210 protein-coding genes, 2 tRNA genes and 1 pseudogene (2 of these 213 running past the window's edge) are annotated in these 226,931 nt (G+C 62.9%); 125 read left to right on the plus strand and 88 right to left on the minus strand.

Translation table 11 applies throughout. The features are described 5' to 3' along the window. From P9875_RS00940 to P9875_RS00950, 3 genes are all read right to left on the minus strand, one after another. A protein-coding gene (locus P9875_RS00940; protein WP_278317349.1) for a glycoside hydrolase family 10 protein crosses the window boundary here: on the minus strand, window positions 1–1,400 show its 5' portion. It extends 262 nt beyond the left edge of the window; 1,400 of the gene's 1,662 nt are visible here — the first part of the coding sequence; its start codon is at window positions 1,398–1,400; the stop codon falls past the left edge of the window. A gap of 91 nt (window positions 1,401–1,491) precedes the next feature. After that, a complete protein-coding gene (locus P9875_RS00945; protein ID WP_278317350.1) occupies window positions 1,492–2,802 on the minus strand; it encodes an MFS transporter in 1,311 nt (436 codons plus the stop codon). 45 nt (window positions 2,803–2,847) lie between these two features. Next, complete coding sequence (locus P9875_RS00950) at window positions 2,848–3,729, minus strand: N-acetylmuramic acid 6-phosphate etherase (protein WP_035823205.1); 882 nt, start codon at window positions 3,727–3,729, stop codon at window positions 2,848–2,850. A gap of 187 nt (window positions 3,730–3,916) precedes the next feature. On the opposite strand from P9875_RS00950, the gene P9875_RS00955 reads away from it, so the two are divergent. Together P9875_RS00955 and P9875_RS00960 are read left to right on the plus strand one after the other, a co-directional pair. Beyond that, on the plus strand, window positions 3,917–4,975 hold the full coding sequence (locus tag P9875_RS00955) for a helix-turn-helix transcriptional regulator (RefSeq protein WP_278317351.1): 1,059 nt from the start codon (window positions 3,917–3,919) through the stop codon (window positions 4,973–4,975). 142 nt (window positions 4,976–5,117) lie between these two features. Next, complete coding sequence (locus tag P9875_RS00960) at window positions 5,118–6,251, plus strand: nuclear transport factor 2 family protein (RefSeq protein ID WP_278317352.1); 1,134 nt, start codon at window positions 5,118–5,120, stop codon at window positions 6,249–6,251. 2 nt (window positions 6,252–6,253) lie between these two features. Here the strand turns inward: P9875_RS00960 and P9875_RS00965 are convergent, their stop codons facing one another. Further along, window positions 6,254–6,994, minus strand: coding sequence for a GntR family transcriptional regulator (locus P9875_RS00965; protein ID WP_035823211.1), 741 nt, complete (start codon window positions 6,992–6,994; stop codon window positions 6,254–6,256). A gap of 346 nt (window positions 6,995–7,340) precedes the next feature. Between P9875_RS00965 and P9875_RS00970 the strand changes: the two genes are divergently transcribed. From P9875_RS00970 to P9875_RS01020, 11 genes are all read left to right on the plus strand, one after another. Then, window positions 7,341–8,627 carry a D-amino acid dehydrogenase gene (locus P9875_RS00970; protein WP_278317353.1) on the plus strand — a complete coding sequence of 429 codons (1,287 nt, stop codon included), beginning with the start codon at window positions 7,341–7,343 and terminating at the stop codon, window positions 8,625–8,627. An 80-nt stretch (window positions 8,628–8,707) separates the two neighbouring features. Continuing rightward, the gene (locus P9875_RS00975) at window positions 8,708–9,154 is read left to right on the plus strand and encodes a YchJ family protein (protein ID WP_176387778.1); all 447 of its coding nucleotides are present in this window, start codon (window positions 8,708–8,710) and stop codon (window positions 9,152–9,154) included. A gap of 40 nt (window positions 9,155–9,194) precedes the next feature. Beyond that, window positions 9,195–10,817 carry a carboxyl transferase domain-containing protein gene (locus tag P9875_RS00980; RefSeq protein ID WP_225243211.1) on the plus strand — a complete coding sequence of 541 codons (1,623 nt, stop codon included), beginning with the start codon at window positions 9,195–9,197 and terminating at the stop codon, window positions 10,815–10,817. A 13-nt stretch (window positions 10,818–10,830) separates the two neighbouring features. Then, window positions 10,831–11,619, plus strand: a complete 789-nt coding sequence (locus tag P9875_RS00985; protein WP_278317354.1) for an enoyl-CoA hydratase/isomerase family protein — start codon at window positions 10,831–10,833, stop codon at window positions 11,617–11,619. Window positions 11,620–11,638: 19 nt separating this feature from the next. Then, on the plus strand, window positions 11,639–12,967 hold the full coding sequence (gene bioA, locus P9875_RS00990) for an adenosylmethionine--8-amino-7-oxononanoate transaminase (RefSeq protein ID WP_278317355.1): 1,329 nt from the start codon (window positions 11,639–11,641) through the stop codon (window positions 12,965–12,967). A 1-nt stretch (window position 12,968) separates the two neighbouring features. Beyond that, complete coding sequence (bioF, locus tag P9875_RS00995) at window positions 12,969–14,165, plus strand: 8-amino-7-oxononanoate synthase (protein WP_278317356.1); 1,197 nt, start codon at window positions 12,969–12,971, stop codon at window positions 14,163–14,165. After that, a complete protein-coding gene (gene bioD / locus P9875_RS01000; RefSeq protein WP_278317357.1) occupies window positions 14,155–14,946 on the plus strand; it encodes a dethiobiotin synthase in 792 nt (263 codons plus the stop codon). Before bioF ends, bioD begins: the two co-directional genes overlap by 11 nt. 33 nt (window positions 14,947–14,979) lie before the next feature. Further along, window positions 14,980–16,026, plus strand: coding sequence for a biotin synthase BioB (gene bioB, locus P9875_RS01005; RefSeq protein ID WP_046681747.1), 1,047 nt, complete (start codon window positions 14,980–14,982; stop codon window positions 16,024–16,026). A gap of 160 nt (window positions 16,027–16,186) precedes the next feature. Continuing rightward, window positions 16,187–18,214, plus strand: coding sequence for an acetyl/propionyl/methylcrotonyl-CoA carboxylase subunit alpha (locus P9875_RS01010; protein WP_278317358.1), 2,028 nt, complete (start codon window positions 16,187–16,189; stop codon window positions 18,212–18,214). A gap of 10 nt (window positions 18,215–18,224) precedes the next feature. Further along, the gene (locus P9875_RS01015; RefSeq protein ID WP_278317359.1) at window positions 18,225–19,157 is read left to right on the plus strand and encodes a 2-hydroxyacid dehydrogenase; all 933 of its coding nucleotides are present in this window, start codon (window positions 18,225–18,227) and stop codon (window positions 19,155–19,157) included. 1 nt (window position 19,158) lies between these two features. Next, on the plus strand, window positions 19,159–20,082 hold the full coding sequence (locus tag P9875_RS01020; RefSeq protein WP_278317360.1) for a hydroxymethylglutaryl-CoA lyase: 924 nt from the start codon (window positions 19,159–19,161) through the stop codon (window positions 20,080–20,082). Between the two features lie 164 nt (window positions 20,083–20,246). On the opposite strand, the gene P9875_RS01025 is transcribed toward P9875_RS01020, so the two are convergent. Beyond that, window positions 20,247–20,323, minus strand: a tRNA-Pro gene (locus tag P9875_RS01025). A 205-nt stretch (window positions 20,324–20,528) separates the two neighbouring features. On the opposite strand from P9875_RS01025, the gene P9875_RS01030 reads away from it, so the two are divergent. The 3 genes from P9875_RS01030 (at window position 20,529) to P9875_RS01040 (ending at window position 22,179) form a co-directional block, all read left to right on the plus strand. Beyond that, entirely contained in the window at window positions 20,529–21,128 is a 600-nt protein-coding gene (locus P9875_RS01030; protein WP_035823235.1) for a hypothetical protein, read from the plus strand. Window positions 21,129–21,191: 63 nt separating this feature from the next. Further along, window positions 21,192–21,803 (plus strand): nucleotidyltransferase domain-containing protein, encoded by a 612-nt coding sequence (locus P9875_RS01035; protein WP_278317361.1) that lies wholly within the window; start codon window positions 21,192–21,194, stop codon window positions 21,801–21,803. After that, on the plus strand, window positions 21,742–22,179 hold the full coding sequence (locus P9875_RS01040; RefSeq protein ID WP_278317362.1) for a hypothetical protein: 438 nt from the start codon (window positions 21,742–21,744) through the stop codon (window positions 22,177–22,179). The genes P9875_RS01035 and P9875_RS01040 overlap by 62 nt, the downstream gene beginning before the upstream one ends. 8 nt (window positions 22,180–22,187) lie before the next feature. On the opposite strand, the gene rsmI is transcribed toward P9875_RS01040, so the two are convergent. Then, a complete protein-coding gene (gene rsmI / locus P9875_RS01045) occupies window positions 22,188–23,096 on the minus strand; it encodes a 16S rRNA (cytidine(1402)-2'-O)-methyltransferase (protein ID WP_070303149.1) in 909 nt (302 codons plus the stop codon). A gap of 165 nt (window positions 23,097–23,261) precedes the next feature. Between rsmI and P9875_RS01050 the strand changes: the two genes are divergently transcribed. From P9875_RS01050 to P9875_RS01080, 7 genes are all read left to right on the plus strand, one after another. Further along, window positions 23,262–24,464, plus strand: coding sequence for a penicillin-binding protein activator (locus P9875_RS01050; protein ID WP_278317363.1), 1,203 nt, complete (start codon window positions 23,262–23,264; stop codon window positions 24,462–24,464). An 11-nt stretch (window positions 24,465–24,475) separates the two neighbouring features. Beyond that, complete coding sequence (locus P9875_RS01055) at window positions 24,476–24,835, plus strand: YraN family protein (protein ID WP_225243201.1); 360 nt, start codon at window positions 24,476–24,478, stop codon at window positions 24,833–24,835. 57 nt (window positions 24,836–24,892) lie between these two features. Further along, complete coding sequence (locus P9875_RS01060; RefSeq protein ID WP_034752465.1) at window positions 24,893–25,489, plus strand: phosphoheptose isomerase; 597 nt, start codon at window positions 24,893–24,895, stop codon at window positions 25,487–25,489. Further along, window positions 25,482–26,165, plus strand: a complete 684-nt coding sequence (locus P9875_RS01065) for a BON domain-containing protein (RefSeq protein WP_225243200.1) — start codon at window positions 25,482–25,484, stop codon at window positions 26,163–26,165. The genes P9875_RS01060 and P9875_RS01065 overlap by 8 nt, the downstream gene beginning before the upstream one ends. Window positions 26,166–26,247: 82 nt before the next feature. Then, window positions 26,248–26,769 (plus strand): peroxiredoxin family protein, encoded by a 522-nt coding sequence (locus P9875_RS01070; RefSeq protein ID WP_225243199.1) that lies wholly within the window; start codon window positions 26,248–26,250, stop codon window positions 26,767–26,769. Window positions 26,770–26,867: 98 nt separating this feature from the next. Further along, the gene (locus P9875_RS01075; protein WP_034782766.1) at window positions 26,868–27,458 is read left to right on the plus strand and encodes a sigma-70 family RNA polymerase sigma factor; all 591 of its coding nucleotides are present in this window, start codon (window positions 26,868–26,870) and stop codon (window positions 27,456–27,458) included. Beyond that, window positions 27,455–28,150 carry an anti-sigma factor gene (locus tag P9875_RS01080; RefSeq protein WP_151091853.1) on the plus strand — a complete coding sequence of 232 codons (696 nt, stop codon included), beginning with the start codon at window positions 27,455–27,457 and terminating at the stop codon, window positions 28,148–28,150. The genes P9875_RS01075 and P9875_RS01080 overlap by 4 nt, the downstream gene beginning before the upstream one ends. A gap of 2 nt (window positions 28,151–28,152) precedes the next feature. Here P9875_RS01080 and P9875_RS01085 read toward each other — a convergent pair whose 3' ends face one another. Next, window positions 28,153–28,575 (minus strand): PaaI family thioesterase, encoded by a 423-nt coding sequence (locus P9875_RS01085; protein ID WP_034782761.1) that lies wholly within the window; start codon window positions 28,573–28,575, stop codon window positions 28,153–28,155. Window positions 28,576–28,659: 84 nt separating this feature from the next. After that, complete coding sequence (locus P9875_RS01090; protein WP_278317364.1) at window positions 28,660–29,817, minus strand: PepSY-associated TM helix domain-containing protein; 1,158 nt, start codon at window positions 29,815–29,817, stop codon at window positions 28,660–28,662. Window positions 29,818–29,967: 150 nt separating this feature from the next. Between P9875_RS01090 and P9875_RS01095 the strand changes: the two genes are divergently transcribed. Both P9875_RS01095 and P9875_RS01100 read left to right on the plus strand, forming a co-directional pair. Continuing rightward, the gene (locus P9875_RS01095; RefSeq protein ID WP_278317365.1) at window positions 29,968–30,312 is read left to right on the plus strand and encodes a hypothetical protein; all 345 of its coding nucleotides are present in this window, start codon (window positions 29,968–29,970) and stop codon (window positions 30,310–30,312) included. Window positions 30,313–30,402: 90 nt separating this feature from the next. After that, window positions 30,403–32,556 (plus strand): TonB-dependent receptor, encoded by a 2,154-nt coding sequence (locus tag P9875_RS01100; protein ID WP_278317366.1) that lies wholly within the window; start codon window positions 30,403–30,405, stop codon window positions 32,554–32,556. A gap of 61 nt (window positions 32,557–32,617) precedes the next feature. Here the strand turns inward: P9875_RS01100 and ung are convergent, their stop codons facing one another. The 4 genes from ung to P9875_RS01120 all read right to left on the minus strand — a co-directional run bounded on the left by ung (window position 32,618) and on the right by P9875_RS01120 (window position 36,726). Then, window positions 32,618–33,286 (minus strand): uracil-DNA glycosylase, encoded by a 669-nt coding sequence (ung, locus tag P9875_RS01105; RefSeq protein WP_278317367.1) that lies wholly within the window; start codon window positions 33,284–33,286, stop codon window positions 32,618–32,620. Window positions 33,287–33,428: 142 nt separating this feature from the next. Further along, window positions 33,429–34,436: a lipoyl synthase gene (lipA, locus tag P9875_RS01110; RefSeq protein ID WP_099408224.1), complete on the minus strand. Its 1,008-nt coding sequence runs from the start codon at window positions 34,434–34,436 to the stop codon at window positions 33,429–33,431. A 37-nt stretch (window positions 34,437–34,473) separates the two neighbouring features. After that, window positions 34,474–35,178, minus strand: coding sequence for a lipoyl(octanoyl) transferase LipB (lipB, locus tag P9875_RS01115; protein ID WP_076564619.1), 705 nt, complete (start codon window positions 35,176–35,178; stop codon window positions 34,474–34,476). Between the two features lie 75 nt (window positions 35,179–35,253). Next, window positions 35,254–36,726, minus strand: a complete 1,473-nt coding sequence (locus P9875_RS01120; protein WP_278317368.1) for a PLP-dependent aminotransferase family protein — start codon at window positions 36,724–36,726, stop codon at window positions 35,254–35,256. A gap of 115 nt (window positions 36,727–36,841) precedes the next feature. On the opposite strand from P9875_RS01120, the gene P9875_RS01125 reads away from it, so the two are divergent. Beyond that, the gene (locus P9875_RS01125) at window positions 36,842–38,047 is read left to right on the plus strand and encodes a multidrug effflux MFS transporter (RefSeq protein WP_278317369.1); all 1,206 of its coding nucleotides are present in this window, start codon (window positions 36,842–36,844) and stop codon (window positions 38,045–38,047) included. On the opposite strand, the gene P9875_RS01130 is transcribed toward P9875_RS01125, so the two are convergent. The 3 genes from P9875_RS01130 to P9875_RS01140 all read right to left on the minus strand — a co-directional run bounded on the left by P9875_RS01130 (window position 38,040) and on the right by P9875_RS01140 (window position 40,902). Further along, window positions 38,040–38,336, minus strand: coding sequence for a DUF493 family protein (locus tag P9875_RS01130; RefSeq protein WP_099403898.1), 297 nt, complete (start codon window positions 38,334–38,336; stop codon window positions 38,040–38,042). The genes P9875_RS01125 and P9875_RS01130 overlap by 8 nt on opposite strands. Before the next feature lie 317 nt (window positions 38,337–38,653). Further along, window positions 38,654–40,153 (minus strand): DUF6600 domain-containing protein, encoded by a 1,500-nt coding sequence (locus tag P9875_RS01135; protein ID WP_278317370.1) that lies wholly within the window; start codon window positions 40,151–40,153, stop codon window positions 38,654–38,656. Window positions 40,154–40,260: 107 nt separating this feature from the next. Further along, the gene (locus P9875_RS01140) at window positions 40,261–40,902 is read right to left on the minus strand and encodes a LysE family transporter (protein WP_278317371.1); all 642 of its coding nucleotides are present in this window, start codon (window positions 40,900–40,902) and stop codon (window positions 40,261–40,263) included. Window positions 40,903–41,079: 177 nt separating this feature from the next. Here P9875_RS01140 and P9875_RS01145 point away from each other — a divergent pair, with 177 nt between their 5' ends. The 8 genes from P9875_RS01145 to ccoS all read left to right on the plus strand — a co-directional run bounded on the left by P9875_RS01145 (window position 41,080) and on the right by ccoS (window position 51,439). Continuing rightward, complete coding sequence (locus tag P9875_RS01145; RefSeq protein WP_035823275.1) at window positions 41,080–42,027, plus strand: DUF808 domain-containing protein; 948 nt, start codon at window positions 41,080–41,082, stop codon at window positions 42,025–42,027. Between the two features lie 85 nt (window positions 42,028–42,112). Then, window positions 42,113–42,544: an inner membrane protein YiaA gene (yiaA, locus tag P9875_RS01150; RefSeq protein ID WP_176387799.1), complete on the plus strand. Its 432-nt coding sequence runs from the start codon at window positions 42,113–42,115 to the stop codon at window positions 42,542–42,544. Window positions 42,545–42,589: 45 nt separating this feature from the next. Beyond that, a complete protein-coding gene (locus P9875_RS01155; protein ID WP_278317372.1) occupies window positions 42,590–44,698 on the plus strand; it encodes an EAL domain-containing protein in 2,109 nt (702 codons plus the stop codon). A gap of 195 nt (window positions 44,699–44,893) precedes the next feature. Then, window positions 44,894–46,561, plus strand: a complete 1,668-nt coding sequence (locus P9875_RS01160; protein ID WP_035823281.1) for a methyl-accepting chemotaxis protein — start codon at window positions 44,894–44,896, stop codon at window positions 46,559–46,561. Window positions 46,562–46,585: 24 nt separating this feature from the next. After that, on the plus strand, window positions 46,586–48,034 hold the full coding sequence (hemN, locus tag P9875_RS01165; protein WP_278317373.1) for an oxygen-independent coproporphyrinogen III oxidase: 1,449 nt from the start codon (window positions 46,586–46,588) through the stop codon (window positions 48,032–48,034). A gap of 9 nt (window positions 48,035–48,043) precedes the next feature. Then, complete coding sequence (locus P9875_RS01170; protein WP_278317374.1) at window positions 48,044–48,808, plus strand: sulfite exporter TauE/SafE family protein; 765 nt, start codon at window positions 48,044–48,046, stop codon at window positions 48,806–48,808. Between the two features lie 22 nt (window positions 48,809–48,830). After that, window positions 48,831–51,260 carry a heavy metal translocating P-type ATPase gene (locus P9875_RS01175; protein WP_278317375.1) on the plus strand — a complete coding sequence of 810 codons (2,430 nt, stop codon included), beginning with the start codon at window positions 48,831–48,833 and terminating at the stop codon, window positions 51,258–51,260. Between the two features lie 2 nt (window positions 51,261–51,262). After that, window positions 51,263–51,439: a cbb3-type cytochrome oxidase assembly protein CcoS gene (ccoS, locus tag P9875_RS01180; protein ID WP_035823290.1), complete on the plus strand. Its 177-nt coding sequence runs from the start codon at window positions 51,263–51,265 to the stop codon at window positions 51,437–51,439. Here ccoS and P9875_RS01185 read toward each other — a convergent pair. From P9875_RS01185 to P9875_RS01195, 3 genes are all read right to left on the minus strand, one after another. After that, window positions 51,427–52,899: a virulence factor gene (locus P9875_RS01185; RefSeq protein WP_278317376.1), complete on the minus strand. Its 1,473-nt coding sequence runs from the start codon at window positions 52,897–52,899 to the stop codon at window positions 51,427–51,429. The genes ccoS and P9875_RS01185 overlap by 13 nt on opposite strands. Then, on the minus strand, window positions 52,899–53,852 hold the full coding sequence (locus P9875_RS01190) for an effector protein Tle3 domain-containing protein (protein WP_278317377.1): 954 nt from the start codon (window positions 53,850–53,852) through the stop codon (window positions 52,899–52,901). Before P9875_RS01190 ends, P9875_RS01185 begins: the two co-directional genes overlap by 1 nt. Before the next feature lie 88 nt (window positions 53,853–53,940). After that, window positions 53,941–54,834 (minus strand): T6SS effector phospholipase Tle3 domain-containing protein, encoded by an 894-nt coding sequence (locus P9875_RS01195; protein ID WP_278317378.1) that lies wholly within the window; start codon window positions 54,832–54,834, stop codon window positions 53,941–53,943. 245 nt (window positions 54,835–55,079) lie between these two features. On the opposite strand from P9875_RS01195, the gene ccoN reads away from it, so the two are divergent. Genes ccoN through P9875_RS01225 form a run of 6 tightly spaced genes read left to right on the plus strand, consistent with a single transcriptional unit; the run spans window position 55,080 to window position 60,219 of the window. Beyond that, window positions 55,080–56,507 carry a cytochrome-c oxidase, cbb3-type subunit I gene (gene ccoN, locus P9875_RS01200; RefSeq protein ID WP_035823294.1) on the plus strand — a complete coding sequence of 476 codons (1,428 nt, stop codon included), beginning with the start codon at window positions 55,080–55,082 and terminating at the stop codon, window positions 56,505–56,507. 15 nt (window positions 56,508–56,522) lie between these two features. Beyond that, entirely contained in the window at window positions 56,523–57,137 is a 615-nt protein-coding gene (gene ccoO / locus P9875_RS01205; RefSeq protein ID WP_035823296.1) for a cytochrome-c oxidase, cbb3-type subunit II, read from the plus strand. A 1-nt stretch (window position 57,138) separates the two neighbouring features. After that, window positions 57,139–57,342 (plus strand): cbb3-type cytochrome oxidase subunit 3, encoded by a 204-nt coding sequence (locus P9875_RS01210; protein WP_035823305.1) that lies wholly within the window; start codon window positions 57,139–57,141, stop codon window positions 57,340–57,342. Further along, window positions 57,335–58,255, plus strand: a complete 921-nt coding sequence (ccoP, locus tag P9875_RS01215) for a cytochrome-c oxidase, cbb3-type subunit III (RefSeq protein WP_278317379.1) — start codon at window positions 57,335–57,337, stop codon at window positions 58,253–58,255. Before P9875_RS01210 ends, ccoP begins: the two co-directional genes overlap by 8 nt. 2 nt (window positions 58,256–58,257) lie before the next feature. Next, window positions 58,258–59,640 carry a cytochrome c oxidase accessory protein CcoG gene (gene ccoG, locus P9875_RS01220; RefSeq protein WP_035823309.1) on the plus strand — a complete coding sequence of 461 codons (1,383 nt, stop codon included), beginning with the start codon at window positions 58,258–58,260 and terminating at the stop codon, window positions 59,638–59,640. A 54-nt stretch (window positions 59,641–59,694) separates the two neighbouring features. Then, entirely contained in the window at window positions 59,695–60,219 is a 525-nt protein-coding gene (locus tag P9875_RS01225; RefSeq protein WP_278317380.1) for a FixH family protein, read from the plus strand. 3 nt (window positions 60,220–60,222) lie between these two features. Here the strand turns inward: P9875_RS01225 and fnr are convergent, their stop codons facing one another. After that, window positions 60,223–60,981: a fumarate/nitrate reduction transcriptional regulator Fnr gene (gene fnr / locus P9875_RS01230; protein WP_035823313.1), complete on the minus strand. Its 759-nt coding sequence runs from the start codon at window positions 60,979–60,981 to the stop codon at window positions 60,223–60,225. Window positions 60,982–61,220: 239 nt separating this feature from the next. On the opposite strand from fnr, the gene P9875_RS01235 reads away from it, so the two are divergent. Next, a complete protein-coding gene (locus tag P9875_RS01235; protein WP_278317381.1) occupies window positions 61,221–64,295 on the plus strand; it encodes a response regulator in 3,075 nt (1,024 codons plus the stop codon). Window positions 64,296–64,391: 96 nt separating this feature from the next. Here the strand turns inward: P9875_RS01235 and P9875_RS01240 are convergent, their stop codons facing one another. The 4 genes from P9875_RS01240 to modA are packed head-to-tail and all read right to left on the minus strand — an operon-like array spanning window position 64,392 to window position 67,352. Further along, window positions 64,392–65,159, minus strand: a complete 768-nt coding sequence (locus P9875_RS01240; protein ID WP_099403888.1) for a TOBE domain-containing protein — start codon at window positions 65,157–65,159, stop codon at window positions 64,392–64,394. A 40-nt stretch (window positions 65,160–65,199) separates the two neighbouring features. Then, window positions 65,200–65,910, minus strand: a complete 711-nt coding sequence (locus tag P9875_RS01245) for a sulfate/molybdate ABC transporter ATP-binding protein (protein ID WP_225243185.1) — start codon at window positions 65,908–65,910, stop codon at window positions 65,200–65,202. Further along, the gene (modB, locus tag P9875_RS01250; protein WP_278317382.1) at window positions 65,907–66,578 is read right to left on the minus strand and encodes a molybdate ABC transporter permease subunit; all 672 of its coding nucleotides are present in this window, start codon (window positions 66,576–66,578) and stop codon (window positions 65,907–65,909) included. The genes P9875_RS01245 and modB overlap by 4 nt, the downstream gene beginning before the upstream one ends. Before the next feature lie 15 nt (window positions 66,579–66,593). Next, complete coding sequence (modA, locus tag P9875_RS01255) at window positions 66,594–67,352, minus strand: molybdate ABC transporter substrate-binding protein (RefSeq protein ID WP_278317383.1); 759 nt, start codon at window positions 67,350–67,352, stop codon at window positions 66,594–66,596. A gap of 191 nt (window positions 67,353–67,543) precedes the next feature. On the opposite strand from modA, the gene P9875_RS01260 reads away from it, so the two are divergent. Continuing rightward, a complete protein-coding gene (locus P9875_RS01260; protein WP_278317384.1) occupies window positions 67,544–68,293 on the plus strand; it encodes a sterol desaturase family protein in 750 nt (249 codons plus the stop codon). Window positions 68,294–68,296: 3 nt separating this feature from the next. On the opposite strand, the gene P9875_RS01265 is transcribed toward P9875_RS01260, so the two are convergent. The 5 genes from P9875_RS01265 to P9875_RS01285 all read right to left on the minus strand — a co-directional run bounded on the left by P9875_RS01265 (window position 68,297) and on the right by P9875_RS01285 (window position 73,466). Beyond that, the gene (locus tag P9875_RS01265) at window positions 68,297–69,301 is read right to left on the minus strand and encodes a bile acid:sodium symporter family protein (protein ID WP_278317385.1); all 1,005 of its coding nucleotides are present in this window, start codon (window positions 69,299–69,301) and stop codon (window positions 68,297–68,299) included. A 219-nt stretch (window positions 69,302–69,520) separates the two neighbouring features. Further along, entirely contained in the window at window positions 69,521–69,883 is a 363-nt protein-coding gene (locus P9875_RS01270; protein ID WP_034752546.1) for a BON domain-containing protein, read from the minus strand. Between the two features lie 267 nt (window positions 69,884–70,150). Beyond that, entirely contained in the window at window positions 70,151–71,518 is a 1,368-nt protein-coding gene (locus P9875_RS01275) for a sigma 54-interacting transcriptional regulator (protein WP_278317386.1), read from the minus strand. After that, a complete protein-coding gene (locus P9875_RS01280; RefSeq protein WP_278317387.1) occupies window positions 71,515–72,057 on the minus strand; it encodes a hypothetical protein in 543 nt (180 codons plus the stop codon). Before P9875_RS01280 ends, P9875_RS01275 begins: the two co-directional genes overlap by 4 nt. Continuing rightward, the gene (locus P9875_RS01285) at window positions 72,054–73,466 is read right to left on the minus strand and encodes a HAMP domain-containing sensor histidine kinase (protein WP_278317388.1); all 1,413 of its coding nucleotides are present in this window, start codon (window positions 73,464–73,466) and stop codon (window positions 72,054–72,056) included. Before P9875_RS01285 ends, P9875_RS01280 begins: the two co-directional genes overlap by 4 nt. Before the next feature lie 307 nt (window positions 73,467–73,773). Here P9875_RS01285 and P9875_RS01290 point away from each other — a divergent pair, with 307 nt between their 5' ends. Then, on the plus strand, window positions 73,774–76,644 hold the full coding sequence (locus P9875_RS01290) for an insulinase family protein (protein ID WP_278317389.1): 2,871 nt from the start codon (window positions 73,774–73,776) through the stop codon (window positions 76,642–76,644). A gap of 114 nt (window positions 76,645–76,758) precedes the next feature. On the opposite strand, the gene P9875_RS01295 is transcribed toward P9875_RS01290, so the two are convergent. Together P9875_RS01295 and P9875_RS01300 are read right to left on the minus strand one after the other, a co-directional pair. Continuing rightward, window positions 76,759–77,163 (minus strand): VOC family protein, encoded by a 405-nt coding sequence (locus tag P9875_RS01295; RefSeq protein WP_099403932.1) that lies wholly within the window; start codon window positions 77,161–77,163, stop codon window positions 76,759–76,761. Between the two features lie 57 nt (window positions 77,164–77,220). After that, window positions 77,221–78,117, minus strand: a complete 897-nt coding sequence (locus P9875_RS01300) for a helix-turn-helix transcriptional regulator (RefSeq protein WP_278317390.1) — start codon at window positions 78,115–78,117, stop codon at window positions 77,221–77,223. A 130-nt stretch (window positions 78,118–78,247) separates the two neighbouring features. Here P9875_RS01300 and P9875_RS01305 point away from each other — a divergent pair, with 130 nt between their 5' ends. After that, window positions 78,248–79,285, plus strand: a complete 1,038-nt coding sequence (locus P9875_RS01305) for a methyltransferase domain-containing protein (RefSeq protein ID WP_278317391.1) — start codon at window positions 78,248–78,250, stop codon at window positions 79,283–79,285. A gap of 3 nt (window positions 79,286–79,288) precedes the next feature. Here the strand turns inward: P9875_RS01305 and P9875_RS01310 are convergent, their stop codons facing one another. Beyond that, window positions 79,289–80,197, minus strand: a complete 909-nt coding sequence (locus P9875_RS01310; RefSeq protein ID WP_278317392.1) for a LysR substrate-binding domain-containing protein — start codon at window positions 80,195–80,197, stop codon at window positions 79,289–79,291. Window positions 80,198–80,309: 112 nt separating this feature from the next. On the opposite strand from P9875_RS01310, the gene P9875_RS01315 reads away from it, so the two are divergent. Next, a complete protein-coding gene (locus tag P9875_RS01315; RefSeq protein ID WP_278317393.1) occupies window positions 80,310–81,563 on the plus strand; it encodes an MFS transporter in 1,254 nt (417 codons plus the stop codon). Here the strand turns inward: P9875_RS01315 and P9875_RS01320 are convergent. Continuing rightward, window positions 81,560–82,219, minus strand: coding sequence for a helix-turn-helix transcriptional regulator (locus P9875_RS01320; RefSeq protein WP_035828463.1), 660 nt, complete (start codon window positions 82,217–82,219; stop codon window positions 81,560–81,562). The two genes, P9875_RS01315 and P9875_RS01320, sit on opposite strands and share 4 nt — an antisense overlap. A gap of 125 nt (window positions 82,220–82,344) precedes the next feature. Here P9875_RS01320 and P9875_RS01325 point away from each other — a divergent pair, with 125 nt between their 5' ends. From P9875_RS01325 to P9875_RS01345, 5 genes are read left to right on the plus strand one after another with little or no spacing between them, the layout of a single operon-like run. Further along, window positions 82,345–82,827, plus strand: coding sequence for a DUF2165 family protein (locus tag P9875_RS01325; protein ID WP_278317394.1), 483 nt, complete (start codon window positions 82,345–82,347; stop codon window positions 82,825–82,827). Between the two features lie 48 nt (window positions 82,828–82,875). After that, window positions 82,876–83,976, plus strand: coding sequence for an efflux RND transporter periplasmic adaptor subunit (locus P9875_RS01330; protein ID WP_278317395.1), 1,101 nt, complete (start codon window positions 82,876–82,878; stop codon window positions 83,974–83,976). A 15-nt stretch (window positions 83,977–83,991) separates the two neighbouring features. Next, on the plus strand, window positions 83,992–87,084 hold the full coding sequence (locus P9875_RS01335) for a MexW/MexI family multidrug efflux RND transporter permease subunit (RefSeq protein ID WP_278317396.1): 3,093 nt from the start codon (window positions 83,992–83,994) through the stop codon (window positions 87,082–87,084). Next, window positions 87,081–88,469, plus strand: coding sequence for an efflux transporter outer membrane subunit (locus P9875_RS01340; RefSeq protein ID WP_278317397.1), 1,389 nt, complete (start codon window positions 87,081–87,083; stop codon window positions 88,467–88,469). The genes P9875_RS01335 and P9875_RS01340 overlap by 4 nt, the downstream gene beginning before the upstream one ends. A gap of 25 nt (window positions 88,470–88,494) precedes the next feature. Further along, window positions 88,495–89,070, plus strand: coding sequence for a DUF1349 domain-containing protein (locus P9875_RS01345; protein ID WP_099403870.1), 576 nt, complete (start codon window positions 88,495–88,497; stop codon window positions 89,068–89,070). A gap of 18 nt (window positions 89,071–89,088) precedes the next feature. Here the strand turns inward: P9875_RS01345 and P9875_RS01350 are convergent, their stop codons facing one another. From P9875_RS01350 to P9875_RS01365, 4 genes are all read right to left on the minus strand, one after another. Further along, window positions 89,089–89,985 (minus strand): ZIP family metal transporter, encoded by an 897-nt coding sequence (locus P9875_RS01350; RefSeq protein ID WP_278317398.1) that lies wholly within the window; start codon window positions 89,983–89,985, stop codon window positions 89,089–89,091. Between the two features lie 24 nt (window positions 89,986–90,009). Then, on the minus strand, window positions 90,010–90,918 hold the full coding sequence (locus P9875_RS01355; protein ID WP_278317399.1) for a manganese catalase family protein: 909 nt from the start codon (window positions 90,916–90,918) through the stop codon (window positions 90,010–90,012). Window positions 90,919–90,947: 29 nt separating this feature from the next. Next, window positions 90,948–91,304, minus strand: coding sequence for a hypothetical protein (locus tag P9875_RS01360; protein ID WP_278317400.1), 357 nt, complete (start codon window positions 91,302–91,304; stop codon window positions 90,948–90,950). A 107-nt stretch (window positions 91,305–91,411) separates the two neighbouring features. Beyond that, a complete protein-coding gene (locus P9875_RS01365; RefSeq protein WP_092713113.1) occupies window positions 91,412–91,879 on the minus strand; it encodes a hypothetical protein in 468 nt (155 codons plus the stop codon). 78 nt (window positions 91,880–91,957) lie between these two features. Between P9875_RS01365 and P9875_RS01370 the strand changes: the two genes are divergently transcribed. Both P9875_RS01370 and P9875_RS01375 read left to right on the plus strand, forming a co-directional pair. Next, window positions 91,958–93,268 (plus strand): SDR family oxidoreductase, encoded by a 1,311-nt coding sequence (locus P9875_RS01370; RefSeq protein ID WP_278317401.1) that lies wholly within the window; start codon window positions 91,958–91,960, stop codon window positions 93,266–93,268. Next, entirely contained in the window at window positions 93,256–93,720 is a 465-nt protein-coding gene (locus tag P9875_RS01375; RefSeq protein ID WP_278317402.1) for a DUF2269 family protein, read from the plus strand. Before P9875_RS01370 ends, P9875_RS01375 begins: the two co-directional genes overlap by 13 nt. 56 nt (window positions 93,721–93,776) lie before the next feature. Here P9875_RS01375 and P9875_RS01380 read toward each other — a convergent pair whose 3' ends face one another. Together P9875_RS01380 and P9875_RS01385 are read right to left on the minus strand one after the other, a co-directional pair. Next, the gene (locus P9875_RS01380; protein WP_278317403.1) at window positions 93,777–94,184 is read right to left on the minus strand and encodes a DUF4440 domain-containing protein; all 408 of its coding nucleotides are present in this window, start codon (window positions 94,182–94,184) and stop codon (window positions 93,777–93,779) included. After that, complete coding sequence (locus P9875_RS01385) at window positions 94,181–95,602, minus strand: MFS transporter (RefSeq protein ID WP_278317404.1); 1,422 nt, start codon at window positions 95,600–95,602, stop codon at window positions 94,181–94,183. The genes P9875_RS01380 and P9875_RS01385 overlap by 4 nt, the downstream gene beginning before the upstream one ends. Before the next feature lie 127 nt (window positions 95,603–95,729). Between P9875_RS01385 and P9875_RS01390 the strand changes: the two genes are divergently transcribed. Beyond that, a complete protein-coding gene (locus P9875_RS01390) occupies window positions 95,730–96,632 on the plus strand; it encodes a LysR family transcriptional regulator (protein ID WP_278317405.1) in 903 nt (300 codons plus the stop codon). Between the two features lie 115 nt (window positions 96,633–96,747). Continuing rightward, entirely contained in the window at window positions 96,748–97,566 is an 819-nt protein-coding gene (locus P9875_RS01395; protein ID WP_278317406.1) for a hypothetical protein, read from the plus strand. A gap of 25 nt (window positions 97,567–97,591) precedes the next feature. Here the strand turns inward: P9875_RS01395 and P9875_RS01400 are convergent, their stop codons facing one another. The 4 genes from P9875_RS01400 to P9875_RS01415 form a co-directional block, all read right to left on the minus strand. Further along, entirely contained in the window at window positions 97,592–98,647 is a 1,056-nt protein-coding gene (locus P9875_RS01400; RefSeq protein ID WP_278317407.1) for a bifunctional nicotinamide-nucleotide adenylyltransferase/Nudix hydroxylase, read from the minus strand. Continuing rightward, window positions 98,644–100,359, minus strand: coding sequence for an NAD+ synthase (locus P9875_RS01405; protein ID WP_278317408.1), 1,716 nt, complete (start codon window positions 100,357–100,359; stop codon window positions 98,644–98,646). Before P9875_RS01405 ends, P9875_RS01400 begins: the two co-directional genes overlap by 4 nt. A 96-nt stretch (window positions 100,360–100,455) precedes the next feature. Further along, complete coding sequence (locus tag P9875_RS01410) at window positions 100,456–100,968, minus strand: ClbS/DfsB family four-helix bundle protein (RefSeq protein WP_176387833.1); 513 nt, start codon at window positions 100,966–100,968, stop codon at window positions 100,456–100,458. Then, a complete protein-coding gene (locus tag P9875_RS01415; protein WP_278317409.1) occupies window positions 100,968–101,612 on the minus strand; it encodes an ArsR/SmtB family transcription factor in 645 nt (214 codons plus the stop codon). The genes P9875_RS01410 and P9875_RS01415 overlap by 1 nt, the downstream gene beginning before the upstream one ends. Before the next feature lie 59 nt (window positions 101,613–101,671). Between P9875_RS01415 and P9875_RS01420 the strand changes: the two genes are divergently transcribed. Then, window positions 101,672–102,160 carry a DUF2938 domain-containing protein gene (locus P9875_RS01420; protein WP_278317410.1) on the plus strand — a complete coding sequence of 163 codons (489 nt, stop codon included), beginning with the start codon at window positions 101,672–101,674 and terminating at the stop codon, window positions 102,158–102,160. Here P9875_RS01420 and P9875_RS01425 read toward each other — a convergent pair whose 3' ends face one another. Then, window positions 102,161–104,584: a DUF3772 domain-containing protein gene (locus P9875_RS01425; protein ID WP_176387836.1), complete on the minus strand. Its 2,424-nt coding sequence runs from the start codon at window positions 104,582–104,584 to the stop codon at window positions 102,161–102,163. A 268-nt stretch (window positions 104,585–104,852) separates the two neighbouring features. Here P9875_RS01425 and P9875_RS01430 point away from each other — a divergent pair, with 268 nt between their 5' ends. From P9875_RS01430 to P9875_RS01440, 3 genes are all read left to right on the plus strand, one after another. After that, window positions 104,853–106,520 (plus strand): methyl-accepting chemotaxis protein, encoded by a 1,668-nt coding sequence (locus tag P9875_RS01430; protein WP_278317411.1) that lies wholly within the window; start codon window positions 104,853–104,855, stop codon window positions 106,518–106,520. Between the two features lie 199 nt (window positions 106,521–106,719). After that, window positions 106,720–107,019, plus strand: coding sequence for a helix-turn-helix domain-containing protein (locus P9875_RS01435; RefSeq protein WP_278317412.1), 300 nt, complete (start codon window positions 106,720–106,722; stop codon window positions 107,017–107,019). Continuing rightward, complete coding sequence (locus tag P9875_RS01440) at window positions 107,006–108,250, plus strand: type II toxin-antitoxin system HipA family toxin (protein ID WP_278317413.1); 1,245 nt, start codon at window positions 107,006–107,008, stop codon at window positions 108,248–108,250. The genes P9875_RS01435 and P9875_RS01440 overlap by 14 nt, the downstream gene beginning before the upstream one ends. A gap of 25 nt (window positions 108,251–108,275) precedes the next feature. Here P9875_RS01440 and P9875_RS01445 read toward each other — a convergent pair whose 3' ends face one another. Genes P9875_RS01445 through msuE form a run of 3 tightly spaced genes read right to left on the minus strand, consistent with a single transcriptional unit; the run spans window position 108,276 to window position 110,949 of the window. After that, the gene (locus tag P9875_RS01445) at window positions 108,276–109,301 is read right to left on the minus strand and encodes a methionine synthase (protein WP_278317414.1); all 1,026 of its coding nucleotides are present in this window, start codon (window positions 109,299–109,301) and stop codon (window positions 108,276–108,278) included. A gap of 28 nt (window positions 109,302–109,329) precedes the next feature. Next, window positions 109,330–110,307 (minus strand): DUF1852 domain-containing protein, encoded by a 978-nt coding sequence (locus tag P9875_RS01450; protein WP_278317415.1) that lies wholly within the window; start codon window positions 110,305–110,307, stop codon window positions 109,330–109,332. Between the two features lie 60 nt (window positions 110,308–110,367). Beyond that, window positions 110,368–110,949 (minus strand): FMN reductase, encoded by a 582-nt coding sequence (msuE, locus tag P9875_RS01455; protein WP_278317416.1) that lies wholly within the window; start codon window positions 110,947–110,949, stop codon window positions 110,368–110,370. A 127-nt stretch (window positions 110,950–111,076) separates the two neighbouring features. Here msuE and P9875_RS01460 point away from each other — a divergent pair, with 127 nt between their 5' ends. Both P9875_RS01460 and P9875_RS01465 read left to right on the plus strand, forming a co-directional pair. Next, window positions 111,077–111,976 carry a LysR family transcriptional regulator gene (locus P9875_RS01460; protein ID WP_278317417.1) on the plus strand — a complete coding sequence of 300 codons (900 nt, stop codon included), beginning with the start codon at window positions 111,077–111,079 and terminating at the stop codon, window positions 111,974–111,976. Next, a complete protein-coding gene (locus tag P9875_RS01465; protein ID WP_278317418.1) occupies window positions 111,966–112,862 on the plus strand; it encodes a methylenetetrahydrofolate reductase in 897 nt (298 codons plus the stop codon). The genes P9875_RS01460 and P9875_RS01465 overlap by 11 nt, the downstream gene beginning before the upstream one ends. 25 nt (window positions 112,863–112,887) lie before the next feature. Here the strand turns inward: P9875_RS01465 and glmS are convergent, their stop codons facing one another. Beyond that, entirely contained in the window at window positions 112,888–114,717 is a 1,830-nt protein-coding gene (gene glmS, locus P9875_RS01470) for a glutamine--fructose-6-phosphate transaminase (isomerizing) (protein ID WP_278317419.1), read from the minus strand. 161 nt (window positions 114,718–114,878) lie between these two features. Between glmS and P9875_RS01475 the strand changes: the two genes are divergently transcribed. Then, window positions 114,879–115,352, plus strand: coding sequence for an Lrp/AsnC family transcriptional regulator (locus P9875_RS01475; RefSeq protein WP_035823420.1), 474 nt, complete (start codon window positions 114,879–114,881; stop codon window positions 115,350–115,352). Between the two features lie 651 nt (window positions 115,353–116,003). Here the strand turns inward: P9875_RS01475 and glmU are convergent. After that, window positions 116,004–117,380, minus strand: coding sequence for a bifunctional UDP-N-acetylglucosamine diphosphorylase/glucosamine-1-phosphate N-acetyltransferase GlmU (gene glmU / locus P9875_RS01480; protein ID WP_099403845.1), 1,377 nt, complete (start codon window positions 117,378–117,380; stop codon window positions 116,004–116,006). Window positions 117,381–117,405: 25 nt separating this feature from the next. Here glmU and P9875_RS01485 point away from each other — a divergent pair, with 25 nt between their 5' ends. The 5 genes from P9875_RS01485 to P9875_RS01505 all read left to right on the plus strand — a co-directional run bounded on the left by P9875_RS01485 (window position 117,406) and on the right by P9875_RS01505 (window position 120,637). Continuing rightward, entirely contained in the window at window positions 117,406–118,311 is a 906-nt protein-coding gene (locus P9875_RS01485) for a DUF6279 family lipoprotein (protein WP_278317420.1), read from the plus strand. Window positions 118,312–118,380: 69 nt separating this feature from the next. After that, on the plus strand, window positions 118,381–119,040 hold the full coding sequence (gene rsmD, locus P9875_RS01490; RefSeq protein WP_278317421.1) for a 16S rRNA (guanine(966)-N(2))-methyltransferase RsmD: 660 nt from the start codon (window positions 118,381–118,383) through the stop codon (window positions 119,038–119,040). A 112-nt stretch (window positions 119,041–119,152) separates the two neighbouring features. Further along, entirely contained in the window at window positions 119,153–119,650 is a 498-nt protein-coding gene (gene coaD, locus P9875_RS01495; RefSeq protein WP_034752633.1) for a pantetheine-phosphate adenylyltransferase, read from the plus strand. A gap of 14 nt (window positions 119,651–119,664) precedes the next feature. Next, window positions 119,665–119,928 carry a YfhL family 4Fe-4S dicluster ferredoxin gene (locus P9875_RS01500; protein WP_070303217.1) on the plus strand — a complete coding sequence of 88 codons (264 nt, stop codon included), beginning with the start codon at window positions 119,665–119,667 and terminating at the stop codon, window positions 119,926–119,928. A 112-nt stretch (window positions 119,929–120,040) separates the two neighbouring features. Continuing rightward, complete coding sequence (locus P9875_RS01505) at window positions 120,041–120,637, plus strand: chalcone isomerase family protein (RefSeq protein ID WP_176387846.1); 597 nt, start codon at window positions 120,041–120,043, stop codon at window positions 120,635–120,637. 61 nt (window positions 120,638–120,698) lie between these two features. On the opposite strand, the gene P9875_RS01510 is transcribed toward P9875_RS01505, so the two are convergent. After that, window positions 120,699–121,004: a hypothetical protein gene (locus P9875_RS01510; RefSeq protein WP_278317422.1), complete on the minus strand. Its 306-nt coding sequence runs from the start codon at window positions 121,002–121,004 to the stop codon at window positions 120,699–120,701. A gap of 206 nt (window positions 121,005–121,210) precedes the next feature. Here P9875_RS01510 and P9875_RS01515 point away from each other — a divergent pair, with 206 nt between their 5' ends. After that, complete coding sequence (locus P9875_RS01515; RefSeq protein WP_034752642.1) at window positions 121,211–122,191, plus strand: LysR family transcriptional regulator; 981 nt, start codon at window positions 121,211–121,213, stop codon at window positions 122,189–122,191. A gap of 51 nt (window positions 122,192–122,242) precedes the next feature. Here the strand turns inward: P9875_RS01515 and P9875_RS01520 are convergent, their stop codons facing one another. Then, window positions 122,243–123,802, minus strand: coding sequence for a methyl-accepting chemotaxis protein (locus tag P9875_RS01520; RefSeq protein ID WP_099403843.1), 1,560 nt, complete (start codon window positions 123,800–123,802; stop codon window positions 122,243–122,245). A gap of 203 nt (window positions 123,803–124,005) precedes the next feature. After that, window positions 124,006–124,461, minus strand: coding sequence for an Lrp/AsnC ligand binding domain-containing protein (locus P9875_RS01525; RefSeq protein ID WP_010393827.1), 456 nt, complete (start codon window positions 124,459–124,461; stop codon window positions 124,006–124,008). 206 nt (window positions 124,462–124,667) lie between these two features. On the opposite strand from P9875_RS01525, the gene putA reads away from it, so the two are divergent. Further along, window positions 124,668–128,321 carry a trifunctional transcriptional regulator/proline dehydrogenase/L-glutamate gamma-semialdehyde dehydrogenase gene (gene putA / locus P9875_RS01530; RefSeq protein ID WP_278317423.1) on the plus strand — a complete coding sequence of 1,218 codons (3,654 nt, stop codon included), beginning with the start codon at window positions 124,668–124,670 and terminating at the stop codon, window positions 128,319–128,321. Between the two features lie 75 nt (window positions 128,322–128,396). Here the strand turns inward: putA and P9875_RS01535 are convergent, their stop codons facing one another. Then, window positions 128,397–129,173 carry a 5'-methylthioadenosine/adenosylhomocysteine nucleosidase gene (locus tag P9875_RS01535; RefSeq protein ID WP_278317424.1) on the minus strand — a complete coding sequence of 259 codons (777 nt, stop codon included), beginning with the start codon at window positions 129,171–129,173 and terminating at the stop codon, window positions 128,397–128,399. Window positions 129,174–130,640: 1,467 nt separating this feature from the next. Here P9875_RS01535 and P9875_RS01540 point away from each other — a divergent pair. The 7 genes and pseudogenes from P9875_RS01540 (at window position 130,641) to P9875_RS01570 (ending at window position 139,375) form a co-directional block, all read left to right on the plus strand. Then, window positions 130,641–132,265 (plus strand): annotated as a pseudogene (locus P9875_RS01540) (GMC family oxidoreductase). A gap of 133 nt (window positions 132,266–132,398) precedes the next feature. Continuing rightward, window positions 132,399–133,169, plus strand: coding sequence for an ABC transporter ATP-binding protein (locus P9875_RS01545; protein ID WP_035823437.1), 771 nt, complete (start codon window positions 132,399–132,401; stop codon window positions 133,167–133,169). Further along, window positions 133,169–133,891: an ABC transporter ATP-binding protein gene (locus P9875_RS01550; RefSeq protein ID WP_035823439.1), complete on the plus strand. Its 723-nt coding sequence runs from the start codon at window positions 133,169–133,171 to the stop codon at window positions 133,889–133,891. Before P9875_RS01545 ends, P9875_RS01550 begins: the two co-directional genes overlap by 1 nt. Before the next feature lie 76 nt (window positions 133,892–133,967). Beyond that, the gene (locus P9875_RS01555) at window positions 133,968–135,176 is read left to right on the plus strand and encodes an ABC transporter substrate-binding protein (protein WP_176387850.1); all 1,209 of its coding nucleotides are present in this window, start codon (window positions 133,968–133,970) and stop codon (window positions 135,174–135,176) included. A 159-nt stretch (window positions 135,177–135,335) separates the two neighbouring features. Further along, a complete protein-coding gene (locus P9875_RS01560; protein ID WP_034783850.1) occupies window positions 135,336–136,220 on the plus strand; it encodes a branched-chain amino acid ABC transporter permease in 885 nt (294 codons plus the stop codon). Window positions 136,221–136,251: 31 nt separating this feature from the next. Continuing rightward, window positions 136,252–137,232, plus strand: coding sequence for a branched-chain amino acid ABC transporter permease (locus tag P9875_RS01565; protein ID WP_035823444.1), 981 nt, complete (start codon window positions 136,252–136,254; stop codon window positions 137,230–137,232). A gap of 76 nt (window positions 137,233–137,308) precedes the next feature. Further along, the gene (locus P9875_RS01570) at window positions 137,309–139,375 is read left to right on the plus strand and encodes a 3-hydroxybutyrate oligomer hydrolase family protein (protein WP_278317425.1); all 2,067 of its coding nucleotides are present in this window, start codon (window positions 137,309–137,311) and stop codon (window positions 139,373–139,375) included. A gap of 46 nt (window positions 139,376–139,421) precedes the next feature. Here P9875_RS01570 and P9875_RS01575 read toward each other — a convergent pair whose 3' ends face one another. From P9875_RS01575 to sugE, 4 genes are all read right to left on the minus strand, one after another. Beyond that, window positions 139,422–140,213 carry an EAL domain-containing protein gene (locus P9875_RS01575; RefSeq protein ID WP_217916687.1) on the minus strand — a complete coding sequence of 264 codons (792 nt, stop codon included), beginning with the start codon at window positions 140,211–140,213 and terminating at the stop codon, window positions 139,422–139,424. A 44-nt stretch (window positions 140,214–140,257) separates the two neighbouring features. Continuing rightward, window positions 140,258–141,415 carry an iron-containing alcohol dehydrogenase gene (locus P9875_RS01580; RefSeq protein ID WP_278317426.1) on the minus strand — a complete coding sequence of 386 codons (1,158 nt, stop codon included), beginning with the start codon at window positions 141,413–141,415 and terminating at the stop codon, window positions 140,258–140,260. A gap of 85 nt (window positions 141,416–141,500) precedes the next feature. Next, the gene (locus P9875_RS01585; RefSeq protein ID WP_035823454.1) at window positions 141,501–141,860 is read right to left on the minus strand and encodes an NADH-quinone oxidoreductase subunit A; all 360 of its coding nucleotides are present in this window, start codon (window positions 141,858–141,860) and stop codon (window positions 141,501–141,503) included. 10 nt (window positions 141,861–141,870) lie between these two features. Further along, window positions 141,871–142,191: a quaternary ammonium compound efflux SMR transporter SugE gene (gene sugE / locus P9875_RS01590; protein ID WP_035823456.1), complete on the minus strand. Its 321-nt coding sequence runs from the start codon at window positions 142,189–142,191 to the stop codon at window positions 141,871–141,873. Between the two features lie 316 nt (window positions 142,192–142,507). On the opposite strand from sugE, the gene mnmG reads away from it, so the two are divergent. From mnmG to P9875_RS01655, 13 genes are all read left to right on the plus strand, one after another. Further along, window positions 142,508–144,457: a tRNA uridine-5-carboxymethylaminomethyl(34) synthesis enzyme MnmG gene (gene mnmG / locus P9875_RS01595; RefSeq protein WP_035823458.1), complete on the plus strand. Its 1,950-nt coding sequence runs from the start codon at window positions 142,508–142,510 to the stop codon at window positions 144,455–144,457. Continuing rightward, complete coding sequence (rsmG, locus tag P9875_RS01600) at window positions 144,454–145,098, plus strand: 16S rRNA (guanine(527)-N(7))-methyltransferase RsmG (RefSeq protein WP_278317427.1); 645 nt, start codon at window positions 144,454–144,456, stop codon at window positions 145,096–145,098. Before mnmG ends, rsmG begins: the two co-directional genes overlap by 4 nt. Window positions 145,099–145,256: 158 nt before the next feature. Further along, a complete protein-coding gene (locus P9875_RS01605) occupies window positions 145,257–146,027 on the plus strand; it encodes a ParA family protein (protein WP_046681849.1) in 771 nt (256 codons plus the stop codon). Between the two features lie 64 nt (window positions 146,028–146,091). Beyond that, complete coding sequence (locus P9875_RS01610; RefSeq protein ID WP_219310054.1) at window positions 146,092–146,979, plus strand: ParB/RepB/Spo0J family partition protein; 888 nt, start codon at window positions 146,092–146,094, stop codon at window positions 146,977–146,979. Window positions 146,980–147,248: 269 nt separating this feature from the next. Next, on the plus strand, window positions 147,249–147,617 hold the full coding sequence (locus P9875_RS01615; RefSeq protein WP_035823464.1) for an ATP synthase subunit I: 369 nt from the start codon (window positions 147,249–147,251) through the stop codon (window positions 147,615–147,617). 51 nt (window positions 147,618–147,668) lie between these two features. After that, complete coding sequence (gene atpB, locus P9875_RS01620) at window positions 147,669–148,478, plus strand: F0F1 ATP synthase subunit A (RefSeq protein WP_046681851.1); 810 nt, start codon at window positions 147,669–147,671, stop codon at window positions 148,476–148,478. 59 nt (window positions 148,479–148,537) lie between these two features. Then, window positions 148,538–148,816: a F0F1 ATP synthase subunit C gene (gene atpE / locus P9875_RS01625; RefSeq protein WP_034752695.1), complete on the plus strand. Its 279-nt coding sequence runs from the start codon at window positions 148,538–148,540 to the stop codon at window positions 148,814–148,816. A gap of 43 nt (window positions 148,817–148,859) precedes the next feature. Continuing rightward, entirely contained in the window at window positions 148,860–149,330 is a 471-nt protein-coding gene (locus tag P9875_RS01630) for a F0F1 ATP synthase subunit B (protein ID WP_034752697.1), read from the plus strand. Window positions 149,331–149,332: 2 nt separating this feature from the next. Then, complete coding sequence (locus P9875_RS01635) at window positions 149,333–149,878, plus strand: F0F1 ATP synthase subunit delta (protein WP_034752699.1); 546 nt, start codon at window positions 149,333–149,335, stop codon at window positions 149,876–149,878. Window positions 149,879–149,956: 78 nt separating this feature from the next. Beyond that, entirely contained in the window at window positions 149,957–151,498 is a 1,542-nt protein-coding gene (gene atpA, locus P9875_RS01640) for a F0F1 ATP synthase subunit alpha (RefSeq protein WP_034752701.1), read from the plus strand. 62 nt (window positions 151,499–151,560) lie between these two features. After that, window positions 151,561–152,436 (plus strand): F0F1 ATP synthase subunit gamma, encoded by an 876-nt coding sequence (atpG, locus tag P9875_RS01645; RefSeq protein WP_035823466.1) that lies wholly within the window; start codon window positions 151,561–151,563, stop codon window positions 152,434–152,436. 29 nt (window positions 152,437–152,465) lie between these two features. Then, a complete protein-coding gene (atpD, locus tag P9875_RS01650) occupies window positions 152,466–153,866 on the plus strand; it encodes a F0F1 ATP synthase subunit beta (protein WP_034752705.1) in 1,401 nt (466 codons plus the stop codon). A gap of 62 nt (window positions 153,867–153,928) precedes the next feature. Continuing rightward, a complete protein-coding gene (locus P9875_RS01655; RefSeq protein ID WP_034752707.1) occupies window positions 153,929–154,348 on the plus strand; it encodes a F0F1 ATP synthase subunit epsilon in 420 nt (139 codons plus the stop codon). A 56-nt stretch (window positions 154,349–154,404) separates the two neighbouring features. On the opposite strand, the gene rsgA is transcribed toward P9875_RS01655, so the two are convergent. The 7 genes from rsgA to P9875_RS01690 all read right to left on the minus strand — a co-directional run bounded on the left by rsgA (window position 154,405) and on the right by P9875_RS01690 (window position 159,842). Beyond that, a complete protein-coding gene (rsgA, locus tag P9875_RS01660; protein ID WP_278317428.1) occupies window positions 154,405–155,469 on the minus strand; it encodes a ribosome small subunit-dependent GTPase A in 1,065 nt (354 codons plus the stop codon). Between the two features lie 277 nt (window positions 155,470–155,746). After that, window positions 155,747–156,301: a hypothetical protein gene (locus P9875_RS01665; RefSeq protein ID WP_278317429.1), complete on the minus strand. Its 555-nt coding sequence runs from the start codon at window positions 156,299–156,301 to the stop codon at window positions 155,747–155,749. 63 nt (window positions 156,302–156,364) lie between these two features. Beyond that, window positions 156,365–156,736: an adenosylmethionine decarboxylase gene (speD, locus tag P9875_RS01670; RefSeq protein ID WP_278317430.1), complete on the minus strand. Its 372-nt coding sequence runs from the start codon at window positions 156,734–156,736 to the stop codon at window positions 156,365–156,367. Window positions 156,737–156,738: 2 nt separating this feature from the next. Further along, the gene (locus tag P9875_RS01675) at window positions 156,739–156,909 is read right to left on the minus strand and encodes a hypothetical protein (RefSeq protein WP_157814714.1); all 171 of its coding nucleotides are present in this window, start codon (window positions 156,907–156,909) and stop codon (window positions 156,739–156,741) included. After that, window positions 156,906–158,369, minus strand: coding sequence for a DUF4178 domain-containing protein (locus tag P9875_RS01680; RefSeq protein WP_035823474.1), 1,464 nt, complete (start codon window positions 158,367–158,369; stop codon window positions 156,906–156,908). Before P9875_RS01680 ends, P9875_RS01675 begins: the two co-directional genes overlap by 4 nt. Before the next feature lie 21 nt (window positions 158,370–158,390). Then, a complete protein-coding gene (locus P9875_RS01685; protein WP_035823476.1) occupies window positions 158,391–159,428 on the minus strand; it encodes an SPFH domain-containing protein in 1,038 nt (345 codons plus the stop codon). 27 nt (window positions 159,429–159,455) lie between these two features. Then, window positions 159,456–159,842 carry a DUF350 domain-containing protein gene (locus P9875_RS01690; RefSeq protein ID WP_081922834.1) on the minus strand — a complete coding sequence of 129 codons (387 nt, stop codon included), beginning with the start codon at window positions 159,840–159,842 and terminating at the stop codon, window positions 159,456–159,458. A gap of 59 nt (window positions 159,843–159,901) precedes the next feature. On the opposite strand from P9875_RS01690, the gene P9875_RS01695 reads away from it, so the two are divergent. Further along, on the plus strand, window positions 159,902–161,413 hold the full coding sequence (locus tag P9875_RS01695) for a polyamine aminopropyltransferase (RefSeq protein WP_099401116.1): 1,512 nt from the start codon (window positions 159,902–159,904) through the stop codon (window positions 161,411–161,413). Next, window positions 161,413–163,044 carry an NAD(P)-binding protein gene (locus tag P9875_RS01700; protein ID WP_278317431.1) on the plus strand — a complete coding sequence of 544 codons (1,632 nt, stop codon included), beginning with the start codon at window positions 161,413–161,415 and terminating at the stop codon, window positions 163,042–163,044. Before P9875_RS01695 ends, P9875_RS01700 begins: the two co-directional genes overlap by 1 nt. A gap of 68 nt (window positions 163,045–163,112) precedes the next feature. Here P9875_RS01700 and mmsB read toward each other — a convergent pair whose 3' ends face one another. The 3 genes from mmsB to chvE all read right to left on the minus strand — a co-directional run bounded on the left by mmsB (window position 163,113) and on the right by chvE (window position 166,997). After that, entirely contained in the window at window positions 163,113–164,330 is a 1,218-nt protein-coding gene (mmsB, locus tag P9875_RS01705) for a multiple monosaccharide ABC transporter permease (RefSeq protein ID WP_225243123.1), read from the minus strand. Next, window positions 164,320–165,861 (minus strand): multiple monosaccharide ABC transporter ATP-binding protein, encoded by a 1,542-nt coding sequence (gene mmsA, locus P9875_RS01710; protein WP_278317432.1) that lies wholly within the window; start codon window positions 165,859–165,861, stop codon window positions 164,320–164,322. Before mmsA ends, mmsB begins: the two co-directional genes overlap by 11 nt. A gap of 113 nt (window positions 165,862–165,974) precedes the next feature. Beyond that, entirely contained in the window at window positions 165,975–166,997 is a 1,023-nt protein-coding gene (chvE, locus tag P9875_RS01715) for a multiple monosaccharide ABC transporter substrate-binding protein (RefSeq protein ID WP_223278970.1), read from the minus strand. Between the two features lie 429 nt (window positions 166,998–167,426). On the opposite strand from chvE, the gene P9875_RS01720 reads away from it, so the two are divergent. The 15 genes from P9875_RS01720 (at window position 167,427) to gabD (ending at window position 184,476) form a co-directional block, all read left to right on the plus strand. Beyond that, window positions 167,427–168,587, plus strand: a complete 1,161-nt coding sequence (locus P9875_RS01720; protein WP_099401119.1) for a fumarylacetoacetate hydrolase family protein — start codon at window positions 167,427–167,429, stop codon at window positions 168,585–168,587. Window positions 168,588–168,614: 27 nt separating this feature from the next. Beyond that, window positions 168,615–169,382: an SDR family NAD(P)-dependent oxidoreductase gene (locus tag P9875_RS01725; RefSeq protein WP_070303241.1), complete on the plus strand. Its 768-nt coding sequence runs from the start codon at window positions 168,615–168,617 to the stop codon at window positions 169,380–169,382. Next, a complete protein-coding gene (locus P9875_RS01730) occupies window positions 169,379–171,166 on the plus strand; it encodes an IlvD/Edd family dehydratase (RefSeq protein ID WP_278317433.1) in 1,788 nt (595 codons plus the stop codon). Before P9875_RS01725 ends, P9875_RS01730 begins: the two co-directional genes overlap by 4 nt. A gap of 153 nt (window positions 171,167–171,319) precedes the next feature. Further along, a complete protein-coding gene (xylF, locus tag P9875_RS01735; protein ID WP_099377905.1) occupies window positions 171,320–172,294 on the plus strand; it encodes a D-xylose ABC transporter substrate-binding protein in 975 nt (324 codons plus the stop codon). Between the two features lie 63 nt (window positions 172,295–172,357). Beyond that, on the plus strand, window positions 172,358–173,929 hold the full coding sequence (gene xylG, locus P9875_RS01740; protein WP_278317434.1) for a D-xylose ABC transporter ATP-binding protein: 1,572 nt from the start codon (window positions 172,358–172,360) through the stop codon (window positions 173,927–173,929). After that, window positions 173,926–175,068: a sugar ABC transporter permease gene (locus tag P9875_RS01745; RefSeq protein WP_034783811.1), complete on the plus strand. Its 1,143-nt coding sequence runs from the start codon at window positions 173,926–173,928 to the stop codon at window positions 175,066–175,068. The genes xylG and P9875_RS01745 overlap by 4 nt, the downstream gene beginning before the upstream one ends. Before the next feature lie 32 nt (window positions 175,069–175,100). Next, the gene (locus tag P9875_RS01750) at window positions 175,101–176,300 is read left to right on the plus strand and encodes a XylR family transcriptional regulator (protein WP_278317435.1); all 1,200 of its coding nucleotides are present in this window, start codon (window positions 175,101–175,103) and stop codon (window positions 176,298–176,300) included. Further along, the gene (locus tag P9875_RS01755) at window positions 176,297–177,070 is read left to right on the plus strand and encodes a hypothetical protein (protein WP_278317436.1); all 774 of its coding nucleotides are present in this window, start codon (window positions 176,297–176,299) and stop codon (window positions 177,068–177,070) included. The genes P9875_RS01750 and P9875_RS01755 overlap by 4 nt, the downstream gene beginning before the upstream one ends. Before the next feature lie 84 nt (window positions 177,071–177,154). Next, entirely contained in the window at window positions 177,155–178,168 is a 1,014-nt protein-coding gene (locus P9875_RS01760) for a 2-dehydro-3-deoxygalactonokinase (RefSeq protein WP_278317437.1), read from the plus strand. After that, window positions 178,165–179,895, plus strand: a complete 1,731-nt coding sequence (gene araD / locus P9875_RS01765) for an L-arabinonate dehydratase (protein ID WP_099401123.1) — start codon at window positions 178,165–178,167, stop codon at window positions 179,893–179,895. Before P9875_RS01760 ends, araD begins: the two co-directional genes overlap by 4 nt. 142 nt (window positions 179,896–180,037) lie before the next feature. Continuing rightward, on the plus strand, window positions 180,038–180,934 hold the full coding sequence (locus P9875_RS01770) for an SMP-30/gluconolactonase/LRE family protein (protein WP_423221811.1): 897 nt from the start codon (window positions 180,038–180,040) through the stop codon (window positions 180,932–180,934). A gap of 13 nt (window positions 180,935–180,947) precedes the next feature. Then, entirely contained in the window at window positions 180,948–181,601 is a 654-nt protein-coding gene (locus tag P9875_RS01775; protein WP_278317438.1) for a bifunctional 2-keto-4-hydroxyglutarate aldolase/2-keto-3-deoxy-6-phosphogluconate aldolase, read from the plus strand. A 66-nt stretch (window positions 181,602–181,667) separates the two neighbouring features. Next, window positions 181,668–182,090, plus strand: a complete 423-nt coding sequence (locus P9875_RS01780; RefSeq protein ID WP_176387870.1) for a CoA-binding protein — start codon at window positions 181,668–181,670, stop codon at window positions 182,088–182,090. Beyond that, on the plus strand, window positions 182,087–182,929 hold the full coding sequence (locus P9875_RS01785; protein ID WP_099377730.1) for a PPK2 family polyphosphate kinase: 843 nt from the start codon (window positions 182,087–182,089) through the stop codon (window positions 182,927–182,929). The genes P9875_RS01780 and P9875_RS01785 overlap by 4 nt, the downstream gene beginning before the upstream one ends. A gap of 92 nt (window positions 182,930–183,021) precedes the next feature. Beyond that, window positions 183,022–184,476, plus strand: a complete 1,455-nt coding sequence (gene gabD, locus P9875_RS01790) for an NADP-dependent succinate-semialdehyde dehydrogenase (protein ID WP_278317439.1) — start codon at window positions 183,022–183,024, stop codon at window positions 184,474–184,476. A 131-nt stretch (window positions 184,477–184,607) separates the two neighbouring features. Here the strand turns inward: gabD and P9875_RS01795 are convergent, their stop codons facing one another. Continuing rightward, on the minus strand, window positions 184,608–185,756 hold the full coding sequence (locus tag P9875_RS01795) for a poly(3-hydroxybutyrate) depolymerase (protein ID WP_278317440.1): 1,149 nt from the start codon (window positions 185,754–185,756) through the stop codon (window positions 184,608–184,610). Window positions 185,757–185,937: 181 nt separating this feature from the next. On the opposite strand from P9875_RS01795, the gene P9875_RS01800 reads away from it, so the two are divergent. Together P9875_RS01800 and P9875_RS01805 are read left to right on the plus strand one after the other, a co-directional pair. After that, window positions 185,938–186,531, plus strand: a complete 594-nt coding sequence (locus tag P9875_RS01800) for a glutathione peroxidase (RefSeq protein ID WP_035828486.1) — start codon at window positions 185,938–185,940, stop codon at window positions 186,529–186,531. A 115-nt stretch (window positions 186,532–186,646) separates the two neighbouring features. Beyond that, on the plus strand, window positions 186,647–187,009 hold the full coding sequence (locus P9875_RS01805; protein ID WP_100875103.1) for a DUF1428 domain-containing protein: 363 nt from the start codon (window positions 186,647–186,649) through the stop codon (window positions 187,007–187,009). Here P9875_RS01805 and pabB read toward each other — a convergent pair. The 3 genes from pabB to P9875_RS01820 all read right to left on the minus strand — a co-directional run bounded on the left by pabB (window position 187,002) and on the right by P9875_RS01820 (window position 190,273). Further along, complete coding sequence (pabB, locus tag P9875_RS01810) at window positions 187,002–188,840, minus strand: aminodeoxychorismate synthase component I (protein WP_278317441.1); 1,839 nt, start codon at window positions 188,838–188,840, stop codon at window positions 187,002–187,004. The genes P9875_RS01805 and pabB overlap by 8 nt on opposite strands. A gap of 20 nt (window positions 188,841–188,860) precedes the next feature. Further along, window positions 188,861–189,436 carry a nucleoid occlusion factor SlmA gene (gene slmA / locus P9875_RS01815; protein WP_035823524.1) on the minus strand — a complete coding sequence of 192 codons (576 nt, stop codon included), beginning with the start codon at window positions 189,434–189,436 and terminating at the stop codon, window positions 188,861–188,863. A gap of 102 nt (window positions 189,437–189,538) precedes the next feature. Further along, a complete protein-coding gene (locus tag P9875_RS01820) occupies window positions 189,539–190,273 on the minus strand; it encodes a pyrimidine 5'-nucleotidase (RefSeq protein ID WP_099401129.1) in 735 nt (244 codons plus the stop codon). Between the two features lie 95 nt (window positions 190,274–190,368). Between P9875_RS01820 and P9875_RS01825 the strand changes: the two genes are divergently transcribed. Next, a complete protein-coding gene (locus P9875_RS01825) occupies window positions 190,369–191,238 on the plus strand; it encodes a TraB/GumN family protein (protein WP_278317442.1) in 870 nt (289 codons plus the stop codon). 271 nt (window positions 191,239–191,509) lie between these two features. On the opposite strand, the gene P9875_RS01830 is transcribed toward P9875_RS01825, so the two are convergent. Continuing rightward, window positions 191,510–191,584 (minus strand) — tRNA-Thr (locus P9875_RS01830). Window positions 191,585–191,649: 65 nt separating this feature from the next. Further along, window positions 191,650–192,543, minus strand: a complete 894-nt coding sequence (gene argB / locus P9875_RS01835; protein WP_010393729.1) for an acetylglutamate kinase — start codon at window positions 192,541–192,543, stop codon at window positions 191,650–191,652. Between the two features lie 231 nt (window positions 192,544–192,774). Between argB and P9875_RS01840 the strand changes: the two genes are divergently transcribed. The 3 genes from P9875_RS01840 to P9875_RS01850 all read left to right on the plus strand — a co-directional run bounded on the left by P9875_RS01840 (window position 192,775) and on the right by P9875_RS01850 (window position 197,298). Further along, window positions 192,775–192,972 (plus strand): cysteine-rich CWC family protein, encoded by a 198-nt coding sequence (locus P9875_RS01840; RefSeq protein WP_278317443.1) that lies wholly within the window; start codon window positions 192,775–192,777, stop codon window positions 192,970–192,972. A gap of 95 nt (window positions 192,973–193,067) precedes the next feature. Beyond that, on the plus strand, window positions 193,068–196,115 hold the full coding sequence (locus P9875_RS01845) for a response regulator (protein ID WP_278317444.1): 3,048 nt from the start codon (window positions 193,068–193,070) through the stop codon (window positions 196,113–196,115). A gap of 31 nt (window positions 196,116–196,146) precedes the next feature. Beyond that, the gene (locus tag P9875_RS01850; RefSeq protein WP_035823533.1) at window positions 196,147–197,298 is read left to right on the plus strand and encodes a response regulator; all 1,152 of its coding nucleotides are present in this window, start codon (window positions 196,147–196,149) and stop codon (window positions 197,296–197,298) included. Here P9875_RS01850 and P9875_RS01855 read toward each other — a convergent pair. Further along, window positions 197,291–198,535 carry an alpha/beta hydrolase family esterase gene (locus tag P9875_RS01855; protein ID WP_278317445.1) on the minus strand — a complete coding sequence of 415 codons (1,245 nt, stop codon included), beginning with the start codon at window positions 198,533–198,535 and terminating at the stop codon, window positions 197,291–197,293. The two genes, P9875_RS01850 and P9875_RS01855, sit on opposite strands and share 8 nt — an antisense overlap. Window positions 198,536–198,589: 54 nt before the next feature. Further along, on the minus strand, window positions 198,590–199,003 hold the full coding sequence (locus P9875_RS01860; RefSeq protein WP_034752801.1) for a CopG family transcriptional regulator: 414 nt from the start codon (window positions 199,001–199,003) through the stop codon (window positions 198,590–198,592). Window positions 199,004–199,281: 278 nt separating this feature from the next. On the opposite strand from P9875_RS01860, the gene P9875_RS01865 reads away from it, so the two are divergent. The 3 genes from P9875_RS01865 to P9875_RS01875 all read left to right on the plus strand — a co-directional run bounded on the left by P9875_RS01865 (window position 199,282) and on the right by P9875_RS01875 (window position 201,493). After that, window positions 199,282–199,509: a DUF1289 domain-containing protein gene (locus P9875_RS01865; RefSeq protein ID WP_278317446.1), complete on the plus strand. Its 228-nt coding sequence runs from the start codon at window positions 199,282–199,284 to the stop codon at window positions 199,507–199,509. 7 nt (window positions 199,510–199,516) lie between these two features. Further along, entirely contained in the window at window positions 199,517–200,440 is a 924-nt protein-coding gene (locus tag P9875_RS01870; RefSeq protein WP_278317447.1) for an MBL fold metallo-hydrolase, read from the plus strand. 99 nt (window positions 200,441–200,539) lie between these two features. Beyond that, window positions 200,540–201,493, plus strand: coding sequence for an NAD(P)H-dependent flavin oxidoreductase (locus P9875_RS01875; protein ID WP_035823538.1), 954 nt, complete (start codon window positions 200,540–200,542; stop codon window positions 201,491–201,493). A 123-nt stretch (window positions 201,494–201,616) separates the two neighbouring features. Here the strand turns inward: P9875_RS01875 and P9875_RS01880 are convergent, their stop codons facing one another. The 9 genes from P9875_RS01880 to P9875_RS01920 form a co-directional block, all read right to left on the minus strand. Next, window positions 201,617–202,198 (minus strand): hypoxanthine-guanine phosphoribosyltransferase, encoded by a 582-nt coding sequence (locus tag P9875_RS01880; protein ID WP_035823544.1) that lies wholly within the window; start codon window positions 202,196–202,198, stop codon window positions 201,617–201,619. Between the two features lie 76 nt (window positions 202,199–202,274). Further along, window positions 202,275–203,531 (minus strand): phenylacetate--CoA ligase family protein, encoded by a 1,257-nt coding sequence (locus P9875_RS01885; RefSeq protein WP_278317448.1) that lies wholly within the window; start codon window positions 203,529–203,531, stop codon window positions 202,275–202,277. Further along, complete coding sequence (locus P9875_RS01890; RefSeq protein WP_176387881.1) at window positions 203,528–203,887, minus strand: MmcQ/YjbR family DNA-binding protein; 360 nt, start codon at window positions 203,885–203,887, stop codon at window positions 203,528–203,530. Before P9875_RS01890 ends, P9875_RS01885 begins: the two co-directional genes overlap by 4 nt. 17 nt (window positions 203,888–203,904) lie before the next feature. Then, window positions 203,905–204,732, minus strand: coding sequence for an ABC transporter ATP-binding protein (locus P9875_RS01895; RefSeq protein WP_051959260.1), 828 nt, complete (start codon window positions 204,730–204,732; stop codon window positions 203,905–203,907). Window positions 204,733–204,859: 127 nt separating this feature from the next. Beyond that, complete coding sequence (locus P9875_RS01900; RefSeq protein WP_035823550.1) at window positions 204,860–206,179, minus strand: ABC transporter substrate-binding protein; 1,320 nt, start codon at window positions 206,177–206,179, stop codon at window positions 204,860–204,862. 58 nt (window positions 206,180–206,237) lie between these two features. After that, on the minus strand, window positions 206,238–207,296 hold the full coding sequence (locus tag P9875_RS01905; protein ID WP_035823552.1) for a branched-chain amino acid ABC transporter permease: 1,059 nt from the start codon (window positions 207,294–207,296) through the stop codon (window positions 206,238–206,240). Window positions 207,297–207,375: 79 nt separating this feature from the next. Beyond that, on the minus strand, window positions 207,376–208,272 hold the full coding sequence (locus P9875_RS01910; protein WP_200880402.1) for a branched-chain amino acid ABC transporter permease: 897 nt from the start codon (window positions 208,270–208,272) through the stop codon (window positions 207,376–207,378). Between the two features lie 19 nt (window positions 208,273–208,291). Next, window positions 208,292–209,107: an ABC transporter ATP-binding protein gene (locus P9875_RS01915; protein ID WP_029496076.1), complete on the minus strand. Its 816-nt coding sequence runs from the start codon at window positions 209,105–209,107 to the stop codon at window positions 208,292–208,294. Between the two features lie 14 nt (window positions 209,108–209,121). Next, the gene (locus P9875_RS01920) at window positions 209,122–211,053 is read right to left on the minus strand and encodes an AMP-binding protein (protein ID WP_278317449.1); all 1,932 of its coding nucleotides are present in this window, start codon (window positions 211,051–211,053) and stop codon (window positions 209,122–209,124) included. A 180-nt stretch (window positions 211,054–211,233) separates the two neighbouring features. On the opposite strand from P9875_RS01920, the gene P9875_RS01925 reads away from it, so the two are divergent. The 8 genes from P9875_RS01925 (at window position 211,234) to P9875_RS01960 (ending at window position 219,066) form a co-directional block, all read left to right on the plus strand. Further along, the gene (locus P9875_RS01925; protein ID WP_099401140.1) at window positions 211,234–211,932 is read left to right on the plus strand and encodes a Crp/Fnr family transcriptional regulator; all 699 of its coding nucleotides are present in this window, start codon (window positions 211,234–211,236) and stop codon (window positions 211,930–211,932) included. Continuing rightward, the gene (locus P9875_RS01930; protein ID WP_278317450.1) at window positions 211,919–213,967 is read left to right on the plus strand and encodes a DUF4132 domain-containing protein; all 2,049 of its coding nucleotides are present in this window, start codon (window positions 211,919–211,921) and stop codon (window positions 213,965–213,967) included. The genes P9875_RS01925 and P9875_RS01930 overlap by 14 nt, the downstream gene beginning before the upstream one ends. A gap of 101 nt (window positions 213,968–214,068) precedes the next feature. Beyond that, window positions 214,069–215,892: an aminopeptidase P family protein gene (locus tag P9875_RS01935; protein ID WP_278317451.1), complete on the plus strand. Its 1,824-nt coding sequence runs from the start codon at window positions 214,069–214,071 to the stop codon at window positions 215,890–215,892. Further along, window positions 215,892–216,146 (plus strand): hypothetical protein, encoded by a 255-nt coding sequence (locus tag P9875_RS01940; protein WP_077398459.1) that lies wholly within the window; start codon window positions 215,892–215,894, stop codon window positions 216,144–216,146. The genes P9875_RS01935 and P9875_RS01940 overlap by 1 nt, the downstream gene beginning before the upstream one ends. Beyond that, on the plus strand, window positions 216,147–216,887 hold the full coding sequence (locus P9875_RS01945) for an MgtC/SapB family protein (protein WP_034752834.1): 741 nt from the start codon (window positions 216,147–216,149) through the stop codon (window positions 216,885–216,887). Window positions 216,888–216,892: 5 nt separating this feature from the next. Next, on the plus strand, window positions 216,893–217,480 hold the full coding sequence (locus tag P9875_RS01950) for a DUF924 family protein (RefSeq protein ID WP_278317452.1): 588 nt from the start codon (window positions 216,893–216,895) through the stop codon (window positions 217,478–217,480). Window positions 217,481–217,489: 9 nt separating this feature from the next. Next, complete coding sequence (locus P9875_RS01955) at window positions 217,490–218,317, plus strand: Rossmann-like and DUF2520 domain-containing protein (RefSeq protein WP_278317453.1); 828 nt, start codon at window positions 217,490–217,492, stop codon at window positions 218,315–218,317. A gap of 386 nt (window positions 218,318–218,703) precedes the next feature. Next, window positions 218,704–219,066, plus strand: a complete 363-nt coding sequence (locus P9875_RS01960) for a hypothetical protein (protein WP_099401145.1) — start codon at window positions 218,704–218,706, stop codon at window positions 219,064–219,066. 15 nt (window positions 219,067–219,081) lie between these two features. Here the strand turns inward: P9875_RS01960 and P9875_RS01965 are convergent, their stop codons facing one another. Then, complete coding sequence (locus tag P9875_RS01965) at window positions 219,082–219,663, minus strand: molybdopterin-dependent oxidoreductase (RefSeq protein WP_278317454.1); 582 nt, start codon at window positions 219,661–219,663, stop codon at window positions 219,082–219,084. A gap of 224 nt (window positions 219,664–219,887) precedes the next feature. On the opposite strand from P9875_RS01965, the gene P9875_RS01970 reads away from it, so the two are divergent. Beyond that, window positions 219,888–220,469 carry a porin family protein gene (locus tag P9875_RS01970; RefSeq protein WP_099401147.1) on the plus strand — a complete coding sequence of 194 codons (582 nt, stop codon included), beginning with the start codon at window positions 219,888–219,890 and terminating at the stop codon, window positions 220,467–220,469. A 71-nt stretch (window positions 220,470–220,540) separates the two neighbouring features. On the opposite strand, the gene ettA is transcribed toward P9875_RS01970, so the two are convergent. Beyond that, window positions 220,541–222,211 carry an energy-dependent translational throttle protein EttA gene (gene ettA, locus P9875_RS01975; protein ID WP_225243098.1) on the minus strand — a complete coding sequence of 557 codons (1,671 nt, stop codon included), beginning with the start codon at window positions 222,209–222,211 and terminating at the stop codon, window positions 220,541–220,543. Window positions 222,212–222,304: 93 nt separating this feature from the next. Then, complete coding sequence (gene rarD / locus P9875_RS01980) at window positions 222,305–223,189, minus strand: EamA family transporter RarD (RefSeq protein WP_278317455.1); 885 nt, start codon at window positions 223,187–223,189, stop codon at window positions 222,305–222,307. 237 nt (window positions 223,190–223,426) lie between these two features. Between rarD and P9875_RS01985 the strand changes: the two genes are divergently transcribed. Next, the gene (locus P9875_RS01985; protein WP_035823576.1) at window positions 223,427–225,304 is read left to right on the plus strand and encodes a potassium transporter Kup; all 1,878 of its coding nucleotides are present in this window, start codon (window positions 223,427–223,429) and stop codon (window positions 225,302–225,304) included. 145 nt (window positions 225,305–225,449) lie between these two features. Further along, window positions 225,450–225,926, plus strand: coding sequence for an FKBP-type peptidyl-prolyl cis-trans isomerase (locus P9875_RS01990; RefSeq protein WP_278317456.1), 477 nt, complete (start codon window positions 225,450–225,452; stop codon window positions 225,924–225,926). 66 nt (window positions 225,927–225,992) lie between these two features. Here the strand turns inward: P9875_RS01990 and P9875_RS01995 are convergent, their stop codons facing one another. Continuing rightward, window positions 225,993–226,664 carry a diphthine--ammonia ligase gene (locus tag P9875_RS01995; protein ID WP_176387891.1) on the minus strand — a complete coding sequence of 224 codons (672 nt, stop codon included), beginning with the start codon at window positions 226,662–226,664 and terminating at the stop codon, window positions 225,993–225,995. Then, window positions 226,661–226,931, minus strand: partial view of a GNAT family N-acetyltransferase gene (locus tag P9875_RS02000; protein WP_176387892.1) — the 3' portion only. 200 nt of this gene lie beyond the right edge of the window; the window shows 271 of its 471 coding nt (coding positions 201–471); its start codon lies beyond the right edge, outside the window — the gene reads right to left on this strand; it ends in the stop codon at window positions 226,661–226,663. The genes P9875_RS01995 and P9875_RS02000 overlap by 4 nt, the downstream gene beginning before the upstream one ends.

Below are 226,931 nucleotides of genomic sequence, written 5' to 3' on the forward strand. Positions count from 1 at the left end.
ACGGGCGTACCCGGCGCTTCCTTGCCCAGCCACGGCGTGGCGGGAATCAGGGCAGGGCTTTGATACACGCTCGCCTTGAGCTGGTCGCTGACACCCTTGCGGTTCTGCATCAGAGGCACCATGCTGAAATGCACCTGGCCATTCGCGCCAGGGCGAGTGCGCGTCACTTCGACTTGCTTGATGATCTCTTGCGGCGTGAAAGACTTGGCGGAATTGTCGATGCGGCTCGTGTACAGGCCTGGCCACACATGGCGGCCATACGGATTTTGCGCCAGCCAGTAGTCGAGCAGCACGCCAAACGCTTGCGGCGCCTGCGCCACGGGCCAGTACAGCTGCGGCGACAGATAATCGAGCCAGCCCTTGGCCAGCCACAATTCCGCATCCGCATACAATTTATCGTACTGGCTGAAGCCGACGATGCCGGCAGGGCGGCGGTCCGGACGGCCGATGCCGAACGGGCTGATGCCGAAACGCACCCAGCTCTTTTCGCGGTGTATGCCTGTATATAAAGCTTCGATCAGCTGGTTGACGTTCTGGCGGCGCCAGGAAGGGCGGTCCAGCTGGCCACCGGCCAGCAGATATTGCTGCCAGGAAGGCTCATCGGGAAACGGCAGTTCGCGCTTGGCGCCGCCATTGCCCGCGTCCAGCGCGGCAGTTTCCGCACCGGCACCAGCGCCGGGCGCGTCGATCGGATACGGATAAAAGTAATCGTCGATGTGCACGCCATCGATATCGTAGCGGCGCACCACGTCGAGCACCACGTCCGTCGTGTGCTTGGACGCGGCGGCGTCGCCCGGATCCATCCACAGGTAGCGGCCGTATTGCTTGACGGACGCCGGATTGGTGGACGCGAAACTGTCGCGCGCCAGCGGCGACTTGGCCGTCGCGTGACGGGCACGGTAGGGATTGAACCAGGCGTGCAACTCCAGGCCGCGCGCATGCGCCTGCGTCACCCAGAAGGCCAGCGGATCATACATGGGCAATGGCGGCTGGCCTTGCTTGCCAGTCAGGTATTCCGACCACGGCTCCAGCTGCGACGGGTAAATCGTGTCGGCGCTAGGGCGCACTTGCAGCACAATCGCGTTCAGATTCAAGGACTTGGCGCGGTCGAGGATGGCCAGCGCTTCGGCTTGCTGCTTGGCGACAGGCAAATTGCTGCGGCTGGGCCAGTCGATATTGGCGACCGTCGAGACCCAGGCGGCGCGAAATTCGCGCGGCGCCGGCGGCGGCACTTCGCCCGTGATGTGCTGTACGGGCGGCACGGCCGGCAAACCCGCCTCGCCCGGCGTCACCGCGGACGGCAGCTTGGTGCTGGTACAGCTGCTGAGCAATGTGGCGGTGGCCAGCGCGGCCAATACGCCGGCGCTGGCGCCCAGGCGTTTTTTGAAAGTAGACAACAAAACAATTCCTTGCAGTGGTGGAGCGCAGGTCTATCGGTGCGGGCATTTTACTGTGCGCCCGACATCCATGCGGGCGCACAGTTCAAAAGAATCAGGCCTCGGCCTTCTTGCCGAATTCGGGATCGATCTTGACCAGCGCAGCCATGATGAAAGCTGGAATCGTGGCGATGCAGACCCATATGAAGAAGTGCTGGTAGCCGAGCATTTGCTGTATCCAGCCGCTGGCCATGCCGGGCAACATCATGCCCAAGGCCATGAAACCCGTGCAAATCGCGTAATGGGCCGTTTTATGCGCGCCATCGGAGACCATGATCATGTACAACATATAAGAAGCGAAACCGAAGCCATAGCCGAATTGCTCCAGCGCGATGCCACCGGCGATCACATAGATGCTGCTGGGCAAGGCGCTGGCCAGGTAAACAAAGACCAGGTCGGGCAGGTGCACGGACAGCACCATGATCCACAAACAGCGTTTCAAGCCGAAGCGGGAAATGATGAATCCGCCCAGCAAGCCACCGAGGGTCAGGGCGATCACGCCGATGGTGCCGTAGACGAGGCCCACCTGTTCCGTGCTGAGGCCCAGGCCGCCCTTGGCGACAGGGTCGAGCAGGAAAGGCGCGGCCAATTTGAGCAGTTGCGCTTCGCCGAGGCGGAACAGCAGCAAGAAGCCGAGGATGACGACAATATCCTTCTTCTTGAAAAAGGCAGCAAAGGTGGCGACAAACTCTTGCAGAGGAGAAACACCGGCGCCCTGGATGCTGGGGTGGTCGTCCTTGGGTTTCGGCAAGACAAAATAGTGATACAGGAAGAGGGCGATGAACAGGCCCGCCAGAATGGCGAACACGACGGACCAGGCCAGCTGCACATTGCCCGTCGCATGCGTGAGATAGCCGGCCAGGTACACGAGGCCACCCTGACCGGCGATCATCGCCAGGCGGTAAAAGGTGCTGCGCACGCCGACAAAGGCCGCTTGCTGGTGCTCTTCCAGGCCCAGCATATAAAAGCCGTCGGCGGCAATATCATGCGTGGCGGAACTGAAGGCCATCAGCCAGAAGATGGCCAGGCTGATCTGGAAAAAGTGCGGCAGCGAGGTCGTCAGGGCCACCAGCGCCAGCGCGGCGCCGATCACCAGCTGCAAGCCGACGATCCAGAAGCGCTTGGTGCGGTACATATCGATGAAGGGCGACCACAGGGGCTTGATGACCCACGGCAAGTACAACCAGCTGGTGTACAGGGCAATATCCGTATTGCTGAAACCATAGTTCTTGTACATGATCACGGACAAGGTCATGACCACTACATAGGGGATGCCCTGGCCGAAATACAGGGAAGGGATCCACAGCCACGGCTTATTTGATGGCTTATTCGCGCGCGCCGGGGCGGTTTGTTTCACTAGCTCCATACATCCTTCTTTGTCTCCCAGACAGAAGAATGCCGCGCCATCGGATCACGCCGCCAGTGCCGCCCGCACACTGCCGTCCGCGCCGGCCAACAATGCCTGTGCCTGGTTTGTGTTGATTTTTTTGATCAAGGCAACAATCGCCACCTTGACGTGATAGTGGCATTGCTCCAGCACGGTCCTGGCCTGCACTTCGCTGGCGCCCGTGGCGTGCATGGTCAGACGCACCGCCCGCCAGATCAGCTTGGCGTTGGTCGGCTTCAAGTCTACCATCAAGTTTCCGTAAGTTTTGTGCAAACCGACCATCAGGGCGCTGGAAATCGTGTTCAGGGTGATTTTTTGCGCCGTGCCCGCCTTCAAACGCGTGCTGCCGGAAATGACTTCCATACCCGTGTCGAGCACGATGCCGCATTGCGCCTCGTGCGCCACGGGGGCATCCACATTGTTGGCGATGCCTATCGTCAAGGCGCCCGCCTGGCGTGCGGCCAGCAAGGCGCCCAGCACATACGGCGTGGCGCCGGAGGCGGCCAGCAGAATCACCACGTCATTGACCTGCGGCTGCAGGGCCAGTAAATCCTTCTCACCTTGCGATAAATCATCTTCCGCGCCTTCCACAGCCGTAAACATGGCGCCCGCGCCGCCGGCCAGGATGGCGACGGCCCGTTCCGGTGGCCAGGAAAACGTGGGATTGAGTTCAACGCTGTCGAGTACGCCCAGGCGGCCCGACGTGCCGGCGCCCACATACAGCAGCCGCCCACCGGCAGCGATGCGAGGCAGGGCGGCCGTGATGGCGGCGGCGATGTCGGGCGAGGCCAACCGGACGGCCTCGACGGCCCAGAACTGGTCATCGACCAGCGCCGCCACCAGTTGCTCCACCGGATACAGGTCCAGATCCGGATGCCGCCGGCTCGGAGTTTCAGTTTTCAACATGATTTCAGAACATGGTTGAAGGTGAAACCAGTTTAATACCAACGAGCAAGATCAGCCATGAAAGGATGGCGGGCGGGCATAACGGGCGTTTATGCCTGATGCAGGAACGTGGTGTATTAGTTGTACTTCGATACGCCCCCGTTTGTGTCTATACTTGGGTTCGACGCCAACATCCACGACACGCCCCATGATCGCTCGCCAATTGCTGTTCCTGTTTAGCGCCCTCGGCGCCATCAACGGCATTTTCCTGGCCGTCTATTTTTTCAGCCGCCGGCCTCGCTGTCTGGCCGACTGCATGCTCGGTGCATTGCTGCTGGCCGTCGGGGTGCGCACCGCCAAATCCGCCTTTCTCTACTTCAACCCTGCGATCGCCATCGAGTTCCGCCAGCTGGGCCTGTCGGCCTGCCTGCTGATCGGTCCCTTGACCTATCTGTATGTGCGCGCTTTTCTGGCCGGGCGCGCGCAACTGCCTGCCGGACAACAATGGCGCTGGCATCTGGGTCTGTCCTTCCTGATCATTGGCATTGGCGTTGCTTTTCCGTATTCGGCGTATCGTTCTGTGTGGAACTTGTCTAGCCATGCGATTCATGTGTTCTGGCTGGGCTACCTGCTGGCGAGCGCCGGGCTGCTCTGGCAAGGCCGCCGCACGTGGTGGAACGACGGACAGCGGATGGCGACCAGCAGCGTGCTCCTGCTGAGCGTCTTTGCAGGCAGCTGTGTCATGCTGGCGGCGTACGCGAGCACGCCGTTCACGTCCTATATTGTCGGCGCCTTGTCGTTCACCTTCTCGCTGCATGTCGCGTTCATGCTCTTTTTGCTGAGAAAGGAAAGCTTGACGCCTGCCGAGCCAAAGCCAAAGTACCAGCATAGCCGCCTGACGCAAGACGATGCGCTTGCCGTGCTCGCTGCGCTGGAACAACAGATGAGCGGGCAACAATCCTATCTGAACCCGAATCTGACTTTGGCCCAACTGGCCAAGCGGGCCGGATGCACGCAGGCGCAGGTGTCGCAGGTACTCAATGACAAGCTGGGCAAGAGCTTCACCACCTACGTCAACGAATACCGTATCGCCGAAGCAAAACAGGTATTGACCGGCGAGCCGCAACTGAATATGGATACCGTCGCCGAGCGCTGCGGGTTCAATTCCAGTTCCACGTTCTACTCGACCTTCAAGAAAGTTGCTGGGCAGACGCCCGCCAGCTTCCGCGCCCAATCCAGCCAGGCGGCCGGGGCCATTTCCGCGTAAAACCGCTCCGGAATCGCCATTCCGGAGTCTGACATCCTGTTTGGCGACATCAATTCCCCTGCATTTCGATAACTTATCGACCACCAGCGATCTGAAATAGTCGTTGCTCCGATAAACGCAGTTCTATATGCAGGGTAAATCCATGATTCAGTTTTTATTGCGAACGATACTCGCCTGTTGCTTGCTCAGCATCACCGCCGTCGGCACCGCCGCCACCGCGGACCAGGACGAACACGCCATCCGGGAAACCGTGCGCTTGTATTTGCATGGCACCAGCTTCAACGTGCAGGAAGAGATCAACCAGGCCTTCCATGCAAATTCACGCCTGTACCTGGACGGCAAAGATAATACGGAATGGCAGTTGAGCGGTCCGGAATACGCCAAACTCTTTAGCGAGGAGAAAAAAGGGCAATTCAATGGACGCCACGGGCGGCTGCTCAAGGTGGAGGTGAGCGGCAAGGTGGCCACCGCCAAGGCGGAGATCCACATTCCCCAGCAAGGGGTGCGCTATGTGGATGTCTTTCTGTTGAAAAAGATCGCGGGCAACTGGAAGATCGTCAGCAAGTCGGCCGATCGCGAGCCGGCAGCCCCGCGCCAGGCACGCAAGGTGCTGCTGGTCGTGTCGAATGTGCATGAATATCCAGGCACAAAAATCAACGCTGGCAATAATTTTCCCGAGCTTGCCTATACCTATGATGTCTTTCGCAAAGCAGGGTACACGGTCGACTTTGTCAGTCCCGAGGGGGGCGCCATTCCCCTGGAAATGATCGTCACGTCGGACGCGCTGCTCAAGAAGTATCTGTACGACAGTGATTTCATGTGGGCACTGGCCCATACCAGGCCCGTCGCCGAGGTCAGGGCGGACGAGTATGCGGGCATGGCTTTCGTCGGCGGCGGCGCGGCCATCGTCGGCATCCCGGACAACAAGCCGCTGCAGGACATCGCCTTGCGTATCTACGAACAACAGGGCGGGGTGATCGCGGCCATCTGCCATGGCACCGAGGGCATCAAGAACCTGAAGCTCAGCGACGGTACTTTCCTGATCCAGGGCAAGACGCTCACCTCCTTCCCCGATGCGTATCTCAACAAGGAATCTCCGGTCTACAAGGCTTATCCCTTTTCGGCGGAAGCCAGCATCAAGGGCCATGGCGGCATCTTCAGGCACGGCGCCAACGGACAGAGCCACGTCGAGGTCGATGGCCGGCTGGTGACCGGCATGAGCTGGGAGTCGTCCGTCGGCGTGGCGGAATCCATGATCCGCCTGCTCGAACAGTAGATTTATGGAGCGCGGCGCATTTCCGCCACAAAATCGTAATGATCGCTGCGGCAATACGAATGCGTCAGTTCCACCGCTTCGCCCGTCTCCAGGTAGGCGATGCGCGTGATGAACAGCACGGCCTGGCCATCGGGGATGCCCAGTTGCTTGGCCAGCACGTCCGTCGCATTCATGGCGCGGATGTGCTGCAAGGCGCGCACGGGGGCCTTCTTGATGCTGCTCAAGTATTCATACAGCGAGTCGCCCATGGCGGCCGGGTCCGGCACCACGCTGAAGGGCAGCACGCTCACCTCATACGCCATCACGACATCGTCAGCCAGGCGCAAGCGCTCGAGGCGCGCCACCTTCGTGTTCTGCGCCAGGCCCAGGCTCAGCTGTTCATCGCTGCTGGCGATGACGACTTCGCGCTTGAGCCAGCGCGAGCCGGGACGGTAGCCGCGCTGCTGCAACTGCTCGGAAAAGCTCGACAGGTTCGACAGCGGCTGCTCGATGCGCGGGGCAATATAGTTGCCCGAACCACGGCGGCGCACGACGAGGCCTTGCTCGACGAGCTGGTCGATGGCCTTGCGGGCAGTCACGCGCGATACGTCAAGCAGTTCGGACAGGGTACGTTCGGATGGCAGGGCCTGGTCTACCTGGTAGCGGCCGTTGCGTACGTCATCGCTCAGCTTGCGGGCGATCTGCATATATAAAGGCGAATTGTCATTTAAATCGACCTTGAGTTCTACGCTGGTCTGGCTCATACAGTTCTCCTTGTCCTCCTAGTGTAATAGCGATGGCGCCTGCGCGTAGCCCGTCCACCCATGAATAAATGGAAAATGACCATAAATAACGGTTATACACTTAAAAAAACAATGTTTTACCGTACGTATGGCTTTGCATTGTAGACAAATAAGCAATTTTCATTGGCATAGGAAACCATCCCGCCCTATGCTGGCTGCGCAGCGAGGAATGGTCCTCACGGCGCTCTACCGTGGTGCGATGGACAAGCATCCATCCTTGCCTTGAAATGGTGCATTCCTGAAAGTTATGGCTGCACCATGATGTTTCATTGGCTGCCTTGGCGGCCAGCCTCTAAGCTCTTCCCGAATGCTCCCGCACCATGGGAGCGCAACGCAGCGAGGCAACATGCAGCAACACGTCATCATCATCGGCGGCGGCGTCGTCGGTCTGACATCGGCCTGGTGGCTGGCCGAGGCCGGCTACAAGGTCACGGTACTGGAGCGCAATGAACAGGTGGCGGTCGCCGCCAGCTACCGCAATGGCGGCCAGCTCAGCTATCGCTATGTGGCCCCGCTGGCGGACGCGGGCGTGCCCTTCAAGGCCCTGCAATGGCTGCTGCAGAAAGATGGTCCGCTGCGCTTCCGTCCCGAGGCCGACTGGCGCCAATGGCGCTGGATGGCCAGTTTCCTGCGCAATTGCAACAGCGCCAGCAACGCCCGCACGACGGCCAAGCTGCTGGAATTAGGCGAACTGAGCCGCGCCGGCATGGCCCAGCTGGAATTGACCGTGCCGCCGGAAGCGTATGCGCGCCGCGATGCGGGCAAACTCATCGTCTACCGCTCGCCGGCGATTTTTCAGCGGGCCGTGGCGCGGCCCGAGTCGGAAGAGGCGCACGTCGTCTTGTCGCCGACGGAGGCGGTACAGCGCGAACCGGCGCTGGCCGCCTTGCAGGATTCCCTGGCGGGCGGCATTTTTACGCCCGGCGAAGCGGTGGCCGATTGCCACGCCTTTTGCCTGGCACTGGAAGCGCGCCTGCTGCAGCACCCGAATTGTTCGCTCATATTAAAAGGCGAGGCGCGCCGCCTCGTCACGCACAAGGGCAGGATCACGGGCGTCGACACCAGCCTGGGCCTGTTGCAGGCAGATCACTATGTGCTGGCGGCGGGCATCCAGAGCCGCGACCTGGCCGCCACGGCAGGCATCTATCTGCCCCTGTACCCGCTGAAAGGCTACAGCCTGACGGCGCCCATCCGCGCGCAAGACCGGGCGCCCGAGATCAGCATCACGGATTTTGAGCGCAAGGTGCTGTATGCGCGCATTGGTGGCGACCTGCGCGTGGCCGCCATGGTCGACATGGTGGGCGCCGACAACAGCATCGATTGGAACCGCATCGCGGGCCTGACGCGGCTGGCGCGCGAAGCCATGCCGCACGGCGCCGATTACGACCAGGCCACGGCCTGGGCCGGTTTGCGTCCCGCCACGCCGAACAGCGCGCCGCTGGTGGGCGCCAGCAAAGTGGCCAACTTGTGGCTCAATGTGGGCCATGGCCCGCTGGGCTTTACCTTTGCCGCCGGCACGGCGCGCATCCTGGCCGACCTGATGGCCGGCAAGGCGCCGCCGTTCGCGCTGGACTTCCTCAGTCCGAAAAAATAGCCAGTCAAGGCGGCGCGCACGCGCCGTTGCCGATATGGCGGATAATTGCGGAACTTTTCAGTTCCCCTATTTGCCAGCGCATGCCCACACTCTCGACATCTGCCGCCTGCCCCTGTGGCGGCGCCTCCTACGCCAGCTGCTGCGGCCCCTATATCGCGGGCGACGCCTTGCCGCCCACAGCCGAAACGCTGATGCGTTCGCGCTACACGGCGTTCACCTTGCGCGACGAAGCGTATCTGCTTGCCACCTGGCATGCCAGCACCCGTCCCACCGATGCTTTATTTGCCGAAGAAGAAAAAGTCCACTGGCTGGGACTTGAGGTAAAATCTGCTTTACGTTTACGTCAACGTAAAGCAGTATCAGCAGATCAAGCCGAAGAGATACACCGCGACAGCGTCGAATTCGTGGCCCGCTACAAGGTCAACGGCCGCGCGCACCGCCTGCATGAAGTGAGCCGCTTCGTGCGTGAAGCTGGTGACGGCGGCGCCCTGCGCTGGTTTTATCTCGACGGCAGTTTTCCCGAATAGCGCGACCCGAGAGACCGGGCGATCATAAAAAGGAACCGCAATGCCGCACATCGAAAGCAAACTCAATCCGCGCAGTGAAGATTTCAAGGCCAATGCCGCGGCCATGCAAGCCATCGTCGACGATTTGCGCGACAAGGTGGAAAAGATCGCGGCCGGCGGCGGCGAGGCGGCCGCCGCCAAGCACCTGGCGCGCGGCAAACTGCTGCCACGCGACCGCGTACAGATGCTGCTCGATCCCGGCACGCCTTTCCTCGAGTTTTCCCAGATGGCGGCTTACGCCATGTACCAGGACGCCAAGGGCGTCGATGCGGCGCCTTCCGCCGGCATCATCACCGGCATCGGCCGCGTCTCGGGCCAGGAATGCGTCATCGTGTGTAACGACGCTACCGTCAAGGGCGGCACGTATTACCCGATGACGGTGAAAAAACACTTGCGCGCCCAGGAAATCGCCGACCAGAACAACCTGCCGTGCATTTACCTGGTCGACTCGGGCGGCGCCAATCTGCCGAACCAGGACGACGTCTTCCCCGACCGCGACCATTTCGGCCGCATCTTCTACAACCAGGCGAATCTGTCGGCCAAAGGCATCCCGCAGATCGCCGTCGTGATGGGTTCTTGCACGGCCGGCGGCGCCTACGTGCCGGCCATGAGCGACGAGTCGATCATCGTCAAGGAGCAGGGCACGATTTTCCTCGGCGGCCCGCCGCTGGTCAAAGCGGCGACAGGTGAAGTCGTAACGGCAGAAGACCTCGGTGGCGGCGACGTGCATACGCGCTTGTCCGGCGTGGTCGACCACCTGGCGCAAAACGATTTGCATGCGCTGTCGCTGGCGCGCACCATCGTCTCGAACCTGAACCGTCAAAAACCGCAGCAGATGGACTTGCGCGCATCCGTCGAACCGAAATACCCGACGCAGGAATTGTATGGCGTGATCCCCGTCGATACGCGCAAACCGTTCGACGTGCGCGAAGTGATCGCGCGCATCGTCGACGGCAGCGATTTCGACGAATTCAAGGCCCGCTACGGCACCACGCTGATCTGCGGCTTTGCGCACATCTATGGCGTCAAAGTCGGCATCATCGCCAATAACGGCATCTTGTTCTCCGAATCGGCCCTGAAAGGCACGCATTTCATCGAGTTATGCTGCCAGCGCAAGATCCCGCTCGTGTTTTTGCAAAACATCACTGGCTTCATGGTGGGCCGCAAATACGAAAACGAAGGCATCGCCCGCAATGGCGCCAAGATGGTGACGGCTGTCGCGACGGCCGCCGTGCCGAAATTCACCGTCATCATCGGCGGCAGCTTCGGCGCCGGTAATTACGGCATGTGCGGCCGCGCGTTTTCTCCGCGCTTCATGTGGATGTGGCCGAATGCGCGCATCTCCGTCATGGGCGGAGACCAGGCCGCTTCCGTGCTGGCGACCGTCAAGCGCGACGGCATCGAAGGCAAGGGCGGGCAGTGGAGCGCGGACGAGGAAGCGGCCTTCAAGCAGCCGATCAAGGATCAATACGAACACCAGGGCCACCCGTACTACGCCACCGCGCGCCTGTGGGACGACGGCGTGATCGACCCGGCCGACACCCGCATGGTGCTGGGCCTGGGCCTGTCGGCCGCGCTCAACGCGGAAATCCCGGACACGAAGTTCGGCGTATTCCGCATGTAAGGGGGAGAAAACCATGGAATTTGAAACCTTAAAGCTGGTCATCGAGGGCAACGTCGCCACCGTGACCCTGAACCGCCCTGACGTGCGCAACGCCTTCAACGAGACGACGATCGCCGAACTGGCGCGCGCCTTCGAGGGCCTGGGGCGCAGCGACATGGTGCGCGCCATCGTGCTGGCGGCCAATGGCGCGGCCTTCTGCGCCGGTGCGGACTTGAACTGGATGAAGAAGATGGCAGGCTACACGCATGCCGAAAACCAGGCCGACGCGCTGCAGCTGGCGCAGATGCTGCGCACGATTTACCTGTGTCCCAAGCCCGTCGTGGCGAAGGTCCAGGGCGACTGTTATGCGGGCGGCATGGGCCTCGTCGCCGCATGCGATATCATTCTGGCTGCGGAAGACGTGCATTTCTGCCTGAGCGAAGTGCGGCTGGGCCTGATCCCGGCCACTATTTCACCGTATGTCATCAAGGCCATGGGCGAAAACGCGGCACGCCGCTATTTCCTGACCGCGGAGCGATTCTCCGCGCAAGAGGCGCTGCGCATCGGCTTTGCCCACGAGGTAGTCGAGGCAAGCGCGCTGGACGCGAAAACCTTTGACGTGCTCAAGGCGCTGACGGGCAACAGCCCGCACGCCGTGGCGCAAGCGAAAACGCTGGTGCGCGAGATCGCTGGCCAGCCGGTCAACGATGCGCTGCTGGCGGATACCGCCGAGCGCATCGCGCAGATCCGCGCGTCGGAACAGGGCCGCGAAGGCGTGCAGTCGTTTCTCGACAAGCGCAAGCCGAGCTGGCTCATGGGCTAGCAATATCATTGGAGCAGTTTTGAAAGCAGAAAAACAATCGGGCTGGGTCGAACGCAGTCTGCGCAGCGTGTGGCATCCGTGCACGCAAATGCAGCACCACGAGACTGTACCGCTCATCCCCGTCAGCCATGGCCGCGGCGCCTGGCTGTATGACCACGAAGGCCGACGCTACCTGGACGCCATCAGCTCCTGGTGGGTGAACCTGTTCGGCCATGCGAATCCGCGCATCAATGCGGAACTCAAGGACCAGCTGGACCGGCTGGAACACGCGATGCTGGCCGGTTTCACGCATGAACCGGTGATCGAACTGTCGGAAAAGCTCTCTGCGCTCACCGGCGGCGTGCTTGGCCACAGCTTTTACGCGTCCGACGGGGCATCGGCCGTGGAAATCGCCCTGAAAATGAGTTTTCACGCCTGGCGCAACAGCGGCAAGAGTGAAAAGCAGGAATTCGTCTGCCTGAAGGGCAGCTACCACGGCGAAACCATCGGCGCCCTGGCCGTCACGGACGTCGCCCTGTTCAAGGATGCCTACGGCCCCCTGCTGCGCGCCACCCAGACGGTGATGTCGCCCGACTTCCGCCAGGCGGCCAAAGGTGAAACGGCTGCAGATGTGGCGCGCCGCACGGCCGCCGAAGTCGAGCAACTGTTCCAGCAAAAAGCCGACAAGATCGCCGCCATCATCATCGAACCATTGGTCCAATGCGCCACCGGCATGGCCATGCACGACCCCTTATACCTGTCGCTGGTGCGCGCCCTGTGCGACCGTTATCAAGTCCATTTGATCCTCGATGAAATCGCCGTCGGCTGCGGCCGCACGGGCACCTTCTTTGCGTGCGAACAGGCCGGCATCTGGCCCGATTTCGTCTGTCTGTCGAAGGGCATCAGCGGCGGCTATTTGCCTCTGTCTCTCGTAATGACGCGCGAAGACATTTACCAGGCCTTCTACAGCACCGATGTGCGCCGCGGCTTTTTGCATTCGCACTCGTACACGGGCAATCCGCTGGCCTGCCGCGCGGCGCTGGCGACCCTGTCGATCTTCGAGGAAGACGATGTACTGGCGGCCAACCGGGGGCGCGCCGAGAAAATCACGCGCGCGCTGGCGCCGCTGGCGCAGCACGAGCGCGTAAAACACTTCCGCCAGCAGGGCATGATCTGGGCCTTCGATGCGGTGGACGCGGCGCCCGATTTTTCGCGCCGTTTCTTCAGCACGGCGCTGGAACATGAACTGCTGATGCGCCCCATCGGCTCCACCGTCTACCTGATGCCGCCGTACATCCTCGACGACGAGGAAATCGCGGGCCTGGGCCAGCAGACCCTGGCCGTCTTCAATCATGTGATCGGGGCCTGAGATGGAACTGATCGCGCGATTACAACAGCAGCTGCAAGGGCTGGAAGAACGCAGCCTGATCCGCCGCCGCCGCACCGTCGACACGCCGTGCGCGCCACGCCTGACGGTCGATGGCCGCGCCATGCTGGCCTTTTGCAGCAATGACTACCTGGGCCTGGCGTCGCATCCGCGCATCGTCGCCGCGCTGAAAGAGGGCGCCGACCTGTATGGCGCAGGCAGCGGCGCTTCGCACCTGATCAGCGGCCATAGCCGCGCGCACGCGCAGCTGGAAGAACGGCTGGCCGCTTTCGTGGGCGCCAACCTGGAACAGGCGCGCGCCCTGTATTTCTGCACCGGCTACATGGCCAACCTGGCCGTGCTGACGGCCTTGTCGGCGGGCGATCCGGAAGCGGAGATTTTTTCGGAAGCGCTGAACCACGCTTCGCTGATCGACGGCACGCGCCTGGCCCGCGTCAAGACGCGCGTGTATCCGCACGCCGACCTCGATGCCCTGGCGGCACTGCTGGCGGCCAGCACGGCACAGACGAAAATCGTCGTCACCGACAGCGTCTTCAGCATGGATGGCGACCTGGCGCCGCTGCCCGCGCTGCTGGCCCTGTGCGAGCAGTACGGCGCCTGGCTGGTGGTCGACGACGCGCACGGCTTCGGCGCGCTGGGCGCCAATGGCCGTGGCGCGCTCGAACATTTCAATCTGCGTTCCCCTTACCTCGTGTATGTGGGCACCCTGGGCAAATCGGCCGGCGTGGGCGGCGCCTTTGTGTGCGCGCACGAAGCCGTGATCGACACCCTGATCCAGAAGGCGCGTCCTTACATCTTCACGACGGCGGCCGCGCCCGCGCTCGCGCATGCGCTGCTGGCCAGCCTGGACATCATCGCCGGGGACGAAGGAAAACAACGCCGCGCCCACCTGGCAGCGCTGGTGGGGCAATGGAATGACGGCTTGCTGCTGCAGCGCTGGCAAGCCTTGCCGTCGGTGACCGCCATCCAGCCCGTCATCATCGGCGAAAATGCGGACATGCTGGCCGTCGCCGCCCAACTGTACCAGCAGGGACTGTGGGTCGGCGCCATCCGCCCGCCCACCGTGCCAGTCGGTACGGCACGCCTGCGCGTGACCCTGTCGGCCGGCCACACGGCGCAGGAAGTGGCGCAATTGATCAATGCAGTCAACACCCTGGAAAGGACTCGCCATGAGCCTTGATGACCCTATCGTGGCGGACGTGCTGGCGGATCTGGCGCCGGCCGTGCAGCCGGCGCCGGCGGCCACCGGCATGCCATCGCGCTTTGCCTGTTTCGTCACCGGCACCGACACGGAAATCGGCAAAACCTTGACCTCGTCGGCCCTGCTGCACGCGCTGGTCGCGCGCGGCGTGCGCGCCTGCGGCATGAAGCCCGTCGCCGCCGGCGCCGAAATGCGCGACGGCGAACTGCATAATGAAGACGCCGACAGCCTGATCGCCGCCGGCAACGTCACCATGCTGCGCAGCCTGACGACGCCTTACATGCTGAAGGAACCAGCTGCACCGCACATCGCCGCCGCGCTCGAAGGCGTGAGCATTGAATCCGTGCCGATCCTGGCCGCCTACCTGGAAATCGCCGCCGCCTCGGACGCTGTCGTGGTCGAAGGCGTGGGCGGTTTCCGCGTGCCGCTGTCGCCCGGCTTTGATTCGGCCGACCTGGCGCAGCAGCTCGATCTGCCCGTGATCCTCGTGGTCGGCATGCGCCTGGGCTGCATCAGCCAGGCCTTGCTGACGGTGGAAGCCATCGAAGCGCGCGGCTTGACGGTGATCGGCTGGGTCGCCAACACCCTGGAAGTGGAAATGCGCTTCCTCGATGAAAATATCGATGCGCTGATCGAGCGCATCCCGGCGCCGCTGCTGGGCAGGGTACCGCGCCTGGCGCAACCGAGCGCACAAGCGGCGGCCGCGTATCTCGATTTCACCGGCTTGCCCAACTGGCCGGCGCAGCACCCCAACACTTAAAACGTATCCCAAAATAGAAGCGAAGGAATCACCATGTCCGTAGTCCAAGAAGCAGCAAAAACCGTCGAACTGCACCGCCCTGCGGCGCGCATCACCCTGCCCGAAGCGGCCACCTGGCCCATCGATGATGTGCTGGCCCTGTTCGACCTGCCATTCAATGACCTGATGTTCAAGGCCCAGCAAACGCACCGCATCAACTTCCCCGACGGCGACGTGGAACTGGCGACCCTGTTGTCGATCAAGACGGGCGGCTGCGAGGAAGACTGCGGCTACTGCCCGCAGGCGGCCCGCTACGACACGGGCGTGGAAGCGAAGAAAATCCTCGACATCGACACGGTGCTCGACGCGGCCCGCCAGGCGAAAGCCAACGGCGCCACGCGCTTCTGCATGGGCGCCGCCTGGCGCGGCCCGAAAGACCGCGACATGGACAAAGTCGAGGAGATGGTCAGCAAAGTCAAAGCGCTGGGCCTGGAAACCTGCGCCACCCTGGGCATGCTGGAAGAGGGACAAGCGGACCGCCTGAAAAACGCGGGCCTGGATTTCTATAACCACAACCTCGACACGGCGCCCGAGTTTTACGACAACGTCATCTCCACGCGCGAATACCAGGACCGCCTCGATACTTTGGGCCGCGTGCGCGAAGCGGGCTTGAAAGTATGCTGCGGCGGCATCGTCGGCATGGGCGAGACGCGTCTGCAACGCGCGGGCCTGATCGCCCAGCTGGCGAACCTGAATCCGTATCCGGAATCGGTACCCGTCAACCACCTGGTGCAGGTCGAAGGCACGCCTTTGTTTGGCCTGGAAGCGCTGGATCCGTTCGAATTCGTGCGCACGATTGCCGTCGCACGCATCACCATGCCGAAAGCGCGCGTGCGTTTGTCGGCCGGCCGCCGCCAGATGGGCGAAGCCGTGCAGGCGATGTGCTTCCTGGCTGGCGCCAACTCCATCTTCTACGGCGACAAGCTGCTCACCACCGACAACCCGGAAGCGGAAGACGACCGCGTCTTGCTCGGTAAACTGGGCTTGCAGACGCGCGGCGCCATGCTCGAATCGGTGCAGAAAGAGAAGTGCGGCTGCTGATGACAGCCTTGTCGGGTTACGCCGTGCCGGCTAACCCGACCTACGATATCCAGCCTCACCATGCGTAGGTCGGTTTGGCGCGTAGCGCGTAAACCGACAAACCAGCAGACAAGGTCCGCCAAGAGACAGCTGCCCCTTTTTGAGAGAATAGAGAGAGACCATGTTCACTAAAATCCTGATCGCCAACCGCGGCGAAATCGCTTGCCGTGTCGCCGCTACCGCGCGCCGCATGGGCATCCAGACCGTCGCCGTGTATTCGGAAGCGGACGCCAACGCCAAGCACGTCGCCGTGTGCGACGAAGCCGTCTTGATCGGCCCCGCGCCGGCCAAGGAAAGCTATCTGTGCGGCGACAAGATCATCGCCGTGGCGCTGGCCACTGGTGCCCAGGCGATTCACCCCGGCTATGGTTTCCTGTCCGAGAACGCCGACTTCGCCGACGCCTGCCACGCTGCGGGCCTCGTCTTCATCGGCCCGCCGGCGTCCGCCATGCGCGCCATGGGCTCCAAGTCGGCCGCCAAGTCGCTGATGGAAAAGGCGAATGTGCCGCTGGTGCCCGGCTACCACGGCGAAGAACAGGATGCGGATTTCCTGCACACGCAAGCCGACAAGATCGGCTACCCCGTGCTGCTGAAAGCCTCGGCTGGCGGCGGCGGCAAGGGCATGCGCGTCATTGAAAACAGCACCGACTTCAAGGCCGCGCTGGCCTCGTGCAAGCGCGAAGCGATCAGCTCTTTCGGCGACGACAAGGTGCTGGCCGAAAAATACCTGTCGCGTCCACGGCATATCGAAATCCAGGTGTTCGCCGACACGCTCGGCAACTGCATCTACCTGTTCGAGCGCGATTGCTCGGTGCAGCGCCGTCATCAAAAGGTGCTGGAAGAAGCGCCTGCGCCGGGCATGCCAGCCGACCGACGCGCGGCCATGGGCGAGGCGGCCGTTGCCGCCGCCAAGGCCGTCGGCTACGTCGGCGCGGGCACGGTCGAATTCATCGCCAACCAGGATGGTTCGTTCTACTTCATGGAGATGAACACGCGCCTGCAAGTGGAACATCCGGTGACGGAAATGATCACCGGCACCGACCTGGTGGAATGGCAGTTGCGCGTCGCCTTTGGCGAGCCGCTGCCGAAAAAACAAAGCGAACTGGCGATCCACGGCCACGCCATCGAGGCGCGCATCTATGCGGAAAATCCGGAGAAGGGCTTTTTGCCATCGATCGGCACCCTGCGCCACATGCAGTCGCCTTCGGCCGTCACGTTCGAGCTCGGTGGCACGCTGGTTCCCGCCGCCGTGCGCATCGATTCGGGCGTGCGCGAAGGCGATGCGATCTCGCCATTCTACGACCCGATGATCGCCAAGCTGATCGTCTGGGGCGCGGACCGCCGCGAGGCGCTGGTGCGCATGGCGCAGGCGCTGGCCGAATACCAGATCGTCGGCCTGGCCAGCAATATCGCCTTTTTGAAACGCCTGGTCGAAGGCCAGGCATTCAGCTCTGCCGATCTCGATACGGGTTTGATCGAGCGTAATCAAGCGTCGCTGTTCCCCGCCCTGCAGGCGGCGCCCGACACGGCCCTGGCGCTGGCGTCCGTCGCCTTGCTGCTGGAAGAAAAAGCGGCCACCGAAGCGCAATCGCTGCAGCGCGCCGACCCGTGGGGCAATGCCCTCGGCTGGCGTCTGAACAGCACCCTGGGCCGCAGCCTGTCGTTCGCCGATGAATTCACCTTGGCCGGCGAGGGCAAGGCCTATGCGGCGCGCGTTGCCTACAAAACGGATGGCTGGCTGTTCAACGGCCAAGCCCTCACCCTGACGGCGCACACAGGCAACGAGCTGCACATCAAACTGGGCGAGCGTGCCGTGCACGGCACGGTGCTGCGCGATGGAGAACAGTTCCACGTATTTACCAACGGCTTGCACTACACCCTGCACTACAACGATCCGATGGCGCATGCGGGCGAAGTGGAAGCGGAAGGCGGCCGCCTGACGGCGCCGATGCCGGGCAAGGTCGTCGCCGTACTGGTGAACAAGGGCCAGGACGTCAAGAAGGGCGAGCCTCTGGTCATCATGGAAGCGATGAAGATGGAGCACACGATCGCCGCGCCGCACGACGGCCTGGTGGAAGACGTGCTGTATGCGGTCGGCGACCAGGTGGCCGATGGCGCGCCGCTGCTGGCCTTCAAGGCTGCCGCATAGAGGTAAGCACATGCGCATCCTGTTACAACGTTCGGACGGCAAGGAAGCGGCGTGGATCAGCGACTTGCGCGACTTGCTGCCCGAGGCCGACATTATCTTCTGGCGCGAAGGCGAAGCGGTCGCGCCGTGCGACTACGCCGTCGTGTGGCAGCCGCCCGCCGCCATGCTGCCCGAACTGGCCAACGTCAAAGCCATCTTCAACACGGGCGCTGGCGTCGACGCGCTGTTGAAATTTGGCGATGCGCTGCCGGCCCACGTGCCGCTGGTGCGCCTGGACGACGCGGGCATGGGTGTGCAGATGGCCGAATATGTGAGCCACGCCGTGCTGCGCCACTTCCGCCGCTTCGACGATTACGAGGCGCAGGGCCGCGCCGGCATCTGGCAGCCGCTGCCAGCGTTCGACAAGGCGGATTTCCCCGTCGGCGTGCTGGGCATGGGCGTGCTGGGCACGCGCGTGCTGCAAGCGCTGGCGCAGTTTGAATTCCCCTTGCGGGGATGGAGCCGCAGCCCAAAACACGCCGATGGCGTGCAATGCCACGCGGGCGAAGAGGGACTCGAAGCATTCTTGCGCGGCACGCGCGTGCTGGTGTGCATGCTGCCGCTCACGCCGGACACGCACAACCTGCTCGACCGCGCGCGCCTGTCGATGCTGCTGCCGGGCGCCTATGTCATCAACGTGGCGCGCGGCGCGCATATCGCCGAGCAGGATCTGCTGACACTGATCCGCTCCGGGCATATCGCCGGCGCGACACTCGACGTATTCCGCAACGAGCCGCTGCCGCAGCAGCACCCGTTCTGGCAAGAACCCCGCATCACCATCACGCCGCATATTTCGGCCGCCACCCTGCGCCGCGAAAGCGTGGCGCAGATCGCCGCCAAGATGCGCCGCCTGCAAGCCGGAGAAGTCGTCGCCGGCATCGTCAACCGTTTGCAAGGATATTGAAATGAATGCTCAAGCTAGTTTGCCCCAGCAGGTCAAGATCGTCGAAGTGGGTCCGCGCGACGGCCTGCAAAACGAGAAGGAAACCATCAGCGCCGCCGTCAAGATCGAACTGGTCGACCGCCTGACCCTGGCCGGCTTCGCCAACATCGAGGCGGCGTCGTTCGTCTCGCCGAAATGGGTGCCGCAGATGGCCACCAGCGCGGAAGTAATGGACAAGATCGCGCGCCGCGCTGGCACGATTTATTCGGCGCTGACGCCGAACATGCAGGGCTTTGATGCGGCACTGGCGGCGAAGGCCGATGAAGTGGTGATCTTCGGCTCCGCCTCGGAGGCCTTCTCGCAAAAGAACATCAACTGCTCGATCGCCGAATCGATTGCCCGCTTCGAAGGCGTGGCGAAGGCGGCCAAGGAACACGGCCTGCGCCTGCGCGGCAGCATCAGCTGCGCCTTCGGCTGCCCCTACCAGGGCGAAGTGCCGCTGGACGCCGTGGCCGACGTGGTGGGCCGCATGCGCGACCTCGGTTGCGACGAGATCGACATCGCCGACACCATCGGCGTGGCCACGCCGCGCAAAACGCAGGCGGTGATGGCGCGCGCGATTGCCGCCTTCCACGTGGGCGGCCTGTCCGGCCACTTCCACGATACCTACGGCCAGGCGCTGGCGAATATCTACGCCAGCCTGGAAACGGGCATCGCCATCTATCACTCGTCCGTCTCGGGCCTGGGCGGCTGCCCCTACGCCAAGGGTGCCACTGGCAACGTGGCGACCGAAGACGTGCTGTACATGATGCAAGGGCTGGGGATTGCCACCGGCATCGACCTCGACCTGGTGGTCGACGCGGGCCAGTTCATCTCGCAGCAACTGGGACGCAAGGGTTCCAGCCGGGCGGGCAACGCCATCGCGGCGAAACGCGCCGCTGTTTGAGGTAGGTCGGATTAGCGTGGCAACGCCACGCGTAATCCGACGCCACCAGAGCTATGGCCAACACTGTTGTCGGGTTACGCGCTGCGCGCTAACCCGACCTACGTGAACTGTACAGACGAAAAAAAACCCAAGAGCCTGAACTCTTGGGTTTTTTTCTACAAATTTGGTCGGAGTACAAGGATTCGAACCTTGGACCCCCTGGTCCCAAACCAGGTGCGCTACCGGGCTGCGCCACACTCCGAAGACCAAGATAATACAGGCCGTATCGACTTCGGTCAAGGGTCAGGTGAAACTCTATGTAAATTATTTACGGGCGGCACTGGAACCCATGTATTTTTCAAAACGATTGAAGTATGCGACACTGGCTTGGCAAGTTTTCCCGATCAGACATGAAGGCGACAACGGCAATGGAGTTCAGGATAGAAAGAAACGACGGTGGCCGGCCCATGCCGAACCGCCGCGGCATCGTGCTGGGCATCGCCGTGTCCTTGCTGCTGCATGGCGCCTTGATCACTCTGTGGCGCCACGTGCAGCCGGCCGCGCGGATGGACACGGCCCCGCGCGTGGAATCGATCGCCGTGTGGATACGTCCGCTGGCCGCCAAGCCTCCCCCGCCCCCGCCGCCCGTCGAAGTCGCCAAGCCGAAGCGCGAACCCAAGCCCATCAGCAAGCCTAAACTCGCCACTGTCCGGGAAACGCCGCCGGCCGCCACGGCGCCAGCATCGAGCCCGCAAGCCATCACGGTGGTGCCGGCATCACCGGCCACGCCAGCGGCCAGCGCCGATACCATCACGCAAGAGACGCCAAAGTTCGACATGGACGCGGCCAGAAGGACGGCGCGCAAGATGGCCGGCGAGCGCGACCCGTCCAAGGTGGGTACGGCCGTGGGGCAAATCCCCGACAAGCCGCTGCAAACGGAAACCCAGCTGGCGCGCGACATCGCGCAAGGCAAGCGCGGCGACTGCCGCACTGCCTACTCAGGCGCAGGCTTGCTGGCGCCCGTGATGATGTTGCTGGACAAGAAGGATAGCGGCTGCAAGTGGTGAAGAAGATTGACTATACCCATATTGGGTACTAACATACCCAATATGGGTATCTATGCAGACACATTGTTTTCCAAGACACAGCAACGCGTGCTGGCCTTGCTCTTTGGCCAGGCGCAACGCTCTTTCTATGCGAATGAAATCATCGCCTTCGCGGCCATCGGTTCGGGTGCAGTGCAACGCGAGCTGGCCAAGCTGGTGAAATCGGCCCTGGTCACGGTGAAAAAGGTGGGCAACCAGAAGCATTACCAGGCGAATCACGATGCGCCGATATTCGACGAGCTGCGCAGCATCGTACTGAAAACCTTCGGCGTGGCCGATGTGCTGCGCGTTGCGCTGCAGTCGCACTGGCAGGAAATCGACTTGGCTTTCGTGTATGGTTCCATGGCCAAGGGCACGGAACAGGCGCACAGCGATATCGACCTGATGGTGATCGGCAGCATGGCATCAAACGCCCAGTTACTGACGGCCTTGCAGCCAGTGCAGCAGCAACTGGGGCGCAGCATCAACCCGACCTTGTACACGCCAGAAGAATGGCGGCAGAGAATAGACGAGGGCAAGTCGTTCGTCGTGCGCATCCTCGAACAGCCCAAGATTTTTGTCAAAGGGGGCGACGATGAATTCATCAAGCTCGCAAGCGCTGGCGAATCTGGCGCGCATCGGCCAGCTCAAGGCTGAGCCACCCGACGCCCGCGAACGGGCCGGCTTGCTGCGCTCGGCCACCGTGCGCCTGCGTGACGCCAGACAGGTGATACTGTCGCTGGAAAGCCGCTTCGACCTGGCGTATAACGCGGCGCATGCGGCCGCCTTGTCTGCGCCGCGCCAACATGGTTATCGCAGCGACAACCGCTATCTCGTTTTCCAGAGTCTGGAACACACCTTGGGTTTCACGCCACAGCAGTGGCTACTATTAAGCCAGGCGCACAAGAAGCGCAACCTGGCCGAATACGAAGGCGAGCTCGATGTCACGGCAGGCTTTGTCGATGAGCTGATTGAACACGTGGAGCTGCTGCTCGCAGCAGCGCTAGCGCTCGATGTCAGGCCACCAGCCTGACTTCTTCTTTATTCCTGCCCCTTCAACTGCAACGCCCTTTCATACAGCGCATTCTTCTTGCGCCCCGTGATTTGCGCCGTCAGGTTCGCCGCCTGCTTGACGCTGCACTCGGCCAATAAAATGTTCAGGATGCGCTCCGCTTCCACGTCTTCCGCGTCCTGCGCTTGCGTGGCGCCTTCCAGCAGGACGACGAATTCGCCCTTTTCGCGGTGCGCATCTGCACGTATCCACGCCTCCGCTTCGGACAGGGGGCAGCGGTGGATTTCCTCGAACAGTTTCGTCAGTTCGCGCGCGAACACCACCTGGCGCGTCGGTTCGAACGCTTCCACCAGGGCCGTGGCGCAGTCGAGGATGCGGTGCGGCGCTTCATAAAACACCATGGTCGCCGTCACGCCGCGCAGGCTGTGCAGCATGTTTTCGCGCTGCTTGGCCTTGGCTGGCAGGAAGCCGACAAAGTAAAACTGGTCATTCAACAAGCCGCTGGCGGAAATGGCGGTGATCGCCGCCGACGGGCCGGGCAGGGGCAGCACGCGCAGGCCGGCCGCGCGCACGGCGTCGACGATGCGCGCGCCCGGGTCGGACACGGCGGGCGTGCCGGCGTCGGACACGAGCGCGATGCGCTCGCCGGCGTGCAGGCGGGCGATCAGGGTCTGCGCCACTTCGCGTTCATTATGCTGATGCGCCGCAATCAGAGGCTTGTTCAAGCCAAAGCGCGTCAGCAGGTGCGCCGTGTTGCGCGTATCTTCACAGGCGACGGCATCGGCAAGGCTCAGCAAATGCAGCGCGCGCAGGCTGATATCGGTCACATTGCCGATCGGCGTGGCCACTATATACAATGTTGCGATAGGATAGACCTGGTGCGCCGCCTCTGTCATGATGGGCAGGCTGGCGATGGAACTGATTTCTTGTACGGTCATTTTGGAGGTTAAATGCTTGCTAATAGTGTGAAGTTACTGCTTGTTTGTGCCGCGACCGGCATGCTGAGCGCTTGCAGCACGCCTTGCGACGCGCCCGGGCAATTGTGCGCGCCTATTGAATCTAACACAAGGGCGCTGCCGCCTCCGAAGCCGCTGCCACCACCCGTGCCGCCCAAGCCGCCCACGCCCGAACCGGTGACGTTTGCCGTGGCCGTGCCCGATATTACCGCGTATGACGGCAACGGCGCGCCACTCGCGCCCATCACCACCAGGCCGGCCACCGGCACGCCACTCGACATGCCGGCCGCCACGGCGCCGGCGCCGTCCGACGGCAAGGTCCACCACATCGGCCTGCTGCTGCCGCTGCGCTCGGCTTCCCTGGGTCCGGCCGCCGAATTGCTGCGCGCCGGCTTCATGGCCGCGTACGAGCGCGACCGCAGCGGCTTTGAAGTGACGGTGATCGATACGGGCGACGGCAGCAGCGACGTGCTGAACAAGTTTGCGCAAGCGCAAGAAGAACAGGACATCGTCGTCGGGCCTTTGTCGCGCTCGGCCGTCACGGCCGTGGCGAACAGCGACCTGGTGCGCAAACCAACGATCGCCCTGAACCACCCGGACAACCGCGGTGAAGCGCGTCTGCCGGCCAAGCTGCTGGTGATGGGCCTGTCGATCGAGGCGGAAGCGCGCCAGGTTGCCGCCTGGGCCGCCAGCGAACAGCCGGGTGCCAGCGCGCTGGTCCTGTCGGCCGGATCGCCCTCGCAGCGCCGCATCAGCGCCGCCTTCAAGCAGGAATGGCTGCGCCAAGGCGGCAAGATCGAAACGATGGACTTGACGGCAACGAATGGCTACCTGAGCGATGCCGAGCTGGTGCAGCTGCGCGCGCGCCTGGCCGCCACGCCGCCGGGCCTGCTGTTTGCCGCGCTCGACGCCGACCAGGCGCGCCAGCTGCGCGTGGCCATCGGCAGCGATCTGCCGCTGTATGGCACTTCGTCCTTGAATCCCGGCGCCGGGCGCGGCGCCAGCGGGCCTGAGCTCGACGGTGTGCGCCTGCTGGACTTGCCATGGCAAGTCCAGCGCGACCATCCGCAAGTGATGGTGTATCCACAGCCCGAGCAACCTGCCGAACGCCGGCTGACGGCCGACATGGAACGCCTGTACGCGCTGGGCATCGATGCCTTCCGCGTGGCGCGCGAAGTGGCGCTGCGCCCGAACGCGCCATTTACCCTCGATGGCGTGACGGGCCGCCTGGCCGTGCGCTTCGAAAATGATCAAAGCGTGTTCGAACGCACGGAGCAAGCCGCCACCTACCAGCAGGGCGTGCTGGGCACCTGGCCACCGGCCGTGCCGGCCACGCCACCGGTACAGTAAGGACATGCGCCATGCCGCCCTTCGCTTTCTGGAACAAACGGGAACGGGGACGGCAGGGAGAAGACGATGCGCTCGCGTATCTGTTGCTGCAAGGCCTGATGCTGCTAGAGCGCAACTATCTGTGCAAGGGTGGGGAACTCGACCTGATCATGCGCGATGGCGCCTCGGTCGTCTTCGTCGAAGTGCGGCTGCGCAGCAGTGCGGCCTTCGGCGGCGCTCTGGCCAGCATCACGCCAGCCAAGCAGCGGCGCATGGTGGTGGCCGCGCAAACCTGGCTGCTGAGGCAAAAAACCGTGCCGCCGTGCCGCTTCGACGCGCTGGCCATCGACGGCGGGCGCATCAGCTGGTTGAAGAACATCCTCGATATGTAAGCATTTTTAACAGTGCTTGTCCGCCATGCCGCGCGCCTGCACTATAATCGGCAGACTATGAATAATCAACGCATCCTCTCGCACTTCCACGAAAGTGCCGAACTCAAGATCCAGGCCGCCACCGTACTGGCGCAACCGATTGCGCAGGCGATCGACCTGATGTTTTATGCATTGTCCAACGGCAACAAGATCCTCGCCTGCGGCAACGGCGGTTCCGCCGCCGACTGCCAGCATTTCGCAGCCGAGCTGGTCGGGCGCTTCGAACGCGAGCGCTTTCCGCTGCCGGCCCTGGCGCTGACGACGGATACGTCGATCCTGACGGCCGTGGCCAACGACTACAGCTACCGCGAGATTTTCTCGAAGCAGGTGCAGGCCTTCGGCCAGGCCGGCGACATCTTGCTGGCCATCTCCACGTCGGGCAATTCGGCCAATGTGATGGCGGCCGTGGAAGCGGCGCTCGAGCGCGAAATGCGCGTCGTGGCGCTGACGGGCAAGGACGGCGGCGCCATCGGCAAGATGCTGACGGACGCCGACGTGCATATCTGCGTGCCGGCCGAGCGCACGGCGCGCATCCAGGAAGTCCATCTGACCACCATACATTGCATCTGCGACGGCATCGACGTCGCGCTATTCGGAGGAGACGTGAATGACTAAATTCGGTACTGGCGCAGGCTGGAAACGCGTGCAACGCCCATTGGCCACCGCATTGCTGTGCGGCGCCATGCTCACCTCGCTCACCGGCTGCATCGAATTGATGGTCGGCGGCGCGGTGATGGGCGGCGTAGCCGCAGCGGACCGCCGCACCCTGGGCGCCCAGACCGAAGACAAGTCGATCGCCCTCAAAGGCGAGTCGCGCATCCCCTCCATCACCGGCGACGTGGGCCACGTCAACGTCACCAGCTTCAACCGTCGCGTCCTGCTGACGGGCGAAGTGCGCGACGAGGCGATGAAAAATGCCGTCGAGCGCGAAGTACGCAATATCGAGGGCGTGGAATCGGTGGCCAATGAATTGATCATCGCCGGCCCGGCCAGCTATACGTCGCGCTCGAACGACGCGCTGATCACCACCAAGGTCAAGGCCAGCCTGGTCGACATGAAAACCATCTCGGCGGCCTCGTTCAAGGTCGTCACCGAGAACGCCACCGTCTTCCTGATGGGCAGAGTCACCCAGCGCGAAGGCACGGTCGCGGCCGACGTGGCGCGCGGCGTGGGCGGCGTGCAGAAAGTGGTCAAGCTGTTCGACTACATTTCGGAAGCGGAACTGAAGCAGTTGCAGCCCGATCCGGCGCCAGCACGCACCACCAGCACTGGCGACACGGCGCAGCAATAAACGCCTCCTCCGTTTGACCTACGGCTTTGATGCGGCGATACGGCTATAATGGCCGCATCGTCGCGCTTTTCAAATGAAAACCATGTCAACTACGCCATCCGCAAGCAAGTCCTGGGTCAAGCCAGCCCTGATCGCCGTCTTCGTGGCGGGCGTGGCGGCAGCCGCTTATCTGTCGCTCAATGACAAGCAAAGCGCGCCGGACGTGACCTTCCACGGCATCCATGGCGAGAAAATCACCTCAAACAGCCTGCGCGGCAAGGTCGTGATGGTCAATTTCTGGGCCACCTCGTGCACCACCTGCGTGGCGGAAATGCCGGACATGGTCGACACCTACAACAAGTACAAGGGGCAGGGACTGGAATTCGTGGCCGTGGCCATGAAATACGATCCGGCCAACTACGTGCTGAACTTCGCCGAAACGCGCCAGCTGCCGTTCAAGGTGGCACTCGACGTGACGGGCGAGGCGGCCAAGGCCTACGGCGACGTGGCCCTGACGCCCACCACCTTCGTCCTGGACAAGCAGGGCAAGATCCTCAAGCGCTATGTAGGCAAGCCGGAATTCGCGGAACTGCACAAGCTGCTCGAGTCCGCCATCGCAGGCTAAGACAGCGCGCAAACACTGCACAAAACCTTGTTGCTAAAGGTTGCCAACTTGTTATAACCTTCTCAGGCGTGATCCCACTCACCTCGTGAAGGCCAGCCGTGTCCCCAGCCGCCCAATCGCTCGACCCGCAGCAACTGAAAACCTGGCTGCTTGCCGCCGGTAACAAGGACGCCACCGCGTTCCGCCAGCTCTATCACTCCACCTCATCGAAACTGTTTGGCTTCGCGCTGCGTATATTGCATAAGCAAGAGCTCGCTGAAGAAGCCTTGCAAGAGGGGTTCGTCGCCATCTGGAACAATGCCGCCACTTACCAGAGCCATCTGGCGGCGCCGATGACCTGGATGGCCACCATCGTGCGCAACAAGGCGTTCGATGTGCTGCGGCGCAGCGACGATACCGTGGAAATCGATGCCGAACAGTTTGATAGCGAAGTCATGAATGCACTCCGAGACCCCCAGGCCACGCCGATCGAGTCGCTGCAACTGAGCGGTGACGCCAAGGCGCTGGCGTTTTGCATGTCGGCCCTGGAAGGGCTGCACCGGCAGGTGGTCGCCCTGGCCTTCTATCACGACCTGTCGCATAGCGAAGTGGCGCAGCAGATGTCGCTGCCAATCGGCACCGTGAAGACCTGGATACGCCGTAGCCTGGAACGGCTGCGCACGTGCCTGGCGAAACGGGAGGCATCATGAATATCCGCGGCAATGACGTGCTGCGCCAGAAACTGGCGTCCGAATACGTGCTGGGCACCCTGAAAGGGGGCGCGCGGCGACGTTTCGAAGGCTGGCTGCACAACGACGCCGACTTGCGCAATATCACGGCCGAATGGCGCCAGCGCCTGGAACCGATGGCGGAATTTGCCACGCCCGTGGCGCCGCCCAAACGCGTGTGGCAGCAGATCGAGCAGCGCCTGCACCTGGCGCCGCAGGGCGGCTGGTCGTTGTGGCGCGATTCGCTGACGTTCTGGCGTTCGCTGGGCATGGCGTCGAGCGCCATCGCCGCGCTGCTGGTGATCGTCGTGGCCACGCGCGTGATGGACGCGCCGCAGATCAGCTATGTCGCCAGCCTGACGGACGAGAAAGCGCAAACGGCCCTGCTGCTGACGGCCGACAGCCGCCACGGCGCCCTCGAGGTGCGCATGGTGGGCAACGCACCCGTGCCTGCTGATCGCGACCTGGAACTGTGGGCCGTGCCGAAGAGCGGCAACCCGCGCTCCTTGGGCCTGCTGGCCGACAAGGGCAGCGTGAAACTGGCGTTGTCCCAGCGCGCCATCGGCAACGACGTGGCCCTGCTGGCCGTCACCCTGGAGCCGAAAGGCGGTTCGCCGGATCCGAACGGACCGACGGGACCGATCTTGTACAAGGGTAACTGGGTGAAAATATAGTCTTACTTGGGATACAGAATCATCTGCGTGCAGCGGAACAGGGCAATCGTCTTGCCCGTTTCCTTGCTTTTCACCACGGCATCCCACACCTGCGTGTTGCGGCCCTTGTGCTCGACTTTCGCCGTGCAGGTGAGCGTGCCTTCGCGCGCCGTGCCCAGGTGGTTCGATTTCAGTTCGATGGTCGTGAAATTGCTGGCGCCCTCGGGCAGGTTGACGATGCAGCCATAGCCGGAAGCCGTGTCGGCCAGGGTCACCACGCTGCCCGCGTGCAGATAGCCATTCGGCGCCAGCAGATGCGGCAGCACGGGCAATTCCGCCGTCAGCTGGCCGTCGCCCACTTCCGTGATGACGATGCCCAAGTGGCCGGGCAGGCGGCCGGTGCCGCGTTCATTCAACATTGCTACGGTAATCTCGGGATTGCTCATGCTGGTCCTTGTGCGGGTGAATCCGGGATCCGCCGGAAAATACTATGATGATAGCAACTTTCCCCGCATCGGTTTGGCGGCCGCTTATTTCCGGCCGCGCCGCCATTTCCACCACACCAGCGTCCCCGTCAGCATGAACAGCAGCGGCATCAGGCCAAAGACGGTAATGAAGGCGCGCCCGACCGCGCCGAACGCCTGGCCCGAATGCAAGGGGAATTGCCAGCCCAGGAAGACGTCGCCGGCCGGCGCCCGCAAGGGATCGCGTATGCGCAGGGGCAAGCCGCTGCGCGCATCCAGGGTGATGCGCGTGGCGCCGTCGCCGTGGGCGATTTCACCGGGCTGGCGCACGCGCACGTCATACGGCTGGTCTTTTTTCGCCGGCAGCACGATGCGCGACACCCGCGCCTGTGGATACAGCAGCTGCGCGGCGGCCATGGCCTGGCCCGCATCGAGCACGGCGCCGTCCTGCTGCACATTCTTCAGTTTGGCCGTGTCCGGCACCGTCGACACGAGCGCCACCAGCGGCACGATCAATTGCGGCAAATTGAAATAAATGCCGGAAAAGGCGAGCATGGCCAGCACGGGCGCGGCAAAGAAACCGGCCGCCTTGTGGAACGTATAGTTGAAGCGCGGCCAGGAGCCGCCATGCGACACCGTCAAGGCGCGCTTGATCGCCAGCCACTGCAGGCGCGGCCACCACAGATAGATGCCGCTCAAGGCCATCAGCAGCAGCATCACGCCCGAGATGCCCGTAATGGTCTTGCCCGCGTCGCCCGACAGCAGATAGCGGTGCAAATGAAACATGCCCGACATCAGCAGCGGACGCGTGAGGCCGAAACGCCCCCAGTCGCGCTCGCCTTTGACTTGCAAGGTGTAGGGGTCGACCATCACCTGGCGCACGATGGCCTGGCTGAAGGGGGACGGTTTGTCCGCCTGGCGGTAAGAGGCCACGTACACGTCGCGCGCATCGGCGGGCGGATTGAGCTGGGCCGGCTTGCCGTAGGCGGGGTCGGCCGCGAGCCCGTCCACCACCGCTTGCACCGTGCGCGACGTCACCTGGAACACCTGGCCAGGCGCGGGCGTGCTCGCCTGCAACAAGGTCGGATTCAGATACGCGTCGAGCTCCGGCATCCAGGCGATGGCGGACCCCGTCAAGCCCAGCAAAACAAACAGGGCGCCAAACCACAGGCCCGCATACAGGTGCAGCTTGGCAAACAACCACTTGATCGAACGTTGCGACATGGAAACTTTGGGAAATTTGGGCTGCGAAACGATAGCATGAAAGGCCCGGAGTGAAAATCATTATCAGCTGTCATTCTGTCCTGCCCGTTCAGCGCAAATGAATTGCAACAAGCGCTGACAATGGGGCGATTTTCTTGCTACTATGCGCCCATGTCTTCCCGCCAGCCCACCCGCAAGCTTGCTCATCACGGTGCCGCCGCCCTCGCGCGCACGCCGTGGCGGCTGTGCGTGGCGCTGTTCAGTGCGCTGGCCCTCGTGTTCCTGCTGTCGACGGCCGCCTCGCACCTGCACAAGACCACTCTCGACGCGGAAGAGTGCGCGCTGTGCGCCACGGCCATCGACAAGGTGGCCGACATCGCCGTGCCGCCGGCCATCACTGAGCCGCCCGCCCAGTTATTGCCGTACCGCTTGCTGGCCATCGCGCCCACTTCCCTGGCGCCCGTCGCCACCCTGATCCTGCCGCCCGTGCGCGGCCCGCCTGCCGCCTCACTGTAGTTCCCACGCTTTTTTTCCTTTTTCAGGCCGCCCCTAGTCGCGCGATCATGCGCGCCGGGCCGCCTGGCGTTGACTATTTTGAGGCTTACCATGCAACACACTCCCCGTCTGAGCGCGCTGTCGCTCGCCCTTGCCAGCCTGTTTACGAGTTCCGCGCATGCCGCCGAAGCCACCGCTGCGGCAGATGCCGCACCACAAGAGATGCAAAAGGTGGAAGTCACCTCCGCCCATCTGAAAAGCGCACGCATCGAGCTGTCGCCGAAAGTCGGCACCACCATCTACAGCATCGACAGCCACATGGTCGACATGCTGGGCCAGGGCGACAACACGCCGTTCAATGAAGTGCTGCTGCGTTTGCCGGGCGTATCGCAGGATTCGAAGGGTTCCGGCGCCCTGCACGTACGTGACGACCATGCCAATGTGCAATACCGCATCAATGGCGTGCAACTGCCAGAAAGCATCAGCGGCTTCGGCCAGTCGATCGACACGCGTTTGATCGACAAGACGGATTTCATGACAGGCGCCTTGCCGGCCCAGTTCGGCCTGCGCACGGCGGGCATCGTCGATATTGAAACGAAAGAGGGCGGCATGACGCCTGGCGGGCGCATCGGCATCATGGTCGGCAGCCACGACCACGTGGAGCCGAGTGCTGAATTTTTTGGCAGCGTGGGCAAGTTCAATTACTACCTGTCCGGCAGCTACCTCGGTAATTCCCTGAGCGTGGAAAACCCGCAAGACACACGCAGCGCCCTGCACGACAAGACGCGCCAGAACAAATCGTTCGGCAGCCTGTCGTATTTCCTCGATGACAACACCCGCCTGGGCGCCATGTTCGGCACGTATAACGGCCGCTTCCAGATTCCGAACAATCCGGACCAGGCGCCCGCTTTCAGCCTGAATGGCCACAGCGATGCGCAGGCGGGCACGTCCACGTTACCGTCGTCGCAGCTGAATGAAAACCAGCGCGAAGTGAACCGCTTCCTCGTGCTGTCGCTGCAAAAGAGCCTGGGCGACGTCAATTACCAGGTGTCGGCCTTCCACCAGTATTCGGAACTGCACTTCACGCCCGATGCCATCGGTGACCTGATCTACAACGGCGTGGCCTCGGACTCGCGCCGCGCGAACAGCGCTTCCGGTGCCCAGTTCGACATCAGCTACAAATGGCACCAGGACCACACCGTGCGCGCGGGCCTGGCCTACACGCGCCAGAAAACGACGAGCGACAACACGGTGGCCGTCTTCCCCGCCATGGACGGCGCGCAAACGTCCAGCACGCCCATCACGGTGCTGGACAACAGCGGCAAGACGGGCACCCTGGCCAGTGTTTACCTGCAGGATGAATGGCATATCAGCAAGCCTTTGACCCTGAACTATGGCGCCCGCTTCGACAAGGTGTCGGCCTACACGAGCGAGCAGCAATGGAGCCCACGCGTCAACCTGGCGTATCAGCTGGCGCCGGGCACGGCCCTGCACGCCGGCTATTCGCGCTACTTCACGCCGCCGCCGCAGGAACTGGCGGCGCAAGGCAGCATCGACCTGTACGCGAACACGACGAACGCGCCGGAAATCGGCCAGTCCGACAACGTCAAGGCCGAGCGCACGCATTACTACGACGTCGGCATCAGCCACCAGGTGAATGCAAAACTGACCGTGACGGCCGATGTGTACTATAAAAAAATCAACAACCTGCTGGACGAAGGCCAGTTCGGCCAGGCGTTGATCCTGACGCCGTTCAACTATGCGGATGGCTACGCCAAGGGCCTGGAATTGTCGGCCATCTACAGCGAGAAAAACTGGGGCCTGTTCCTCAACGCCAGCACGCAAAAGGCGCAGGGCCGCAACATCAATTCCGGCCAGGCCCTGTTTGGCGCCGATGAGTTGAACTACATCAGCCAACACTATGTCTACCTCGATCATGACCAGAAATACACCTTGTCGGGCGGTGGACACTATCACTTTGGCGATTCGCAAGTAAGCGCTGACTTCCTCTACGGTAGCGGCCTGCGCATGACCCCGGACGGTGGCGCCCCGAATTCCGGCCATTTGCCAAGTTACTTCACCGTCAACACGGCGCTCACGCATACGTGGAAAAACACGCCGCTCGGCAAGGTGGAAGGACGTTTGGCCCTGATCAACCTGTTCGACAAATCGTATCTGCTGCGCGACGGTTCCGGCGTGGGCGTGGGAGCGCCGCAGTATGGCGCCCGCCGCAGCATCTATGCGGGCTTGTCGACCAGCTTTTAACCGTTACGCGCGAAGACAGCGGCAGGGAGCAACGCCTGCCGCTGTCGGTTGCCGTCAGGAATCAGCCATCACCCCAGGCGATGGGCGCCTGGCCATGCGCCTGCAAATACGCATTCGCCTGGCTGAACGGCTTGCTTCCAAAGAAACCTTTGCTGGCCGACAAGGGTGAAGGGTGCGGCGCCGCCAGCACCAGGTGCTTGCCGGGATCGATCAAGGTGCGCTTGGCTTGCGCATAGCCGCCCCACAGGATGAACACCAGGTGCTCGCGCTCGGCGGACAGGTGGCGGATGGCGCTGTCCGTCAATTTCTCCCACCCCTTGCCCGCGTGCGAGCCGGCCGCCCCGGCGCGTACCGTCAACACGCTGTTGAGCAGGAACACGCCTTGTTCGGCCCAGTCGGACAAATCCGTGCGCGTGCGCGCCACGCCCACGTCGCTATGCAATTCCTTGAAAATATTTTGCAGGCTGGGCTGCGGCGGTGTGCCATCGGGGATGGAAAAGCACAGGCCCATGGCCGCGCCGGGCGTGTGATACGGGTCTTGCCCCAGGATCACGACCTTGACTTGCCCGAACGGCGTCAGGTCGAACGCGCGGAAGATGGTTTTACCCGGCGGAAAACACGGCCCCGCCGCATACTCTTGTTTCACGAAGGCGGCCAGGCGTTCCCAGTAGGGCTGGGCAAACTCGCCCTCCAGCCGCGCCTTCCACGATGCGTCGATGCGTACGTCCATGCGTCACCTCATAGCTTATCCGTCAACCATGCTTTTTCAGCATGCCAGTATAGGACGCTCAGCCGCATAAGGTGACACGATACGAACAGGCAAAAAAAAACCGCCCGGCTAAAGCGGACGGTTTTTGATACAACTCAAGTGCTTAGAAATTCAGCGCCGATTCAACGCCGGCGCTGTGCGCCTGTTCATCCGCGTGGTACGAGCTGCGCACCATGGCGCCCACGGCGGCGTGGGTGAAGCCCATCTTGTACGCTTCTTCTTCGAACATTTTAAACACGTCCGGGTGCACGTAGCGGCGCACGGGCAGGTGGCTGTTCGAGGGCGCCAGGTATTGGCCGATGGTCAGCATGTCGATATCGTGCTCGCGCATGTCGCGCATGACTTGCAGGATTTCCTCGTCCGTCTCGCCCAGGCCCACCATGATGCCGGACTTGGTTTTCACGTCCGGGTACATGGCCTTGAAGTCTTTCAGCAGCTTCAGCGAGTGCATGTAGTCGGAGCCGGGGCGCGCTTCCTTGTACAGGCGCGGCGCCGTTTCCAGGTTGTGGTTCATGACGTCAGGCAAGCCATCCTTGAACAGATTCAGGGCTTTTTCCAGGCGGCCACGGAAATCCGGTACCAGCACTTCGATGCGGGTGTTCGGCGACAGGGCGCGCGTTTGCTGGATGCACTCGACGAAGTGGCCGGCGCCGCCGTCGCGCAAGTCATCGCGGTCGACGGAGGTGATGACGACGTAGTTCAAACGCAGCTTGGCGATGGTTTTCGACAAGTTGGCCGGCTCTTCCTTGTCCAGCGGATCAGGACGGCCGTGACCGACGTCGCAGAACGGGCAGCGGCGCGTGCACTTGTCGCCCATGATCATGAAGGTGGCCGTGCCCTTGCCGAAACATTCGCCGATGTTCGGGCAGCTGGCTTCCTCGCAGACGGTGACGAGCTTGTTTTCGCGCAGGATGTCCTTGATTTCATAGAAACGGGTCGAGGCCGAGGCTGCCTTGACGCGGATCCAGTCCGGCTTTTTCAGGCGCTCGACTTGCTCGATCGGAATGATCTTGATCGGGATGCGCGAGGTCTTGCTGGCGCCTTTTTGCTTTTCGCTCGGGTTGTACGCTGGAGCGGCGGGGGCGGTGCTGGAAATGGTCTCAGAAGTCATGGCTGCAAGCCCTTGACGGGCATGTTGGTTTGTTTGCTCAGGCATCCGCTGCCTGAGGCGCGCCTGCGGCGCTGTTTACTTCGCTTACATCGAGTAATACGGTCAATTCCTGGGCCAGGGCCCGCTGCACCTCGGCCAGCGGCGCCACCACGCCCATGCTGCGCATGTCCACCGTCTTCAGGCCGGAATAGCCGCAAGGGTTAATCCAGGAAAACGGCGCCAGGTCCATCGCCACGTTGAGCGATACGCCATGGTAGGTGCAGCCGTTGCCGCGCACTTTCAAGCCCAGCGCGGCGATCTTCGCACCCTTGCTTGGCCCGCCGGCAATATAGATGCCAGGCGCGCCATCGATGCGCTCGCCAGCGAGATTATACGCCGCCAGCACGTTGATGATGGCTTGCTCGATTTTATGCACGAACTGGCGCGCGTACAGCTTGCCGCCCGGCTTGTTGCGGCGCAAGTCCATCAGCAGGTAAATCACCACTTGGCCAGGACCGTGGAACGTCACTTCGCCGCCCCGGTCCGTTTGCACCACGGGCACGTTTTCCGCGCCGGCCAGCAAATGGCCGCGGTCGGCCGCCAGGCCCAACGTAAATACGGGCGGATGCTCGACGATCCACAGTTCGTCGCGCGTGTCGGTCGTGCGCGCGTCGGTAAAGGCGCGCATGGCGGCAAAGGTCGGCTCGTAATCGACGCGGCCCAGCTCGCGGATCAGCGCCGTTTCGGTGCGGGTGGTGGTCATGACAGATTCTGTAATCAGCTGCCGGCGCCCTGCGGACGCTGCGGCGAAGCCGTGATTATAAGCCAGGCGGCCGTTTCATTCCGGGGCGGACTCAGGCAATAACAGCAATTTGCCCAATTTTTGTGCAGCATGGCGTATCTGGGGCCCATTCAGGGCCGTGTAGCCGAGCAGCACGGCTGGCGCCAATTTTGCGCTGTGGCAAAAGTCGCCGAGCGGCTGCAGCGCCAGCCCGTCCTGCGCGGCGCGCGCGCAAAACGCCCGCTCGTCGCTGTCCGGCGGCAGCCACAGCACGCAATGAAAGCCCGCCTGCTGGCCGGAAATGGTGTAGCGGCCGGGCGCGGTCTGCTCGAGGCAGGCCAGCAGCAGGTCGCGCCGCTCCTTGTAGGCCAGCCGCGCCTGACGCAAATGGCGCACGAAGGCGCCATCCTCCATCCAGGCGGCCAGCGCCAGCTGCTCCGTCACGCCCACGGACCTGCCCGTCAACTGCAGCATGCGCAGCAACGGTGGGCGCAAGGCGGGCGGCAGCACCATGAAACCCACGCGCAGGCCGGCAAACAGGGTTTTATTAAAACTGCCACAGTAAATCACGCGCTGGTACTGGTCCAGCGCCTTCAGGGCCGCCAGCGGCGCGCTCTGGTAATTGAATTCGCTGTCGTAATCGTCTTCCACCACCCAGGCGCCGCTGTCGTTCGCCCACTCCAATAACGCCAGGCGGCGCGTGACGGACATGGTCACGCCCAGCGGCGACTGGTGCGCCGGCGTCACGTACGCGAGGCGGGCGTCGGCGTGCGCGGCCAGCGCGGCGCAATCGATGCCCTCGGCGTCGACGGCAATGTCGACCGGCACGGCGCCCGCCAGGGCGAACAGGGCACGCGCGGCCGGATAGCCCGGTTCTTCCAGGCAGACTTTATCGCCATCGCGCACGATGCTGCGCGCCAGCAAGTCGATCGCATGGCGGATGCCGGTCGTGACGACGATGTCTTGCGGGTCGCAGCGGATGCCGCGGTACTTGGCGAGGAAATCGGCGATCTGCTGGCGCAGCTGGGGCAAGCCAGCCGGATCGGCGCTGCACAGCTGCTCCGGCGTGGCGTCGGCCAGCGCCCGCGTGGCGCACTTGGACCAGGCCGCCATGGGAAACAGGCTGGCATCGGCGCGCCGTGCAACAAACGGCAAGCCGTCGCGCACGCCCGTATCGGACACGGGAACCGGCTCGGAAAATGGCCCGGCCGGGGTGGCATCTGCCAATCCTGCCATCAAAAAGCGTTCCGGCACGACGGCGCACACGCGCGTGCCGGAGCCGGGCACGCGCGTCACGTACGCTTCCGCGTGCAGGCGGTCGAACACGGTTTCGATGGTGCCACGCGACAACTCCCACCGTTCCGCCAGGGTGCGGCTGGACGGCAAACGGCTGCCCGCCGGCAGCATCTTCGTCAGGATGGCCGAGCGCAGCGCTTCATACGCGCCATCCTGCTTGTTGACGCCTGCCTTGTCGAGCCAGCTGGTGGGACGAGGCAAGTCCAGGGCGTGCGGTGATTTTCCTCGCGGCATGATGATCGTCCAAGTGGTCCAATGAGTTTTCTGATGACTGGCACTTCGCATTACACCACAAACATCCTACTCTCACCGTTCTGGTGCGTCTGCCATCTCTTGCATACCGAAAAACATGAATCAACGAACAACACTTCCCCTGTGGGCCTGGGGCGCCATCGTGCTGCTGCTGGTCTGCCTGTCGCGCATCAGCATCGACATCTATTTACCGTCACTGCCGGCCATGGCCGATGCCCTGCATGCCAGCGATGCCCAGTTGCAACTGACCCTGAGCCTGTTCATGGCCGGCTCGGCCGCCTCGATGCTCGCTTGCGGGCCGCTGGCCGACCGCTACGGACGCCGTCCCGTGCTGCTGGCCGGCACGGCCATTTATGTGCTCGCCAGCATCGTCTGCACGGTGACCACCGATGTGCACGTGCTGATCGCCGCGCGCGTGCTGCAGGCGTTCGGCGGCTGCAGCGGCACCATCATCGGCCGGGTCATGGTGCGCGACCGCTTCGATCCCGCCACGCAGGCGCGCATGCTGGGGAAAATCTCGATGGTGATGGGTTTGTCGCCGATCCTCGCGCCGCTGGCTGGCAGCGTGCTCGACGCGGCGTTCGGCTGGCGCGCCGTGTTTGGCGTGCTGTGCCTGCTGGGCGCGCTGTCGCTGGGGCTGATCGCCGCGTACGTGCCGGAAACCAAGCCGGCCAGCGTCGTGCCACAAAGAAATACCCTGGCGCTGTATCGCCGCCTGCTGGGCGACCGCTATTTCCTGCGCTATGCGCTGGCCATCGGCTGCGTGTATTGCACGTACTTCCCGTTCATTGCGGAATCGTCCGTGCTGTTGCAAAGGGGCATGCAGCTGTCGCCGCACTCGTATGCGCTGGTGTTCGCGCTGACGGTCAGCGGTTATATCGCGGGGTCGAGCCTGTTTCGCGCGCTGGGACCGCGCCTGGGCGCCGATTACATGCTGGGCGTGGCGGTGCTGCTGAATGTAACGGGCGCGGCCAGCCTGTTGCTGGCGGGTAGTCTGGCGCCACAGCACGTGGCGTCGCTGGTGGCGCCGATGCTGCTGGTGATGGTGTCGGTGGGCATGGCGATTCCCGCCTGCCAGCTGGCCGTGCTGCAGCCGTATGGCGACCAGGCGGGCAGCGCCTCGGGCCTGTTCTTCTTCGTGCAGATGCTCATCACGGCTGTTTGCGGCGCCGTCATCGCCGCCATCACGGACGGCAGCGAAAAGCCGCTGCTGTGGGTGACGGCGGTGGCGAGTAGCGCCTTTGCCGCCGTCTGGCTGCTCACGAAGAGCCGGGCCAGCGTGGCGGCAGCCAGCCTTACATGACGATCTTGACCATCGGGTGGCCCGACAGCGCCATGTACAGGGCGTCGAGCTGCTCGCGACTGATGGCGCGCACGGTGACGGTCAGGCCCGTGTAATTGCCCTTGCCCGAAGGACGCTCTTCCATGCGGCCAGCGTGGAAGGTCGGATCGTGGCTGATCACCAGCTCCAGCATGGTCGGCGCGAAGTCGACATGCGTCGGGCCCATGATCTTGATGGGAAAGTCGCTCGGGTATTCGATCAGCGATTCGCTGGGAGGAATGATGTGTTCGCTGGGAGGGGTGGTTTGCATGGGAATTCCAATCAGTGCCGGTCAGTGCCAAAGGCGTATTGTAGCCAACTTTGGCAGCGCCTGCGCCCCTTGCCATGGCGCCAGGGGCGCGGAAAAAAAAAGCCAGCTTTGTAAGCTGGCGAAAACTATTTCGTTTGGACAAAATAGCCGGAAAATCGGTGCTGTCAGCCGTGAAGGCATTGCGCTGTCTTGCAATGACGTCACTGTAGACAAAACACCGCGGCTTGACCGCTGAAATGTGACGAACTGTCGGTTTGGCGGCTTGAACGTCGATAATCCATGACCGGACGGACAGACGGCCAGCGCCAGCGGCCCGTTCAGCGCTCCATTTCCTGCATCCGGCCAGCGCGACCGGGCGCGCCGCGTTCAATGTGGCGCTCACGCGGCGGATTGGCGCGCTCGGCGCGGAGCCGCTGCTCGCCACGCCAGGCAGGGTGCGCCACCGGGTCTTGCACAGGTGGCAAGGCCGGCATCGCCGGCATCAGGGGCTGTTGCGGCCGCGGTGGCTGTACCGGCACGGGCGGGCGGTTCGGCTGCATGGGCGGCGGTGCCATCTGCGTCTGGCCATCGTCCGTCTGCAGGCGACCGTCGCGGTTGGCCCTGTCGCGGCGAAATCCATCTTGCTGGCGCTGCGCCTCGGGGGGACGCTGCCAGTTGCCGGCCGGCGCAGGCGGCGTGCTCAAGGGCATGCTTTGCAGCACGGGGGCCGGCATGATGGTGCGGTTGCGGTGTTCACGCTCACCGACCACGGGACGGCGCCCCTCGGCCACGCGGTTGATGCGGCGTTCATAGTCCGCGCTGGTGCGGTAGCCGGGCACGTAGCGCTCGTGCGGCGACAGGGGAAACCAGCCCACGTCGGGACGCTGGCCGCGGTTCATCGCGTGATTTCCGCCAACCCAGCCCACCAAGGCCGGCGCCCAGGGCACGCGGCCGCGCTCGCGGCCAGGCGCCCAGCCCCAGCGCTGGCCCAGCCGTACCCAGCGGCCGTAATGCGAGGGCGCATAGCCCCACGGTGCATTGTCGACCCAGGTCCAGCCCCACGGCGCGATCCACGTCCAGCGCCCGTCGCTGTACGGCGCCCAGCCGGCCGGCACCGCGCTGGGCAGCCACAGGGGGCCGTATTGCGCATCTTCCTGCCAGGCGCCATAGCGGTCCAGCTCTTCATAGCCGGTCGTATCGTCCGTGACATAGCGCAAGGCCGGCGCGGCGGCGGGCAAGGCTTCGGGCCAGTTGTCAAACGCGATCCGCTGCACGGCGCCCGTGCGCAATTCCTCGTCCGTCAGTTCGGCGCGCTGGCCGGCGCGCAAGGTCACGCTGCCCGTCGCCCCATCCACGTCGGCCGCCCCGTCGAGCACGCTGACGACGCTGGCGCCGCTCTGACGCCCCGCCTCGATGCGCACCCAGCCCGGCTGGGTGAGGATCACGCGGGCCTGGGCCGTGGTCAGCTCGAAGCCGCGCAGCGCGTCGGGATTGCGCACGCGCACGCTGACCGCGCCATAGCTGAGGTGCAATTTGAAACTGTCGTCATCGAGCTCGCTCACTTCCAGCTCCGAATCGCCATCGAGACGCACGGCGGCCGCGCCCACGCGAAACTCCGCCAGCGCGCCGCGCATGGTACTCAAGCGGTTATCCGTCGTGACGGGCCAGTTCAGCAGGGTGTTTTGCGCCTCGCCATCGCCGGCGCGCACCAGCACCTGCCCTTCGACGGTGGAAATACGGCCCACGCGGGCGGGCGGGTCTTGCGCCAGGGCAAGCGTACATGCCGACGACAACAGCACGGCGCAGATGGTTTTCAGCAGGGGCAGGGTCGGACGCATGGCGCGCTCCAGGCAGGACGCAGATGAAAGGAAGACAACATGCCGATTACAGTCCTATCGGGCAAGTACCGCAAGCGGGCTTACAAATGTTTGCATGTTGATCTGGCTCACGCCGCCGCCTGGCCGCCGCGCTTGACGAAGAACAGGGCGGCGCCGACGGCCATCAGCAAGCCGCCAAAGAAGCGGTTCTGCTTTTTCACAGCGCTGGCGTCGCGGAAAAAACGCTGCATCGACGAGGCCAGGAAGGCGTAGCTGTGCATGACGATTTGATCGATCGTGCACATGGTGACGGCCAGGATCAGCAATTGCGGCAGCAGCGGCGCAGCAGGGCTGATGAATTGCGGCAACACCGCCACCATGAAGATGATGCCTTTCGGATTCGTCACATTGGTGAGAAACCCCGTCAGCACGCGCCGGCGCCAGGACGGCACCACGGCGTCGGCATGCAGGTCGCCCGTCACGGCCACCTTGGCGCGCCACTGCGACAGGCCCAGGTAGATCAGGTACAAGGCGCCCACCGTCTTGACGATATTGAAGGCCACTTCCGAGGCCAGCAGCAAGGAACCCACGCCGGCGCCCGCGATGCCCAGCACCACCAGCAACCCCAGCTGCAGGCCGATAATCGTGGCGCTGGCCTTCTTCACCCCGTACGACAGGCCGTGCGACATCGACAGCACGGCGCCCGAGCCGGGCGAGACGGCGATGATGGAGGCGGCGATGACAAAGGTGATCCAGGTGGCGAAGTGCATGCGGTTTCCAAAAAAAGGGGGGCGATGAGCAATTTTAACCCGCTCAGTGCGGCCCTGCCGGCCCGCCCTGGGGTAAGATCGCAGTCATCCCTTGCCGTACAACCAAGAATAACATCATGAAAAACAACACTTTCCTCGCTTCACGATTCCCTGCCACCAAAGCGGGAGCGCGCTGAGATGGCCGGCTCCAGCCTGCTGGCCCTGCTCGACGACATCGCCAGCATCCTCGATGACGTTTCCCTGATGACCAAGGTGGCCGCCAAGAAGACGGCCGGCGTGCTCGGCGACGACCTGGCCCTGAACGCGCAGCAAGTGGCCGGCGTGCGCGCCGAGCGCGAACTGCCCGTCGTGTGGGCCGTCGCCGTCGGTTCGCTGAAGAACAAGGCCATCCTCGTGCCCGCCGCGCTGGCCATCAGCGCGTTTGCGCCATGGGCCATCACGCCGCTCTTGATGGTGGGCGGCGCCTACCTGTGCTTCGAAGGTTTTGAGAAGATCGCGCATAAATACCTGCACCCGGACGACAGCCACAAGGCCGAGCTGGCGCAGGCGCTGCGCGACCCGCAAGTCGACCTCGTCGCGCTGGAAAAGGACAAGATCAAGGGCGCTATCCGCACCGACTTCATTTTATCGGCGGAAATCATCGTCATCGCGCTGGGTACGGTGGCCGCGGCCACCTTCGCCGAGCAGGTGGCCGTCGTCGTCGGCATCGCCCTCATCATGACGGTCGGCGTGTACGGCCTGGTGGCCGGCATCGTCAAGCTCGACGACGCGGGCTTTTATCTGGCGGCGCGCAAGGGCGCGGGCGCGCTGATGGATGGCGTGCGCGGCTTTGGCCGCATGCTCGTGTCGGCGGCGCCGAAACTGATGAAATTTCTCTCCGTTGTGGGCACCCTGGCCATGTTCATGGTCGGCGGCGGCATTCTGACGCATGGCTGGCCGTGGGCCAGCGGCATGCTGCACCATGCGGAAGAAGCGGTGGCCGGCGTGGCCGGCATAGGCCCCGTGCTGGCCGCCATCACGCCCAGCCTGATCAACGCGGTGGCCGGCCTCATCGCCGGTGGCCTGGTGCTGGCCGGCGTCACGGCCGTGTCAGCTTTATTGCGCCAGATCAAATCGAGCAAATAAACTTTCTGGTCTGATGGGGCGGCAGGCGCATCCGTGCCTGCCGCCCCGGCCATGCCGGCGGCGCCTGCCTGCCCATGGAGACCCTATGCATTCTTCCCCCGCCCCACGCCCCAGCAGCGCCTTTATCGGCGCCTCCTGGGCGGCACTGCTGATCGGCGTCATCACCTATCTGTCAGGCCTGTGGAACGCCAGCATGCCGCTCAACGAGAAGGGTTATTACTTCACGATCCTCATGTATGGCCTGTTCGCCGCCATCTCGCTGCAAAAATCCGTGCGCGACCGTGCCGAGGGCATCGCCGTGACAGGGATTTACTTTGGCCTGTGCTGGATTTCCGTGCTGCTGGCCTTGCTGCTGCTGACGGTCGGCCTGTGGAACGCCACCCTGCAAAACAGCGAGAAGGGTTTCTATGCCATGGCATTCCTGCTCAGTCTGTTCGCCGCCGTGGCCGTGCAAAAGAATGTGCGCGACGTGGCACGTGCCTCGGCCGCCACGCCCGCCGAAATACCGGGAACTTAAATAGCAGCAGCGCATCTATCCCTGTATCCGTGCAGGGAGAAGACGATGAGCGACCAGCAAAAACGTTTGCAGATGGCACTGGAAGCGGCGCATATGGCGATCTGGGATTCGCGCATCGTCGACGGCCAGGTGATCGACGGCACGGTCAGCTGGTCGGCCAGGGGCGCCACCTTGCTGGGCCTGGAAGAGCGCCCGCTGACGCAACCATTTCGCAGCTTTCTCGACTGCGTGCACCCCGACGACCGCGACAAGGTGATCAAAGTGCTGCAGGACGGCGTGCGCCGGCGCGGCGGCTACGACGTGCAATACCGCGTCATCTGGCCCGATGGCAGCGAACACTGGCTGGCGGCCAAGGCGCACATCTTTACGGATGCCGCCGGGCATCCCGACCGCACCCTGGGCATCATCTGGGATATCACCGAGCACATGTTGCGTGAACTGATGATCGCCGAGAGCAAGGAGCTGGCCGAAGTGACGCTCAGCTCCATCGGCGACGGCGTCATCACCACCGATCCGTTCGGCAAGACCCGCTACCTGAACCGGGTGGCCGAACAATTGACGGGCTGGAGCAACGAGCTGGCCCAGGGCATGGACATCTGGGAAACCCTGAACCTCGTCGATGAACACACGGGTGAGCCGCTCGACCACGTGGCCCTCAAGTGCTTGCGCCAGCGCCAGGCCATCGGCATTTCCACGCATGCGCAGCTAGTCACGCGCGACGGACGGCGCATCGCCGTGGAAGACTCGGCCGCGCCCATCTGGTCGCGCAATGGCAACATACTCGGCGCCGTCGTCGTGTTCCGCGACGTCAGCCACGAGCGCAAGCTGAGCCAGCAACTGTCGTGGCACGCCACGCACGACACCCTGACGGGTCTGATCAACCGGCGCGAATTCGAGCATCTGGTGGCCGGCGCCCTGCACACGGCCAAGGAAGAAGGCCATGTGCATGCGCTGCTGTACCTGGATCTGGATCAGTTCAAGGTTATCAACGATACCTGCGGCCATGGCGCCGGCGATGTGCTGCTGCAGTTGCTGGCGAAAATGCTGCAGGCGCAAATGCGCGACAGCGACATCCTGGCGCGCCTCGGTGGCGACGAACTGGGCGTGCTGCTGCCGCACTGTCCGCTCGATCACGCGCGCGTCATCGGCGAACAGCTGCGCCAGTCCATCCGCGATTTCCGTTTCGCCTGGGATAGCCGCAGTTTTGAGCTGGGCGTGAGCATCGGCATGGTCGAAATCAACCAGGACAGCAAGTCCATGAGCGAGCTGCTGAGCGCGGCCGACCAGGCCTGCTACCTGGCCAAGGAGCAAGGCCGCAACCGCATCCACGTCTACCAGGAGTCCGACGTCATGCTGGCGCAGCGGCATGGCGAAATGCTGTGGATCTCACGCCTGAACGAAGCGTTCGCGCACGATTATTTCCGCCTGTACGCCATGCCCATCGTGCACCTGCGCGACGACCCGGAACACCACGACGAAGTGCTGATCCGCATCCGCAACAGCCAGGGCGACCTGATCTTGCCGGGCGCCTTTATCCCCGCCGCCGAACGCTACGACATGATGCTGTCCATCGACCGCTGGGTCATCCGCGCCGTCTGCGCGCATATCGAAAGCGTGCGCGACAGCCTGCCGCCGGTCGAAGCGATGGCGGAAAGCCGGCGCCGCGCACCGGCCCTGTATTCCGTCAACCTGTCGGGCATGTCACTGGCCGATGCCGGCTTGCACGACTACATCACCGAGCAGTTCGTGCAATTCGCCATCGCGCCCGAACAAATCTGCTTTGAAATCACGGAAACGGCCGTCATCGCCAACCTGCCCAAGGCGCAAGTGTTCATGCGCAAGCTCAAGGCCATGGGCTGCCGCTTCTCGCTCGACGACTTCGGCAGCGGCTTTTCCTCGTTCGGCTACCTGAAGGCGCTGCCCGTCGATTACCTGAAGATCGACGGTGTCTTCGTGCGCGACATCGCCAGCAATGCCATCAACCGCGCCATGGTCAAGGCCATCAATGAAGTGGGCCACGTGATGGGATTGAAAACGGTGGCCGAATACGTGGAAGACGATGCCACCCTGGCCGTCATCCGCGAACTGGGCATCGACTACGCGCAAGGCTACGCCGTGGGCAGCCTGCGTCCGCTGACGGCGGGCGTGGATTAGCCCCCGTCGGCAACCAGTAACTTTAAAACAATGCCGCATTGCTATCGCTAAATGCGTGCAAGCACGACCAATCTGGAGGATTTTGATCTACATCAATAAATTTGCGCAGGCGACTCCTTACACTGATCTCCATTCTTGCAATCGTGCAAGTCTTACTCACCAATTGCCTATTTAACTGATCAGGAAGCCGCGACCATGCGACAAAATTTGCCAGTGACTAACCGTGAAGTCCTCGTCCTGGACGATCAGGCCATCGTGTCGAAAACGGATATGAACGGCAATATCGTCTATGTGAACCCGTACTTCAGCCAGGTCAGCGGCTTCAGCGAAGCCGAGCTGCTCGGTTCGCCCCAGAACATCGTGCGCCACCCGGACATGCCGGCCGAAGCATTTGCCGACCTGTGGGCCTCGATACAGGCCGGCACGCCGTGGACGGGCCTGGTCAAGAACCGCTGCAAGAACGGCGACTTTTACTGGGTGCGCGCCAACGTCACGCCGATCCGTGAAGCGGGCAAGACCATCGGCTATATGTCCGTGCGCGTCAAGGCGGACAAAGAGCAGGTCAAGGCGGCCGAGGAAGCCTATGCGGCCATCCGCAACAAGGAAGGCGGCAACATCGTCATCAAGAACGGGCAGATCGTGCGCCCGGGCCTGGCGCACCTGCTGCACAAGCTGACGCACATGTCGCTCAACCTGCGCATCTGGGCCGCCACGTCCATCGTCAACTGTCTGCAACTGCTGGTGTGCGTCATCAGCCTGTTCGCCAGCGGCGGCAAGATCACCAATTACGCCATCTTCGGCGCCACCCTGTTCGGCTTCCTGATCAACGTTTTCCTCTGGTATACCTTGCGCATGTCCGTGCTGAAACCGCTGGGCAAGGCCCTGAACGGCGCGCGGGCGATTGCCGCCGGCGACCTGTCGGGCAGTTTTGAAACGGACAGCACGGATGAAATGGGGCAATTGCTGCGCGCGCTGCAACAGATGAACAGCAACCTGATCGCCACCATCCGCGACGTGCGCATCAACGTGGAAACCATGGCCGTGGCCACCAGGCAGATCGCCGTCGGCAATATGGATTTGTCGGGCCGCACGGAATCGCAAGCGGCCAGCCTGGAAGAGACGGCCTCGAGCATCGAGGAATTCTCGTCGACCGTGAAACAGAACGCGGACAATTCCGTGCAGGCGAATGAACTGGCCGTGGCCGCCTCGAAAGTGGCCGTGCAGGGCGGCGAGATCGTCTCCGAAGTGATCACCACCATGGACGACATCAACACTTCGTCGAAGAAAATCGTCGACATCATCGGCCTGATCGAAGGCATCGCCTTCCAGACCAACATCCTGGCCCTGAACGCGGCCGTGGAAGCGGCGCGCGCCGGCGAGCAGGGCAGGGGTTTTGCCGTCGTGGCGGGCGAGGTGCGCAACCTGGCGCAGCGCTCGTCGGTGGCAGCCAAGGACATCAAGCAACTGATTGAAATTTCCGTCGGCAAGGTGGGCGCCGGCATGCTGCAGGTGAACCGCGCCGGCGCCACCATGGAGCAGGTGGTCAGCTCCGTCAAGCAGGTGACGGCCATCATGCAGGAAATTTCCATCGCTTCGCGCGAACAGAGCATCGGCGTCGATCAGGTCAACCAGGCCATCGCCCACATGGACCAGGTGACGCAGCAGAACGCGGCCCTGGTGGAAGAAGCCGCCGCGGCCGCCACGCGCCTGGCGGAAGAAGCCGCCAGCCTGTCGCAAGCCGTGAGCCTGTTCAATTTCGGCAAGATGCCGCCACCGCGCCGCGTAGCCATGCCTGGCGGCAAATCGGGCGCCGCAGGCGCCGCGAACGCCGGCAAACCCGCCATGAAACGCCTGGCCGCCTAAACCTTTCAAGACTTCATACACATCATGCCTACACTACTCAGCAGTGCTTCCGCCGACCTGGACGCCGTCGTCGAATTCGACCCGGTCATCATCGGCAAGATGAGCCAGTCCGGCCCGCGCTACACGTCCTACCCGACCGCCGACCGTTTCAATGCCGACTTTGGCTATGGCAACTTCCTCGAAGCGCTGGCCGCCCTGCGTATGCGCGGCGGCCGCCGTCCGCTGTCGCTGTACGTGCACGTGCCATTCTGCGACACCCTGTGCTACTACTGCGCCTGCAACAAGATCATCACGAAGGACCGCAGCAAGGCCACCACCTATCTCAGCTATCTGAAACAGGAAATCGCCATGCAGGGCAAGCTGTTTGCCGGCATGAACCAGATCGAGCAATTGCACTTCGGCGGCGGCACGCCGACTTACCTGAGCGAAAAGCAGATGGACGAACTGATGGCGCATTTGCGCCAGCATTTCGAGTTCGCTTCCGATGAAGACGGCGAATATTCGATCGAGATCGACCCGCGCACCGTCTCGCGCGAACGCGTGTTCTCGCTGCGCGCGCAAGGTTTTAACCGCATCAGCCTGGGCGTGCAGGATTTCGATGCCGACGTGCAAAAAGCCGTCAACCGCATCCAGCCGGAAGCGGAAACGGTGGCCATCATGCAGGCCGCGCGCGACGCCGGTTTCCGCTCGATCAGCATCGATCTGATCTATGGCTTGCCGAAGCAAAACCTGGAAACGATGACGGAAACCCTGCGCAAGGTGATCAACGCCAGCCCGGACCGCATCGCCCTGTACCATTACGCGCACATGCCGCATCTGTTCAAGCCGCAGCGCCGCATCCTCGACGCCGACATGCCCGACAGCGCCACCAAGCTGGCCATGCTGGGCCTGTGCATCGCGCGCCTGACGGCCGCCGGCTATGTCTACATCGGCATGGACCATTTCGCCAAGCCGACGGACGACCTGGCCGTGGCGCAGCGCCAGGGCCGCTTGCACCGCAACTTCCAGGGATACTCGACGCGCGCGGAGGCGGACTTGATCGCCTGCGGCGTGTCGGCCATCAGCTCCGTCGGCGCCGTCTACAGCCAGAACGAGAAGACGCTCGACGCGTATTACGAAAAGCTCGACGAAGGCGTGCTGCCGATCGCGCGCGGCATCAAGCTTGACACGGACGATTTGTTGCGCCGTATCATCATCCAGATGCTGATGTGCAATTTCGAACTGTCGATCGCCAGCATCGAGCAAGCGCACCCCGTCACCTTCCGCAGCTATTTCGCCGCCGAACTGGAGAAGCTGCGCGAACTGGCGCGCGATGGCTTGCTCGTCATCGAGGAAGACTGGCTGACGGTGACGCCGAAAGGGCGCTTGTTGATCCGCAATATCTGCATGGTCTTCGACCGCTACCTGACCCTGGCGCGCGCCAACACGGCGCCGGACGCGGTGCAGCCGCTGCGCTACTCGAAAACGGTGTAACACCGCCCGATGAACGCCCTCAGCCTCGTGCCCATGTTTCTGGTCGGCCTGGCCGGCAGCGTGCACTGCATCGGCATGTGCGGCGGCATCGTCGGCGCCCTGTCGCTGGGTGGCGGCGCCGGTGCTGCGGCGGCGCCCACGCGTCCTGTGATCGCCATCGCCGTGGCACGGCCCGCAGTGCAATCGAACGTGCTGCGCGTGCTGGCCTACAACGGCGGGCGCATAGGCAGCTACATGCTGGCCGGCGCCATGGCCGGCAGCCTGGCGGGCGCGGGCATGCTGCACCTGGCGTCCCTGCAAGTGGCCGGCTACTGGCTGGCCAACCTGATGCTGGTTGCTTTGGGCCTGTACCTGATGGATGCCTGGCGCGGCCTGGCCCATCTGGAAGCGGCCGGCAACGTCGTCTGGCGCCGCGTGCGGCCCCTGTTGAAACCGCTGATGCCGATGGATACGCCGTTGAAAGCGCTGGCAGTCGGCGGGCTGTGGGGCTGGGTGCCGTGCGGCATGGTCTACAGCGCGCTGCTGACGGCCATGATGCAAGGCTCGGCCCTGCACGGCGCGGCCACGATGGCCGCCTTCGGCCTGGGCACTTTGCCCACCCTGCTGGGCATGGGCTTGCTCGGCACGCGGCTGCGCGCGCAGATGCAGCGCCGTCCCGTGCGCATCGCCAGCGGCTTGCTGGTGCTGGGCTTTGGCTTGCTGGGCCTGCTGCGCGCCGCGAATGGCGTCTCGCTGGGCTGGCTCGACGCCCTGTGCGTCACGGGCCATCCATGAAAAGACGCATGAAAACACACCTATGAATGCTGTTCTACAACCCTCCGCCTGCTTCCATTGCGGCTTGCCCGTGCCAAGCGGCTCCAGCTGGAACGTCACCATCGACGAGGTGCCGCGCGCCATGTGCTGCCCCGGCTGCGAAGCCGTGGCGCAAACCATCGTCGACATCGGCCAGAGGGCGTACTACCGCGACCGCGACGAATATGCCGTCAATGCCGCCGATGCCACCATGGTGCCGCCCGAACTGCGCCTGTACAGCAATGACGACGCGCAATTCGCGCGCGACGCCAGCAGTTGCGAAGCGACCCTGTCCGTCGAAGGCATCCGCTGCGCCGCCTGCGTCTGGCTGATCGAGCGCCAATTAACCCGCCTTCCCGGCGTGCAGGCGGCCAGCCTGAACGTCGCCACGGAGCGGCTGTACGTGCGCTGGAGCCGCGCCCAGTGCGAGCCGGGCGACATCCTGCAAGCCGTACGGCAAGTCGGCTACACGGCCTATCCGTATGACGCCGTGCGCCATGGCGAGCGCCTGCAAAAAGCCAGCAAAACGCTGGGGCGCCAGCTGTTCGTGGCGGGCCTGTCGATGATGCAGGTGATGATGTACGTGGCGCCGTCCTACCTGGCCGAGGATGGCACGCTGGACGACAATATGGCCAGCCTGATGCGCTGGGCCAGTTTGCTCTTGACCTTGCCGGCCATCTGCTACTCCGCCATGCCGTTTTTCCAGGGCGCCTGGGCCAGCTTGCGCGCACGCACCCTGGGCATGGACGTGCCCGTTGCGCTGGGCATCCTGGCGGCCTTCTTCGGCAGCGTGGTGGCGACCTTTACGGGCCGCGGCGAGGTGTATTACGACTCGGCCACGATGTTCATTTTCCTGCTGCTGTGCAGCCGCTATTTCGAGCTGCAGGCGCGCCGCAAGGCCGCCTCGGCGCTCGAACGCCTGCAGCACGCCTTGCCCGCCTCCGCGTCCTTGATGGCGGGCTTTCCCGACAACCGCGCCACCACCCTGGTGCCGGCCGGCAGCCTGGCCGTCGGTGACGTGATTCTGGTCAAACCGGGCGAGGCGATCGCCGCCGACAGCGTCATCGTCGAGGGGAGCAGTGCGCTGGACCTGTCGCTGCTGACGGGCGAGAGCGCGGCCCAGCGACGCAAGACAGGCGAACAGGTGCCGGGCGGGGCGATCAACGCCAGCGCGGCGCTCATCTTGCGCGTGCTCAAACCGGCGCGCGAAAGCACCCTGTCCGATTTATTGAAACTGATCGAGCGGGCCGGCAGCGGCAAGCCGCAGATCGCGCAGTGGGCCGATAAAGTGGCCGCCTGGTTCGTGCTGGGCCTGCTGCTGTTTGCCGTCGCCGTGTTCGCCTTCTGGAGCTGGCACGACCCGGCGCAAGCGTGGCCCGTGGCGATTGCCGTGCTGGTCGTATCCTGCCCGTGCGCGCTGTCGCTGGCCACGCCGACGGCGCTGGCGGCCGCCACCGACAGCCTGCTGCGGCGCGGCGTGCTGATCGTCCAGCCGCATGTACTGGAAACCCTGCACCGCGCCACCCACATCGTCTTCGACAAGACGGGGACACTGACCCTGGGCCGGCCCGTGCTGCGGCAAATCGAGGGGCTCGGCAGCCTGAGCGAAGACGATTGCCTGCAAGTGGCCGCCGCGCTGGAAGCGGGTAGCGCCCATCCGCTGGCGCAGGCGATCCTGGCAGCTGCCGGAGAACAGAACGCGCGTGTGCATGCGGAACAATTACAGGAAGTGCAGGGCCAGGGACTCGAAGGCGTCGTCGACGGCGTGCGCTACCGCCTGGGCAATGCGGCCTTTGTCGCCGCCATCGCCGGCCCGCCGCTGGGCGACACGGCCGTCGGCATGCAGGGCATGACGCCGCTGTACCTGGGCACGCAGGGGCGCTGGCTGACGCGCTTTTTACTCAGCGACGCGCTGCGCCCGGAAGCGCGCGACGTGGTCGCGTATTTCCACCGGCGCGGCAAGCAAGTCGTGCTGCTCAGTGGCGACCAGGAAGCGCTGACGCAAAGCGTGGCGACGGAACTGGGCATCAACACGGCGTGCGGCGAATGCCTGCCCGATGAAAAGCTCGATTTCGTGCAGCAGTTGCAGGCGACGGGCGCCGTGGTGGCGATGGTCGGCGACGGCATCAACGACGCGGCCGTGCTGAGCGGCGCCGACGTGTCCTTCGCCATGGGTTCCGGCGCCGCCCTGGCGCAGGCGCATGCGGACACGGTGCTGCTCTCAAACCAATTGGTTTCCGTGCTCGACACGGCGAAGACGGCCGCGCGCAGCATGCGCATCATCCGCGAAAACCTGGGCTGGGCAACCCTGTACAATCTGACGGCCATCCCGGCCGCCGCGCTGGGTTTTTTGAACCCCTGGCTGTCCGGCGTCGGCATGGCTGCCAGCTCGGCCGTCGTCATCGCCAACGCCCTGCGCCTGCGGAAAGCCTGAACATGGAAGCACTGTATCTTCTCATCCCCTTGAGCGTCGTGGTCGTCTTCATCGCCCTGTGGGTGTATTTCACGGCCTCGGACAGCGGCCAGTTCGACGACCTCGTCGGACCGGGCCTGCGCGTCTTGCAGGACGACGATACGCCAGCGCCCGACGCCACGCCGCCTCAGCGCGAATAACCCTGCGACCCCGGCCGTGCATCGAAGCGCCGGCCCCACCACGGCAGGAACACGGTATTGCCGCCGCGTGCGCGGAACCACGGCTGTTCGTGGTCGACGGGCCGCACCACGGCCGGCGGCGCCACCACCACGGCAGTCACACTTTCGCTGTCGCTGCTGCCCGCCACCAGTACGGGCCGGCCCACGTGGTTGGCATGGGCGATGGCCAGCGCCACGTTCGTCAGCGCCGTGCCGGCGCCCGTCTCGCCCAGCAGCGCCGGCATGTTGAACGTCTGCTGGTTGAAATCGAAGTCGGGCAATTGCTGCGTCAGGCTTTGCGCCAGCGGGCCGAGCCGTTCTGAGGAAACAGGATAGGCGGCGCCGGCATCGTGGATGACGTAGCCGATGGCATCGTCATTCAATTGCACGTTGCGGGCGGCAGCGTCGATGGCGTGGCTCCAGGCCTGCGCGGCGCGCGGAGACTGTCCCTTGCCGGCGGTGAAATCGGCGACCTGGCGCGTGGCGGGAAAGCCCAGCCAGGCCAGCGGCGCACGCTCCGTCTTGTAGCCGGGGCCGGCCAGCACCAGCAAGACCATGTTTTCATTGATCTGCTCATCCTTGGGCGGATAACTGGGCGCATCCCAGTTCATCACCCACACCGTCTTGTCGGGATTGGCCTGCAGGTAGGCCAGACCCGCCGCCAGGGACGTAAAGCCCGCATTCGCGCCGCCCATGGTGACGCGCACGTCGGGCGGCGTGGCCGTGGTCCAGGAATCGGGGAAGGAGGGGTTGCCGATGCTGAAGGCATCAGTAATCGTTTCAACGACATATTTTCCCGCCTCGTCCGGATCAAGGCGTCCAGCCGGCAACGCATATTCCACATGGATGCCGGCCAGTTCACGGCGCGTGGATTTGTCAGTCAGCGAATGGGCGTTGTAAAAATACTCTTTGTTGGAAAAGTAAATATCCCGGAAAAGATAAATCAATTCTTCCACATACTTTTCATGATACCCATTGAATGTTTCCCGCCCCTTGTTGCCGGAAGCGATCATGCCAATCGATTGCACCTTGCCAAAGCGCACAGGGTTCTCTTTCACTTTGCTATCGTCCTTGTTTGGCTTGGCCAGCCCAAGTGTCCACAGCAATTGCCACTCGGTCGGATAGTCGCGTCGCTGCAGGGGATTGAGCCACTGCACGCCCACGACCTGCGCAATGTAAGGCTGCGCGGGCGCAGCAGGGATGACGGCGGCAACCGGTACTGCGACAGGCGCCTTGTTGGCGCAGGCCGAGGTCAGGAAAAGGACGGCAAGCGCCAGCAATGCCGGCATTAACAATAGTCGTTTCATCAGCAATCCTTCTTCAAGAGGAACATCGATTGGCCCGGTCTGCAATATCGACCAGAGTGCAATACCAGCCACAAGACTGAATACGCACATGCTCCAGCCCAGCCTGCGCGGAAAGGTAGCAATCAAGTTACGCATCAGGAGGTCTCCGGGCGCTTGTACATACGCTCATCCACAATTTCCGAAGGCATGCGCCCTGTGCTGCCATAACTTTGAACCCACGCCAATAACGGCTTTTTTTTAAACAAACCAAGCTTGAAATATTCAAAAAAAATTCTGTTTGAATTACCCCTTTTTTCCAACTCCTTCAACAATCGCCAATCCGCAATCACTCTCAACTCTCGCATCGCCTCCTCGCCGATATGCCCCACCCCAATCGCCACGTCATACGCCAGCGCCTTTTCCGCGTGCTGCGGATTGGTCAGGATGGTGGAATGGTCGGTCGCATGCGTGTCGCAGGTGGCCGCCAGTTGCCCCTGGATTTCCTGCTTGCGCCATTGCAAATATTCCGGCGTGGCGGTGGACAGGTCGTCTTCCATCATGGCCTTGCCGTCATTGCCGTCCAGCTTTTCGCGGCGGGCCTTCATGCGCAGGCGTGCATGGTCTTCGTAGCGCAATGTCGCCTCGGTATCGCGGTCGCCCTGCGGCGTGCCGCCCACGCTTGTATCGGCATACGGCTCGCCTGCCGGGCGCACCTTGCCCACCTGGCGGTGCGTGCCGGGCGGATCGATATCCTGGTCGAACTTGGGGCTGGGTACACCGAAGCGCACGGCCTGCGGTGTAAACACTTCCGGCAAAGCGGGCGCCGTCACGGGGATGCGCCAGTCGTTGGGCGGGATGGCGTGGATGGGGATCTTCAGCATCCGCATGAGGGCCGAGGTGGCGGCGGCGGTGCGCCTGGTCGCCGTCCTGCCCGCCTCGCTGCTGCTGGCGCGCACACCCTTGTTGGGATCATATTTGGAAATCGGCGAATGCGGATGCCAGAAATCGGCGCTGCCCCGTGCGGGCTGGCGATAGTGATTGCTCCAATAATCATAATCGCCGTGCTGGCCAACGGGAAAGCCCTGAGCGAAGACGCGCTGGGTAAACACGCCGTCGCCGCGCGTGGCCTTGATCTCTTCGGCGCTGAGACCCAACCAGCCGATGCCCTGGATGGGCGTGGCGGCGCGCCTTGCCGCTTTACCGGCCCACATTGCCATCGACATCCCTGACTTGCCCCTGCAACCAGCCTTCGGTGTCGTTTCTGCGCAACAGGCTGTACGGTGGATTGCACAAGACATAAGTATCGGCCACGCAACGGCCGCTTTTGCCTGCCGCATCTTTCACGTCAGCCATCTTGTTGCCCAGAAACGCGGCCGCCATGCCTACCATATTGCCCTGGCTGTGGCAGACGAGGGTAATCGGCACGTCGGCCTGCTGCTGGCGGATGGCCGCTACCAGGTGCGCCAGGCGCAAAGCCGCCAGCACGAAGTAGGGGCGCGGCGGACAGGCATACACGATACGGTCGTTGACGGGATTGAGGTGTTCGATGTGTATCCACAGGAAGAGGGCGTCCGACAAGCCCTCGCCCCACAGATCCGGCAGCGATGAGCAGCCATTCGCGAACGGGCCGCCGCCCCAGTAAGCATGTTCGTTCAGGTAGACCGAATCGCCATACGCCTGCAACTCCTTGTCGCTGGCCTTGTAGCCCCAGCGGAACTGGATCACGGGGGAAAAATGCGCTGGCGGCGCGATAAAGGTGCTGGCCGTATAGTCGGGATCGACGTAGCCGTCATCGCTCAGCTCGCTCCGATAGCTCACCGGCGTCAACTGCCCGCCCTGCGCCGTGGCATGCGCCATGTGCTCGTCGCAGCGCTTCATGCGCGTGTTCAGGCCGGCGCACAGGCCGGCTTCGGCCGCGCGGTACCACTCGCCGTCGGAATTGACGCCATGCACGAAGATGACGATGCCCGGCAACGGCGCCTGCACCAGGCAAGCGAGCTTGCCGTGATCGAACAGGGTCGTGCCATCTGCCTTGCCGACGAGCAGGTCCACCTGGGCATCCAACGGGTCGCAGCGTTCAGGGTCTTCCATGGCGGGCCTTGAGCGTGTCTGGACTCGCCACTGTAAGCCCTTGCCGCCATGCACGTTTTACGCCACATCAAGCCCCTGTTGCAGGGATCTTGCATGGCTTTTTTGACCGAAATATCACTTTATTTCGATGCCAGTTCGCTACGCTTATTTCATCCGGGGAATTTTGATCCACATCAAAGTTTTTTCTCGGTCAAACACTTACTCTCTGGCCACCATCATAAATAGTAATTCCAGGGAGAGTCTTTGTGGATCAATCGCTGAACTATAACTACAAGATCGTGAAGCAATTCGCGGTCGCTACTGTGGTATGGGGCATCATCGGCATGCTGGTTGGCGTTATCATCGCCGCTCAGCTGGCCTGGCCTGCCCTGAACCTCGATATACCATGGCTGACATACGGACGCTTGCGTCCGCTGCACACGAATGCGGTGATTTTCGCCTTCGGCATCTGCGGCCTGTTCGCCACCTCGTACTACGTTGTCCAACGCACCTGCCAGGTGCGCCTGTTTTCCGACAAACTGGCCGCCTTCACGTTCTGGGGCTGGCAAGCGGTGATCCTGTGCGCCGTCGTCACCCTGCCCATGGGCATGACACGCGGCAAGGAATACGCGGAACTGGAATGGCCTATCGCCATCCTCATCGCCATCGTCTGGATCGCCTACGCCATCGTGTTCTTCGGCACCCTGATCAAGCGCAAGGTAAAACACATCTACGTGGCCAACTGGTTCTTCGGCGCCTACATCCTGGCCGTGACGATTTTGCACGTGGTCAATGGCGCCGTCATGCCAGCCTCGTTCACCAAGTCGTATTCCGCGTATGCGGGCGTGCAGGACGCCATGATCCAGTGGTGGTACGGCCATAACGCGGTGGGTTTCATCCTGACCGCCGGCTACCTGGGCATGGTTTACTACTTCATCCCGAAACAGGCCGAGCGCCCCGTGTACTCGTACCGTTTGTCGATCGTCCACTTCTGGGCGCTGATCTTCACCTACATGTGGGCGGGCCCGCATCACCTGCACTACACGGCATTGCCTGACTGGACGCAATCGATCGGCATGGTCTTCTCGCTGGTCCTGCTGGCACCAAGCTGGGGCGGCATGATCAACGGCATCATGACCCTGTCGGGCGCCTGGCACAAGCTGCGCACCGATCCGATCCTGAAATTCATGATCGTCTCGCTGTCGTTCTACGGCATCGCCACCTTCGAAGGTCCGATGATGTCGATCAAGACCATCAACTCGCTGTCGCACTACACCGACTGGACCGTTGCCCACGTGCATGCGGGCGCTCTGGGCTGGGTGGGCTTCATCACCATGGGTTCGATCTACTATCTGCTGCCACGCCTGGCGGGCCGCACGCAGATGCACAGCACGCGCCTGGTCGATGTGCACTTCTGGGTGGCCACCATCGGCATCGTGCTGTACATCGCCGCAATGTGGATCGCCGGCGTGATGCAGGGCCTGATGTGGCGCGCGGTCAATCCGGACGGCACCCTGACCTACACCTTTGTCGAGAGCGTGAAAGCGACGTATCCGTACTACGTGGTGCGCGTGGCCGGTGGCCTGCTGTACCTGTCGGGTATGTGCATCATGGGCTACAACACCTGGATGACCTTGCGCGGCAGCAAACTCCCCGTCGCCCGCATTCCGGAACTGAACGCGGCGCACGCCTGATAGGAGCATAAGCAAATGAAATTTTCACATGCATGGATTGAGAGAAACCCCTGGCTGCTGATCGCCCTGGTCACGGTGGTGATCAGCATCGGCGGCGCCGTCGAGATCGTTCCCCTGTTCTTCCAGAAGAGCACGACGGAGCCGGTCGCCGGCCTGAAGCCGTATTCGCCGCTGCGCCTGGCGGGCCGCGACATTTACGTGCGCGAAGGCTGCTACAACTGCCACTCGCAGATGGTGCGTCCGCTGCGCGCGGAAACGGAACGCTATGGCCACTATTCGGTCGCTGGCGAATTCGTCTACGACCATCCGTTCCAGTGGGGTTCCAAGCGCACGGGGCCCGACCTGGCCCGCGTGGGCGCGCGCTACAGCGACGAATGGCACCGCACGCACTTGAACAACCCGCGCGACGTGGTGCCCGAGTCGAACATGCCGTCCTACCCCTGGCTGGCGAAGACCAAGCTGGTGCCTGACGAAATCATGCCGAAGATGCGCGCCCTGAAACGCCTGGGCCAGCCGTACAGCGATGAAGAGATCGCCGCCGGCCCCGCGCAGCTGCAGGACAAGACGGAAGAAGACGCCCTGGTCGCCTATCTGCAAGGCCTCGGTACATTAATCAAAACAAGGAATTAGCATGGCAATCGAAAACCTGTTTGACAGCGCCAGCAGCGTCATGACGGTGGTTTCCTTTACGACGTTCGTGGGCATCCTGTGGTGGACGTTCAGCCGCAGCAACAGCGACTTCGACGCGGCGGCACGCCTGCCGTTCGCCGATGACGCGCTCGACTATCCGGCCGAGGCCGAGATGAACCTGGCGAAGGAGCATCACCATGGCTGACTTTACCAATGGCTTCTGGAATATCTACATCGTCGTGCTGTCCCTGCTGGGCATCATCGGCTGCGGCGTGCTGCTGTACTCGCAGTCGAAAATCAAAGTGGTCGAGGGCGCCCCTGCCGACGGCACCACGGGCCACGTCTGGGACGAGGACTTGAAGGAACTCAACACGCCGATGCCGCGCTGGTGGATGTGGTTGTTCTACATCACCATCGTCTTCGCGCTGGCGTATCTGTTCCTGTACCCGGGCCTGGGCACCTATGCCGGCAGCCTGGGCTGGAAATCGACGGGCCAGTACGAGGAAGAGCTGAAGAAGGCGGAAGCCGACTACGGTCCCCTGTTCAACAAGTACCTGAGCCAGGACATCAAGACGGTGGCCGCCGATCCGCAGGCGCAAGCCATCGGCCAGCGTCTGTTCCTGACCTACTGCGCGCAATGCCACGGTTCGGATGCGCGCGGCAACAAGGGCTTTCCCAACCTGACGGACAAGGACTGGCTGTATGGCGGCGAACCCGACATCATCAAGACCACCATCCTGCACGGCCGCAATGGGCAGATGCCACCGATGGGCGCCGCCCTGGGCTCCGAAAAGGATGTCGAGAACGTGGCCCATTATGTGCTGAGCCTGTCCGGTTCGACCTCGGATCCCGTCAAGTCGGTGCTGGGCAAGGCCAAGTTTGGCGCCTGCATGGCCTGTCATGGCGCCGATGCCAAGGGTAACCAGATGCTCGGCGCGCCGAACCTGACGGACAAGACCTGGCTGTACGGCGGCAGCGCCGACACCATCATGGAAACCGTACGCAAGGGACGCAGCAACACCATGCCTGCCTTCAGCGATTTCCTCGGCGAATCCAAGGTACACGTGCTGTCGGCGTATGTCTGGAGCCTGTCGAATCCGCAGGCACCCGCCAAGTAAAAATGGAACCTCAAGTCATCAAGATGTATGCGGCCCGCGAGCAGATCTACCCTCGCGAGGCCAAAGGACGCTACGCTACCTGGCGATGGGTATGCGTATGGCTTACCCAGCTCGCGTTCTACGGCTTGCCGTGGTTGACCTGGAATGGCAGGCAAGCCCTGCTGTTCGATTTGACCACGCGCAAGTTCTACATTTTCGGCGTCGTGCTGTGGCCCCAGGATTTCATCTATCTGGCGGCCCTGCTGATCATCTGTGCGTATTTGTTGTTCCTCGTCACGGCCATTGCCGGGCGGGTGTGGTGCGGGTTCTCTTGCCCGCAAACGGTATACACGGAAATTTTCCTGTGGGTCGAACGCCGCATCGAGGGTACGCGCAGCGCGCGCATGGCCCTCGACAAGCAGGGCCCCTCCGTGCGCAAGGCGTTCAAGAAGACGGCCAAGCACCTGGCATGGGGCGCCATCGCCCTGTGGACGGGCTTTACCTTTGTCGGCTATTTCACGCCGATCAAGGAACTGGCGCAGTCGGTGACCACCCTGAACTTCGGTCCTTGGGAATGGTTCTGGGTCTTGTTCTACAGCCTGGCAACCTACGGCAACGCGGGCTGGCTGCGCGAGCAGGTGTGCAAATACATGTGCCCCTACGCGCGCTTTCAGAGCGCCATGTTCGACCAGGACACCTTGATCATCACCTACGATGCCAAGCGCGGCGAACCACGCGGCGCCATGAGCAAGAAGGCTGGCAACAACGACAAGCTGGGCGACTGCATCGATTGCACCCTGTGCGTGCAGGTGTGTCCGACCGGCATCGATATCCGCAACGGCCTGCAGTATGAATGCATCGGCTGCGCCGCCTGCGTCGATGCCTGCAACAGCGTGATGGACAAGGTCGAGCGGCCGCGTGGCCTGATACGCTACAGCACCGACCATGCGATGGAAAACAACTTCAATTCGAAGCAGATACGCCAGCGCGCCATGCGCCCACGCGTCCTGATCTACACTTCCATCCTGGCCCTGATCATCATCGCCGTATGTACCTCGCTGGCCCTGCGCACGCCCCTGAAAATGGACGTGATCCGCGACCGCGGTTCGATGGGACGCGAAGTGGAAGACGGCATGATCGAAAACGTCTACCGCCTGCAGATCATGAACACGTCCGAGCAAAGCCAGCATTTCAAGATCAGCGCTTCCGGCTTGCCGGGCCTGACCTTGCTGACGCGTGAAGAAGTGACCTTGCAGCCGACGGAAACGCTGGGCTGGCCGATCCGCCTGCGCGTGCCGCACGGCGTCGGCGAGAAGGGTTCGAACAAGATTGCGATCGAATTGCAATCGCTGGACAACCCCTCGCTGCATGTGCGCGAAAGCGCGGTATTCATCGTGCCGCGTTAAAGCAGGAAGGCCGGTTCCCGCATGGGGACTGGCCGTTTACACAGGAGAAATACCATGTCCGACAGTCTGAAACTGCAGCCTCCCGTTGCACCGTGGTACAAGCATCGCTGGCCATGGCTGCTGATGATCGGTCCCGGCCTGTCCGTGGTCGTCGGCAGCTTCATGGGCTATATCGCGTTTACGCAGCCCGATGCGCTGGTGGTGGGCGACTATTACAAGCAGGGCAAGGCGATCAACCAGGATTTGAAGCGCGACACGATCGCCAGCGACCTGGCGATGGCTACCAGCTTGTCCTACGACGTGGCGTCAGCGCGCCTCAGTGGTTCCGTGCACAGCTTCGGCAAAGCTTACCAGGGTCCGCTGCAGCTGCACCTGGCGCATGCGACCCTGCCGGAAAAGGACATCAAGCTGCTGGTGCGGCCCGATGCGGCCGGCAATTTCTCGGTGGCGCTGCCGATGCTCGAGCGCAGCCGCTGGCAAGTGCTGGTGGAAAACGACAAACGCGAGTGGCGCCTGTCCGGCATCTGGACCTGGCCGCTGCAACGCAGCATCGCGCTGCACGCCGATGAAGAGCTGTAGGCCTTATTTGCAGACGTCGGTACCGGCCGTGATGGCCTTCAATTTTGCCGGCTGCAAGATTTCAATTTCTCGGTTCGAGACGCGCAGCCAGCCTTCCTTCTTGAACTTCGACAGCAGGCGGCTGACGCTTTCGATGGTCAGGCCCAGGTAGTTGCCGATTTCCTCGCGCGACATGCGCAGCTGGAATTTGCTGCTCGAATAGCCGCGCGCTTCATAGCGCGACGCCAGGTTGACGATGAAGGCGGCAAAACGCTGCGTCGCCTGCATATTGCCCAGCAATAGCATGACGCTTTGCTCGCGCGTGATTTCCTGACTCATCATGCGGTGGAAATGGCGCAGCAGGGTCGGCATATTGCCCAGCAATTGTTCCAGGCTGGAAAACGGGATTTCACACACTTCGCTGTCTTCCAGCGCCACCGCATTACAGTGGTGGCGGTCGGCGCTGATGGCGTCCATGCCCAGCAGTTCGCCGGCCATCTGAAAGCCCGTCACCTGCTCTTCGCCACCGGGATTGATCTGGTACGTCTTGAAGTGCCCCAGGCGGATCGCGTACAGGTTCTGGAACGAGTCGCCGATGCGGAACAGCGAGGCGCCGCGCACGATCTTGCGGCGGCGGCCGATGATCTGGTCCAGCCTGTCCATGTCGCCCATATCGAGGCCCATCGGCAGGCACAATTGATGCATGCTGCAGGTCGAGCATCGCGCACGCAACGCTTCCACGTTCACTGTAGGCAAGGTTGGAGTGAGTAGCGCTTCAGTCATGTCGGTACCTTTTAGAAAATGCAACAACAAGTTTACTGCATACAGGGTTGCCGTGTGCCAATTTCACGGCAATTTCGCTGAATAAACGACGTTCCGACTTTAATTATATGGCAACATCGTCAAAAGCCCATGCGGGGAGGGCAATTTGCGCGGCGCCGCTTGCCAAGCTGGGGTATTGATAGGAAAATTCCTGACAGCATTACTTGCCGCCTGTGCCGTCCGGTACTGAAAAGGAAATCATGAAGCCTCTCGGCATCAAAGCAAAAGTCGCGCTGGCCACCAGCCTGACCTCGATCGCCATGATCGCGCTGGTCACCATGATCCAGGTGCAGCACATGCGCGACGACTTCACCCGAGTACTGCTGAGCCAGCAGTCATCCCTGATCAGCCGCACCGCTGCCGAGCTCGACGACAAGCTGGGCATGCTGCTGCAGATCGTCACCCTGACGGCCCGGCAGCAGCCGCCGGAACTGATCGCCCGGCCCGCCCAATTGCGCGAATACTATTCGCGCCGCTCGATGCTGGTGCTGTTCGACGACGTGCTGGTGCTCGACGCGCAAGGCGCCGTCGTGGCCGACATGCCGGAAGTGCCGGGGCGCGCCGGCATCAATGTTGCCGAGCGCGAGTATTTCCAGACCGTCCTGCGCACGCGCCAGCCCATGATCACCGAACCGATGCTGGGCAAGTCGAGCGGCATGCCCATCGTGCAGATGGTGGCGCCCGTGCTCACCGCCGATGGCCAGGTGGCCGGCGTGGTGATCGGCGTGCTGCGCCTGTACAAGGACAATCTGCTGGGGCGTTTGCGCTCGGAAAAGGTCGGCAAGAGCGGCTATTACTTCATCCTCACGCGCGGCGCCGTGCCGCGCTACGTGCTGCACCCCGATACCAGCCGTTTGCTGCAGCCGCGCCAGCCGAACGCCAATCTGACGACGACCCAGCTGCTGAAGGAAGATGGCGAAGGCAGCATGGTCAGCACCAACAGCCGCGGCATCACGGCCGTCAACAGCTTCAAGCGCCTGAAATCGGTGAACTGGCTGCTGGCCAGCTCGCTGCCCGTCGACGATGCCTTCGAACCATTCGATGGCGTGCTGTACCGGCTGGTGCTGTGGAGCATCCTTGCCTCGCTGCTGGCCGCCTTTGTTCTGGGCTGGGTCACCGTGCGCCTGCTGTCGCCGCTGGTGCGCCTGCGCGACACCCTGCTGGCCCTGCGCACCAGCGGCAGCCGTTTCACCCCCGTGCCGGTGCAGCAGCGCGACGAGATCGGCGAACTGACGGAAGCGTTCAACGGCCTGATGAGCGAACGCGACCGCCTGCAGCAGGAACTCGAAGCGCGCGCGGCGGAGCTGGAGCAGGAACGCGACCGGGCCGAGGCGGCCAACCGCGCGAAGAGCGATTTCGTGGCCAACATGAGCCATGAAATCCGCACGCCCCTCAATGCCGTGCTGGGCATGGTGTATTTGCTGGGCAATACCAGACTCGACACGGAACAGCGCAAGTATCTGACCATGGTCAGAGTGGCGGGCCAGTCGCTGCTGGGCATCCTCAACGACGTGCTCGACTATTCGAAGATCGAGGCGCGCCGCATGGAATTGTCGCCCGTCGAATTCGACCTCGACGAAGTCATGAATACCCTGGCCACGACGATGACGATGAATGCGGGCGAAAAGGAACTGGAACTGGCCATCGCCGTCGAACCCGACGTGCCGCGGCGCCTGGTGGGCGACGCCCAGCGCCTGCAGCAAATCCTCGTCAACCTGGCCGGCAACGCCATCAAATTTACCGAGAGCGGCGAAGTGGTGGTGGCCGTCAGCCTGGCCGAGAGAGAGAGCGGCCGCGCCTGGCTGCGCTTCGAAGTGCGCGACACGGGCATCGGCATGACGGAACTGCAGCAACAGCAGCTGTTCGCCGCGTTTTCGCAGGGCGACCAGAGCATCACGCGGCGCTTCGGCGGCACGGGCCTGGGCCTGGCCATCAGCAAGCAGCTGATCCACATGATGGGCGGCGACATCGCCGTCGCCAGCAGCGAAGGCAAGGGCAGCCGCTTCTGGTTTAGCGTGCCCTTCGAGATGCTGGCGCAGCCGGCGGAAACGCGGCGCACGCCGGCGCTGGGACAGCTGCGCCTGCTGGTGGCCGACGACAACCGCACCACGCGCGAACTGATCGTCAAGCTGATCGAGGCGTGGGGCTGGCTGGCCGACGAAGTGGACTCCGGCTTTGCCGCCATCGAACTGTACCGCGAACGCCTGGCCCAGCAGCAACCGTACGACGTGGTGCTGGCCGACTGGCACATGCCCGTCATGGACGGTCTGGCCACGGCCAAGGCCATCCGCCAGGCGGCCAGCGGCCAGCGCCAGCCCATCGTGGTGATGGTCAACGCCTTCGCCCGCAACCACCTGGAGGAAATCTCCAGCGCGGCCGAGGCCGACGTCGTGCTGATGAAGCCGATCACGGGATCGAGCCTGTTCGACGCCCTGCACCAGGCGCTGATTGCCAAGGACGACGGCGGCGAACAGCGCATCCTGCACCAGCCGCTGGGCACGGAACTGGCCGGCGTGCATTTCCTGCTGGTGGAAGACAATCATTTGAACCAGGCCGTGGCGCGCGGCATCCTCGAACACATGGGCGCCACCCTGGACGTGGTGGGCGACGGCTTGCAAGCCGTGGAACGGCTGCGCACGGAAGCGCTGCGCTACGACATCGTGCTGATGGACATGCAGATGCCCGTCATGGACGGTTTCAGCGCCACCCACATCATCCGCACGGAACTGCGCTTGGGCCTGCCCGTGATCGCCATGACGGCCGGCGTGCTGGCGTCCGAGCGCGAGCGTTGCATGACGGCCGGCATCAGCGATTTCATCGCCAAGCCCGTCGTGGTGGAAGAGATGATGGAAGTCATCCTGCGCCACCTGCCCAAGCGCCCGCCAGTGCAGACGGCCGAGCCGGTGACAGTTGCCGATGAGGAAGTGTTTTCCATGGCGCCGCTGATGCGCGTGATGGGGCGCGACGCGAAGGGGCGCGGCGTGCTGCGGCGCATGGTCGAAGACGCGCTGAACAAGGGCATGACGCCCGTGCGCGACGCCGAAACCGCGTTGCAGGCTGGCCGCCACAGCGACGTGGCGCGCATCCTGCACAGCGTGCGCGGCTCCGTCGGCACCCTGGGCACGAAACGCCTGATCCGCGCCGCGTTCGCCACCGAGGAAGCCATCGATGCGGGACGCTTTGATGAGGTGCCGGCGCTGCTGGCGCACACGGCGCTGGAGCTGGAACTGGTGCTGGCGGCGGCGGGGGATTGGTTGTCGAGGCTAAAAGATTAAAAAGGTAGGTCGGATTAGCGGTGGCACGCCGCGTAATCCGACAACATTGTTGGCGGATCATGTCGGATTACGCGCAAGCGCTAATCCGACCTACGCTTATGCGGGTACGCCCAGAATCACGCTCGACGCCTTGAACATCGCCGTCACGCTGCTGCCAAGCGCGATGCCCAGGTCGGTACTGCTCTGATTCGTGATGATGGCGGCAATCGTGCCGCCGCGCGGCAGGTCCAGCACCACTTCCGTATTGACGGCGCCCGTCTGCACGCGCGTCACCGTGCCGGCCAGCTGGTTGCGCGCGGAAAAGCGCGCGCCTTCGCTGTCGGTCACGAGGATGATGGACGAAGCCTTGATCAGCGCGAACGCTTCCGCGCCCGGCACCAGGCCCAGGCTGGCGCTGCTGCCCTGCGTGACGATGGCCACGATGTGCTGTCCGCCCGGTAATTCCAGGGTGACTTCGTCGTTGACGGCGCCCTGTTTCAGTTCGGCCACCTTGCCCAGGAATTGATTGCGCGCCGTCGTTTTCATGGCCATTCTCCGTATGAGTAAAAGATCGTCGGCGATGCCTTCGGCCTGGCTGCCCAACTGGCGCAGGTAGCGCGCATGCTCGCGCTCGATGATGCGGAAATTGTCGACCAGCTGGCGTCCCCGTGGCGTGAGCCGCGTGCCGCCGCCGCCCTTGCCGCCCGTCAGGCGCTCGACCAGCGGTTCGCCGGCCAGGTTGTTCATCGCGTCGATGGCATCCCAGGCCGCCTTGTAGCTCATCTTGACGAGCTTGGCCGCCTGCGTGATGGAGCCGCATTCGGCGATGGCGCCCAGCAATTCCACCCTGCCGGCGCCGCCCAGGTTTTCTCCGCCCACCGTCATCCATACCGAGCCTTCTAGGCCGATTTCCGCTGCCGCTGATTTATCCAATGCGTTCACCCAATGCCATGTGGTCTTCCCTGTTATCGATCTGTCCGTCGCGCAAGTACAGCACGTGCTCGCCCAGGATGCGCGCATCTTCCGGATCGTGCGTGATCAGGATCATGGGCACGTCCAGACGCTGCTGCCACTGGCTCAGCTCCAGGCGCATTTTGACACGCAGGGCCGGATCGAGGGCGGCAAACGGCTCGTCGAGCAGCAGCGCGCTCGGCTCGGCCACGAGCGCCCTCGCCAGCGCCACCCGCTGGCGCTGGCCTCCGGACAACTCGTCGGGGAACTGATGCGCCAGTTCCTGCAAGTGGAAGGCATCGAGCCAATGCTCGACTTTCTGCAATTTTTCGCGCGCGCGCGGGTTGAACCAGCCGCGCGCCAGGCCGAAGCCCACGTTCTGGCGCACCGTCAGATGCGGGAACAGCGCGTAATCCTGGAACAGGTAGGCGACATTGCGCTGCTGCGGCGGCAGATTGATGCCGGCGGCCGAATCGAACAGGGTGCGCCCGTTCAGGCGGATATGGCCTGCATCAGGCGTGAAGAGTCCGGCAATGGCTTTCAGGGTCATGCTCTTGCCGGCGCCGGACGGGCCATACATGGCGATGCGCTGGCTGCCGGAGGTGCATCGCACCTGCAGGTCGAAACGGCGTTTGCCGGAGCGCAAGGTGGCGCGGAGGTCGAGGTCGAGTTGCATAGTGGTCATTTATGAGCGACGCGCCCGGGCGCCAGGCGACCAGCAGTCAGCAGCACCACGATACAGACCAGGGAGGTGATCAAGACCAGCGTATTGGCCAAGTCATCCTTGCCCGCCTGCACGGCTTCAAACACGGCCACCGACAGGGTTTGCGTCTTGCCGGGGATGCTGCCGGCCACCATCAGGGTGGCGCCGAACTCACCCAGCGCGCGCACAAAACCCAGCAGCACGCCGGCCAGGATGCCGCGCCAGGCCAGTGGCAACGTGACGCGAAAGAAAATCGCCAGCTCGGAAATGCCCAACACGCGGGCCGCCTGCTCGAGCTGGCCGTCGACGGCCTCGAAGGCGGCGCGCGCGGGCTTGAAGACGAGGGGAAAGGCGACCACGGTGGAAGCGATCACGGCGCCCTGCCACGTAAAGATGAGGTTGATGCCGAAGTTGTCCTGCAGCCAGATACCCAAGGTGCCGCGCCGGCCCAGCAGCACCAGCAGGTAATAGCCGAGCACGGTCGGCGGCATCACCATCGGCAGGGTCAACAGGGCGTCGAGCAGCTCGCGCCCGGGAAAACGCGTGCGCGCCAGCAGATAGCCCGTGCCGATGCCGAGCAACAAGTTGAGCGCCGTGGCCCATGCCGCCACTTTGAGCGACAGGGCCAGCGCGGTCCAGGCGATATCCATGTGCAGTCGTTTGCTTTATGGCTTTTTAAATCCGTACTTGGCGAGGATGGCTTGCGCCGGCGCCGTCTGCAAATAGCTGACAAAACGCTTCGCTTCGGCCGCATTGCCGCTGCCCTTGATGGTGGCGATCGGGTACAGCACGGGCGCTTCCAATGGCACCTCCAGCACCACGTTGACCTTGCCTTTCATGATGGCCGCGTCGGTGGCGTAGACAAAGCCCGCATCGACTTCGCCGCGCGCCACGTAGTCGAGCGACTGGCGCACGTTCTGCGTGCCGATGGCCTTCGCTTGCACGGCGTCCCACAGCTTCGCCTTCTTCAAGGCGCCTTCGGAGTAACGGCCGACGGGCACGCTGGCCGGGTTGGCGATGGCCACGCGGGTCACATCCTTGTGCGTCAGATCCGTCAGGCTCTTGATGCCCAACTTGCTATCGTGCGGCACGATCAGCACCAGGCTGTTGCCGACGAAGTCCATGCGGTCGGCCGGCAAGACGAGGCCCTGCTTTTGCGCCGCATCCATGGTTTCCTGGTCGGCCGAGGCAAACACGTCCACGGGCGCGCCCTTGACGATCTGCTGCAGCAGCACGCCCGAGGCGGCGAAGTTCAGGGATACCTTGCTGCCCGGATACTGCGCCTCGTAGCTTTGCGCCGCATCCTTGAACGCATTCGTCAGGCTGGCCGCGGCCGACACGACCACTTCGCCGGCAAGGGCGGAGGTGGCGGCGGTGGCGAGAAGAGCGGTGCCAAACAGGCGGGCGAGGGAGGTGAGGCGCATGGTCGTATCCTGTAAAGTGAACGGTGACAAGGAGCGTAATATACACGGATATATAGCGTTCTGCCATCGCCTAGGTCAAGGCAATGCCAATGGCATTGACAGTTGAGGATAGCCGGACTATTTTTAACAAGAATATCCACTATTTCCAGGGTTAAACGATGGGATATGCGGCGATACTGCTTGGCCCCTCGATGCTGCTGGCGGTCATTCTCCTGGCATTGGCCATCGAGAAGCGCCATCCCCTGGAACAGCAGCCTGCGGGCGCGTCGCGCTTCAATCTGGCATATATGGTCATCTATGCCGCCAGCGGCGCCATGCTGGCTCCGCTCACGGCCATCGTCACGGTGCGGCTGGTCAATGCGGCCGGAGGCGGGCTCATCGATCTCGACGCGTCAGGCTCGATGCTGGCGCCGGCATTCATCGTGTATGCCTTCTGCATGGATTTTCTGGAATACGCCTTTCATCGCGTGCAACACCGCATACCCGCCCTGTGGGCCATGCATTCCTTCCATCACAGCGATACGGCAATGAATGCCAGCACCACGACCAGGCACTATTGGGCCGAAGCGGGCATCAAGGCACTGACTATCTATCTGCTTGCGGGGATCTTGTTCAAGACCAACATGGTGATTTTGGGAATGTACGGAATCCTGGGCTTGTATCATGTTTTCCCGCATATGAATGTCCGGGTCGGCTTTGGCCGCTGCTGGATGTTGTTCAATTCACCGCAGTACCATCGCGTTCATCACTCTGTGCAAGCGGAACATTTCAACCGTAATTTCGCAGGGCTGTTCCCCGTCTTCGACCGGCTGTTCGGCACCCACCATATTCCACGCGCGGGAGAATATCCACCGACGGGTCTGGACACGGGCAAGGCGCCGGGAACCTTGCTTGACGCGCTGACGTGGCCAGTGCGCAGCAAGGCCCGGCCCGTCCCCTAGACCCTAGACGCGCGCCGCCGCCGCCTCGTCGCGCCGCGCATACCGTTGCGCAATCACGGCGCAAATCATCAGCTGAATCTGGTGGAACAGCATCAGCGGCAGAATCACCATGCCCAGCGAACGCGTGGAAAACAGCACCTTGGCCATGGGCACGCCGCTGGCCAGGCTTTTCTTCGAGGCGCAAAAGACGATGGCGATTTCGTCTTCCTTGTTGAACCCCAGGCGGCGGCTGACAAAGGTGGAAATACCCAACACCAGCGCCAGCAGCAGGGTGCTGATCAGGCCCAGCGCGACCAGCGTTTCCACCGAAATCGTATGCCACAGGCCTTCGCTGACGGCTTCGCTGAAGGCTGTGTAAACCACCAGCAAGATCGAACCCTGGTCGACGTATTTCAGGGTGGCTTTGTGGCGGTCGACCCAGCGGCCGATCCAGCGACGCAGGAACTGGCCGGCCAAAAACGGCAACAGCAGCTGCATGACGATGGACAGCACGGCGTCCACCGACGACTTGCTTTCCGCGCCCTTGGCCACCAACAAGCCGACGAGGATGGGGGCGAGGAAAATGCCGATGAAGTTCGAGGCCGAGGCGCTGCAGATGGCGGCCGGCACGTTGCCGCGCGCCATGGCCGTCATGGCGATCGACGATTGTACCGTGGACGGTAATGCGCACAGAAACAAGATGCCCATGTACAGGTCGGGCGTGAGAAACGTCAGCGCCAGCGGGCGCAGGGCCAGACCCAGCAGCGGAAACAGGACAAAAGTGCTGGCCAGCACCAGCAAGTGCAGGCGCCAGTGCATGGCGCCGGCCACCACGGCTTCGCGCGACAGCTTGGCACCATGCAGGAAGAATAGGGCGCCGATGGCGACGGTGGTAATGTTGCCGAAGACCACGGCCGTCTGGCCCGTGCAGGGCAGGAAAGTGGCCAGCGCCACGGTGACGAGCAGGGCGAGGGTGAAATTATCGGGTTTCATATTGCGCAGCAGGGCAGCGGGAGAAAAAGAAGACATGCGGTAGCCTGGTAACGGTGCAGCCTTGCAACAGCATGCTGTGCCGGGGATGACAAACAGCGCCGGGAGCGGCGCCAGTGCTGGCTATTCTACCTGCATTGTCCGGCTCCTTGCCCAGCTCCTTGCCTGGCGGCATGGCTTGCCCGGTAAAACCACGCGGGCAAAAAAATGCCCTGTCCGCAGACAGGGCAACCCGGAGTAAAGTACAGCGCGAGGGGATTAGCCGGCGGCTTTGACTTTCAGCTCGTTCTTGATTTCTTTCACGCCGCTCACGGAAGCGACGATCTGCACGACGCGGTCACCCGCTTCGGCGCTCGGCACGTCGCCCGACAGAACGACCACGCCTTGCTGGGTTGCAACCTTGACTGGCAGGGCAGCGGCTTGCGCATCGGCGCTCAGGGCGGCCTTGGCCGAGGAAGTGATGGTTTCATCAGGGACGGCGGCGGCGGCATTGGCGGCCACGACGGTGTCAGCAGGAGCTTGTGCTTTTGGTGCGGAGTCAGCGGCATGCGAAGCGGTGATCGAGGCGCCCGACAGTACGATTGCGGCGACCAGGGTATTGAACAGTTTCGATGTTTGCATGGTAGTTCCTCTCAATGAAGTTAAAAGCTTCTTACTTGGATAAAGCAACACTTTGAAGCGTCACATCTACCCATACAGCAAGCACCGTGCCAGCTTTTAAATTCCATTTAAAATCAAAGACTTAGATTCACACTCGATTTTGCCAGCCCATTTCGCGGCGATCTGGCCGAAAAAACGGGGCTTTTTGTCGCCAGACAGCGACAAGGTATGGCAACAATATCAATGTTTCCAGATAAGTCGTTGATTATGAATACTTTATTTTTGTCGCTATTCAGCGACAGGGTCGCCATCGCCCCGAAACAGGGCCGGCGTCAGCTCGTATTTCTGCAATAAGCGGTAGAACTCCGTGCGGTTGCGGTCGGCCAGGCGGGCCGCGTCGGCCACGTTGCCATCCGTCAGGCGCAGCAGCTGGATCAGGTAGTCGCGCTCGAAGCGCTGCTTGGCTTCGTTATAGCTGAGCGCTTCCAGCGACGGCACGCGCAGGGCCCGCTGCACCAGCGACAAGGGCACCAGCGGCGCCGTCGCCAGCGCGCACACTTGCTCGACGACATTGACCAGCTGGCGCACATTGCCAGGCCATGGCGCGCTGACCAAGGCCGTGAGGGCGTCGGGCGCGAAGCCGTTCAACGGTTTCTGGTACTTGGCCGCCAGCTTCTGCAGGAAATGGTTCGCCAGCAGAGAGATATCTTCGCGGCGCTCGGCCAGCGGCGGCAGGGTCAAGGTGACCACGTTGAGGCGGTAATACAGGTCTTCGCGGAATTGCCCTTCCGCCATGGCCACGTCGAGGTCGCGGTGCGTGGCGGACAGCAAGCGCACGTCGACCGGACGCGTCTGGTCGGCGCCGACGGGACGCACGGCCCGCTCCTGCAGCACGCGCAGCAGTTTTACTTGCAGCGGCAGCGGCATGTCGCCGATCTCGTCCAAAAACAGGGTGCCGCCATCGGCCGCCTGAAACAAGCCTTCACGGTTGCCGACGGCGCCCGTAAACGAGCCCTTCACGTGGCCAAACAGTTCCGATTCCAGCAACTGCTCGGGAATGGCGCCGCAGTTGACGGCGATGAACGGCGCCTTGGCGCGGCGGCTGGCGTTGTGCAGGGCGCGCGCCAGCAATTCCTTGCCCGTGCCGCTGGGGCCACGGATCAGGATGCTGGCATCGGATCCGGCCACCAGCTTGGCTTCGGCCAGCAACTCGGCCATCTGTGAACTACGGCTGATCAGCTCGGCGCGCCAGCTCTCGTCGCCCGATGCTGGCGCCGGCATGACGGTGGACAAGTTAATCGCATACGCCACTTTTTCCATCAAGAGCTTGCCGTCGAACGGCTTCGTCAGATACGCAAACGCGCCGCGCGCCGTCGCGTCGACGGCGTCGGGGATGGTGCCGTGGGCTGTGAGCAAGATGACGGGCAGGGCCGCATGCTGGCGGCGGATTTCATCGAACAGGGCCAGGCCGTCGCGGCCCGGCAATTGCACGTCGGTAATGACCAGGGCCGGCAATTCCACGGCCAGGCGCGCCAGCGCCGCTTCCGCGCTGCCCACGGCCGTCACGCGGTAATTGCCCGCCTTCAGGCGGATGGTCAGCAGGCGCAGCAGGTCGGGGTCGTCGTCGACCAATAAGATGTGGGCGTGCTCGCTCATTTCGGCGCTCCCGCGGCGGGGCGCACGGACAGGCTGCGCTCGATGTTTTTCAGCGCCTCGAGTTTTTCATTGAGCAAGTCGATGCGGCGCTGGGCGTCGCGCAGCTGCGTGTTGAGCTTGTCGATGCTCTCTTCCTGGCGGCGCAGTTCCGCATACTGGCTGCCCAGCAATTGCGCCAGCGGCGCCAGCAGTTGCGCGTCCTTGCCCGTGGCCGTGGCCAGCGGTTCCAGCAAGGCTTGCGCGCGAGCCAGGTCGCCGGGACCGCGCAAGGCCGCTTGCAGCATGGCACGGCGCAGCGTGTTGTGCGGCGCATGATCGGCTTTCGCCAGATCCAGCTGCGCCTTCACCAGTTCCGACGGCGTCATCAGGCGCAAGGCGCTTTGATACGCGAGCAGTTCCGTCAGCTGGGGGTCCATCACCACCACCACGCGCGGCGGCGTTTGCACCAGCACGGGCGTCTGGATGGGGGGCTTGGCGGCGCAAGCGCCCAAGAGCAATGCGCAGGCGGCCATGCCGGCCAGGGAATTTCTCGTCATCATAAGGGCAGTTCTATCCGAAAATGCGCGCCGGCGGGGCGCGGTAAAAGAGTGACGCTGCCATCATGGGCGGCGATATATTCGCGCACGATGGACAGGCCGATGCCATTGCCGTTGCGCGCGCCAGCCGCCTGGCGCACTCCCTGGTAAAACGGTTCAAAAATGCGCGCGGCATCCTCGGGCGCCACGCCAGCGCCTTCGTCGATGCAGTCGATGCGTACACGGCCGCCTTCGCAAGACAGGGTGAAATGCACGGTGCCGCCTTCCGGGCTGAAGCGCACGGCGTTCGACAGCAAATTCGCCAGCGCCGTCGCCAGCTTGTCGCGGTCGGCCTGCACGATCAGGGACTCGCCCTGCACCTCGACCGTCAACCGGCGCGCCAGCCATTGCAGGCGCTGCCCGGCCACCACATCTTGCAGCAAAACGAGCAAGTCGACCTTGCTGTACGCCAGATGCTGCGCGTCAAAAGCGGCGGTATTGTAGCGCAGCAAGTCTTCGATCTGGGTTTGCAGGGATGCCGTGTTTTGCTGCAGGATGCCGGCGATTTCACGCTGGCTGTCGCTGAGCTTGCCGGCCACCTCGTCTTCCAGCAAGGCCACGCCTTCGCGCAGGGCAGCCAGCGGCGTCTTCAGTTCGTGCGAGATGTGCCGCAGAAAACGTTCCTTGTCGGCATCAAGGTCGGCCAGGCGCTGGCGCAGCCAGTCGAGCTGCTGGCCCAGGCGGCGCGTGTCGGCCGGGCCGCCGACGACGATGGGCTGGTCGTAGCGCTTGTCGCCCAGGCGCCCGATGGCCGTCTCGATGCGGCGCAGCGGACGCGACAGCAGGAAGCCGAAGCAGGTGGCCAGCACGGCCGCCAGCAGCACGGCGCCACCGACCAGCACGCCCAGCAGGCGGCGCTGGCGTTCCAGCTCGGCCAGCAGGGCGTCGTTGCGGCTGCCGATTTCCGTCTTGCTTTCGCGCGCCAGACTGTCATTGATTTGCGTCATGCGGGCAAACGCGCGGTACACAACAGCGTGGCCATCGCGCTTGCGGCGCTTGCCGGCCTGTAAAACTTCCCACGCCGCTTGCGCCTGCACCGTCCATTCGTCGGCCAATTGCGTGGCGAACTCGGGCGTGGCGCGGTTCAGCACTTGCAGCGCCGCCGTCGCTTCGTCGCGGGCCGCCGCGTAGCGTTCGCGGAAGACGGGATCGTCGAGCACGAGGAATTGGCGCGCGCTGCGCTCCATGGCCAGGGTGCGCTCGGACAGGCGCTGCGATTGTTCCGTCAGGGCAATCGCCTGCGCCGCCGTCTCGCGCCCCAGCCGCGCCAGGTGCTCCAGGGTCAGCAGGGCTTGCACGGAGGTGGCCGTCAAAATGCCCGTCGTCAAAATGAAGGCGGCAAATAACAGTTGGCGAAAGGAAAGTCGGGACAAGATAGGCGCCTTCGGTTCAGTCTGGATGACAAAAGGCGCATGGTACGCTAAGCGTTCATTCGGAGACGCCACCCACCCGTGAATGATCAATTTAGCAAGACTGTCGCTTTTCCGGCTGCCAGCAAAGCCCCGGCGGCGGCGCGCGAATACTCCTAGTACAATAGGGAAAAACTTCACGCAGGCATCAAAGTGGCCTGGCCTTGACACCCCGCTTGGCGACAGGCCCTGGCATTGCGCCACTTTGCCCCCACATGTGATGCAGCCCCACCGACACTCCGAATCACCTACCGCAGAGATCCCATACCGCATGAGCACATTTGAAAAAGTCAGCAGCAACTTCATTCCAGTCTTGCAGGCAACCATCGAACAATATGTCGAGCCAGCAACGGGCATGCGCCATATCCACATGCATACCGAGCAGGCTGAGATGGTGTTCCTGGTGGCCTTTCCCACTGTGCCCGAAGTGAGCGACGGGCGCGCCCACATCCTGGAGCACCTGGCCTTGTGCGGCTCGTCGCGCTACCCGGTGCGCGACCCCTTCTTCTCGATGCTGCGCCGCTCGACGGCCACGTTCATGAATGCGATGACCTATCCAGACCGCACCGTGTACCCGTTCGCCAGCACCGACCGCAAGGATTTCTTCAACCTGCTCGACGTGTACCTGGACGCGGCCTTCTTCCCCAACCTCGATTACCTGAATTTCCGCCAGGAAGGCTGGCGCCACGCGTTCGAAGGCGACAAGCTCGTGTACCAGGGCATCGTCTTCAATGAAATGAAAGGCGCTTTCAACAGTCCCATGCGCGCGCTCGACAGCGGCATCGCCAGCGCCTTGCTCAAAGGCACGACGTATGAAGTGGAATCGGGCGGCGATCCGCTGAATATCCCCGAGTTGACGCATGACATGCTGAAAGAATTCCACGCCAGCCATTATCACCCGTCGCAAGCCGTGATCATGACCGCCGGCAATATCGAAGCGTCGGCCGTGCAGGAACAGGTAAGCGAGCGCGTGTTGTCCAAGCTCAGCGGCTTCTCCGAACGCCGCCTGCCGCAGCTGGCCCCCGCGTGGACGGCGCCGCAGGAAAACATCGTCAAAATTCCTTCGCAGGAAGCGCGCGACGATGAATTCGGTCTGCAATTTGCCTGGCTGATGGGCGAATCGAGCGACCCCATCGCCTACTACCACGCGCATCTGCTGTCGCACGGCTTGCTCGGTGAATCGTCGGCGCCCGTCATGCGCGCCATGGAATCGGCCGGCTATGGCCGCCCATCGGACATGAATGGCCGCGACGCGGGCATCCGCCAGATGGTGTTCCACATCGGCATGGAAGGTTTAACCCAAGAACAGATCGCCGATGCGCACCAGCGCATCTGGACGGCCCTGGAAGAAACGGCGGAAGAGGGCATTCCCGCCGCCGTGCTGCACGCCGCCTTGCGCGACATCAAATACAGCCAGCGCGAAATCAGCAGCGGCCGCATGCCTTACGGCCTGGGCCGTTTGCTGCACGCCTTGCCGCTGGCCATGTATGGCGGCGACGTGATGGACGCGTTCGACAATGCGGCGATTCTGGAAACCCTGGAACAGCAGATCGACGATCCGGCATTTTTCAAGCAGCTGGTGCGTGAGCTGATCGCCAACCCGACCCGCCTGACGACCCACGTGGTACCCGACAGCGCCTACTTCACGGACCGCGCCGCCCAGGAAGACGCCAAGCTGGCGGCCTTGCAAGCGACGCTGACGGATGCCGAACGCGAGCACATCGTGGCCGAGTCCGCCGCGCTGGAAGCGCATCAGCAACTGCCATCGAATTCCGAAGTCTTGCCGCGCATCCGCCCTGGCGACGTCAGCGCCTTGCCGCGTCCGGCCCTGCCGATTCCAGCCGCCGTCGACGGCGCCGTGGCGTTCAGCATTGCATCGAACGGCATCAGCTATGCCAACGTGCTGTACGACGTGTCGAGCTTGCCGGAAGCGTCGTGGCCATGGCTGCGCCTGTACACGGACCTGGCGCCGGAACTGGGTGTGGGCGACATGTCGTTCGACGACGCCAGCGCCTGGCGCCAGAGCATGGTGCCCTCGTTCCACATCGGCCTGGAAGCCATTCCCCGCCCACAACAGGCGATGCGCGTGGAATTGTCGTTCTCGGCCAGCGGCTTGCGCGAAGAACACGCGGCGATTGCCGCCGTGCTGTCGGCCTGGATCGCCAAGCCCCGCTTCGATGAAGAAGAGCGCCTGGCCTTCCTGATCGAAAGCCTGGTGCAAGACAAACTCTCCAGCCTGGCCGAATCGGGCAACCGCTACGCCATGCTGGCCTCGGCAGCGCCACTGTCGCCCACGCGCCGCTTCGACGACATCGTCGGCGGCCCGGCTGCCTTGCCGTTCTATCGCCGCTTGCAGCAGCTGAGCAAAACGTCGGCAGGCTTGCAGGAAATCGCGCGCGAGCTCGACACCCTGCACGCACACATCATCGCGCAGCAGCCAACCGTGCTGTGCGCCGGCCTGGAGCAGGATGGCATCACCCTGGCCCGCTTGCTCGAGTTGCCGGCAGCCAGCACGGACGCGGACGCGCCAGCCGTTGCCGCCGCAGCTGCCGCTTTGCCGCTGGCCAACACGGCCCTGCATGCGACGAGCCAGATCAACCATTGCTTCGTTTCCTGGGCCGTGCCCGGCGTGCACAATCCGGACGCTTCCGCCCTGGCCGTCGCCGCTGAACTGATGACCAACCAGGTGCTGCATACGGCCCTGCGCGAAAAAGGCGGCGCGTATGGCGGCAGCGCCAGCTACGCGGCCGGCGCCGGCACGTTCACCCTGAGTTCGTACCGCGACCCGCGCCTGGCCGGCACGTTCGCCGACTTCGGCACGACGCTGGATCAAATCCTCGACGGCGATTTCTCGCAGGAACAAGTGGAAGAAGCCATCATCTGCGTCATCAAGGGCCTCGACAAGCCGCACTCGCCGTATGCGGAAGCGCTGACGGCGTGGAATATGCAGCAGCGCGGCACGACGGAAGCCGTGCGCCAGCAATTCCGCACCGGCGTATTAACTTGCACCCTGGCGCAGATCAAGGAAGTCACGCGCACCTGGCTGAAAAACGGCCAGCCTAGCCGCGCCGCGTTTGCGGGCAATACGACGCAAGACCTGGCGGGGCTGGAAGTGGTCGATTTGCTGGCGCTGGCTTCCTAAGCTGGCCGGGTGGATCGTGTCGGATTACGCGGCGTTCCGCCGCTAATCCGACCTACGCTACGAATCGGGTAGGTCGGATTAGCGCGCAAGCGTGTAATCCGACACCGCCACGTATCAGCCAGGTACGGCGCTCGGTTCCATGTACATTAACTCCCACTGGTGCCCATCAGGATCCTGGAAACTATGTCCATACATGAAGCCGAAATCCATCGGCTCCTTGTAGATGCTGCCGCCCGCCTGGACGGCCTTCGCCACCAGCGCATCGACTTCGCCCCGGCTCTCGGCCGACAAACACACGAGTACTTCCGTCGCCACCGTGGTGTCGCACAGTTGCTTCGGGGTAAATTGCTTGAATTTGTCGTGCGTCAACAGCATCACGAAAATGTCGTCGGCGACGATCATGCACGTCGCCGTTTCATCGGTGAAATGGGCATTGAAACTGAAGCCCAGCTCCGTGAAAAACGCGACGGAGCGTTCCAGCGACTGGACGGGCAGATTGACAAATATTTTGCGGGCCATCATGTCTCCTTGTGGGTCGTATGAGTATGTGCTGCCCGCCGATTCTACACCGGCTTTTTACGTGCCAGCGCGTCCCACGGTCTTCGGCGCGTAGCCGAAATAGCGGCTGAACGCGGCGCTGAAATTGGACGGATGGCGATAGCCCGTTTGCCAGCCCGCCTGCGCCACCTGACACCCATTTTCCAGCAGTAACTTTGCCCGCTGCATGCGCAGCGCCAGCAGGGTGCGCTGCGGACTGTCGTTGTAGCGGTAGCGCCATCCCTGCTTGAGTTTGAACGAGCTCAGCCCCGCTTGCGCACACAGGTAATCGAGCGTCAGGTCCTGCGCCATCTGCTCCTGCATCAGCGCATGGACACGCTCCAGCTTGATCATGTCGGCCTCGGACCAGCGCGGCAAGGCAGCGGACGCGGGCGCCGGACACAGCGCCCGCAACTGTTCCGCCAGGATACTGAGCACGCCGATATGCACGGCCAGCGGATCCGTCGCGCGCAGCAGCGCGCGCGCGTGCAGAGCGCTGCTGCGCGTCGTGGCCGCATGCGCCAGCTGGCGCGCGCCACCGTTCGGTAACAATGAAGTCAGGCCTTCCGGCCAGTAGCGCGCCAGCGCGTCTTCGCCCACCAGCACGCGCAATTGCGCCGCCCGTTGATGCGCCTCGAAACGGCGCTCGCCGCTGACGTGGTGAAACGCCGTCACCGTCGTATGGCCGCCCAGGAAACGCAATTGTTCGCCATCGCGCGTGAGGTAACCGGATGCGCCTTCCAGGCCGATGGTAATGACCATGCCGCCCGCATCGTCATGCTGCGATGGCTCGACGAGGGCAAGGCGCGGGCGGTAATCGGAATGCACGAGCAGCAAGCCCTGGTCGACTTGGCGCTGGTCCGCGCGGCACGCACCCATTCCGGGGTCCAGCTGGCGCCGCGTCCAGCCTGCCTCTTCCCTGTCCTGTTCCCTCATCGCTCCTCCCTGTTTTCCGCGCGCCGTCGCGCATACGAAATGCGCCGTGCCGCATACAAATGCAAATGATAATTATTCTCATTGTTGCATAAAATAGGCGTTCTTGCCCATCTCGCCGAAAGGAAATGCCATGCCGTTTGCCACGCAACATGTCTTGCAACCGTACTGGGACCTGGCCGTCGCGCCCGTCCAGGCCGATGGGCTGGCCGCCGCCCTGGAACTGGGTATTTTCGAGGTGCTGGCCACGCCGCACACGCCGGCGCAGCTGGCCGACACCCTGGCGCTGCATGCTCCCCACACGACCCTGCTGCTGGAACTGCTCTGGAGCATGCAGGTGCTGGAACGCGATACGGCCACTGCGGAGGCAGACACACAGCGCTACCGCTGCACGGCCGCCACCTTGCAGTATTTCTGCCGCAACTCGGTGGCCTTTTGCGGCGACGCCTGGCTGTACCGGCTGCATGCGCTGCGCCACTTCGCCACACAGCTCAGTACGCTGGTGCGCGAGGGGGGCAAGGCCGCGCCCTACAGCACGGCGAATGGAGTCAACTGGGCCGTTGCCGCACAGCAGCAGATCGGCCAGGAACAACGCGCCGTCACCATGCGCGCGGCCCTGTCCGTGATGCAACGGGTCGCCCCGTTTGCAGACGCCAACACGCCACTGCGCCTGCTCGACCTGGGCGGTGGTCCGGGCTGGGTTGCCATTGCGCTGGCGCAAGCCCATGCGGGTTTGCACGGCTGCGTTTTCGACTGGCCGGAAACAGTGGCTGTTGCCGCCGCCAACATCGCCCATGCGCAACTGACTGACCGCCTGGAGACGGTGGGCGGCGACCTGGACGGCGACGATATCGGCAACGGTTACGACCTCATCTGGTGCTCGTCCGTGCTGCACTTCGTGCCCGACATGGCGGCGGCCTTGCGCAAGATCCATGCGGCCTTGAAACCCGGCGGCGTCTTCGTTTGCGTGCAGGCGGAAATCGCTCCGGCAGCCGTTGACGCGGCGCGCGTGCTGCCGTATTACTTGCCGATGCGCATGCTGGGCCGCACGGTAACGCGCCAGGGGGAATTGGCACAATTGCTGCGCGACACGGGCTGGCGGCAAGTGGAGCAGTACGGCGCCAGCGATTTTCCCATGGCGCCCGTGCAAGTGCTGATTGCGCGCACTTGAATTTCAACCGTTTGACGCCATCCCATTCTGCAGCGACTCGATGATCAGCCCGGCCAGGCGCTCGACGGGTGGCCTGGACACGCTGGACGCGCGCAGCAATTCCAGCGACAACGGGGGCAGGGCGGGCAAACCGGCCGCCACGTGATCGAGCGCGCACACGGTTGAGGGCAAGCCCAGGCCGGTGCGCACCGTCACGCCCAGCCCGGCGGCGGCCGCCGCCCACAGTCCCGCCAGGCTGGGGCTGGTAAACGCCGTGCGCCAGGCGATGCCAGCATGGTCCAGTGCCTGCGTGGCGCAGCGCTGGAACAGGCAGTCGCGGTCGAACGTAATGAGCGGCAGCGGTTCGCCCGACTCGGGCCGCCAGGCCAGGCTGGACGAGGCGATCCAGCGCATGGCCGGCTCGGCAATATGCTGGCGCTGCTGCGGCGGATACTCGGCCACGTCGGCGATGCAGGCGCCGCCCCACAGCAGGGCCAGATCCAGCTGCCCCATGGCCAGCCCTTGCATCAAGGCCGTGTTGCGCGCCACGTGCGCCTCGATGCGCACTTTCGGATGCGCGCGGGCAAAGCGTCCCAGCACATCCGGCAGCAAGGCTTCGCCGAAATCCTCCTGCAAACCGAGCCGGATCCAGCCTTCCAGTTCCGCGCCGCGCAAGGCGACGGCCGCCTCGTCGTTGAGTTCCAGCAGGCGGCGCGCATAGCCGAGCAGAACTTCGCCGGCCGGCGTCAGCGCCAGTCCCCGGCCATCCTTGCGGAACAGGGGCATGCCTGCCTGCTCCTCGAGTTTTTTCAGCTGCGCGCTGACGGCCGAGGTCGAGCGGCCCACCTTGTCGGCCGCGCGGGCAAAGCTGCCCAGTTCGATGCCAGCCACATAGCTGCGCAAAAAGGCGATGTCGAAATTCAGCAGGTTCATGGCATCAATACAATCGTCCTGTTTTATGGGATGGTGAATAGTAAATTATCTGATATTCAGAACGATCGTACTGCGCAACACTGTCAGGGTCAACCACTTTCCCCTCCCTGCCATGACCACCAACTGCCCTGCCGTTTCCCTTCCTGTCACTGCGCCCGCACTGGGCGATGCCCACCGCTGGAAAGTGCTGGCCGTCGGCGTGGCGGCCAACGCCAGCTTTTCCGCCGCCGCCAACGGCATGCCCACCACGGCCATCTGGCTGCGCAGCGGCTATCACCTGAGCAATACGCAACTGGGGGTGGCGCTGGGCGCCATGGGCCTGGGTGTGGCCCTGACCGAATTGCCATGGGGCATGGCGACCGACCGCTGGGGCGACCGGCCCGTGCTGCTGACCGGCTTGCTGGGCACCATGCTGGCGCTGTTGACCTTGCTGCTGTGGATCACGCCGGCGGACGGGTCCGTGCCGCCCTTATGGGCGCTGGCGGCCGGGCTGGCGCTGGTCGGCGTGCTGGGCGGCAGCGTGAATGGCGCCAGCGGCCGCGCCGTGATGCGCTGGTTCGGCGCCGGCGAACGCGGTTTCGCCATGAGCATCCGCCAGACGGCCGTGCCCATGGGCGGCGGCCTCGGCGCCCTCGTCCTGCCCAGCCTGGCATCACGCTACGGCTTCATGCCCGTGTTTGGCGCCCTGGCCCTCGTATGCGGCCTGTCGGCGTTTTTTACGTGGCGCTGGATGCATGAGCCAGATTTCTCTGCCGAGGCCGCCACGGGCCTGCACAACGCGTCCACGGGCCTATCTGCAGTGAAGCCGCCGCTGCAGAACCGTAAAGTCTGGCGCATGGTGGCCGCCATCGGCTTGCTGTGCGTGCCGCAGTTTGCCGTGCTCAGCTACGCCACCGTGTTCCTGCACGACCATGGCCACCTGGGCCTGGCAGCCATCACGGCCGTGATGGTGGCCCTGCAGGCGGGCGCCATGGTGATGCGCATCTGGAGCGGACGCCATACGGACCGCCACGCGAACCGGCCCGCTTACCTGCGCGGCTCGGCCCTGGTAGCGCTGGCCTCGTTCATTTTGCTGGGATGCATCGCCTGGATACAGGCGCCGGGCTGGCTGTTGATGGCGGCCGTGGTGCTCGCCGGCATCGCCGTGTCCGCCTGGCATGGCGTGGCCTACACGGAGCTGGCCACGGAAGCGGGCGGCGCCAACGCGGGCACGGCCCTGGGCATGGCGAACACGGCCGTATATGCGGGCTTGTTCCTCACACCGATCGCCATCCCGCATTTGCTGGCGGCCAGCAACTGGTCCGTCGTGTGGTGGCTGGCGGGGCTGGTGGCGCTTGCTACCCGCCCGCTGTTTCCGAAAGACTAGGGCAGCACCCTGATCCGGTACACGCAGCGCATGGCGTTGGCCAGCACATGCTGCTCGCGCACGATGCTGGCGTGCGGTCCCACCACTTCCTGGAACAGCTGCATTTCGGAGCGGCAAAAGCCCTGGCAAGTGCGTGCGGCGGCGCAGATGGGGCAATGGTCTTCGATCAGCAGCCAGTCGTCGCCGTCCGCTTCCACGCGCGCCATATAGCCCTCTTCATCGCGCACGGCCGCCAGTTGCTGCAAGCGCGTGGGCAAATCCGGCGCCGAGCACGCCAGCGCATACGCACTGCGGCTTTCCTCTTCGCGCTGCGTGATGAGTTTATCCAGTCCCGCCTCGCCAAACAGCTGGCGCACGGAACCGATCAGCTTGATCGTCAGCTGCGCATGCGTGTCGGGAAAGCGCGCATTGCCCGCTTCCGTCAAGACCCAGTTCTGACGCGGCCGGCCGGCGCCCGCCTGCGCCTCCTGGCGCCCCTCGATGAGGCCCGCCGCCACCAGCTTTTGCACTTGCTGGCGCGCCGCCTCGCCCGTCATGTCCAGGGTCTTGGCTAGGGTCGCCGTGGAGACGGGGCCCTTGGTCTTGATGAAATACAGGATGCGCTCCGTCGTTTGCGGCGCTTCGCTATTATCCAAACGTTTACTTGTGTAATTCATTTCGCTCAACTATCATGGGGCAAGTTAACCAACTAATTGCTTGCATAATAGGCCGGTAGCTCCCCGCTGTCGAGGAGTTTCCACGTCCGCGTGCCGGCAAGACACTTTCTTGAACTGGATTTTCCATGCAGCTGCAGCACTCTCTCTGGCTGTTTCACGCCATCCTCGCCACCGGCCTGGCCACCTGGCTAAGCCTGGCCGCCATCAACAACCTGCACGCCTTCCACGGCGCCGTCTGGGCCATCGGCAACACCATGCGCATGGATCCATTGCGCCAGGACCCGACCATCCAGACCCCGCTGCTGCGCCGCGCGCTCACGTCCTTGACCCTGCACCGGCTGGCGCTGGGGGTGGTGCTGGCCTTGCAGCTGCTGGCGGCCATCGCCGCCTGGACCGGCGTGGCACTGTTTCTCGGCGGCGGCCTGGCCACTGCCTTGCCCTGGCTGAACCTGGCCTTGTGCGCCATGGCCGCCTTTTTGCTGCTGATGCACCTGAGCGGCCTGTGGTTCGGCTACTGGATCGCGCAGGAGGGCTTGCAGACGACGCACCTGGTGCTGCTGCTGTGGACCATCGCGCTGTTTGTACTTTTCAACGCGCAGCGGACCTGATCAGCCTCCGCTGCGCCTCTTCTTCCCCGCTGTAAAAAGGACTTCATCATGCATACGAAACTCGTCGGCGCTTCCGCGCTGGCCATCACCCTTGCCGTCGCCGGCGCCGCCCTGTATCCGCGCGCGGACTCCCATGCGGCCGATGCCGCCGCTTATCCCGCCACCAAGGTGGCGCTGGTGCCCGTCGTGCTGGGCACGCAGGAACGCTACTTCGCCGGCGTGGGCGAACTGGAAGCTGCACGCCAGGTGCAGGTGGCGGCCGAGACGGGCGGGCGCATCACGCAGATCCGCTTCGCATCGGGCCAGCTGGTGGCAGCTGGCGCCGTGCTGGTACAGCTGAATGACGCCCAAGAACAGGCAATGCTGCTGCGCCAGCGCGCGCAACTGAAAAACGCGGAAAGCAGCCATGCCCGCACGGTGCAGATGGCGAAGGAAAAGGCGGCCACGCAGGAGCAGCTCGACAGTGCCCTGGCCGCGCGCGATGCGGCGCTGGGTGACGTGCGCCAGACGCAGGCGCTGATTGCGCAAAAGACCATCCGCGCGCCGTTCGCCGGCCAGCTGGGCATCCGCAAGGTGCACGCGGGCCAGTACCTGAACGCAGCCGATACGGTGGCCAGCCTGATCGACACGAAGGCGCTGCTGGTGAACTTTGCCCTCGATGAACAGAGCAGCGCGAAGCTGGCGCCAGGCCAGGCCGTGCAAGTACTGGTGGACGCGTATCCCGGCGACGTTTTCACGGCGAAGATCAACGCCATCGACCCGCTGATCGCCCGTTCGCGCATGGTGCAGGTGCAGGCGGCGCTGACCAATCCGCGCGGTGCGCTCAAGGCGGGAATGTACGCGAACGTGCGCGTGGCACGCGAAGCAGGACAACAACTGACGGTGCCGGAAACGGCCGTGACCTACAGCGCGTATGGCGACACGGTCTTCGTCGCGCAGCAGGAGGGCAAGCAGCCACTCACCGTCAAGCGCGTGGGCGTGAAACTGGGCGAGCGGGCAGAGGGCCGCGTGGCCATTCTTGACGGTTTGCGCGAAGGCCAGCGCGTGGTCGCTTCGGGCCAGCTGAAACTGGCCGACGGCATGGCCGTGCAAGCCGTCGCCAATACCCTGGACGAGGCCAAGCGCGCCGCGCCCAAGGCTGGCTCGTAAAGGAAAGACATCACCATGAAATTTACCGATTTATTCGTACGCCGCCCCGTGCTGGCGCTGGTGATCAGCACCTTGATACTGATGCTGGGCGTGATCGCCCTCCTGCAACTGCCGATCCGCCAGTATCCGATGCTCGAATCGTCCACCATCACCGTGAAAACCACGTATCCGGGCGCCTCGGCGGAACTGATGCAAGGTTTTGTCACGCAGCCGATCGCGCAAGCCGTCTCGTCGGTGGAAGGCATCGATTACCTGACCTCGTCCTCGGTGCAGGGCAGCAGCACGGTGACCGTGCGCATGGAACTGAACCGCGATTCCACGCAGGCGCTGACGGAAGTCATGGCCAAGGTCAACCAGGTACGCTACAAGCTGCCCGAAGGCGCGTTTGACCCCGTCATCGAGCGCTCGGCCGGCGATTCGTCTGCCGTCGCCTATGTGGGATTTGCCAGCGAGAGCGTGTCCGCGCCCGCGCTGACGGATTACCTGGCGCGCGTGGTGCAGCCGATGTTCGCCACCATCGACGGCGTGGCGAAAGTCGACGTGTATGGCGGCCAGCAGCTGGCCATGCGTTTGTGGATAGACCCGGCAAAACTGGCGGCGCGGGGCCTGACTGCCGCCGACGTGGCCGACGCCGTGCGGCGCAATAACTACCAGGCGGCGCCCGGCAAAGTCAAAGGACAGTTCGTCGTGTCTAACATCAGCGTCAACACGGATCTGACCAGCGTGGCGGAGTTCCGCGACATGGTCATTCGCAAAGGTGGCGATGACAGCGCCGCCCTCGTGCGCCTGAAGGACGTGGGCACGGTGGAACTGGGCGCGGCCGCCACGGAGACGAGCGGCATCATGGACGGCGTGCCGGCCGTGTACCTGGGCCTGTCGCCCACGCCCGGCGGCAACCCGCTGGTGATCGTCGACGGCATCAAGAAGCTGCTGCCCGAGATCCAGAAAACCCTGCCGCCCGGCGTGAAAGTCGAGCTGGCGTTCGAGACGGCGCGCTTCATCCAGTCCTCCATCGACGAGGTGGCGCACACCCTGCTCGAAGCGCTGCTGATCGTCGTCATCGTCATCTATTTGTGCATGGGTTCCTTGCGCTCCGTGCTGATTCCCGTCGTGACGATTCCCTTGTCGATGCTGGGTGCGGCCGCGCTGATGCTGGCCTTCGGCTTCAGCATCAATTTATTGACCTTGCTGGCCATGGTGCTGGCCGTGGGCCTGGTGGTCGACGACGCCATCGTCGTGGTGGAAAACGTGCATCGGCATATCGAGGAAGGCAAGACGCCCGTGGCCGCCGCCCTCGTCGGCGCGCGCGAAGTGGCCGGCCCCGTGATCGCCATGACGATCACCCTGGCCGCCGTGTATGCACCGATCGGCATGATGGGGGGACTCACGGGCGCGCTGTTCAAGGAATTCGCGCTGACCCTGGCCGGCGCCGTGGTGGTCTCGGGCGTGGTGGCGCTGACCTTGTCGCCCGTGATGAGCTCCTTGCTGCTGCAGCCCAAACAATCGGAAGGGCGCATGGCGCGCGCCGCCGAGCATTTCTTCGAGGGCTTGACCTCGCGCTATGCGCGCCTGCTGGACCGCTCGCTGCACCATCGCTGGCTCAGTGCCGGTTTCGCCGCGCTGGTGATGGTCAGTCTGCCGTTTTTGTACCTGCTGCCGCAGCGCGAACTGGCGCCGGCGGAAGACCAGGCCAGCGTGCTGACGGCGATCAAGGCGCCGCAGCACGCCAACCTCGATTACGTGGAGCGCTTCTCGTACAAGCTCGATACCATCTACAAAAATATCCCCGAAACGGCCTCGCGCTGGATCATCAACGGCGGCGAAGGCCCGGCATCGAGCATCGGCGGCATCAACCTGACGCCGTGGGCCGAACGTTCGCGCAACGCGGCCGTCATCCAGGCCGAATTGCAGCACGCCGTGGGCGACGTGGAGGGCACCAGCATCTTCGCCTTCCAGCTGGCGCCCTTGCCCGGATCGAGCGGCGGCCTGCCCGTGCAAATGGTGCTGCGCAGCGCGCAGGATTACGCCACTCTGTTCCGCACCATGGAAGACGTCAAGCAGCGCGCACGCGCAAGCGGCCTGTTTGCCGTCGTCGACAGCGACCTCGATTACAACAACCCGGTGGTCAAAGTGCGCGTGGATCGTTCAAAAGCCAATAGCCTGGGCATCCGCATGCAGGACATCGGCGAATCGCTGGCCGTGCTGGTGGGCGAAAATTATCTGAACCGCTTCGGCATGGATGGCCGCGCCTACGACGTCATCGCGCAAAGCCCGCGCGAACAGCGACTCACGGCGCAAGCCCTGACGCAGCAGTACGTGCGCGCCGACGACGGCAGCCTGCTGCCCCTGTCCGCCGTCGTGTCGGTGACGGAACAGATCGAACCGAACATGCTGACCCAGTTCAACCAGCAGAATGCGGCCACCTTCCAGGGCGTGCCCGCGCCCGGCGTGACCCTGGGCGACGCCGTGACCTTCCTCGATGGCGTGGCCAAGACCCTGCCACCGGGCTTCAGCTACGACTGGCAATCGGACGCGCGCCAGTTCGCCACGGAAGGCAATGCGCTGCTGCTGGCCTTTTTGGCAGCCGTCGTCGTCATCTACCTGGTGCTGGCGGCCCAGTATGAAAGCCTGACGGACCCGTTGATCATTTTGATCACGGTGCCGCTGTCGATCTGCGGCGCGCTGATTCCGCTGGCCCTCGGTTACGCCACCGTCAACATCTACACGCAGATCGGCCTCGTGACCCTGATCGGCTTGATCAGCAAGCACGGCATTTTGATGGTGGAATTTGCCAACGAATTGCAAGTGCATGAAGGGCTCGACCGCATCACGGCCATCCGCAAGGCGGCGCAAATCCGCTTGCGTCCGATTTTGATGACGACGGCCGCCATGGTGGTGGGCCTGGTGCCGCTGCTGTTCGCTTCCGGCGCCGGCGCCAACAGCCGCTTCGGCCTCGGTGTGGTGATCGTCTCGGGCATGTTGATCGGCACCTTCTTTACCCTGTTCGTGCTGCCCACCGTGTACACCTTTCTGGCCCGCCGCCACACGGCCGACCATGCCACGCCGCGCGCGCGCGATCTGTCGCAGGCGCTGAAGGAATCCCCATGAAAAATTACCGCTATATTATCTCTCTTTTCCCCGTGCTGGCCGGCTGCGCCGTCAGCCCCGCCTATGTCGCACCTGGCACGCCCGACGTCCAGTTGGTCAGTCCGCAGCAAGCGCAATTCGCACCCGGCGCGGGTGCCGTCAGCGAAGCCGCCTGGTGGACGTTTTTCGACGATGCGCGCCTGTCGCAGCTGATCGCCAGCGCGCTCGAACACAACCTCGATATCGCCCAGGCACAAGCCAATTTGCTGGCCGCGCGGGCCGTCTTCGACGAACGCCGGCTCGATGAACTGCCTGCCGTCACGGGACAGGCGGGCTGGCAGCGGCAGGTGCGGCAAGACACGCCAGACAGCCGCGCCGCCAGCGCCAGCACGCGCGTGGGCTTCGATGCGCAATGGGAGATCGACCTGTTCGGCCGCCTCGCGCACATGAGCCGTTCGGCACAGGCGCGCGCCGACGCGGCGCAGGCGGACTTGCGGCAGGTGCAGCTGACGATCGCCGCCGAGGTGGCGCGCAATTACTACGAGGCGCTGGGCCACCAGCACAACCTGGCGCTGACGCAGGCACAGGTGCACAGCTGGCGCGATACGGTGGCATTGACCGACGCGCGCATCCGCGCCGGCGGCGGCTTGCCGGAAGAGCGCCACAACGCGCTGGCCAACCTGGCGCGCAGCGAGGCAATGCTGCCGCCGTTGCAAGCGGGACTGCGTCAGGCGCAGTACCGGCTCGATGTGCTAAGCGGACAAGCGCCAGGCGCCATCGCGCTGGCCACCACGCCGCGCCAGCAGGCGCCGCTGGCGGGCCAGCTTCCCTTGGGCGACGTGAACCGCCTGATCAAGCAGCGTCCCGACGTGGTGCGCGCCGAGCGCCTGCTGGCCGCCTCCAGCGAAGACGTGGGGGCCGCCACAGCGGACCTGTATCCGCGCCTGAGCCTGGGCGGTTTCCTTGGCTTCTTCGCGCTGCGCGGCAGCGGCGTGTTCGACGGCGGCGCGCGCGCCTTCGAGGTGGCGCCATCCGTCAGCTATCCTGCCTTCCGCCTGGGCAGCGTCAAGGCACGCTTGCGCGGCACGCAAGCCGAGGCGCAGGGCGCGCTGGCGCGCTATGAACAAACGATACTGATGGCGCAGGAAGACGTGGAAAGCGCCGTCACGCAACTGGCGGAAAACCAGACGCGATTGGCGTCATTGCTGCAGTCGGCGCGCCACGGCAACGCGGCCCTCGGCGTCGCCAGCACGCGCTATCAGGGTGGTTCCGGCAGCTACCAGGCCGTGCTGGAAAACCAGCGCGCCCTGTACGATATCCGGCGCGAAGCGCTGCTGGCGGAAACGGCGTCCTACATCGATGCGATTGCCCTGTACAAGGCGCTGGGATGGGGGCAAACTATGTGATCTTTTTAGCTCGGAAAGGCACGCGATGTTCAAGCAAGGCAGCTGGCTCAATGCACCAGAAAACTGGTCCGCCGACGGCGCGCAATTGCGCGTGACGACGGACGCCAACACGGATTTCTGGCGCAAGACCTCATACGGTTTTATCCGCGACAGCGGCCACTTTTTCGGCACGCAAATCGACGGTGATTTCACGGCGCAGCTGCATGTGGCGGCGCAGTACGCGGCGCTGTACGACCAGGCGGGCATGATGGTGCGCATCGATGCGGACAACTGGATCAAGTGCGGCGTCGAATTTTCCGATGGCCAGCTCTTGTTGAGCACCGTGCTGACGGTCGATACCTCCGATTGGGCCGTCAGCCTGGCGCCCGCCATGCTGGACGGTTTCTGGCTGCGCGTGACGGTGGAGCAGGGCGCCATCCGCGTGCAGTATTCGACCGATGGCAAGCTGTGGCCGCTGCTGCGCCTGGCGCCGTTTCCCACGGCATCGCGCTACCTCGTCGGCCCCATGTGCTGCACCCCGGAACGCGCTGGACTTGAAGTCGTGTTTTCGCGGTTTTCCACCGGCCCGGCGCTGCAAAAGGACTTGCACGATCTCACTTAGAACGCCACTGCGCCTTGCTTAGCTGAGCGCCGTATCGAGCACCATCATCAGGAAAAAACCGGACACCAGCGCGATACTGGCAAAACCGCCATTACCGCTGCGCTGCGCCTCGGGAATGGCGTCGTGCACGATGACGAACAGCATGGCGCCGGCGGCCGCCGCCAGGCCCCACGGCAGCAGGGCGGACGAGAGGCCGATCAGGGCCAGGCCCGCCAGCGCCGCCACCAGTTCAACCAGTCCGGAGGCGGCGCCCATGGCCACCGACAGACGCCGGCCGTAACCCACGCTGCGCAGCGCCAGCGCCACGACCAGGCCTTCGGGCACGTCCTGGATAGCGATGCCGGCCGCCAGCGCATTGGCGCGTTCCAACTCCACGCCGGCATAGCCGACGCCGATCGCCAGTCCCTCGGGCAGGTTATGCAAGGTGACGGCCAGCACAAAAATCCACACTCTTTTCAGGCTGCCGGCGGCGTCGGGCGCGCCGTGCCGCACGCGTTCGCGCACGACCAGGTTGAGCGCCACGATCAGCAGCATGCCCAGTCCCATGGCAAAGGCCACCAGCAAACTGGCATGCATGGGCGTTGCCACGCGCTGCCTGGCCGCTGCCAGCGCCGGCAACACCAGAGAAAAAGCGGTAGCCGCCAGCATCACGCCGGCGCCAAAACCGAGGAAGCAGTCGTAGCTGCGCTGCGAGAATTTGTGCGACAGCAGCACCGGCACGGTGCCCAGCGCCGTCGCGGCAGCGGCCATGGCGCCGCCGATCAGGGCCGGCGCCAGGCTCGCATGGCGCAGCGCCAGCTGGCCCGTCAGCGCGTACAGCAAGCACAACGCGGCGCCGCCGCACAGGGCAAAGCCCAGTGCATGGGGCCAGGACCAGTGCCTGGCCAAGGCCTGCAGCGCACGCGGCGTATTCACGCTGGCGGTGCCCGGCCTGTTGCGCTACAAGGGCATGGACGAGCTGCTGCCATCGCGGCCGTTCGGACGCATGCCCAGTTCCGCGCCCGTCAACGGGTCGGCATCGGGATTCGAGGCCGTGCGCGCGGCCATTTGCTGCACCGTGGCCAGTTCGTCCTGCGGCAATTTCACTTCCGCCTCGCCCGTACCGCCATCGACGGCCATCTGCTGGCGCGGGTCGGAAATGTACTGCCACTTGCCGCCCTGGTTCCACGGTCCCCGTTCCTCGCCCGGCCCCTGCGACATATTGAAATACACGTCCGCATACTGCGGATCGCCCGGCAATTTGCCAGGAGGGAAATTGGGCTCGATCGAATACAGGGCTTTTTCAAACGACTTCTGGTGCGCCACTTCGCGCGTCATCAGGAAACCCAGCGCTTCCTTCACGCCCGGGTCATCCGTCAGGTTGATCAGGCGCTCGTAGACGATCTTGGCACGCGCCTCGGCGGCGATATTCGAGCGCAGGTCGGCCGTCGGTTCACCGATGGTGTCGATGTAGGCGGCCGTCCACGGCACGCCCGCCGAATTGACCAGCGGGGCGCCGCCGCCGTACAGCACTTGCGTCACGTGGCTGTCGTTGCCCGCGCCCGTGATGTTGCGGTACAGCTCCGCCGCCTGGTCGACGCCCTCGGCCAGCCGCCCCTTGGCGCCCTTGTTGAGCATGACGACGATATTGCCGATCACTTCCAGGTGGCTCAGTTCTTCCGTGGCGATATCGAACAGCATGTCCTTGCGGCCCGGATCGTCCTCCGACAAGGCTTGCGTGAAGTAACGGCAGGCGGCGGCCAGCTCGCCCTGCGGGCCGCCGAATTGTTCCAGCATCAGGTTGGCCAGCCCGGGATTGGGCTGCTCCACCCTGACCGTGTATTGCAGTCGCTTGTTGTGTGCAAACATGGTGCTCTCCTCGTTCGCAGCACGCCGGTCTACTCGTGCTGATTCAGTGATCTGTGGATGTCTTTCGACTCGTTGCGGCCCGGCCGGTCGTCGGCCAGCTTGCCCGCTTCGCTCTGCGGTCGCTGCGCCGCGCCCTTGACGTGGGCATTGCCATCGGGCTGCGTCAGGGTGCGCAGGTTTTCCTGCTCCACCGGGTCGGGCCCGCCCTGTGGCGTGATGACGTCGTTGGCCCAGTGACCGCTGTTGGCATTGCCGCTGGCCAGCTTGCCGCCGCCCTGGTTGGCATACGCATCGCCCTGCGCCTTGTCGGCGTCGGTCTTGTCCATGCGCGTGTTGCGGCCCTGGTCGGCGGGATGCTGCGGGGTGTTGCCGTGTTCGTCCTGCATGCGCTTCTCCTCGGTTGGTGGATGAAGGTCCATGCTACTGGCGCGCAGCGGCCGGCAAGATAGGCGCGCGGCGGGCCGGCGTGTAGGAAAGTGACTCGCGCAGCGCCTCAGCGCCGCCGCAGCCACAGCGCGCCGGCGGCCAGGCCGATGCCAAAGGCGCCGTACACCAGCAGCAGCGAGGGACGCGACAGGCGCATCTCGTAGCCGGGCTGCAAACGGTGCGGCGTCAGCTGGTAATCCGTGAAACAGGCAACGGCCGTGGCGCCGGCTGCCGCCGCCACGGTGGACGCCACGCGGCGCCGGTCGAGGATGCGCGCCGCATAACGCTCGAACAGCACGCCCCAGAACATGGCGCTGCAATGGTGGATGACATAGCCGACCAGGGTGTGCCTGAGCGAGGCGTCGTCGCGGCGCGCCGCCTGGTCGCCCCACAGCCAGTGGCTGACGGCGTTGACGGCGGCGAATACGCTGCCCGTTTCGCGCCGGCCACACAGGGCCAGGGCGGCGGCGGACAGGAGGGAGGCGAGGCTGCCCGACAGGGCGCCATGACGCAGGGAAGGGGGCAGGGCGGGCATGGTTTTTCTCCAGTGGTGTGATCGCACAGTGAACTGAAACGCAAAAGACCTATCCAATCCCGTCAAGAGGAGACATGCATGCGCATACTGCTGACGGGGGCGAGCGGTTTCATTGGAACGCATGTTTCGACCGCGCTGCTGGCCGAAGGTTTCCAGCTCGCGTGCACGACGCGCCGCGCGCCGCCGCATGCGCACGGCGGCAAGGAGCAGCGCGTGCGCCTGATCGAAGCCGATTTTGCGCGCGACACGGCCAAGGCCGCATGGCTGCCGCGCCTCGACGACATCGACGTCGTCATCAACTGCGTCGGCATCATCGCCGAGCATGGCGCGCAGACGTTCGCGGCCCTGCACACGCAGGCGCCACGCGCCCTGTTCGCCGCCTGCGCCGAGAGCGAGGTGCAGCTGGTGATACAGCTGTCGGCCCTGGGCGCGGACGCAGGCGCCGTCTCGCCCTACCACCTGAGCAAGAAGGCGGCCGACGATTTTCTCGCCGGCTTGCCGCTGCGCGCCGTCATCGTCCAGCCTTCGCTCGTGTATGGCGACGATGGCGGCAGCGCGCGCCTGTTCCGCATGCTGGCCAGCCTGCCCGTGTATCCCCGCTTCGGCCGCGCGCCGCAGCTGGTGCAGCCGGTGCATATCGACGACCTGACCGATGTCATCGTCGCCCTGGTGCGCGGCGCGGGCGCACTAGGCGGCCAGAAGACGCGCCGCGTGCCCGTCGTGGGGCCGCAAGCGCTGCCGTTCACGGCCTACCTGGCGGCCCTGCGCGCGGCCATGGGGCTGGGACGGCTGCGCGTCGCGCCGCTGCCCCGGTGGCTGATGCCGCCCGCGCTGCTGCTGGCCAGGCTGCTGGGCTTTGCCATGCCGGACCGTGCCACCCTGGGCATGCTTGATCGCGGCAATGCCGCCGATGCGGGGCTCACGCGGCGTTTGCTGGGGCGCGCGCCGCGGCCCGTGGCGCAGTTCATCAGCGACGCGCGCGGCGCGGCCGTGCGCGCCCAGCTGGACTGGCTGCTGCCCGTGCTGCGCCTGTCGATGGCCATCGTGTGGATCGCCACGGCCATCGTCTCGGCCGGCGTCTATCCGCTCGAAGACAGCTATCGCCTGCTTGAGCGCAGCGGCGTGCCGCCAGAATGGGCACCGCCGCTACTGGCCGGCGCCTGCCTGTTCGACCTGCTGCTGGGCGTGGCCACCCTGACGCTGCGCCCGCCGTGGCGGCGCTGGCTATGGCCGCTGCAGGTCCTGCTCATCGTGTTCTATACCGTCTGGATCGCCGTGTTCCTGCCGGAATTCCTCTGGCATCCGTACGGGCCCCTGACGAAAAACCTGCCCATGCTGGCGGCTCTGTGGCTGCTGTACCAACTGGAGGAAAATCCATGGAATACCTGATCGTCAAATGGCTGCACATCGTTTCGTCAACCCTGCTGTTCGGCACCGGCATCGGCTCGGCCTTCTACATGCTGTTCGCCAGCCTGAGCCGCGACGTGCGCGCCATCGCCGTCGTCAGCCGCCACGTAGTGCGCGCCGACTGGCTGTTTACGGCCACCACGGTGGTGTTCCAGCCCCTGAGCGGCTTTTATCTGGCCCACCTGGCCGGTTATCCCTTGAACAGCCGCTGGATCGTCTGGTCCGTGGTGCTGTACCTGGTGGCCGGCGCCTGCTGGCTGCCCGTCGTGTGGCTGCAAATGCGCATGCGCGACATGGCGCAGGCGAGCGCACGCGACGGCGTCGCCTTGCCCGCGCCGTACTGGCGCTACCTGCGCATCTGGGCGGCGCTGGGCGTGCCCGCCTTCTTCGCCCTCATCATCGTGTTTTACCTGATGACGGCCAAGCCGGCCTGAGCGCGCCGGCGCCTTTCAGTGTTTGCGGCCCTGCTTCTTGCCGCCACGCTGCAGGATCAATCCGCCCGCGCGGCCCACGTTTCATGCAGGTGGCGCCACAGCAAAGCGCCATCGGGCGTTTTTTCATACACGACGGTGGACCAGCGCTCGGTGTTTTCCGCGCCCGGCAGCGACTGGAATTCGCGGTAGGACACGGTGGCGCCAGCGGCGCTTTCCTGGATCAATTGCAAGTCCGTGATGCGCATGGCGAGGCCCGGTCGGCTGCCGCCGGCACCCTGAAAAAACCTGGTCAATCCAGCGTGATCGAGCTGCATCCCGCCCGGCGCGACCATCGTAAAATCGGGCGAAAATCGCGCGAGTAAATCGGCGCATTTTTCCGCTGCCGCCGCCTCGCCAGACAGCCACTCGCGGATCAGCACATGCGTGGATAAAACGTCGTCAAAATAGGGGTTCGTTGCAGTCATTTTTTGCTTGCTCCATGGTGTAGTAAAAGGTCGAGAACGGCGCGGTTGTCGATACGCGCGCACAGCGCCAGGGGCAGGACGCACGACGCTGCGGCCAGCGCAAAGCACCAGTGGAAAACCTGCGCCGCACGCAGGTGCTGGGCGGGGTCGTCCAGCGATGCGATGCCCTGCGCCGCCAGCAAGCCATTGAGCAGTACGCTGAGCAGCGCGACACCGAGGCAAAAGCCCAGCTGGCGGTTGATATTCCACACGGCGCTGGCCTGGCTCAGCTGCCCGTCCGGCGTGCGCAAAAAGGCCGTGCTTTGCGCCGTGCTGCTGCACAAGCCGCCGCCAAAGCCCATCACGGCATACGCGCCGGCCAGCCAGAACAGCTGATCGGCCGCCTCCACGCGCAGCAGCATCAGCATGCCCGCCGCCTGCAGCAGCGCGCCCGCGATGAACAGCGGTTGCGGACCCACGCGGCGGTAGCTTTTGCCGGTCAGCGAAATGGCCGCAAACGAGGCCAGCGCCCATGGCAGCATCAGCGCGCCGGCTGTCGATGCCGACATGCCCAGCACGCCCTGCAGATACAGCATGGCCAGCAGGCTCACGCCCATGAAAACGCCCGGCACCAGCAGATACATCAGCATGGCGATGCGCAGCAGCGGCTCACTTGCCAGGCGCAGGTTCAGCAGCGGCGTCGATTTTCTCAAAGCGCCGCGCACGTAAGCCCAGGCGCAGACAACACCGAGCGCCAGCACGCCGGCGCCGGCCAGCAGCTCGTCCGGCGTGCCCAGCATCGTCAAGCCCAGCAACAGCAAAAGAATGGCTGTGCTGCCCGCCAGCAGGCCGCCCACGTCGAGACGGGGCACGGCAGCGCGTGGCGGATCAGGGCGCAGCCAGCAGGCGGCCAGCAGCAGCGCCAGCGCGGCAAACGGCACGTTCAAATAAAAAATCCAGCGCCACGACAGGCTGTCGACGATGACGCCGCCCAGCGCGGGCGACAGGGCGGGCGCCAGCAAGCCCACCAGCATGATGACGGAGGACAGGCCGGGGCGCTCGGCAGGCTGATACAGCTGGTAGGTCATGCTTTGCCCCAGCGGGATCAACAAGCCGCCGCCGAGGCCCTGCACGCAGCGCCAGGCGATCAGCGCCTCGATCGAGGGTGCCAGGCCGGCGCCGATGCTGGCGCATAAAAAAGTTAGCAACGATGCCATGAACACGGTTTTGCTGCCATAATAGGCAGCCAGCCAGGCGCTGGCCGGGATGACGATGGTCAGGCCGAGGATGTAGGCGGTGCTGATCCAGGCCAGCTGCGCCACCGAGGCGTGCAGGGCATGGCCGATGTCGGGATAGGCGACGCTGGTGATGAACATGTTGATCAGGTCGACGAAGAACCCCAGCAGATAGATGGCCGCGACCTTTTTGCGATAGTCCATGGTGCTCCGAATGGCAAACGGCCAGCTTAAGCGTCCATCGCCATTTGCGTAACGGGCCAGCCCCGATTACACTGTCAAACAAATTTTGACAAACCTCTACAACCCGCATGCCTCCTCATTCTTATTTATGATCAGTCTTGACCGTTTAGGCATTTTCATCGCCATCGTCGACGCCGGTTCGCTGACGGCGGCCGCCGCCGTGCTGGGCCAGAGCAAAGCCGTCGTCAGTTTTAATTTGAAACAGCTGGAGGCGGAGCTGGGTGTGTCGCTGCTGACGCGCAGCACGCGCAGCCTGGCGCTGACCGACGTGGGGCGGCGTTTTTACGAGGATTGCCAGCGCGTGCTGAGCGAAGCGCAGGGCGCCATCGAAACGGCGCGCCAAGGCCACCAGGGCTTGCGCGGCACCCTGCGCCTGACCACCACCGTCGAATACGGCAGCCGCACGGTGATTCCCGCGCTGATCGCCTTTGCCGCCGCCCACCCGCAGCTGCAGATCCAGCATTCGTCGTCGTCGTCGCATGAAGACCTGATCTCGGGCCGCTATGACCTGGCCATCCGCATGGGTTCCCTCAACGATTCGAGCTACCGCGCCGCGCTGATCGAGCCGTACGCGATCTGGCCCGTCGCCTCGCCCGCCTACCTGGCCAGCCTGCCTGCCAAGGGCATCGCCAGCCTGGAAGAACTGCAGCGCGCACGCTGGCTGGCGCACAGCCGCCTGGCCGCGCCGCTGCGCTGGGACGTGCAGACACAAGACGGCCCCGCCGCCTTCACGGCGCAGGACGACGCCGCCATCCATTCCGACTCCGCCTCGGCCCTGCTGGGCTTTGCCTTGGGCGGCTGCGGCGTGGCCCTGCTGCCGCAATGGCAGGTGGAGGCGGAAGTGCGCGCGGGACGCCTGCGCCGCCTGCTGCCCGACGTCATCTTCCCGGAGCAGGGCGTGTATGCCGTGTATCCGAACACCCAGCATATCGCGGAAAAGGTACGCGCCTTTATCGACTTTTTGCGCGCCTTCGTGGGCACGCCGGACTGAGGTTTCACGTGGTCAATATTTGACAGATACAACGGTTTCCAAGGGGCAAACGGGCGCCCCTTTCGTTTTGCACGGCCTACACTGACAGGACGTTGTTCACCGATTGGAGACCATCATGGCACATACATTGGCAGCAGTTTTCGCCCTGCGCGACATGGCTGAGCGCGCCCGGCACGACCTGATCACGGCGGGATTTCCTGGCGCCAGCATCCGCCTGCACGATGCGGGCAGTGACGACACTTCCGCCACGGAAAACATCCGCCGCGACGACAGCGACAGCCTGCTCGACAGCGTCAAGCATTTCTTTACGGACCTGTTCGGCAACCACGCCGACCGCCACATCTATGCGGAAGCCGTGCGGCGCGGACATGTCGTGCTGACCCTGGAAGGCGCGAGCGACGCCGATATCCAGCGCGCCACCGACATCGTCGAGCGCTACGCGCCGCTCGACATCGATGCGCACGCCGAGCACTGGCGCGCCGGCGGCTGGCAGGGCGCGCCGCAGGACGGCAGCGCGCGGCGCCAGGGCGCCAGCATGCAGTCGGATACGCCATCGCAGCAAGGCAGCATGAACGAGTCGCCAGGGTCGCAGCAATTTGCCAGCGACATGACGCCCCCGCCGCCGTCCAGCGTGGGCGCCAACGCGCGCCGCTATCCCGGCGCCGACAACCTGCCCGGTACCAGTTACGACGACGAGCAGTACTACCGCAGCCACTGGAGCACCACCTATGTCGCCACCGGCGCGCGCTTCGAAGACTACGATCCCGCCTACCGCTATGGCCATTCAATGGCCAGCAGCGACAGCTACCGGGGCCGCCCATGGGACGACGTGGAAGCGGATCTGCGTTCCACGTGGGAGCACACGTATCCGCAATCAGCGTGGGACAACTTCAAGGCGGCCGTCCGGCACGGCTGGGAACGCATCACCTCTTGATGCGCAAGGAGGGGGAATAGCCCCCTCAGCGCCCCTCGTGCGTGAGCTTGAGGAAGTGGTTCAGGATGTGAAAGTGGTCTTCGAAGAATTGCTCTTCCATGGCCAGCAGCGCCGCCACGGGCACCCACTGCGCCAGCGCCGCGTCGTCGGCCGCCGTCACTTCCGGCAACTGGCGCGTCTTCAAGTCAAAATAATGCGCATGCGTGATGGTGCGCCCGCGCTGGCTGCGGTCCGGATGGTCGAACACGGCCACGCCGACCAGCGCCTCGACCAGGGTAGGCGCCAGCACGCCCAGCTGGGTTTCTTCCGCCAGCTCGCGCAGGGCGCCCTGCAGCAGGCGTTCGCGCGGCTCCAGGAAGCCACCGGGCAAGGCCCACAAGTCCTTGCCCGGATAGCCGCCACGGCGCACGAGCAGCACGTGGCCACCCGTCTGCACCAGCGCGTCGACGGTGGTGAAGATGGGCGGATACGGTGCCGCGCGCCAGCGCGCTTTATAGGCTTCGATGGCGCGGTATTCCTGCACCAGCGGCGCGTACCACGGCAGCAGGGTCCACGCCTTCACATACTGGCCGATGGCGGCCGGCAGCAGCTGCGCCACGGCGCTCAGCGACACGTCCACGTCTTCCGCCTCGAACAGCACGTTGCGAATCGCCGTCGCACCGATGGGGGCACCGGGATCGATCTCCAGATTCAATAATTGCCAGTGCGGGAAATGGTGCAGGTAGTAACTGGTGGCGTCCTTGAAGCAGGCCACCAGGGTGACGCGCTGGGCCTTGGGCACGGCGCCCGCCACGGCACGCCGCACGGCATCGGCCCACAAGCCATCGTCGTAGTAATCGCGCACGGCCACGTAATGCACGCGCGCGCGCTGCGCCTCGGGTAAGGTCGCGGCAATCATGGCGGCCCGTTCCTGCCACGTAAACGGGTTCTTCGGGCTGCGCGCATGGAAGGCCGAGCCGAGCACCACCACCACTTGCGCGGCCGTCGCCAGCGCCTTTTGCAACAAGCCCGCATGGCCATTGTGAAAAGGCTGGAAGCGGCCAATCAGGATGGCCGCGTCGGCGGAATAGGATAAGGTCATGCATCGTCTCCGGTGGGGTAGTGGGCGGCGATCGGCAATTGGCGCCCGCTGCCAAAGGCGCGCGAACGCACGCGGATGATGGGCGCCGCCTGGCGCCGTTTGTATTCATTGCGGGCGACCATGCCGAGGATGCGCGTGACGAGAATCCTTCCCTCGTCCGTCTCGCGCAGCTGGTCGACCAGGGTCAGTGCTTGCGCGCTTTCAGCCGCCGGCAAGCGGCGTCCCTCGATATGCCATTTGAGAATCTCATCGAGCACGGGATACGGCGGCAAGCTGTCCGTGTCGCGCTGGCCCGGCGCCAGTTCCGCCGATGGCGGTTTATCGAGCACGGCGACGGGGATCAGTTCGCGCCCGGCGCTGGCGTTGAGGTGGCGCGACAGGGCGAACACCTCGGTTTTATACAGGTCGCCGAGCAGGCCCAGGCCACCGTTCGTGTCGCCATACAGGGTGCAGTAGCCAACCGAGATTTCGCTCTTGTTGCCGGTGGTGAGCAGCAGGGCGCCGAAGGCATTCGAGTACTCCATCAATATCGTGCCGCGCACACGCGCCTGCAGGTTTTCCAGCGGCAGCCCCTGCAGCTTGCCGTCGAAGGCTTGCGCGTACCCGATTTCATATTGCGCCACGATGTCGCGGATCGGATGCGTGTAGAGGGCGATGCCCAGGTTGGCGCACAGGGCGACGGAATCGGTGACCGAGCCGGCGCTGGAAAACACGGATGGCATGGTGATGCCCACGACGTTGTCGGCGCCCAACGCTTCGACGGCCAGGGCCAGGGTCAGCGCGGAATCGATGCCGCCCGAGCAGCCGACGACGACTTGCGTAAAGCGGCAGCGGCGCGCGTAGTCGCGTAACCCCAGCACGATCTGGCGCCGCGCAAATTCCACGGCGGGGATGCCGTCCGGGTCGGGCACGGGGAAAGGCTGACCATCGGGCCGCGTAAAACGGCCGCCGGCAAAACGCAGCAATGGGAAATCCTCGACAAAGCGGGCCGCCTCGAATTGCACTCCCTGGCTCGGTGACATGGCGAACGAGGCGCCGTCGAACACGAGCTGGTCCTGGCCGCCCACCTGGTTGACGAAGAGCAGGGGCAGATTCACGCGCGCGCAGGCGGCGCCAAACACGGCGTGGCGCTGCGCGCGCTTGCCGATGTCGGACGGGCTGGCGTTGATGCTGACGATCAGATCGGGCTGCGCCGCGTGCAGGGCATCGAAGGGATTGACGGCGTAGGCACGGCCGTCGTCGTTCCAGCCATCCTCGCAAATCATGAAGCCGACCTTGCTGCCGGCGATATCGAGGGTGCAGGCGCCGGGCGGGCCCGGTTCGAAATGGCGGCCTTCGTCAAAGATGCCGTAAGTGGGCAGCAGCTGCTTGTAGTATTCGGCCACGATGCGCCCGTCGCGCATCGCCAGCAGGGCGTTGTACAGGGGCTTGCCGACGCCGGGATTGGGCCGCGCCGTGCCGATGACGGTGACCAGCGCCGGCCAGCGCGTGGACGCTTCCAGCAGCTGGTTCAGCGCCTGCTGCATGCCGCGCAGGAAGGCGGCGTCCTCGAACAGGTCGCCCGGGTAATACGCGCACAGCGACAATTCGGGGCACACGAGCAGGTCCGCGCCGTCCTCGCTGGCGCGCTGCATGCGCGCGGTGATGGCGGCACAATTGGCGTCGAAGTCGCCCACGGTCGGGTTGAGCTGGGCGAGGGCGATGGTCAGCATGGTGATCCTTCAGTCGGTTGCGCTTGAAACCACTATCCTGCCTGAAAAATTTCCTGAACGTACTGATGCAATCGTGCAAGCCCACAGGTCACTGTGCTACACGGTCTTGAGCCAGGCCCGCAAGCGCGTGCGCGCGTTCGCATACGGCGACGACGTGTTGAACTGGATCATGCGCCCCATCGTGTAATGCGTGTACCAGGGCTGGCCATACAATTGCGCGTCATCATGACTTTCGACCAGCGCCAGCAGCTGGTTTTTCGCCTGCTCCAGGCGCAGCAGCAACTCATCCATGCCCAGTTCAGCATAGTCGGCATAGAAGCGCTGCGCCAGTTTTCCCAGAGCGTTCCACGTGAAACCTTCGGCGGGAAAGGCGATGTCCTCGATGCGTTTGCCGTCGCGCAGCTGCGCGTGCCAGTGCAAGACCAGCTCGTTCCACCCCACCAGATAGGCGAGCAGATCGCACACGCTCATGCGCGTACCCGCCACCTGTCCTTCCAGCACAGGTTCGCGCGATAGCTCCGGCGGCACGCGCGCCAGCTCCTGTATCAACTTCGCATACGTGCTGTTGATGGCGTCGAGCAGTGCCTGCTTAGTGTCGGGGATCGCCATTACGCCGCCTGCACGACAGGCAAGCCGGCCGCCTGCCAGTCGTCGTAGCCGCTGCCGAGACGGCGCGCCTGCAAGCCGTGCTGGCGCAGGGCCGCCACGGCCTGCACGGACAGCACGCAATACGGGCCACGGCAGTAGGCGGCGATTTCTGCGTTCGCGGGCAATTCGCCGAGGCGGCGCTGCAAGTCATCAAAAGGAATATTGATCGCACCGGGCAGGTGGCCAGCGGCAAATTCCTGCGCGGGACGCACGTCGAGCACGGTGATGCTGGCCTCGCGCATGCGCTCGTGCAACTCGTCGCCCGTGATCGCTTCCACGTGGTCGCCCCGGCCCAGCGCCTGCAACTCGCTGCGCTGGTGCTGCGCATACACGTCCAGTGCGGCCAGCAATTGCACGATGGGGCCGCTGCCCAGCCGGTACAGCACGCGCTTGCCGTCGCGCCGCGCCTGCACGAAACCGGCGCGCCGCAACTGCTGCAAATGCTGGGAGGTATTGGCCACGGACAGGCCCGTCAACTCCACCAGTTGCTCCACCGCATACTCGCCATGCGCGATCTGCTCGAGCAGACGCAAACGGGGCGCGCTGCCTAAAATATGGGCAAACCCGGCGGAACCGGTCAGCAATTCGATATCGGAATTTTTCATTGACACGATGCTAGCACCCTTATAACATTCAAGCAATTAATTGAATGTTAGGAGCAGCAATGCAAATACTCTGGCTTGATGCGCTGGCGATCGGCGTGGGCGCGACGGCGGTGATGGATGTGTGGGCCGTGGCCTTGAAACGCTTTTGGTGCATTCCCTCGCTGAACTTTGCGATGGTGGGGCGCTGGCTCGGCCATTTGCCGCGCGGCACCTTCAGCCATGTCAACATCGCCCAGGCGACGCCCGTGCGCGATGAAGCCATCCTGGGCTGGACGGCTCATTACCTGATCGGCGTGCTGTTTGCGGCCGTGCTGCTGGCGCTGGTGGGACAGACGTGGGTGCAGCAGCCGACGTTCGCGCCGGCCCTGCTGGCGGGCCTGGTGAGCGTGGCCGCGCCATTTTGCATCTTGCAGCCGGGCATGGGCGCCGGCCTGGCCGCCAGCAAGACGCCGCACCCAAACGCCGCCCGCCTGCGCAGCCTGATGGCCCACACGGCGTTCGGCATCGGCCTGTACCTGGCGGCCCTGCTGTGGTCGACTATCCGCTGATCAGCTCGTCAGCGGCGGCCCCGGTGCCGGCGCCGGTGCAACGGCTGACATGGCCGGCGCCTCGGGCTGCGCCGGCACAGTGCTCAGCACCATCGTGCTGGGCTTGGCAATGGCGATGTGCGCATCGTCCAGACGCTTGAGCAGTTCGAACAGCAGCGCGCTGCGGATGCCCGACGTCAGGCGCGGCGACGAGGCAAAGCCGGTGGCGTTGAACAACAACAGGCCATTGTCGATGCCGTCGAGCTGCACATTCGGCGCCGGTGTGTCGAGCACGTCGGGATTGTCGACAAAGACGGACAGGATCAGCGCGCGCGCCACCTGCGCATCCGTGCCCAGCGGCAGCGGCAGCTTGACTTGCACCAGGCCCAGCGGATTGGCCAGGGTCACGTTGCGCACCGTCTTGGTGATGAATTCCGAGTTCGGCACGATCACCGTCGAACGGTCGCCCAGCTGAATTTCCGTGGCGCGCACATTGATGCGGCGAATGTCGCCTTCCACTCCACCGAGCGACACCCAGTCGCCCACTTTGACGGGACGCTCGGCCAGCAGGATCAAGCCGGAAACGAAGTTCTGCACCACCGCCTGCAAGCCAAAACCGATACCCACCGACAAGGCCGACGCCACCCACGCGATGCGTTCGAGGCCAATGCCTGCCGCCGACAGGGCCAGCGCCACGGCCAGCACGCCGCCGATGTAACCGAACAGGGTGATGAAGGACACTTGCATGCCCGTGTCGAGATTGGTGGTCGGCAAATAACTGTTTTGCAGCCAGCGCTTGAACAAGCCCAGCGCGACAAAGCCGACGAGCAGCACCAGCAGCGCCTGGATCATGGCGGCCGGGCGGATCGCCACTTCGCCGATGGCCAGGCCATCCTGCAGCTTGCCGACGCGCTGGAACAGCTCGCCCGGACCTTCGCCGAACGGCGCCAGCAGCAGCATCAGGGCCAGCAGCACGACGATCGCGCGGCCGATACCCGACAACAGCACGGCCGCCTGGTCGCGCGCCTTGGGCGTGGCCAGCACGGGATGGGCCGCGTCCGGCGGTGGCGGCGTGGAGGCCAGCAGCATGCAGATGTCGTCAACCAGCACCGTAAGCAAATACGTGCTGCACAGCACGACGATGACCCAGGCGATTTGCTTGGCAACAAAGCTGCCGAACGCCACATAGCCGATCAGCAAGCTGATGACGCTCGACGCCAGCGCCAGCCACAGCAGCACCGTGACGCAGCGCAGCCACAACGGCGTGATCAGATTGGCGGGATCGGCCTCGCGCAACTGGCGCCAGCAGCGCTCGGCCCGCATCAAGCCGTAGGCAATGGTCGTGCTCATCACGAGGGCGACGATGCAGTTGACGGCCACGGCCGTCGACAGGCCCGCATTGATGACGATGGTGACCCGTTCCGTCGCCCACACGAGCACGACGATGAAGGAAAACATCGATGGAAAATTGCGCATGCGGTGCGCCAGCGCGTCGGGCAGGGGCAGCAAGCGCCACGACACGCGGCGCGGCGACAGCAGTGCGTGGCCGAGTCCCGCCGTAAAACCGGCAAAGCAGATGATGCCGATCAAGCTGCTGAGGAAAGTCGAGGTCTTTTCGGACAGGCCGCCCTCCCAGCGCAGCCCCATGGCCAGCAATTCCGCCACCAGGCCCGGCGTAGCCAATGCCAGCACCAGCACGGCCAGCGCATGCAGGGAGCGGCGCAAACGGCCATGCGGCACGCGCGTGGACGTCACCACCAGCAAATAGCGCGAAATCCAGACGCTGGCGCCGATCACGGCCACGATGGCGGCCAGCAAGCCGCCCCAGGCCGACCACGGCGTGGCGCTTGCCGCGTTCGCCAATTCCAGCTCCAGCGCCCGCAGGCGCTGCAGGTTCTGCGGCAATTCCGCATGCAACTGTTTCCAGAACGAGCCAGCCAGTATCGAGGCCGTGCGTTCGCCCAGGCGCGCCTGCAACTGCGCGCGGCGCACCGTCGACACTTGCTCCGACGCCTGCGTCGCTTCCACGGCCAGCAAGCGCGCCAGTTTCACCTGTGCATCGAGCGCGCTGCTGGTGCGGTCCAGCTGGCTGCGCTGCGCCGCCACATCGGGAGCATCTTTCGTGCCCGCCGCCGGCTTGCCCAGCTCGGCCAGCCGCGCCTGCACGCTGGTGAGCGTGGGTGCGAGCGCGTCGGCCACCTTGTCCGCCTCGGCGCTGGCCGCCAGCGCATCGGCGCGCATCTGCGACAGGGTCGCGTCATCGAGCTCCGCCTCGCCATCGAGCGCCTTCTGGATACCCGTGATCTGCTTGCGCAAACCATCGAGACGCTGGTCGGCCGTGGCGGCGTCATCGACGGGCTGCGACCAGGCGGGCGGGGGAGCCAGCGAGCAGGCCAGCAACAACGCCAGCAGGAAGGGAAAGAAACGGAGACGGAAAGAAGTCATGCGGACCTATGGCTGAAAATGAGAAAAACGGCCGGATTGGCGGCGGCGCCGGTCAAGGCGTGCCGCCCGGCGGGTGCCTGCCAATATAGCTGAAAACACCGCCAAGCCGCAGGATAAGCGGAACCGGCGTGTGCCCCGGAGGGAAACTAGGCATATTGCCCTATGGAAATATGATTCAAAAAGGTCTAGGATCGTCGTCCGCTTGGCGGCGCGGCAGCCATCTGCACGCCGCCGACCTTTTCACCATTCCCTCCGTATTGAGACAGCCATGAAGTTTTTATCCAACCTGACCATCGGCACACGCCTCGCAGTGGGCTTTGGCGCCATCGGCGCCATGCTGATCATCATCTCTTGCCTGGGCATTGCCATGCTGGGCAAGATCAACCAGGGCACCGGCCATATCGTGCATGACAGCATGCCGAAGATCGAGCTCGCCAACAGCGTCTCGGCCAACATCAACGACATCGCCATTGCCCTGCGCAACATGATGCTCAGCGCCGATCCAGCCGACCAGCGCAAGCAAACGGACGCCATCCTGGCCGCGCGCCAGGCGGCGGCCGGCAATCTCGGCAAGCTCGCGAGCATGCTCGATTCCGACCGTGAACGCGCGTTGCTGGCGAAGATGAACGACGCCAACACGCGCTACGCGCAAGGGCAGGAAGCCTTGCTTGAACTGATCAGGAGCGGCACGCCGGACGACAGCAGCGCCTACCTGTACGGCCAGCTGCGTCCCGTCTTGCTGGTCTACAAGCAATTGATCGCTGAACAGATCAGCTTGCAAAACACCCTGGCCACCACGGCGGGCGACAATGCCAATGCCACGTATGCCAACACGCGCACCTTGCTGATCGGCATGTCGCTGGCGGCCTTGGCCATCGCAGCGGCCTTAGCGTATGGCATCACGCGCTCGATCACCGGTCCCGTCGCCACGGCGCTGCAAGTGGCCAACACGGTGGCCGCAGGCGATTTGCGCAGCCAGATCACCGTGCAGTCGCGCGATGAAATGGGGCAACTGTTGCAGGCGCTCAAGCGCATGAACGACAGCCTGGCGCACACGGTGGGCACGGTGCGCGCCGGCACGGAAACGATCGCCTCGGCCTCGTCCGAAGTGGCGGCGGGCAGCCTGGACCTGTCTGCGCGCACGGAGCAGCAAGCCAGCTCGCTGGAAGAGACGGCGTCCTCCATGGAAGAGCTGACCTCGACCGTCAAGCAGAATGCCGACAATGCACGCCAGGCGCATGTGCTGGCCGACACGGCCTCCGGCGTGGCGCAGCGCGGCGGCGCCGTCATCGCCCAAGTGGTGGCGACCATGCGGCAAATCGACGCCTCGTCGAGCAAGATCGCCGACATCATCGGCGTCATCGACGGCATCGCCTTCCAGACCAACATTCTGGCCTTGAACGCGGCCGTGGAAGCGGCGCGCGCGGGCGAGCAAGGCCGCGGCTTTGCCGTCGTGGCCACGGAAGTGCGCAGCCTGGCGCACCGCTCGGCAGCGGCAGCCAAGGAAATCAAGACCCTGATCGACGACTCGACCCGGAGCGTGGCGGCCGGCAGCGAGCTCGTGCATCAAGCCGGCGACACCATGACCGACCTGGTCGACAGCGTGCGCCGTGTTACCGACATCATGGAAGACATCACCTCGGCCAGCGCGGAACAGACGGCCGGCATCGAGCAAATCAACCAGGCCATCAGCGAGATGGACAACGTCACCCAGCAAAATGCGGCCCTGGTGGAAGAGTCGGCCGCTGCGGCCGCTGCCATGCAGGAGCAGGCGGCGACCCTGGCGCAGGTGGTGAGCGTATTTAAACTGGACGGCGCGGCAGCGACGACCTTGCCGACGGCTGCCGCGCGGCCAGCGACCGGCACGGCAATGCGCGTGAGCGTGACAGCGGCGCCGCAACGCGCCAGCGCACCGGCGCAGTGGGAGGAATTTTAGAATAGCGCGACGGGGTGTACCATGAACATAAGATTGAATTTAGTCGTATTAAATTCAATTTTATGTTTACATTAAAGCTCAACTGCTAGCTCAACTGCTGCGTACATATTCTTGCAATTAAGGGCTACAATATAAAAAATATGTTCACTTCCATGTTCACTTCCTGATTATGACAAAACGTGCCCGCCCGGAAGATGCCATGCCGACGCTCGTCAACGAGCGGCTCAGGATATGGGGCCAGTGCGTGCGCAAGCAGCGGGTGCAGCAAAACATCACGGCACGCGACCTGTGCGCCCGCCTCGACATTTCGCACCCCACCCTGCAACGCATGGAACGGGGCGAGGCATCCGTCAACGTGGGTCTGTTCCTGGCCGCCTTCCACGTGCTCGGCATCCTTGCCATCACGGCGCCGGAACCGGACGCGGCGCTGTGGCAAATGGACAGCGCCAACATCCGCAGCCGCTCCACCGTAAACGAGCACGACGATGGCTACTTCTAGCCGTCCCCTGTTTGTCTATCTGCAGCGGCCCGACAACGGCGAATGGGTGGTGGCTGGTCGCTATGTGCTCGATGCGCGTACCGGCATCGGCAGCTTTCGGTACGCGCCCAGCTATGCCGATGCAGGCTTGTCCTGGGCCATCGATCCCGTCAATCTGCCTTTCATTCCCGGCATGGAACACCTGGCGCGCCGCTATGGCGGCCTGCATGACGTGCTGCGCGACGCCAGTCCCGATTCCTGGGGGCAGATGCTGATACGCCGCGAACACCAGCTGGGCGAAAAAACCACGGCGATCCAGTTCTTGCGCCTGTCGGGAAACGGTGACCGCTGGGGTGCGCTGGCCGTGGGCGACACGCCCAAACCGAACATAGCGCAGCTGGCCAGTCCCAGGCTGCATCGCCTGGACGCGCTGGTGCAAGAACTGTTGGCCATCGCGGAAAGCCGGCCAACACTCAATGCGCCCCTGCGCAAACGCCTGTTCGCCACCCCCAGCATGGGCGGCGCACGTCCGAAAGCCACGGTGCAGGACGGTGAAGATTACTGGCTGGTGAAACCGGGCTTGATGACCGATACGGTCGACCTGGCACTGCTGGAACACGCGACCATGCAATGGGGCAGGGCGGCTGGCCTGCGTTTCGCCGACACGCGCCACCATGCATTGACGGCCGAGCGCAGCGTGGTGCGCATCCTGCGCTACGACCGGCGCGGCGCGCGGCGCATCATGACCGTCAGCGCCGCCTCGCTGCTGCAAGTGCAATATCCACCGGTGGAAGTGGCTGACAGCGATGGCGCCAGCTACCCCCGCCTGGCCGAAGAACTGCGGCGCATCGGCGCACCGGCAGAAGACGGCATCGAACTGTTTGGCCGCATGGTCTTCAACGGCGTCGTCGGCAACAACGACGACCATCCGCGCAACCACGCCGTGCTGTTCCATCTGGACGAGCAACGCTGGCGCCTCTCGCCCGCCTTCGATGTCGTACCGGATACGCAAGACGACCCGCAATCACTGGTCATGCAAGTGAGCGCCGGCCGCCGCGACATCACGCGCGACGCCATGCTGCGCGATGTGACCCGTTTCGGCTTCGCCACACGCCGGCAGGCGGAAGAGTATCTCGATGCCTTGATGGTGCGCATCGCGAACGCTTTTGCGCAGGTGGCGCCGCTGCTGAACGCGGCCTTGCGGGCACGGATGGCGGAGCGCTTGCGAATAATGCTGCTGCGCCTGGCTTAGGCGCAGGCGTAACGTCACCAGCCGATTAGGAAAGTTCTCTCCGGATGATTTGCGCGCCAGCGCTGAGCGCATTCAACTTGCCTCTTGCTACCTGACGCGACAAGGGCGCCATGCCGCAGTTGGTGCTCGGATAAAGTTTGTCGGCATCGACAAAGCGCAGCGCTTTGCGCAGGGTGTCGGCCACTTGCTCCGGGGTTTCAATGGTATTGCTGGCCACGTCGATGGCGCCTACCATCACTTTTTTGCCGCGAATGAGTTCAATCAGGTCGATGGGTACACGCGAGTTGTGGCATTCGAGCGAGATGATGTCGATATTCGATTTCTGCAGCTTCGGAAAAGACTCTTCATATTGGCGCCACTCGGAGCCCAGCGTATTTTTCCAGTCCGTATTGGCCTTGATGCCGTAGCCATAGCAAATATGCACGGCCGTTTCGCATTTGAGTCCTTCGATTGCCCGTTCCAGGGTGGCGATACCCCAGTCATTGACCTCATCAAAGAAGACATTGAATGCGGGTTCGTCAAACTGGATGATGTCGACGCCGGCCGCCTCCAATTCGCGGGCTTCCTGATTGAGGATCTTGGCAAATTCCCAGGCCAGTTTTTCGCGGCTCTTGTAGTGGCTGTCATACAGCGTATCGATCATCGTCATCGGGCCTGGCAGCGCCCATTTGATCGGCTGCGTGGTTTGCTGACGCAGGAATTTGGCGTCGTCCACAAACACCGGCTTGGTGCGGCTCACGGCGCCCACGACGGTCGGCACGCTCGCATCGTAGCGGTCACGAATCCTGACGGTCTCGCGTTTGTCAAAATCCACGCCGCTCAGATGCTCGATGAACGTGGTGACGAAATGCTGGCGGGTTTGCTCGCCGTCACTGACGATATCGATGCCTGCCAGCTGCTGTTCTTGCAGTGACAAAAGCAAGGCGTCCTGTTTGCCCTCGATTAATTCCTCGTCCTGTAATTTCCACGGCGACCACAGTTTTTCAGGCTGCGCCAGCCAGGAAGGTTTGGGCAAGCTGCCGGCGGTGGAAGTAGGCAATAAATTTTTCATGATGATTGATGTCGTGTATTGTGATTAATCAGAGAGCGTAGTTCGCAGACCATTGTTCAAGAACATGCTTGTATGGCTTGATGAAGTGCTCTTCCGTATATTTGCCCTGCTTGACCGCCAGCTGGCTGCGCTCTTCCCGGTCATAGACAATCTGTGTCAATGAGTAATCCTGGTTCTTCAGGCTAGGCTGATACAACTTCCCTGCCGCGGAATTGGCGTTGTAAATCTCGGGCCGGTAAATCTTTTGGAATGTTTCCATCGTGCTGATGGTGCCGATCAGCTCAAGATTGCTGTAATCACCCAGCAGGTCGCCGATAAAGTAGAAGGCCAGCGGCGCGGAACTGTTTGGCGGCATGAAATAGCGCACCTGCATCCCCATTTTCTCGAAATATGTATCCGTCGACGAGAACTCATTTTGTTGATACTCGACGCCCAGGATGGGGTGCTGGTTTTCAGTGCGCTGATAGGTTTTGCTGCTCGAGGCGCTGATGCAGATCACGGGCGGCTTGCTGAAGCGCGCTTTGTAAGCAGTTGATTTGACAAAGTGCTTGAACAGCTTGCCATGGAAATCGCCGAAATTGTCCGGCGTGCCAAACGTGGATTGATTGTTGTTGTGCTCTGGCAGCAGCACGCTGAAGTCGTAATCGCGCACGTACGAGGAGAAGTTATTCCCGGCGATGCCATCGATGCGCTCATTGGTTTTTTTATCCAGGATATTCGGCTTCAATATCTCGATCAATGGAATATTGTCGCCTTCGGCACCGATATTCAACGCGACGGAAATGATTTCAAGTTCCACCGAGTAGCGGTCTGCCTTCGGATTGTCCCAATGCGCCAGGCTGTTGAAGCGGCTGTCGATCATTTTCAGGGTGTTGCGCAAGTTCTCCTGGCGACGCTCTCCCCGGGCCAGATTGGCAAAGTTGGTCGTCAAGCGCGTGCTGTCCGATGGGTGATAGTTTTCATCGAAGATAATGCTCTTGATGCTGAATACAAAGTCTTTGCTCATGGTGATCTGTCCTGATGTCTGCAAAAAGATGAATGTGTTGATTGACCGTCGTGATGCGTATCAGGCCGCGACCAGCGCTTCAGCGGTGGCATGTCTCGCATGGCGCGTCAAGCCGACCAAGGGCAAGGCCCGCTGGACGGCCAGCGCGGCCCGCTGGATCAGGGCCTCGTCCTGCAGACGGTAGTCGAGGAAATCCTTGTCGGTCGCGTAGACGCCCAGCGGCAATGTGCGTGCCTGGAAGAAGCTGAACAGCGGCCGCAACTGGTGGTCGATCATCAGGGCATGGCGCTCGCTGCCGCCGGTGGCCGCCAGCAAGATCGGCTTGTCGATCAAGGCGTCCTGGTCAATGAAGTCGAAGAAGTGCTTGAACAGCCCCGTGTAGGAACCACGGAAGACCGGCGTTGCCACCACCAGGATGTCGGCTTGCTCGACCGCCGCAAGTTCCCGCTCCACCGTATCGGGCAAGTGGGAGCGCCAGGTCGCGCCGGCCAGCTGCGGTGCGAGCTGGCCCAGCTCGACCAGGCGCTGTTCGCACAGCACTTCCTCGGCGATCAGATCCATCAGGTGCTCGGCCAGGGCTGCCGCCTTGGAAGGGCGTTGCAGCCCGCCGGAAACCGCGACTAAGCGAAGTGGACGTGTCATGTTTGCTTTCATAGGGAGTGATGCGCGAGGGCGAAGAATGCCAACGACAAGGAGATGGATGATAGCGGGGGGAATCGATGAAGTATAATGGTCTTATTTCATACATCCATGAATATGGCTCATTTCAATGCTTGAACGCATCCACCTCAGCATCGTCCAGCAGGTCGAAAAACAAGGCTCGCTGACGGCCGCAGCCAGCGTGCTGCACCTGACCCAGTCGGCCCTGAGTCACAGCATGAAGAAGCTGGAGCAGCAGCTGGGCACCGACGTCTGGCTGCGCGAAGGGCGCAACCTGCGCCTGACGCAGGCCGGCCAGTACCTGCTGGCGGTGGCGAACCGGGTGCTGCCGCAGCTGGACCTGGCCGAAGAGCGCCTGGGCCAGTTCGCGCAGGGCGAGCGCGGTGCGTTGCGCATCGGCATGGAATGCCACCCTTGCTACCAGTGGCTGCTCAAAGTGGTGTCTCCCTATCTGGCCGCCTGGCCCGACGTGGATGTGGACGTCAAGCAAAAGTTCCAGTTCGGCGGCATCGGCGCGCTGTTCGGCTATGAGATCGACCTGCTGGTCACGCCCGACCCGCTGTACAAGCCGGGGCTGACATTCGAACCCGTGTTCGACTACGAGCAGGTGCTGGTCGTGGCCAAGGGCCATGCCCTGGCGTCGGCGGCCTATGTAAAACCGCAGCAACTGACCCAGGAAGTACTGATCAGCTACCCCGTCGACATCGAGCGCCTGGATATCTACAACCAGTTCCTCTTGCCGGCCGGTGTCACGCCCAAGCGCCACAAAGCCATCGAAACGACCGACATCATGCTGCAGATGGTGGCCAGCGGCCGCGGCGTGGCCGCCCTGCCGCGCTGGCTGGTCGAGGAATACGCGGCCAAGATGGATGTGGTGCCGGTACGGCTGGGCGCGCGCGGCATCGCCAAGCAGATTTTCCTGGGCGCACGCGAGACGGACACCGCCACCGACTACGTGAAGGCCTTCATCGCGCTGGCGCGCCAGCCGGCCAGCGCTCATGCGCAGTGAAGCTATGGTCGGCCCCTTGATGCATCCCGCTCAGCCCCGGCCCGCTGGCAACATCACTGATGCCTATTCCCTGGAAGCCAGTACGAAGGACATTGCTGCTTTGAGCGCGGCGGCGCCCCGGATATTGCCTGGGTCCACGATTGCCATTCCCTACCTGGCACGCGAGAACGACGACGTGCGGCTGGCCGCGGCGCACGCCGTGCGCAGGCTCGGCTTTGAGCCCATGCCGCACTTGTCTGCGCGCCGTATCGTCTCGCTCGCTGGCTTGGAGTCATTCATCCAGCGCGCGGTCGCTGAAGCCGGCGTCGAGCGCTGCTTCATCATCGCTGGCGATCCGTCCACCCCGATGGGGCCGTTTTCCGACAGTGCCTCGCTGATCGACACAGGCGTTTTCGAGCGCGCTGGCATGAAGGTGATCGGCGTGGGCGGTCACCCGGAAGGCCATCCAGTGATGAGCATGGCTGAACAGTGGGAGGTGCTTGAACGCAAGTGCCGCAGCATCAGCGAGCGCGGCATGGCGCCCTTGATCGTCACGCAATTCGCGTTTGATGCCGACATCGTGTTGACGTGGTTAGAAGCGCTGCGCGCGCGTGGCATCAACCATCCCGTGCGCGTGGGCGTGCCGGGCCCCGCGAGCATCGCGGTGCTGGCGCGCTATGCTGCAATGTGCGGCGTGGGCGCTTGCGCCTCGATGTTATCCAAGTACGGGGTTTCCATCGGCAAGCTGTTCGGCACGGCGGGGCCGGATGTGTTTGTTGATCGCCTGACCGCCGGGCTGACAGAAGCACATGGCAAGGTCAGCCTGCATTTCTTTCCGTTTGGCGGCATAGCGCAGTCGGTGAAGTGGGTGGAGCAGTACCGTTCTAGCACCGCCCCGCCCCCTTGAAGAAGAAAGCCTGAATCCGGCCCCCTTACTCCACCGTCACCGACTTCGCCAGATTGCGTGGCTTGTCCACATCCGTGCCGCGCGCCAGTGCCGTGTGGTAGGCCAGCAATTGCAGCGCGACCACGTGCAGGATCGGCGACAGGTCGCCGTAGTGCTCGGGCAGGCGGATGACGTGCAGGCCTTCGCCGGAGCTGATGCGGGAATCCACGTCGGCGAAGACGTACAGCTGGCCGCCGCGGGCGCGCACTTCCTGCATGTTCGATTTCAGCTTTTCGATCAGGGCGTCGTTTGGCGCGATGGTGACGACCGGCATTTCATTCGTCACCAGGGCCAGCGGGCCGTGCTTGAGTTCGCCGGCCGGATAGGCTTCGGCGTGGATGTACGAGATTTCCTTCAGCTTTAACGCGCCTTCCAGGGCGATCGGGTAGTGCATGCCGCGGCCCAGGAAGAGGGCGTTTTCCTTGCGGGCGAATTCTTCGGACCAGGCGATGATTTGCGGTTCCAGCGCCAGCACGGAGGCGATGGCGACGGGCAAGTGGCGCATGGCTTTCAGGTGCGCCACTTCCTGTTCTTCGGAGAGGCGGCCATTGACTTGCGCCAGGCACAGGGTCAGCAGGAACAGGCCGGCCAGCTGCGTCGTGAACGCCTTGGTGGACGCCACGCCCACTTCCACGCCGGCGCGCGTGATGTAGGCCAGCGCGCATTCGCGCACCATGGCGCTGGTGGCCACGTTGCAGATGGTCAAGGTGTGCTGCATGCCCAGGCTGCGCGCATGTTTCAGGGCTGCCAGGGTGTCGGCCGTTTCGCCGCTTTGCGAAATGGTCACGACCAAGGTGTTCGGGTGCGGCACGCTGTCGCGGTAGCGGTATTCGCTGGCCACTTCCACGCTGACGGGCACCTTGGCGATCGACTCGATCCAGTACTTGGCCGTCATGCCCGCATACGAGCTGGTGCCGCAGGCGAGGATCAGCACGCGGTCGATCTGCTTGAAGATGGCATAGGCGTTGTCGCCGAACAGTTCCGGCATGATGCCCGTCACGCCTTCGAGCGTGTCGCCGATGGCGCGCGGCTGCTCAAAAATTTCCTTCTGCATGTAGTGGCGGTACGGGCCCAGCTCGGCCGCGCCCGTGTGCGCGTGCACGGTCTTCACTTCGCGCTCGACGGGCTTGCCGTCGACGTCGACGATCCAGCAGCGCGACAATTGCAGGTCGACCACGTCGCCTTCTTCCAGGTAGATGATCTGGTCGGTCGTGCCGGCCAGGGCCATGGCGTCGGACGCGACAAAGTTTTCACCGTTGCCCAGGCCGACGATCAGGGGCGAGCCCTGGCGCGCGGCGACCACGCGGTGCGGCTCGTCGCGGCAGAAGACGGCAATCGCATACGCGCCGTCGAGGCGTTTGACAGCTTGCTGCACGGTCTCGAACAGGTCGCCGTTATACATGTGCTCGACCAGGTGGGCGATCACTTCCGTGTCCGTCTGGCTCTGGAAGACGTAACCGAGCGCAGTCAGTTCGGCGCGCAGTTCGTCGTGGTTTTCGATGATGCCGTTATGCACCAGCGCCACGCGGGCGTTCTCTTCCGTGGGGGAAAAGTGCGGGTGGGCATTGAAGGAGACAGGGGCGCCATGCGTGGCCCAGCGCGTATGGGCGATGCCCGTAAAACCGCTCAAGCCTTCTTCCGCGATCTGCTTTTCCAGCTCGGCCACGCGCGAGGTGGAGCGCGAACGCTGCAAACGGCCATCCGCATGCAGAGCGATGCCGCAGGAATCGTAGCCGCGGTATTCCAGGCGCTTCAAGCCTTCGACCAGGATGGGAGTGATATTACGTTGCGCTACTGCGCCGACGATGCCGCACATGGAAACCTCTGTCTAAAATTTAATCAATGCAAGCATGCTAATGCAGAGCGCATGAAATATGCTTTCTAAATCTATGTATTTTTGATTGAATATTTCACGACCATTTTGCGATGAAATATTATTTCATTTAAACTCGATATATTTCCCAATTCATTAAAATCATGAACAATAGCAACATTACCCTCGACGAGATCGATCGTCGCATTCTGAACGCCCTGCAAATTGATGCATCGCAAACCAACAGCGAGCTGGCGCAAGCAGTCCACGTCTCGGCGCCCACCTGTTTGCGCAGAGTCAAGCATTTACGCGAAAGCGGCGTCATCGAGCGGCAGGTGGCCATCGTCGCGCCGCAGCTGGTGGGCGCGCGCCTGACGGCCATCGTGGAAATCACGCTCGATGTGCAGGCGGCGGAACGCATGGCGGAATTCGAAGAGTTGGTGGCGCAAGAAGCGGCGGTGCTGCAATGCTACCGCGTCTCGCCCGGGCCCGACTTCGTGCTGATGGTGCAGGTGGCCGACATGCCCGCGTATCACGCGCTGGCGCACCGGCTGTTCGCCGCGCACGCGAATGTGCGCAACGTGAAAAGCTATTTTTCCACGTTCCGCAGCAAATTCGAGACGCGCATCGCCGTGTGAAGCAGGCTGCAGACAAGTTATCCCGGCTTATCCCTGGTTTTTCGCCGGCTTATGCACAAGTTTATCCACAACACAAAAAATTCCAGATTTCCACAGCCGCAACATCTGGCCTCGCGTGAGACCTCTGAATAAATATACATAGTCTCCAGGATCAAACTTATCCCGGCTTATCCATCGCTTGCCCACGCCTTAATCACAGGCTTTTGCACAGCCTTACCCACAGGCAGCCTGTATGAATAGGCCACAAATATACTTACAATACAATGACTTATAAGTTATTCATGGCTTGCCAGCAGATTATGCACAAGTTTATCCACAATCCAGGCAAGCAAAAATAGGGGAATGTTTTTGCACTCTGCGCAGACTGGCTTGCACGCTGGAGCGGTAAGCTGGGTCAGATAACTTATCCCGTCTTTTCCACAGGTTTTTTGCCGTTTATACGCAGCTTATACCGGGCTTATCCATCACTTGTAAGCATGCTTGTTCACATGTTTATCCACACACGATACTGTCGAGGAAATAGAGGATGAGAAAAATGGCGCGACTTATCCCGGGTTGCCAGCCAACTCTCCACAGGATTATCCACAGGCGTAAAAAAACGCCGCCAGCCCGGACAGGCTGACGGCGTCATGCGAACCGAGGGCGGTGCGCTTATTTCTTGATTTTCACAGGACGCGTCCAGCCGTCGATGGTCACCTGGCGCGCGCGCGAGACCGTCAGCTTGCCGGCCGGCGCATCTTTCGACAAGGTCGTGCCGGCGCCCAGGGTGGCGCCCTTGCCGACGGTGACGGGCGCGATCAGCTGGCTGTCGCTGCCAATGAAGGCATCGTCTTCAATCACCGTGCGGAACTTGTTCACGCCATCGTAATTACAAGTGATCGTGCCGGCGCCGATGTTGACCTTCGAGCCGATGGTGGCGTCGCCGATGTAGGCCAGGTGGTTGGCCTTGCTGTGCGCGGCGATCTGGCTGTTTTTCACTTCGACGAAGTTACCGATGTGCACGTCTTCCGCCAGGACCGTGCCCGGGCGCAGGCGCGCGTAAGGGCCAATGATGGAGGCGGCGCCGACGATGGCGTCCTCGATATGGCAGAAGGGCTTGATGTGCGCGCCAGCGGCCACCGTGGCGTTGATGATCACGTTGTTGGCGCCCACGCGCACGCCGTCGCCCAGTTCGACACGGCCTTCGAACACGCAGCCGACGTCGATGGTGACATCGCGGCCGCAAATGAGTTCGCCGCGCACGTCGATGCGGGCAGGATCCAGCAGGGTCACGCCCCGCTCGAGCAAGGCTTGCGCGATATTGTTCTGGTGGATGCGTTCCAGCTGGGCCAGCTGCACTTTGCTGTTGACGCCCGCCACTTCCCACACGGCGGCCGGGTGGGCCGAGGTGACGGCCACGCCGTCGGCGACGGCCTGGGCAACGATATCGGTCAGATAGTATTCCCCTTGCGCATTGTCATTCGACAAGGCCGACAGCCATTGCTTGAGCTGCACGGTAGGCGCGACCATGATGCCGCTGTTGATTTCCTTGATGGCGCGCTCTTCAGGCGTGGCATCTTTTTCCTCGACGATGCGCACGATGGCGCCATGCTCGCGCACGATGCGGCCCAAGCCAAAGGGATCGTCCTGTTCCACGGTCAGGATGGCCAGCTTGTCGTTGCCAGCCGCCTGCACCAGCTGCTGCAGGGAAGCGGCGCTGGTCAGCGGCACGTCGCCGTACAAGATCAGGGTCGGCACGCTGTCATCGAGCAAAGGCAGCGCTTGTTGCACGGCATGACCGGTGCCCAGTTGCTGCGCCTGCTCGGCGGCGTCGATCTGCACGGCATGGTTCACCTTGTAGCCGTCGAGCAACGTCAGCACCGCTGCGCCCCCATGCCCGTAAATCACGCATAATCGGGACGGCGCCAGGCCGCGCGCCGTGTCGATGACGTGCGACAACAGCGGCTTGCCCGCCAACGGGTGCAATACCTTGGGCAGTGCCGACTGCATGCGTTTGCCCATACCGGCAGCGAGAATGACAACGTTCATAGACCGTCTTTTATAAGTTAAGAATATGAAAAAGTTTAACACGCAGGCCCCGTCTTCCACGCCTTCCAGCCGCTTTACTTATGCCGTGCTGGCCTTACTGCTGGTCTTCGTCGCCGGCTGCAGCGGCTTGCGCCTGGCCTACAACAATGGCGATACCGTGCTGTACTGGTGGCTGAACGCGTATGTCGACCTGGACCGCGACCAGAAGGGCTGGGTGCGCGACGATATCGACAAACTGTTCGACTGGCACCGCAAGACGCAATTGAAGGATTACGTGGAAATCCTGCACACGGGCCAGAAGCAGTTGCAAGGCAATATCACGCAGGCGGACCTGATGGCCGACTACAGCGAGATCAAGCAGCGCACCCAGGCGCTGTTGCTGAAGGCGGCGCCCGAACTGGCCGACCTGGCGCGCTCGCTCAAGCCCGAGCAGATTGCGCAGATGGAAAAGAAGTTCAAGTCGAACAATGAGGATTACCGCAAGAAATACCTGAGCGGCGATCAGGAGAAGCGCCAAAAGCTGCGCTACAAGAAAGCCATGGAGCAATTCGAACTGTGGTTCGGCAGCTTCAGCAGCGAGCAGGAAGCCCTCATCCGCAAGGCGTCCGACGCGCGTCCGCTGAACAATGAGATCTGGCTCGACGAACGCATGCGGCGCCAGCAGAATGTGTTGAACCTGGTCAAGAAAGTTCACCAGGAAAAACTCGGCAAGGAAGCGACCGTGGGCTTGATCACAACCCTGATCAAGGACAGTTTTGAGCGCCTCGAGCATTCCGAGCGCAAGGCCTTCTTCGATGCCTACGAAAGCAGCACGGCGCAGATGGTCATGACGGTGATCAAGAGCGCCACGCCGGCGCAAAAGACCCACGCCGTCAAGCGCATGCAGGGCTGGATCGACGATTTCAATTCCCTGGCCACGCAAGCCAAATAGAGAGGCAGCGCCAGCAGGGGGGAGGGGGCCATATGCTATAGTGGCCGCCACCGAATTGAAGAAATCCCCATGCAAAAGAAGATTAGAAAACCCGCCAAAGTCCCCGTCCACCACGCACCGCCACCGAACCAGGTGCGCATCATCGGCGGCCAGTGGAAGCGCTCCGTGCTGCCTGTTTTGCAGGCACTGGGACTGCGCCCGACACCGGACCGCGTGCGCGAAACCGTATTTAACTGGATCAATCACTTGCGTGACGGCGACTGGTCCAACGCCCAGGTGCTGGACCTGTTCGCCGGCAGCGGCGCGCTCGGTTTTGAAGCGGCCAGCCGCGGCGCAGACTCCGTCACCATGGTCGACACGCACACGCCCGTGATCCGCCAGCTGGAAGAAAACAAGACGAAATTGCGCGCCGACAATGTGCAACTGCTGCGCGGCGACGCCCTGCTGACGGCGCAAGGCCTGGCAGCGCGCGGCCAGCGCTTCGACCTGATCTTCCTCGATCCGCCCTACCAGCAGGATTTCCTCGCAAAAGTGTTGCCCTTGTGCGCCAACCTGCTCAAGGAAGGCGGCATGGTGTACGCGGAATCGGGCTTGCCGCTGGTCTTTGACGAGAATAGCGAGCTGGAAAAACCGGAATGGATGGCGCCATGGGAAGTCATCCGCGCCGACAAGGCGGGCACCGTTTATTATCATTTGCTAACTTACAACAAAGTGCCGGCAACTGCCTGAATCTGCCTATAAATGAGGCAAAAAAGCTCCCTGGCCAGAGGCACTGCACCAAGGTGGTCACCAATTTCAGGCATAATGCGCGTCTATATTGGTGCATCGTCAGGGAGCCGCAATGGTTGTAGCCGTTTATCCAGGAACATTCGATCCGCTCACGCGCGGTCATGAAGATTTGGTGCGCCGCGCATCGGGTCTGTTTGACAAGCTGATCGTCGGTGTCGCCGACAGCAAGAACAAGCAACCGTTTTTCTCGCTCGACGAACGCCTGGAAATCGCCAACGAAGTACTTGGCCATTACCCGAACGTGCAAGTGGAAAGCTTTTCCGGCCTGCTCAAGGATTTCGTGCGCAAGCATGAGGCGCGGGTCATCGTGCGCGGCTTGCGCGCCGTTTCCGATTTCGAGTACGAATTCCAGATGGCGGGCATGAACCGCTACCTGCTGCCCGATGTCGAAACCATGTTCCTGACGCCATCCGACCAGTACCAGTTCATTTCGGGCACCATCGTGCGCGAAATCGCGGCGCTGGGCGGCGACGTCTCCAAGTTTGTCTTCCCCTCGGTGAACCGCTGGCTGCAAAACAAGATTGCCGCCAACGCTGCTTCATCGCAATAAGTAAGAGTGAAATCATGGCATTACTGATCACCGACGAATGCATCAATTGCGACATTTGCGAGCCTGAGTGCCCGAATGACGCGATCTACATGGGCGCGGAAATCTACGAAATCGATCCCAACAAGTGCACCGAATGCGTGGGCCACTTTGACGAGCCGCAATGCCAGCAAGTGTGCCCCGTCAGCTGTATCCCCTTCAATCCCGCCTGGCGCGAAAGCCCGGAGCAATTGATGGCCAAGTACGAACGCCTGCAGGCGGAACTTCCCGCCAAGCCCTAAGCTTTTCTCCCGCGCCACATCCAGGCCACTTCTGCGTGGCGCCAGCTTCTGCCAACTGTTCTACACTGTGTGCTGACTTATCCACAGCCCATGGTTTCCACGGAGGTAGAAGATGCAAATACGCACATCCCGTTTGGGCCGCTCCCTCGCGGCCGCCTGCCTGAGCGCCGTCCTGGCACAGCCGGCGCTGGCCGTCGAGATCGGCGGCGTCAAGCTGGACGACACGGTGCAGCTGGCCAGCCGCGAATTAAAACTCAACGGCGCCGGCGTGCGCTACAAGGTCATCTTCAAGGTCTACACGATCGCGCTATACCTGCCTGAAAAGAAAACCCAGCTGGCTGACATCCTGGCCTTGCCCGGACCGCGCCGCCTGGAAATCGTCATGCTGCGCGACATCACTTCCGACGAGCTTGGGCAAGCCTTCATGCAGGGCTTGAAGCGCAGTTCCGAACAGGCCGACCGCACGCGCCTGCTGAGCCAGACGATGCAGTTCGGCGCCATGTTCGAAATGGTGCCCGGCCTGAAAAAGGGCGACATTCTCACCGTGGACTGGCTGCCGGAAGAGGGAACGTTGTGCAAGCTGAACGGCAAGCAGGTGGGCGACACGGTGCCAGACCTGGCTTTTTACAATGCGCTGCTGAAAATCTGGATCGGCGCCCATCCGGCCGACACGGTGTTGCGCGCGCATTTGCTGGGTGACATGGCCTGAAGCAAAACGCGGGCGTAAAAAAAGCCGGCTCGCGCCGGCTTGTCTTTCTGCAACAGCGAGCTTATGCGCGGGTCGACAGGGCGCGCAATTCAGCGGCGTTGCTTGGCGACACACCATCCATCTTGCCCAAGGTGCGCTGCAAGGCTTGCGCTTCGCGCATCTGCTGGCGCGCCAAACGTTCTTCGCGGCTCAGCTTGGGACGCACCACCAGCATCATGGCGCGGACAATGCCCACCAGCAAAGGCTTGAACAGCAGGGCGAAGGCGCCTACGGCAACGATCACCAGCACGAGTTGCAGGGCGTTCAGCAGGGAAATCTCCAGCACGGGTGCGGATACTGCGTACAGGGCGGAGGCGAAGGTAGACATAGTGTTCCAGTGCATTATAGAATTTGCCAGTACTATAGTGCAGTGCAACATATAAATCTAATTCCATTTCTTGATACCAATTATATGAATCGTGAATGGAAAACTGTAATATTTTTTGACGAGTGAAAATATTCGTGCCCGGCGCGGTTTACACTCCTAAGTAATCAATTTTAAGTAATCAATTCAACTTTTATCTTGGGCTTTCCATGAGTTTTCTGACGCTGGATCTGAACTTGCTGCGTGTTTTCGACGCCGTCATGACGGAACAAAACCTGACGCGCGCAGCCGGCCACCTGGCGATGACGCAGCCGGCGGTATCGAACGCCATCAAACGCCTGCGCGAGAGCCTCGGTGACGAATTGCTGATCCGCACGGCGTATGGCGTGAAACCCACGCCCCGTGCCGAAGCGCTGTGGCCATCCGTGCGCTCGGCCCTGGCCAGCCTGGAAGCGGCCGTCACGCCGGAAACCTTCGACGTGTCGAAAACCCACGCCACCTTCCGCATGGCCATGGCCGATGCGACGGCCGCGTTCTGGCTGCCGTCATTGATGCGTTCGATCGAACGGGAAGCGCCCGGCGTCAACGTGCGCATGATGCCGCTGACCACGCGCGAACCGCGCCCGATGCTGCTGCGCGGCGATATCGACCTGGCCGTGGGCTTTTTTCCCGGCGTGGCGGCGCAATTGTCGAGCGAAACGGGTTCGCCCATCCGCCACGAACGCCTGTATTCCGGCAAGTATGTGTGCGTGATGCGGCGTGGCCATCCGCTGGCCGACAAGGAATTGACCCTGGATAACTACTGCGCGGCGAACCATTTATTGGTGAGTTTTTCCGGCCGCGCGCATGGCTTGATCGACGAAGCGCTGTCGCAGATTCACCGTGAACGGCGCATTTTGCTGACGGTGAACCAGTTCTTCACGGCAGGCAGAGTGGTCGCCAATTCCGACCTGATCACGGTCTTGCCGCGCCATCTGATCGCCTCGACGGGCATGACGGAGTCCCTGCTGTACAAGGATTTGCCATTGACCTTGCCAGCCGTCCACCTGGACATGCTGTGGCACGAGCGCGACGCCCGCAGCCCCGCCCACAAATGGCTGCGTAATCACCTGGAAAGCATGAACACGCCGACATTACGGACGGCGACGGCGGCCGGCGGCGGCGTGGCACCGAAACCGCATATTGAATAGGCGTCGCCTGTACAAGAAAAAACGCCTGATGATCTCTCATCAGGCGTTTTGCTATGCATGATTGCTGGACCGGTAACCAATCCTGAAACCGCCCCAGTGCTTGCCATCGACGTGGATGGGCACGGACAAATCGTGCATGACTTCGCCCGTGTCGCGTTTATACGTCTGCAACAGGAAGGCCTTGGTGTTGCTGCCGCAGCGCTTGCCCGTGCGGTCGCTGAAGATGCGCTTGGTGCGATTGTTGACCATGTCGGTGGCGTAGTCGCCCGTCAGCGGCTGGGAAAACTTCTTGTTGTGCGTTGGAAAATAGCCATTGTTGTCGACGGCGCCCGCGTAGGCCAGGTGGGGTAATGCCGCCAGCACGCCTTCCTGCAGATCGGGCAGCACCTTGTCCGTAAAGGCGTCGAACTTCGTGTTGTGCTTGGGCGGATTGGTGTTCGGGATGGGGCGGTAGTGGCGGTCGAACAGGGCTTCGCGCGTGATGCGCCCCGACGCGATCGCTTGCTCGAACAATTTGCCCACCTCGCGCGCGGCGCGCTGGGCCGCCTCGCGGATCTCGTCGTGCGGCGTGGCCACGCTCGATTCACCGAGGGCGCCGGCGATCACTTCGGCCCGCTCGGCCAGGGCCATGGCCGACTGCGTGGCGCGCGGCAATTCGGCATTCGTCGACAGCATGCTGTCGCGGATTTGCAGGATGGCATCGGCGATCACTTGCGTCGTGTCGACGTGCTCGCGCGAGGCGCGGGCGATCTGCCCGATCTCGTCTTCCGACTCGCCCGACGATTCCTCGATATGGCTGAGCGAGGCATGCACGCTTTCCACATTGCGCGCCGCTTCCGTGACACCGGCCGCCAGAGAACTCATGCCACGCGCGGCTTTTTCCGCCTGTTCATTGATTTCGCGCACCATCACGCTGATTTCATCGGAGGCTTCCTTGGTGCGCTGCGCCAATTGCCGCACTTCCCCGGCCACCACGGCAAAACCGCGGCCGTGTTCGCCGGCGCGCGCCGCTTCGATGGCGGCGTTCAGCGCCAGCAAGTTGGTACGCGCGGAGATATCGGAAATGGCTTCCGTAAAGCCCGTGATGCGTTTGGATTTTTCCTGCAAGCTCAGCATGTTGCTGGAAGCGCCTTGCGCTTCTTCGCGGGCGCTATTGATGCGGCGCAAGCCTTGATCCACTTCGGCGCGCGCCGCCACGCTCTCCACGCGCACGCCGGCGGCCACCTTGGCGGCCCGTTCCGCATTGGCGGCGATCTTTTCCGTCATCGCGGCATTTTGTACGGAGCTGTCGGCGATGTCGCTGGCCGTGCGCACGTCGAGTTCCACCTTCTGTTTGACGGAATCGACAAAATACGAGGTTTCCGCCGCGCCGATCATGATGGCATCGATGGCGTTGCCCACCGTGTCGGCGAACTGGTGCAAGCCCGGTTCGCCACGCGGGCGGCCGGCAAACGCCAGCAGCGCGGCGCCGATGGCGGCGGCCACGCAGGCAATCAGATAGGGATGCTCGCCGCCCGACAACAGCAGCAAATAGGCCAGGCAACAGGCGACGGCCATGGCCAGGATCGTGAATACAAAGAAACGCACCAGCTGATGCTGCAACTGCTTCATTTGTCCCCCGCTGCGCGAACCCGTCACGTCCCGGGAGGGACGTGCTGTGGCCGTATGCGGGTGGGCACGATTGCCCACCTTGCACCCTGAATACAACGTCTGCGCGTGTTTTCAGGCCGGCTACCGGATAGCAGAATTGTAGTTCTACCCTACAACATTTGTTCCGATAGCTCAATCAGAAAAACGGGGCCGCTACACCAGGGTCACTTAATTGGCAATTTGGTGGTGTTTTTGACCTCTTCCATGACGGCATAAGTGTGGGTTTCCCGCACACCTTTCTGCAACAAGGTCTTGCCCAGGAATTCGCGGTAGGCGGCCATATCCTTGACCCGCGCCTTGACCAGGTAATCGAAACCGCCGGCGACCATATGACATTCCAGTACCTCTGGAATGATTTGTACGCTATGCTTGAAGGCGTCGAACACTTCCGGTGTCGTGCGATCGAGCACCACTTCGATGAACACCAGCAGCGACACGTCGAGCAGCTGCGGGTTCAACTGGGCCGTATAGCCCATGATGTAACCGGATTCGTGCAGCTTGCGCACGCGCTCCAGGCAGGCCGCCGGCGACAAGTTGACGCGCGCGGCCAGCTCCACATTGCTGATGCGTCCATCGCTCTGCAATTCCATCAAGATTTTCTTACTGATCTTGTCCAGCATTACCATCACCCCCAAATTAATATTATTTGGTTAAATTGTCGCATCAAAAACTATCTATTGCTAGTCCCCTGTATTACCAGAATTAATCCATAAGAATCCCCTTTACAATCGAATCATCTTAACGTCCGACTTTCTGTATTTTTTTGCACCAAAAAAGAGCAAGAATTACGTCAGTTTTCGTCCCCTTTTCCTTGTAAAGAGCACTTATGCACCCTGCAGGCCCCTCGGCTTTTACCCCGATTCCTTTTGCTGCGTTCCAGGCAGAAATCCTGCCCGAAGCGACACCACAACGCGCCGCCATCACCGCCGCCTATAGGCGCGATGAGGTTTCCGCCGTGCAGTGGCTGTTGCAACAAGTGCGCCCCAGCAGCACCGAAACGACGGCCGAAGGGCAAGCGCTGGCGCACCGTCTGGTCTCGAACGTGCGCCAAAAACGCACACGCGCTTCCGGCGTCGATGCACTGATGCACGAGTTCTCACTGTCGTCGGAAGAAGGTGTTGCATTGATGTGTCTGGCTGAAGCGCTGTTGCGTATACCCGACAGTCAAACGGCCGATCGCCTGATCGCCGACAAAATCAGCAAGGGTGACTGGAAAAAACACCTGGGCGAATCGCCGTCGCTGTTCGTCAACGCGGCCACCTGGGGCTTGCTGATCACGGGCAAACTGGTCAGTACCAGCAGCGAATCGGGCCTCGGTTCGGCCATGACCAAGCTCATCGCCAAAGGTGGCGAACCGCTGATACGCAAGGGTGTCGACCTGGCCATGCGCATGCTGGGCAACCAGTTTGTAACGGGGCAAACCATCGAGGAAGCGCTGAAGAACAGCCGCGAGAATGAAACGCGCGGCTACCGCTACTCGTACGACATGCTGGGCGAGGCGGCCCTGACGCAGCAGGACGCGGCCAATTACTACGCCTCGTACGAAACGGCGATCCACGCCATCGGCAAGGCGTCGAACGGCCGCGGCATCAAGAACGGCCCCGGCATTTCCGTAAAACTGTCGGCCCTGCACGCGCGCTACAGCCGCGCCCAGCGCGCCCGTGTCATGGAAGAATTGCTGCCGAAAGTCAAAGCGCTGCTGTTGCTGGCCAAACAGTACAACATCGGCTTCAACATCGATGCGGAAGAAACGGACCGCCTGGAACTGTCGCTCGACCTGATGGAAGCACTGGCCTTTGATGCAGAGTTGGCCGGCTTCGAAGGCATCGGCTACGTGGTGCAGGCGTATCAAAAGCGCTGCCCGTACGCCATCGATTACCTGATCGACCTGGCGCGCCGCAGCGGCCGCAAGTTCATGGTGCGCCTGGTAAAAGGCGCGTATTGGGATGCGGAAGTCAAACGCGCGCAAGTCGACGGCCAGGAAGGCTATCCCGTCTACACGCGCAAGGTCTACACGGACGTCTCCTACCTCGTGTGCGCGCAAAAACTGCTGGCCGCCAGCAAGGATATCTACCCACAATTTGCCACGCACAACGCGCAAACCCTGTCGACCATTTATACCTGGGCGAAACGCGACGGCATTACCGACTACGAATTCCAGTGCCTGCACGGCATGGGCGAGACCTTGTACGACCAGGTCGTCGGACGCGATAACCTCGACAAGCCCTGCCGTATCTACGCCCCCGTCGGTTCGCATGAAACCCTGCTGGCCTACCTGGTGCGCCGTCTGCTGGAAAACGGCGCCAACTCGTCATTCGTCAACCAGATCGTCGACGAAAGCGTGGCCATCGATAGTCTGATCCGCGATCCGCTCGAGCAGGCGCGCCTGCAGGGCGGCTTGCCGCACCCGTCGATTCCGCTGCCGCTGGACATGTTTGGCAACGAGCGCAAGAACTCCGCCGGCCTGGACCTGTCGAATGAAGACACTTTGCGCACCCTGGCCACCGGCCTGGCGCAGCAGCAGACCTGGCAGGCCGCGCCGCTGATCGATGGCGCCGTCAGCCTGAATGGCCCCACGCACATGCTGCACAACCCGGCCCAGCACGATGATGTCGTGGGCAAGGTCATGGAAGCCGGTCCGGCCGACGTGGAAACGGCCCTGGCCAGCGCCAGCGCTTACGCCATGGATTGGCAAACGACGGAGCCGTCGATCCGCGCGCAAGCGTTATTGCGCGCCGCCGACCTGTTCGAAGAGCACCATATCGAGCTGATGGCCCTGGCCGTGCGCGAAGCGGGCAAGTCCCTGCCGAACGCGATCGCGGAAATCCGCGAAGCCGTCGACTTCCTGCGCTACTACGCGGCGCAGGTGGAACACGCGCCGAACACCCTGGCGCTCGGTCCCGTCACCTGCATCAGTCCGTGGAACTTCCCGCTGGCCATCTTTACGGGCCAGCTGGCCGCCGCCCTGGCCGCCGGCAACGTGGTGCTGGCCAAGCCGGCCGAGCAAACGCCGCTGATCGCCCACCGCGCCGTGCAATTGCTGCATGCGGCGGGCGTGCCGCGCGGCGCGCTGCAATTCCTTCCCGGCAGCGGCGAGGTCGTTGGCGCCGGCCTGTGCAATGACACGCGCGTAAAAGGCGTGATTTTCACGGGCTCGACGGAAGTGGCGCAATTGATCAACCGCAACTTGTCCGCGCGCGCCGTGGCCGAAGGCATCGACATTCCGCTGATCGCGGAGACGGGCGGCCAGAATGCCCTGATCGTCGATTCGTCCGCCTTGCCGGAACAAGTGGTGCAGGACGTGATGTCGTCCGCTTTCGACAGCGCCGGCCAGCGCTGCTCGGCCTTGCGCGTGCTGTTCCTGCAAACGGAAATCGCCGACAAGACCATCCATATGCTGAAAGGCGCCATGCAGGAATTGCGCGTCGGTAATCCTGACCGTCTGGCGACCGATATCGGTCCCGTCATCGATGCGGAAGCGCAAAGTAACTTGCTGGCGCACATCAACAAGATGAAAACCATGGCCATCGATCACTATTCGCTCGATTTGCCGACCGTCAAAGGCACGTTTGTCGCCCCGACCGTGCTGGAAATCAAGTCGCTGGCGCAATTGACGCAGGAAGTCTTCGGCCCCGTGCTGCACGTGATCCGCTACAAGCGCTCCGAACTGCCGCAACTGGTGCAATCGATCAACGACAGCGGTTACGGCCTGACCCTGGGCATCCATACGCGTATCGATGAAACCATCGATTTCATCACCAAGCGCGCGCATGTGGGCAATATTTATGTGAACCGCAACATCGTCGGCGCCGTCGTCGGCGTGCAGCCGTTCGGCGGCGAAGGCAAATCGGGAACCGGCCCCAAGGCGGGCGGTCCCCTGTACCTGAAACGCCTGCAGCGCAATGCGCCAGCCGGCGCGCAGCACCAGCGCCAGGCGCCGCCGGCCCTCGATGCGCTGACCGTGTGGGCCAAGATGCACGGCCACGACAAGATCGAGCAGCTGGCGCAGGACTATGCGCGCACCACCTTGCTGGGCAGCACCACCGTCTTGCCAGGCCCGACCGGCGAGCGCAATACCCTGAGCTTTGCCGCGCGCGGCACGATACTGTGCGCTGCCGCCACGTCCGGCACCTTGATGAACCAGCTGGCGGCCGTGCTGGCCACCGGTAATCAGGCCCTGGTACTGGCGCAAACGCCGGATCTGATCCCGGGCGACTTGCCGGCGGCGCTGAAAGATCGCATCCAGGTCGTCAGCAGCCTGGTGTCGGTCAAGCATGATTTCCAGATCGCCATGATCGAGCCTAGCCTCGATGCGCAGCTCAAACCGCTGCTGGCGGCACGGGAAGGGGCCCTGGTGGCCACCATCGCCACCACGCAGGAGGGTGTCATCCCCCTGTGGCGCCTCGTCGCTGAGCGGGCGCTGTGCGTGAATACGACGGCGGCAGGCGGTAACGCGAGTTTGATGATGCTCAGTGTCTAACATGTAAGCAGGCAGTCAACGCAAAAGGGCAGAACCAGTGGTTCTGCCCTTTTTTTATGCACGCTGGATGAAAAATCAGCCAGCCAGGCGCTGGCACAATTGCTGAATCACCGTCAATGCATACGGCGAAGCGACGGTTTGCACGAAACGCATGAAGTCGACAGCCGCCTCTTCGTTGGCGTTGTCCGAAATTGTACGCATGACCGTAAACGGCACGCCCAGTTCAAAACACACTTGCGCCACGGCGGCGCCTTCCATTTCGACGGCCAGCAGGTCGGGGATATCAGCTTTGAGCTGGTTCACATGCGCGGCGCTGCTGATGAACTGGTCGCCGCTGGCGATCAGGCCGCGGTGCACTTGTGCATGTTGCAGACCGAATTGCCCAATATCGGCCGCCTTGAGCACGCTGGACACATCGTCACGCAGGAAATCTTCCGCGGCGCCAGCCAGTTGCGTGCTCAGTTCCAGGTCCGTGGCAAAGCGCTGCAGTCCCGTCAACGGCACTTCAAAGCGGGGAAACAAAGGGCGAGCGTCCATATCGTGCTGCAGTAGTGCTTCAGCCACCACGATATCGCCCACTTTCACGCGTTTATCCCCACTGCCGGCCACGCCGGTGAAGACGATGTGGGTAACTCCGTACTTTTCCACAAGGATAGAAGCTGTCATGGCAGCGGCAACCTTGCCCAGACGCGACAGGACGCACACAGCGTCGATATTCCACAGGGTCCCCAGGGTGTAGTCGCGCATGCCGTGCGAACGCCTCTGGGGGCCTTGCATGGCTTCTACCAGCCCCTGCTGTTCTTCGTGCAAGGCACTGATGATGCCTAAACGCATATTTTTGTGTGAATTCATGCTGTTTTTACAGGTTTTTGGGATTGCAAAACGGTTTACATGGTGAAAACAGCCGTTTCGGCGACTTTTCCACCGTTCGCGTTTGTCTCTGTGTTTTAAATAAAGATGTATACATAAAAATAGTAGTGATAGTAAACGGCCATTTTTTTGTTGATAAGTCGGTATACCATCGAAAAATCATCAACTTAGCGCACAAAAAAGTAGGCGTACAAGCATTGTATCTAGGCAGGACTTGTTTGGGATAAAAATCGGCTTGTGGACAAAGATCGACTTTTCCCACATCTCATCCTGTGGATATGCAGGCACTTATCCACACCTGCAAGCAAAAATCACGGATTTTCTTGCTGTCGTGGCATGTTTGACGTGCTTCGTCAGCATGGACCCAGGTCTGGCAATCAACAGTAAGCGGCCACGAGCGTTGTTCTTTCACCGAGGCTGGCATCGAGGTGATTCCTGGAAGACGGTTTGGCAGTGGCTCGTGACGTCGCCGTTGGCTTTTTTTTTTGACGGTTTTGCATGCTTTTTGGAAATATCCCCGGACTTCCGCTTTTTTTGTCGGTTTACAATAGATTCATATATAAAAATAGTAGTAATAGTAAACGCGTTTTTTTCTGTGGATAAGTTGCTTTTTTTCAACAGGATCAATCGTTTACGCGCAAAATAAAGCGTGCATAATCGCTGTATCAGGCGAGGAGCAAAATTGTATAAAATGCGGGCCTGCGCATAACTTCATGCTTACGCACAAGTCATCCTGTGGATATCAAGTGACTTATCCACAATCGTTGTAAATTCCCCCTCTTTTCGACATCGAAGCGCTTGCTGGCACTGTGCCTGCTCAGGTCTGTTGACGTTTCCATTTTGCACAACGGTTTGGCAGTGCAGTGCGCGTGATATCGGCCGTGTCGGTTTTCGTCGCTCAGTTGTTGGCGCGATTTTTTTTTGTCAGCCAAGGTAGCTCGTCGGCTTTTTTTTTGAAGACAGGCTTGCGTACCTTCCCGAAGACGCAGAGCAGGCAAAGCGTGCGTTGTCGGGTTTACCTTAACAAGATCGTATACAAGAATAGTAATAGTAGTTAACGGGTGCATCTTCTGTGGATAAGTGCCGATTTATCCTTGTAAACAATCGCTTGGCGTACGGATAAGCGCTGAGTAAGGGTTGTATCTGCCTGGGACGGTTTCTGGACAAAAAAAAGCCGCTGAAAAAATTTTTCGTTTACACACATATCGTCCCTGTGGATATCCATACGGTTATCCACAGCTTGCAGCCCCTTGTTTTGTGCTCTTTTACCTGGCCGTGACGCTTATCCGTATCCCTGGCAACGATTAATGTCGCCCTGGCCCGGCACTGGTGGTAATCTCAAGACGGCTCAGCAGCCATGCATGCATGAAGAAAGACAGACTCTGGTAGCGGAACGCGGCGGGGAGACACGCCGCGCGACAGCTTGATGGCATACCGAAAGGAGCTTCATTGGAATCGGCAGGCGAATACGACTACATCATCGTGGGCGGCGGCACGGCAGGTTGCGTGCTGGCCAACCGGCTCACGCGCGACAAGGACGCCAACGTTTTACTCGTGGAAGCGGGCGGCAAGGACGATTACGTGTGGATCCACATCCCCGTCGGCTATCTGCATTGCATCGGCAATCCCCGCACGGACTGGCTGTATTCCACCCAGGCGGACGCGGGACTGGGCGGGCGCAGCCTGATCTATCCACGCGGAAAAGTCCTGGGCGGCAGCTCTTCCATCAACGGCATGATCTATATGCGCGGCCAGGCCGGCGATTACGACCACTGGGCCGACTTGACGGACGACGCTTCCTGGCGCTGGGACAAGGTCTTGCCGCTCTTTAAGCAAAGCGAGGATTACTACGGCGGCGCCTCGGAAAACCATGGCGTCGGTGGTGAGTGGAGAGTGGAAAACAGCGGCTGTCGTGGGATATTTTGAACGCCTTCCGCGATGCGGCGCAGCAGGTCGGCATTCCGAAAACCAGCGATTTCAATGGCGGCGACAACAGCGGCAGCGCGTATTTCGACGTCAACCAGCGCCGCGGCATCCGCTGGAATACCTCGAAAGCGTTTTTGAAACCGGCATCGCGCCGCCCGAATCTGACCATCATGACGGGCTGCCACGTGGAACGTTTATTGATTGAAGCTTCGGAGTCGGGACCGCGTTGCACGGGCATCGTGTTTACGGGCGGCGGCACGCAATGGCAGGCGACGGCCAAACGGGAAACCCTGCTGACGGCGGGCGCCATCGGTTCACCGCAATTGCTGCAACTGTCCGGTATCGGCCCGGCCGCCTTGCTGCAGCAGCATGGGATTGTTCCCGTGGTCGATGCCGCCGGCGTGGGCGGCAATTTGCAGGACCATCTGCAGCTGCGCATGGTATACAAGGTGCAGGGCGTGAAAACCCTGAACATCATGGCGGGCAATATGCTGGGCAAGATGCAGATCGGCTTGCAATATGCGCTGTTCCAGAGCGGGCCCATGTCGATGGCGCCGTCGCAGCTGGGGGCGTTCGCCAAGTCCGATCCGCTGCAAGCCACGCCGAACCTGCAATATCACGTGCAACCGCTGTCGCTCGACAAATTCGGCGAACCCTTGCACGCGTTTCCCGCGTTTACTGCCAGCGTTTGCAATCTGCGTCCCACTTCGCGCGGCCACGTCCACATCGCGTCTGCCGACAGCTACGCGGCGCCGAAGATCGTGCCCAATTATCTGAGTACCGAGCAGGATCGCAAGGTCGCGGCCGACGCCTTGCGGCTGACGCGGGCCATCGCCGCCGCGCCGGCCCTGAAACAATTCTCTCCGGAAGAATACAAGCCCGGCGTGCAATTCCAGAGCCAAGAAGAGCTGGCGCAGGCGGCCAGCCAGATCGGCACCACCATCTTTCACCCGGTGGGTACTTGCCGCATGGGCCAGGCCAGCGATCCGTCGAGCGTGGTCGACAGCCAGTTGCGCGTGATCGGCGTGGCTGGTTTGCGCGTCGTCGATGCCTCGATCATGCCGTACATTACTTCTGGTAATACGAATTCGCCCACCGTGATGATCGCGGAAAAAGCGGCGCAAATGATACATGCGGCGTGGAAATAGCCGGGCAAGCGTGCGAGTTTGCGCCATTCGGGCTGGCGAAAAATCCCCGTAGTTATACTGTATTGTGCGTTAAATTTAAGTTGTGTATTATAAAAATGACTAAGTAGTACAAAAAGTACAACTAGGAGACACGATGTCAAACGTAATCTTGGAAACAAGAAATTTGACCAAGGAATTCAAGGGTTTCACCGCTGTGAGCGAAGTGAACCTGAAGGTAGAGCGGGGCCATATCCACGCCTTGATCGGTCCTAACGGCGCCGGCAAGACCACGTGTTTTAACTTGCTCACCAAATTCCTGGTCCCCACTTCCGGACAGATCCTGTTCAATGGGAAAGATATCACGGCCGCCAAACCGGCTCAGATCGCGCGCATGGGCGTGATCCGTTCCTTCCAGATTTCCGCCGTCTTCCCGCATCTCTCCGTGCTGCAAAATGTGCGCATCGGCTTGCAGCGCCAGCTCGGTACCTCGTTCCACTTTTGGCAAAGCGAACGGGCATTGAACCAGCTTAACGACCGTGCCATGGCCTTGCTGGCCGAAGTCGACCTGACGGAGTTTGCCGATACCATCACGGTCGACATGCCCTACGGGCGCAAGCGGGCGCTGGAAATTGCCACCACCCTGGCGATGGAACCGGAAATGATGCTGCTCGACGAACCGACGCAGGGCATGGGCCACGAAGACGTGCACCGCGTGACGGAGCTGATTAAAAAAGTGTCGGCTGGCCGCACGATTTTGATGGTGGAACACAATATGAGCGTGGTTTCCGGCATCTGCGACAAGATTTCCGTCCTGCAGCGCGGCGCCATGCTGGCCGAAGGCAGTTACGCGGAAGTGTCGCGCAATCCGCAAGTGATGGAAGCGTACATGGGCACCACCCACGCCGAACTGGAAGGGGCACATTGATGACCGTTAGCAACAAGGCACCCGCACTGGAAATCGCACAGCTGCACACCTGGTATGGCGAGTCGCACATCCTGCACGACGTGAACCTGAAAGTGGAGCAGGGCGAAGTGGTGACTTTGCTGGGCCGCAACGGCGCCGGCCGCACCACCACCTTGCGCGCCATCATGGGCTTGACGGGCGCACGCACGGGCTCCATCAAAGTCAACGGCGTCGAAGCGATAGGTTTGGCCACGCACAAAATCGCCCACCTGGGCATCGGGTATTGTCCCGAAGAGCGCGGCATTTTCTCGTCGCTGTCGACCGAGGAAAACCTGCTGCTGCCGCCGACCCTGGCCAGCGGCGAGAAGGGCATGTCGGTGGAGGAAATCTACGCCATGTTCCCGAACTTGCAGGAACGCCGCCACAGCCAGGGCACGCGCCTGTCGGGCGGGGAACAGCAGATGCTGGCCGTGGCGCGCATCCTGCGCACGGGCGCGCGTTTGCTGCTGCTCGATGAAATTTCCGAAGGCCTGGCGCCCGTCATCGTGCAAGGGCTGGCGCGCATGATCACCACCCTGAAAGCGAAGGGTTACACCATCGTCATGGTGGAACAGAATTTCCGGTTTGCCGCGCCGCTGGCGGACCGGTTTTATGTGATGGAGCACGGTCAGATCGTCGAGACTTTTGCTGCATCCGAACTGGAGGCCAAGATGCCGGTACTGACCGAGCTGCTTGGCGTGTAGCCCCCATGTAGTCTGTTGTACTCGTCATCGTCCAGCAATCGACTGAATAGCAAACAATAATCCCAACGGAGACACTATGAAACGTAACGCTATCGCCATTGCCACCGCCACCCTGTGCGCATTGGGCTTGTCCGCCGCCGCGCATGCCCAGGTATCGGGCGACACCATCAAGATCGGTTTTATTTCCGACATGTCGGGCGTGTATTCCGACGTCGACGGCCTCGGCGGCGCGGAAGCCATCAAGATGGCGATCGCCGATGCTGGCGTCGTACTGGCCGGTAAGAAGGTGGAATTCATTTCCGCCGACCATCAAAACAAGGCCGACATCGCCGCCTCGAAAGCGCGCGAATGGTTCGACCAGCAGGGCGTCGACATGCTGATCGGCGGCACCAATTCCGGCGCCAGCCTGGCCATGGCCAAGGTCGCGGCGGAAAAGAAAAAAATCTTCATCGCCATCGGCGCCGGCTCCTCGCGCCTGACGAATGAAGAGTGCACGCCTTACACCGTGCATTACGCCTATGACACGGTGGCGCTGGCGCGCGGCACGGGCGGCACCATCGTCAAGCAGGGCGGCAAGAACTGGTATTTCATGACGGCAGATTATGCGTTCGGCCACTCGCTGGAAAAAGACACGGCCGAGGTCGTCAAGGCGGCCGGCGGCAAGGTGCTGGGCAGCGTCAAGCATCCGCTGGGCGCCTCGGACTTCTCTTCCTTCCTGCTGCAGGCGCAATCGTCCAAGCCGCAAATCCTCGGCCTGGCCAATGCCGGCGGCGACGCCATCAACAGCATCAAGGCGGCCAACGAGTTCGGCCTGACGAAATCGATGAAACTGGCCGGCTTGCTGATTTTCATCAATGACATCCATTCGCTTGGCCTGAACCTGACGCAGGGCATGTACCTGACGGATGGCTGGTACTGGGACTTGAATCCTGAAACGCGCGCCTGGTCGAAACGCTATTTCGCCAAGATGAAGAAAGAGCCGTCGATGCTGCAGGCGGCCGACTATTCGGCGGCGGCGAATTACCTGAAAGCCGTCAAGGCGATCGGTACGGATGACACCGAGAAGGTCATGGCCTACCTGAAAAAGACCAAGATCAACGACATGTTCACCCAGAATGGCGAAGTGCGTCCCGATGGCCGCATGGTGCACGATATGTATTTGATGGAAGTGAAGAAACCGTCCGAGTCGAAGTACCCATGGGATTACTACAAGGTGGTCGCCACCGTGCCCGGTGCACAGGCGTATGTGACCAAGGCTGAATCGAAGTGTTCGCTGTGGAAGTAATGCTGTAGCAATCCTTGCGGATCGCCCGCCTGTGCGCGGGCGCTCCGTCCTGCACGCTTTGCCCGCAGGGTACGCCTTGCGCCGCCGCACCCGTTTGCGGCGGCGCGTTTCCCTTGATACCACACCGCTGTCCGGCGGTGCTTTTTATACTGTGATGCCATGGAAATTTTCGGCGTTCCAATACAAGCGATGATGAGCCAGCTGCTGCTGGGTCTCGTCAACGGCTCGTTCTATGCCATGTTGTCCCTCGGTCTGGCCGTCATCTTCGGCTTGCTTAACGTTATTAATTTCTCGCACGGCGCCATGTACATGATGGGCGCCTTCCTGGCCTGGATGGGCCTCAGCTATTTCGACATCAGTTACTGGGCCATGCTGGTCATCGCCCCGATCCTCGTCGGTCTGGTCGGCATCCTGATCGAAAAAACCATGCTGCGCTGGCTGTATAAACTCGACCACCTGTATGGCTTGCTGCTGACCTTCGGCATCACCCTGATCATGGAAGGCGTGTTTCGCTCCTTCTATGGCGTCTCGGGCCAGCCGTATGCCGTGCCCGAAGCGCTGGCCGGCGCGACGGACCTCGGTTTCATGATCCTGCCGAACTACCGCGCCTGGGTGGTGATCGCCTCGCTCACCGTCTGCCTGGCGACCTGGTTCGTCATCGAAAAAACCAAGCTCGGCGCCTACCTGCGGGCCGGCACGGAAAACCCGAAACTGGTGGAAGCGTTCGGCATCAACGTGCCGCTGATGGTCACCCTGACGTTCGGCTTCGGCGTGGCGCTGGCCGGTTTCGCCGGCGTGCTGGCGGCGCCCATCATCCAGGTCTCGCCGCTGATGGGCTCGAACCTGATCATCGTCGTGTTCGCCGTGGTGGTGATCGGCGGCATGGGTTCCATCATGGGTTCCATCCTGACGGGCCTGGGCCTGGGCGTGATCGAGGGCCTGACCCGCGTGTTCTACCCGGAAGGCTCGGCCACCGTGGTGTTCGTGGTGATGGTCATCGTGCTGCTGCTGCGTCCCGCCGGCCTGTTCGGCAAAGAAAAGTAATCCTCATCAGTCATGTATTGGAGCTACCACGATGAATAAGAATGTAGGCTACGCCATTGCCTTGCTGCTGGCGTTGGCGGCCCCGTTTTACGGCTATCCCGTCTTCCTGATGAAGTTGCTGTGCTTTGCCCTGTTTGCCTGCGCTTTCAACTTGCTGATCGGCTATACGGGCTTGCTGTCGTTTGGCCATGCGGCGTTTTTTGGCGGGGCCGGCTATGTCACCGGCTATGCGCTGCGCACCTGGGGCTGGCCAACGGAACTGGGCTTGCTGGCCGGCGTCGCCACGGGCGCCTTGCTGGGCCTGGTGATCGGCGGCCTGGCGATCCGCCGCCAGGGCATCTACTTTACGATGATCACCCTGGCGCTGGCGCAGATGGTGTACTTCCTGGCCTTGCGCCTGCCGTTCACGGGCGGCGAGGATGGCTTGCAGGGTGTTCCACGTGGAACCTTGCTCGGTACGATAGACCTGGGCAATGACACGGTGTTGTACTACGTCGTGCTGGCCATCTTTGTCGCCGGCTTCGCCCTGATCGTGCGCACCATCCACTCGCCGTTCGGCCAGGTGCTCAAGGCGATCAAGGAAAACGAACCGCGCGCCATCTCGCTCGGCTACGACGTCAACAAGTACAAGCTGATGGCCATCGTCCTGTCCGCTTCCTTGGCCGCACTGGCCGGCGCCACCAAGACCCTGGTGCTGGGCTTTGAAACGCTGACCGACGTGTACTGGGGCATGTCGGGTCTGGTCGTGCTGATGACATTGGTCGGCGGCATGGGCACCTTGTCCGGTCCCATCCTCGGCGCCGTCTTGATCATCGCACTGGAAAACAAGCTGGGCGATGTCGGTACCTATCTGGCCACGCATACGGGCATCGAGTGGTTCGGCACCCTGGGCGAATCGGTGGGCATGGTGACCGGCGTGATCTTCGTCATCTGCGTGCTGATGTTCCGGCGCGGCATTGTCGGCGAAGCCATCGCGCGCTTCGGCGGCAGGCCAGCCAAAGCCGCGGTCTGATTTTCAAGCAACGCCGGACGAATCGTCCGGCGTTTTTCATTGTGCGTCCACTGTTACCTTAACGGAGAGTACCACCATGCAAACGACGATCACGCGCGCAGGCACTGGCGCAAGCCTGTGCACCTTGCTGGCCTTGGCAGCCTGCGGCAGCAACCATGCGCCGGAAGAACTGAACCAGATGCCCGGCTACCTGGGCACGATCACGCGGGCCGACTACGACGGCAAGACGAACGACTTACTCACGGCTGGCCTGGGCAAGACGGGGCTGGCGGGAGCAACTCCCGCGTATGCGAACGTGGAACAGCCGACGCCGCTCGAACTGCGCCGCAATGCCATCTACGCCAATTACCGCGCCGTGCTCGACATTGCCGCCAACAGCGGCTACGGTACTTTGTACGGACCGAACGTGGATGCGTCCGGGAACGTGGGCACGGGCGAGGGCCTGGTCGCGGGCAGCGAATACATCGCCTATGCCGACGATGGCACGGGCAAGAAGAACGTCACCTTGATGGTGCAGGTGCCGGCCAGCTTCGATCCCGACCATGCGTGTATCGTCACGGGCACGTCGAGCGGCTCGCGCGGCATTTACGGAGCCATCGGCAGCTCGGGCGAGTGGGGCTTGAAAAAAGGCTGTGCCGTGGCGTATGCGGACAAGGGTTCCGGCACGGGCTTGTACGTGTTCGAGGACGACAGCGTCAACCTGCAGAACGGCCTGCGCGCGGGCAGGGTGGCCGCCGGCAAGAACGCGCTCTTCGCGCCGGACTTGAGCGACGCCGAGCGGCTGGCCTGGGCGGGCAGTAATCCGAACCGCATCGCCTTCAAGCATGCGCACTCGCAGCAAAATCCGGAAAAGGATTGGGGCAAGGTCACCTTGCAGGCCGTCGAGATGGCGTATTACGTGTTGAACGAGCGCTACGGCGTGCTGGCCCGCGACGGCAGTGCGCGCGTCGTGCGCCTGACGCCAAAGAACACCATCACGATTGCCTCGAGCATTTCCAACGGCGCCGGCTCGGCCTTGCTGGCGGCGGAACAGGATAGCAAGGGCTTGATCGGCGGCGTGGCGGTCAGCGAGCCGCAAATCCAGCCGGCGGCGTCGAGCGCCTACACTGTGCGCCAGGGCGGGGCGGCGGTTGCCAATCCCGGCCGCGCGCTGTTCGACTACGCCACCTATGCGGCCCTGTATCAACCGTGCATCGCCTCGGTGGCCGGCAATGCGGGACGCTGCACGGCGCTCGTGGCCAAGGGGCTATTGAACGGTGCCGACCTGGCGGCGCAGCAGGCGGACGCGAAGCAGCGCTTGCGCGCGTATGGCTGGCTGGTCGATTCCGATCCGCTGCAGGCAGCGCACGCGGGCACAAACATCCTCGTGGCCGTCACGTATGCATATGCGTATGGAAAATTCTCCGTGACCGATAAAGTGTGCGGTTTCACGTTTGCGCAGACGGACGGCGGCGGCAATCCGATCGCGTTTACCTCCGCGCAAAAGGCGGCCAGCTTTGCCGCGCAAAACGGTATTCTTGGCAATGTCATGTACGAGAACAGCGTGGGCGGCGCCAAGGTGTACACGGCCGGCGTGTCGCCGTCAAACAGCCTGGCGGACCAGTCGCTCGATGGCTTCCTGTGCCTGCGCAGCCTGGCGACGGGGCGCGACACCGTCAGCGGCGCCAACTTGCAGGGGACATTGGCTGCGCAAAGCGTGCGCGTGCGGGCAGGCATGGCCGAGGTCGCGGCCACCGGCAAATTGAACGGCAAGCCGGCCATCATCGTGCACGGCCGCAGCGACACCCTGATTCCCGTCAATCACGCTTCGCGCGCCTATCTGGGCCTGAACGCTGCCGTAGAGGGGAGCAATAGCAAGCTGCGCTATATCGAGGTAACGAACGCCAACCATTTCGATTCCTTCAGCAGCGCCTTGCCGACCCTGATCGTGCCGCTGCACGTGTACCTGAACCGGGCGTTAGATGCCATGTATGCGCACCTGCATGCCAAGCAATCCTTGCCGCCATCGCAGGTAGTGCGCACGGTGACGCGTGCCGATGCATCGACCCTGATCACGAATGTCAACGTGCCGGTGATTGCGGCAACGCCGGCACCTGGCAATGTCATCGGCGTGACGGGGACTGTCGTCGATATTCCCAACTAGGCTGTCTCGCCTGTGGACGCTGCGGCCACGTTTCACGTGGCCGTTTTTATGCCCAGGCCGTGTCCGGGATATCGCCCAGTCCCTGGAAGACGGGCTTGGAAAACCAGTAGCCCTGCATCAGCGAAATGCCGCAGCCGGAAAGAAAATCGCGCTCGGCGCGCGTCTCGATACCTTCGGCCAGCACGCGGATGCCGAGCTCACGGCACAGGCTGGCGATGGCCCGCACGATGGCCTGGCGCGGTGCGTGCGTATCGATGTCGCGCACCAGGTCCATGTCGATCTTGATGATGTCGGGCTGGTATTCGGCCAGCAAGTTCAAGCCCGCATAGCCGGCGCCGAAATCATCGATGGCCGTCTGGAAACCGAAACGCCGGTAGGCGCGGAAGATCTCGACCAGATGGGGACGGTCTTGTACCCGTTCGCCTTCCGTCACTTCAAAGATGATTTTATCGGTAGGGAAATGATGCAGCCTGGCCGCTTCCAGGGTGCTGCGGATGCACACTTCGGGACGGTAGACGGCGTTGGGCAGGAAGTTGATCGACAGATATCCCTGCATGCCCAGCCTGGCGGCGCCGGCCACGGCCTTGACGCGGCAAGCCTGGTCGAAGCGGTAGCGGTTGGCGTCGTTCACTTGCGCCAGCACGCTGGCCGCGCTTTCGCCGTTGGGGCCGCGCACCAGCGCCTCGTGCGCATAGATGCTGCGCGTGGCGAGGTCAACGATGGGTTGATACGCATACTCGAAGGCAAACGGCAGCGGCGTGCCGTCATGGCAGCCGGCACAGGCACCGTGCGGAAAGCTGGTGCTGTCAGGATGAATGGGGATGTCGGGAGGTGTCATGGCGGCAGTGTAGCAGGGTGGGGGAACTGGCTGCGTTTGCTGGCTCACAGTGCGGCCGCATAGATGGCGCGCGCGTCGCTGCGCGTGACGGGACGGGGATTGTTGCCCAGTAAACGCGTCTGCAGCATGGCTTCATCGGCCAGCCTGTCCAGGTCGCTGGCCGCGATGCCCACGTCGCGCAGGGTGCGCGCGATACCGGTGGCCAGGGCGATCTCCTGCATCGTATCGATCAAGGCCACGGCGCGCGCCTCCTCGCTGCCCGCGATGCCGGGCTGCAGGATGGTGGCCAGTTGCGCATACAAGGGCGCCGCGTGGGACAAATTGAAACGGAGCACGTGCGGCAGTACCAGCGCGTTCGACAAGCCATGTGGCACGTGGAACAGTCCACCGATGGGATAGGCGAGCGCGTGCACGGCAGCCACGGGCGCATTGGCAAACGCCTGGCCGGCCAGCATGGCACCGAGCAGCATGGCCTGGCGCGCCGGCAAGTTGCTGCCATCGCGGCAGGCGGTGACCAGGTTGCTCGACAGCAGCGACAGCGCCTGGGTGGCCAGCATGTCGGACAAAGGGTTTTTCAGCAGGCGGCTGGTGTACGCTTCGATCGCATGCACCATGGCGTCGATGCCGGTGGCGGCCGTCACGGCGGGCGGCAAGCCCAGGGTCAGGCTGGCGTCGAGGATGGCCAGGTCCGCATATAGTTGCGGCGCGACCACGCCCATCTTGCTGGTGGCGCCCGTGGTGACGATGGCGATGTGCGTCACTTCCGAGCCCGTGCCAGCCGTGGTCGGCAATTGCACCAGGGGCAGGCGCTGGCCGTGGACATTGCCGATGCCATACAGTTGCGCCAGTTCCTGGTGGCCCGGCGCCAGCACGGCGATCAGCTTGGCCACATCCAGCGAGCTGCCGCCACCGAGGCCGATAATCAGTTCCACGTGAAACATCTGCGCCTGGGCCACGCCGGCCAGCACGATGGCTTCGGGCGGATCGGCTTGCACGTCGGAAAACACGTGGACTTCGATGCCGGCGGCTTGCAAGCTGCGCAGGGAGGCGTCGGCCAGGCCCGTGCGCAAAAAGCCTGCGTCCGTGACGAGCAGGGCGCGGCGCACGGTGGGGAAGTGATGGGCGATGTGTACGCCCAGCTGGGCGGCGGCGCCCGCTTCGACGATCAGGTGCGGCACGGTGCGGAACTGGAAGGCGGACATGCAGGCTCCTGACGATAAGGACAGAAGCCAAGCTTACTCCGCTTTCCCGCCCCGCGCCTGTTTCACGTGAAACCAGAAGCGGGGGTTATTCCCACTCCAGCGCGCCTTTCTTCCACTCATAGATTAGTCCGATGGTCAGCACGGCGAGAAAGCCCACGACGGCCCAGAAACCGGCGAGGCCCAGTTCGTTGACATTGGCCGCCCACGGCATCAGGAAGATCACCTCGATATCGAACAGGATGAAGAGGATGGCGACCAGGTAGAAACGGATGTCGAACTTCATGCGCGCGTCGCCGAATGCCTCGAAGCCGCATTCGTACGGCGACAGTTTTTGCGCATCGGGTTTGTGCGGACCGAGCGTGCGCCCCAGCAGCATGGGCACGATGCCGACGAGGATGCCGATCAGAATGAACAGCAGGACGGGAAAATAGTTTTCGAGGAGCATGGGATTCCTCTCAGTGACTGGACGACAGTTTCATCAGCACGATGCCGCACACGATGAGGACGGCGGCGCACACGCGCATGGTGTTGACTTGCTCGCCCAGAAAGACGATGCCGACGATAAAGGCGCCGACGGCACCGATGCCCGTCCAGATCGTATAGGCCGTGCCCAGGGGCAGGGTGCGCATGGCCAGCGACAGCAAGCCGAAGCTGGCGATCATCATGACGATGGTAATGACGGAGGGAGTGAGTCTGGTGAAACCCTCGGAGAGTTTCATCGAGTATGCCCACACGACTTCAAACATGCCGGCAATCAGTAAGAGTATCCAGGCCATGGCGGCTCCTTATACAGAGCGGGCCGTCCCGGTGTGTTCCCATGATGGGGGAGGCCGTCCTCCTGGATGATCGTCCCGTTGGCCACTGGCGTGACCACGAATGCAGACGATGCGGCAATTGTAGCAAACATTGTCCAGTGCCGCACCTCCATCCTGGATGCGATTCGTGTTCCACGTGAAACAGAAAACACCGTTGACTTGCCACTGCTGAGTAAAAATTAAGCAAAAATTGGCCGTTGCAAGGTTGCGCTTGCAAAAAGACTCTATAATCGGAGCTCTCTTCCCGCATTTTTACTTGCACTGTTACCTATTTATCATGTTATTTCCTACAGAATTCGACGTCATCGTTGTCGGTGGTGGTCACGCCGGTACCGAGGCGGCCCTCGCTTCCGCCCGCATGGGGCAGAAGACGCTATTGCTCACGCATAATATTGAGACACTGGGCCAGATGTCGTGCAACCCCTCCATCGGCGGCATCGGCAAGGGCCACCTGGTCAAGGAAGTCGATGCCATGGGCGGCGCGATGGCGATTGCCACCGACGAGTCCGGCATCCAGTTCCGCATCCTGAACTCTTCGAAAGGCCCGGCAGTTCGCGCCACGCGCGCCCAGGCCGACCGTCTTTTGTACAAGGCCGCCATCCGTACGCGCCTGGAAAACCAGCCTAACCTGTGGTTGTTCCAGCAAGCCGTTGATGACCTGATCGTCGAAGGCGACCGGGTCGTTGGCGCCGTGACGCAGATCGGTTTGAAGTTTCTCGCGCGCGCCGTCGTGCTGACGGCCGGTACTTTCCTCGACGGCAAGATCCACGTGGGCTTGAACAATTACTCGGCTGGCCGCGCCGGCGACCCACCCTCCATTTCGCTGTCGGCCCGTTTGAAAGAGCTGAAGCTGCCGCAGGGTCGCTTGAAAACGGGCACGCCGCCGCGCATCGATGGCCGCACGATCGACTTTTCCGTGATGCAAGAACAGCCGGGCGACCTCGATCCCGTGCCCGTGTTTTCCGTGATGGGCAACACGTCCATGCACCCGCGTCAGGTGCCGTGCTGGGTCACGCACACGAATAGCCAGACGCATGACATCATCCGTGCCGGCCTCGATCGCAGCCCCATGTACACGGGCGTGATCGAGGGCGTCGGCCCCCGCTATTGCCCCTCGATCGAAGACAAGATCCACCGTTTCTCGGGCAAGGAATCGCACCAGATCTTCCTCGAGCCGGAAGGCTTGACGACGCACGAGTTCTATCCGAACGGCATCTCCACCAGCCTGCCGTTCGACGTGCAGATCGCCCTGGTGCAATCGATGAAGGGCATGGAAAACGCCCACATCCTGCGCCCCGGCTACGCCATCGAATACGATTATTTCGACCCGCGCGGCTTGAAGGCGTCGCTGGAAACGAAGGCCGTCGCCGGCCTGTTCTTTGCCGGCCAGATCAACGGCACCACCGGCTACGAGGAAGCGGCCGCGCAAGGCATGCTGGCGGGCCTGAATGCGGCCTTGCTGACGCAGGACAAGGAAGCCTGGGTACCGGGCCGCTCCGAGGCTTATCTGGGCGTGCTGGTCGACGATTTGATCACCCAGGGCGTGCAGGAGCCGTACCGCATGTTCACCAGCCGCGCCGAGTACCGCCTGAGCCTGCGCGAAGACAATGCCGACATGCGTTTGACGGAAATCGGCCGCGCTTTGGGCTGCGTCGGCGACGCCCAGTGGCAAGCGTTCGAGACCAAGCGCGAAGCGGTGGCGCGCGAACTCGAGCGCCTGCGTTCCACGTGGGTCAACCCGCGCATCCTGGCGGCTGCGGAATCGGAACGCATCGTTGGCCAAGCCATCGAGCGCGAGTATTCGCTGGCGGACTTGCTGCGCCGTCCGAACGTCGCCTACGACACCCTGATGAGCATGACGGGCATGGAAGGCCAGGCCCTGGCCGGCCCCGGTGTGGAGGACCCCGCCGTGCGCGAACAGGTGGAAATCCAGCTCAAATATGCGGGTTACATCGAGCGCCAGAGCAAGGAAATCGAGCGCCACGAACACTATGAAAACCTGGCTTTGCCGGAAGGTTTCAATTACCTCGATATCGGCGCGCTGTCGGTCGAAGTGCGGCAAAAACTCGACAAGCAGCGCCCGGAAACCCTGGGCCAGGCCTCGCGCATTTCCGGCGTGACGCCGGCGGCCATTTCGCTGCTGCTGGTGCACCTGAAAAAGCGCGGCTTTGGTGCAGGTCAGGCCGAAATACAGACCACCACTTTAAAGGACGAGGTTGTTGAATGAAGCAGTTTGACCGGGCCGCATTGGCCCCTATTTTGAATGAAGGCATCGCCGCGCTGAGGCTCGACCTGAGCGCGGATCAGACGGAAAAACTGCTCGATTACCTGGCCTTGCTGGCCAAATGGAACAGCGTGTACAACCTGACGTCGGTGCGCGACCCCCTGCAGATGCTGACCCTGCACGTGCTCGATTCGCTGGCCGCCGTGCCGGCGTTCGCGGACGCCAAGAATGTACTCGACGTGGGCGCCGGCGGCGGCTTGCCGGGCATGGTTCTGGCCATCGCGCGGCCTGATATTAAAGTGTCGATGATCGACACGGTGCATAAAAAGACGGCATTTTTGACGCAAGTGAAGGCGGAACTGGGCTTGAGCAACGTCACCGTGTACACGAAACGGGTGGAACAGCTGGAAGTGCAGCAGAAATTCGACGTGATCACCTCGCGCGCCTTTGCCGACCTATCCGACTTCGTCAACTGGTCGAATCACGTGCTGGCCGAGGGTGGGCAATTCATCGCCTTGAAAGGGGTGGCACCGCCAGACGAGAGAGAGCGACTGCCGGCGGACTGGCAAGTGACGCAATTACGAGCGATTCAGGTGCCAGGGCTAAATGCAGAGCGTCATCTGGTATTTATAGCAAGAATTTAAAAGCCGGAAAATAAATGATATAAACAATTTATACGGTATAAATTATATAAATCATATAAACGATTTATATCGTATAAATGAAATAAACAGTATAAATCGTTTCGGCCAGATGCCGGGGCGCATGATGAAGTTTGCATCTCTTTACAACTAGAAGATACATGGCCAAAATTTTTTGTGTAGCAAATCAAAAGGGTGGTGTTGGTAAAACCACAACAAGCGTCAACCTCTCCGCCGGTCTGGCCAAATTGAACCAGCGCGTGCTGCTGGTCGACCTCGACCCGCAGGGCAATGCGACCATGGGCGCCGGCATCAACAAGGCCGGCCTGAAGGCGTCGACCTATGAAGTCATGCTGGGCGAGTCCGATGTCAAAACGGCACGCCAGCGTTCGGAAGCGGGACGCTTCGACGTCTTGCCGTCGAACCGCGAACTGGCCGGCGCCGAAGTGGAGATGGTCGAGCTCGACAACCGCGAACGCCGCCTGAAGGATGCGCTGGCCGAAGTGGATAGTGAATATGACTTCATCCTGGTAGATTGCCCACCGGCATTATCGATGCTGACCCTGAACGGCCTGTGCGCCGCGCATGGCGTGATCATTCCGATGCAGTGCGAGTACTACGCATTGGAAGGCTTGTCCGATCTGGTCAATACCATCAAGAAGGTGCATGCCAACCTGAACCCGGATCTGAAGATCATCGGCTTGCTGCGCGTGATGTTCGATCCGCGCATGACATTATCGCAACAAGTGTCGGCGCAGCTGGAACAGCATTTCGGCGACAAGGTATTCAATACCATCATCCCGCGCAACGTGCGTCTGGCCGAAGCGCCATCGTACGGCCTGCCCGGCGTGACCTTCGACCCCAGCTCGAAAGGTGCCCAGGCGTATATCGCCTTCGGCGCCGAGATGGTCGAACGCATCAAACATATGTAAACAAGGGGCGAGCGTCTGCACTTTATGATGTAAGCGCTTACTCTGAAAACACGATTAGGACAGCATGGCTACGAAAAAATTAAAAGGACTGGGTCGCGGACTCGACGCCCTGTTGGGCGGCGGCGGTGGCGACTTCGCCAGTGCGGACACGCATCAACCGTCGAACTTGCCCGTGTCGCAAATGCAAGCCGGCAAATACCAGCCGCGCACGCGCATGGACGAGGGGGCTTTGAACGAACTGGCCGCCTCGATCAAGGCGCAAGGGCTGATGCAGCCGATCCTGGTGCGCCCGATCGGGCAAGACACCTTGAGCGGGCTTGTCAAATATGAAATCATCGCCGGCGAACGCCGTTTCCGCGCGTCGCAACTGGCCGGCCTGACGGAAGTGCCGGTGCTGGTGCGCGACGTGGACGACCTGGCCGCCGCGGCCATGGCGCTGATCGAGAACATCCAGCGCGAAGACCTCAATCCGCTGGAAGAAGCGCAGGGCATTCACCGCCTGATCGCCGACTTCAATTTTACGCATGAGCAAGCGGCCACTGCGCTGGGACGTTCGCGCAGCGCCGTGTCGAACCTGTTGCGTTTGATGAACCTGGCCAGTCCCGTGCAAACCATGTTGATGGCCGGCGATATCGACATGGGCCATGCGCGCGCGCTGCTGGCCGTCGATGCGGCCAGCCAGATCACCCTGGCCAACCAGGTCGTGGCCAAGCGCCTGTCCGTGCGCGAAACGGAAAAGCTCGTGACGCGCACGGTCGAGGAAGCGGCCAACCCGGTCGAGCCGCGTCAGAAGGAAAAATCGGGCGACATCGCGCGCCTGGAAGAAGAGCTGTCCGATGCGCTGGCCACCCCCGTGGTGTTCAAGATGGGCAACAAGGGCCGTGGCCAATTGGTGATTGATTTTGCCGATCTTGACGTGCTCGATGGTTTGTTGACCCGCTTGCGTGGTTAAATAGCAAGCTGCAAAGACAGGGGACCTGCGGTGTGGACAATCCGGCCATGCTTTCCGGATGGACCACGTGATTCCTTGATAACACGGCTGGAAGCGGCCAGACAAGCGGCTTTGCCATATAGTGGTGCAAAAGGCGGCGAATAGTCGGTAAAGCGTCAGTTTCACGCAGCAATTGCCCTGCTGCGGTGCAGCAACGTTTGACTCTATAGATCAAAGCCAACTATAATCCCGTGTCTTTGCGTGTGTAGATTTTTCTGGGAACTTGGCAATTGAGTGATTCACAACAAAGTATTGCCAAGCCAGTCTACAAAGTAGTTGCATTGCAGCTAGCAATCGCTATCAGCTTTGCCACGGTCACCCTGTTTTTTGGTGGCAATGTCAGAGGCTGGTCCGCCGCATACGGCGGCGCTATCGCAGTCATCGGTAGCCTGGTGTATGCCCTGTTGGTGGTTCGCGGTTCTAGCGACGCCAACAAGGCATTCCGGGCGCATTTGCGCGCAGAAGTGGTGAAAATATTTATCACAGCGGTGCTGTTTATATTGGCACTGGTGTTGTTTCAGTCGGCCGCCTGGTTATGGCTGATCTTGGGTTTCGCGGTGGCAACCTTAGCATACTGGTTTTCATTGCTCGCTGTTTAATCATTGGTTTTGGGGCCTGTTGAGCTCTGAAACGACAAATCTAAATTCATTATGACCACAGAACACGCTATTGAAGCGGGCCATGCTGCCCCGGCCAACGCCACAGAATACATCAGTCACCATCTGGCCCACCTGAGAAGTGCCGACGGCATGATCAATCTGGATACGTTCTGGATTTCGGCCATTCTGGGCTTTGTTTTCCTGGCTGTTTTCTATATGGCGTCGCGCCGCGCGACGGCTGGTGTCCCTGGCAAGTTGCAAAACTTCGTCGAAATGGTCATGGAAATCGTCAATGACACTATTAATGGGGCCTTCCACGCGAAAAGCAAGGTCATCGCGCCGCTGGCCATCACTATTTTTGTGTGGGTCTGGTTGCTGAACGCGATGGACTTCCTGCCGGTTGACCTGTTGCCGAAGATCCTGAGCTGGTTTGGCGTGCATAAACTGCGCGCCGTGCCGACCGCCGACGTCAACCACACCTTCGCCATGTCGCTGTCGGTCGTGCTGTGCGTGATCGCCTTCTCGATCAAGGCCAAGGGCCTGGGCGGCTGGATCAAGGAACTGTTCACGGCACCGTTCCATGCGAGCGGCCTGATCGGCACGATCGCCCTGGCACCTGTCAATTTCTTGCTGCAAATGGTTGAGCTGGTTGCAAAACTGATCTCCCTGTCGCTGCGACTGTTCGGCAATATGTATGCCGGCGAACTGATTTTCATCTTGATCGCGTTGTTGCCTTGGTGGGCACAGTGGGCGTTGGGTGGTCCATGGGCAATTTTCCATATCTTGATTGTAACTTTGCAAGCTTTTGTGTTTATGGCGTTGACGGTTGTGTATCTGAGCCTCGCGGTTGAGAAACATTAATCATTAACTTTATATTTTGTTTTTTTAGTATCTTTCGTTTTTAAATTTAGGAGAATTTTATGCAAGCTCTGATCGCACAAGTACAAAGCATGACCGTTCTGGCAGCAGCAATCATCATCGGCCTGGCCGCAATCGGCACCGCTCTGGGCTTCGCTATCTTGGGTGGCAAATTCCTGGAAGCTTCGGCACGTCAACCAGAACTGATGCCACAACTGCAAACCAAACTGTTCGTTATCGCTGGTCTGCTGGATGCTATCTCGATGATCGGCGTTGGTGTTGCTCTGCTGTACACGTTCGCTAACCCGTTCCTGTCCGCTCTGACGGCTGTTGCTCAGTAATTCGCTCCAACCCTAGGAGAAACTTTTAGTTAGGAGCAAAGGTATGGACATCAATATGTCGCTCATCGGCCAGATGATCACCTTCGCGGTGTTGGTCTGGTTCTCGATGAAGTTCGTATTTCCAGCGCTGAACAACGCGCTGGATGAGCGTGCCAAACGAATCGCGGATGGATTGGCTGCGGCCGATCAAGGTCAGGCTTCGATGGCAGTCGCTGAAAAGCGTGCGCAAGAGGCATTGAACAGTGCACGTGAAGAAGCGTCGCAACGCGTTGCGGACGCTGAAAAGCGCGCGCAGCTGGTTGCTGAAGAGATCAAGCAAAATGCACAAGCTGAAGCTGCGCGTATCATTGCGCAAGCCCAGTCGGACGCCGAACAGCAACTGTCGAAAGCACGCGAACAATTGCGCGCTCAGGTGGCTGACCTGGCTGTCAAGGGTGCCGAGCAGATCTTGAAGCGTGAAGTTAACGCTACGGCTCACGCCGAAATGTTGCAGCGTCTTGCTGTCGAGCTGTAATCATGGCAGAACTCGCAACCGTCGCCCGTCCCTACGCGGAAGCTTTGTTCCGCGTAGCCCAAGCTGGTAAGGAGTCAAGCAACCTCGCGGCGTGGTCCGAGCTGGTGTCCGAACTGGCACAGATCGGTAGCCACCCCGAGGTACAGGCGTACGCGCGCAATCCGAAAGTTTCGGAAAGCGACGTCGCCGCCACCATCCTGTCGTTGTTGAAATCGCCGCTCAATGAGGAAGTGAAAAACTTCGTCACGATGTTGATCGAAAATGGCCGCATCAGCCTGCTGCCGGAAATCGGCGCGCAATTCCATGCCCTGAAAAATGGCCTGGAAGGTGCGGCTGACGCCGAGATCACGAGCGCTTTCGATCTGAGCGAAGGCCAAACGGCCGAGCTGGTCGCAACGCTGGAAAAGAAATTCAGTCGTAAGCTCAACCCTGCCGTCACAGTGGATCCATCGCTGCTCGGCGGCGTGCGCGTGGTCGTTGGCGACCAAGTGCTCGATACCTCGGTGCGCGCCAAGCTGCAGCAACTGCACGCTGCACTGGTGTCGTAAGACACGCGCTTCGGCAGGCCAGCTTAGACAGACCCTTACCCCTCGCGCAAGCTGAGAGAAACACTTTTAGGAGTTAGTATGCAACTCAACCCATCTGAAATCAGCGAGTTGATCAAGAGCCGGATCCAAGGTCTTGACGGCGGCGCTGAAGTGCGTAATCAAGGCACGGTTATTTCCGTCGCCGACGGTATCTGCCGCATCCACGGTTTGTCGGACGTGATGCAAGGCGAGATGCTGGAATTCCCAGGCAACACGTTTGGCCTGGCAATGAATCTGGAACGCGACTCCGTCGGTTCCGTGATTCTGGGTGCCTACGAGCACATCTCCGAAGGCGACACGGTGAAATGCACCGGCCGCATTCTGGAAGTGCCAGTCGGTCCTGAGCTGCTCGGCCGCGTTGTCAACGCGCTGGGCCAGCCGATCGACGGCAAAGGCGCCATCGAGACCAAACTGACGGCCGCGATTGAAAAAATCGCACCGGGCGTGATCGCCCGTGAATCCGTTTCGCAACCAATGCAAACCGGCCTGAAGTCGATCGATGCGATGGTTCCAGTTGGCCGCGGCCAGCGCGAACTGATCATCGGCGACCGTCAAACCGGCAAGTCGGCTGTGGCGATTGATGCGATCATCAATCAAAAAGGCCAGGGCATGAAATGTATCTACGTCGCGATTGGCCAAAAAGCCTCGTCGATCAAGAACATCGTGCGCTCGCTGGAACAGCACGGCGCGATGGAATACACCATCGTTGTCGCCGCTTCCGCTTCGGAATCGGCCGCCATGCAATACATCTCGCCGTACTCCGGTTGCGCCATGGGCGAATACTTCCGTGACCGCGGTGAAGATGCACTGATCGTCTACGATGATCTGTCCAAACAAGCTGTTGCATACCGTCAAATCTCGCTGCTGCTGCGCCGTCCACCAGGTCGCGAAGCGTACCCAGGCGACGTGTTCTACCTGCACAGCCGCCTGCTGGAACGCGCAGCACGCGTGAACGCCGACTACGTCGAGAAGTTCACCGACGGCGCCGTCAAAGGCAAGACCGGTTCCCTGACGGCACTGCCGATCATTGAAACGCAAGCTGGCGACGTGTCCGCATTCGTTCCAACCAACGTGATTTCGATTACCGACGGTCAGATCTTCCTGGAAACCTCGCTGTTCAACGCCGGTATCCGTCCTGCGATTAACGCCGGTATTTCCGTATCGCGCGTCGGTGGCGCCGCCCAGACCAAGGTCATCAAAAACCTGTCCGGCGGTATCCGTACCGACTTGGCGCAGTACCGTGAACTGGCCGCGTTTGCGCAGTTCGCTTCGGACCTCGATGAATCGACCCGCAAGCAGCTGGACCGTGGTGCCCGCGTCACGGAATTGCTCAAGCAAGCCCAATACTCGCCACTGTCGATCTCGCTGATGGCTGTATCGCTGTTCTCGGTGAACAAAGGCTTCATGGACGACGTGCCAGTCAAGCAAGTGCTGTCGTTCGAAGCTGGTGTCCACGCTTACATGAAGACCAAGCAAGCTGCTCTGCTGGCCAAGATCGAAGAAACCAAGCAACTCGACAAAGACAGCGAAGCAACTCTGTCGGCGGCCATTGCTGATTTCAAGAAATCCGGCGCATATTAAGCGGCCAGGCGGCGCCCACCTTGAGTGAGGCGCCGCCCTACGCGCAGAAGGAGTAAGGACTCATGGCATCAAGCAAAGAGATACGAGGCAAGATCAAGAGCGTAGAGAATACGAAGAAGATCACCAAGGCGATGGAAATGGTCGCCGCGTCCAAAATGCGCAAGGCGCAAGACCGGATGCGGGCCGCTCGTCCCTACAGTGACAAGATTCGGAATATCGCCGCCAATCTGGCGAATGCCAATCCGGAATACACGCACCCGTTCCTGGCAGCTGCCCAGGGTACGCAAGCGAAGGCAGTAGGTTTCATCGTTGTGACGACCGACAAGGGTCTGTGCGGCGGCATGAATACCAACATCCTGCGCCAGGTGACGTCGAAGTCGCGCGAGCTGGAAGCAGCTGGCAACCGGATTGAAGCAGTTGCCATCGGTAACAAGGGTTTGGGTTTTTTGAATCGCATCGGCGTCAAGATCGTCGCCTCTGCCATTCAAACTGGTGATACGCCCCATCTGGAAAAATTGATCGGACCCGTCAAGGTCATGCTCGAAGAGTTCCAGGCTGGCAAGCTCGACGCAGTGTACCTGTGCTACACCAAATTCATCAACACGATGAAGCAGGAACCAGTGGTCGAACAGCTGCTGCCTTTGACGGCTGACAAAATGGTCGCCGACAAGAGCGCACACTCGTGGGATTACATCTACGAGCCGGATGCACAAAGCATCATCGACGAATTGCTGGAGCGCTATGTAGAAGCGCTGGTGTACCAGGCAGTCGCGGAGAATCTGGCGTCCGAGCAATCGGCACGGATGGTCGCGATGAAAGCTGCAAGCGACAACGCGGGTAGTGTGATCGGCGAATTGAAGCTGATCTACAACAAGACCCGCCAAGCTGCGATTACCAAAGAACTCTCCGAAATCGTCGCCGGTGCGGCTGCGGTTTAAACGAATTTAACTATATTGAAGGAACGAACATGGCTGATGGCAAAATCGTTCAGTGTATCGGCGCTGTGGTGGACGTTGAGTTTCCCCGCAACGCGATGCCTAAGGTATTTGATGCCTTGAAGATGGCAGGCTCGGAACTGACCCTGGAAGTACAACAGCAGTTGGGCGACGGCATTGTCCGTACCATTGCACTCGGCTCGTCCGATGGCCTGCGTCGCGGCATGATGATCCAGAACACCGGCAAACCTATCATGGTGCCAGTCGGTAAAGCAACCCTGGGTCGCATCATGGACGTGCTGGGCAACCCGATCGACGAATGCGGCCCAGTGTCGCACGAGCAGATCGCGTCGATCCACCGCACCGCTCCTGCATACGACGAACTGTCGCCTTCGCAAGAACTGCTGGAAACCGGCATCAAGGTGATCGATCTGGTGTGCCCGTTTGCAAAAGGCGGTAAAGTTGGTCTGTTCGGCGGCGCTGGCGTAGGCAAGACCGTCAACATGATGGAACTGATTAACAACATCGCCAAAGCGCACAGCGGCGTGTCCGTGTTCGCCGGTGTTGGTGAGCGTACGCGTGAAGGTAACGACTTCTACCACGAGATGGCTGACGCGAAAGTGGTCGATCTGGAAAATCCAGAGAACTCCAAAGTGGCGATGGTCTACGGTCAGATGAATGAACCGCCAGGTAACCGTCTGCGCGTCGCGCTGACCGGCCTGACGATCGCTGAATCGTTCCGTGATGAAGGCAAAGACGTTCTGTTCTTCGTCGACAACATCTACCGCTTTACGCTGGCTGGTACCGAAGTGTCGGCACTGCTGGGCCGTATGCCGTCGGCTGTGGGTTACCAACCGACCCTGGCTGAAGAAATGGGCCGTCTGCAAGAGCGTATCACGTCGACCAAGACCGGTTCGATCACCTCGATCCAGGCCGTCTACGTTCCAGCCGATGATTACACCGATCCGTCGCCTGCTACCACGTTTGCTCACTTGGATTCGACCGTTGCGCTGTCGCGTGACATCGCTTCCCTGGGTATCTACCCAGCCGTGGACCCACTCGATTCGACCTCGCGTCAGCTCGATCCGTTGATCGTTGGTCAAGAGCACTATGACACCGCGCGTGCCGTGCAAACGACCCTGCAACGCTACAAGGAATTGCGCGACATTATCGCGATTCTGGGTATGGACGAGCTGGCACCGGAAGACAAACTGCTGGTCGCCCGCGCACGTAAGATGCAGCGTTTCCTGTCGCAGCCTTTCCACGTCGCTGAAGTCTTTACCGGCGCGCCTGGTAAATACGTTTCGCTCAAAGACACGATCAAGGGCTTCAAAATGATCGCTTCGGGCGAACTCGATCACCTGCCGGAACAAGCGTTCTACATGGTCGGCACGATCGAAGAAGCAATCGAAAAAGCCAAGAAACTTAACTAAGTTAAGTCTGGGCCTAACCCCGCCCCTTACAAGGCGGGGTTCTTCAACCCGATAGGACACACATGGCACACACAATTCACGTTGACGTGGTTTCCGCTGAAGAACTGATTTTTTCAGGTGAAGCAGAATTCGTCGCGTTGCCGGGTGAACAAGGCGAGCTGGGTATCTACCCACGCCACACGCCTTTGATTACCCGCATCCGTCCGGGCGCGGTCCGCATCAAGGTAGTCGGCCAGGCTGAAGAAGAGTTCGTCTTCGTTGCCGGCGGCCTGCTGGAAGTGCAACCGGATACCGTGACCGTCCTGGCCGATACCGCGATCCGCGGTCACGACCTCGACGAAGCGAAAGCGCTGGAAGCGAAGAAGTTGGCGGAAGAAAATATCCACAACAAGGATTCGGGCATCGACTACGCGCAAGCGCAAGCCGAGCTGGCCAGCGCGATTGCGCAACTGGCAGCGATCCAGAAGCTGCGCAAGATGTAATTCATCTGCGCCGCACAAGAAAGGCAGCCTTCGGGCTGCCTTTTTTTATGCAGAAATCAGCGGCGCTTGTCCTTGCCCCTTTCCAGTCCCGCCTTCAATACCGTCTTCCACCTGGCGCGCGCGGCGATGCGCTCGAGCGGCGTCTCCTCGATACGGCGCGCGTCACGCAGCAGCTTGTGATAATTGCGCAGGCGGTCCGCATCGACGGCGCCGCGTACGGCGCAACCGGGCTCGCTGGCATGCCGGCAATCGCGGAACTGGCACGTCGCCGCCAGCGCCGCGATGTCGTCGAACGTGGCCGCCAGCGTATCCGCATCGGCATCGGCGCGCCAGCTGCGCAAGCCCGGCGTGTCGATGATGCAGGCGCCGCTGGCGCACAGGTGCAGCGAGCGGGCCGTCGTCGTATGCCGGCCGCGCCCGTCGCCATGGCGCACGCCGTTGGTTGCCTGCTCCGTCGCGCATAAAGTATTGGTCAGGCTGGACTTGCCGGCGCCCGATGAACCGAGCAGCACCAGGGTCTGGCCCGCACCCAGCCACGGTGCCAGGATGGCCACGTCATATGCATGGCGCGTATCGATGGCAAACAGGGGCACGTGTGGCGGCAGGCGCTGTCTGAGCTGCGCCAGCTTGCCCGGCACGTCGTCGGCCACGTCGGCCTTGCTCAGCACCACCACGGGGCTGACCTGGGCCGCCAGCACGATGGACAGATAGCGCTCCAGGCGGCGCGGATTAAAATCTTCGTCCAGTCCCATCACCAGCAGGGCCGTATCGACATTGCTGGCGAGCAGTTGGCGCCGGCCGTCATTGCCGCGCCGGGCGATTTGCGTGACTGGGGATAAGTGCGCCGTTATCCACAGCGTAGCGTGCGCGTCGGGTTCGGCGGCGACCCAGTCGCCGACAGTAAGAATATGGTCTTGCACCTGCAGCTGATGCAGCAGGCGCGGCAGGATTTGCGCCGGCTGTTCCAGGATGCCGTCGTGCACGCCGATGCTGTCGCGGTGCACGGCGCAAACGCGCAGCAGTTGGGCGGTTGGGGAAGAGAGTTCGAGTTGGGTGGCTGCGCTGGCGATGGCCTGCTGCAGCCCGATAAGGCGTAGTTGCGCAAAATCGAATGCGATCATGGTAGCGTGATTCCAGATTCTGTCGTCCGCGTGCGGACATGAAGCCTGCGCGTGCAGGCACCGCCAGTCGCCATGACTGGCACGAAAGAAGGGGAACGTCGGCTACGCGATCACGCGTATGGGGAATGTCGAGCTAAAAAGGCTTAGCAGGGGAAAACAGTGATCAGGCAGCCGACAGCACGGCAGTATCCGAATGGCGCATGTTGTCTACTCCTCAAGTGTGATGGAAAACCCCAGTGTGCCAGCGGCGTGCGCCGGCGTCAACGGAAGGTGTGGCTCAGCTGCACATGCCGTAAGCCTGGCGCTCGGGGAAGTAACGGTACGTAAACGTGCGCACCGGATAGCGCTTGCCGGCGATGAGCATGTCGGGCATCGACAGGTCAAAGCGCCGCGGCAGCTGGCGCGGCAGTTGCAGGCGCAGGCGCCACTGGGTTTCGGCGCTTGAACCGACGGCGGAAAACATGATGGGCAAGGTCTCGATGACGTCGACGATTTCCGCCTTGCGGTTCATGGCGCGCTGGTAGATGGTCAGCACTTTCGCTTCGGCGAAGGGGGGCTTTTTCGGCTCTTCCAGCAGGAAGGACAGGCGCGTGAAACTGGCTTGCGTGCCGATGGGAAGCGTAAAAATCAGCGCCAGCTCCGTGCCGCCTTCCTTCAGGGTGACGGGTGGCGTGGCATACACGCTGATACCGCGCGGCAGCTCGAAGCGTGAACCCTCCGTCCACGTCTTGCACTCGGGCGTCGTGGCCTGGTACAGGCTGGGCGCCGTGTAGTCGTTGCAGGCGGAAACCAGCAGCAGCAGGGGCAGGGCAAGCAGGGCGGAACGGCGCATGGAAGTCACGGTTGGGATATGAGCCGACAGTGTAAGCGATCCCCCCGCGTTCCACCAGCGGGCTTATGCTTGCCCGGGTGGCGCGCGCCGCACGGACTGCAGCTGGCAGTGCGCGGCCTGCAGCGCATCCTTGATGGCATCGAGCGCCAGTTGCGGCCGCGCCGCGCCGCACATGAAGATATCGACGGCGGCAAAGCCGCATTCCGGCCACGTGTGGATGGAGATATGCGATTCGGCCAGCAGCACCACGCCGGTGACGCCCTGGCCGGCGCCAAAGCTGTGGAAATGGCTGTGCAGTACTTGCGCGCCAGCCGCGACGGCCGCATCGCGCAGCAGGCGCTCGAGCGCGGCGCCGTCGCGCAGGCGTTCCGGCGCGATACCCGACAAATCGGCCAGCAAGTGGGTGCCCAGGGGCAGATGCGGTGTGGCTGTCATGCTTACTTGTGGCTGCCGCCGCTGGAACCGCCGCCATAGCTGCCGCCGCCGCTGCCCGTACGCGAACTCCAGCTGCTGCCGCTGCTGCTGCCGGCCACCTTGAACATGCGCACCCAGTTGGCGGCCGTGACACTGAAGGTCACCATCAGGGCATAGATCACGTATTTACTCATGGGGGATTCTTTGCATTCTTGTCGAGAAAAGCGGCGGGCAGGAACAGCGCCAGGCAGCCCAGCAAACTCCACATCAGGGTGCTGGAGAACGAGACAAACATCGGGATCGCATTCAGGACCAGCACGATGACGATGAAGACCTTGGCGATGCCGCGGTGGCTCAGCTGGATATTCGTCGTTTTGCTGGCGCCATGGAAGGCGGCGCCGAACCAGGCGGCCATCTGGTCATAGGCGACGGGCACGGAGCGCGACCAGGTCATTTCCTCACCGGTGAGCTCCGCCGCCAGTTTGGTCTGCCCCTGCTCGAATTCATGCACATGCGTGCTGTCGCCGACGGCCACTTTCCAGTTGAAGGCGCCCGCCGCATACACGACCTGCGAGCCGTAGTCATACAGTTTGCGGTAGGTGGCGCCATCGAGCGTGCAGGTAGCGGCGTCCAGCGATGCCCAGTTGGGCCAGTTCGGCAGCACGTTCGAGCGCGACCAGCCATCGTCCGTCTCCACCAGCCAGAAGAAGCCGGCGCGCGCGTTGTACAGCAGGTATTCGTTCCACTCGCTGCCTTCGTCGTCGGCGCGGCGCATCATGCCGATCACCGTGAAATCGACATTGCTGATCTTTGCGCTGGCGCCCAGTTCCAGCGTGATGTCGGCGTTGTCGTGCACCTGCTTGCCGATGGCCAGCACTTGCGCTTCCTGGCCGCTGGCGTCGAGCTGCGCATGGCAGGCGGGGCACACGAGTTGCGCCGCCGCGCCAGGTACGTACTTGATGCCGCTGCCGCAGGACGGGCAGTCGAGCGCATCGAGCTTGCCGCGGTATTTGCCGGCGCTTTTGGCGATGGCATCGTCGTCGCGCAGCAGCTGGCACTGCAAACTATCCAGGGTGACGGCGACGCCCTGGTAGACGACCGGTTGCGGACCATCCGTGTAGTCAAGCGTGACAAAGCTGGCGTAGTTGCGGAAGTCCGCCACCTGGATGCGCCAGCCGGCGCCCACCTTGAACGGCAGTTCGCCCTGGCCGGCGATGCATTCCGCGTTGCGGATCTCGGCCGCCGTGTATGGCTCGCCGCAGATCGTGTAGCGCTTGCCCGGCGCCAGCTCGCCAAAGACGGGTAAGCTACCTTGCGTGCTGCGCTCGCGCGTCAAGGTGTACAGGCCGGATGAGTCGCCCAGCCACGCCGTGCTTGTATCGTCGAACAGCAGATACCACTCGTTCCACGTGCCGGCGCTGTAGCGCTGCTGGATGCGGCCGACGACGGTGAAGTGCACGCCATCGTGCACGCCGGCCGTGCCGATCTGGATCGGCGTATAGTCTTCCAGGACGGCCGACATCTTGCCCACGTCCCTGACGGAATCGGCGTCCTTGAGGATGGTGCTGTGGCAGTACTCGCACACGGCGAGCACGGAAGCATGTGAGCGGAAGTGAACTTCCGCGCCGCAGCTGGGACAGGAAACAGTTTGCATGCAGTCGTATTTCGCTAATATTTAGCCGATCAGTTTTTTCAGCAGTTCAGCCTTGGCGCCGTCGTAGTCGGCCGGCGAGATGAGACCCTTGTCGAGCAAGCCCTTGAGTTTTTCCAGGCGCGCTTCGATCGGCACTTCCGCAGGAGCCGGTGGCGCCGCAGGTGCGGCCGGAGCCGGCTGCTGCAGCGCGCCGCCCATGCTTTGCGCCATCACCTGGCCGATCGACAGCCCGGCGCCCAGTCCCGCACCGATACCGGCCATGCCGCCTTCGTTTTGTGCCGCCAGCGGGATCGCATTGGCCACCTGGAATTTCGTAAAGCCGCTCATCTTGTCGGCGCCCAGGCCGCCCTTCATGCCGGCCGAGATGCGCTCGTCGAGCGCCGCCTGCAATTCCTCGGGCAGGCTGATGCTGGCCACGTTGAATTCGTCGAGGCCCACGCCGTAGCGGGCGAATGCCTGCGCCAGGCCATCCTTGACTTCCTGCGCCATCAGCGCCTGGTTGGCCGCCATGTCGAGGAAGGGGACATTCGCGCCGCCCAGCGAGCTGGCCATGCTCGACATCAAAATACCGCGTAATTGATCTTCCACCTCGTCGCGCGTATAGACTTCGCGCGTGCCGCTGATCTCGGTGAAGAAGGTGCGGGCGTCGGCGATGCGGTACGAGTACATGCCGAAGGCGCGCACGCGGATCATGTCGAAATCCTTGTCGCGGATGGTGATCGGCTGCGGCGTGCCCCACTTGCGGCCCGTCTGCACGCGCGTGCTGAAGTAATACACGTCCGACTTGAACGGCGAATCGAACAGCTTGTCCCAGTTTTTCAGGTTGGTCAGCAGCGGTAAAGTCTGCGTCGTCAGTTTGTGCGTGCCGGGGCCAAAGACGTCGGCGATCTTGCCTTCATTGACGAAGACGGCGACCTGCGATTCGCGCACATTCAGGATGGCGCCGTTCTGGATCTCGAAATCCTGCATGGGGAAGCGCCAGGCCAGTACGCCTTCCGTCTCTTCGTTCCATTGCAGTACGTCGATAAACTGCTTCTTGATAAAGCTGCCGAGGCTCATGATGGTGTCCTTGAATGAGGTAAAACGTCAGGAAATGCAGGCGGCGTTGATGGCGCCGATCGACAGGGAAATGGCGGCCAGCAAGCCGCCGAAAGCGCTGTTGTTCGATTCGATCTGGTCCTTCGACATGCGCAGCAGGCGCGTGGTGACCACATAGGCGAGCAATTGCACCACCATGGCGCCGAAGGCCCAGGCGAAGAATTGCTGGTAGCCGGCCGTGTGCATCAGGGACGAGGCGATGGTGGCGGAAAAGCCCAGCAGCGCGCCGCCCAGCGACAGGGCCGCCGCCTGGTTGCCCTGGCGGATCAGCAGTACTTCGTTATACGGTGTGACGCGCGTGTAGATGATAAAAAATACAATCAGCAGCGCGGCGGCCAGTAAAAGGTGGATCAGATAGTTTAGGATGTCGGGCACGGCATTCCTCGCAATGAGCATTTGATAACGTCAACGCATATTAGAACAAAAAAAGTCCAATGAACAAAAAGATTCTGATTTTGTCCGTCTTCGTGGTCGCTTCCTGCGGCCTCGCCTATGAGCTGATCGCCGGCGCCATGTCCAGCTACCTGCTCGGCGACTCCATTCTGCAGTTTTCCACCATTATTGGCTGCTACCTGTTCGCCATGGGTGTGGGTGCTCACTTTTCAAAGTATGTCAAGGATGACGACGTGCTGTCGCGCTTCGTCGACATCGAACTGGCCGTGGGCTTGATCGGCGGCCTGTCGGCCGCCATCCTGTTCATGACCTTTTCGTGGATGGCCGCGCCATTTCGCACCTTATTGTATGTGATGGTGTTCCTGATCGGCGCACTGGTCGGCATGGAAGTGCCGCTCGTGATGCGCGCCCTGAACACGCGCCAGACGGAATTTTCCGAGCTGGTCAGCCGCGTGCTGACCTTCGATTACCTGGGCGCGCTGGCCGTCTCCCTGCTGTTCCCGCTGGTGCTGTCGCCGTATCTGGGCCTGGTGCGCACGGGCTTTTTGTTCGGCATGCTCAACGTGGGCGTGGGCCTGTGGAGCATTTATGTGTTCCGCGCCGAGCTGAAAAATCTCAGCGGGCGTCTGCTGCGCGCCTGCGCCGTGATGCTGCTGCTGATCGCCGGCTTTGCCATGTCGGACCGCATGGTGGCCTGGGGAGAACATGGCCTGTTCGGCGACCAGATCGTGTATTCCACCACCACGCCCTATCAGCGCCTGGTGATCACGCGCTGGAAGGACGATACGCGGCTGTACATCAACGGCAACCTGCAGTTTTCCTCGCGCGACGAGTACCGCTACCACGAGGCGCTGGTGCACCCCGTGCTCGAGGCCTTGCCGTGGGCGCGCCGCGTGCTGGTGCTGGGCGGCGGCGATGGCCTGGCCCTGCGCGAAATCCTGCGTTATCCACAGATCGAACACGTCACCGTGGTCGACCTCGATCCGGCCATGACGGCCGCGTTTACTACGCGCCCGGAGCTGGCAAAGTTAAATAACAATTCGTTCTCGGACAAGCGCGTCACCGTCGTCAATGCCGATGCCGCCGTCTGGCTGCGCAATAACGGCGACATGTTCGACGCGGCCATCGTCGATTTCCCCGACCCGTCCAGCTTCGCGCTCGGCAAACTGTATTCGGTGCCGTTCTACGACCTGGTGAAAAAGCACCTGGCAGCCAAGGGCCTGATGGTGGTGCAATCGACGTCGCCGTTTTTTGCCCCGCACGCCTACTGGACCATCAATTCGACCTTGCGTGAAGTGGGCATGCGCACCTGGCCCTATCACGCCTACGTGCCCTCGTTCGGCGAATGGGGTTTTATCCTCGCTTCGCCCCAGCTCGACTACACACCGCCGACGACCTACCGCCTGCCGATGCGCTACCTGAATGCGGACACCACGCGCGAGATGTTCATCTTCCCGCCCGATATGCAGCCGCTGCCGATGGCGCCAAATCGCCTGAATACCCAGTCGCTCGTGCATGAATTTGAGCAGGACTGGAACCGGGTGATCCGCTGATGCAGCGCCGTTCCTTCATGCTGTGGGCCGCCGGCGGCACGGCGGCCGCCGCCGCTGGCATCGGCAGCATCGCCGCCTACCTGCGCTGGCAGGAAATCACGCCGAAGGTGCTGTATCCGGGCCGGGAAGAGGGGCACTATCTGCGCAAGCTGCTGCGCGAGCGCACGGCGCTGCCGGCGCCCTCGGCCACCATCACCACAGACGTGGCCATCCTCGGCTCCGGCATCGCCGGCCTGACGGCGGCCTGGCGCTTGAACAAGCTGGGGCACAAGGATTTCCTCATGATCGATGGGCCGCAGCCATATGGCAACGCGGCGGGCGGCCACTTCGGCGACCTGGCCTATCCTACGGGCGGCCATTATTTGCCGCTGCCTTCGCCTGAATCGACCCATGTGCGCGAAATCCTGTTCGACCTGGGCATTATCCAGCGCGATCCACAGGCGGAAAAGCCGTACTACGACGAGCGCTACATCCTGCACGCGCCCGAGGAACGCCTGCTGTTCAACGGCCACTGGCAGGAGGGCTTCATTCCCACCGAAGGCGTACCGCCTGCGGAACTGGCGCAGCACGAGCGCTTCTTTGCCGAGGTGCGCCGCCTGCGCCAGACGCATGGCAATGACGGCAAGCGCGTGTTTGTCTTTCCCACAGTGGAATCGTCGCAAGACCCGGCCTGGCAGGCGCTCGACACCATCACCTTGAAGCAGTGGATGGAGCGCGAAGGCTATACCTCGCCCACCCTGCACTGGTATCTGAACTACTGCTGCCGCGACGACTACGGCACGCGCTACGACCAGGTGTCGGCCTGGGCCGGCCTGCATTACTATTGCAGCCGCTGGGGGCAGGCGGCGAATGCGGGCAATGGCGCCTGGCTGACCTGGCCGGGCGGCATGCAGCCGGTCGCCACGGCCATGGAGCAGGCATCGGGCGTCAAACGTCATGCGGGCACGGTGGTTTCCGTGCAGACGACGGACCAGGGCGTCGAAGCGCTGTGCCTGGAACTGGTCGACGGCCAGCCGCGCACCTACCTGGTCAAGGCGCGCAAGGCCATCTGCGCCATGCCGCTGTATGTGGCGGCGCGCGTAGTGAAGAATATCGCCGGCTATGGCTTTGACGCGAAGCGCGATACGCCCGCGTATGCGCCATGGATGGTGGCGAATTTTTTACTGAAACGCTTTCCCGACGAACTGCCGCATGCGCCCCTGTGCTGGGACAACGTCGTGTACCAGGAGCCGGGCCTCGGCTATGTCGTCTCCACGCACCAGGACATCCGCGTGCGTCCGCCCGAAAAAACCGTTTTCAGCGCCTACGTGGCCCTGTCCGACCGCACGCCGCAGCAAGCCCGCAAATGGCTCGACGTGGCCACGCCTGAAGAATTGCTGGCGCTGGCCAGCGTCGATTTGAAGACGGCGTATGGACGCGATTTTGCCAATTGCGTCGAACGCGTCGACATCACCGTGCGCGGCCACGCCATGGCGGCACCGTTGCCGGGATTTCGCAGCAATGCGGGCCTGAAAGCGCTGCGCGAGCACGACGGCGCCATCCTGTTCGCGCATGCGGATTTGTCGGGCTTTTCCGTGTTTGAGGAGGCGGCGTGGTGGGGGGATCGCGCTGCGCGGCTGGCGATCACATAAATGAAAAAGGCCGGCGCAAGCGCCGGCCAGAGCCCCCTAAGGCTCGAACCTGTGCTTCCTTGTTCTTCTCATTTATTTTTATTAATGACGTCGATGAAGACGGCCGCCAGCAGCACCAGGCCCTTGATCACTTGCTGATAGTCGATGCCGATGCCCATGATGGACATGCCGTTGTTCATCACGCCCATGATGAAGGCGCCGATGACGGCTCCCATCACCTTGCCCACGCCGCCCGAGGCCGAGGCGCCGCCGATGAAGCAGGCGGCGATCACGTCCAGCTCGAATCCTGTTCCCGCCTTCGGCGTGGCCGTGTTCAGGCGCGCCGCGAAGATCAGGCCGGCCAGCGCGGCCAGCATGCCCATGTTGACGAAGGTGTAGAAGCTGACCCGTTCCGTCTTGATGCCGGACAGGCGCGCCGCCTTCTCGTTGCCGCCCACGGCATACACGCGGCGGCCCAGCACGGTGCGGTTGGTAATGAAGGTGTAGGCGACGATGAGCAGCGACATCACGGCCAGCACGTTGGGAAAACCGCGGTAGGACGCCAGCAGGTAGCTGAAATACACCATCACGGCGGCGAAGATCGCGTTTTTCAGCAGGAAGAAGGCGCGCGGCTCGTTTTCCATGCCGTGTTTCAGTTGCTTGGCGCGGCTGCGCAGTGAAGTGATGATCAGCGCAGCGGCGGCGATCACGCCCAGCAGCAGCGACAGGCCGCGCAGGTTTTCGCCGCCGAACGGATCGGGCAAAAAGCCCGAGCTGAGCATCTGGAAGCCTTCCGGGAAGGGGCCAACCGACTGGCCAGCGAGCAGCGCCAGGGTCAGGCCCTTGAACACCAGCATGCCGGCCAGGGTCACGATAAACGACGGGATCTTGAAGAAGGCGACGAAATAGCCTTGCGCGCCGCCGATGACGGCGCCGGCCAGCAGGCAGATGATGCTGGCGGCGACAAAATTCATGTTGTAGTTGACGATCAGGACGGCCGCCAGCGCGCCGACGAAGCCGACCACCGAGCCGACGGACAAATCGATATGGCCGGCCACGATGACCATCAGCATGCCCAGCGCCATAATGACGATGTAGCTGTTTTGCAGCACCAGGTTGGTCAGGTTCAGCGGCTGCATCAGGGTGCCGTCGGTCATGTACTGGAAAAAGCCCATGATGACGATCAGCGAGAGCAGCATGCCGTAGTCGCGCATATTGTTCTTCAAAAAGCCGGCATAGCTTTTCGCTTGCGGCGCGGCCGCTGGCGCTGCTGCCGATGGCGCGCCTGCTGTCAGTTTATTGTCCATTGTTTTCTCCGTGTGTAACGATCGCGCGCATGATGCGCTCCTGCGATGCTTCTGCCGCGCTCAGTTCTGCCGCGAAGCGGCCTTCGTTCATGACATAGATCCGGTCGCACATGCCCAGCAATTCCGGCATTTCCGAGGAAATCATGATGATGCATTTGCCTTCGGCGGCCAGGTCGCTGATGATGCTGTAGATCTCGTACTTGGCGCCCACGTCGATGCCGCGGCTCGGTTCATCGAGGATCAGCACGTCGGGGCGCGAAAACAGCCACTTCGCCAGCACCACTTTTTGCTGGTTGCCGCCGGATAGATTGACCACCTTCTGCGCCACGCTCGAGCAACGGGTCTTGAGCTTGCGGCGGAACTCTTCGGCCACGCCGAATTCACGCTGCTCGTCGATCACCATGTGTTTGGAAATCGCGTCCAGGTTGGCCAGGCTGGTGTTCTTCTGGATGTCTTCCTCAAGGATCAGGCCCAGGCCCTTGCGGTCTTCCGTGACATACGCGAGGCCGTGGGCGATCGCCTTGCCGATGGTGCTGATGTCGATTTCCTGGCCATTCTTGAGCACCGTGCCGCTGATGCGCTGGCCGTAGGCGCGCCCGAAAATGCTCATCGCCAGTTCCGTGCGCCCGGAGCCCATCAAGCCGGCGATGCCGATGATCTCTCCCTTTTTCGCGTGCATGTTGATGCCCTTGATGACGGGGCGGTCGGCATGCTCGGGATGGAAGACGCGCCAGTCGCGCACTTCGAAAATGGTCTCGCCTATCGTCGGCGTGCGCGGCGGATAACGGTCGGCCATTTCGCGCCCGACCATCTTTTCGATGATGCGGTCTTCGCTGACGGGCTCCACGCGGCAGTCGAAACTGTCGACTGTGTTCCCGTCGCGCAGCACCGTGATGGCATCGGCGACCCGTGAAATTTCATTGAGCTTGTGCGAAATCAGGATCGAGGCGATGCCCTGGGCTTTCAGGCCCAGCAGCAGGTCGAGCAGGGCCGCGCTGTCGCTTTCGTTCAGGCTGGCCGTCGGCTCGTCGAGGATCAAGAGCTTGACGTCCTTGCACAGCGCCTTGGCGATCTCGATCAGCTGCTGCTTGCCTACGCCCAGGTTGGTGATCAGGGTGTCCGGGGACTCTTTCAGGCCGACTTTCTGCAGCAGTTCGCGTGTTTTCGCTTGCGCGTATTCCCAGTCGATGACGCCCATGCGGGACGGTTCGTTGCCGAGGAAGATATTCTCGGCGATCGACAGCTGGGGCACCAGCGCCAGTTCCTGGTGGATGATGATGATGCCGATTTCTTCGCTGTCCTTGATGCCGCGGAAGTGCCGCGTCTGGCCCAGGTAATCGATGTCGCCCGTATAGCTGCCATGGCCGTAGACGCCGCTCAGCACTTTCATCAGGGTCGATTTGCCGGCGCCGTTTTCGCCGACGATGGCGTGGATCTCGCCGCTGCGTACCCGCAGGTTGACATTGTCGAGCGCAACGACGCCCGGGAATGTTTTGCGTATCCCGCGCATTTCCAGGATAGTGTTCGTCATATAACCTCTCTGGCACGGCCGCGCTGGTCGGCGCCGGTCGTGCGGCAGTTTTGTTCTTGATCGTGCATGAAGCGAAAGGCCCGGCAGCGCCGGGCCTTCAGTACCTTGATTGCTTATTTCACTTGCGCTTCCGTGTAGTAGCCGCTGCCGGTGACGAGCACCTGCTTCCAGTTCGCCTTGTCGACGGTGACGGGTTTCAGCAGGTACGATGGCACCACCTTGACGCCGTTGTTATAGGTCTTGGTGTCGTTGACGGTTGGCGTCTTGCCGCTCATCATCGCGTCGACCATGTTTGCCGTCACCTTGGCCAGTTCGCGCGTGTCCTTGAACACGGTCGATGCCTGTTCGCCGCGGATGATCGATTTCACCGACGGGATTTCCGCATCCTGGCCCGTCACGACGGGGAACGGCTGTTTCGGCGTGCCGTAGCCGACGCCCTTGAGCGAGGACAGGATGCCGATGCTCAAGCCGTCATATGGCGACAGTACGGCATCGACGCGCGCATTGCCGTAGTAGGCGCTGAGCAGGTTGTCCATGCGGGCTTGCGCCACGGCGCCATCCCAGCGCAGGGTGGCGACCTTTTCCATGCCCATCTGCTTCGAGCGCACCACCAGCTTGCCGCTGTCGATGTACGGTTTGAGCACCGACAGGGCGCCGTTGTAGAAGAAGTGCGCATTGTTGTCGTCGGCCGAGCCGCCGAACAGTTCGATGTTGAACGGGCCTTTGCCTTCCTTGAGTTTCAGCGCCGATTCGATATAGCCCGCCTGCAGCACGCCGACCTGGAAGTTGTCGAAGGTGGCGTAGTAATCGATGTTTTTCGTGCCGCGGATCAAACGGTCATACGAGATGACCTTGATGCCCTTGTCGGCCGCCTTTTGCAGCACGTTCGACAAGGTGGTGCCGTCGATGGCGGCGATCACCAGCACCTTGGCGCCCTTGGTGATCATGTTTTCCACCTGCGCCAGCTGGTTCGGGATATCGTCGTCGGCAAACTGCAGGTCCGTCTTGTAGCCGCGCTCCTTGAATACCTTGACCATGTTGTCGCCATCGGCGATCCAGCGCATGGACGACTTGGTCGGCATCGAGATGCCGATCGCGCCCTTGTCGGCGGCGCTTGCCACGGGCATTACCGCCATGCCGGAGATGGCCAGCGCCAGGCTCGCGGTCAGCATTTTCATTGTTGTTTTCATTTCAGGTCTCCACCGTCTTCGATAGTTGAATGTGCCAGGGCCGTCGTCCAGTGGGCGGGCTCCGTGCGAATGGCCGATTGCAGGCCACGGCTGATACTAGTTTGTCCATCCATCCCTCACCAATCACTTTTTTCGCATTGGCGATATCCAAAACGGTATCGATAAGCCAATTGATGCAATGCGCCATGGCCTGCCTTTTCGCCTGCGCACAGGGCGGAAATGGTGGGCGGGCGGCGGCTTTTTATGCTGCGCTGCAATACCAATAATCATCATTCAATTTGGTGATTTTCGTAATTGCGGCGACACAGGGCGGCGCGCAGAATCGGTCCGGACTTGAAGACCCGCCATCCCGTCACGACCTTTTGAAAGCTAGCCATGCAGCCGATTTCCCCCGCTTCCCTGTTGCCCGCCGACCTGGCGCAGGCCGTCCTCATCGGCCGCATCTGGCGTGACGGCCCGTGCGTCGTCGCCGTGCGCGGTGGGGAAGTGGTCGACATCACGCAGACGGTGGCGACGGTGGCCGAACTGTTCGAGCGCAGCGATGCGCTCGATATCGCCCGCCATGCGCCCGGCATTGCGCTCGGCTCCGTGCAGGCGCTGCTGGCGCAGGCGCTGGCCGCGCCGGCCGGCCAGCCCTTGCTGCTGGCGCCGTGCGACCTGCAGGCCGTCAAGGCCTGCGGCGTGACTTTCGCCGTCAGCCTGCTCGAACGCGTGATCGAGGAACAGGCGGGCGGCGACGCGGCGCGCGCGGCGAGCCTGCGCACCGCCCTGCAAATGACCCTGGGCGGCGATTTGTCGGCATTGAAGCCTGGCTCGGATGCGGCGCAGCGCCTGAAGCAACAGCTGCAGCAGCGCGGCGCCTGGTCGCAATACATGGAAGTGGGCATCGGCCCCGATGCGGAAGTGTTTACCAAGGCGCAGCCGATGTCGTCGGTCGGCTGCGGCGCGCAGGTGGGCTTGCTGCCATCGTCCGCCTGGAACAACCCGGAGCCCGAGATCGTCCTGGCCGTCAACAGCCGCAGCGAGGTGCTGGGGGCGACCCTGGGTAACGACGTCAACCTGCGCGATATCGAAGGGCGCAGCGCCCTCTTGCTGGGCAAGGCCAAGGATAACAACGGTTCCTGCGCCATCGGCCCCTTCATCCGCCTGTTCGACGAACACTTCACGCTCGACACCGTGCGCCAGGCGGAAGTGTCGCTGCTGATCGAGGGCACGGACGACGGCTTTGTGCTCGAAGGCGCCAGCTTCATGCGCGAGATCAGCCGCGACCCGCTTGACCTGGTGCGCCAGACGGCCGGCCAGTATCACCAGTATCCGGACGGCTTCATGCTGTTCCTGGGGACCATGTTCTCGCCCGTGAAGGACCGCGGCGCGCAGGGCGGCGGCTTTACGCACCACCTGGGCGACCGGGTGACGATTGCCAGCGCTGCGCTGGGCGCGCTGGTCAACGAAGTGCAGCGCTGCGATGCCATTGCCCCCTGGACGTTTGGCGTGCGCGCGCTGTACCAGAACCTGGCGCAACGCGGTTTGCTTTGATCCGATTATTTTAAAAAGAGAGACACCATGCAGCATGCAATTTATTCCAGTCTGGCCGGCAAGCGCGTCGTCATCACGGGCGGCGGCACCGGCATCGGCGTGGCCATCGTCGAGGCGTTCGCGCGCCAGGGCGCCCACGTCACCTTTCTCGACATCGCCCGCGAGGCGTCGCTGGCGCTGCAGGACAAGCTGGCCCACCTGCCGCAGCCGCCCGTTTTCCGCTATTGCGACCTGACGGACCTGGGCGCCCTGGCCGCCACCTTCGCCGAGATCGCACACAGCGCGGGGGCCACGGATATCCTCATCAACAACGCGGCCAATGACGACCGCCACGAATTGCAGGACGTCACGCCCGCTTACTGGGACGAACGCATGGCCGTCAATTTGCGCCACCAGTATTTCTGCGCCCAGGCAGTGGCGCCCGCCATGCGCGCCAAGGGCAGCGGCGTGATCCTCAACCTGGGGTCGATTTCCTGGCATCTGGCGCAAGCGCGCCTGTCGATCTACATGACGGCCAAGGCCGGCATCGAGGGCCTGACCCGCGGCCTGGCGCGCGACCTGGGTGTCGACGGCATCCGCGTCAACTGCATCATTCCCGGCGCCGTGCGCACGCCGCGCCAGGAAAAGCTGTGGCATACGCCGGAAGCGGAAGCCGTGATCCTGCAGGGCCAATGCCTGCAGCTGCGCGTGGAGCCGGAAGACGTGGCGGCGCTGGCGCTGTTCCTCGCGTCGGACAACGCGGCCAAGTGCGCGGGACGCGAATACTACGTCGACGCAGGCTGGTACGGCGCATGAGCACCGCAGGCAAACACCCGGCGCGGCGCTTCCGCTCGCAGGACTGGTTCGACAATCCCGACCACATCGACATGACGGCGCTGTACCTCGAGCGCTTCATGAACTACGGCATCACGGCCGAGGAGCTGCGTTCGGGCCGGCCCATCATCGGCATTGCGCAAAGCGGCAGCGACATCAGTCCCTGCAACCGCATCCATCTGGAACTGGCCCAGCGCGTGCGCGACGGCATCCGCGACGCGGGCGGCATCCCGATGGAATTCCCACTGCACCCGATCTTTGAAAACTGCCGCCGTCCCACGGCCGCGCTGGACCGCAACCTGGCGTATCTGGGCCTGGTGGAGATTTTGCATGGCTACCCGATCGACGCCGTGGTGCTGACGACGGGCTGCGACAAGACCACGCCGGCCCAGCTGATGGCCGCCGCCACGGTGGACATTCCCGCCATCGTGCTGTCGGGCGGCCCCATGCTCGACGGCTGGATGGACGGCGAACTGGTGGGCTCCGGCGCCGCCATCTGGAAGGGCCGCCGCCAGCTGTCCGCCGGCTTGATCGACAACGACAAATTCCTGCAGATCGCGGCCGCCTCCGCGCCATCGGCCGGCCATTGCAACACCATGGGCACAGCATCGACCATGAATGCGCTGGCCGAGGCGCTGGGCATGTCCCTGACGGGCTGCTCGGCGATTCCCGCGCCATACCGCGAGCGGGGCCAGATCGCCTATGAAACGGGGCGCCGCATCGTCGCCATGGCGCATGACGACGTGCGCCCGTCGAGCATTCTCACGCGCGAGGCGTTTTTGGACGCCATCATCGTCAACGCGGCCATCGGCGGCTCGACCAACGCCCAGCCGCACCTGATGGCCATGGCGCGCCATGCGGGCGTGGAATTGCACTCGAGCGACTGGATGGAGCACGGCTACGACGTGCCGCTGCTGTTGAACATGCAGCCGGCCGGAAAATACCTGGGTGAGCGCTTCCACCGCGCCGGCGGCGTGCCGGCCGTGATGTGGGAGTTGCAGCAGGCGGGCTTGCTGCACGCGGACCGGTTGACGGTGACGGGCCAGACGATGGCGGCGAACCTGGCGGGCCGTGAAAGCGCGGACCGCAAGATGATCCGCCCATTTGCCGCGCCGCTGAAGGAAAAGGCCGGTTTCATGGCCTTGCAGGGCAACCTGTTTGATTTTGCCATCATGAAGACCAGCGTGATCTCGCCCGCCTTCCGCGAGCGCTACCTGTCGCGCCCCGGCAGCGAGGGCGTGTTCGAGGCGCGCGCCATCGTTTTCGATGGTTCCGCCGACTACCACGCGCGCATCAACGATCCGGCCCTGCAAATTGATGACAGCTGCATGCTGGTCATGCGCGGCGCAGGTCCCGTGGGCTGGCCCGGTTCGGCCGAAGTGGTCAACATGCAGCCGCCCGACGCCTTGCTGAAGGCCGGCATTTTGAACCTGCCGACCCTGGGCGACGGGCGCCAGTCGGGCACCTCGGACAGCCCGTCGATCCTGAACGCGTCGCCGGAAAGCGCCGTGGGCGGCGGCCTGGCGCTGCTGCGTACGGGCGACATGATCCGCGTGGACTTGAACGCGGGCCAGTGCGACATGCTGGTCGATGCCATTGAGCTGGCGCGCCGCGCCAAAGAGCTGCCGCCGCCCGTCAATGACAGCGCCACGCCATGGCAGGAGCTCTACCGCGCCAGCGTGGGCCAGCTGGAAACGGGCGCCTGCATGGAGCTGGCGCTGAAATACCGCGCCGTGGGCCAGACCCTGCCTCGCCATAACCATTAGCAGGCAGGTCGGGGTAGGTCGGCTTAGCGCTTCGCGCGTAAGCCGACACCACCACAGACATAAAATTTTTCAGCAGTACCCGTAGTTAAAAAAACGTTGTTAATAAAATCCACAAGGAGACACACAATGAACAAGATCATCAGTGCAGCCATCATGACCGCCATGCTGGCATTGAGCAGCAGCGCCGCCCTGGCCGATGCGAAAAACCCGAAAATCGGCTTTTCCATCGACGATTTGCGCGTGGAACGCTGGACGCGCGACCGTGATTTCTTCATCGCCGCCGCCGAGAAGCAGGGCGCCAAGGTCTTCGTGCAGTCGGCCGACGCCAGCGAACAGCGCCAGATTTCGCAGATCGAAAACCTGATCTCGCGCGGCGTGGACGTGCTGGTGATCGTGCCATTCAACGCCACTGTCCTCAACAACACCGTCAAGGAAGCGAAAAAGGCCGGCATCAAGGTGCTGTCGTATGACCGCCTGATCCTGAACGCCGATATCGATGCATACATCTCGTTCGACAACGAGAAAGTGGGCGAAATGCAGGCCGAAGGCGTGACCAAGCTGCAGCCGAAGGGCAATTACTATTTGCTGGGCGGCTCGCCGACCGACAATAACGCCAAGATGCTGCGCGAAGGCCAGATGAAGGTACTCAAACCGTTCATCGACAAGGGCGACATCAAGATCGTCGGCCAGCAGTGGGTGAAGGACTGGAGCGCCACCGAAGCGCTGTCCATCGTGGAAAACGCGCTGACGGCCAACGGCAACAAGATCGACGCCATCGTCGCCTCGAACGACGGCACGGCCGGCGGCGCCATCCAGGCCCTGGCCGCGCAAAAACTGGCCGGCAAGGTGCCGGTCTCGGGCCAGGACGCCGATCTGGCGGCCGTGAAACGCGTCATCGCCGGCACGCAGTCGATGACCGTCTACAAACCGTTGAAAACGATCGCTGCGGAAGCGGCCAAGCTGGCCGTGCAACTGGCGCGCAATGAAAAGCCGGCCTACAACTCCAGCTATGACAACGGCCTGAAAAAAGTCAGCACGGTGCTGCTGAAGCCTACGCCGCTGACCAAGGCGAATGTGAACATTCTCGTCGACGACGGTTTTTATACCAAAGCTCAGTTGGGCAACTAAAAGCTGGGGTCAGACCCGCCGGGTCTGACCCCTGATTTCTGTTAATCCGCAACGAGAGTGAGCATGTCCGACTATCTGCTTGAAATGAAAGGCATCGTCAAACAGTTTGGCGGTGTCCGCGCGCTTGACGGCATCGACCTGCAGGTGCGGGCCGGCGAGTGCATCGGCTTGTGCGGCGAGAATGGCGCCGGCAAGTCGACGCTGATGAAGGTGCTGTCCGGCGTGTACCCGCACGGCACCTGGGATGGCGAGATCCTGTGGGAGGGCCAGCCCCTGCGCGCGCAATCGATCCGCGACACGGAAGACGCGGGCATCATCATCATCCACCAGGAGCTGATGCTGGTGCCGCAGCTGTCCGTGGCCGAGAATATCTTCATGGGCCGCGAGCTGACCCTGCCCGGCGGGCGCATGCATTACGCGGCCATGTACAAGCGCGCCGACGAGCTGCTGCGCGAACTGAAAATTCCCGAACTGAACGTGGCGCAGCCCGTGATGAATTACGGCGGCGGCCACCAGCAGCTGGTGGAAATCGCCAAGGCGCTCAACAAGAATGCGCGCCTGCTGATCCTCGACGAGCCGTCGTCGTCGCTGACGGCGTCGGAAATCGCCGTGCTGCTCGATATCCTGCGCGCGCTGAAGGCCAAGGGCGTCACCTGCATCTACATTTCGCACAAGCTCGATGAAGTGGCGGCCATCTGCGACACCATCGTCGTCATCCGCGACGGCAAGCATATCGCCACTACGCCGATGGCGCAGATGAACGTCGAGCGCATCATCGCGCAGATGGTGGGCCGCGAAATGAGCCAGCTGTACCCGCAACGCGCGCAGCCGGCACCTATCGGCGAAGTGCTGTTCGAGGCGCGCCACGTAACGTGCATCGATGCCGACAACCCGCAGCGCAAGCGGGTCGACGATGTGTCATTCAGCCTGCGCAAGGGCGAGATCCTCGGCATCGCCGGCCTGGTGGGGGCGGGGCGCACGGAGCTGGTCTCGGCCCTGTTCGGCGCCTACCAGGGGCCGTGCCAGGCCGAAGTGTGGCTCGATGGCCGCAAGATCGATACCCGTTCGCCGCAAAAGGCCATCGCCATGGGCCTGGCCATGGTGCCGGAAGACCGCAAGCACCACGGCATCGTGCCCGACCTCGACGTGGGGCAGAACATCACCCTGGCCGTGCTGGAGGAATTCGCGCGCGCCACGCGCATCGACGGCGAGGCGGAGTTGACGGCCGTGCGCGGCGAGATCGCGAAGCTGGAACTGAAGGCGGCCAGCCCGTCGCTGTCCATCACGAGCCTGTCGGGTGGCAACCAGCAAAAGGCCGTGCTGGCCAAGATGCTGCTGACGCGCCCGCGCGTGCTGATCCTCGACGAACCCACGCGCGGCGTGGACGTGGGCGCCAAATATGAAATCTACAAATTGATGCTGGCGCTGGCCGACCAGGGCGTAGCCATCATCATGGTCTCGTCGGAACTGGCCGAAGTGCTGGGCGTGTCCGACCGCGTGCTGGTGATGGGCGAAGGCCGCCTGCGCGGCGACTTTATCAACGATGGCCTGAGCCAGGAAACCGTGCTGGCGGCGGCGCTGGACCAGCGCCCGGCGCCCGCCGCCAACACCGCAAACAAGGAAACCGCAGCATGAAACCGCACAGTATCAAACAGCTGTTCACCCAATACAAGATGCTGGCCCTGCTGATCGCGGTCGCCTTGATCTGGGCCTTCTTTTCGTGGAAGACGGAGGGCAGTTTCCTCACGCCGCGCAACCTGTCGAACCTGCTGCGCCAGATGTCCGTTACCGGCATCCTCGCCTGCGGCATGGTGCTGGTGATTATCGCCGGCGAGATCGACCTGTCGATCGGTTCCCTGCTGGGGCTGCTCGGCGGCATCGCCGCCGTGCTGGACGTCACGCAGCACTGGCCGCTGGCGCTGAACCTGGCGGCCGTACTCGGCTGCGGCCTGGTGATCGGCCTCTTGAATGGCTACCTGACTGCCTACCGGGGTATCCCGTCCTTCATCGTGGGCCTGGGTGGCATGCTGGCGTACCGCGGCATCCTGCTGGGCATCACGGGCGGCATCACGATCGCACCCGTTTCCGAGCCGATGGTCTACCTGGGGCAGGGCTACCTGCCCGCAGTGCCCGGCATCGTGCTGGGCATCGGCCTGTTCCTGCTGGCCGCCTTCCTGACGTGGCGCGCGCGCGCCAGCCGCGCCCAGCATGGCTTGCCGCAGACGGCGCCCTGGGCCGACGGCTTGCGCCTGGCCGTCATCGGCGCCGTGCTGTACGCCTTCGTGCAAACCCTGAACGGCTATGAAGGCATCCCGCTGCCCGTGCTGTTGCTGCTGGCCTTGCTGGGACTGTTCAGCTACATCACCAGCCAGACCGTGTTCGGCCGACGCATCTACGCCGTCGGCAGCAATATGGAAGCGACGCGCCTGTCCGGCATCAACGTGAAAGCCGTCAAGCTGTGGATCTTCGGCATCATGGGCCTGATGTGCGCGCTGGCTGGCCTGATCAACACGGGCCGCCTGGCGGCCGGTTCACCCTCGGCCGGCACCTTCAGCGAACTTGATGCCATCGCCGCCTGCTTCATCGGCGGCACCTCGATGCGCGGCGGCTCGGGCACCGTGTACGGCGCCCTGATCGGCGCGCTGGTCATGGCCAGCCTCGATAACGGCATGTCCATGCTGGACGTGGACACCTACTGGCAGATGATCGTGAAAGGCAGTATCCTCACCCTCGCCGTGTGGGTCGATGTCAGCACGCGAGCGGGGCGTAGATAGCCGTGAAACGATCTGGCACGGGAGGAGACACCATGAAGATGCCGACCGCGCACCGGATCGCGCTGCTGTTTAACGGGAATAAGATCTATGACCGCGACATCATCGCGGGCATCGCCGCCTACCTGAATACGACGCGCGTGTCGTGGGACCTGTTCCTGGAAGAGGATTTTCGCTGCCGCCTGCCCGGCATCGAGCGCTGGCAGGGCGACGGCATCATCGCCGATTTTGACGATCCCGCCGTCTGCGAAGCGCTGGCGCACAGCCGCCTGCCCGTGGTGGCCGTGGGCGGCTCGTATGCGCGCGCGGAGGATTACCCGGCCGGCATCCCGTACGTGGCGACCGACAATTTCAAGATCGTCAAGCTGGCCTATGAACACCTGGTGGAAGCGGGCCTGACGCGTTTCGCCTGTTTCAGCCTGCCCGAGGCGGACGTCAACCGCTGGGCGCAGGAGCGCGAAACGGCGTTTTGTACCCTGATGGAGCGCGACCACATGCACGCCGACGTGTACCGTGGCGTCGCCACCAGCGCGCCGTCGTGGGACGAAGCGGTGGAGCAGCAGATCGCCTGGCTCAACAGCCTGGAAAAACCCGTCGGCATCATCGCCGTCAGCGACGCGCGCGCGCGCCAGCTGCTGCAAGCGTGCATGCACGCGGGGATCGCCGTGCCGGAGCAAGTGGCCCTGATCGGCATCGACAACGACCCGCTGGCGCGCATGCTCACGCGCATTCCATTGAGTTCCGTGATCCAGGGCACCGAGGAAATGGGCCGCACGGCCGCGCACCTGCTGCACCAGATGTTGAATGGCGCGCGCCTGTCCGGTACACGCATCCTCGTGCCGCCGGCCGGCCTGAACGTGCTCGCCTCCACGCGCCACCAGCCTTTCCAGCATCCGCAGGTGATGCAGGCGCGCCATTTTATTCGCCAGTACGCCTGCCAGGGCATCAAGACGGAGCAGGTGGCCGATTACGTGGGCGTGTCGCGCTCTTCGCTCGAAGCGCATTTCCGCCACGAGTTGGGGCGCAGCGTGCACGACGAAATCCTGCATTTCAAGCTCGATGCGGCCAAGACCCTGCTGGCGCGCGGGCCGGGGCAGGTGGCCGAGGTGGCCGTGCGTTGCGGCTTTACCACGGTGCAGTACATGCATGCCGTCTTCAAGCGCGAACTCGGTTGCACGCCGCGCGAATTCCAGCAGCGCAGCCGGCCGCCGCCAGCTCCCGGGCAGGCGCCATGATGCATCTGCTGCACAATGCGCGCGGCATGCGCGTGGCCATCGACGCGCACGATGCCAGCGTGCGGGCCTGGTGGGCGCCCGACCGCTATGGCCGCCTGGCCGATGTGCTGGGCGCCGCGCCCCCTGCGGCGCCTGCATCCACGGGCTGGCGGTGCGCGCCGCCGGACGACGGCCACCTTTTGATGCACCTGGCGCATGACGGCCTGTTGGTGCGCCTGGCCTACCGGCTCGACGACGATGGCTGCCTGCACCTCGATTGCGCCGCCACGGCCGATACGCTTTCCCGTTTTGCGCTGGCCGCGCCCCTGTTCAATCTGCAGGGCGGCCGCGCCGCCGTGGGCGACCATGTGCTGCGCCTGGCCGCCGACCGTTACCGGCCTTGGCCCGACGGCCACTCTTGCAGCGCTCCGCTTGACGTGGCGGGCAGCGCGTTCGACTTCCGCCAGCCGGCGCCATTCGCTACACGTCTGGCCTGGCCCGCGCTCGTGCACTTGCCGGGATTCCGGCATGACTTTTACTGGACGGGCAGCGGCCAGCTGCGCGAGGCGGCGCGGGTGGCCGATCCCGCTTCCGGCCGGGTCTTGCGTTTTTCCAGCACCCAGGACAGCTGTCATTTGTATTCCGATGCGCGCTGTTTTTCCCTGCTGGCGCAGGGCGTGCAATTGCAGCCGGGACAGGTGATGCGCTTCAGCCTTGCCTACCGTTTGGGCGTGCAGGATATCGATGCGTTTGACATATCCGAACCGGTATCAATGATGTCAAATAAGTGATTGGTCAGATATGCGGGGCAGTTCTACCATGAGGTAGTTTTTCCCTCATTCATTTTTGTCCTGACCGACGCTGCGAACCTGCCCATGAACATACTCACCATCGATGCCGGCACCACCAATACGCGTACCTTGCTGTGGCGCGCAGGCGCCGTCGTCGCCCAGGCGCAGCTGGAAACGGGCGTGCGCAATACCGCCATCGATGGCCATAACGGCGCGCTGAAACAGGCGCTGCGCGACACCATCGCCAGCGTGCTGGCCAGCGCCGGCATCGCGCCGTCCGAGGTGAACCTGGCAGTGGCCTCGGGCATGATCACTTCGCCCATGGGCGTGCGGGAAGTGCCGCATTTGCCGGCGCCCGCCGGCCTGGCCCAGCTGGCGCAAGGCATGCAGGCGGTGGACTTGCCCGACGTGCTGGCGCAGCCTCTGTGGCTGATTCCCGGCGTGCGCAACCAGCATGGCGCCGTCGGTCTGCATAACGTCGAGGCGATGGACATGATGCGCGGCGAAGAGACGGAAGTCGTCGCGCTGCTCGAGCGCCTGCAGTTGCGCGGCGCGGCGACCCTGATCATGCCCGGTTCGCATACCAAACTGATCAGCGTGGACGAACAGCGCCGCATCCTCGGCTGCAGCACCACCATCGCGGGCGAGCTGCTGCAGGCGATCACGCAGCACACCCTGATCAAGCAATCGGTCGATGGCGGTTTTGCCCAGACCCTGGTGCCGAAAATGCTGCTGGCCGGCGCGGCCGCGGCGCAAAAAACGGGGCTGGCGCGCGCCTGCTTCAGCGTGCGCACCCTGGGCCAGTTCAGCGCCATCGAATGCAATGAGCGGGCCAATTTCCTGATGGGCGCCGTCCTCAGCGGCGACTTGCTGGCGCTGCGCAACAGCACCGCCATCCAGATGCGGCCCGATAGCCCGCTCGTCATTACAGGTAAACCCATGCTGCGCCAGGCGCTCGGGCTGCTGATCGAAGAACACGGATTTTTTTATGGCAAGCGCATCATCGTCGACGACCAGCAGCAAGACTGTCTGGCCGGTCACGGTGCGCTGCTGATCGCCGCCGCGCGCGGCTTGATTTCCCCGCAGGAGACAGTATGAGCAGCAACAAGAACAAGCGTCCCTTGCGTTCGCAAGCGTGGTTTGGCGGCGACGACAAGGACAGTTTTATTCACCGCAGCTGGATGAAGAACCAGGGTTATCCCAGCGACGCCTTCGATGGCCGTCCCGTCATCGGCATCTGCAATACCTGGTCCGAACTGACGCCCTGCAATGGCCATTTCCGCGAGCTGGCCGAGATGGTCAAGCGCGGCGTGCTCGAGGCGGGCGGCTTCCCCGTCGAATTTCCCGTCATGTCGCTGGGCGAGACAAATCTGCGCCCGACGGCCATGCTGTTCCGTAACCTGGCCAGCATGGATGTCGAGGAATCGATCCGCGCCAACCCGATCGACGGCGTGGTGCTGCTGACGGGCTGCGACAAGACCACCCCGGCCCTGCTGATGGGCGCGGCCAGCGTGGACTTGCCCACCATCGTGCTGTCGGGCGGCCCCATGCTGAACGGGAATTACCGGGGCAAGCCGATCGGTTCGGGCACCGACGTATGGAAATTTTCCGAAGACGTGCGGGCCGGGCGCATGACGTCAGCCGAATTCAAGCAGGCCGAATCGTGCATGTCGCGTTCCGCCGGCCACTGCATGACCATGGGCACGGCTTCGACCATGGCCAGCATGGTCGAAGCGCTGGGCGTGACCTTGCCCGGCAATGCGGCCATTCCCGCCGTCGATGCGCGCCGCAAGCTGCAGGCGCAACTGACGGGCCGGCGCATCGTCGACATGGTGCATGAAGACCTGAAACTGTCGCAGATCCTCACGCGCGAAGCGTTTGAAAACGCCATCATGGTCAACGGCGCCATCGGCGGCTCGACCAATGCCGTGATCCATTTGCTGGCCATTGCCGGGCGCATCGGCGTGGACATGCGCCTGGGCGACTGGGACCGCCTGGGGCGCGACATTCCCTGCCTGCTGAACCTGATGCCATCGGGCCAGTACCTGATGGAAGATTTTTACTATGCGGGCGGCCTGCCCGTGATCATCCGCGACCTGCTGGGCAAATTGCACGGCGAGGCGCTTACCGTCACGGGCGCCACCATGGCCGTCAACGTGGCCGAAGCGGAAAATTTCAATCCCGAGGTGATCACGCCGCTGGCGCAGCCTTTCAAGGACGAAGGCGGCATCGCCGTCCTGCATGGCAACCTGGCCCCGCGCGGCGCCGTCATCAAGCCTTCGGCCGCCTCGCCCGAGCTGATGCAGCACCGTGGCCGCGCCGTCGTCTTCAACAGCATCGAGCATTATAAAAAGCGCGTTGACGATCCCGCGCTCGATATCGACGCCAGCTGCGTGATGGTGCTGCAAAATTGCGGCCCGCAAGGCTATCCGGGCATGGCGGAAGTGGGCAATATGGGACTGCCGAAAAAACTGCTGGAGCAGGGCGTGCGCGACATGGTGCGCATCTCGGACGCGCGCATGAGCGGCACGGCCTACGGCACGGTGGTGCTGCACGTGGCGCCGGAAGCGGCCGTGGGCGGGCCGCTGGCCCTGGTACGCGATGGCGACATGATTGAACTCGATGTGGCGGGACGCCGCTTGCACCTGGACGTCGATGAGGCGGAGCTGGCGCGCCGGCGCGAAGAGTGGCGCGCTCCCGAGCCGGCCATGAAGGGCGGCTACCAGTCCATGTACATCAAGCACGTGACGCAGGCCGACGAAGGCGCGGATCTGGACTTCCTCGTCGGCTGCCGCGGTTCCGCCGTTCCGCGCGAGTCTCATTGATAACGCACGATCAAACCTGCTGCGCGTCGTCATTTGCGGCCTCGATGCTCACTGTGCTCAAGCACAGTTGCGCGTCTCGGCCACAACTGACTTCCGCTCGCGACAGTTTTATCATGCGTTATACAGAGTTAAAGGAAAAAAGATGATGGGGACACAGGCGCAATTACTGGTCGATGCGCAAAATTTTCTCGGTGAGGGCGTGCGCTGGTGCGAACGCAGCGGCCGCGTTTTCTGGACGAATATCGAAGGCTGCCAGCTGCATGCGCTGGTGCTGGCCACGGGCGAACGCCAGAGCTGGGCCATGCCCGAGCGCCTGGCGTGCTTCGCGCTGACGGATAGCGACGAGGTGCTGTTGCTGGGACTGGCCTCCGGACTGGCCTGGTTTGACGCGCGCAGCGGGGCCGTCACGCGCTTGCACACGGTGGAGGGCGACTTGCCCATGACGCGCCTGAACGATGGCCGCTGCGACCGCCAGGGACGCTTTGTCTTCGGCACGCTCGATGAGCGTCCGTGCCGCGACGCCATCGGCAGCTTTTACCGCCTCAACCTGGACTTGACTCTGGAGCGCCTGCCGCTGCCGCAGATCGCCATCTCGAACAGCATCTGCTTCAGCGTCGATGGCACGGCCATGTATTTCTGCGACTCGATGAAGCGGGCGATCTACCGCTGGGACGATTACCTGGGTGGCGACGCTAGCCGGGTACGCGTGTTTGCCGTGCTCGACCCGGGACCGGGCGCCGCCGATGGCGCCACCATCGATGCGGATGACTACCTGTGGAGCGCGCAGTGGGGTGCCGGCAGGGTCTTGCGCTTCGCGCCGGACGGCAGCGTCGAGCGCAAGATCTGCCTGCCCGTCTCGCAGCCCAGCTGCGTGAGCCTGGGCGGCCCGCACTACGACGAATTGTTCGTCACGACGGCGCAGGAGAACTTGACCCCGGCCCAACTGGCGAGCGAACCGCTGGCTGGCGGATTGTTCCACGCGCGTCAGGTGGGCGTGCGCGGTTTGCCGGAAGTGCGCTTTGGCGCCCTGCCGGCCTGACAGGAGAAAGCATATGCAAAAACACACGGTTTTCAATGGCATCCTCGAACGGGGCATGGTCGGTATCGTGCGCGCCGATTCGCCGGATGCGGCGCTGCAGATCGCCGAGGCGTGCATCGCCGGCGGCATCACGGCGCTGGAAGTGGCGTTCACCACGCCCGATACCCTGGGCGTGCTGCGCACCCTGCGTGAACGCCATGGCCATGACGTGCTGCTGGGCGCGGGCACCGTGCTCGATACGGAAACGGCGCGCGCCGCCATCCTGGCCGGTGCACAGTTCATCATTTCGCCCAGCGTCAACGTGGACACGATCGCGCTGTGCCAGCGCTACCAGGTGCTGTCCATGCCGGGCGCGATGACGCCGACGGAAATCGTCACGGCCCTGCAGGCGGGCGCCGACATCGTCAAGGTCTTCCCCGCCGAGATGTTCGGCCCCGCCTACATCAAGGCCTTGCGCGCGCCCCTGCCGCAAGCGCCATTGATGCCGACGGGCGGCGTGACGGTGGAGAACTTGCATGCATGGTTTGCCAGCGGCGCCGTGGCCGTGGGCATCGGCAGCAGCCTCAGTGGCCCGGGCGCCACGGGCGATTACGCGGCCGTGACGGCGCGCGCGCAGGCTTTCGTGGCGAAGATGGCGGCCGTGCGGACTTCTAGGTCTTCTGGATAGCTCCCTGCCCTGGATAATTCTGCTACGCTAGGCGGGCAATGTCGCACGCTTAACTACGACCAGAATATGCCCAACATCGCCCGCATCCTGCAAGACAGCCGCATCATCGCCATTGTCGGCATGTCCGACAAGCCCGAACGCGCCAGCCATGAAGTGGCCGACTACCTGCTGCGGCATGGCTACCGCGTCTTGCCCGTCAATCCGGCCCTGGCCGGGCGCGAGGTGCTGGGGCAGCGTGCCTACGCCACCTTGACGCAGGCCGCCGCTGCCGTGGCACCGGCGCGCATCGACATCGTCGATTGCTTCCGCAAGTCCGAAGATATCCTGCCCATCGCCGGGGAAGCCATCGCCGTCAAGGCCGGCTGCCTGTGGCTGCAGCTCGACATCGTCAACGAGCCGGCGGCGCAGCTGGCGCGGGCGGCGGGCCTCGACGTGGTGATGGATCACTGCACAAAAATCGAGCACCGCAAGCTGGCGGTGGCGGCATGAAGGCGCGCACGCAATTTCGCGCCGGCAAGGGTTTTGACCTGAGCGAGGATTTCGCCGGCAAGCGCCTGCTGGGCGCCGCCACCAAGGCGGCCAACAAGAAGCTGACGCCGGCCCAGTGCAAGGCCATCGATCGCGAGGAAACCGTGGCCCTGACGGCGCAGATCGCCGAGTGCCAGAGCATGCTGTATGCGCAGCACAAAAAGAAGCTGTTGCTGGTCTTGCAGGGCATGGATACGTCGGGCAAGGATGGCACGGTCAAGGCGATCTTCAGCAACATCAACCCGATGGGCATCCGCGCCGTGGCGTTCAAGGGACCCACCGATATCGAACTGGCGCACGACTACCTGTGGCGCGTGCACCAGCACGTGCCCGTCAAGGGCGAGATCGCCATCTTCAACCGCAGCCATTACGAGGATGTGCTGATCACGCGCGTGCAGGACATGATCGACAAGGCCGAATGCCAGCGCCGCTACGCGCAGATCCGCGATTTCGAGCGCATGCTGAGCGAGACGGGTACCGTCATCCTGAAAATCTTCCTGCACATCTCGAAGGACGAGCAACGGGGACGGCTGCAGGAGCGGCTCGATGATCCCGACCGCCAGTGGAAGTTCGATCCCAATGATATCGCCCAGCGCAAGAAGTGGGATGGCTATCAGCGCGCCTATGAAACGGCGATCCGCGAGACCGATGCCGACCACGCGCCATGGTACGTGGTGCCATCGAACTCCAAGACGCAGCGCAACCTGGTGGTCGCGTCCCTGCTGCTGGAAACCCTGCAGGGCATGAAGCTGGAATACCCGGCGCCGGACCCGAAACTGTCGTCTTTCAAGGTCGAGTAGAGGTCAGGCCAGTTCAGCGCCGCGCCTGCGGAATCGGCCGCGCTGTGGCATAGTATCCCTCGTCGATAATTCAAACCAGACCGGAGATCCATATGCTGCAGTTGAAAGATCCTACCTTGTTGCGTCACCAGGCTTACGTGAATGGAGCCTGGATGGACGCCGATGGTGGCCAGACGATTAATGTGAGCAATCCCGCCACGGGCGAGCATATCGGCACGGTGCCGCTGATGGGCGCCGCCGAGACGCGCCGCGCCATCGAAGCGGCCAATGCCGCCTGGCCGGCCTGGCGAAAGAAGACGGCCAAGGAGCGCGCGGCCGTGCTGCGCCGCTGGCATGACCTGATCCTGGAAAACGCCGACGACCTGGCGCTGATCATGACCACCGAGCAAGGCAAGCCGCTGCCGGAAGCGAAGGGCGAAGTGCAGTTCGGCGCCTCGTTCATCGAGTGGTTTGCGGAAGAAGGCAAGCGCGTCGCGGGCGAGACCCTGCAGTCGCCTTGGCCTGACCGCCGCCTGGTCGTCACCAAGGAGCCGATCGGCGTGTGCGCCGCCATCACGCCATGGAACTTCCCGGCCGCCATGATCACGCGCAAAGTCGGCCCGGCCCTGGCTGCCGGCTGCCCGATGGTCCTGAAGCCGGCGGAAGCAACGCCGTTTTCCGCGCTGGCGCTGGCCGTGCTGGCCGAGCGCGCGGGCGTGCCTGCCGGCGTGTTCAGCATCGTTACGGGCGCGCCGAAAGACATCGGCGGCGAAATGACGTCGAACCCCATCGTGCGCAAGCTGACGTTTACGGGCTCGACCCAGGTGGGCCGCTTGCTGGCGGAACAGTGCGCGCCGACGATCAAGAAACTGTCGCTGGAACTGGGCGGCAATGCGCCGTTCATCGTCTTTGACGACGCCGACCTGGACGCGGCAGTGGAAGGCGCCATCGCCTCGAAATACCGTAACGCGGGCCAGACGTGCGTGTGCGCCAACCGTCTGTACGTGCAGGACAGCGTGTATGACGCGTTTGCCGACAAGCTGGTGGCCGCCGTGGCCAAGCTGAAAGTGGGCAATGGCATCGAAGCGGGCGTCACGCAAGGCCCGCTGATCGACGCCAAGGCCGTCGCCAAGGTGGAAGAACACGTGGCCGACGCGCTGGGCAAGGGCGGGCGCCTGCTGGCCGGCGGCAAGCGCCATGCGCTGGGCAATGGCTTCTTCGAGCCGACCATCATCGCCGACGTGACGAACGACATGCGCGTGGCCACCGAGGAAACCTTCGGGCCGCTGGCGCCGCTGTTCCGCTTCAAGACGGACGATGAAGTGATCGCCCTGGCCAACAACACGGAATTCGGCCTGGCCGCCTACTTCTATTCGCGCGACATCGGCCGCATCTGGCGCGTGGCCGAAGGCCTGGAAACGGGCATGGTCGGCGTCAACACGGGCCTGATCTCGAACGAGATCGCCCCCTTCGGCGGCGTCAAGCAATCGGGCCTGGGCCGTGAAGGGTCGACCTACGGTATCGAAGATTACCTGGTCATCAAATACATCTGCATGGGCGGTATCTAGGATTCTTGATTAAATCTACTGCGCGGCGCGCTTTCCGGCCTGCGATGCTCGCTGTACTAAAGTACAGCTGCGCTTCTTAGCCAGAAATCGTTGCCGCTCGCTACGATTTTCTCAAGCATCCGTTACGTCTGTTATCGACGGCTGTTGCGAGCCGATCCTAACCTGTCCAGCATGCCCTTGACCGCTTCCATCTGCGTGCCGCTCTTGCGGTAGAAATCCGGGTCGATCGGATTGATGCTGGTGTAGCCCCAGAAATCCCAGCAGCCTTTCGGGTTGTACGGATAGACGGGGCTCGGTTCGGCTTGCGGGTACAGCACGATGATCTTGTTGGCGTCCGCCACCTGGTTGTAGCCGGTGCTCGTATAGAAACGGTCGCCGATCGCCTGCGTCGTTTGCAGGCAGCCGTGGAACACCACGTGCACGCGGCAGCTCTCGCTGTCGCAGGCTTTCGGGATGTAGGCGTAGCCCGTATTGTTCATGCTCGAGTACGCGTTCTGGATGAAGCTGCGCTGGTTGAAGGCGATCAGCTTGCCCGTCAGGGTGGTCGCCGACGGTTGCAGGTCCGGGTACAGGTGCTGCAGGATGTCGCGCGCCTGCGTGTAGTCGCAATCGTTGATGAAGGGCGATTCCGTCACGGCGCAAGGCTTGTCGGTGTTGCTGTCGGTCAGAATGGCGTGGCCCGCGCCTAGCGTGTCGACGAAGCGGATTTGCGCCGCCGGCGTGCCCGCCAGTTGATAGAATTTCCCTACCTGTTCCACCACCGGCCGTGTCACGGTCTGGTCTTTCGTTCCGCTGAACAGATACACGCGCTGGCGTTTCAGGTTGGCCGTGTCGTCGATGAGACGGGCGCGCGCAAAATCGTTCGCCGCGCGCAGCAATTCGCTGGCGACGGGCGGTGCCACCTGCGCGCTGCCGGGATTCATGCAGGTGGTCAGGGCATTCGTCAGGTAGGGGATGTAGGGGAAGCGGCCCGGCTGGCCCGAACAGAAATACGGACCGCCCGCGATGATGCCGGCGCCGGCCACCGTGGCCGAGTAGGCGACGGCAAACTGCGCCGCCATGAAGCCGCCCGAGGACAGGCCGGACACCGTGGTCTGGCTCAGGTCAGCCTGGTAGCCGGGCAGGGCGGGGGCGTCCTTGGTCGCGGCGGGCTTGACGGCTTTGACTGCTTTGACTGCCGTGGCGGCGTGTGCGCTTGCTGGCGCCAGGATGAGCAGGCTGGCGGCCAGCACGGCGGTGGTTGGTGTGGTCAGGTGCGCGGTCAGGTGCGGGAAGGGCATGGCGGCTCCAGAAGGCAAGGAAAGGGACAGGAAGGCCGAGCATAGGTAAAAAAACTGTGCGCTGGGCAAGTACTGCACCGTCGTTGATGTCGCTCAAGCAATTGTCGTTGTTGTGCGTCTTGTACGCACGCGCGGCGTTTGACATAGAATGGTTTTTTTCCGTTCAACCATGGTGCCCTTCATGTCCAAGACCCTTGCCCAGCTGTTTGCACTGACCACCCTTGCCGCCGGCGCCAGCCTGGCCATGCCGGCCCATGCCGCCGACACCGCGCCAGCTGCCGCCGCGCCAGCGGCCTGCCCCGCCATCCTCAAGCAGACCTTCAACCGCCTGCAGGACGAGGCGCCGCAAAACCTGTGCCAGTACGCGGGCAAGGTCGTGCTGGTGGTCAATACGGCCAGTTATTGTGGTTTTACCAATCAATACGAAGGGCTCGAGGCGCTGTACGCCAAGTACGGCAGCAAGGGCCTGGTGGTGCTGGGCTTCCCGTCGAACGATTTTGGCAAGCAGGAACCGGGCAACAGCAAGGAAATCGCCGATTTCTGCTACAACACCTATGGCGTGAAGTTCCCCATGTTTTCGAAGTCCGTCGTCTCCGGCCCCGCGCCGAACCCGCTGTACGTGGACCTGATCAAGCAGACGGGCAAGACCCCGGCCTGGAATTTCCACAAATACCTGATCGACCGCCACGGTAAAGTGGTGGAAAGCTTCCCCAGCAAGGTGACGCCGGACGACAAGAAACTCGTTGGCGCGGTGGAAAAAGCGCTGGCGCTGTAAGTTGCCGACCTACAAGCAGGCTTGATCGCCTGCTTTTTTTTAATGCCGCGCTTGTCGTCTTGCCATCATTGTCCTAAGCTGGTTGTTCACGTTTGTCACAACAAAGGAGAACATCATGGCGTATGTCGATGGATTTGTGGTGCCCGTACCGAAAGCCAAGCTCGATGCCTATCTGGCCATGTCGCGCAGTTGCGGCGCCGTCTGGCGAGAGTACGGCGCGCTGGAATTTCGCGAATGCGTGGGCGACGATGTCAAGCCGGGCAAGCTGACGTCGTTCCCGCAGGCGGTGGACTTGCAGGATGGCGAAGTAGTGGTGTTTTCCTGGATCGTGTATGCGTCGCGCGCCAAGCGCGATGAAATCAACGACAAGGTCATGAAAGACCCGCGCCTGGCCGAGATGATGGACCCGGCCAAGCTGCCGTTCGATGGCAAGCGCATGATTTACGGTGGTTACGAGATGCAGGTGGATATCAAATAACCAGCTTTGCGGGCATCGCCCCGCGCAGCGCATTGCACACAACAATGGCTTCGGCCCGTGCCAGCATGGCGCGCGTGATGATGGTTTCCTGCGCATTCCAGGCGGGGTCGGCCAGCATGGCCGCGCGCTGCACGCCGGGCAGCAGGCCGCAGGACAGGGGCGGCGTGTGCCAGCGGCCGTCCAGTTGCACGAAGACATTGCTGCGCCCGCCCTCGGTCAGCTCGCCCCGTTCGTTAAAAAACAGCATGTCGAAGCCGCCTTGCGCCTCGGCCGCGCGCCAGGCCGCATCGTAGCGCGCACGCACGCTGCTCTTGTGGCGCAGGAAGAGGTCGCCGGCAGTCGTTGTGTCGGGTGCCAGCATGACGTTGACCGTGTCCGGCAAGGCGCTGAGGGTGCCGCTTTGCGTCGTCAACCGGCCATCCTGGCGCAGCGCCAGGCGCAGGCGAAAAGGGACATCGTCGGTCCGTGCCGCGCAGGCCGTCTGCAGCGCCGCGCGGGCAGCATCGGCATCCCAGGCAAAATTAAAATAGGCGCAGGAGGCGGCCAGGCGCGCCAGGTGGCGTTCCTGCTGGCGGCAACCGTCGGCACGGCTGGCGTGCAGGGTCTCGAACAGTTCGAAGTCGTTCGTGAGGCCCGTGAGGAAGCGGGCCTTGAGCTGGCATTCCGCAAATTCCTCGTGCGGGTCGCTGTCGAGGACGATGCCGGCGCCCACGCCCATCTCGCCGCGCCGGATGCCGTCAGTGCTAGCTGGCTGCAAGGCCAGGGTACGGATCGGCACGGACAGGCAGAAGTCGCCCACGGCGTGGGCGGCGCCGGCGGCTGGCGGATCGAACCAGCCGATGGCGCCCGTGTAGATGCCGCGTGGCGCCGGTTCCAGTTCGGCGATGATTTCCATGGTGCGGCGTTTCGGCGCACCCGTGATCGAGCCGCATGGATACAGGGCCTGGAAGATATCGGCCAGGCTGGCGTCGGCGCGCAGGCGCGCCTGCACGGTGGAGGTCATTTGCAGCACGCTGCTGTAGCGCGTCACCTCGAACAGGGCCGGCACCTTGACGGAACCCGTGACGGCGATGCGGCCGATGTCGTTGCGCAGCAGGTCGACGATCATCAGGTTTTCCGCGCGGTTCTTCGGATCATGGGCCAGGGCGCTGGCGCGGCGCGCGTTTTCTGCCACCTGTTCGGCTGGGGCGGCCGGCGCCGTGCCTTTCATGGGGCGCGCCATCAACTCGCCCTGCGCATGGCGCACGAACAGCTCCGGCGACAGCGACAGCAGGGCGCCGCCATCGGGCAGCATCACCAGCGCGCCGTAGGGCACGGGCTGGCGCGCACGCAGCCGCGCATACAGGGCCAGGGGCGAGCCGAAGGCGTCGAAGCGCAAGCGATACGTGTAGTTGACCTGATAGGTGTCGCCGGCCACGATGTAGTCGTGGATGCGGTGCAGTGCCTGCGTGAATTCGGCCTGATCCACGTTCGCGCGGATATCGGCCACGCCGGCTGGCGCGGCGTCCGCGCTGACGCGAGAGTCCAGCCACTGCGCCACCTCGTCCTGCGACAGCTGCGTGCAATGGTCAAAGACGAGCACTTGCGCCAGCGGCGGCGCGTTGATGCCTGCCGTGCGCGGCGGCATGGCCAGCAAATGCGCGCCCAGCTCGTAGCTGCACACGCTGACGGCGTACTGGCCGCGTTGTAAAGCCTCTTGCAGCCCTGCGAGCAGGTCCGGCCACCGTTGCCCCTCGGTGCACTGCAAGACTGCCGCCAGGCCCGTGTACAGGCGCGAACCGGCGCCCGGGGTGCTGGCGTCGTCGAGCAGTGCGAAACAGTCGGTGTGCATGGGACAGCCGCGGCGGTGACTTACCCCAGCAGCATGGCGATTTGCAGCGCCGCTTCCTGGGAGGGATTGATCTTGAAGCCGCTCTTGGCGTAGCGGTGCCAGCGTCCGATGACGAAGCCGACGATCAGGGTGGCGCGTGCCGCCACTTCGCTTTCCTTGCCATGGCCTTCGGCGGCGGCCACGCGCAAGGCCTGCTTGAGCGCCAGTTCCACGCGGTCGTAGAACTGGTTCATGCGCACTTGCAGGCGCTCGTCTTCATTGACCAGCGCATCGCCGATCAATACGCGCGTCATGCCCGGATTGCTGATGGCGAAATTGAGCAGCATGCCGATGATGTCGCGCGTCTGCGTCATGCCGTCGCTGTGTTTTTCCGCGATCTGGTTGATCAGGCCGAAGACGCTCGACTCGATGAATTCGATCAGCCCTTCGAACATTTGCGCCTTGCTGGCGAAATGGCGGTACAGGGCCGCTTCCGACACGGTCAGTCTGGCCGCCAGTGCGGCGGTGGTGATCTTTTCGCCTTTCGGCTGCTCCAGCATTGCGGCGAGGGCCTGAAGAATTTGTAGCCTGCGTTGGCCCGGCGGTGTGCTTGCCATATTTTCTCTTGTCGTTAAAAAAAATGCTGCCTTGATGGGGATATCCGTCACCGCCGCTAGCGGTGCGGCTTCCGGCGTCAACCGTAAGCCCAGGAGTCCCCTTCAACGCAGACGGTGAAGGCGGCGTGCCAAATGCCGGACAGATTTTACTTTGACATCGACGTAAGCGGGGCGATTTAACGCCTTGGGCAGCTTCGCCACGCCGATCGGATCGGCCATTTTCAGGTATTGCGTGACCCAGGCCGTGCGCAGGCCCAGTTTTTTCGCACCCTTCAGGTTGGCCAGGGTGTCTTCCACCAGGATGCAGCGGCCGGGGCGGATGTGGTGCTTGCGCATCAGTTTGCGCAGCATCAGGGTCGATGGCTTGGGCCGCAGCTGGCGGTGCACATGCATCGCTTCGATGGCGACGTGGTGTGAAAAATGCTGGCGCAAGCCCAGGTGGCGCATCACGTCGCTCGAATAGCGCAGCGGCGCGTTGGTGAGTAAAATTTTACGGCCAGGCAGGCGTTTGAGTAAAGCCCCCAGCCCCCGCTCGGCGCGTATCATCGCGCGCAAATCGTCGAACGCATGCGTCTCGTGCAAAAAATGCGCGGCCTGCACCTGGTGATGCTTGACCATGCCCAGCAAGGTGGCGCCATAGCGGCGCCAGTAGGCCGCGCGCGCCGCATTGACGATGGCGTCATCGGCCGGCGTGACGCCATCGCCCAGCACGCGGGCAATATACGTGTTCATATTGGCCGTGATGGTGGGGAAGATGGCGTGCGAGGCATTGTGCAGCGTGTTGTCGAGGTCAAACAGCCAGACCGGCGACGAGCGGTTAAGATGGGGCACAGGCACAGGAGTCTTTAGGCAAGAGGATAAGCAGGATGAAAAATTCAACAATCAGGAAAACCATGCGACGCCAGATTATAGTGATGTTTTGCGGATTATTCTTGCTGCCGTTGCCGGCGGCCTTTGCCGAAGCGCCGCCCGTGGCGCAAAACCGCGGCGCCCTGTTCAAGGTGCAGGATGCCAGCCACACCCTATTTTTGTTCGGTACCATCCACGTCGGCGCGCCCGACTTTTATCCGCTCGAGCCGACCGTGACGCGGGCATTGGAAGGCGCTGGCGCGCTGGCGCTGGAGATCGATCCGGGCGCCGATCCGCGCAAGGCCATCAGCGCCGTGCTGAAATACGGCATGGAGGCGCCGGGCAGCAAAGTGCCGTCTGATTGCCGCCAGACCCTGGCGCCGCGTCTGGCGCCGCTGTTGCAAAAATACGGCATTCCAGCCGAGTCGGTGGCGCCGATGAAGCCGTGGATGCTGGCCAGCATGCTGGCCATCGGCGAATTTTCCACCCTGGGCTACCGCTCCGACCTGGCCGTCGACAATTATCTGTCGCAGCAAGCGAAGGCGCGCAAGATCCCCGTGCTGGAACTCGAATCGATGGAAGGCCAGATGGCGCTGTTCGGCGCCATGTCGCCGCTGGATCAATGCCGCTTCCTGGAAGACGGCGTGGCGTCGATCGAAGACCAGGAACAAAGCCAGGAAGCGCGTGACATCGCCAACGCCTGGCGCAACGCCGACGCGGCCGCCTTCGACAAGCTGGCGGCCAAGGCGGCGCAAGACCCCTCGTTCGCCGCGCAGTTCGTGCAAAAGGTGTTGTTAGATGGCCGCAACCCGGCCCTGGCCGACGGCATCGCCAAGTTGCTTGCGCGTGAAAAGTCCAGCCTGGCCGCCATCGGCGTGCTGCACCTGGTCGGCGAAAAGAGCGTGCCGGATTTGCTGCGTAAACGCGGATTGAAGGTCGAACGGGTGTATTGAAGAACTGCTGAAGAGGTAGGACTGGCTCAGCCGCGCAACAACCGGTGGCAGAGCAGATGGAAAAGTGTTCAGGGCAAGGCGGACTGACGAAGACAGTACGAATGTACGGCGAGGAAGGACAACGCCGCCATGGACAGTTTTACTATGGGGAGATGACGGCAGAGTAGATGAAAAGTGTTCAGGGCAAGGCGCCGAGACGAAGACAGTACGCATGTACGGCGAGGCGAGGCAACGCAGGCATGGACATTTTTCAGATACGGGGATAAGTCGATGGTGCCCTTGACGTGGATCGAACACGTGGCCTCTCCCTTACCAAGGGAGTGCTCTACCACTGAGCTACAAGGGCAAATTAAAAGCGGCGCCAGGTGATCTGCGCCGCCAAACTACTCGCTGTGATGCGTTGCGATTTTTTTAGTGCGAACGGATCATAGTACCAAAAGCCTGCTCGGTCAACACTTCCAGCAATAATGAGTGTTCGATACGGCCGTCGATGATGTGCACCGTGTTTACGCCGGACTTGGCGGCGTCGAGCGCGGACGAGATCTTCGGCAGCATGCCGCCCGAGATCGTGCCATCGGCGAACATCTCGTCGATTTCACGCGCGGACAGGTCGGTCACCAGGTTGCCCTGCTTGTCCTGGACGCCGGCGATGTTGGTCATCATGATCAGCTTTTCCGCTTTCAGGATTTCCGCGATCTTGCCCGCCACGACATCGGCGTTGATGTTGTAGGCCTGGCCATCCTGGCCGAAACCGATCGGCGAGATGATGGGAATGAAAGCGTCGTCCTGCAGCGCCTTGACGACGGCCGGGTTGATCGCGTCGATCTCGCCCACAAAACCGATGTCGAGGAATTCACCCGGATGTTCGCGGTCCGGCATCTGCATCTTGCGCGCGCGGATCAAGCCGCCATCCTTGCCCGTCAGGCCCACGGCCTGGCCGCCGTAATGGTTGATCAGCATGACGATATCCTGCTGCACTTCGCCGCCCAGCACCCACTCCACCACTTCCATGGTTTCTTCATCGGTGATGCGCATGCCTTGCACGAAAGTGCCTTGCTTGCCGATTTTTTTCAGCGCGTTGTCGATCTGCGGTCCGCCGCCGTGCACCACGACCGGGTTCATGCCGACCAGCTTGAGCAGGATGACGTCGCGCGCGAAGCCGTGCTTCAGGCGTTCGTCCGTCATGGCGTTGCCACCGTACTTGATGACGATGGTCTTGCCATGGAAATTGCGGATGTAGGGGAGGGCCTCGGCCAGAATCTGCGCCTTGATTTGCGGCGACACCGCCGTCAAGTCGTCATTCATGTCCAGGTTCAAGTTAGCTAGTTGATTCATGGCGAGTCCGGAAAATAGATTTGTGCGATTTTACAGGGAAGAAGAAAATCCTGGAGGCATTATAGGGCGATCTTGTTGTATTTTCCCTGATGATCCTATAGTCTGGCCCGATATGCCCCCCAGCCAGCCCTTTTACTGCCAGTTACATCTGCGTCGCCTCCCGGCGCGGCATGACACACACTTGCCAATTCACACACAGCCATGAGCCAGTGCAGCCTGTGCGGCGCCACTTTCCAGTGTGGCCAGCTTGACCCGGACGCCAAGGAGCCCTGCTGGTGCGTCTCCCTGCCACCGGCCGTTCCCGTGCCCGGCAGCGCCGCCATCGGCTGCTGGTGCCCCGCCTGCCTGCAAGCCCATATCGTCAGCTTGACGCGCCCGGCAGCAACGCCGGCCAAATAAGCGCATCGGTGCGCTTTTTCCTTTGCAAAAGACCTTGCATTTTGTAGGGGAATACGGTCAGACTTCGATTTTCAAGAATTTCTTATAGGAAAGTTATGCGCTTCAGGGATATCAGTATCGGCGTGCGCATCAATGCCGGTTATGCCATGTTGATCGTGCTGATGCTGGTCGTCATCGTCCTGTCCGGCAGCCGCATCTATGCCATCCGCGCCGAGACTGACGATATCCTGCAGCGCGACTGGGTCGCCGCCAAGGCCACCAGCAAGATCCACGGGCTGGCGCGCGAGGCGGCCACGCGCATCGGCAACCTGCCGAACCAGCACGAGCTGGCGCTGCGCCAGGCGAACCAGGCGCGCCTCGAAGCGATCAAGCAGGGCATCGACGAGCAGGTGCGCATCCTCGACGGCCTCGATGCGCGGCCCGAGGAGCGGCGCCTGCTGGAACAGATGCACCTGGCCCGCGCCGACTATTATGTGTCGCTCAAGGCGATGTTCGAACTGGTCGAGCGCGGCGAGGATGCCCTCGCCGAGCAGGCCATACAGACGCAGACCTTGCCGGTGCTGGAAAAAGTGCTGCTGTACGTGGGCCAGCTCGACGACCTGCAGCAGCAGCTGATCCGCGACAGCGCGGCCAGGATACGCAACGACATCGACACCTCGCTGCTGCTGATGGGCGGCATCGGCCTGGCAGCCTTGCTGACGGGCCTGGCCTTTGCCTGGTCGGCGCGCTCGATCACGCGGCCGCTGGGCGAGGCGGTGGCGATCGCCACGCGCGTGGCCAATGGCGACCTCAGTTCCGTCATCGAAGTGACGTCGCGCGACGAGACGGGCGAATTGCTGCAGGCGCTCAAGGACATGAGCACCAGCCTGGCCGTCGAGCAGGACCTGCGCCACGCCGTCGAAGTGGCCGAGGATGCGACCAAGATGAAGTCGGACTTCCTGGCGAATATGTCCCATGAAATTCGCACGCCGATGAACGGCATCATCGGCATGACCCACCTGGCGCTGCAGACGGACCTCACGTCGACCCAGCGCAACTACCTGGAGAAGGTGGAATCGGCGTCGAAGAACCTGCTGGCCATCATCGACGACATCCTCGATTTCTCGAAGATCGAGGCGGGCAAGATGGCCTTTGAAAAAGTCGATTTCTTCCTCGAGGACGTGCTGGCGCAGATCGCCGACCTGTCCGTGATGCGCGCCCAGGACAAGGGGCTGGAACTGCTGTTCGACATCGCCCCCGATGTGCCGAACGCCTTGCAGGGCGACCCGCTGCGCCTGGGCCAGGTGCTGATCAACCTGACCAACAACGCCATCAAATTTACGGAGAAGGGCGAGATCGTCGTCACCATCCGCCTGCAGCAGCTGGAAGAACATGCGGCCGTGCTGCGCGTGGACGTGCGCGACACGGGCATAGGCCTCACGCCGCCTCAGCGCAGCAAATTGTTCCAGGCTTTTACCCAGGCCGACACGTCCACCACGCGCCACCATGGCGGCACGGGCCTGGGGCTGACCATCAGCAAGCGCCTGGTGGAAATGATGGAAGGCGAGATCGACCTGGTCAGCGAAGCGGGCGTGGGCAGCACCTTTTTCTTCACGGCCCGCTTCGGCCTGGCTGCCGTGCCGCGCGATAATTTGCTATTGCCACAGCAATTCCATGGCCTGCGCGTGCTGGTGGTCGACGACAACCCCAGTGCGCGTGAAATCTTCGTCAGCATGCTGACGGCGCTCGGTTTCGAGGCGCGCGCCGTGCTTGGCGGCGCGCTGGCCATCGGCGCCGTGGCGCAGGCGCGCGCCGAGGGACGCCCGTACGGGCTGGTGCTGATGGACTGGAAAATGCCGGGCATGAGCGGCCTCGATACCCTGGCCGGCATCCGCGCCGATGCCGCCGGCATCGATGCGACGCCGGCCTGCATCATGGTCACGGCCTTCCATCGCGAAGCGCTGCTGGAAGCGGCGCGCCAGCGCGACTTGCCGCTCGACGGCGTCTTGAACAAGCCGGTCAGCGCCTCAACCCTGCTCGACCAGATTGCGTTCGTGTTTGGCGGCGTGACGGGGCAGAGCCGCAAGACGCAGCGCCAGAGCAGCTACCGCGACGATGAGCGCGCCCTGCGCGGCGCCTGGCTGCTGCTGGTTGAGGATAATGAAGTGAACCAGGAAGTGGCGCAGCACATTCTCAACGACGCCGGCATCCGCGTCGACATCGCCAGCAATGGCGCCATCGCCCTGGCGAAGATCGAGGAAAACGCCTATGACGGTGTGCTGATGGATTGCCAGATGCCGGTGATGGATGGCTACCAGGCGACGCGCAAGCTGCGCCAGGACCCGCGTTATTCGAATTTGCCCGTGATCGCCATGACGGCCAATGCCATGGTGGGCGACAAGGAAAAATGCCTGGACGCCGGCATGAACGATTTCATCGCCAAGCCGATCGACGTGGCGCAGCTGTTTGGCACCCTGGCGCGCTGGATCGCGCCGGCCACGCCGCAGGAAGTTGCGGCGGTGGTGGCGCAGCCGGAAGCGGAGCTGCCCGTGATCGCCGGCCTGAAAATGGCGGAGGCCATGCGCCGCGTGGGCGGCAATGCCGCTTTGATGCGAAAATTGCTGGAGCGTTTTGTGGAAACCCAGTTCGACGCGATGCAGCGCATCGTTGCCGCCATCGAGAACAACCAGCTGGAAACGGCGATCCGCGAAGCGCATACCCTGAAGGGCCTGGCCGGCAATATCGGCGCCGGCGGCCTGGCCGACAGCGCCGCGCGGGTCGAGCATTTGCTCAGCCTGGGCTCGCACGACGGCTTGCCGCAGGCGCTGGCCGCCTGCACCCTGGCGCTCGACGAGCTGGTGCCGAAGATCGTGCTGGCGATGCAGTCGCGCGGCAATGCGGCCGAGGCGGGCGGCGCGGCGGTGGCGCACGTGGCGCCGGTGGACCGGGCGCAGCTGGAAGCGGGCTTGCGCGAGCTGTCGCAGCTGCTGCAGCAGGACGATGCGCAGGCCGTCAAGCACCTCGACGGCATCGGCCCCGTGCTGGTCGCGGCCGGGCAGGCGGAACACGCGCGCCAGTTGAAGCGCATGCTGGGACAATACGATTTCGAAGGTGCGCTGGCGCAGCTGGGCGAGGTGGCCGAGGCGCTGGAGCTGACACTGTGACAAGGATAACTATGCAGAGCGAAGGACGGGCATGAGAGCGCCGGCAAGCAAGCCAACCATCCTGGTGGTCGACGACACGCCAGACAATATCGACCTGCTGCGCGCGGTGCTGGAAGACGATTACCGCACCAAGATCGCCGTGAACGGCGAGCGGGCCCTGAAGATCGCCGCCGGCAGCGACCAGCCCGACCTGATCCTGCTCGACATCATGATGCCGGGCATGAGCGGCTACGACGTGTGCCGCGCGCTGAAGGCCGATCCCGCCACGGCCGGCATTCCCGTGATTTTTGTCACGGCCATGAGTGAAGTGGCGGACGAGCAGCTGGGCCTGGCCCTGGGCGCCGTCGATTACATCACCAAGCCGATTTCAGCGCCCATCGTACTGGCGCGCATCAGGACGCAGCTGGCGATGAAGCAGATGCAGGATTTTTTGCGCGACCAGAATCATTACCTGGAAACGGAAGTGGAGCGCCGGGTGCAGGAAGTGGCGGCGCTGCAGGACGTCACGATTCACGCCATGGCCTCGCTGGCCGAGACGCGCGACAGCGAGACGGGCAACCATATCCGCCGCACCTCGCATTACCTGAAGGCGCTGGCCGAGAAGGTGCGGGGCTTGCCGCGTTTCCGCGATTTTTTGACGGACAAGAATATCGAACTGCTGTTCAAGACGGCGCCGCTGCACGACATCGGCAAGGTGGGTATCCCCGACCATATCCTGCTCAAGCCGGGGCGTTTCGAGCCGCACGAAATGGCCATCATGAAGACGCACACCACCTTGGGGCGCGACGCCATCCTGGCGGCCGAGCACGAGCTGGGCATCGAAGTCGATTTCCTCAAGTACGCGAAAGAGATCGCCTACAGCCACCACGAGAAATGGGATGGCAGCGGCTATCCGCAAGGCCTGGCCGGCGAAGCCATCCCGATTTCGGCGCGCCTGATGGCGCTGGCCGACGTGTACGATGCCCTGATCAGCCGTCGCATCTACAAGCAGGGCATGGACCATGCGCAGGCCGTGCGGATCATCGTCGAAGGACGCGGCTCGCATTTCGACGCCGAGATCGTTGACGCCTTTTTGCAGATCCAGGACCAGTTCATCGCCATCTCCCACCGCTATGCGGACGGTGTGTGCGAAATCGCCGACAAGCAGCGCCAGATCGCGCCCTACACCGAGAACCTCAGCTGACGGTCTTGAAGAAACGCAGCATCTCGCGGCTGGCGTCCGGCCCTTTGCCGTCCGTATAACTGCCGTTATGGCTGCCGCCGGACCAGGCATGGCCGGCGCCGTGGATGACCCAGTGCTCGCCCAGTGGCGAACCATCGGCCTGGCTGTGCGTGGTGCGCGTGTAGCGGTGGCCGTTCGGCACGCTGCCGTCGATGGACGCGGCCTTGGCCGCCTTGCCGCCGGCCTGGCTGCGCACGCCCTGGGCGATCAGTTCATCGCCATTGCGCGGATTGACGGTGGTGTCGCGGTCGCCGTGAAAAACGATGATGGGCACGCCGCCGGCCGGCGCCTTGCGCTGGGCATTGGGCATGGCGCCGCCCTTCATGGCGGCCAGCGCCGACGGCAAGTCCTGCGCCGAGGCGAAGGGCAGGCCAGAATGCACGCCGACGGCGGCAAACAAATCCGGGTACAAGGTGCCGACGATGACGGCCATGGCGCCGCCCGCCGACAGGCCGGCGACGAACACTTCGCGTTCATTCACAGGATATTCGTCGATCACTTGCCGGGCGATGCCGGCGATCAGCGACGGTTCGCCCTGGTCGCGCTGCTGGTCGATGGCGTTGAACCAGTTCCAGCAGCGCGAACTGTTGGCGCCCTGCGTTTGCGCCGGGTAGACGACAAAACATTCCTTTTCTTCGGCCAGCGCATTCATCTGCGTGCCGGCGGCGAAATCGTCGGGATTTTGCGTACAGCCGTGCAGCATGACGATCAGCGGCATGGCCTGGCCGTGGTAGCTGCTGGGGATATACAGCTTGTAGGAGCGCGTGCCCGCATGGTTGCGGTACACGCCGTCGATGAATTGGGCGCCGGCCGGCACATCGATCGGCGTGGCGGCGGGCGCGTTGAAACCGGGCGGGTGGAAATTCGGCAGCTCGAAGCTGGGCATGTCGAAGCTGTGCTGGCCCAGGCCGGCCGGCACGCCCAGGCGCGCCATGAAATCCTGCGCAAAGTCCTGCGCCGCCTGTGCAGGCGTGGGTGGTACGGCGTCAGCTTGCGGCGGCTCGGATGGGGCCTGCGCCGGTGCCGGCGGAGGATTGATATCACGCATGGGCGGTGCTTGCGTGGCTGCCGCCTGCGGCGCCAGACCGGCGGCGGACAGCGCCTGCTGGATTGCTTCGGTGGCGGCGGCGGGACCGCTGCCCATCAGATTACGGGTTGCGGCGCGCATCTGCGCCAGCATGTTGACAGGTAGTTTCATGACCATCCTTAACGGTGCCGCGCATCGGCCGGGTCATCGCCGCGAACCAATACGCTAGTGAATTCGCCCTGCGAGCGCCGTCTTGACGACGGTGCTGGCGTGCAGGGCACCTAATACGAAAATCGACTCGATGGTGGCCAGTGCCAGTTCCACGGAGACATCGCTGGCGATACTGGCCAGTCCCAGCACCTGTATCTGCAGGCGCTGGCCGGCTGCCTGGATCGCCTCCAGGTCGGCGCGCGAATAATGCTGCATGCCCAATACCAGGCTTTTACGGGCGACGGTTTGTTTCACCACGTCGGCGTGGGTACCCAGCTGGTTGCGTATGGCCGTACGGATCAGATCCGTGCGGTTGGAATAAAATCCCTCCTGGACCAGCAAATCGATCTGCCCCAGGTCGATCAAGCCGAGGTTGATCGTGATTTTCTCGGATTCCCCAATTTTGGGCTTGCTGTCTTGCTTGGCCATATCTCTCCAAAAACTCCACGTGGCATCCATTTGCCATCTGTATGGATGGTAGTATAGTTGTGTAATATCTCAAGTCAAGCAGGATTTGACCGGATCGTGTTGTAGGACGGGCACCCGCAGAGTAAGAATGCAGCGCAAAATAAATTTTCCGAAGATGCTTTTTTAATCATTTTTGCCATAGAAAATATATTCACAGAAACATTGCATGGCGATGCAGCCGACTCGCCGGCGCCGTTTCGCGGCATAATGAAAGCCTACACGTTTACCGATGCCGCTCCATGATGGTCGCTCCCCCACCTCCGCCAGCCGTTCCGCTTCCCTCGCCGGTGCCGTCGCCCTGCGTCAGCCTGTGCAAGATGAACCGCAACAGCGGCTTGTGCGAAGGCTGTTTTCGCACGCTCGACGAGATCATCGCCTGGAGCAAGGCCGACGACGACTTCAAGCGCGCCGTGTGGGCCGAATTGCCAGGACGTGAATCCCTGCTCGATTTCGAGCCCGACTACTGAGGAAGCCATGCCGCGATCGCCAGCGCTGTTCCCCGATGCCATGCAGGTGTTCGAACGCGGCTGGCTGTCGTCGAATAACATCCTGTTCCAGGGCCGGGACGACACGGCGCTGATCGACAGCGGCTATGTCACGCATGCGCCGCAAACCCTGGCCCTGCTGCGCCACAGTCTCGATGGCCGTCCCCTGGACCGCCTGCTCAACACCCATCTGCATTCCGACCATTGCGGCGGCAACGCGCTGCTGCAAGAGGAATACGGCTGCCATACGGCCATTCCCGTGTCGGAAGCGGACAAGGTGCGCGCCTGGGACGTCGACGCCCTGAGTTTCCAGGCCACGGGCCAGCAATGCCCGCGCTTCGGTTTTGACGCCACCGTCTCGCCCGGCGACACGTTGACCTTGGCCGGCATGCGCTGGCAAGCGCTGGGCGCGCCCGGCCACGATCCGCACTCGCTGATTTTTTACTGCGCCGACGAGGGCATCCTGATCTCCGCCGACGCCCTGTGGGAAAACGGCTTTGGCGTGATCTTCCCGGAACTCGATGGCGGCTCGGGTTTTGCTGAGGCGCGCGCCACCCTGGACCTGATCGCCGGCCTGGACGTGCGCGTGGTGATCCCCGGCCACGGGCGGCCCTTCACGGATGCCGCCGGCGCCCTGCAGCGCGCCTGGTCTCGCCTCGATTACCTGGCGTCCGACCCCGTGCGCAACGCGCAGAACGCCGTGAAAGTGCTGCTGAAATTCCTGCTGCTGGAACGCCAGCGCATCGCCCTCGCCGCGATACCGGCCCTGCTGCGCGGCATGCCCATCTTCGAAGAGGCCAACCGGCGCTTCCTGCGCCAGGAAGCGGCCGCGCTGGCCGAGTGGGCCGTGTCGCAGCTGGTGAGGGCTGCAGCGGCACGGGTCGAGGGTGAGTACTTGCTCAACGAAGGTTGAAACGGCCAGGCGATAAATTCAGCACGATCGTACTTTTTCTGCACTATAATCAAGCTCAGTGTGTCTTTCACGTCCGATCAACTTTCCAGCGAGTCCGCCATGGCATTGCCTGTTGCGTTGCAAAACCTCTCCTTACCCGTTATCGCTTCGCCGATGTTCATCGCCAGCGGCCCGGCCCTCGTCGCGGCGCAGTGCAAGGCCGGCATCGTCGGTTCCTTCCCGGCCTTAAATGCGCGTCCCGCCGAATTGCTCGACACGTGGCTCACGGAGCTGCAGGCCGAACTGGCCGCCTTCCAGGCCGCCAATCCCGATAAAAAAGTCGGGCCGATCGCCGTCAACCAGATCGTGCACCAGTCGAACGACCGCCTCGCGCATGACGTGGAAGTGTGCGTGAAACACCGGATCCCCATCATCATTTCCTCGCTGCGCGCGCCGCCCAAGGAAATGCTCGACGCCATCCACAGCTATGGCGGCATCGTGCTGCATGACGTGATCTCGATCCGTCACGCGAAAAAAGCGCTGGAAGCCGGTGTCGATGGCTTGATCCTGGTGGCCAGCGGCGCCGGCGGCCACGCGGGCACCCTGTCGCCGTTCGCGCTGGTGGGCGAAGTGCGCAAATTTTTCGACGGTCCGCTGGCGCTGTCGGGCTCGATTGCCACGGGCGACGCCGTGCTGGCCGCGCAAGCGATGGGCGCCGACTTTGCCTACATCGGCTCGCGCTGGCTGGCAACCAAGGAATCGAACGTCAGCGATGGTTACCGCGACGCCATTGTCGATTCCAGCGCCGCGGACATCGTCTACACCAACCTGTTTACGGGCGTGCACGGCAATTACCTGAAAAAATCGATCGAAGCGGCCGGACTCGATCCGGAAGCCTTGCCCGAAGCGGACAAGAGCGCGATGAATTTCGGCTCGGGCAGCGCCAAGGCCTGGCGCGACATCTGGGGCGCGGGCCAGGGCGTGGGCTTGATGGACGATGTGCCGAGCGTGGAAGAGATGGTGGCGCGGCTGAAAGCCGAATACGATGCGGCGCGCGCGCGGTTGAAGCTGTAACGCTGGTGGTAGTTGCTGTAACGCTGGTGGTAGTTGTCGGATTACGGCCTTTGGCCTAATCCGACCTACTCGAACCCGGTGGCGTAGGTCGGATTAGCGCGCAGCGCGTAATCCGATAAATCATCACTCCTGCTTCAAATCCTCAGGCTTGATGGCCCACAGCCCTGGCAGATTGCGCCAGTAGCCATACGCATCCATGCCGAAGCCGACGACGAAGCGGTTCGGGATGACCAGGCCGACGATGTCGGCTTGTACCGGCTTCTTCTTGCCGATGGCCTTGTCGGCGAACACGGCCAGGATCACTTCCGAGGCGCCCATGTCCAGCAAGCGCTGCTTGACGTGCGCCAGGGTTTCGCCTTCGTCGAGAATATCGTCGAGCACGATGACGGTGCGGCCCGCTACATTCGAGCGGGGGATGACTTTCCACACCACCTCGCCACCCTTGTCGTCGTCGCCGTAGCGGCTCACGTGGATGTAGTCGAATTCGAGCGGAAAGCTCAGCTGTGGCAGCAGGTTGCCCGTAAATACGACGGCGCCGCCCATCACGCCCAGCACCAGCGGGAACTCTTTCGAGTCCTCGGCGTTGAAGCGCGTGTTGAGCACATCGGCCATGCGCGTGATCGACGCCTGCACGGTATCTTGGTCGAACAGCAGTTCCGCGTTCTTGATCAGGTCACGGGCACGGTTGTGATGAAATTCTTGCATGGACTCTTGCATGGCGATGAATGGGGCTGATGATGAATGCGGGTATTATCCCGCAAACGCCATCCGTGCGCTACGCCTAGCTGTAATCGCGCACGTCGTCGATTATTTTTCCATCCTGCGCCAGGCTGCCCACGGCCACCAGCAGCACGTCGCCGCGCAGCTTGGTCAGTTCGCGGATCGAGCCGATGATGGCTTCCACGCCGCTGGCGTCCGTCGGATCGTCGACTTCGCAATGCAAAGCCATCTCGTCATTGGCCATGCGCCCGGACACGACCAGCCGCGCCTTCTTGATTTGCGGATGGCGGCGCGCGATGTCATGCACCTGCGACGGATGCACGAACATGGCGCGCACCTTGGTGGTCTGGTCGGCGCGTCCCATCCAGCCTTTGATGCGCGTATTCGTGCGCCCGCACGGCGACTCCGGCGCATCGACCAGCACGGCGGACAGATCGCCCGTGGCGAAGCGGATCAGCGGGTAGTCGGCATTGAAGACGGTGACGACGACTTCGCCCACCTCGCCCGGCGCGACGGGAATGCCGCTGCCCGGATGGACGATCTCCAGCAGCACGTTTTCATCGACGACCATGCCCGGATTGAGCTTGCCATTGCTGGCCGTTTCATAGGCGATGCTGCCGATATCGGCCGAGGCATAAGTCTGGAACACGTTCGGCACGCCGTTTTCGGCAAACCAGCTGCGCAAGGACTCGGGCAAGGCTTCCGCGCCCATCACGGCATTGGTGACGCTGCTGATGTCGGCGCCCATTTCACGCGCCTTCTCGATGATCAGTTTTAAAAATGACGGCGTGCCGATATACGTGTCGGGCTTCAGGTCGGCCATCGCCTGCACCTGCATTTCCGTCTGGCCGATGCCGGCCGGGATGACGGTGCAGCCGATGCGCGCGGCGCCGCCTTCGACCATGAAGGCGGCCGGCGTGAAGTGATACGAAAAGCAGTTCTGCAGCAAGCCGCCGGCGCGCACGCCGGCCGCATACATGGGACGCGCGAAGCGCCACCAGTCGGGTCCGCGGCCTTCCGGATCGAAGATGGGGCCGGGCGAGACGAACACGCGCGACAGGGCGTTTTTTGGCGTCGTGTTCAAGCCGCCGAACGGCAGCGCGTCGTGCTGCAATTGCTTGAGGTCGGACTTGCGCGTCACGGGCAGCTGCGCCAGCGCGGCGCGGCTGGTGATGTCGGCCGCGTTGATCCCATCGAGAATGCGGGCCCAGCCCGGCGCCTGTTGTGCGCGCGCGATCAGCTGCGGCAGGCCGGCCATCAATTCGCGTTCGCGCGCTTCGGGGGCGCGTGCTTCCAGACTGTCGAGCGTATCGGTCATGTTGCTGATTCTCCAATGTCACGTTGCATTTTTTTCGTCAGCCCCGCCACAATCAGGCTGTATGAGCGGTGCAGCAGGGCGGCCATTTCGTCGTCGTCCAGGGCGTCGGGACTGGCGACCAGCACCCATTTGGCCCGCGCCAGGTAGGGCGCCGGGCGAAAGCCGGGGCGGTCCGTCAATTCCAGGAAGCGTTCCGCATCAACCTTGAAGCTCATGCCGCGCGTGCTGTGCGCTTCCGCGCCGCACAGGGCGAACAGGCGGCCACCGACGCAAAACGCCAGCACGTTGCTCCATTTGATGTCTTCTGTCGCGCCGGGAAAGCCGCGGCACACTTGCTTCGCCCGTTCCAGGTCCATGACGGCAACTCCCGATGTCAGGCCAGCCAGCGCTTGCGGCGGCGGTAGAACTTCATGTCGCGAAAGCTCTTGCGCCCGGCGCTGGAGACGCCCAGGTAAAACTCTTTGACGTCTTCGTTGCTGGCCAGTTCCTGCGCTTGCCCTTCCATCACGACTCTGCCGTTTTCCAGGATGTAGCCGAAGTCGGCGTAGCGCAGGGCCACATTGGTGTTCTGCTCGGCCAGCAGGAAAGAGACGTTTTCCTTGTGGTTCAAATCCTTGACGATGCCGAAGATCTCTTCGACGATCTGCGGCGCGATGCCCATCGACGGTTCGTCCAGTAAAATCATCGACGGCTTGGCCATCAGCGCGCGGCCGATGGCGCACATCTGCTGCTCGCCGCCCGAGGTGTAGCCGGCCTGGCTGCTGCGCCGCGTTTTCAGACGCGGAAAATAGTGATAGACCTTGTCCAGCGCGTCTTTCAGTTCGCCGCGCGACAGGCTGCGCGTGTAGGCGCCCGTCAAGAGGTTTTCCTCGATCGTGAGGTGGCCGAAACAGTGGCGCCCTTCCATCACTTGCGACAGGCCCCGCTTGACCAGTTCATTCGGCGTCAATTGATCCACGCGCTCGCCCTTGAACTGGACTTCGCCCTTGGTGACGTCGCCCCGTTCGCCGCGCAGCAGGGTCGAGATGGTTTTCAGGGTGGTCGACTTGCCGGCGCCGTTGGCGCCCAGCAGCGCCACGATCTTGCCCTGCGGGACCTGCAGCGACACGCCCTTCAGGACCAGGATCACGTGGTCGTAGATGACTTCGATATTGTTCACCGACAGGTAGGGCGGCGGTATTTCAGTGGCAGTATGGTTCATGGCTGCTTCGTTTTCATAGGTGGTGGTGCTTGTCGGATTACGGCCTGCGGCCTAATCCGACCTACGTCGTATCCAGGTAGGTCGGATTAGCGCAACGCGCGTAATCCGACACCACCCCGAAAGCCGCTTACTTCATGCACGCCGGCGTGATCTTTTTCTCGTCGGCGTACTTGCCCGACGATTCCTCGACCAGTTTGCGCACCAGGGCCTTGTCGCCGACGATCCATTTCGGCGTGATGGCGGTCCACTTCTTGCCATCCCACTGCTGCACTTTCACGGCGCCCGAGCCTTCATGGTCGTCGCAGCTGGTTTTCACGGTGGGGAACATGCCCAGCGCGCCGACGGCCTTCTGGCGCGCATCGTCGACGTTCAGGTTTTCCAGGCCCCAGCGCATCTGCTCGCCCGTGATCGGCTTGCCCTTGCCGAATTTTTCCTGCGCCGCGCGGATCGCTTCCACCCACAGGATGCCGGCCGTCACGCCGCGCATGTGGTAGACGGAGCCGATGCGCGACTGGTCGGACAGGTTGCCCTTGCCGGACGCGTAGAGTTTTTTGCGGATGTCGTCCAGCACCGGGTAGTTGCCCGGCGTATTGAAGGTCATCGCCGTGTAGCCCTTGGCCGCTTCGCCCGATGGAATCGTGTCTTCCTCGGAACCGGCCCACCAGACGCCCAGCATTTTGTCGCGCGGGAAGCCGTTGCGCTGCGCCGTCTTGATGGCAACGGAATTCATCACGCCCCAGCCCCACAGGATCACGTGGTCCGGCTTGGCCTGGCGGATTTGCAGCCATTGCGATTGCTGTTCGCTGCCGGGCGGCGCGACGGGAATCTTGACCAGCTCGAAGCCGTACTGTTTCGACAGCGCTTCGAGCACGGGCAGCGGCTCCTTGCCGAAGGCCGAATCGTGGTACAGGTGGACGATCTTTTTGCCTTTCAGCTTGTCCATGCCGCCATCTTTGTCGCCCAGGTACTTGATCATGCCGGCGGCCTGGCTCCAGTAGCTGGAGATCAGCGGATACACATACGGGAAGACCTTGCCGTTGGCGGCGTCCGAGCGGCCGTAGCCGATCATCGTCATGGGAATCTTGTCTTGCGCCACGCGGTCGAGGATGCCGTAGGCGACGCCGGTGGACAGGGTTTCGACCAGGGTGGCGCCGCCCTGCTTGGTTTTCAGGCGTTCATAGCATTCGACGCCGCGCGACGGGTTGTATTCCGTTTCGCATTCTTCCCAGCTGATTTTCACGCCGTTGACGCCGCCGGCCTGGTTGACCAGGTTGAAGTAATCGATGATGCCGCCGTAGAAGCCGGAGCCGCCGGCCGCGTAAGGGCCCACGCGGTAGGACGGCAGGGCGATGTACTGTTCCTTGTCCTGCGCCTGCGCGCTGCCGGCCATGGTGAGTGCGGCACTGGCGATGGCGGTGGCCAGCATGAGCGATTTGATGTGTTTCATTGTGTGTCTCCTCTTGTTTTATTTGGTATTCAAGTGAACCGACATCGACTGCAAAAACTTAATGGGGGAAGGGCCAGAGTCGCAATTTTTCCTTGGCGATCTGCCACAGCCTGGCCAGGCCGTGCGGCTCGACGATCAGGAAGAAAATGATCAGCGCGCCGAACACCATCAGCTCCAGGTTCGAGGCCACGCTGGTGGGCAGCGACAGGCCGTGCGCGATGGTGTTCAGGAAGACGGGCAGCAGCACGATGAAGGCCGCGCCGAGGAAGGAGCCTAAAATCGAACCGACGCCGCCGATGATGATCATGAACAGGATGCGGAAGGACAGGTCCAGGTTGTACGCTTCCGGTTCCACCGTGCCCAGGTAGGCGTACGCATACAGTGCGCCGGCCACGCCGCAGTAGAAGGAGCTGACGGCAAACGCCAGCAGCTTGGTGCGCATCAGCCGGAAACCGATCACCTCGGCCGCCATGTCCATGTCGCGCACGGCCATCCACGAGCGGCCCACGTTCGAGCGGATCATGTTCTTGGCCAGCAGGGCCATGCCGGCAACGATGGCCAGCACCAGCAGGTATTTGCTTTGCGGCGTGTCGAACTGGTAGCCGAGGATGGTCATCTTCTGCACCGTGATGACGCCCGAGGAACTGTAGTTGGTCAGATACGGAATCTTGGTCAGGCACCAGACGACAAAAAACTGCGTCGCCAGGGTGGAAGCGGCCAAATAAAAGCCGCGGATGCGCAAGGAAGGCAGGCCGAAGGCGATGCCCACCATGGCCGCGCACAGGCCGCCGAGGATGAAGGACACGAGCAGCGGCAATCCTGGCAGGCGGGCCATGAAGTTATACGAGGCAAAGGCGCCCACGGCCATGAAGGCGGCCGTGCCCAGCGACAGCTGGCCCGCGTAACCGGTCAGGATGTTCAGGCCCAGCGCCGCCAGGGCGAAGATCAGGAAGGGGATCAGGATCGCCGACAGCATGTAGGGCGAGGCGACATACGGCAGGAGGAAGACGGCGACAAGGAGCGTGGCCGTCAGCGCCAGGCGGTCTTGCCGGATCGGGAAGATCTGGTTGTCAGCCTGGTAGCTGGTCTTGAATTGTCCTGCTTCACGGTAAATCATGGGGTGGTCCTTTGCTGGCTGTTGGGGTGTTTGTCGGATTACGCCTTCGGCTAATCCGACCTACGATGCTCTTGGGGCCTTATATTCGCCGGATGATTTTCTCGCCGAACAGGCCTTCCGGACGCACCAGCAGGAACAGCAGGGCCAGCACATACGGGAACCAGCCTTCGATGCCGCCGCCCACCATGGGGCCGAGGTAGACTTCGGCCAGTTTTTCGGACGCGCCGATGATCAGGCCACCGACGATGGCGCCCGGCACCGATGTAAAGCCGCCCAGGATCAGCACCGGCAGCGCTTTCAGGGCGATGAAGGTGAGGGCGAATTGCACCCCGTTGCGCGCACCCCACAGCAAGCCGGCCACCATGGCCACCAGGCCGGCCACGCCCCACACCACGGCCCAGATGCGCTGCAGCGGGATGCCGACCGCCAGCGCCGCCTGGTGGTCGTCGGCGACGGCACGCAGGGCGCGGCCCACCTTGGTTTTCGAGAACAGCAGGGCCAGGCAGATCACCAGCAAGGCGCAGATGCCGGCCGCCATCAGGTCGAACTGCGAGATGTTAATGTCGAAGCGGTCCATCAAAAACTGCATCGGCACGTCTTCGATGGGCAGGTCCAGCTTGTGAACCTGCGAGCCCCACATCAGCTGCGCCAGGCCCTCGATGAAAAAGGTCAGGCCGATGGTGGCCATGAAGAGCGTGATTTCCGGCTGGTTGACGAGCGGGCGCAAGACCACCCTTTCAATCGCCATGCCCAGCACGATCATGGTCACCATCGTCAGCGGAATGGCCAGCCACAGGGACAGGCCAAACTTGTCCATGATGCCGACGCAGGTGAGGGCGGCGAAAAACACCATCGCTCCCTGCGCGAAGTTGAACACGCCCGAAGCCTTGTAGATCAGCACAAAACCGATCGCCACCAGCGCATACATGACGCCCGACAGCAGGCCGCCGATCAGCACTTCAAAGAAAAAATTGATATTCATTGCTATTCCTCGTCTAGTGCGCCACGCCGAGATAGGCGTTGATGACATCCTGGTTGCTGCGCACCTCGTCGGGCGTGCCGTCGCCGATCTTCTTGCCGTAGTCGAGCACCACGACCCTGTCCGAGATATCCATCACCACGCCCATGTCGTGCTCGATCAGCACGATGGTCGTGCCCAGCTGGTCGTTGACGTCGAGGATGAAGCGGCACATGTCCTGTTTTTCTTCCACGTTCATGCCGGCCATCGGTTCATCGAGCAGCAAAATCTCGGGTTCGGCCACCAGCGCGCGGCCCAGCTCCACCCGCTTTTGCAAGCCGTAGGGCAAACGCCCCACGGGCGTCTTGCGGATGGCCTGGATTTCCAGGAAGTCGATGATCTCCTCGGCCTTCTTGCGGTGCTCGATTTCCTCGCGCCGCGCCGGTCCCCAGTACAGGGCCTGCAGCAGGAAATTCGACTTCATTTTGAGGTTCCGGCCCGTCATGATGTTGTCGAGCACCGTCATGCCCTTGAACAGGGCGATGTTCTGGAAGGTGCGCGCGATGCCGGATTTGGCGGCCGCATAACAATCCATGCCGCGCCGGTGTTCGCCCCGATAAATGATTTCGCCCTGCTGCGGGCGGTACACGCCATTGATCACGTTCAGCATCGAGCTTTTGCCGGCGCCGTTCGGGCCGATGATGGCGCGGATTTCATGCTGTTTCACGTCGAACGAGATGTCGGTCAGCGCTTTCACGCCGCCAAACGACAGCGAGATGTTCTTCAGGTCGAGGATCACGGGACCCGTCTTGCGGGCCGTGCCGAAATGGGCGTCGGGTTCGTTCATTTGCATCGTGCTGTGCTCCATCATGCGGCCAGGCCCTGGGGCCGGTACGTTTTGCTGTCCCAGATCTGCAGGTCGGCGCTGGTCGAGCCAAGGCGGCCATCCTCGAATTTCACCTGGGTCTCGATGTATTGCGTTGCCTTGCCCTCGTACAGGGCGGAAATGAGCACCGCGTATTTTTCAGCGATGAATTTGCGGCGCACCTTGCGCGTGCGCGTCAGCTCGTCATCGTCCGGGTCGAGTTCCTTGTGCAGCACGAGGAAGCGGTGTATCTGCGTGCGATCCATCAGCGGATCGGTTGCCAGTTCCGCGTTGACTTGTTCGATGCAGTCGCGGATCAAGCCATACGTCTCGGCGCGCGCCGCCAGGTCCGTGTAGCCGGAGTAGGCGATGCCGCGCCGCTCGGACCAGTTGCCCACCGCTTCGATGTCGATGTTGATGAAGGCGCAGACCTGGTCGCGCCCATGGCCGAAGGCCACCACTTCCTTGATGAAGGGGAAAAACTTGAGCTTGTTTTCGATGTAATTGGGCGCGAAGATGGCGCCGCAATTCATCTTGCCGACATCGGCTGCGCGGTCGATGATTTTCAGGTGGCCTTCGCCGTCGAACACACCCGCGTCGCCCGTATGGAAGTAGCCGTCAGCGTCGATCACTTCGGCGGTGGCGTCGGGACGCCTGAAGTAGCCGCTCATGGTGGCGGGCGACTTGACCAGCACCTCGCCATTGGCCGCCAGCTTGACTTCCACGCCCGGCGCTGGCAAGCCGACGCTGTCGAACTTGATATTGCCGTCCGGTTGCAGACACACATAGGCGCAGGTTTCGGTGGAGCCGTACAGCTGCTTGAGGTTGACGCCGATCGAGCGGTAGAAGCGGAACAGGTCGGGGCCGATGGCGGCGCCGGCCGTGTAGGCGACGCGCACGCGCGACAGTCCCAGCACGTTTTTCAAGGGGCCGTAGACGAGCAGCTCGCCCAGCTTGTAGCTGAGGCGGTCCGCCAGCGAGACTGGCTTGCCATCCAAAATCTGCGCGCCGCAGCGCTTGGCCACGTCCATGAAATGGCTGAACATGTGGCGCTTGATGCTGCTTGCGTCTTCCATGCGTATCATCACGCTGGTGAGCATGTTCTCGAACACGCGCGGCGGCGCAAAATAGCAGGTGGGGCCGATTTCGCGCATGTCGATCATCACCGTGTCGCCCGATTCGGGGCAGTTGACGGTGAAGCCCGCCACCATGGCTTGCGCCAGCGAGAACAGGCAGTCGCCGACCCACGCCATGGGCAGGTAGGACAGAATGTCTTCCGCGTCGGTGAGCTTGTCGAAGGCCACGCCGCCAACGCCGGCGGCCAGCAGCGCCGTGTGGCTCTGGCACACGCCTTTCGGCTTGCCCGTGGTGCCCGAGGTGTACAGGATCACGGCCGAGTCGCTACCCTGGCCCGCTGCCACGGCGGCGTCGAAAAAGCCCGGATGTTCGCGGTCATAGGCCCGGCCCAGCGTCTGCAGGGCGGCAAACGACGTCAGCTCCGGCTGGCGGTAGTGGCGCATGCCCCGCTCATCGTCATACGCGATGTGGGCGACGTGCGGATACAGGGTTTTGAGTTCGAGCAGCTTGTCGACCTGCTCCTGATCTTCGACGATGGCGTAGCGGATTTCCGCATCCTGCAGCACGTAGGCCATGTCGGCGGCCGGCGCGTCCTGGTACAGTGGCACGGGCACGCCGCCCAGGCTTTGCGCAGCCAGCATGGCCCAGTATAGGCGCGGACGGTTGTCGCCGATGATGGCCAGGTTCATGCCGCGCTGGAAGCCGATGGCGGCCAGGCCGCAGGCCAGTGCACGCACTTCTTCGTTGACCTCGCGCCAGGTCCAGGTTTGCCAGATGCCCAGGTGTTTTTCGCGAAAGGCGGGCTTGTCGGATCGTACTGTCCCGTGTTGCAATAAGCGCCGCGGAAAAGTCGGCATTGTTGCTGTGGTATTCGTTTGCACCAGTGTCTCCCTGTTGCTTGTCTCAGGCCCCACCTCGTTGGATGGCGCTCTGTGTTTTTTATGTGTCAGGCGTTTGTGCAATGATAGTAGCTTGCGTTAGTTTGCCAAGTTGTCTTTTCGGGGACATTTACCCACTTTTCGATGGTGCATCGCACAATGACCTACCCTGATATCAGCCTCAAGGATGCCGTGCGCGCGGCCCACTGGGCGCAATTGCTCGACCCCGTTCAACTGGCCCGGGTCGAAGCGGATGTGTTTGAAACCTTCGTGCCGAAAGGCGGCTTTGTCTGCCGCAAGGGCGAGCCGGTGGACAACTGGATCGGCGTCATCAGCGGCATGGTCAAGATGAATAATTTTTCCGCTTCCGGCAAGGCCATGACTTTCATCGGCGTGCCGCCCGGCAGCTGGTTTGGCGAAGGGTCATTGTTGAAGAACGAGATCCGCAAATACGACACCATGGCCCTGCGCGACACGCGCGTGGCGCGCCTGCCCGGCGCCACCTTCCACTGGCTGCTGGAAACGAGCCTGCCGTTTACGCGCTTTTTGCTGATGCAGCTCAACGAGCGCCTGGGCCAGTTCATCGGCATGGTGGAAAACGAGCGCCTGCTGGACCTGAACACGCGCGTGGCGCGCTGCCTGGCCTCGATGTTCAACTCGCATTTGTACCCGGGCGTGGAAACCCTGGTGCAGCTGTCGCAGGAGGAGATCGGCCTGCTGTCCGGTTCTTCGCGCCAGCGCGCCAACCAGGCCTTGCAGGTGCTGGAAAAAAAGGGGCTATTGCGCCTCGATTACGGCGGCATCCGCGTGCTGGACCTGGAAGGCTTGCGCCGCTACGAGGCCGATGATGCAGACTGAAATCTCCAGCCGCGCCGCAGCGCTGCGGGCTCGCCTCGAGGGTACTGCCGTCGACCATGCGCGTTTCACGGGGCCGCCCGTCGATTTCAACGACTGGACACCTGAAGAACTGGGCGCCGTCTGGGGGGCGCTGCACCGCGCGGCGCGCTTCGGCCATGATGATGTCGCGCGGTTTAATCTGGCGCACACGCTGCTGGAACAGGTGACTGAGGCCGGACTGGCGCCGTTGCTGGCCGGCGCCATGTTCCTCGACGCGCTCGACGCGGCCGCTGATTACAACCGGGAGTGGGAGTATGTCATCGGCTGCCTGGCCTGCCTGCAGGGCGAGGCACCGGCAGGCACGGCGGCGCAGGCGCGGCGAATTCTCGGCGAAACCTCGGGCTGGGTCGAGCGGCCCTACCAGGCCTGGCTGCTGGCGCACCTTGCCGGCGGCGACGCCCCTGCGCAATTCGCGCAGCTGATGGAGGAGCGCCACGCCCGTTATCCGATGCCACTGACCTTGCAGGAATTGGCACTGCTGCCGCAGCTGGCGCAAGCGTCCCTGCTGGCGCTGGCCGGCTCGCCCCATAGCAGCTTCTGGAACCGCAACAGTATCGGCGAGGCGGATCCCGCCGCCGTGCTGGCCGACGATGCGGCGTATGCCGCTTTTGCGCGCACGATACTGGAACAGGCGGCGCGTCATATCGCCGCCATCCACGACGGCAGCGTGCCGTATGCGGCCGATGCCGCCTTTGCCACGGCAGATTCTCCCGTGCTGGCGCGCGCCGCGCGGGTCGCCGCCTACCGCGATGATGCATGGTTCCGTCCCGTGATCGCCGTCTTGCTGCCTTTGGCCTGCGTGGCGCCCGGTGCGGCAAAAAGCGCGCCGTCGCAGTCGCTGGCGATGGCATTGGGCCATGCGGTGGAAACCATCCCCACGCCGGAAAGCTTGCTGGCCCTGCGCACGGCGCTGGCGCAGGTGCGCCATGCGGGCATCCGCAAGAAGCTGGAACGCAATCTGAAACCGGCCGAACGGGCGCTGGCCGAACGGCCCGATATCGCCTGGAGGATCGGCATGCCCGGCCCCATGGGCAAGCGGCGCCAGGCCATGCTGGCGCGCCGCCTGGAAGCGGGCTACGCCAGCGAAGTGTGGTTTGGCCTGGACCAATGGCGCGCCTTGCGCGACGATGCCGATATCGAGACGGTGGCGCGCGCGCTGGTCTGGCGCACGGGCGATGGGCTGGCCTTCATGCTCGACGGGAAGGGCGCCATCGATGCGCAGGGGCAACCAGTGGTATTGCCTGAGCAAGGCGACATCGGCCTGTGGCATCCCCTGCACGGCAGCGGGGAGCAGCGCGCCGCCTGGCAGGCGCTGCTCGCGCGGCGGCGCGTGCGCCAGCCGCTACGCCAGGTGTATCGTGAAATATATGCACCGCCCGGCGACGGCGGCGCCCCATTTGCCGGCTACCAGTTGTCGCTGCCTACCTTGCTGGGACTGGCCCGCCGCGAAGGCTGGCGGCTCGATTACGATGAAGGCTTGTCGCGCCAGTTCGGCGCCTGGCGCGTATTGCTGCGCCTCGGGGGACACGTCTATCCAGGCGCGGGCGGCGCCTGCACATCCAACGGGCTGGCGCCCGCGCAGATGATGCCGATGGCGCCGGTGGCGTATTCGGAAGCGTGCCGCGCGGTGGACCTGCTGGTCAGCGCCAGCGCCCTGGCGCTGCTGGAAGAAGAGCACAGCGTGCAGCGCGCAGAGCGCCTGTTTTACCTGGCCAATCTGGCGCCGGGGCCGATGGCGGGCATGCGGCGCACGGTGCTGGAACAGGTATTCGCGAACCAGATCGAGGACGGGCGCATGGCGCTCGAAGCGCGCCACCTGATGGTCGGCAGGCATGCGATTCACCTGACCACCGGCAGGGTCACGCTGGACGGCGCCGAGGTGGCGAGCGAGGTGGCAGCGAAGGGGAGCAAGCTGGGCGCCGTGCCGTGGCTGCCGCACGATGAGGCGCTGCTGGAAAAAATCGTCGGCCTCGCCGGCCAGCTGCTCCAGCATTGAAGACGAGCCGCATCCTGATCCTGGCCTGGCCTGCGTGAGTACTGCATTGCCGGCAATCGGAGTATCATGAGCGCTTCCCAGCACAGCACCTTTTCGCCGCCATGCAGACATCCGTTCACAGTAATCCCGCCTCCCGTTTGACCTTGCTGCGCGCCGCCATGCGCGCGCAGCAGATCGATGCCCTGATCGTGCCATCGGCCGATCCGCACTTGTCCGAGTACCTGCCGGCCCGCTGGCAGGGCCGCGAATGGCTGTCGGGCTTTACGGGTTCCGTCGGCACCCTGGTCGTGACGCAGGATGTCGCCGGCGTGTGGACCGATGGCCGTTACTGGGAACAGGCGGAAGAGGAACTGGCCGGCAGCGGCATCGTCCTGAAAAAAATCCCGTCCGGCGCCAGCGTGCTGTATATCGACTGGCTGGGCGAGACCATGCAGCCGGGGCAGACGGTGGCCGTCGATGGCGCCGTGCTGGGCCTGGCCAATGCGCGTTTGCTGCAGCAGGCGCTGGGCGCGCAAGTGACTCTGCGCACGGACATCGACGTGCTGCAAGCCGTGTGGCCCGATCGCCCGGCCATGCCGGCCGCGCCCGTATATGAACATGCGCCCGCGTATCCATCGCTGTCGCGCACGCAGAAATTGGCGGCCCTGCGCGCCGGCATGGCGGCGCACGACGCCAGCCACCACGTCATTTCCACGCTCGACGATATCGCGTATCTGTTCAACTTGCGCGGCGCCGACGTGCACTACAACCCCGTCTTCCTCGCGCACGCGCTGGTGGGACCGGAGCGCGCCACCCTGTTCGTTGCCGACGGCAAGGTGCCGATGGCCCTGCGCGCCACCCTGGAAAGCGAAGGCGTGGACGTGGCCGCATATGACCGCACGGCGGCCGCCTTGGCCGCCTTGCCGGCCGGCGCCACCTTGCTGCTCGACCCGCGCCGCATCACGTTCGGCACGCGCCAGGCCGTGGCCGAGGCTGTGCGCGTGGTCGAATCGATCAACCCGACCACTTTGGCCAAGTCGCGCAAGACGGACGGCGAAGCGGCGCACGTGCGCGCCGCCATGGAGCAGGATGGCGCCGCCCTGTGCGAGTTTTTCAGCTGGCTGGACGCCACCCTGGCCGACCCGCAGCGCGCGCCGCTGACGGAAATCGGCGTCGACGAACACCTGACGGCCGCGCGCGCCCGCCGCGCCGGTTTTGTCAGCCCCAGTTTCGGCACCATCGCCGGCTTCAATGCGCATGGCGCCATCATGCATTACCACGCGCATGCGGATTCGGCCGCCACCATCGAAGGCGACGGCTTGCTGCTGATCGACTCGGGCGGCCAGTATTGGGGCGGCACCACCGACATCACGCGCGTGGTCCCCGTCGGCACGATCACGCCCGAACACCGGCGCGATTTCACCCTGGTCTTGCGCAGCATGATCGCCCTGTCGCGCGCGCAGTTCCCGCGCGGCGTGAAGTCGCCCATGCTCGACGCCATCGCCCGCGCGCCGCTGTGGGCCGAGGGCATCGATTTCGGTCATGGCACGGGCCACGGCGTGGGCTTTTTCCTCAACGTCCACGAAGGGCCGCAATCGATTTCCCAGTCCGCCATGCCGGAGCCGCAGACGGCCATGGAACCGGGCATGATCACCTCCATCGAACCGGGCATCTACCGCCCTGGCCAGTGGGGCATCCGCATCGAGAACCTGGTGCTGAACGTGCCTGCGGAAACGACGCAGTTTGGCGAATTTCTCCGCTTCGAAACCCTGACCCTGTGCCCGATCGACACGCGCTGCGTGGAACGGTCGCTGCTGCGCGACGACGAGGCGGCGTGGCTGAACGACTATCACGCCACCGTGCGCGCGCGCCTGGCGCCGCTGTTGTCCGCGCCGGCCGATGCGCCTGCGCTGGCGTGGCTGGAACAGCGCACGGGAGCCATCTGATGCGCTCGACCCGCGCCACCTCCGCCATCGAGCGGCTCAAGGAACGCACCGGCCACCGCCTCTACACGATGGCGCGCACGGGCGATGAACTGTTCTTTCTCACGGAAGGTCCGGGCTTGCCGCCTTTGTGCCCGCCGCTGGAACTCGATGCGTTTGTCGCCTTCGTCAATGGCCTGGGACCGCAAAAGGCGCGCCGCGTCAGCAAGCTCGACGTGGCGTTTGAAAAGCAGCTGACCAAAAAGCCCCAGGATTAAATGCCGACCATCGACTTCCTGCGTGCCTACTGGTCGCCGGCCGAGCTGGCGACGAATGGCGTGATCCTGCTGAACCTGCTGGGCGCGCTGCTGCTGGGTTTATTGGTGGGTTACGAGCGTTCGTATCACGGGCGCGCTGCCGGCATGCGCACCTACAGCCTGGTGTGCATGGCTTCGGCCGCGCTGACGGTGCTGGGCGGCTATCCCGAGTTCTGGTACGGCGGCCATGGCGCCATCGTCGGCAGCGATCCCACGCGCGTGATCCAGGGCATCGTCACGGGCGTGGGGTTTCTCGGCGCCGGCGTCATCATGCGCGAGGGTTTCAACATCAGCGGCCTGACGACGGCCGCCTCGATCTGGGCCTCGTCCGTGATCGGCATCATGGTCGGCATCGGCTTTTATCTGTCGGCCATGGGCCTGGCCTTCCTGTGCGCGATGGCGATGATTTTTCTGTCAAAATTGGAGAACTGGCTGCCGTCGCGCCACGCGGTGGCCATCACCATGCGCTTCAAGCAAGGGTTCATTCCCCGTGAGGATGCGCTGCGGCGCATGGCCGCCAAGCGCGGCTACGACATCGCCGGCGGCTCGCTGACCATCGGCAGCAACGAAGGCATGCAGGAATGGCGCTTTGTCGCCATCGCGCATGGCAAGAACACGGGCGCCAGCCTGTCGGCCATGTCGGCCGAACTGGCCGCCTTCGAAGGCATCGCCGGCTTCCAGCTGTCGCATGCCCGCAACTGAAAAGGATGGACATGGATGCACAGGCGCAAGCGGTACTCGATTTCTGGTTTTTGCCGCCGGATAACCCTGACTACGGCCAGTCGCGCGTGGAATGGTTCCGCAAGGATGACGGCTTCGACGCGCAGATACGCGCGCGTTTTGGCGCGCTGATCGATGCCGCCATCGATGGCGGCTTGCGTGAATGGGATGCGACGCCGCACGGTGCGCTGGCGCGCCTCATCGTGCTCGATCAGTTCACGCGCAATGTGTACCGCGGCACGCCGCGCGCCTTTGCCGGTGATGCACGGGCGCTGGCGCTGGCCATCGCCTTGACGCAAGCGGCGCAGGACCAGCAATTGCCGCCGATGCTGCGCGCTTTTGCCTGCCTGCCGTTCGAACACGCGGAAGACCTGGCCATGCAGGCGCGCGCCGTCGAGCTGTTCCAGTTGCTGTCGCAGGCGCAGCCCGGTTTTGACGGCATGCTCGACTACGCCGAGCGGCACCAGGAAGTGATCGCCCGCTTTGGCCGTTTCCCGCACCGTAACGCCATCCTGGGCCGCGCTTCCACGCCGCAAGAGGTGGAATTTCTGCGCCAGCCGGGATCGAGCTTCTAGAAAATCATCATGAACGTCACTTTGAATATCATCGGCGCCGGCCACGTGGGCCGCGTGCTGGGCCGTCTGTTCGCCGGCGTGGAAGGCGTCGCCGTGCAGGACGTGCTCACGCGCTCGATGGCCTCGGCGCAGGCGGCCGTCGCTTTCATCGGCGCCGGCACGCCCGTCGACAGCTATGCGGCCTTGCGCCACGCCGACGTCACCCTGCTGGCCGTCTCCGACGACCAGATCGGCCCGGCCTGCGCGGCGCTGGTGGCCGAAGGACGGCAGGCGGGCGCCATCGTGTTTCACTGCAGCGGCGCGCTGGCCTCGAACGTGCTGCTGGCGGCCACGCAGGCCGGCGCGTTTGTCGCCAGCGCGCATCCGATCCGCAGCTTTGCCGATCCGGCACAAGTGGCCGCCACCTTTGACGGCACGTTTTGCGGCGTCGAAGGCGACCCGCTGGCGCTGGCTTTCCTCACGCCGGCCTTGAACGCCATCGGCGCGCGCCCCGTGCCCATCGATCCAGCCGCCAAGACCCTGTATCACGCCGCCGCCGTGTTTGCCAGCAATTACCTGGTGACGGTGCTCGACGCCGCCTTGCGCGCCTACCAGGCGGCCGGCATTCCCGAGCCGGTGGCGCGCGAACTGGCGCAGCCCCTGGTGACGGAGGCGGTGGCCAATGTCTTCCGCCTGGGCGCCGCGCCGGCGCTGTCCGGCCCCATCGCGCGCGGCGATTCGGCCACCGTGCAACGCCAGCAGCTGGCCGTGCAAAGCTGGGATGCCGCCACGGGCGAGCTATACCGGGCGCTGGTGGCGCCCACGCAGGATCTGGCCAGACGCAAGCGCGGGGGATGACTCAGGCGGCGTGCCCGCCGTTGCGGCCTTGCTCCTTGGCCTGGCTGGTGGCCATGAAACCCACCCCCAGGATCAAGGGCAGGACGATGAGCAGGCGGTACTTGATCGACAGAAGACGCATGCAGACGAGGGGCGGCCGGCGCAAAGGCAATCGTGATGCAAGCCAAAAGCATGCAGCAGGGCGGGTATTGGCGCAATGATAACTGGCTTTCTTGATAATTTACGCTGGCGAACGCGACAAGATAACCACGACTTACCAAATAAAAGTGCCGATTTGTCGACAAAGATGCAAATAAGCAATAAGATTTGTTGAGGGGAATCATTGCGCATCGCCCCTGTCTTGCCGCCCGTTTCAGGCGCGGGACATTACGCGCAGGGAGTGTTGTATGTTATTTTTAAAGAGTACGTCCGTCAGCAAGGCCCCTGGCATCTACGAGGTCGACATCGCCGCCAAACCACCAGGCAAGACCTTCGGCATTTTCCTCGCCACCGATCCCGACCAGCCACCATCAGCCTTGCTGGGGCAATTGAAGGTGCTCGGCTTCGAGAACACCTATAGTTCGCCCTACCTGCACAAGGATGGGGGCAAAGTGCTGGACCTGCATTTCCAGAAGGATGGCACGGATATCTTCAAAGGCTGGAAAACCGAGGAGTGCACGCACAATCTGGCGGCCATCACGGCGCTGTTCGAGGAGCATGGCATCGCTATCGCTCCACGGGTGATGTCGATGGCCGAAGCCTACGCTTAATCTGCCTCAACCGCTTCAACCCGCCTCCACGCCAATGTGATACAGCGCCCACGGGCAGCTGGTGTAGCGTTCGGCCAGGGGCAGGGCTGCCACGGCCGCGATGCGGTCCGCATCGTGGATCGCCCATAGCGGCCCCAGGCCGCCCAGCGCCATCGCCTGCCCGTCCAGGTGGGTGGCGACGATAAAACGCTGCGTGCGCGCCTGCGCCATGGTCAACGCCGCCGCATAGCCATCCACGGCACGCAGCACTAGCCGTACGGCATCTTCCTCGGGCGCACCCGCCGCCTTCAAGACATCGACCAGCAACGGCCCGCGCAGGGCATGCGCCTTGCCATCGTATTCCAGGGTGGGGTGGATGGTGCGCGCCGGCAAATTCGCCAGCGCCGCGAAGTCGAAGGCCCGCGCCCGCTCAAAACTGATCTTTTGCTTGTGCATCATCTGGTCGCGCACGGCGTCGAACGGACCCCGGTTCGGCTTGTCGATGCTGCCCGTGATGGTCAGCAAGGCAGGACCACGCAGGCCGGCGGGCGCCGCCCGGGCGATAGCGGGCCGGGCCGCGCCGGCCATGGCGGCGGCGAGAAACTGGCGTTTGTGCATGCACTTCTCCTCTGGGCTGAAATCGCTAAAGTTCTTAAGTCTATCTTAAGTTCGCTCAACGGTGCGCATTTTACGGTTATTGTCAGTTTGGAATGTCGGCTTACATCTTGTCACAGTTCTTACGCAATGGAGAAAGACGTAGCTTTTTTCGGCTGTTATTGTGTCCTCATCGCACTTCGCTGAACTGCGAATCCAGGCACCATTCACTAATTGAGAGAGAGAACATGATGAAGAAGAAAATCCTGTTTGCAATGATCGCTTCCGTTACCGCATTCACCGGCATGAGCGCCGCCCACGCCGAGGGCGCCTATGTGGGTGCTGGCGTCACGGGCAACCGCTATAACTTCGATATTCCTGGCGCCACCAGCGCCGATAATCACAGCGGCTACAAGGCTGGCGCCAAGATCTTCGCCGGTTACGATTTCGATAAAACCTGGGCGGTCGAGGGCGGCTATGCCGATTTCGGCAGCAAGGATTACAGCTATGTCACCGGCGCCGGCAACGGTTCCGTGAAAAGCGATTCGCACGGTTACTACCTGGCCGGCAAGGCCACCATGCCCGTGACCGACAAGGTCGGCGTATTCGGCAAGCTGGGCGTGGCCAAGGTCAAGAACAGCGTGAGCGGCACGGGCCTGTCGACCGGCATCAGCGGCAACGACAAGACGGGCGTGTACGCTTCCGTTGGCGCCCAGTACGCGATCAACGAGAAAGTCTCGCTGACGGCGGAAGTGGAACACTTCGGCAAGAGCGCCGACCAGGGCCGCAAGGCTACCGGCCTGGCCCTTGGCGCACGCTACAACTTCTAATTCACCGGAAGTTTGCTGAAAAAAAGGCAGTTACCGCGAGGTAACTGCCTTTTTGCATGGCCGGACCGAAATTACGTGGTCAAGGGCTTGTAGCGGATACGTTTTGGTTTCGCGCCTTCGTCACCGAGGCGTTTCTTCTTGTCGGCTTCGTATTCCTGATAGTTGCCGTCAAAGAAGGTGACCTGCGAATCGCCTTCGAATGCCAGGATGTGCGTGGCGATACGGTCGAGGAACCAGCGATCATGCGAGATGACCATCACGCTGCCGGCAAATTCCAGCAAGGCGTCTTCCAGCGCGCGCAAGGTCTCCACGTCCAGATCGTTCGACGGTTCATCGAGCAGCAGGACGTTGCCGCCCATCAGCAGGGTTTTTGCCAGGTGCAGACGGCCACGTTCACCGCCGGACAGATTGCCGACGATTTTTTGCTGGTCGCCGCCCTTGAAGTTGAAGCGGCCCAGGTAGGCGCGCGACGGCATTTCGAAGCGGCCGACCGTCAGCATGTCGGCGCCGCCGCACACGTCCTGGAAGACGGTCTTGCCGTCCGACAGCGAGTCGCCGCGATTCTGGTCGACGATGGACACGCGCGCCGTCTGGCCGATGGCCACTTCGCCGCTGTCCGGCTGTTCCTTGCCGGTGATCATCTTGAACAAGGTCGACTTACCGGCGCCGTTGGGGCCGATGATGCCGACGATGGCGCCTGGCGGCACGGTAAAGCTCAGGTTGTCGATCAGCAGGCGGTCGCCGAACGCTTTCGACACGTTCTTGAACTCGATGACGTCATTGCCCAGGCGTTCGGCCACGGGAATGAAGATCTCCTGCGTTTCGTTGCGTTTCTGGTATTCGTGCTCGGACAGCTCGTTGAAGCGGGCCAGGCGGGCTTTCGACTTGGCCTGACGCGCTTTCGGGTTCTGGCGCGACCATTCCAATTCCTTTTGCAGCGCCTTCTGGCGCGCCGATTCCGTCGATTCTTCCTGCTTCAGGCGGGCTTGCTTCTGCTCCAGCCAGGTCGAGTAGTTACCCTTCCATGGAATGCCGCTGCCGCGGTCCAGTTCCAGGATCCACTCTGCCGCGTTGTCGAGGAAGTAGCGGTCATGGGTGATGGCCACCACGGTGCCGGGGAAGCGCAGCAGGAATTGTTCCAGCCAGTCGACCGATTCCGCATCCAGATGGTTGGTCGGTTCATCGAGCAGCAGCATGTCGGGTTTGGACAGCAGCAGCTTGCACAGCGCCACGCGGCGCTTTTCACCGCCGGACAGCACGCCGACCTTGGCGTCCCATGGCGGCAGGCGCAGCGCGTCGGCGGCCATTTCCAGCTGCAGATTCAGATTGCCGCCGTCGGACGTCGAGATGATCGCTTCCAGGCGTGCCTGTTCCGTGGCCAGGGCGTCGAAATCGGCGTCTTCCTCGGCATACGCGGCGTACACGGCTTCCAGCTTGGCTTGCGCCTCAAATACTTCGCCCAGGCCCGACTCCACTTCCTGGCGCACGGTTTTTTCCGGGTCCAGCTGCGGTTCCTGCGGCAGGTAGCCGATGTTCAGGCCCGGCATCGGCACGGCTTCGCCCTGGATGTCGGTGTCGATGCCTGCCATGATTTTCAGCAGGGTCGATTTGCCGGAGCCGTTCAGGCCCAGCACGCCGATCTTCGCGCCTGGGAAGAAGGACAGGGAAATATCTTTCAGAATCTGGCGCTTGGGCGGGACGATTTTGCCCACGCGATTCATGGTGTAGACGTAATTTGCCATTAGAAATCTCGGGTGATATACAAAGACGGACAGGATACGGTAAACGCCCGCTTCCGGCCAGCGCTGCGCGCAGCCGGGGCGGGTAAAACCGGATTACGCAGCCAGCCGCGCGCGGCGGCTGCTCCACAGCCCCTCGGCCGCATACAGGCCCAGCGCCGTCCAGATGACGAGGAAGCCCAGCATGCGCTCTTGGGTGAACGATTCGTGGAAGACCCACACGCCGATCAGGAGCTGGCCCGTGGGGGCGATGTATTGCAGCAAGCCCAATACGGCCAGCGGCAGGCGGCGCGCGCCGGCGGCAAACAGCAGCAGGGGAATGGCCGTGATGGGGCCGGACGCCAGCAGCAGCGCGCGCGTGGCGGTGGAATCTGTATTGACGAAGCCGCTCTGGCCATGCCAGGCCAGCCACAGTATGTAAGCCAGCGCCAGAGGGAACAGAATCAATGTTTCAAACGACAGGCCTTCCAGCGCGCCCAGCGCGGCCGTCTTGCGCAGCAAGCCATAGCCGCCAAACGTGGCCGCCAGCAGCAGGGCGATCCAGGGCACTTGCCACGCCTGCCAGGTGAGCCAGGCCACGCCGCAGGCGGCCAGCCCGATGGCCAGCCACTGCAGGCGGCGCAGGCGTTCGTGCAGCAGCAAAAAGCCCAGCATGACATTGATCAGGGGCGTAATGAAGTAACCGAGGCTGGCGTCGACCACGTGGCCGTTGTTGACGGCCCAGATATAGATGAACCAGTTGGCGGAGAGCAAAAACGCACTGGCGACGAAGCTGGCCACCACCCTGGGCTGCGCTTTGAGGCTGCCCAGCCAGCTCCACTGCCGGCGCACGGTCAGCACGATACCGAGGAACAAGAGCGACCAGACCATGCGGTGCGCCAGGATTTCCTGTGGCGCGATCTCGCCGATGGCGTGAAAGTACAGGGGGAACAGGCCCCAGCACAGGAAGGCGAGGGAGGCGTACAACATGCCTGGATTCATGATGGGCTTCGCTGGAGAGTAGACAGTCTGTCATTATGGCGGAAAACATCGGGGGCTGCCCGGCGCCGCTGGCGAGGCGTAGAATGGCAACAAATCAATGGCCGCAAGCCCGCGCAGCAAGGCGGAGCGGCATAAAACCACGACTTTGGGGCAGCCCGGGACCATGCAAAAATACTCTTGCTATTTGCTAATACCTATCATATTGTGCGATGCAACAAAACAAAAACGGGTGCAATCTTGACGTCGGAACATAAAAAAAGCGGCCTTGCCGGCATGACCCTGGCGGCCGTCGGCATCGTTTACGGCGATATCGGCACCAGTCCGCTGTACACCCTCAAAACGGTCTTCGACCCGGCCCACGGCCTGCTGCTGTCGCCAGAGAACCTGCTGGGCATCGTTTCGCTGATCTTCTGGGGCCTGACCCTGATCGTCTCGCTCAAGTACGTGACCCTGGTGCTGCGCGCCGACAACCGCGGCGAGGGCGGCATCATGGCCTTGATGGCGCTGGTGCTGTCGTCCGTCAGCCGCCTGTCGCGCTGGCATTTCCCGTTGATGGTGATCGGCGTCTTCGGCGCCACCCTGTTCTATGGCGACAGCGTGATCACGCCGGCCATTTCCGTGCTGTCGGCGATCGAAGGCCTGGAAGTGGCCACGCCCGCCTTCAGTCCGTATGTGGTGCCGCTGACGATGGTGGTGCTGGTGGCGCTGTATTCGGTGCAGTCGCATGGCACGGCCGGCATCGGCCGCTATTTTGCCCCCATTATGGTGCTGTGGTTTGCCGCGCTGGCCGGCATGGGCGTGGTCAACATCATCAAGTCGCCGGCCATTCTGGCCGCGCTCAATCCCCTGCACGCGGCGACCTTCCTGATGAATAACGGCTTCGTTGCCTTCGTTGCCCTGGGCGCCGTGGTGCTGGCGCTGACGGGCGCCGAGGCGCTGTACGCCGACATGGGCCACTTCGGCAAGAAGCCGATCCGCCTGGCCTGGTTCCTGATCGCCTTTCCCGCGCTGGCGCTGAATTACCTGGGCCAGGGCGGTCTGCTGCTGGCCCATCCCGAAGCCGTCACGAATCCGTTTTACCAGCAACTGGGCGCGTGGAGCGTGTACCCGCTGGTGATTTTATCGACCATGGCCACCGTGATCGCCTCGCAGGCAACCATTTCCGGCACCTTCTCGATGACCAAGCAAGCGATCGCGCTGGGCTTCTTGCCGCGCATGCGCGTGCGCCACACGTCGGAAAGCGAAATCGGGCAGATTTACATCCCTGCCGTGAACTGGCTGCAACTGGCCGTGGTGTTGCTGGCCGTCATCGGCTTCGGTTCTTCGGAAAACCTGGCTGCCGCCTACGGCATCGCCGTCACGGCCACGATGCTGTCGACCACCATCCTGACGTTCTTCGTCATCCGCTACCGCTGGAAGATGAACCTGGCCCTGTGCTGGGCCGCCACGGGCTTTTTCCTGATCATCGACGTCAACCTGGTGTCGGCGACGGCCCTGAAACTGTTCCATGGCGGCTGGTTCCCGCTGCTGCTGGGCTCGATTTTGTTCATCGTCATGCTGACCTGGAAGCGCGGTCGCCAGCTGGTGTTCCAGAACCTGGAAAAGCATGCGATTCCGCTCGACGATTTCCTCTCGTCGCTGTTCATCGCGCCGCCGCTGCGCGTGCCCGGCACGGCCATCTTCCTGCGCGGCGAAACGGATGGCGTGCCGCATGCGCTGCTGCATAACCTGCTGCACAACAAGGTGTTGCATGAACGGGTGATCTTCCTCACCGTCTTCATGCATGAAGAGCCGTGGGTGGCGCCATCGGAGCGCGTGCGCGTGGTGGACCTGGGCCACCAGTGCTACCAGGTGAATGTGCATTACGGCTTCAAGGATGAACCGGATATTCCATCCGCGCTGGCGCAGTGCGCCCAGCAGGGACTCGATTTCGAGATGATGGAGACGTCGTTCTTCATCGCGCGCCAGACCATCATCTCGACGCCCGGTGCGGGCATGATGCCGTGGCGCGAGCACCTGTTCGTCACCATGTCGCGCAATGCGCGCACGGCGGCCGACTACTATCAGATTCCGAGCAACCGGGTAATCGAACTGGGCACGCAGGTGGAAATATAGATATTGTGTCAACGTTGCATCGAGACACATTTATTGCCCTGCTTACGTCTGCTTACAAATGGGCTACGCGAGTCCTGTTAAACTCCAGCCCGTACCGGTCCGCACCGTACGGGCTTAGCCACACACCAATATTTAAAGGGAAACCATGAAATCGGTATTTCAAATGATCGCCACCCTCGCTTGCGCCGTGGCCCTGACCGCTTGCGGCGCCGCTGCCAACACCGAGAAGCCGGTCGTGCTTGACCCGAACACGCAAGTCAAAGAGTTCCTCTTTCCCGACCTGGTGAAAGGCACCGGCACGGCCGCCGCCGCGGGCGATACCCTGACGGTGGTGTACACGGGCTGGCTGTATGACGCGAGCAAGCCGGACGGCAAAGGCGCGCAGTTCGATGCGGTAATCCCTCCGAAAAGTTTTACGTTTGTCCTGGGTATCGGCAAAATGATTCTGGGCTGGGACCGTGGCCTGGTCGGCATGCAAGAGGGTGGCACGCGCCGCCTGCTCATTCCGTATGACCTGGGCTATGGCGTTGGCGGCACCCGTGATTCGACGGGTGCGGTGGTGATTCCGCCTTACGCTGGCCTGGTGTTCGACATCACGCTGCGAAAAGTAGAGAAAAAGTAAGCACGCGCAAGGTGCACGGACAAAGGGCGACTCCATGGAGTCGCCCTTTTTGCTTTTGCGGTGGAGTCAGGCGGGCGCCAGTTCCTGGAAGTAATACGTGGCGCCGCCCAGATTGGCTGGCGCGTCATATTGCAGCACCTGCGTGCGGCGCAGCGCCACCGGTGCGCTGAAGGCGGGCCCGTCGTAGACGAAGGTGTGGAATTCGCCGTTTTCACCGCAGGCGTCGACGCCGGGCGGCAGGTCGGCAAGGAAGGACGCATCGAACTCGCGCCCGCAAAATGCGCGCGGCAGGTGCTGGCCATTGATGCACACGACGATGGCCTTGAAGCCGGCGGCGAGAAATTCGTCGACCAGCGCGCGGCGGTCCCCGCCCCACAGGGGCAGGTGCGCCGTCAGGCCGGCGGCCGCACAGACTTTTTCTTCCCAGTCGCGGTGCGGCTGCAAGTCGATGTCGCCAAACAGCGCATGATCGATGCCCTCGGCCTTGGCCGCGCGCAGCATGGCGATGAATTGTTCCTCGTAGCTGGCCCAGCTGGCGTGATAGCGCTGCAGGCGTGCGCCCAGGCTGGCCGCCTGCGCCTCAAGCAGCTCGGGCGGCACGCCGTGCGAGCGCGACTTGCGGCCGTCTTCATCCATGGCCGTGATCAACAGGGGAACGGCCATGCCGGCGTTGCGCGCGCGCCACAGGGCCAGGCAGGAATCCTTGCCGCCGCTCCAGGAAATCAGGGCCGTCGTCATGCGGGTTGCTCCACCGCGCGCAGCATGTCGACGTGCTCAATGCCGTCTTCGTCGTACGGTGCGCTGACGGTGACAAAGCCGAAGGATTGATAGAAGCGTTCGAGGTACTGCTGCGCGCCGATGCGGATGGCGTGGCCGGGGTGCTGGCGTTCGGCGCGCGCGATGCCCTCAAGCAATAGCTGCTTGCCGGCGCCCGTGGTGCGCGCCTCGGGTGCCGTCAACACGCGGCCCAGCGACATTTCCACATACTTGGCGCCCGGTGCCAGC

This window comes from Janthinobacterium rivuli (assembly GCF_029690045.1).
In the GTDB taxonomy this organism is placed as follows: domain Bacteria; phylum Pseudomonadota; class Gammaproteobacteria; order Burkholderiales; family Burkholderiaceae_D; genus Janthinobacterium; species Janthinobacterium rivuli.

What these genes read in the sequence shown, in the direction of transcription:
- mnmG (WP_035823458.1), top strand. Translation starts at nt 142,508, where the DNA reads ATGTTATTTCCTACAGAATTCGACGTCATCGTTGTCGGTGGTGGTCAC.
- P9875_RS01395 (WP_278317406.1), top strand. Translation starts at nt 96,748, where the DNA reads ATGGCACATACATTGGCAGCAGTTTTCGCCCTGCGCGACATGGCTGAG.
- P9875_RS01750 (WP_278317435.1), top strand. Translation starts at nt 175,101, where the DNA reads ATGAAGATGCCGACCGCGCACCGGATCGCGCTGCTGTTTAACGGGAAT.
- mmsB (WP_225243123.1), bottom strand. Translation starts at nt 164,330, where the DNA reads ATGGACAATAAACTGACAGCAGGCGCGCCATCGGCAGCAGCGCCAGCG.
- P9875_RS01065 (WP_225243200.1), top strand. Translation starts at nt 25,482, where the DNA reads ATGACTAAATTCGGTACTGGCGCAGGCTGGAAACGCGTGCAACGCCCA.
- P9875_RS01965 (WP_278317454.1), bottom strand. Translation starts at nt 219,663, where the DNA reads ATGCACAAACGCCAGTTTCTCGCCGCCGCCATGGCCGGCGCGGCCCGG.
- P9875_RS01445 (WP_278317414.1), bottom strand. Translation starts at nt 109,301, where the DNA reads ATGAAAAATTTATTGCCTACTTCCACCGCCGGCAGCTTGCCCAAACCT.
- P9875_RS01575 (WP_217916687.1), bottom strand. Translation starts at nt 140,213, where the DNA reads ATGACACCTCCCGACATCCCCATTCATCCTGACAGCACCAGCTTTCCG.
- P9875_RS01405 (WP_278317408.1), bottom strand. Translation starts at nt 100,359, where the DNA reads ATGCTGACCATCGCCCTCGCCCAGCTCAACCCGACCGTGGGCGACTTC.
- P9875_RS01745 (WP_034783811.1), top strand. Translation starts at nt 173,926, where the DNA reads ATGAAACCGCACAGTATCAAACAGCTGTTCACCCAATACAAGATGCTG.
- P9875_RS01510 (WP_278317422.1), bottom strand. Translation starts at nt 121,004, where the DNA reads ATGTCTACCTTCGCCTCCGCCCTGTACGCAGTATCCGCACCCGTGCTG.
- P9875_RS01605 (WP_046681849.1), top strand. Translation starts at nt 145,257, where the DNA reads ATGGCCAAAATTTTTTGTGTAGCAAATCAAAAGGGTGGTGTTGGTAAA.
- P9875_RS01135 (WP_278317370.1), bottom strand. Translation starts at nt 40,153, where the DNA reads ATGCGTCCGACCCTGCCCCTGCTGAAAACCATCTGCGCCGTGCTGTTG.
- P9875_RS01210 (WP_035823305.1), top strand. Translation starts at nt 57,139, where the DNA reads ATGGCAATCGAAAACCTGTTTGACAGCGCCAGCAGCGTCATGACGGTG.
- P9875_RS01840 (WP_278317443.1), top strand. Translation starts at nt 192,775, where the DNA reads ATGAGCCAGTGCAGCCTGTGCGGCGCCACTTTCCAGTGTGGCCAGCTT.
- P9875_RS00985 (WP_278317354.1), top strand. Translation starts at nt 10,831, where the DNA reads ATGGAATTTGAAACCTTAAAGCTGGTCATCGAGGGCAACGTCGCCACC.
- P9875_RS01415 (WP_278317409.1), bottom strand. Translation starts at nt 101,612, where the DNA reads ATGAAAAATTCCGATATCGAATTGCTGACCGGTTCCGCCGGGTTTGCC.
- P9875_RS01475 (WP_035823420.1), top strand. Translation starts at nt 114,879, where the DNA reads ATGAACAATAGCAACATTACCCTCGACGAGATCGATCGTCGCATTCTG.
- P9875_RS01085 (WP_034782761.1), bottom strand. Translation starts at nt 28,575, where the DNA reads ATGAGCAATCCCGAGATTACCGTAGCAATGTTGAATGAACGCGGCACC.
- slmA (WP_035823524.1), bottom strand. Translation starts at nt 189,436, where the DNA reads ATGGCAAGCACACCGCCGGGCCAACGCAGGCTACAAATTCTTCAGGCC.
- coaD (WP_034752633.1), top strand. Translation starts at nt 119,153, where the DNA reads ATGGTTGTAGCCGTTTATCCAGGAACATTCGATCCGCTCACGCGCGGT.
- P9875_RS00980 (WP_225243211.1), top strand. Translation starts at nt 9,195, where the DNA reads ATGCCGCACATCGAAAGCAAACTCAATCCGCGCAGTGAAGATTTCAAG.
- P9875_RS01440 (WP_278317413.1), top strand. Translation starts at nt 107,006, where the DNA reads ATGGCTACTTCTAGCCGTCCCCTGTTTGTCTATCTGCAGCGGCCCGAC.
- P9875_RS01720 (WP_099401119.1), top strand. Translation starts at nt 167,427, where the DNA reads ATGCAGCCGATTTCCCCCGCTTCCCTGTTGCCCGCCGACCTGGCGCAG.
- P9875_RS01170 (WP_278317374.1), top strand. Translation starts at nt 48,044, where the DNA reads ATGAACGCCCTCAGCCTCGTGCCCATGTTTCTGGTCGGCCTGGCCGGC.
- P9875_RS01865 (WP_278317446.1), top strand. Translation starts at nt 199,282, where the DNA reads ATGATGGTCGCTCCCCCACCTCCGCCAGCCGTTCCGCTTCCCTCGCCG.
- P9875_RS01560 (WP_034783850.1), top strand. Translation starts at nt 135,336, where the DNA reads ATGGAAATTTTCGGCGTTCCAATACAAGCGATGATGAGCCAGCTGCTG.
- chvE (WP_223278970.1), bottom strand. Translation starts at nt 166,997, where the DNA reads ATGGCGGTAATGCCCGTGGCAAGCGCCGCCGACAAGGGCGCGATCGGC.
- rarD (WP_278317455.1), bottom strand. Translation starts at nt 223,189, where the DNA reads ATGAATCCAGGCATGTTGTACGCCTCCCTCGCCTTCCTGTGCTGGGGC.
- P9875_RS01235 (WP_278317381.1), top strand. Translation starts at nt 61,221, where the DNA reads ATGAAGCCTCTCGGCATCAAAGCAAAAGTCGCGCTGGCCACCAGCCTG.
- P9875_RS01465 (WP_278317418.1), top strand. Translation starts at nt 111,966, where the DNA reads ATGCGCAGTGAAGCTATGGTCGGCCCCTTGATGCATCCCGCTCAGCCC.
- P9875_RS01860 (WP_034752801.1), bottom strand. Translation starts at nt 199,003, where the DNA reads ATGGCCAAGCAAGACAGCAAGCCCAAAATTGGGGAATCCGAGAAAATC.
- P9875_RS01915 (WP_029496076.1), bottom strand. Translation starts at nt 209,107, where the DNA reads ATGCAAATGAACGAACCCGACGCCCATTTCGGCACGGCCCGCAAGACG.
- atpB (WP_046681851.1), top strand. Translation starts at nt 147,669, where the DNA reads ATGACCACAGAACACGCTATTGAAGCGGGCCATGCTGCCCCGGCCAAC.
- P9875_RS01920 (WP_278317449.1), bottom strand. Translation starts at nt 211,053, where the DNA reads ATGCCGACTTTTCCGCGGCGCTTATTGCAACACGGGACAGTACGATCC.
- P9875_RS01095 (WP_278317365.1), top strand. Translation starts at nt 29,968, where the DNA reads ATGTCTTCCCGCCAGCCCACCCGCAAGCTTGCTCATCACGGTGCCGCC.
- P9875_RS01655 (WP_034752707.1), top strand. Translation starts at nt 153,929, where the DNA reads ATGGCACACACAATTCACGTTGACGTGGTTTCCGCTGAAGAACTGATT.
- P9875_RS01895 (WP_051959260.1), bottom strand. Translation starts at nt 204,732, where the DNA reads ATGAACCATACTGCCACTGAAATACCGCCGCCCTACCTGTCGGTGAAC.
- P9875_RS01775 (WP_278317438.1), top strand. Translation starts at nt 180,948, where the DNA reads ATGCAAAAACACACGGTTTTCAATGGCATCCTCGAACGGGGCATGGTC.
- P9875_RS01570 (WP_278317425.1), top strand. Translation starts at nt 137,309, where the DNA reads ATGCAAACGACGATCACGCGCGCAGGCACTGGCGCAAGCCTGTGCACC.
- P9875_RS01330 (WP_278317395.1), top strand. Translation starts at nt 82,876, where the DNA reads ATGCATACGAAACTCGTCGGCGCTTCCGCGCTGGCCATCACCCTTGCC.
- rsmG (WP_278317427.1), top strand. Translation starts at nt 144,454, where the DNA reads ATGAAGCAGTTTGACCGGGCCGCATTGGCCCCTATTTTGAATGAAGGC.
- sugE (WP_035823456.1), bottom strand. Translation starts at nt 142,191, where the DNA reads ATGGCCTGGATACTCTTACTGATTGCCGGCATGTTTGAAGTCGTGTGG.
- P9875_RS01485 (WP_278317420.1), top strand. Translation starts at nt 117,406, where the DNA reads ATGAAAAAGTTTAACACGCAGGCCCCGTCTTCCACGCCTTCCAGCCGC.
- atpA (WP_034752701.1), top strand. Translation starts at nt 149,957, where the DNA reads ATGCAACTCAACCCATCTGAAATCAGCGAGTTGATCAAGAGCCGGATC.
- xylG (WP_278317434.1), top strand. Translation starts at nt 172,358, where the DNA reads ATGTCCGACTATCTGCTTGAAATGAAAGGCATCGTCAAACAGTTTGGC.
- P9875_RS01970 (WP_099401147.1), top strand. Translation starts at nt 219,888, where the DNA reads ATGATGAAGAAGAAAATCCTGTTTGCAATGATCGCTTCCGTTACCGCA.
- P9875_RS00960 (WP_278317352.1), top strand. Translation starts at nt 5,118, where the DNA reads ATGATTCAGTTTTTATTGCGAACGATACTCGCCTGTTGCTTGCTCAGC.
- P9875_RS01550 (WP_035823439.1), top strand. Translation starts at nt 133,169, where the DNA reads ATGACCGTTAGCAACAAGGCACCCGCACTGGAAATCGCACAGCTGCAC.
- P9875_RS01665 (WP_278317429.1), bottom strand. Translation starts at nt 156,301, where the DNA reads ATGCGCCGTTCCGCCCTGCTTGCCCTGCCCCTGCTGCTGCTGGTTTCC.
- P9875_RS01195 (WP_278317378.1), bottom strand. Translation starts at nt 54,834, where the DNA reads ATGGAAGACCCTGAACGCTGCGACCCGTTGGATGCCCAGGTGGACCTG.
- P9875_RS01760 (WP_278317437.1), top strand. Translation starts at nt 177,155, where the DNA reads ATGAACATACTCACCATCGATGCCGGCACCACCAATACGCGTACCTTG.
- P9875_RS01685 (WP_035823476.1), bottom strand. Translation starts at nt 159,428, where the DNA reads ATGAGCCTCGGCAGCTTTATCAAGAAGCAGTTTATCGACGTACTGCAA.
- P9875_RS01185 (WP_278317376.1), bottom strand. Translation starts at nt 52,899, where the DNA reads ATGCGTAACTTGATTGCTACCTTTCCGCGCAGGCTGGGCTGGAGCATG.
- P9875_RS01030 (WP_035823235.1), top strand. Translation starts at nt 20,529, where the DNA reads ATGCCGAACCGCCGCGGCATCGTGCTGGGCATCGCCGTGTCCTTGCTG.
- P9875_RS01430 (WP_278317411.1), top strand. Translation starts at nt 104,853, where the DNA reads ATGAAGTTTTTATCCAACCTGACCATCGGCACACGCCTCGCAGTGGGC.
- P9875_RS01060 (WP_034752465.1), top strand. Translation starts at nt 24,893, where the DNA reads ATGAATAATCAACGCATCCTCTCGCACTTCCACGAAAGTGCCGAACTC.
- P9875_RS01375 (WP_278317402.1), top strand. Translation starts at nt 93,256, where the DNA reads ATGGAATACCTGATCGTCAAATGGCTGCACATCGTTTCGTCAACCCTG.
- P9875_RS01040 (WP_278317362.1), top strand. Translation starts at nt 21,742, where the DNA reads ATGAATTCATCAAGCTCGCAAGCGCTGGCGAATCTGGCGCGCATCGGC.
- hemN (WP_278317373.1), top strand. Translation starts at nt 46,586, where the DNA reads ATGCCTACACTACTCAGCAGTGCTTCCGCCGACCTGGACGCCGTCGTC.
- P9875_RS01070 (WP_225243199.1), top strand. Translation starts at nt 26,248, where the DNA reads ATGTCAACTACGCCATCCGCAAGCAAGTCCTGGGTCAAGCCAGCCCTG.
- glmS (WP_278317419.1), bottom strand. Translation starts at nt 114,717, where the DNA reads ATGTGCGGCATCGTCGGCGCAGTAGCGCAACGTAATATCACTCCCATC.
- P9875_RS01525 (WP_010393827.1), bottom strand. Translation starts at nt 124,461, where the DNA reads ATGCTGGACAAGATCAGTAAGAAAATCTTGATGGAATTGCAGAGCGAT.
- P9875_RS01795 (WP_278317440.1), bottom strand. Translation starts at nt 185,756, where the DNA reads ATGCCCTTCCCGCACCTGACCGCGCACCTGACCACACCAACCACCGCC.
- P9875_RS01585 (WP_035823454.1), bottom strand. Translation starts at nt 141,860, where the DNA reads ATGCTCCTCGAAAACTATTTTCCCGTCCTGCTGTTCATTCTGATCGGC.
- P9875_RS01805 (WP_100875103.1), top strand. Translation starts at nt 186,647, where the DNA reads ATGGCGTATGTCGATGGATTTGTGGTGCCCGTACCGAAAGCCAAGCTC.
- P9875_RS01280 (WP_278317387.1), bottom strand. Translation starts at nt 72,057, where the DNA reads ATGATGACGAGAAATTCCCTGGCCGGCATGGCCGCCTGCGCATTGCTC.
- argB (WP_010393729.1), bottom strand. Translation starts at nt 192,543, where the DNA reads ATGAATGACGACTTGACGGCGGTGTCGCCGCAAATCAAGGCGCAGATT.
- msuE (WP_278317416.1), bottom strand. Translation starts at nt 110,949, where the DNA reads ATGACACGTCCACTTCGCTTAGTCGCGGTTTCCGGCGGGCTGCAACGC.
- P9875_RS01140 (WP_278317371.1), bottom strand. Translation starts at nt 40,902, where the DNA reads ATGCACTTCGCCACCTGGATCACCTTTGTCATCGCCGCCTCCATCATC.
- ettA (WP_225243098.1), bottom strand. Translation starts at nt 222,211, where the DNA reads ATGGCAAATTACGTCTACACCATGAATCGCGTGGGCAAAATCGTCCCG.
- P9875_RS01295 (WP_099403932.1), bottom strand. Translation starts at nt 77,163, where the DNA reads ATGGCCCGCAAAATATTTGTCAATCTGCCCGTCCAGTCGCTGGAACGC.
- P9875_RS01770 (WP_423221811.1), top strand. Translation starts at nt 180,038, where the DNA reads ATGATGGGGACACAGGCGCAATTACTGGTCGATGCGCAAAATTTTCTC.
- P9875_RS01380 (WP_278317403.1), bottom strand. Translation starts at nt 94,184, where the DNA reads ATGACTGCAACGAACCCCTATTTTGACGACGTTTTATCCACGCATGTG.
- atpE (WP_034752695.1), top strand. Translation starts at nt 148,538, where the DNA reads ATGCAAGCTCTGATCGCACAAGTACAAAGCATGACCGTTCTGGCAGCA.
- P9875_RS01700 (WP_278317431.1), top strand. Translation starts at nt 161,413, where the DNA reads ATGCAGCGCCGTTCCTTCATGCTGTGGGCCGCCGGCGGCACGGCGGCC.
- P9875_RS01300 (WP_278317390.1), bottom strand. Translation starts at nt 78,117, where the DNA reads ATGAGGGAACAGGACAGGGAAGAGGCAGGCTGGACGCGGCGCCAGCTG.
- lipA (WP_099408224.1), bottom strand. Translation starts at nt 34,436, where the DNA reads ATGACTTCTGAGACCATTTCCAGCACCGCCCCCGCCGCTCCAGCGTAC.
- P9875_RS00965 (WP_035823211.1), bottom strand. Translation starts at nt 6,994, where the DNA reads ATGAGCCAGACCAGCGTAGAACTCAAGGTCGATTTAAATGACAATTCG.
- P9875_RS00945 (WP_278317350.1), bottom strand. Translation starts at nt 2,802, where the DNA reads ATGGAGCTAGTGAAACAAACCGCCCCGGCGCGCGCGAATAAGCCATCA.
- putA (WP_278317423.1), top strand. Translation starts at nt 124,668, where the DNA reads ATGCACCCTGCAGGCCCCTCGGCTTTTACCCCGATTCCTTTTGCTGCG.
- ung (WP_278317367.1), bottom strand. Translation starts at nt 33,286, where the DNA reads ATGGACGTACGCATCGACGCATCGTGGAAGGCGCGGCTGGAGGGCGAG.
- P9875_RS01845 (WP_278317444.1), top strand. Translation starts at nt 193,068, where the DNA reads ATGCGCTTCAGGGATATCAGTATCGGCGTGCGCATCAATGCCGGTTAT.
- P9875_RS01245 (WP_225243185.1), bottom strand. Translation starts at nt 65,910, where the DNA reads ATGACCACTATGCAACTCGACCTCGACCTCCGCGCCACCTTGCGCTCC.
- P9875_RS01080 (WP_151091853.1), top strand. Translation starts at nt 27,455, where the DNA reads ATGAATATCCGCGGCAATGACGTGCTGCGCCAGAAACTGGCGTCCGAA.
- P9875_RS01400 (WP_278317407.1), bottom strand. Translation starts at nt 98,647, where the DNA reads ATGACCTTATCCTATTCCGCCGACGCGGCCATCCTGATTGGCCGCTTC.
- P9875_RS01990 (WP_278317456.1), top strand. Translation starts at nt 225,450, where the DNA reads ATGAAATCGGTATTTCAAATGATCGCCACCCTCGCTTGCGCCGTGGCC.
- P9875_RS01730 (WP_278317433.1), top strand. Translation starts at nt 169,379, where the DNA reads ATGAGCACCGCAGGCAAACACCCGGCGCGGCGCTTCCGCTCGCAGGAC.
- P9875_RS01875 (WP_035823538.1), top strand. Translation starts at nt 200,540, where the DNA reads ATGGCATTGCCTGTTGCGTTGCAAAACCTCTCCTTACCCGTTATCGCT.
- P9875_RS01175 (WP_278317375.1), top strand. Translation starts at nt 48,831, where the DNA reads ATGAATGCTGTTCTACAACCCTCCGCCTGCTTCCATTGCGGCTTGCCC.
- P9875_RS01505 (WP_176387846.1), top strand. Translation starts at nt 120,041, where the DNA reads ATGCAAATACGCACATCCCGTTTGGGCCGCTCCCTCGCGGCCGCCTGC.
- P9875_RS01015 (WP_278317359.1), top strand. Translation starts at nt 18,225, where the DNA reads ATGCGCATCCTGTTACAACGTTCGGACGGCAAGGAAGCGGCGTGGATC.
- P9875_RS01355 (WP_278317399.1), bottom strand. Translation starts at nt 90,918, where the DNA reads ATGTTTGCACACAACAAGCGACTGCAATACACGGTCAGGGTGGAGCAG.
- P9875_RS01955 (WP_278317453.1), top strand. Translation starts at nt 217,490, where the DNA reads ATGAACGTCACTTTGAATATCATCGGCGCCGGCCACGTGGGCCGCGTG.
- P9875_RS01410 (WP_176387833.1), bottom strand. Translation starts at nt 100,968, where the DNA reads ATGGCGATCCCCGACACTAAGCAGGCACTGCTCGACGCCATCAACAGC.
- P9875_RS01855 (WP_278317445.1), bottom strand. Translation starts at nt 198,535, where the DNA reads ATGAAACTACCTGTCAACATGCTGGCGCAGATGCGCGCCGCAACCCGT.
- P9875_RS01365 (WP_092713113.1), bottom strand. Translation starts at nt 91,879, where the DNA reads ATGCCCGCCCTGCCCCCTTCCCTGCGTCATGGCGCCCTGTCGGGCAGC.
- P9875_RS01545 (WP_035823437.1), top strand. Translation starts at nt 132,399, where the DNA reads ATGTCAAACGTAATCTTGGAAACAAGAAATTTGACCAAGGAATTCAAG.
- P9875_RS01290 (WP_278317389.1), top strand. Translation starts at nt 73,774, where the DNA reads ATGAGCACATTTGAAAAAGTCAGCAGCAACTTCATTCCAGTCTTGCAG.
- P9875_RS01695 (WP_099401116.1), top strand. Translation starts at nt 159,902, where the DNA reads ATGAACAAAAAGATTCTGATTTTGTCCGTCTTCGTGGTCGCTTCCTGC.
- P9875_RS01500 (WP_070303217.1), top strand. Translation starts at nt 119,665, where the DNA reads ATGGCATTACTGATCACCGACGAATGCATCAATTGCGACATTTGCGAG.
- P9875_RS01995 (WP_176387891.1), bottom strand. Translation starts at nt 226,664, where the DNA reads ATGACGACGGCCCTGATTTCCTGGAGCGGCGGCAAGGATTCCTGCCTG.
- rsmD (WP_278317421.1), top strand. Translation starts at nt 118,381, where the DNA reads ATGCAAAAGAAGATTAGAAAACCCGCCAAAGTCCCCGTCCACCACGCA.
- P9875_RS01310 (WP_278317392.1), bottom strand. Translation starts at nt 80,197, where the DNA reads ATGAACCTGCTGAATTTCGACATCGCCTTTTTGCGCAGCTATGTGGCT.
- P9875_RS01335 (WP_278317396.1), top strand. Translation starts at nt 83,992, where the DNA reads ATGAAATTTACCGATTTATTCGTACGCCGCCCCGTGCTGGCGCTGGTG.
- P9875_RS01420 (WP_278317410.1), top strand. Translation starts at nt 101,672, where the DNA reads ATGCAAATACTCTGGCTTGATGCGCTGGCGATCGGCGTGGGCGCGACG.
- P9875_RS01515 (WP_034752642.1), top strand. Translation starts at nt 121,211, where the DNA reads ATGAGTTTTCTGACGCTGGATCTGAACTTGCTGCGTGTTTTCGACGCC.
- P9875_RS01780 (WP_176387870.1), top strand. Translation starts at nt 181,668, where the DNA reads ATGCCCAACATCGCCCGCATCCTGCAAGACAGCCGCATCATCGCCATT.
- P9875_RS01225 (WP_278317380.1), top strand. Translation starts at nt 59,695, where the DNA reads ATGTCCGACAGTCTGAAACTGCAGCCTCCCGTTGCACCGTGGTACAAG.
- P9875_RS01520 (WP_099403843.1), bottom strand. Translation starts at nt 123,802, where the DNA reads ATGAAGCAGTTGCAGCATCAGCTGGTGCGTTTCTTTGTATTCACGATC.
- P9875_RS01460 (WP_278317417.1), top strand. Translation starts at nt 111,077, where the DNA reads ATGCTTGAACGCATCCACCTCAGCATCGTCCAGCAGGTCGAAAAACAA.
- P9875_RS01565 (WP_035823444.1), top strand. Translation starts at nt 136,252, where the DNA reads ATGAATAAGAATGTAGGCTACGCCATTGCCTTGCTGCTGGCGTTGGCG.
- atpD (WP_034752705.1), top strand. Translation starts at nt 152,466, where the DNA reads ATGGCTGATGGCAAAATCGTTCAGTGTATCGGCGCTGTGGTGGACGTT.
- P9875_RS00970 (WP_278317353.1), top strand. Translation starts at nt 7,341, where the DNA reads ATGCTCCCGCACCATGGGAGCGCAACGCAGCGAGGCAACATGCAGCAA.
- P9875_RS01870 (WP_278317447.1), top strand. Translation starts at nt 199,517, where the DNA reads ATGCCGCGATCGCCAGCGCTGTTCCCCGATGCCATGCAGGTGTTCGAA.
- P9875_RS01100 (WP_278317366.1), top strand. Translation starts at nt 30,403, where the DNA reads ATGCAACACACTCCCCGTCTGAGCGCGCTGTCGCTCGCCCTTGCCAGC.
- P9875_RS01155 (WP_278317372.1), top strand. Translation starts at nt 42,590, where the DNA reads ATGAGCGACCAGCAAAAACGTTTGCAGATGGCACTGGAAGCGGCGCAT.
- mmsA (WP_278317432.1), bottom strand. Translation starts at nt 165,861, where the DNA reads ATGACGAACACTATCCTGGAAATGCGCGGGATACGCAAAACATTCCCG.
- P9875_RS01800 (WP_035828486.1), top strand. Translation starts at nt 185,938, where the DNA reads ATGTCCAAGACCCTTGCCCAGCTGTTTGCACTGACCACCCTTGCCGCC.
- speD (WP_278317430.1), bottom strand. Translation starts at nt 156,736, where the DNA reads ATGACAGCCACACCGCATCTGCCCCTGGGCACCCACTTGCTGGCCGAT.
- P9875_RS01345 (WP_099403870.1), top strand. Translation starts at nt 88,495, where the DNA reads ATGTTCAAGCAAGGCAGCTGGCTCAATGCACCAGAAAACTGGTCCGCC.
- P9875_RS01950 (WP_278317452.1), top strand. Translation starts at nt 216,893, where the DNA reads ATGGACATGGATGCACAGGCGCAAGCGGTACTCGATTTCTGGTTTTTG.
- P9875_RS01010 (WP_278317358.1), top strand. Translation starts at nt 16,187, where the DNA reads ATGTTCACTAAAATCCTGATCGCCAACCGCGGCGAAATCGCTTGCCGT.
- P9875_RS01390 (WP_278317405.1), top strand. Translation starts at nt 95,730, where the DNA reads ATGATCAGTCTTGACCGTTTAGGCATTTTCATCGCCATCGTCGACGCC.
- P9875_RS01890 (WP_176387881.1), bottom strand. Translation starts at nt 203,887, where the DNA reads ATGGACCTGGAACGGGCGAAGCAAGTGTGCCGCGGCTTTCCCGGCGCG.
- P9875_RS01755 (WP_278317436.1), top strand. Translation starts at nt 176,297, where the DNA reads ATGATGCATCTGCTGCACAATGCGCGCGGCATGCGCGTGGCCATCGAC.
- P9875_RS01580 (WP_278317426.1), bottom strand. Translation starts at nt 141,415, where the DNA reads ATGTCCGCCTTCCAGTTCCGCACCGTGCCGCACCTGATCGTCGAAGCG.
- P9875_RS01930 (WP_278317450.1), top strand. Translation starts at nt 211,919, where the DNA reads ATGATGCAGACTGAAATCTCCAGCCGCGCCGCAGCGCTGCGGGCTCGC.
- xylF (WP_099377905.1), top strand. Translation starts at nt 171,320, where the DNA reads ATGACCGCCATGCTGGCATTGAGCAGCAGCGCCGCCCTGGCCGATGCG.
- bioF (WP_278317356.1), top strand. Translation starts at nt 12,969, where the DNA reads ATGGAACTGATCGCGCGATTACAACAGCAGCTGCAAGGGCTGGAAGAA.
- P9875_RS01275 (WP_278317386.1), bottom strand. Translation starts at nt 71,518, where the DNA reads ATGAGCGAGCACGCCCACATCTTATTGGTCGACGACGACCCCGACCTG.
- ccoP (WP_278317379.1), top strand. Translation starts at nt 57,335, where the DNA reads ATGGCTGACTTTACCAATGGCTTCTGGAATATCTACATCGTCGTGCTG.
- rsgA (WP_278317428.1), bottom strand. Translation starts at nt 155,469, where the DNA reads ATGATCGCATTCGATTTTGCGCAACTACGCCTTATCGGGCTGCAGCAG.
- P9875_RS01900 (WP_035823550.1), bottom strand. Translation starts at nt 206,179, where the DNA reads ATGAAACACATCAAATCGCTCATGCTGGCCACCGCCATCGCCAGTGCC.
- P9875_RS01120 (WP_278317368.1), bottom strand. Translation starts at nt 36,726, where the DNA reads ATGCCGCGAGGAAAATCACCGCACGCCCTGGACTTGCCTCGTCCCACC.
- P9875_RS01425 (WP_176387836.1), bottom strand. Translation starts at nt 104,584, where the DNA reads ATGACTTCTTTCCGTCTCCGTTTCTTTCCCTTCCTGCTGGCGTTGTTG.
- P9875_RS01535 (WP_278317424.1), bottom strand. Translation starts at nt 129,173, where the DNA reads ATGAATTCACACAAAAATATGCGTTTAGGCATCATCAGTGCCTTGCAC.
- P9875_RS01435 (WP_278317412.1), top strand. Translation starts at nt 106,720, where the DNA reads ATGCCGACGCTCGTCAACGAGCGGCTCAGGATATGGGGCCAGTGCGTG.
- P9875_RS01850 (WP_035823533.1), top strand. Translation starts at nt 196,147, where the DNA reads ATGAGAGCGCCGGCAAGCAAGCCAACCATCCTGGTGGTCGACGACACG.
- P9875_RS01270 (WP_034752546.1), bottom strand. Translation starts at nt 69,883, where the DNA reads ATGCAAACATCGAAACTGTTCAATACCCTGGTCGCCGCAATCGTACTG.
- P9875_RS01610 (WP_219310054.1), top strand. Translation starts at nt 146,092, where the DNA reads ATGGCTACGAAAAAATTAAAAGGACTGGGTCGCGGACTCGACGCCCTG.
- pabB (WP_278317441.1), bottom strand. Translation starts at nt 188,840, where the DNA reads ATGCACACCGACTGTTTCGCACTGCTCGACGACGCCAGCACCCCGGGC.
- ccoS (WP_035823290.1), top strand. Translation starts at nt 51,263, where the DNA reads ATGGAAGCACTGTATCTTCTCATCCCCTTGAGCGTCGTGGTCGTCTTC.
- P9875_RS01340 (WP_278317397.1), top strand. Translation starts at nt 87,081, where the DNA reads ATGAAAAATTACCGCTATATTATCTCTCTTTTCCCCGTGCTGGCCGGC.
- glmU (WP_099403845.1), bottom strand. Translation starts at nt 117,380, where the DNA reads ATGAACGTTGTCATTCTCGCTGCCGGTATGGGCAAACGCATGCAGTCG.
- araD (WP_099401123.1), top strand. Translation starts at nt 178,165, where the DNA reads ATGAGCAGCAACAAGAACAAGCGTCCCTTGCGTTCGCAAGCGTGGTTT.
- P9875_RS01315 (WP_278317393.1), top strand. Translation starts at nt 80,310, where the DNA reads ATGACCACCAACTGCCCTGCCGTTTCCCTTCCTGTCACTGCGCCCGCA.
- P9875_RS01905 (WP_035823552.1), bottom strand. Translation starts at nt 207,296, where the DNA reads ATGATTTACCGTGAAGCAGGACAATTCAAGACCAGCTACCAGGCTGAC.
- rsmI (WP_070303149.1), bottom strand. Translation starts at nt 23,096, where the DNA reads ATGACCGTACAAGAAATCAGTTCCATCGCCAGCCTGCCCATCATGACA.
- P9875_RS01555 (WP_176387850.1), top strand. Translation starts at nt 133,968, where the DNA reads ATGAAACGTAACGCTATCGCCATTGCCACCGCCACCCTGTGCGCATTG.
- P9875_RS00955 (WP_278317351.1), top strand. Translation starts at nt 3,917, where the DNA reads ATGATCGCTCGCCAATTGCTGTTCCTGTTTAGCGCCCTCGGCGCCATC.
- P9875_RS01925 (WP_099401140.1), top strand. Translation starts at nt 211,234, where the DNA reads ATGACCTACCCTGATATCAGCCTCAAGGATGCCGTGCGCGCGGCCCAC.
- P9875_RS01160 (WP_035823281.1), top strand. Translation starts at nt 44,894, where the DNA reads ATGCGACAAAATTTGCCAGTGACTAACCGTGAAGTCCTCGTCCTGGAC.
- P9875_RS01320 (WP_035828463.1), bottom strand. Translation starts at nt 82,219, where the DNA reads ATGAATTACACAAGTAAACGTTTGGATAATAGCGAAGCGCCGCAAACG.
- P9875_RS01325 (WP_278317394.1), top strand. Translation starts at nt 82,345, where the DNA reads ATGCAGCTGCAGCACTCTCTCTGGCTGTTTCACGCCATCCTCGCCACC.
- P9875_RS01885 (WP_278317448.1), bottom strand. Translation starts at nt 203,531, where the DNA reads ATGACCGATACGCTCGACAGTCTGGAAGCACGCGCCCCCGAAGCGCGC.
- bioD (WP_278317357.1), top strand. Translation starts at nt 14,155, where the DNA reads ATGAGCCTTGATGACCCTATCGTGGCGGACGTGCTGGCGGATCTGGCG.
- P9875_RS01635 (WP_034752699.1), top strand. Translation starts at nt 149,333, where the DNA reads ATGGCAGAACTCGCAACCGTCGCCCGTCCCTACGCGGAAGCTTTGTTC.
- modB (WP_278317382.1), bottom strand. Translation starts at nt 66,578, where the DNA reads ATGGATATCGCCTGGACCGCGCTGGCCCTGTCGCTCAAAGTGGCGGCA.
- yiaA (WP_176387799.1), top strand. Translation starts at nt 42,113, where the DNA reads ATGCATTCTTCCCCCGCCCCACGCCCCAGCAGCGCCTTTATCGGCGCC.
- modA (WP_278317383.1), bottom strand. Translation starts at nt 67,352, where the DNA reads ATGCGCCTCACCTCCCTCGCCCGCCTGTTTGGCACCGCTCTTCTCGCC.
- P9875_RS01675 (WP_157814714.1), bottom strand. Translation starts at nt 156,909, where the DNA reads ATGAGTAAATACGTGATCTATGCCCTGATGGTGACCTTCAGTGTCACG.
- gabD (WP_278317439.1), top strand. Translation starts at nt 183,022, where the DNA reads ATGCTGCAGTTGAAAGATCCTACCTTGTTGCGTCACCAGGCTTACGTG.
- P9875_RS01945 (WP_034752834.1), top strand. Translation starts at nt 216,147, where the DNA reads ATGCCGACCATCGACTTCCTGCGTGCCTACTGGTCGCCGGCCGAGCTG.
- ccoG (WP_035823309.1), top strand. Translation starts at nt 58,258, where the DNA reads ATGGAACCTCAAGTCATCAAGATGTATGCGGCCCGCGAGCAGATCTAC.
- P9875_RS01880 (WP_035823544.1), bottom strand. Translation starts at nt 202,198, where the DNA reads ATGCAAGAATTTCATCACAACCGTGCCCGTGACCTGATCAAGAACGCG.
- P9875_RS01385 (WP_278317404.1), bottom strand. Translation starts at nt 95,602, where the DNA reads ATGGACTATCGCAAAAAGGTCGCGGCCATCTATCTGCTGGGGTTCTTC.
- P9875_RS01370 (WP_278317401.1), top strand. Translation starts at nt 91,958, where the DNA reads ATGCGCATACTGCTGACGGGGGCGAGCGGTTTCATTGGAACGCATGTT.
- ccoO (WP_035823296.1), top strand. Translation starts at nt 56,523, where the DNA reads ATGAAATTTTCACATGCATGGATTGAGAGAAACCCCTGGCTGCTGATC.
- P9875_RS01785 (WP_099377730.1), top strand. Translation starts at nt 182,087, where the DNA reads ATGAAGGCGCGCACGCAATTTCGCGCCGGCAAGGGTTTTGACCTGAGC.
- P9875_RS01145 (WP_035823275.1), top strand. Translation starts at nt 41,080, where the DNA reads ATGGCCGGCTCCAGCCTGCTGGCCCTGCTCGACGACATCGCCAGCATC.
- P9875_RS01725 (WP_070303241.1), top strand. Translation starts at nt 168,615, where the DNA reads ATGCAGCATGCAATTTATTCCAGTCTGGCCGGCAAGCGCGTCGTCATC.
- P9875_RS01960 (WP_099401145.1), top strand. Translation starts at nt 218,704, where the DNA reads ATGTTATTTTTAAAGAGTACGTCCGTCAGCAAGGCCCCTGGCATCTAC.
- P9875_RS01130 (WP_099403898.1), bottom strand. Translation starts at nt 38,336, where the DNA reads ATGCAAACCACCCCTCCCAGCGAACACATCATTCCTCCCAGCGAATCG.
- P9875_RS00950 (WP_035823205.1), bottom strand. Translation starts at nt 3,729, where the DNA reads ATGTTGAAAACTGAAACTCCGAGCCGGCGGCATCCGGATCTGGACCTG.
- P9875_RS01265 (WP_278317385.1), bottom strand. Translation starts at nt 69,301, where the DNA reads ATGTCTTCTTTTTCTCCCGCTGCCCTGCTGCGCAATATGAAACCCGAT.
- P9875_RS01125 (WP_278317369.1), top strand. Translation starts at nt 36,842, where the DNA reads ATGAATCAACGAACAACACTTCCCCTGTGGGCCTGGGGCGCCATCGTG.
- P9875_RS01260 (WP_278317384.1), top strand. Translation starts at nt 67,544, where the DNA reads ATGCTGCTGGCGGTCATTCTCCTGGCATTGGCCATCGAGAAGCGCCAT.
- bioB (WP_046681747.1), top strand. Translation starts at nt 14,980, where the DNA reads ATGTCCGTAGTCCAAGAAGCAGCAAAAACCGTCGAACTGCACCGCCCT.
- P9875_RS01020 (WP_278317360.1), top strand. Translation starts at nt 19,159, where the DNA reads ATGAATGCTCAAGCTAGTTTGCCCCAGCAGGTCAAGATCGTCGAAGTG.
- lipB (WP_076564619.1), bottom strand. Translation starts at nt 35,178, where the DNA reads ATGACCACCACCCGCACCGAAACGGCGCTGATCCGCGAGCTGGGCCGC.
- P9875_RS01090 (WP_278317364.1), bottom strand. Translation starts at nt 29,817, where the DNA reads ATGTCGCAACGTTCGATCAAGTGGTTGTTTGCCAAGCTGCACCTGTAT.
- P9875_RS01935 (WP_278317451.1), top strand. Translation starts at nt 214,069, where the DNA reads ATGCAGACATCCGTTCACAGTAATCCCGCCTCCCGTTTGACCTTGCTG.
- P9875_RS01305 (WP_278317391.1), top strand. Translation starts at nt 78,248, where the DNA reads ATGCCGTTTGCCACGCAACATGTCTTGCAACCGTACTGGGACCTGGCC.
- P9875_RS00975 (WP_176387778.1), top strand. Translation starts at nt 8,708, where the DNA reads ATGCCCACACTCTCGACATCTGCCGCCTGCCCCTGTGGCGGCGCCTCC.
- atpG (WP_035823466.1), top strand. Translation starts at nt 151,561, where the DNA reads ATGGCATCAAGCAAAGAGATACGAGGCAAGATCAAGAGCGTAGAGAAT.
- P9875_RS01630 (WP_034752697.1), top strand. Translation starts at nt 148,860, where the DNA reads ATGGACATCAATATGTCGCTCATCGGCCAGATGATCACCTTCGCGGTG.
- P9875_RS01240 (WP_099403888.1), bottom strand. Translation starts at nt 65,159, where the DNA reads ATGACGGTGGGCGGAGAAAACCTGGGCGGCGCCGGCAGGGTGGAATTG.
- P9875_RS01680 (WP_035823474.1), bottom strand. Translation starts at nt 158,369, where the DNA reads ATGCAAACTGTTTCCTGTCCCAGCTGCGGCGCGGAAGTTCACTTCCGC.
- P9875_RS01940 (WP_077398459.1), top strand. Translation starts at nt 215,892, where the DNA reads ATGCGCTCGACCCGCGCCACCTCCGCCATCGAGCGGCTCAAGGAACGC.
- P9875_RS01450 (WP_278317415.1), bottom strand. Translation starts at nt 110,307, where the DNA reads ATGAGCAAAGACTTTGTATTCAGCATCAAGAGCATTATCTTCGATGAA.
- P9875_RS01360 (WP_278317400.1), bottom strand. Translation starts at nt 91,304, where the DNA reads ATGCAGGACGAACACGGCAACACCCCGCAGCATCCCGCCGACCAGGGC.
- fnr (WP_035823313.1), bottom strand. Translation starts at nt 60,981, where the DNA reads ATGACTGAAGCGCTACTCACTCCAACCTTGCCTACAGTGAACGTGGAA.
- P9875_RS01055 (WP_225243201.1), top strand. Translation starts at nt 24,476, where the DNA reads ATGCCGCCCTTCGCTTTCTGGAACAAACGGGAACGGGGACGGCAGGGA.